The 230,686-nt window shown below is 44.5% G+C and carries 149 protein-coding genes (2 of these 149 running past the window's edge); 46 read left to right on the top strand and 103 right to left on the bottom strand.

The annotated features are described in order from the left end of the window. The 7 genes from FGL37_RS10315 to FGL37_RS10285 form a co-directional block, all read right to left on the bottom strand. Positions 1-1,005, bottom strand: the start of a protein-coding gene (locus FGL37_RS10315) for a glycoside hydrolase family 2 protein (protein ID WP_028072006.1). It extends 1,953 nt beyond the left edge of the window; only the first 1,005 of its 2,958 coding nucleotides appear in the window; its start codon is at positions 1,003-1,005; its stop codon lies off the left edge, out of view. Positions 1,006-1,123: 118 nt separating this feature from the next. Further along, positions 1,124-2,305, bottom strand: a complete 1,182-nt coding sequence (locus FGL37_RS10310) for a glycoside hydrolase family 88/105 protein (protein WP_232048675.1) — start codon at positions 2,303-2,305, stop codon at positions 1,124-1,126. After that, on the bottom strand, positions 2,298-3,908 hold the full coding sequence (locus FGL37_RS10305; RefSeq protein ID WP_028072004.1) for an arylsulfatase: 1,611 nt from the start codon (positions 3,906-3,908) through the stop codon (positions 2,298-2,300). Before FGL37_RS10305 ends, FGL37_RS10310 begins: the two co-directional genes overlap by 8 nt. Position 3,909: 1 nt before the next feature. Then, positions 3,910-4,689: a rhamnogalacturonan acetylesterase gene (locus FGL37_RS10300; protein ID WP_028072003.1), complete on the bottom strand. Its 780-nt coding sequence runs from the start codon at positions 4,687-4,689 to the stop codon at positions 3,910-3,912. Between the two features lie 8 nt (positions 4,690-4,697). Next, a complete protein-coding gene (locus FGL37_RS10295) occupies positions 4,698-5,468 on the bottom strand; it encodes a rhamnogalacturonan acetylesterase (RefSeq protein ID WP_028072002.1) in 771 nt (256 codons plus the stop codon). Positions 5,469-5,523: 55 nt separating this feature from the next. After that, the gene (locus FGL37_RS10290; RefSeq protein ID WP_028072001.1) at positions 5,524-7,374 is read right to left on the bottom strand and encodes a rhamnogalacturonan lyase; all 1,851 of its coding nucleotides are present in this window, start codon (positions 7,372-7,374) and stop codon (positions 5,524-5,526) included. A 33-nt stretch (positions 7,375-7,407) separates the two neighbouring features. Further along, entirely contained in the window at positions 7,408-8,730 is a 1,323-nt protein-coding gene (locus FGL37_RS10285) for a rhamnogalacturonidase (protein ID WP_037534461.1), read from the bottom strand. 630 nt (positions 8,731-9,360) lie between these two features. On the opposite strand from FGL37_RS10285, the gene FGL37_RS10280 reads away from it, so the two are divergent. After that, positions 9,361-10,731, top strand: a complete 1,371-nt coding sequence (locus FGL37_RS10280) for a glycoside hydrolase family 28 protein (protein WP_028071999.1) — start codon at positions 9,361-9,363, stop codon at positions 10,729-10,731. Between the two features lie 144 nt (positions 10,732-10,875). Here the strand turns inward: FGL37_RS10280 and FGL37_RS10275 are convergent, their stop codons facing one another. The 30 genes from FGL37_RS10275 to FGL37_RS10130 form a co-directional block, all read right to left on the bottom strand. Continuing rightward, positions 10,876-13,737 (bottom strand): glycoside hydrolase family 2 protein, encoded by a 2,862-nt coding sequence (locus FGL37_RS10275; protein ID WP_028071998.1) that lies wholly within the window; start codon positions 13,735-13,737, stop codon positions 10,876-10,878. A gap of 438 nt (positions 13,738-14,175) precedes the next feature. Beyond that, positions 14,176-15,600 (bottom strand): sialate O-acetylesterase, encoded by a 1,425-nt coding sequence (locus FGL37_RS10270; RefSeq protein ID WP_028071997.1) that lies wholly within the window; start codon positions 15,598-15,600, stop codon positions 14,176-14,178. Between the two features lie 25 nt (positions 15,601-15,625). Continuing rightward, complete coding sequence (locus FGL37_RS10265; RefSeq protein ID WP_028071996.1) at positions 15,626-16,564, bottom strand: glycoside hydrolase family 43 protein; 939 nt, start codon at positions 16,562-16,564, stop codon at positions 15,626-15,628. Positions 16,565-16,614: 50 nt separating this feature from the next. Then, positions 16,615-19,029, bottom strand: coding sequence for a glycosyl hydrolase 115 family protein (locus FGL37_RS10260; protein ID WP_138096777.1), 2,415 nt, complete (start codon positions 19,027-19,029; stop codon positions 16,615-16,617). Positions 19,030-19,044: 15 nt separating this feature from the next. Further along, positions 19,045-21,573: an alpha-L-arabinofuranosidase family protein gene (locus FGL37_RS10255; RefSeq protein ID WP_081818001.1), complete on the bottom strand. Its 2,529-nt coding sequence runs from the start codon at positions 21,571-21,573 to the stop codon at positions 19,045-19,047. A gap of 152 nt (positions 21,574-21,725) precedes the next feature. Next, on the bottom strand, positions 21,726-23,561 hold the full coding sequence (locus FGL37_RS10250) for a RagB/SusD family nutrient uptake outer membrane protein (RefSeq protein WP_028071993.1): 1,836 nt from the start codon (positions 23,559-23,561) through the stop codon (positions 21,726-21,728). A 14-nt stretch (positions 23,562-23,575) separates the two neighbouring features. Beyond that, positions 23,576-26,755 carry a SusC/RagA family TonB-linked outer membrane protein gene (locus FGL37_RS10245; protein WP_028071992.1) on the bottom strand — a complete coding sequence of 1,060 codons (3,180 nt, stop codon included), beginning with the start codon at positions 26,753-26,755 and terminating at the stop codon, positions 23,576-23,578. 15 nt (positions 26,756-26,770) lie between these two features. After that, a complete protein-coding gene (locus FGL37_RS10240) occupies positions 26,771-28,237 on the bottom strand; it encodes a fasciclin domain-containing protein (RefSeq protein WP_028071991.1) in 1,467 nt (488 codons plus the stop codon). 14 nt (positions 28,238-28,251) lie between these two features. After that, on the bottom strand, positions 28,252-30,057 hold the full coding sequence (locus FGL37_RS10235; RefSeq protein ID WP_028071990.1) for a fasciclin domain-containing protein: 1,806 nt from the start codon (positions 30,055-30,057) through the stop codon (positions 28,252-28,254). Positions 30,058-30,063: 6 nt separating this feature from the next. After that, positions 30,064-31,521 (bottom strand): RagB/SusD family nutrient uptake outer membrane protein, encoded by a 1,458-nt coding sequence (locus FGL37_RS10230; protein ID WP_028071989.1) that lies wholly within the window; start codon positions 31,519-31,521, stop codon positions 30,064-30,066. Positions 31,522-31,530: 9 nt separating this feature from the next. Further along, a complete protein-coding gene (locus tag FGL37_RS10225; protein ID WP_028071988.1) occupies positions 31,531-34,788 on the bottom strand; it encodes a SusC/RagA family TonB-linked outer membrane protein in 3,258 nt (1,085 codons plus the stop codon). Between the two features lie 13 nt (positions 34,789-34,801). After that, positions 34,802-37,015, bottom strand: coding sequence for a fasciclin domain-containing protein (locus FGL37_RS10220; protein ID WP_028071987.1), 2,214 nt, complete (start codon positions 37,013-37,015; stop codon positions 34,802-34,804). Between the two features lie 239 nt (positions 37,016-37,254). After that, positions 37,255-38,562 (bottom strand): rhamnogalacturonan acetylesterase, encoded by a 1,308-nt coding sequence (locus tag FGL37_RS10215; protein WP_028071986.1) that lies wholly within the window; start codon positions 38,560-38,562, stop codon positions 37,255-37,257. Positions 38,563-38,897: 335 nt separating this feature from the next. Beyond that, complete coding sequence (locus FGL37_RS10210; protein ID WP_028071985.1) at positions 38,898-40,265, bottom strand: FGGY-family carbohydrate kinase; 1,368 nt, start codon at positions 40,263-40,265, stop codon at positions 38,898-38,900. Between the two features lie 12 nt (positions 40,266-40,277). After that, the gene (locus FGL37_RS10205) at positions 40,278-41,552 is read right to left on the bottom strand and encodes a sugar isomerase (protein ID WP_028071984.1); all 1,275 of its coding nucleotides are present in this window, start codon (positions 41,550-41,552) and stop codon (positions 40,278-40,280) included. Positions 41,553-41,633: 81 nt separating this feature from the next. Then, positions 41,634-43,742, bottom strand: coding sequence for a bifunctional rhamnulose-1-phosphate aldolase/short-chain dehydrogenase (locus FGL37_RS10200; protein ID WP_037534343.1), 2,109 nt, complete (start codon positions 43,740-43,742; stop codon positions 41,634-41,636). Positions 43,743-43,764: 22 nt separating this feature from the next. Then, positions 43,765-44,841, bottom strand: coding sequence for an L-rhamnose/proton symporter RhaT (rhaT, locus tag FGL37_RS10195; protein ID WP_028071982.1), 1,077 nt, complete (start codon positions 44,839-44,841; stop codon positions 43,765-43,767). A gap of 158 nt (positions 44,842-44,999) precedes the next feature. Continuing rightward, positions 45,000-47,321, bottom strand: coding sequence for a DUF5703 domain-containing protein (locus FGL37_RS10190; protein ID WP_028071981.1), 2,322 nt, complete (start codon positions 47,319-47,321; stop codon positions 45,000-45,002). A 9-nt stretch (positions 47,322-47,330) separates the two neighbouring features. After that, the gene (locus FGL37_RS10185) at positions 47,331-48,752 is read right to left on the bottom strand and encodes a sialate O-acetylesterase (protein ID WP_028071980.1); all 1,422 of its coding nucleotides are present in this window, start codon (positions 48,750-48,752) and stop codon (positions 47,331-47,333) included. A 73-nt stretch (positions 48,753-48,825) separates the two neighbouring features. After that, positions 48,826-50,844 carry an aceric acid hydrolase gene (locus FGL37_RS10180; protein WP_028071979.1) on the bottom strand — a complete coding sequence of 673 codons (2,019 nt, stop codon included), beginning with the start codon at positions 50,842-50,844 and terminating at the stop codon, positions 48,826-48,828. Between the two features lie 8 nt (positions 50,845-50,852). Beyond that, on the bottom strand, positions 50,853-54,254 hold the full coding sequence (locus FGL37_RS10175; RefSeq protein ID WP_028071978.1) for a glycosyl hydrolase: 3,402 nt from the start codon (positions 54,252-54,254) through the stop codon (positions 50,853-50,855). A gap of 100 nt (positions 54,255-54,354) precedes the next feature. Continuing rightward, positions 54,355-57,648: a glycoside hydrolase family 2 TIM barrel-domain containing protein gene (locus tag FGL37_RS10170; protein ID WP_037534457.1), complete on the bottom strand. Its 3,294-nt coding sequence runs from the start codon at positions 57,646-57,648 to the stop codon at positions 54,355-54,357. A 10-nt stretch (positions 57,649-57,658) separates the two neighbouring features. Next, positions 57,659-59,827: an alpha-L-rhamnosidase-related protein gene (locus tag FGL37_RS10165; protein ID WP_037534454.1), complete on the bottom strand. Its 2,169-nt coding sequence runs from the start codon at positions 59,825-59,827 to the stop codon at positions 57,659-57,661. A gap of 83 nt (positions 59,828-59,910) precedes the next feature. Continuing rightward, positions 59,911-61,206 carry an L-fucose:H+ symporter permease gene (gene fucP, locus FGL37_RS10160; protein ID WP_028071976.1) on the bottom strand — a complete coding sequence of 432 codons (1,296 nt, stop codon included), beginning with the start codon at positions 61,204-61,206 and terminating at the stop codon, positions 59,911-59,913. Positions 61,207-61,218: 12 nt separating this feature from the next. Next, entirely contained in the window at positions 61,219-61,671 is a 453-nt protein-coding gene (locus tag FGL37_RS10155) for a MaoC/PaaZ C-terminal domain-containing protein (protein ID WP_028071975.1), read from the bottom strand. Between the two features lie 27 nt (positions 61,672-61,698). Continuing rightward, a complete protein-coding gene (locus FGL37_RS10150) occupies positions 61,699-62,772 on the bottom strand; it encodes a Gfo/Idh/MocA family protein (protein WP_081818000.1) in 1,074 nt (357 codons plus the stop codon). Then, the gene (locus tag FGL37_RS10145) at positions 62,769-63,992 is read right to left on the bottom strand and encodes an extracellular solute-binding protein (RefSeq protein ID WP_028071973.1); all 1,224 of its coding nucleotides are present in this window, start codon (positions 63,990-63,992) and stop codon (positions 62,769-62,771) included. The genes FGL37_RS10150 and FGL37_RS10145 overlap by 4 nt, the downstream gene beginning before the upstream one ends. Beyond that, positions 63,985-65,127, bottom strand: coding sequence for a CaiB/BaiF CoA transferase family protein (locus FGL37_RS10140; RefSeq protein ID WP_028071972.1), 1,143 nt, complete (start codon positions 65,125-65,127; stop codon positions 63,985-63,987). Before FGL37_RS10140 ends, FGL37_RS10145 begins: the two co-directional genes overlap by 8 nt. A gap of 1 nt (position 65,128) precedes the next feature. Continuing rightward, positions 65,129-66,280, bottom strand: coding sequence for a CaiB/BaiF CoA transferase family protein (locus tag FGL37_RS10135; protein WP_037534341.1), 1,152 nt, complete (start codon positions 66,278-66,280; stop codon positions 65,129-65,131). Continuing rightward, the gene (locus tag FGL37_RS10130) at positions 66,273-67,439 is read right to left on the bottom strand and encodes an ABC transporter substrate-binding protein (protein WP_028071970.1); all 1,167 of its coding nucleotides are present in this window, start codon (positions 67,437-67,439) and stop codon (positions 66,273-66,275) included. The genes FGL37_RS10135 and FGL37_RS10130 overlap by 8 nt, the downstream gene beginning before the upstream one ends. A gap of 290 nt (positions 67,440-67,729) precedes the next feature. Between FGL37_RS10130 and FGL37_RS10125 the strand changes: the two genes are divergently transcribed. Continuing rightward, positions 67,730-68,506 carry an IclR family transcriptional regulator gene (locus tag FGL37_RS10125; RefSeq protein WP_037534339.1) on the top strand — a complete coding sequence of 259 codons (777 nt, stop codon included), beginning with the start codon at positions 67,730-67,732 and terminating at the stop codon, positions 68,504-68,506. 4 nt (positions 68,507-68,510) lie between these two features. Here the strand turns inward: FGL37_RS10125 and FGL37_RS10120 are convergent, their stop codons facing one another. From FGL37_RS10120 to FGL37_RS09975, 30 genes are all read right to left on the bottom strand, one after another. After that, the gene (locus FGL37_RS10120; RefSeq protein ID WP_028071968.1) at positions 68,511-70,091 is read right to left on the bottom strand and encodes a sodium:solute symporter family transporter; all 1,581 of its coding nucleotides are present in this window, start codon (positions 70,089-70,091) and stop codon (positions 68,511-68,513) included. Continuing rightward, on the bottom strand, positions 70,088-71,182 hold the full coding sequence (locus FGL37_RS10115; RefSeq protein WP_028071967.1) for a Gfo/Idh/MocA family protein: 1,095 nt from the start codon (positions 71,180-71,182) through the stop codon (positions 70,088-70,090). Before FGL37_RS10115 ends, FGL37_RS10120 begins: the two co-directional genes overlap by 4 nt. A gap of 1 nt (position 71,183) precedes the next feature. Next, positions 71,184-73,694 carry an L-rhamnose mutarotase gene (locus FGL37_RS10110; RefSeq protein ID WP_037534337.1) on the bottom strand — a complete coding sequence of 837 codons (2,511 nt, stop codon included), beginning with the start codon at positions 73,692-73,694 and terminating at the stop codon, positions 71,184-71,186. Next, positions 73,684-75,462, bottom strand: coding sequence for a RagB/SusD family nutrient uptake outer membrane protein (locus FGL37_RS10105; RefSeq protein ID WP_028071966.1), 1,779 nt, complete (start codon positions 75,460-75,462; stop codon positions 73,684-73,686). The genes FGL37_RS10110 and FGL37_RS10105 overlap by 11 nt, the downstream gene beginning before the upstream one ends. 11 nt (positions 75,463-75,473) lie before the next feature. After that, a complete protein-coding gene (locus tag FGL37_RS10100; protein ID WP_051607306.1) occupies positions 75,474-78,590 on the bottom strand; it encodes a SusC/RagA family TonB-linked outer membrane protein in 3,117 nt (1,038 codons plus the stop codon). 77 nt (positions 78,591-78,667) lie between these two features. Then, a complete protein-coding gene (locus FGL37_RS10095; protein ID WP_028071964.1) occupies positions 78,668-81,067 on the bottom strand; it encodes a glycoside hydrolase family 2 TIM barrel-domain containing protein in 2,400 nt (799 codons plus the stop codon). An 18-nt stretch (positions 81,068-81,085) separates the two neighbouring features. Beyond that, positions 81,086-82,177, bottom strand: a complete 1,092-nt coding sequence (locus FGL37_RS10090; protein WP_028071963.1) for a glycoside hydrolase family protein — start codon at positions 82,175-82,177, stop codon at positions 81,086-81,088. 85 nt (positions 82,178-82,262) lie between these two features. Beyond that, positions 82,263-85,037: a family 78 glycoside hydrolase catalytic domain gene (locus tag FGL37_RS10085; protein WP_051607305.1), complete on the bottom strand. Its 2,775-nt coding sequence runs from the start codon at positions 85,035-85,037 to the stop codon at positions 82,263-82,265. 81 nt (positions 85,038-85,118) lie between these two features. Further along, complete coding sequence (locus FGL37_RS10080) at positions 85,119-86,591, bottom strand: glycoside hydrolase family 28 protein (RefSeq protein WP_051607304.1); 1,473 nt, start codon at positions 86,589-86,591, stop codon at positions 85,119-85,121. Then, positions 86,588-87,469: a sugar phosphate isomerase/epimerase family protein gene (locus tag FGL37_RS10075; protein WP_028071962.1), complete on the bottom strand. Its 882-nt coding sequence runs from the start codon at positions 87,467-87,469 to the stop codon at positions 86,588-86,590. The genes FGL37_RS10080 and FGL37_RS10075 overlap by 4 nt, the downstream gene beginning before the upstream one ends. Beyond that, positions 87,466-88,875: an alpha/beta hydrolase family protein gene (locus FGL37_RS10070; protein ID WP_028071961.1), complete on the bottom strand. Its 1,410-nt coding sequence runs from the start codon at positions 88,873-88,875 to the stop codon at positions 87,466-87,468. Before FGL37_RS10070 ends, FGL37_RS10075 begins: the two co-directional genes overlap by 4 nt. Next, positions 88,856-90,004 (bottom strand): sialidase family protein, encoded by a 1,149-nt coding sequence (locus tag FGL37_RS10065; protein WP_037534335.1) that lies wholly within the window; start codon positions 90,002-90,004, stop codon positions 88,856-88,858. The genes FGL37_RS10070 and FGL37_RS10065 overlap by 20 nt, the downstream gene beginning before the upstream one ends. 59 nt (positions 90,005-90,063) lie before the next feature. Next, positions 90,064-90,720, bottom strand: a complete 657-nt coding sequence (locus FGL37_RS10060) for a DUF3826 domain-containing protein (protein WP_028071960.1) — start codon at positions 90,718-90,720, stop codon at positions 90,064-90,066. A gap of 4 nt (positions 90,721-90,724) precedes the next feature. Beyond that, a complete protein-coding gene (locus tag FGL37_RS10055) occupies positions 90,725-93,472 on the bottom strand; it encodes an alpha-L-rhamnosidase (RefSeq protein ID WP_028071959.1) in 2,748 nt (915 codons plus the stop codon). 52 nt (positions 93,473-93,524) lie between these two features. Continuing rightward, positions 93,525-96,299 (bottom strand): glycoside hydrolase family 2 protein, encoded by a 2,775-nt coding sequence (locus FGL37_RS10050; RefSeq protein WP_028071958.1) that lies wholly within the window; start codon positions 96,297-96,299, stop codon positions 93,525-93,527. 13 nt (positions 96,300-96,312) lie between these two features. After that, positions 96,313-97,743, bottom strand: a complete 1,431-nt coding sequence (locus FGL37_RS10045) for a sialate O-acetylesterase (protein WP_028071957.1) — start codon at positions 97,741-97,743, stop codon at positions 96,313-96,315. Positions 97,744-97,747: 4 nt separating this feature from the next. Beyond that, positions 97,748-99,589 carry a sialidase family protein gene (locus FGL37_RS10040; protein ID WP_028071956.1) on the bottom strand — a complete coding sequence of 614 codons (1,842 nt, stop codon included), beginning with the start codon at positions 99,587-99,589 and terminating at the stop codon, positions 97,748-97,750. Continuing rightward, positions 99,570-100,499, bottom strand: a complete 930-nt coding sequence (locus FGL37_RS10035) for a glycoside hydrolase family 43 protein (protein ID WP_028071955.1) — start codon at positions 100,497-100,499, stop codon at positions 99,570-99,572. The genes FGL37_RS10040 and FGL37_RS10035 overlap by 20 nt, the downstream gene beginning before the upstream one ends. Continuing rightward, a complete protein-coding gene (locus FGL37_RS10030) occupies positions 100,496-101,983 on the bottom strand; it encodes a glycoside hydrolase family 140 protein (RefSeq protein ID WP_232048674.1) in 1,488 nt (495 codons plus the stop codon). Before FGL37_RS10030 ends, FGL37_RS10035 begins: the two co-directional genes overlap by 4 nt. Before the next feature lie 4 nt (positions 101,984-101,987). Beyond that, entirely contained in the window at positions 101,988-105,092 is a 3,105-nt protein-coding gene (locus FGL37_RS10025) for a DUF6298 domain-containing protein (protein WP_028071953.1), read from the bottom strand. Between the two features lie 99 nt (positions 105,093-105,191). Beyond that, positions 105,192-106,826, bottom strand: a complete 1,635-nt coding sequence (locus tag FGL37_RS10020; RefSeq protein WP_028071952.1) for a polysaccharide lyase — start codon at positions 106,824-106,826, stop codon at positions 105,192-105,194. A gap of 5 nt (positions 106,827-106,831) precedes the next feature. Further along, positions 106,832-108,460: a polysaccharide lyase gene (locus tag FGL37_RS10015; protein WP_037534331.1), complete on the bottom strand. Its 1,629-nt coding sequence runs from the start codon at positions 108,458-108,460 to the stop codon at positions 106,832-106,834. A gap of 137 nt (positions 108,461-108,597) precedes the next feature. Then, entirely contained in the window at positions 108,598-110,631 is a 2,034-nt protein-coding gene (locus FGL37_RS10010; RefSeq protein WP_028071951.1) for a RagB/SusD family nutrient uptake outer membrane protein, read from the bottom strand. 35 nt (positions 110,632-110,666) lie between these two features. Further along, a complete protein-coding gene (locus tag FGL37_RS10005) occupies positions 110,667-113,930 on the bottom strand; it encodes a SusC/RagA family TonB-linked outer membrane protein (RefSeq protein WP_037534328.1) in 3,264 nt (1,087 codons plus the stop codon). An 18-nt stretch (positions 113,931-113,948) separates the two neighbouring features. Next, a complete protein-coding gene (locus FGL37_RS10000) occupies positions 113,949-114,560 on the bottom strand; it encodes a DUF3826 domain-containing protein (protein WP_028071949.1) in 612 nt (203 codons plus the stop codon). A 182-nt stretch (positions 114,561-114,742) separates the two neighbouring features. Continuing rightward, on the bottom strand, positions 114,743-118,249 hold the full coding sequence (locus FGL37_RS09995) for a malectin domain-containing carbohydrate-binding protein (protein ID WP_138096771.1): 3,507 nt from the start codon (positions 118,247-118,249) through the stop codon (positions 114,743-114,745). Then, positions 118,249-121,047, bottom strand: coding sequence for a glycoside hydrolase family 95 protein (locus FGL37_RS09990; protein ID WP_037534326.1), 2,799 nt, complete (start codon positions 121,045-121,047; stop codon positions 118,249-118,251). The genes FGL37_RS09995 and FGL37_RS09990 overlap by 1 nt, the downstream gene beginning before the upstream one ends. Beyond that, entirely contained in the window at positions 121,047-122,633 is a 1,587-nt protein-coding gene (locus FGL37_RS09985; RefSeq protein WP_051607301.1) for a glycoside hydrolase family 28 protein, read from the bottom strand. Before FGL37_RS09985 ends, FGL37_RS09990 begins: the two co-directional genes overlap by 1 nt. A gap of 1 nt (position 122,634) precedes the next feature. Continuing rightward, positions 122,635-124,173, bottom strand: coding sequence for an MGH1-like glycoside hydrolase domain-containing protein (locus FGL37_RS09980; RefSeq protein ID WP_232048673.1), 1,539 nt, complete (start codon positions 124,171-124,173; stop codon positions 122,635-122,637). Between the two features lie 105 nt (positions 124,174-124,278). Further along, a complete protein-coding gene (locus FGL37_RS09975) occupies positions 124,279-126,993 on the bottom strand; it encodes an alpha-d-galacturonidase (RefSeq protein ID WP_138096769.1) in 2,715 nt (904 codons plus the stop codon). Positions 126,994-127,156: 163 nt separating this feature from the next. Between FGL37_RS09975 and FGL37_RS09970 the strand changes: the two genes are divergently transcribed. Both FGL37_RS09970 and FGL37_RS09965 read left to right on the top strand, forming a co-directional pair. After that, complete coding sequence (locus FGL37_RS09970) at positions 127,157-127,777, top strand: 3'-5' exonuclease (RefSeq protein ID WP_028071945.1); 621 nt, start codon at positions 127,157-127,159, stop codon at positions 127,775-127,777. A gap of 47 nt (positions 127,778-127,824) precedes the next feature. Continuing rightward, positions 127,825-129,735, top strand: a complete 1,911-nt coding sequence (locus FGL37_RS09965; RefSeq protein ID WP_028071944.1) for a DUF294 nucleotidyltransferase-like domain-containing protein — start codon at positions 127,825-127,827, stop codon at positions 129,733-129,735. Positions 129,736-129,819: 84 nt separating this feature from the next. Here the strand turns inward: FGL37_RS09965 and FGL37_RS09960 are convergent, their stop codons facing one another. The 6 genes from FGL37_RS09960 to FGL37_RS09935 all read right to left on the bottom strand — a co-directional run bounded on the left by FGL37_RS09960 (position 129,820) and on the right by FGL37_RS09935 (position 137,752). Further along, positions 129,820-130,836: a zinc-binding alcohol dehydrogenase family protein gene (locus tag FGL37_RS09960; RefSeq protein ID WP_028071943.1), complete on the bottom strand. Its 1,017-nt coding sequence runs from the start codon at positions 130,834-130,836 to the stop codon at positions 129,820-129,822. Positions 130,837-130,848: 12 nt separating this feature from the next. After that, positions 130,849-131,997 carry an aldose epimerase family protein gene (locus FGL37_RS09955; RefSeq protein WP_028071942.1) on the bottom strand — a complete coding sequence of 383 codons (1,149 nt, stop codon included), beginning with the start codon at positions 131,995-131,997 and terminating at the stop codon, positions 130,849-130,851. A gap of 35 nt (positions 131,998-132,032) precedes the next feature. Then, a complete protein-coding gene (locus FGL37_RS09950; RefSeq protein WP_028071941.1) occupies positions 132,033-133,733 on the bottom strand; it encodes a sodium:solute symporter family transporter in 1,701 nt (566 codons plus the stop codon). 73 nt (positions 133,734-133,806) lie between these two features. Next, on the bottom strand, positions 133,807-135,309 hold the full coding sequence (araA, locus tag FGL37_RS09945) for an L-arabinose isomerase (protein WP_028071940.1): 1,503 nt from the start codon (positions 135,307-135,309) through the stop codon (positions 133,807-133,809). 42 nt (positions 135,310-135,351) lie between these two features. Continuing rightward, positions 135,352-136,044 (bottom strand): L-ribulose-5-phosphate 4-epimerase, encoded by a 693-nt coding sequence (locus tag FGL37_RS09940; RefSeq protein WP_317132236.1) that lies wholly within the window; start codon positions 136,042-136,044, stop codon positions 135,352-135,354. A 19-nt stretch (positions 136,045-136,063) separates the two neighbouring features. Next, positions 136,064-137,752 (bottom strand): ribulokinase, encoded by a 1,689-nt coding sequence (locus tag FGL37_RS09935; RefSeq protein WP_028071938.1) that lies wholly within the window; start codon positions 137,750-137,752, stop codon positions 136,064-136,066. A 327-nt stretch (positions 137,753-138,079) separates the two neighbouring features. Between FGL37_RS09935 and FGL37_RS09930 the strand changes: the two genes are divergently transcribed. The 18 genes from FGL37_RS09930 to FGL37_RS09845 all read left to right on the top strand — a co-directional run bounded on the left by FGL37_RS09930 (position 138,080) and on the right by FGL37_RS09845 (position 158,211). Further along, positions 138,080-138,784, top strand: a complete 705-nt coding sequence (locus FGL37_RS09930; RefSeq protein ID WP_028071937.1) for an NUDIX hydrolase — start codon at positions 138,080-138,082, stop codon at positions 138,782-138,784. A gap of 149 nt (positions 138,785-138,933) precedes the next feature. Then, positions 138,934-139,584, top strand: a complete 651-nt coding sequence (locus FGL37_RS09925; protein ID WP_028071936.1) for a hypothetical protein — start codon at positions 138,934-138,936, stop codon at positions 139,582-139,584. Positions 139,585-139,936: 352 nt separating this feature from the next. Next, positions 139,937-141,439: a F0F1 ATP synthase subunit beta gene (gene atpD, locus FGL37_RS09920; RefSeq protein WP_028071935.1), complete on the top strand. Its 1,503-nt coding sequence runs from the start codon at positions 139,937-139,939 to the stop codon at positions 141,437-141,439. A 108-nt stretch (positions 141,440-141,547) separates the two neighbouring features. Further along, positions 141,548-141,796: an ATP synthase F1 subunit epsilon gene (gene atpC, locus FGL37_RS09915; RefSeq protein ID WP_028071934.1), complete on the top strand. Its 249-nt coding sequence runs from the start codon at positions 141,548-141,550 to the stop codon at positions 141,794-141,796. A gap of 398 nt (positions 141,797-142,194) precedes the next feature. Continuing rightward, a complete protein-coding gene (locus FGL37_RS09910) occupies positions 142,195-143,085 on the top strand; it encodes a branched-chain amino acid transaminase (protein ID WP_028071933.1) in 891 nt (296 codons plus the stop codon). Continuing rightward, complete coding sequence (gene ilvD / locus FGL37_RS09905) at positions 143,069-144,769, top strand: dihydroxy-acid dehydratase (protein ID WP_028071932.1); 1,701 nt, start codon at positions 143,069-143,071, stop codon at positions 144,767-144,769. The genes FGL37_RS09910 and ilvD overlap by 17 nt, the downstream gene beginning before the upstream one ends. Positions 144,770-144,891: 122 nt before the next feature. Next, complete coding sequence (gene ilvB / locus FGL37_RS09900; RefSeq protein WP_028071931.1) at positions 144,892-146,634, top strand: biosynthetic-type acetolactate synthase large subunit; 1,743 nt, start codon at positions 144,892-144,894, stop codon at positions 146,632-146,634. A 17-nt stretch (positions 146,635-146,651) separates the two neighbouring features. Further along, entirely contained in the window at positions 146,652-147,242 is a 591-nt protein-coding gene (gene ilvN, locus FGL37_RS09895; RefSeq protein ID WP_028071930.1) for an acetolactate synthase small subunit, read from the top strand. A gap of 13 nt (positions 147,243-147,255) precedes the next feature. Further along, positions 147,256-147,729 carry a DinB family protein gene (locus FGL37_RS09890; RefSeq protein ID WP_028071929.1) on the top strand — a complete coding sequence of 158 codons (474 nt, stop codon included), beginning with the start codon at positions 147,256-147,258 and terminating at the stop codon, positions 147,727-147,729. 36 nt (positions 147,730-147,765) lie between these two features. Then, complete coding sequence (gene ilvC / locus FGL37_RS09885; protein WP_028071928.1) at positions 147,766-149,247, top strand: ketol-acid reductoisomerase; 1,482 nt, start codon at positions 147,766-147,768, stop codon at positions 149,245-149,247. A gap of 95 nt (positions 149,248-149,342) precedes the next feature. Next, on the top strand, positions 149,343-150,740 hold the full coding sequence (gene leuC / locus FGL37_RS09880; protein ID WP_028071927.1) for a 3-isopropylmalate dehydratase large subunit: 1,398 nt from the start codon (positions 149,343-149,345) through the stop codon (positions 150,738-150,740). Positions 150,741-150,792: 52 nt separating this feature from the next. Beyond that, positions 150,793-151,314 carry a PEGA domain-containing protein gene (locus FGL37_RS09875; RefSeq protein WP_028071926.1) on the top strand — a complete coding sequence of 174 codons (522 nt, stop codon included), beginning with the start codon at positions 150,793-150,795 and terminating at the stop codon, positions 151,312-151,314. A gap of 37 nt (positions 151,315-151,351) precedes the next feature. Then, a complete protein-coding gene (leuD, locus tag FGL37_RS09870; RefSeq protein WP_028071925.1) occupies positions 151,352-151,942 on the top strand; it encodes a 3-isopropylmalate dehydratase small subunit in 591 nt (196 codons plus the stop codon). Beyond that, positions 151,936-153,414, top strand: coding sequence for an ATP-binding cassette domain-containing protein (locus tag FGL37_RS09865; protein WP_028071924.1), 1,479 nt, complete (start codon positions 151,936-151,938; stop codon positions 153,412-153,414). Before leuD ends, FGL37_RS09865 begins: the two co-directional genes overlap by 7 nt. Before the next feature lie 161 nt (positions 153,415-153,575). Continuing rightward, positions 153,576-154,649 carry a 3-isopropylmalate dehydrogenase gene (gene leuB / locus FGL37_RS09860; protein WP_028071923.1) on the top strand — a complete coding sequence of 358 codons (1,074 nt, stop codon included), beginning with the start codon at positions 153,576-153,578 and terminating at the stop codon, positions 154,647-154,649. 122 nt (positions 154,650-154,771) lie between these two features. Further along, positions 154,772-155,926, top strand: coding sequence for a 2-isopropylmalate synthase (locus tag FGL37_RS09855; protein ID WP_081817997.1), 1,155 nt, complete (start codon positions 154,772-154,774; stop codon positions 155,924-155,926). Positions 155,927-156,139: 213 nt separating this feature from the next. After that, complete coding sequence (gene ilvA, locus FGL37_RS09850; RefSeq protein ID WP_028071922.1) at positions 156,140-157,387, top strand: threonine ammonia-lyase IlvA; 1,248 nt, start codon at positions 156,140-156,142, stop codon at positions 157,385-157,387. 308 nt (positions 157,388-157,695) lie between these two features. Further along, on the top strand, positions 157,696-158,211 hold the full coding sequence (locus FGL37_RS09845; RefSeq protein WP_028071921.1) for a DUF2911 domain-containing protein: 516 nt from the start codon (positions 157,696-157,698) through the stop codon (positions 158,209-158,211). 115 nt (positions 158,212-158,326) lie between these two features. On the opposite strand, the gene FGL37_RS09840 is transcribed toward FGL37_RS09845, so the two are convergent. Continuing rightward, positions 158,327-160,729, bottom strand: a complete 2,403-nt coding sequence (locus tag FGL37_RS09840) for a S9 family peptidase (protein ID WP_028071920.1) — start codon at positions 160,727-160,729, stop codon at positions 158,327-158,329. Positions 160,730-161,007: 278 nt separating this feature from the next. Between FGL37_RS09840 and FGL37_RS09835 the strand changes: the two genes are divergently transcribed. The 4 genes from FGL37_RS09835 to nrdF all read left to right on the top strand — a co-directional run bounded on the left by FGL37_RS09835 (position 161,008) and on the right by nrdF (position 164,950). Then, complete coding sequence (locus FGL37_RS09835) at positions 161,008-161,319, top strand: thioredoxin family protein (protein WP_232048672.1); 312 nt, start codon at positions 161,008-161,010, stop codon at positions 161,317-161,319. Between the two features lie 15 nt (positions 161,320-161,334). Beyond that, complete coding sequence (gene nrdI / locus FGL37_RS09830; protein WP_081817996.1) at positions 161,335-161,763, top strand: class Ib ribonucleoside-diphosphate reductase assembly flavoprotein NrdI; 429 nt, start codon at positions 161,335-161,337, stop codon at positions 161,761-161,763. Continuing rightward, positions 161,723-163,828, top strand: a complete 2,106-nt coding sequence (gene nrdE / locus FGL37_RS09825) for a class 1b ribonucleoside-diphosphate reductase subunit alpha (protein WP_028071917.1) — start codon at positions 161,723-161,725, stop codon at positions 163,826-163,828. The genes nrdI and nrdE overlap by 41 nt, the downstream gene beginning before the upstream one ends. Before the next feature lie 135 nt (positions 163,829-163,963). Beyond that, positions 163,964-164,950 (top strand): class 1b ribonucleoside-diphosphate reductase subunit beta, encoded by a 987-nt coding sequence (gene nrdF / locus FGL37_RS09820; RefSeq protein WP_028071916.1) that lies wholly within the window; start codon positions 163,964-163,966, stop codon positions 164,948-164,950. 364 nt (positions 164,951-165,314) lie between these two features. On the opposite strand, the gene FGL37_RS09815 is transcribed toward nrdF, so the two are convergent. The 6 genes from FGL37_RS09815 to FGL37_RS25360 form a co-directional block, all read right to left on the bottom strand. After that, the gene (locus FGL37_RS09815; protein ID WP_028071915.1) at positions 165,315-166,877 is read right to left on the bottom strand and encodes a RagB/SusD family nutrient uptake outer membrane protein; all 1,563 of its coding nucleotides are present in this window, start codon (positions 166,875-166,877) and stop codon (positions 165,315-165,317) included. A 17-nt stretch (positions 166,878-166,894) separates the two neighbouring features. After that, positions 166,895-170,071 (bottom strand): SusC/RagA family TonB-linked outer membrane protein, encoded by a 3,177-nt coding sequence (locus FGL37_RS09810; protein ID WP_028071914.1) that lies wholly within the window; start codon positions 170,069-170,071, stop codon positions 166,895-166,897. 399 nt (positions 170,072-170,470) lie between these two features. Continuing rightward, entirely contained in the window at positions 170,471-172,186 is a 1,716-nt protein-coding gene (locus FGL37_RS09805; protein ID WP_028071913.1) for a GMC oxidoreductase, read from the bottom strand. Positions 172,187-172,193: 7 nt separating this feature from the next. Then, on the bottom strand, positions 172,194-172,682 hold the full coding sequence (locus tag FGL37_RS09800) for a gluconate 2-dehydrogenase subunit 3 family protein (RefSeq protein WP_028071912.1): 489 nt from the start codon (positions 172,680-172,682) through the stop codon (positions 172,194-172,196). Positions 172,683-172,767: 85 nt separating this feature from the next. Next, entirely contained in the window at positions 172,768-173,433 is a 666-nt protein-coding gene (locus FGL37_RS09795) for an HAD family hydrolase (RefSeq protein WP_028071911.1), read from the bottom strand. A gap of 32 nt (positions 173,434-173,465) precedes the next feature. Further along, positions 173,466-174,104: a hypothetical protein gene (locus tag FGL37_RS25360; RefSeq protein WP_160169544.1), complete on the bottom strand. Its 639-nt coding sequence runs from the start codon at positions 174,102-174,104 to the stop codon at positions 173,466-173,468. Positions 174,105-174,416: 312 nt separating this feature from the next. On the opposite strand from FGL37_RS25360, the gene FGL37_RS09790 reads away from it, so the two are divergent. From FGL37_RS09790 to FGL37_RS09775, 4 genes are all read left to right on the top strand, one after another. Then, the gene (locus FGL37_RS09790; RefSeq protein WP_028071909.1) at positions 174,417-175,028 is read left to right on the top strand and encodes a fumarylacetoacetate hydrolase family protein; all 612 of its coding nucleotides are present in this window, start codon (positions 174,417-174,419) and stop codon (positions 175,026-175,028) included. A gap of 76 nt (positions 175,029-175,104) precedes the next feature. Next, positions 175,105-176,829 (top strand): M23 family metallopeptidase, encoded by a 1,725-nt coding sequence (locus FGL37_RS09785; protein WP_037534321.1) that lies wholly within the window; start codon positions 175,105-175,107, stop codon positions 176,827-176,829. Positions 176,830-176,953: 124 nt separating this feature from the next. Further along, positions 176,954-177,424 carry a thioredoxin-dependent thiol peroxidase gene (gene bcp, locus FGL37_RS09780; protein WP_028071907.1) on the top strand — a complete coding sequence of 157 codons (471 nt, stop codon included), beginning with the start codon at positions 176,954-176,956 and terminating at the stop codon, positions 177,422-177,424. A gap of 32 nt (positions 177,425-177,456) precedes the next feature. After that, the gene (locus tag FGL37_RS09775) at positions 177,457-178,926 is read left to right on the top strand and encodes a glycine--tRNA ligase (protein ID WP_028071906.1); all 1,470 of its coding nucleotides are present in this window, start codon (positions 177,457-177,459) and stop codon (positions 178,924-178,926) included. A 159-nt stretch (positions 178,927-179,085) separates the two neighbouring features. On the opposite strand, the gene FGL37_RS09770 is transcribed toward FGL37_RS09775, so the two are convergent. From FGL37_RS09770 to FGL37_RS09745, 6 genes are all read right to left on the bottom strand, one after another. Further along, positions 179,086-180,528: a hypothetical protein gene (locus tag FGL37_RS09770; RefSeq protein WP_028071905.1), complete on the bottom strand. Its 1,443-nt coding sequence runs from the start codon at positions 180,526-180,528 to the stop codon at positions 179,086-179,088. 76 nt (positions 180,529-180,604) lie between these two features. Then, positions 180,605-182,323 carry a M64 family metallopeptidase gene (locus tag FGL37_RS09765; protein ID WP_037534319.1) on the bottom strand — a complete coding sequence of 573 codons (1,719 nt, stop codon included), beginning with the start codon at positions 182,321-182,323 and terminating at the stop codon, positions 180,605-180,607. A gap of 163 nt (positions 182,324-182,486) precedes the next feature. Next, positions 182,487-183,347, bottom strand: a complete 861-nt coding sequence (locus FGL37_RS09760; protein WP_028071903.1) for a helix-turn-helix domain-containing protein — start codon at positions 183,345-183,347, stop codon at positions 182,487-182,489. Positions 183,348-183,557: 210 nt separating this feature from the next. Then, positions 183,558-184,793: a DUF4369 domain-containing protein gene (locus FGL37_RS09755; RefSeq protein WP_028071902.1), complete on the bottom strand. Its 1,236-nt coding sequence runs from the start codon at positions 184,791-184,793 to the stop codon at positions 183,558-183,560. Continuing rightward, complete coding sequence (locus FGL37_RS09750) at positions 184,744-187,086, bottom strand: glycoside hydrolase family 95 protein (RefSeq protein WP_037534316.1); 2,343 nt, start codon at positions 187,084-187,086, stop codon at positions 184,744-184,746. Before FGL37_RS09750 ends, FGL37_RS09755 begins: the two co-directional genes overlap by 50 nt. Next, a complete protein-coding gene (locus FGL37_RS09745; RefSeq protein WP_028071901.1) occupies positions 187,076-188,959 on the bottom strand; it encodes an alpha-L-fucosidase in 1,884 nt (627 codons plus the stop codon). Before FGL37_RS09745 ends, FGL37_RS09750 begins: the two co-directional genes overlap by 11 nt. A 411-nt stretch (positions 188,960-189,370) precedes the next feature. Between FGL37_RS09745 and FGL37_RS09740 the strand changes: the two genes are divergently transcribed. Together FGL37_RS09740 and FGL37_RS09735 are read left to right on the top strand one after the other, a co-directional pair. Next, complete coding sequence (locus FGL37_RS09740) at positions 189,371-189,859, top strand: META domain-containing protein (RefSeq protein WP_028071900.1); 489 nt, start codon at positions 189,371-189,373, stop codon at positions 189,857-189,859. A 163-nt stretch (positions 189,860-190,022) separates the two neighbouring features. Beyond that, positions 190,023-191,195 carry a trans-sulfuration enzyme family protein gene (locus FGL37_RS09735; protein ID WP_028071899.1) on the top strand — a complete coding sequence of 391 codons (1,173 nt, stop codon included), beginning with the start codon at positions 190,023-190,025 and terminating at the stop codon, positions 191,193-191,195. A 128-nt stretch (positions 191,196-191,323) separates the two neighbouring features. On the opposite strand, the gene tpx is transcribed toward FGL37_RS09735, so the two are convergent. Beyond that, positions 191,324-191,824, bottom strand: coding sequence for a thiol peroxidase (tpx, locus tag FGL37_RS09730; RefSeq protein ID WP_028071898.1), 501 nt, complete (start codon positions 191,822-191,824; stop codon positions 191,324-191,326). 145 nt (positions 191,825-191,969) lie between these two features. Here tpx and FGL37_RS09725 point away from each other — a divergent pair, with 145 nt between their 5' ends. From FGL37_RS09725 to FGL37_RS09715, 3 genes are all read left to right on the top strand, one after another. Beyond that, on the top strand, positions 191,970-193,193 hold the full coding sequence (locus tag FGL37_RS09725; protein WP_028071897.1) for an OmpP1/FadL family transporter: 1,224 nt from the start codon (positions 191,970-191,972) through the stop codon (positions 193,191-193,193). A 25-nt stretch (positions 193,194-193,218) separates the two neighbouring features. Beyond that, the gene (locus tag FGL37_RS09720) at positions 193,219-194,532 is read left to right on the top strand and encodes an SGNH/GDSL hydrolase family protein (protein ID WP_028071896.1); all 1,314 of its coding nucleotides are present in this window, start codon (positions 193,219-193,221) and stop codon (positions 194,530-194,532) included. Positions 194,533-194,713: 181 nt separating this feature from the next. Beyond that, positions 194,714-195,130 carry an OsmC family protein gene (locus FGL37_RS09715; protein WP_028071895.1) on the top strand — a complete coding sequence of 139 codons (417 nt, stop codon included), beginning with the start codon at positions 194,714-194,716 and terminating at the stop codon, positions 195,128-195,130. A gap of 84 nt (positions 195,131-195,214) precedes the next feature. Here FGL37_RS09715 and FGL37_RS09710 read toward each other — a convergent pair whose 3' ends face one another. Beyond that, on the bottom strand, positions 195,215-196,270 hold the full coding sequence (locus FGL37_RS09710) for a hypothetical protein (protein WP_028071894.1): 1,056 nt from the start codon (positions 196,268-196,270) through the stop codon (positions 195,215-195,217). Between the two features lie 300 nt (positions 196,271-196,570). Here FGL37_RS09710 and uvrA point away from each other — a divergent pair, with 300 nt between their 5' ends. The 5 genes from uvrA to FGL37_RS09685 all read left to right on the top strand — a co-directional run bounded on the left by uvrA (position 196,571) and on the right by FGL37_RS09685 (position 204,108). Next, positions 196,571-199,411 (top strand): excinuclease ABC subunit UvrA, encoded by a 2,841-nt coding sequence (gene uvrA, locus FGL37_RS09705; protein WP_028071893.1) that lies wholly within the window; start codon positions 196,571-196,573, stop codon positions 199,409-199,411. A gap of 111 nt (positions 199,412-199,522) precedes the next feature. Then, positions 199,523-201,403: a DNA mismatch repair endonuclease MutL gene (mutL, locus tag FGL37_RS09700; RefSeq protein ID WP_028071892.1), complete on the top strand. Its 1,881-nt coding sequence runs from the start codon at positions 199,523-199,525 to the stop codon at positions 201,401-201,403. A gap of 29 nt (positions 201,404-201,432) precedes the next feature. Further along, complete coding sequence (locus tag FGL37_RS09695; protein WP_037534313.1) at positions 201,433-202,113, top strand: rhomboid family intramembrane serine protease; 681 nt, start codon at positions 201,433-201,435, stop codon at positions 202,111-202,113. 11 nt (positions 202,114-202,124) lie between these two features. Then, a complete protein-coding gene (locus FGL37_RS09690) occupies positions 202,125-203,003 on the top strand; it encodes a rhomboid family intramembrane serine protease (protein WP_028071890.1) in 879 nt (292 codons plus the stop codon). A 43-nt stretch (positions 203,004-203,046) separates the two neighbouring features. Next, entirely contained in the window at positions 203,047-204,108 is a 1,062-nt protein-coding gene (locus tag FGL37_RS09685) for an endonuclease/exonuclease/phosphatase family protein (protein ID WP_232048671.1), read from the top strand. Here the strand turns inward: FGL37_RS09685 and FGL37_RS09680 are convergent. Beyond that, positions 204,098-205,708 carry a S41 family peptidase gene (locus FGL37_RS09680; protein ID WP_051607297.1) on the bottom strand — a complete coding sequence of 537 codons (1,611 nt, stop codon included), beginning with the start codon at positions 205,706-205,708 and terminating at the stop codon, positions 204,098-204,100. The two genes, FGL37_RS09685 and FGL37_RS09680, sit on opposite strands and share 11 nt — an antisense overlap. Positions 205,709-206,023: 315 nt before the next feature. On the opposite strand from FGL37_RS09680, the gene FGL37_RS09675 reads away from it, so the two are divergent. The 5 genes from FGL37_RS09675 (at position 206,024) to FGL37_RS09655 (ending at position 210,844) form a co-directional block, all read left to right on the top strand. Further along, entirely contained in the window at positions 206,024-206,593 is a 570-nt protein-coding gene (locus FGL37_RS09675; protein ID WP_028071888.1) for a hypothetical protein, read from the top strand. A gap of 106 nt (positions 206,594-206,699) precedes the next feature. Further along, positions 206,700-208,097: a class II fumarate hydratase gene (gene fumC / locus FGL37_RS09670; RefSeq protein ID WP_028071887.1), complete on the top strand. Its 1,398-nt coding sequence runs from the start codon at positions 206,700-206,702 to the stop codon at positions 208,095-208,097. Between the two features lie 105 nt (positions 208,098-208,202). After that, the gene (locus FGL37_RS09665; RefSeq protein WP_232048670.1) at positions 208,203-208,631 is read left to right on the top strand and encodes a fumarate hydratase; all 429 of its coding nucleotides are present in this window, start codon (positions 208,203-208,205) and stop codon (positions 208,629-208,631) included. A 42-nt stretch (positions 208,632-208,673) separates the two neighbouring features. Further along, complete coding sequence (locus FGL37_RS09660; protein ID WP_028071885.1) at positions 208,674-209,825, top strand: MFS transporter; 1,152 nt, start codon at positions 208,674-208,676, stop codon at positions 209,823-209,825. A gap of 20 nt (positions 209,826-209,845) precedes the next feature. Next, entirely contained in the window at positions 209,846-210,844 is a 999-nt protein-coding gene (locus FGL37_RS09655; RefSeq protein ID WP_028071884.1) for an acyltransferase, read from the top strand. Between the two features lie 14 nt (positions 210,845-210,858). Here the strand turns inward: FGL37_RS09655 and FGL37_RS09650 are convergent, their stop codons facing one another. From FGL37_RS09650 to FGL37_RS09625, 6 genes are all read right to left on the bottom strand, one after another. Next, positions 210,859-211,323 (bottom strand): copper resistance protein NlpE, encoded by a 465-nt coding sequence (locus FGL37_RS09650; RefSeq protein ID WP_028071883.1) that lies wholly within the window; start codon positions 211,321-211,323, stop codon positions 210,859-210,861. Between the two features lie 201 nt (positions 211,324-211,524). Then, positions 211,525-212,406, bottom strand: coding sequence for a hypothetical protein (locus FGL37_RS09645; RefSeq protein ID WP_028071882.1), 882 nt, complete (start codon positions 212,404-212,406; stop codon positions 211,525-211,527). Continuing rightward, positions 212,406-213,596 carry a copper amine oxidase gene (locus FGL37_RS09640; protein ID WP_081818008.1) on the bottom strand — a complete coding sequence of 397 codons (1,191 nt, stop codon included), beginning with the start codon at positions 213,594-213,596 and terminating at the stop codon, positions 212,406-212,408. The genes FGL37_RS09645 and FGL37_RS09640 overlap by 1 nt, the downstream gene beginning before the upstream one ends. Before the next feature lie 73 nt (positions 213,597-213,669). Continuing rightward, positions 213,670-215,337 (bottom strand): DUF5018 domain-containing protein, encoded by a 1,668-nt coding sequence (locus tag FGL37_RS09635; protein ID WP_028071880.1) that lies wholly within the window; start codon positions 215,335-215,337, stop codon positions 213,670-213,672. 19 nt (positions 215,338-215,356) lie between these two features. After that, positions 215,357-217,060: a RagB/SusD family nutrient uptake outer membrane protein gene (locus FGL37_RS09630; RefSeq protein WP_028071879.1), complete on the bottom strand. Its 1,704-nt coding sequence runs from the start codon at positions 217,058-217,060 to the stop codon at positions 215,357-215,359. 76 nt (positions 217,061-217,136) lie between these two features. Further along, a complete protein-coding gene (locus FGL37_RS09625; RefSeq protein WP_051607294.1) occupies positions 217,137-220,346 on the bottom strand; it encodes a SusC/RagA family TonB-linked outer membrane protein in 3,210 nt (1,069 codons plus the stop codon). A gap of 314 nt (positions 220,347-220,660) precedes the next feature. Between FGL37_RS09625 and FGL37_RS09620 the strand changes: the two genes are divergently transcribed. After that, positions 220,661-221,890 carry an ROK family transcriptional regulator gene (locus tag FGL37_RS09620; RefSeq protein WP_171019304.1) on the top strand — a complete coding sequence of 410 codons (1,230 nt, stop codon included), beginning with the start codon at positions 220,661-220,663 and terminating at the stop codon, positions 221,888-221,890. Positions 221,891-221,929: 39 nt separating this feature from the next. Here the strand turns inward: FGL37_RS09620 and FGL37_RS09615 are convergent, their stop codons facing one another. From FGL37_RS09615 to FGL37_RS09580, 8 genes are all read right to left on the bottom strand, one after another. Next, on the bottom strand, positions 221,930-223,771 hold the full coding sequence (locus FGL37_RS09615) for a carbon starvation CstA family protein (RefSeq protein ID WP_028071876.1): 1,842 nt from the start codon (positions 223,769-223,771) through the stop codon (positions 221,930-221,932). 9 nt (positions 223,772-223,780) lie between these two features. Further along, entirely contained in the window at positions 223,781-224,947 is a 1,167-nt protein-coding gene (locus FGL37_RS09610) for a n-acyl-d-glucosamine 2-epimerase (RefSeq protein WP_028071875.1), read from the bottom strand. Between the two features lie 112 nt (positions 224,948-225,059). Further along, entirely contained in the window at positions 225,060-226,001 is a 942-nt protein-coding gene (locus FGL37_RS09605; protein ID WP_028071874.1) for a DUF4434 domain-containing protein, read from the bottom strand. Beyond that, on the bottom strand, positions 225,998-226,744 hold the full coding sequence (locus tag FGL37_RS09600) for a GDSL-type esterase/lipase family protein (RefSeq protein WP_232048669.1): 747 nt from the start codon (positions 226,742-226,744) through the stop codon (positions 225,998-226,000). Before FGL37_RS09600 ends, FGL37_RS09605 begins: the two co-directional genes overlap by 4 nt. Beyond that, positions 226,741-227,424 (bottom strand): GDSL-type esterase/lipase family protein, encoded by a 684-nt coding sequence (locus tag FGL37_RS09595; RefSeq protein WP_028071872.1) that lies wholly within the window; start codon positions 227,422-227,424, stop codon positions 226,741-226,743. The genes FGL37_RS09600 and FGL37_RS09595 overlap by 4 nt, the downstream gene beginning before the upstream one ends. A 2-nt stretch (positions 227,425-227,426) precedes the next feature. After that, on the bottom strand, positions 227,427-228,746 hold the full coding sequence (locus tag FGL37_RS09590; RefSeq protein ID WP_037534310.1) for an MFS transporter: 1,320 nt from the start codon (positions 228,744-228,746) through the stop codon (positions 227,427-227,429). 1 nt (position 228,747) lies between these two features. Continuing rightward, positions 228,748-230,172, bottom strand: coding sequence for a DUF5009 domain-containing protein (locus FGL37_RS09585; protein ID WP_037534309.1), 1,425 nt, complete (start codon positions 230,170-230,172; stop codon positions 228,748-228,750). 25 nt (positions 230,173-230,197) lie between these two features. Beyond that, on the bottom strand, positions 230,198-230,686 hold the 3' portion of the coding sequence (locus tag FGL37_RS09580) for an FAD-dependent oxidoreductase (protein WP_028071869.1). 1,362 nt of this gene lie beyond the right edge of the window; only the last 489 of its 1,851 coding nucleotides appear in the window; its start codon lies beyond the right edge, outside the window — the gene reads right to left on this strand; its stop codon occupies positions 230,198-230,200.

Raw genomic sequence — 230,686 nt, 5'->3', positions numbered from 1 at the left:
ATTACTGGTACGCTGCGCATAGCCCTTCATCATCAAAACTTGGTCATTGAGGTATACCATTCCATTCTTGAAAGCCGTTTTTCGAAATCCTGTTTTCGTCTGTACAGCGTCTATAGTTGTGTTGCCCTGTACGATTTTTGTCGTCACCGTATAGAGATAGCCATAACCCCAGCTCCAAAAGTTCACTTGACTCAAGGCCGCGCTCATGGTCAATTGTTGTGTTTGATTGGCAGGAAGATTGAACTTTTTTGAAAAAGTTTTGACCAACTTCCCATCAGCATTACGTACTTCGGCAACAAAGTCGACCAAGCGCGATTGCCCGGTTTCATTTTTCACCTCAGATGAAACAAAAAGATCCATTGTTTTTTTAGGGATGTTCATATTCTTCGCATACACATAAACACCCGTAGTCTTCAAATTGGAATATAAGGGTAGGGTCTGATAAATTTTTGGAGCAAAGTGGATCCACACATTTTTTGGAATTCCACCATAGTTTGCATTAAAGTTTTTATCGTTCCATTGATACGTGCTGTTTGTTGCTTTTTCACGATAGCTCCAGCTATTGTCTATCCGTATAGCCAGGGTATTTTCGTGATCGCGATCAATCAGGTCCGAAATATCAAATCCTACAGCCATTACGCCATTTTCATGGCGACCAATAAATCTTCCGTTGAGATAAAATTCTCCCCCAAAGCGAATTCCTTCAAATTCCAAAAAGACCTTATCAGAAGTTACTCCCTTGGGGACAGTAAACTTTTTTCGATACCAGACAATATTCGCTGAAAGGTCATGGATCGCTTTCGCGAACGCTTCATCTTCATTCCATGCTTGAGGCAAGGTGGCTTGTTTCCATGCACGATCATCAAATCCTGTAGCAGAAGCCTCGTTGACATCACCAATGTGGTAACGCCAGTCGGCGTTAAAACTAAAAGTCTTCCGACCTGCTTGCGCATATATGCCGAATGAAAGCAGCAGGCAACAAAAAATAAAGAATAATCTTTTCATTAGTTTACTTTTTTAGGCTAATAAGAACGCGCAGTTTTTTATGTATAGCATAACTGACCCCATTCCCATCATGAATAGGAATTGATCAGGTTGCTGTCAACAACCGGAAAGAGACAACTTATTTTGACAACATCTTATAAACCTCTGTGCCTCCTAATAAGAAACAACCCAAACCATAATCTTCAAAATCCGGCTGGCTTGAGAAACTGACGGGCTGACCATCCTTAGGTTCTTTTCCCGTTCCTTGTAAATAGCCTAAAAAACCGGAAGGGTGTACCGCTTCTGCGATCATTGCTTTCCATGCTTTTTCGACAACGGGCCGATATATTTTAGCGTCTAGAAATCCATTATTAATGCCCCAGGCCATACCATAGACAAACAATGACGTCCCTGAGGTCTCGCGCCCGCCAAAATTACTAGGGTCATGCAAACTAACGTTCCAAAATCCATCTGGCCTTTGAATAGGGACAAGTGCTTCCATCAGCGCTTTATAATCGGCCATATATTCTGCCCGATGGACTTCGTTTTCCGGAATTAAAGAAAGTACCCTGACTAAAGCAGCCACGACCCATCCATTACCGCGTGACCAATAGCAATCCTCACCATTCGGTTCTTTGTAGGGCGGAACAAAATCCTTATCCCGCCACCAAAGTTTATCGGCCTTATTATACAGACCTCCACCTTCTTGTGTTTTTGAATGATGATACATTTTATACATGTAATCAAAGTAAGTTTGATCTTTTGTTATTACACCCAATTTAGCGTAGATTGGCATGGCCATTTGTATGGCATCGATCCAGGTCCAATCGTCTATTTTTCCCGATCTGATAATGTAATCTATATTTGCTTTAATTTTTTGGATACGCTCAGGCTTCTGTTCAATCTCATAGAGATCCAGATAGGTTTGCCCACAAGCCTGGTCATCGGCATTTCGGGTTTCCAAACCATTCCGCATTCCCCAATCATGTTTGTTTCCCCAATCCACAGCATAATCGTAGTATGCACTGTTTTTATCAATCTGATAAAGTGCCATGAGACCTTCGTAATACACGGCGCGGGTCCAGATGTTGCTCGGTCTCCAGCGATTGGTATAGATCGGTTTTCCTGTGTCCGTCCATTTATTCATGAAATAACGATTGGTTAGCTGCAACGACTGAAGGACGTCCTCAGCAGTTAGTTCCTTTTTGTGTTCGACGACTTTTTTTGTCGACGAACAGGCCGAAAGACCAACAGTAATCAGTAAAATGACTGTATAAATAGTAGATAGTTTCATGCTTTGTCTGCTTTTTAATTTATTCATAACGGGTATTCCCCTTTTTTTGTGCAAGTTGTTCGTAGGGTATCACACCAACTCTTTTAGCCCATTTTTCATAGCGCTGAACCATTTCACGATATACTTTTGGAAATGAGGCTGATAAGTCTACCGTTTCACTCCTATCTTTTTCTATATCATATAGATACCATCTATTTTCAGGATAGGAAGACACAAGCTTCCATCTTCCTTTGCGCACCGCTTTGTTACCTTCATGCTCAAAACAAATCTCCCTGTCCATATCCCGCTGTTCCTCTGTCCATAGTGGAAGCAAGGACAATCCTTCCATGGGTTTAATCGTATTACCGGCATAATTCTTAGGATAGCTCGCTCCTGACCATTGTGCTAAAGTTGGCATGATATCGATCAAATGGGCGGGCATATCAAACTGCTTTCCCCCTTGAAGGTACTTCGGTCCATAGGCGATAAACCCTGTAGCATTGCCCCCCTCAAACTCCCAATGCTTAAACTTTTTGAAAGGCGTATTGCTCACTGCAGCACCTTCGGCTCCATAAGCTGTGAAAGAACGTGGATGACTGGCAGGAAATTCATTGGCAGCTCTAATTTCTGCTGTAAATCCCGCATTGCTTATGGTCTCATTGCTCGCCCCGTTATCAGAGAGAAAGATAAAAACAGTGTTGTCCAATTGTCCTTTTGATTGGAGATAATCAACCAGTCTACCCACATTTTGATCCAATTCGTCTACCATCGCCGCGTACACAGCCATCTTTTCATCCCATTTTACTTTTTCTTCCCAGCTGCAGTCATTCCAATTTCGCAAGGTTGTATCCATTTCCGACAACTTCGTTGTTGGTGGCAATATTCCTAACCGCTGCTGTTTTTGAAACCGCTTTTCACGGACAGCCTCCCAGCCTTCCATATATTTACCCCGATACTTTGCAATATCCTGCGGCTTGGCATGTAAAGGCCAATGGGGAGCCTGAAAAGCGAGGTATAGAAAAAAGGGATCCTTTTTTTTCGTTTGCAAATGCTCACCAATGAAAGTCATTGCATAATCGGTGTAGTCATCCGAGCTATAGTAATCTTTTGGCGGAACGATCGCTTCATTGTCCAAAGCTATCGTCAACGTTTGCTTGGGTCGATAAGGTCGGTTTTCAAAGTAGCTGTTTGCTCCATCAATCAATCCATAATAACGTTGAAATCCACGCTGTAGCGGCCAATTTTCTTTCTCCTGTCCCACGTGCCACTTTCCTGCCATATATGTTCCATATCCAGCAGTTTTCAGGAGTTCGGCCAATGTAATGGCGTCTCTGCTCAAATAACCCTGATAGGCAGGGAATGGCCGCTTATTCATCATATCGCCGATGCCGGCCTGATGAGGATATAGCCCCGTCAGCAGGGAGGCCCTGGATGGACAACAGCGTGAAGCATTATAAAAATTAGTCATTTTGATCCCCTCACTTGCCATCTTATCTAAATTTGGTGTTTCAATCTCAGAGCCAAAACAGCCTAAATCTGCATACCCCATATCATCCGCCAAAATCAATACGATATTGGGCCGCTGCTGCGCATGGGCTTCAACCAGCGCACAAAGGAGAAATATCCATGGGAGGAATGTCAGCTTTTTCATATTACATAAATTTCTTTAAGCCAATTTTGCCTTTCGCTTTCAGTTGTTCCGCCAGCAATTTGGCATTGAGTAAAGCGCCGGCCTTATTGGTATGTGTCGCATCTGTGGAACCAAAAAATTCAGCTTCTACGGTGCTTTTCCCGAGAGCTTCATACTGCGCGATCACTAGATCCTGCAGGGGTATAAAGAACGCACCGGCTTGCTTTGCAGCCTCCTTGGCCCATACAGCATAATCCGATCTGCGCACCTGGTTACCCTCCCAGGCGTTGCGCGGAATAGGTGAACAGATAATTGCTGTAGCGCCCTTATCTTGAATATTTTTCACAAATCGACGTAAGTAAAAACCATAACTATAGACAACTTCGTGTTGCTTCAACAACGGGTTATACACTTCCTGATAATCGTCGCCATTTCCCTTTATCGTCCCACGGGCACGCAACGTATCCACAATGGGACTTGAATCATTATGCCCAAACTGCATGAGTACAAAGTCCCCGGGCTGTATACTATCCAGAACCTTCTGCCAAAGCTTGGGATTATTATAAAAAGTCCGCGTGCTCGTACCTCCCAGTGCACGGTTCTTCACTTCGATCTTATCCGCTTTAAAATACTGACCAATAAAGCTCCCCCATCCCCATTGTCCGTTTGAACCATTTCCCTGTCCATTTTTTACGGTGGAATCGCCAATAATAAACAAGGTCGGTTTACGTTGCTGTTCCAAAAACGACATGCTGATTACAGCAAAAAAGACCGCAGCCCATGGCAACAATTTCAATTTCATCTTCACTATCATTTAATATATTGAACTAACTGGCTTTTAATCCTACGGAATCCTTCAATAACAGACAATGCATTTTCTCGCGCTCCGGCTTTATTCGTATGGGTATGGTCACCCGGAAAATAACTGGATTTTACGATATCAGCACCAAGCTGGTCATATTTATCTGCGGTAATACTGTTCAGATCCAAAAAACCGACTCCCTGCTCTACTGCAATCTGCTTAGCCCACAAACCAAAGTCTTTGTCGGCCCGTTTCACTCTACCTTTGTCATCCCATTGGTTCCGCGGAATCATGGACAATACAATCGGGGTCACTCCCTTTTTCTTTGCTTCCATCACAAATCGACGTAGATTTTCACCATACGTGCGTACGGTCTCTTTTTTCCCATTGCCCCAATCCAGCACAACTGAATCTTTACCGATACCGCGCAGGACACCCCGATATCCCTGTTTGCTGGTATCGGGCTTACTGCCCTCGTTATGGCCAAACTGAATCAATAAAAAGTCTCCAGGCTTGAACAAAGAATCAACTCTAGCCCATCTTCCCTCTTTGACAAAGGTACGTGTACTCCGTCCAGCCATCGCATGATTGTCTACACGGACGCGTGTCGTATCCAAAAATTCAGGAAGCAGGGTACCCCAGCCCCAATATTCTTTATTGCTATTTTTAACTGTCGAATCACCGATAAGATAAATCGTTGGCCGATCTTGCTGCTTTGCAAAGGATATTAAAAGAATCGCTACCAATGCCATTCCTATCCATTTTATTGTATGCTTCATTTGTTACTTAGCTATTATTTCAATCAAATAAAACCCAAATTGTGCTTCCATCTTTTTACTTTTTGTCCGCCGTCCTGATCAACCGAATGTTTGGTTTAACCGGGCGATCCATCCCCACGCCGAGATAATATCCAGTATGTGGCGGCTGGTTATAGCCTACATTTTGCCAAGCTATGCTCAAGCGATATTGCGGATCGTGCATTAGGGTATACAGGCGGTGTTCTGTGGGAATGGTGGACGTATATACGCGTAGACTCTGGTTGTCTTCGGCACGCAGAATCAGCTCTTCACGCCAGTCGCCAAAGATATCTGCACTTAGATTGGGTGTACTTTTAGTGCCATTGATCGATGATGCACCCATTGCCGTAAAGATCCGTTGCGTTTTCCCGTTTTTATATTTTTCAATATAATTGCTGTTTAAGAGTTCCCGACTTAAATCAGCATCCCACCAGATCAAAAAATTGGTCGATCTCGGTGCCGGACCTACCTTATTTCCTTTGGCATCATACATATCTCTAGATCCCAGCCACCACAGGTATGCCCCTTTATGACGGGGGTCAATATTTCCCGCAACACCGCGGGGGACGTCTTGATCCATGGCATTTTTAAATAATATGGCTCCTGTTTTAGCATCCAACATGGCCACACCAGTTCCTTTTCGACCACCTTTTAATTCATGAATTCCAAAAATCTCCAGACCGGGTCTTTCCGGATCCAAATCAGCGACATGCAGCGCGTCACCATGCCCCAGACCCGTACTGTATAAACCTTTACCATCATCATCAATAACCATCGAACCAAAGACAATTTCATCTTTGCCATCCTGGTCGACATCCGCAACCGTGAGATTGTGGTATCCCTGACCAGAATAAGGATCTTTACGAAATTTACTATCGAATACCCAACGGCTTACCAATTTTTTATCCTTGAAGTCCCATGCTGCCAGGGCTGTACGCTCATAATATCCTCTGGTCATGACAACACTGGGGTGTACGCCATCCAGATAGGCTACACAGGCTAAAAATCGATCACTGCGATTGGCATTGGTATCTCCCCATGAACGTAAATCGCCACGCTCAGGCAGATAATCTACCGTGCTCAGGGCTTTGCCCGTCAATCCATCAAATACGGTTAAATATTCAGGTCCTTTCAATATACGACCGACAGTAGGCGAGTTTGATACGGTATCGCGCCAATCGGCCTTTGCATTACCAATAACATTTCCCAGTCCATCTTTTGTACCGTCGGCGGTTTTACAGACCAGCTCTGCGCGGCCGTCACTGTCGAGATCATACACCATAAATTGGGTATAATGTGCCCCTTCCCGGATATTCTTGCCCAAATTGATTTCCCACAGAAAAGTACCATCAAGTTTATACGCTTGCAATATAGGTTCTGAAGTAATTCCATTGTGCGCATTGTCGTGTCCAACTCCAGTCTGGTGAACGATAAGTTCATAGGTTCCATCTCCATCCAGGTCGCCCACAGAAACATCCCCCGGGGTGTAGCCTTCGGGGGTACGTAATTGAATATTCAGGTATTGCTGTACTTTTTGTTCCTTCGGCAAGGTCAGCTTAGCGACTTCTGTTTCTTTTCCTCCGGCCACCATATCCAGAATATAAGTTACATCTTGATTCACATCGACATCATCGTCCAAAAAGTTAGTCCCTTTGGTCAACGGTGAAGTATTCAACTTTTTCTGCTGGCCATTCCCCTCCTTTCTATAAATTGCAAAGGCCGTATCAAAATCGTCAGTACCAAGCAAACGCCAGCTCAAAAAAACAGAGTTGTCCGTCGTTTTTATGCCGACCATCCCCCGATCCAAAAACTCCATTTTACGTTGGGCGGAAACAGCAAGAGAACCGATCAGTGCTCCTGTCAAAAGAATAAGTTTTGTCTTCATCATTCAAAGGTGTAAATCACAGTAGACTGGCCCATGTTATTGCTTTTTATTATTAACAGTTACATTATTTAGAACAAAGTTTTTAATATATTCCTTGTGAATGACAGGATCTTTGGCGGCACGAACATGCATATTCTGAAATGTAAAATCCGATAGCACATATTGCGTTGAATTGAGGACGTCAAATACGATGTCGCAATCCAGATCAATGTTGCGCAGCACTATATTTCTTGCATAGGACATTTTGATATCTTTCTCGCCTTTTAAATCGAAAAATTGGGTCCAAGGTTTGATAAAGAGCATGCTATTGACATTTCCCTTTATATTTTCGATCAATATATTTTCATATTCCTGTGGTGTGTCAGGACGCATCTTTAATTGCAACAGCTTGCGTGCTTTATCTAAAGTATTATTTCTAAAAATCACATTGTAACTGTGAATGGATTCACTGCCACAAGTCAGCGCGCTATGACAAAATCCAAAAAAACAATTTTCGATAATAATATTTGAATTAGGGCCATTATTAGGATCTTTGTCGGACTTGGGGCCTTTGCCACCTTTTAACGCAATTGCATCATCGTTGACGGATAAGTAGCAATCCTTAATCAGTACGTTGCGGCAGACATCCAAATCAATTGCATCGGAACTAGGCGCCTTGACAGGTTCCTTTGGCGCTGAAATATGTAGGCCGATCAATTTGAGATTTCCACACTTATAATAATGGGAGGTCCAAAACGGTGAATTGATCAAGCGAATACCTGAAATCTGTACGTCTTTGCTATTAGAGACATAAAGTAAACGTGGACGCATCTCGTCCATATTTGTGCATTGTGGATTAAACTGTCTCCGAAGCCAAAAGGATCGCCAGTAGCGTAAACCATTTCCATCGAGTGTACCCTTGCCTGAGATCGTAAATCCATCCACCTGATCGGCGTTGACGAGCGCCAAAAAATATTTCACTGTTTGACCTTCCATTCGGGTCTCCGCCAATGCAAAATCTGCAATATCATCGCTTCCCTTCAATACTGCTCCTTCTTCTAAGTATAAATGTGTTTTCGGCTTAAAGAATAAAGATCCGCTCAAATAGATACCCTTAGGCACGACGACAACTCCACCACCGCTTGCATAGGCTTTATCAATTGCTTGTTGGATCTTGGCCGTTTGCACCAGGGTGCTATCCTTCGTAACACCAAAATCCGTAATCAGAAATTTCTTGCCGAGCGTTGCTATCTCAGTCGATTTTACCGTCTCAAACCATTTTGAGATTGCTGTTCCATCCGGAAACTTTTCTTGTGCCTGTGCGCAGGATAGAATCGCTATTGATGCGAGTACATGTAAAAATCGAAAGAATTTTTTCATAATATTGGTTTTTATTAAGTCTAGTTTTCCCGCTTGTCTACCTCTTATTAAAAAAGATAAAGATAGCTTTGAATTGATCAGCATATTTAAGAACGCTTAAATATGTAGTTACTTTAAAAGTATCAACATTTTTAAGAAGAGCCGTCCTGTAGTATCCTGACCAAACTTGAGGAGCCAGTCACAAAACACTCATATCCATCGATAATCACACCGCCAGCAAAGATTGAAAGCTTTTCGTAATATATTTGTTATCAAGAAAACTGTGAGAGAACATTGAAGTATCCTAACACGAACTCCGTACCAACTTATGGCCAACTCCTGACTGTAACCACGTTGTGTGCACAGTGAGTCCACCTTGAGTCCACCTTTTAATTGTTAAGTCACCATGCTGACACCGTTTTTACAAGTAGCTTGCAGTCAGGAGTTGGTATGGATTTGGTCATAACCTGTTCTTAAGAAAGCCCCTCAGAGATGACCAGATTTATAATACCTGCTGTGTTCCACAACAACTGACTTGTACTGTCCTGCCCGGCAAAATTAGGTTGCACTTGGATAGTTCGTTATTTTTAACAATTATTGTTTTTAGCCACTTAACAGTAGGATTGCCTACGAAACACATGACTGTCAATTATGAGATATAAGTTAATATTTTCCCTCATTTTATGCTCAATCGTTGTCACTCGATTGAGCATTGCACAAACAGGTAAGATCAAACAAGAACAGATCAACATCCAGGCACCTTTTGAAATTCCTGTATTCAACGTACCCAATTTCGAACATTGTAAAAACTACGATATCCGCGATTTTGGCGCGCGTCAGGGCGACAAGAAAAGTACCACTGCCGCAATTGCGAAAGCAATTGATCTCGCGACAAAGTCTGGTGGAACTATCATCATCCCTCCAGGTGAGTGGACAACCAAGGCAATCCACTTAAAGAGCAATGTCAACTTACATGTCAGTGCAGGGGCTACCTTATTGTTTTCGGGCGACCCGAAAGACTATTTACCTGCTGTTCACAGTAGCTGGGAAGGGCTTGAGTGCTATAATTATTCGCCGTTGATCTATGCATACGAAGCGACAAATGTTGCTATCACGGGGAAAGGAACACTAAAAGCAGATCTGAGCGTCTGGGAGAAATGGTTTCCGAGACCAAAACCGCACATGGAAAGTATCAAAAATCTCTATAACTGGGCGCAAGAAGGGGTCCCTGTCGAACAACGGCTTATGGTCAATGACACATCCAACCTTAGACCTCAGTTTATTCAATTTAACCGTTGCCAACATGTCCGGGTCGAAGATATCAAGATCCGAAACAGTCCTTTTTGGACCTTGCACCTCTATTTAACGAAAGATGCACTTGTCCGTGGTGTTGACATTTACGCGCATGGGCATAACAATGATGGAATTGACCCAGAAATGAGTCAGAATGTATTGATTGAAAATTGCGTATTTGATCAAGGGGATGATGCCATCGCATTGAAGTCAGGTAGAAATCCTGAAGGTTGGAGATTGAAAACGCCAACAAAAAATATTGTGATCCGCAATTGCGAGATTCGTGACGGTCATCAGCTCCTGGCTGTTGGGAGTGAGCTTTCGGGCGGAATCGAAAACATCTATGTGGACAATTGCACTGTACTGCCCAATGAGAAACTCATGCATCTACTCTTCATCAAAACCAATGAACGGATGGGCGGTTATGCCAAGAACATTTATTTTTCAAATATCAAAGCCAAAAACCTTAAAGAAGGTATACTCGGAATTGATACCGATGTACTCTATCAATGGCGAACTTTGGTCCCTACCAAAGTAAAAAAACTGACACCAATAAAGAATATCTATCTTTCCCACATTCAAGCGGAAGTAGGCCAGTTTGTATCCAAGATCAATGGTAATCCGGAGCTTCCCATTCAGACGGTTCAATTGAAGGACGTACATCTTATAGAAACAACATCAACTGCTATCCAAAACAAATATGTCAATGATTTTTCCTACAACAATTAGCAATAAAACTAAAATTGAGCAGAAACTTTTTTCAATAAACCTGAATAAGCATTAGTGAAAAGAATGCACGTCATTAAGACTACACCCATAAAAAAAATGGGCTTTTCTATTAACAGAGAAAAGCCCATTTTTTATCCTATTCTTTTAATCTGTCAATACATTAACCTTAGGCATGACAAATTGTGTATTCTCTTTTTCGCCCTTCGGTGTACCAAAGTAAAAATAGAGTGTCCGATTAACCTTTTTATCCATTTGATTAAGCTCACCTGCAGGTCCATTCACAGCAGCATTTCCATTGATTCCTAACGCCAGCTTTGTTCCAATAGGGGGAATAGCATCCAAAAAGGAAATATCCCCCGTCGGCAACTGTGGATAGCCTTTAGGGCCTGAAATCCCATAAAACTCAAACAATCGCACAAATAAATCTTCCTGATCTGTTGCGACCAAAAACTTGCCTTGCACGGTATTGAATTGTACCCAACTAACATCGGAGAAGTAGCCTTTAAATTCAGGAAATGTCCATGGCCCAATACCTGCTTTGCCATCATTGTACATTTTTTCCCATGTATTTAGTGTGACGCCTTGCATCCTATTCTTCCATACGCGATAAGGCCCATTACCAAGCCACTTGGCCCCGATAATATAGTTTTCAGGAAAGTTAAAGCTGACGCCCGCATAGGGTACTGATTTCTTCATATTATATGCATAACCAAGTTTTAACCAACCGTCAGGGCGCATTGTCCAACGGATAAAACTTAGATGACCATCAAACGCAAACTCAACAACTTCATTTTTCCCCTCTTGCCAACGTTTAGCACTTTTCAGCTCCGACTGGCCATCGATAAGTACCGGGCCATTATTGAATGCCAATTTCATGCTATACTCATTGGCAAGATCAACTAATAATCCTGTTTTTCTAGAAATGAATGCTGTTATTCCATTTGCCTTAAGGATATAATGCGCACTGTCTTCTTTCGCTTCAACATCGGTTGAAGATTTCAACGGCAGAATCTCAGCCGTAAGCATCTGATTGGATTTTATACGCCATGTCCAGGTATAAATTTCCTGCCCATGGGGATCAATCGCAGTCAATACCAGCGCATCATACTGTTTCCAGTCATTAGGCAAATTCAACTGCAAATTTCCTTTTTGCGTCGGAGCCAAAACGGGACTATTTACCACTAGATGCAACACCGAATCCACACCTGCTTCTTCCGCATAGGGCTGTTGATAGGTAATCAGTTTACTCTCAAACCGGCAATCTTTTAGATCGGTAAAATGATAACGATTTTCCACCGGAATGGTTCCGTTGAAGTCAGCAGGTAATTTCTTCATCGTAATATGCACGGGTGCATAGATTTCCCGAATGGCATAGAAACTTCCCTCTTTTTCGCGATGTGGCCCAAGGATTCCATCAGGAGCATTTACGCGGTTGACATCGATCACATTGTTGAAATCTGTACGCACAATGCCCTCATCTGCAAAATCCCAAATAAATCCGCCTGCACCTAATCTGGCATTCCAATGCAGCTCCCAGATATCCGCCAAACCCGCCGCAGCACCGCCATCATCCTGTGCATGGAGAAATTCGGTCGGCATATAAATATTGGGACCTTCCAGAATCTTTTTTGTCGAATAAAAGTCTTCATAGTGGTTACAGTCAATTCCATTGATGGCATTTCCCGGTCTATGGTGCGCATGAATTACTGTTCTAGCCGAAAGATCATATTTCTTGTACTCATCTACAAGCTCTTTATTGTGTCCTCCTTCATTGCCGTTGCTCCATAGAATAATGGAAGGATGATTGGCATCCCTGATAACCATTTCTTGCACCAGTTTCTTACCCACAACGGTGCTGTATGCCTTTTGCCAGCCGGCCAATTCATCCAAAACATATAGTCCCAATGAATCGCAATAAGCCAAAAATGAACGGTCTGGCGGATAATGCGAACAACGCACCGCATTCATATTCATTTCCTTGATCAATTTAACATCGTTCAGATCCAATTGTGCGTTCACCGACCGTCCGGTTTCGGGCCACCATACATGACGGTTGACACCTTTCATCTTCACTTTTACGCCATTGACATAGATACCATCGCCCTGACGAACTTCGATCGTCCTGAAACCAAAACGATCCTGGTATTGATATCCTTTGTTCTTCCCATTCCATAGGGTATAGGTTACCTGATATAGGTTTGGTGTCTCGGCGGTCCATAATGAAGGTTTTTCTACTTTCATTTCGACCAATTTCACGGAGTCTTTAGCACTAACCGGAAATTTCTGACTCGAAATCACATTCCCCTCCAGATCTTTGATCTCTACCGATAGACTGTTGGCCTTAGACAAGCTCTCTAAATGCACATTGCTCCGAAAAGTTCCGTCTGCTTTCGCATCTATAGCTGTCCAGCTGATATGCTCCTGTGGTGTCGCCTCCAAGTATACGGGTCTATAAATCCCCCCTAAAATCCAATAATCCGCAAGACGCTCCGCATTGTTGACAGATTTATCGGAAGACATTTTCGATACAGTAGCTTCCAGTATATTGGCCTTGTCAAAGGTAAGCTTGTCAGTAACATCGTACTTAAACTGGTAGAAGGCACCGTGATGGATATCTCCGGCTGGCTTCCCGTTTATTTTAACTTCGGTGTCGGTCATTGAACCTTCAAAAACAAGACTTATTTTTTTACCTTTCCAATTTTTTGGAACAGTAAACTGGTGACGATACAAACCTTTTTCATCGTGAAAGATGAAATTCTTACCATAGGTCACATAATCCCGACCATAGTTGTAAGCCCCAAATCCCTGTTGCTCCCAGTGACTGGGAACTGCAATCTTATCCCACTTTCCCGCTTTACGTCCTCCCGTCACCCAGAAGTCCCAATTGACCGTATGAACATTGTCCGTTCCCGAGAGATACTGTATTTCCTTCACTGTCTGCGCGGAGGCAATATGTGCCATCATAATGTATATCAGCGCAAAGAAGACAATTCGAATTTTAAACATAGGTTTTTTTTATTGTATTAGCAATCTCCTAAAATAAAAAGTTCAGGACACTAAAGTGTCCTGAACTCACCTGAATGGTTTTCGCTGGCAACATCTATAGTTAAACATTCCGTACTGCCGATACAGCACAGCACAGGATGACAAATTCATTTGAGATTCCTAAACTTGTACTATTCATTGGTGATTTCGCCATTTAGATGGTGAGTATCTATGTGATGGTTTAGATGAAACTATGCGAATTGTATCACAGGAAAGCCAATGAAAAAGCATTATATTTTTTATCATAAATTTAGGATTAATTGGTTATTTTAAAGGTTTTCATTCTCTCCGTCTGAAAACCTTTTTTTATGACAATTACTTGGTTTATGAGGACAACAACGTGACTATTTGATCATTACAGCATCTTAAATAGTTCAAAAGAAAGGTCTCACAAATACACTATTCCGTTCTAAAAGGCAATGCCGGTAATCCGTCCTTATTGAAAAAATTGGGACGCGCTGTTTCATGCCAAGCAAAACGAACCTGTTTTGGGTACCTTACTGATGCTGAGGATACAATGACATGATCGCCCTCGATCTTTGCTTCGGCAGGCACAAATTTGCCATCTGAACCAGCAATCTCAAACCAGGACAGTTGATCTCCTTTGCATTGCAATCCGCCGCCCACATAGTTAAAATTCAGTACTATGCGATTATTGACTATCTTTTTGCTTTTATATTGCGGTCCGGAAAAAACAATATCTTTTTGACCATAATCTAATGCCAGGGGCCATAATGCCAAACGTCTTCCTACTTCCCATTTGTAGGACGGGTGTATATCCGAAAGATCATCGACCAAATCAGTGACTACAGCCATTCCCGAATTTTTAATGTTCATGCATTTTGCCTGGATCTCCCAAAACCAAGGCAATGCCTCGGCCTTATGTTTTATTTTATCGTTTCTTTTACTATAGTAATAAGGGGCAATCTGAACATAATAAAATGGCATATTTTTGTCCTTCCAGCGCTTTCGCCAGGTATCGATCAGTAATTTCTGTTTTGCATAATAACGTGCATCCTCAATCATCAGATTGCTTTCGCCTTGATACCAGATAAAGCCTTTCATCGCAAAAGGTGCCAATGGACGGATCATCGCTTCGTACATTTCACCAGCGACAGCGTTTTCAATTTTCGTTTCACCATTTTGCGTTTCCCGCCGAAAGGTGCTGGAGTTTTGATAGACTTCCAATGGTGTCCATGGCTCTATCCTACTGCCTCCCCATGACGAACTAATCAATCCAACGGGAACATTCAACTGCTGTTGCAGGGTCTTTCCAAAGAAATAACCGGGAGCCGAAAATGGCGCGAGTGAATTCGGATCGGCCATTTCCCATCCCTTAGTCTCCACATCTTCCTGTTGGCCTTTCCTTTTGGCGACAAGGAATAAGCGAATTTTTGGATTTTTAGGTTGTCGCAATTCTTCCTCCGCGTGATCAACGCCTACAGCAGGCTTCTTGTAACCTTTATGTAACTGCATCGTATACTCCATATTGGACTGCCCAGAACACAACCAGACTTCACCAACAACAACATTCTCCAACAAGATTGTATTATCGCCCTTTACTTCAATAGTAAAGGGATCGAAACTGGCTTTTTGAGCTGTAAAGGTAGCGCTCCATGCTCCTTTGTGATCAGCCACCGTCTTTCTTGTCAAACCCTTCAATTTGATTTCAATCTTCTCCTGAGGATCCGCATGTCCCCAAATAACCACTGGCTTACCTTGCTGAAGCACCATATTCGAACCAAAAACGCGAGGTAATGTGATCTTAGCCTGCGCACTCAGCGCAATAGCTGCCCCAAAAAAGGATAAAAGAATTCTTTTCATGCTATCAGAAACTACTTACGAGGAATCAATTTGCTTTTAATAAATTTGATAGAACGGTTTGATTGACCGTAAAAGCCGTTCCATGACGGGCACCTTTCGGAAAAGTCACCAGATCGGAGACATCTTCCCAGTGGATGCCGTCTTTGCTTCGTACGGCGCCATATTTGTGATCGCGGTATTTATCAAAATAAACGTATATATATTCTCCAACTTGCAATGGTGCGGGACCTTCCGCCCAATAATCACCTGTAATCGGCTTCGAGACAGTAGTCGGGAATCCCTGCGATAAACGCTTTGTTTTGGTGATTCGAATATTTTTCTCAGGCGGATTAGAATTCTCATTTTTCAACACCATCATATATTCCTGATTGGATTGCTGTATAATAGCCGCATCAATGACACTAAATTCGGGATCAAAAAATAACTTGGTTTTTGAGAAACGTTTAAAATCCTTTGTCGTCACGCTATACATCCGGTGGTTTAAGCCTTTCTCACTATCACTGGTCTGTACCTCTGTATGTCGGCCAGGGATCGTTGTGGCCCAAAGGATATAATATTCCTTCGTTGCTTTGTCGTAAAAAAGCTCCGGAGCCCATGCATTTTTTGCATCAGGTTCATCCACCATGACCGGTATTGCTTTTTGTTCGGTCCATTCCATCAGATCTTTGGAAGAGGAATATCCGATAATTTTGTCCCACCAACCCGTTGTCCACACCAAGTGAAAGGTACCATCAGGGCCCTGACAAATACTGGGGTCACGCATCAGTTTATCTTTTCCTACCGTTGGTGTTAAGAGCGACTTTCCCTGATTCAATGGTTCCCATTTCAAACCATCCAAACTATAAGCTAAATGCAATCCATCAGCACCATTACCTATAAAATAGGAGAAAAGATACACGGGAGATTGTGCCTTTACGAGGCAAGTTAAAATAACGAAGAGTGTGACTAGAAATTGTTTTTTCATTTTTATATCCTTAATCATGAGTTTCCACTACACCGTTGGAAACGAATACCTTAATCCAAATATACGGTTACTTCATCAACCACTACCCCCTCATCAAGTGCTTTGATGCGCAATATTTCCTGTTGCACAGAAGTGACCTTAAATTTGATTGTTCGAATAGCTTGATTTCGCAAGACATTCTCTTTCCATTCTTCACTTCGTCCGACTGTTTTATAGGAAATAGCAGGCGAATGCTGTTGCCCTAAGGAAACTTCAAAACGTAAATCATCTGAAGAGACCGGGTGTGCAGGCAGCAAGTGGACGACAATGGTAACAGAATCGCCCTTTAATCCCTTGAGCCTATAACTAGCTTCTACGCCCAACGGGATAGCTGCGGCCTGCCCTTGATAGCCTAAGCCTTCATATGGTATTGAACCTGTTAAATCTTTACCAGTAATCCGCTTGACAGGCTGATCATCATTGACCATCGGAACAACAGCTTTTTCTTCTACAATCTTATCGAAAACAGCAAGGTTTCTTGGTTTATAGTCCATCATACCCTTCCACTTTCCTTTGTTCAACAAATTGTATTGCGCAGTTAAGGTAACGATTTTATCATACGCATCATGGCTTTTTTGCCACTCAGCTTTGCCATGTCGTGCCAACTGTGCATAGAGGTGTTTCTCATTCATCTTTGCCGCTGCCACAACCGGATACAGGACTAATTCAAAATAGGCATCCTTTCGATCTAACGGAACTGATTCCCAAATTGATGTGGCCGCATCTTGGATATGTTTATATTGTACCAATCGCTTCTGAATCTGCTGCTCGGACCAAGGTAGGTCTTTCACAAGTTTATAGGCTGGATCTTTTTCTTCGGTACGCGTATTTCCCATAAACTCCGGCTTTCGAATATGGGCCAATCGATAATGCTCCTGCATAATTGGTCCTATTTTTTTTGCTAAACGGTGACCAAATTCCCGTTGCAAAAATTGATTCATATGCTGGTTGATGCCCATTTTTTGTACTTGATCTATATTCCAAGCCATGTCCATCAGGAGTTCAATCTGGTATTCGGCAGGCTTAATATCCCCTACATTGACAATCCACATTTTCCGCACATCGTGCTGGTACGCTGTGCTCAACTGCTGATAGATCAGCGCCGGACTCATGGTCGACAACCAGAGATAATCATGGGGCCTACCCCAATAGGAAATATGATAATAAAGTCCATTACCACCAGCTCTTTTTCTTTCTTTCTGATCTGGAAAGTGGGTGACATAGCCATAATTATCGTCGCACCACATCAATGTGGCATAATCTGGAACCGCTATACCGGCACGATAGACATCCAAAACTTCTTTATAGGGTATCACGACTTGGGGAATCTGCGCCGGATCCGAATTGACATATTTTTTTAATAGATCCGTCTGATCCTGAAGGACCTGATTGAACGCATCTTTATAAGCTGCTATTGTTTTGACACCTTCCATTGCTCCATCATGTTTCCCCCGCATACCAAGTGTAAAGATGTTATGGGATTGCCCAAGTGTTTTCAGTCGATTGGACCAATAGTCAATAATTTCCTTTTTATTTGTTAAGTAATTATATGGCCCCTTGCCTACGATATCCCATTCCGTCGCACTATTTCGAGCAAGGGGTTCACAATGAGATGAGCCGATATATATTCCATATTTTTCGGCCATTTCCCGATTTCCTTGAACAAAATAGAAAGGGACAGTTACCTCATGCATGGCTGGCCAGATCGAATTGGCCCGAAGGCGTAACAATAATTCAAAAATACGGGCATACGTCTTCGGCCCGATCGTAGCCATTTTTGTTGTTTTCGTCGGATCAATTCCTGCATCCAACCTCGCTTCGGGTTCATAGGTTTGGCTACTCCAAGGTGTCAATCCCCAGTCCTCATCATTTAAAAAAATCCCTCGGAATTGCACTTTCGGAGATTGCCTATCTTCGAAATCAGCAGCCAGAGATACGGTTGATTGTTTACGCGGAACAACATCTGCCCACCAACTCCATGGAGAAACACCTAATTTTCTGGAAATTTCCATCACTCCATATGCCGTTCCTCTAGCATCAGATCCTACCACTAAAAGTGTTGGTATTTTTTCCATTTGAATCACTTTCAAATAAAAAGCTTCCCATTTAGCGTTTATATCAGCAAGAGAAAGGTGATGATCTTTTATCAATTTGCTAATAATGGGATCATTTAATTCCCCAATTATAATTGCACCAGCATCTGCACTGTCTATTCGTTTAAAAGCACATTGGCCAACCTGCTTTGCATCAGCATCCAAAATTTCCAATGCAGTTTCAACCACAGGGCTACTACCTCCATAATAGACATTCGCAGCCTGATTATTTTTGATCAGATTGAATCCTGAATGGGCAAACAAGGGTACAATGGCCAAACAGAGATTTATAAAAACTAAAATAGACTTCTTCTGCAAAGCTGGATATATCATATGATTCGAATAAGACTATTTCGCACCCGGCTGGATTCGGATGATGGTTAATGAATAAGGCGGCAATTGCTGGTTTTTGAGCTTGTCAACGGTCACGATCTTTTCTTCGGGTTTTGCTGTTTTACTTTCTAATTTTCCTGTCAACTGAGAAACAAGGGCCGTATCACCCTTCACATTGAGCTGATCCAGTTCCAATTGCATATTGACCGCAACAGGCAAAATATTGACCAATTTTATGATAAACGATTGATCTTGCAGGTCTTTGACGATAGAAAATGCTACACGTTTACGGACATCCGAAGCTGCATTGGAATAACTTGCTTCGACAGGAATGTACTCAGTGCCGCTATTATTGCCAAATAATTGTTGTACATAGTAGGATGGTGTTAATCTCACATCAGTATTGGTAAAATAAATAAGGTCAGGTCGCCATTGTGTATAACCGTCTTTGGCTAACAGTGGCGCGTAAGACGCCATCTTAACGATATCGCCATTTCTTTCCAATGCCGTGAGATAGGCCGCTTCCGCCAATGCAACTTCCAAGGTACTCGCCCGCCCATCAATATGCGCCGCATATTCTCCTAAATACACCTGCGATTTACTTCGATCGTATTTATCGTAGAAATCCTGGTTATGAATAAACCAGCCCGGTGTCTGATAGTAATGTTCATCCATAATAGGGATACGTAATTTATCCGCAATTTTCCAGCCTTCCACATAATCAGTGCCCTGGAAAAATGGGCCAGCTGTTCCGATGACCTGTATTTCAGGATATTTCTCGCGGATAGCATTATAAATCATCGTAAAACGTTCCTCAAATACGTCTGATATCAGATCTTCGTTCCCTACGCCAATATATTTTAGATGAAACGGTTCCGGATGGCCTGCAGCAGCCCGAACTTTTCCCCAGGTACTATTTTTATCCCCGTTGGCCCACTCGATCAGGTTCAGTACTTCCTGGACATAGTCATCCATATCTTCCATGGGGATACCGCATTGTTGTCCTCCTAGTGGATGGCCATGTGAGCCCGAATTTTGACAAGGCACACCCGCTGCTACGACCGGAACGGCATAAGCCCCAATATCTTCACAAAACTGAAAATATTCATAATATCCCAAACCTACGGTCTGATGATATCCCCACATATTCCGCTGTGGCACGCGGCTTTCCAATGGCCCTACTGTCCTGGACCAATGGTAAATGTTTTCAATGCCATCTCCATGCGCCAGACAACCTCCCGGAAAACGTACAAAGCGTGGATTTAATGCCGCAATCGCCTCCGCCAGATCCTTTCGCATTCCGTTTTTGCGTCCCTTAAACGTATTTTGCGGAAACAACGAGATCAGGTCGAGATCCAGTTGCTGCACATCTGTAAATGCAAACTCCAATACAGCGTCTTTACAGGCCGAACTGGGGGTCAGCACGAATTGGTATTTCTTCCAGTCTTTATCAGCAACGGTTAACGATGTTTCATCCAGTACTTTTCCTTCTTTCGTACTGATTCGGATGTTTAGCCGAGCTTTTTTACCTGCCGGAACTCTTCCAAAAAACGAGAGGTCATAGCGTTCCTGCTTATGCAAAGCAATTCCATCATACCCTATATTTCTTAATATCCCTGAACCACTTAAGCTCGCATAATATTTATTATTGGAATGAATGGGACGTATACTATCAATATGAAATTGCTCAGCACCATCCACGGACCAGGCTGTTTTCTGGTTCCAATTTTTGTCATGCCCCTGCTTATCACTCAATTTATATTCAAAATCTCTATTTTGAATCAGCTCCGCATAGAGGCCTCCATCCGCAGCATAGTTGATATCTTCAAAAAACACACCTACCAACATATCACTGATCGGTTTGCTGAGGGCTGTCCGTGGTGTCAGCCTAACATTCAATGGCTGTAGGCCTGGAAAGCGGGCATCATCGTCAACACTTCTTTCGTACCATTGCTTTTGTTTCAGCACGGCAAGATCATAGTGTTTGATCAGTTCTTTAATAACGGTCCAGGAAACTTTCAGCTTTGTTCCCTTCACAGTCTCGCCGTTGAGCATGACCTGGTGCTGAGCAGATAAACTGTTTTTTACTTCAGAGACTATGGAATGATCCATATTGTTAAGCTTTACAAAATATTCTTGCCTGCCCCAGGTATAAAAATCACTCGTGTGTGTATAAGCATACGGCCCTTCGCTGGATGGACTCAGCTGCCATATAGCGGCCCACCCGCCTTCTTTCTTGGGGATTATTACCGGATTTATCATCCGTTTTTCCTCCCCCCAACGACCATAATCTGATTTTACGAAAGCAAGCGCTGTTCCAATGGAGTTCCATTGTTTACCGTCCAAACTCCATGCATATAGCAACCCTTCGCGGCCGGCATTTTTTTCTTTAGCATAAGCAAATAATTGGGCGGAATCAGGATCAGCAGTAGCCGTCCGAACCGGACGGGCATTGACGTCGAAAACCCAAATAAGACCGAAAAAGCAAACTGCTCTTACCAGAAAAAGAATGTAGGCCCTTAATTTGAAAATATGTCTTTCCATTGGTTATAATTAATCAGAATTTATTTATAAATGTAAAAAATACAATTATAAAACACAAACCTCATAATCAAATGAATGAACTGCTTTTAGGCCTTACAGCTGTAGGCTTCTTTTATCGAAGGCAGGTTGATCCTTTTATTGACACGAACACTTTACTTTAATTTAAATGGTAGATACCAATTGTTCATATCCATCAACTTGCTGCGCACTGCACCTGCTTTCGGGTTATTTGCTTTCAACAATTTCTCATAAACTTTATCGGCCAAGAAGGCCGGATCGTTACGACGCTTTGCTATACGCATCAGATCGGACCAACGTTCGCCTTCGAAAGCAAGCTCAAGAGCAGACTCCTCAATGATTTTATCTTCCAGATCGGCTTGCGGCACATTAAAAGCGGTCATCATGCTTCCGTAACCACTTACTGTACCCGGGCCATATTCAATACCCGGGAATTGCCAACGCGGCATGGTAGCCCGTCCACGGATTCCCGAATTCCGGTACCAAACCCCACGTACAATACTGGCATTGTCTCGCGCGTCAAAATAATAGGGCGAGGATTCAGCAAAAGTAGTTCGATTCGTCCCAAATCCTTCATAAGTTATCTCCGATTCCAATTCGAAAAAATTGCCAGGTATAATACCACCGTCTTTCGTAAACGCTCCATAATAAAAGGTACTGATTAGTCCCCAGTTTGCCAATGCATAGGCCAGACGGCCCTGACCATCCCGATTAGCAGCTTCTGCAAAGCGAAGGTGCGCACCTGCTGCTCGATTGATATTCCAGCGACCGCCTTTATTTAACAAGCTCAATAAATCCCCTGAATTATCCGTAAATTTTGTAATCACAGGATCACCATTTGCCGTAACTTCATAAGATAGCTTACTCCGGGGATCCCAGGGAATACCCGCATTATTGGTCTGTGAATTCCATAAATCAATCACCTTTTGGGAGGGCTTAAGTGCATATTTTCCTGACTTGGAAAATAGCTCTATAAAAGGATTTCCAGGGGCAAAAGAGTTATGATATGGAATAGACCAGTTCCATTCGGAATTCCATTCCCGTACCGTATTCGATAGCGCAAACATACTTCGCCACCCCGCAGTTAAGGAATTGACCAAAGATGACCCCTCCTGAGCTCTCGCAAAACTTACATTAAAGTAGCTCCAGCCAATACGGTTGAAGTTGAACAGGTAATCAATATTACTGTTATTGTCTTCAGCAGACAGCAATCTTTTATAAGTCTTTGCCGCTTCATAATAGTTTCCTTTCCAAAGATAGAGTTCGCCGAGGACATGAGCCTTGCTGATGAACACCTTTTGTGTACTCGCGCCATCTGTGGTAAAAACCAATGTGCTACCTGTTGGATAGGCATAAGGCTCCTGATAAGGCAGGTCTTTTGTATCGTTGATCAGAGAATCCACCAAATTATCGAAAGTTGTTTTAGGATAATTTTCCAAGCTTTTAATCTGATCGACACTTTCAATGGTATTTTTGATATAGGGGACATTTCCAAAGTGGATTCCCAATTGTAAATACAACCATGCTCGCAGCATGGCGAGATCAGAATAACGCTGATTAAATTCGGTATTGCTCAGCTTACCCTGCTGCTCCATCACCTTAAAATTTTTCAAAGCATCATTGCAATTGAAGATAATTTTATAAAAAGCGGATGGATCTGCATAAGGATTGTCTTCTGCTACTTCATGGTTAGAGACCTGCTGCAAATAAGGATTTGCGTTTTGTGTGACGTCCATGAGATCGGCCCTTAATTCGTTCAGGACAATATAACGTTCACCTAATCCGGCTACTTGTCCATAAATTCCGAGCACTACCGCATCGGCATCGGCAAGCGTGTTGTACATTTTTGAACTGTCCAATTTATCTTCGGGCGAGAAATCCAATGCTTTCTTACAAGATGTAAAAGAAAGGCTACAGGCCAATAAGGCCCAGAGCGAATATTTCGAGTATTTTCTGTATGTGTTACACATGGTATATTAAATTTTTATAGACCGATCCTCAATCCCAGCTGCACAGAGCGGACGATGGGTTCCAACGTCACATCAACCCCCTGATGAAAAACATCAGCAGACTGCGCAAATTCAGGATCATAACCTAAATACTTACTAAAAGTCAACACGTTATTGGCAGTCCCGTATAGACGGACATATTTGATGATCCGTTTATTGACAGGAATACCATATTCAACGGAAAGCTGACGAAGCCGAACATACGAACCGTCTTCTATCCATCGATTCGAAAATCGACTATTTCCCATCGGATCGTTGAGCGCAACGCGAGGTACATCAGTTTCCTGGCCTTCCGCCCGCCATCTGTTTTGTAAGAGTTCTGTCTGATTATAAAATGTACTTCCCGACTCGAGCTGTGCTCGTGTATAGTTATAAATATCATTGCCTAAACTGAATGTCACCAATGCACCGAATTTCCAGTTTTTATAGGTCAGGCTGTTATTCAATCCGCCCACCAGATCTGGATTGGGATCACCTATGATCATGCGATCACGATCATCAATGATCTTGTCACCGTTGCGGTCCGTAAACTTCGCATCGCCTGCCTGGAAAGGTATTTTATTGCCTGTTGCATCCAAAATTGCTAGTCCAGAAGCGGCAGCTTCGGCACTGGTACGGTAAACACCGTTGAACTGGTACCCATAAAAGGCATTTGGTGCACCGTCTTTCTCGCTCACAAAAGTTCCACCGGCGTATTGTGTATAGGATGCTTCGGGAAGATCTGTGATCGTGCTTTTATAGTGACTTAGGGTCAATGATGCATCCCATTTGACCGGACCCGTCAGAATACGTCCAAACAAGGAGAAGTCAATACCGCGTGTACGCATTGAGCCATTATTATAGAGGTAATAACTAATTCCAGAAACAGTATTCCCCGAATTATAGGCTAGCATATCACTTGTCCTATTTTGGTAGATATCGACGCCCAAATTGATGCGTTCATTCAACAACGAAAGATCCGTCCCGACGTTTATTTTTTCTACTTTCTCCCATTTTAGATAAGGATTGGCAACACCGTCGCGCACAAGTCCCTGAACACCTAAGAAGTTCTGTGAGATGTAATTCTGCCGCGCATCATAATTTCCAATATCATCATTACCTGTCATCCCATAACTCGCCCGAAGTTTCCATAATGAGATCGTATTATTTCCTTTCAAAAAATCCTCATTGGACAACAACCATGCAGCACCTACAGCCGGGAATACTGCATATACCTTATCAGCAAGCTTTAAGCCTCCTTGTGCTTTTTCCCCGAAGCGGGAAGATCCATCCATCGATATGGATGCATTTAAGACATAAGTATTCTTCCAGCTAAAATTACCCATAGCATAGGCCGTCATATTGGCCCATTTACCGATATGTCCACCATAAACCCGAGATGCTGGTGTGGAGTTACCAATACTGACCAGCTGGTCAGTCGCCGAATTATAGCCTAGTGCATAATCTTGTTCCGAATCATGCTTGTGGTACCGGACTCCACCAATAGCTTCCAAGCGGCCCTGAGTTCCTAGATCCTGATTATATTGCAGACGCAAATCATTTGAAATCGAATAATAACGAGCCACCTGAGTACCGAGACGACTATAAACTTCCATATTATTTACCGTGTCCTTTGCAACTCCTTTTTTGGGAATAAAGAAATCCTCTTGCGCTTTATCATAGGTCACGGTAGACAGGTTACTTAATTTAAAATTTGTATTGAACGCATAGTTGAACACCAAAGAACCTAAAAACCGATAGGCCTTTTTATTATTAATCCCATTTTGTGTGATTTGCATCGGATTGGAATAGCCGAAATAATCAGCTTCGGCATAATTCGGTGAAATGCTGCCATCTGGAGCAATGTCATGCGTATTTAGAAATGGAGACTTAATCAACGAAAGAAACAAAGGGTTGGTCTTTGGTGATAAGCCCTGATCTTTCAGGCTTTGCTGTCCATAACCCATGGAGATATTGGTCTGAGCAGTAAATTTCTTGGTCAAATTCATATCGCCATTAAAGCGTGCCGTATAGCGATTTTGCTTTGTATTGTCCAAAACACCTTGCTCATTATTATAGCCAACTGATAAAGCATATCGTGCAATATTATCCCCCCCTGTAACCCGAAGAAAATAATTTTGGTCAACCGTATTATGAAGCACGTCTTTCTGCCAATCCGTTTCATTATGATACTTCGCATATTCATCGAATTTTGGATTATCATTATTGAAAGGCATATTCGCGATTTCCTCACCACTGTACGTACTCGTTGCCAACAAATCATTCAAATAACTTCGGTAGGCATAAGATTTCATGACGGGAATACGTTTCGGACGGAAATTATATCCCGTTGTTGCCTGCAAATCGATTTGTGTAGCCAGCTCTTTTGAATGGTTGGTATTAATGACCACGACCCCATTGGAGGATTTGGCCCCATAAATATTTGCGGATACAGCATCTTTCAATACCGTAATATCTTGAATGTCGCGCACATCAATGTGCTGCAAAGCATTGTTGAGATGTCCTATGGTTATAGAAGGACTCAAATGCTCCGCATTATACACAATACCGTCTACAATATATAAGGGCTGATTATTGGAATACAACGACTGCAGGCCTCGAATAGTGAGATTTCCGCCAATAGAAGGTGTTCCCGAATGTCGGGTTACTCGTACACCGGCCAGCTTTCCTTGCAGGTAGCTATTGACCGTCTCAGAATTCTGTTCCCAGGCATTCAGTTCCAATTTATCGACTGCGCCCGTATTATTTAAAACTCCATTATCGCCAAATACTGTTTCCGTCTTTTTATAGAAAGAACGATACCCATCAGGGTATAAGACTACCTTCATCGATTTATCTAACAGCACAGGAACCTGCTTGGCTATATATCCATCCAAAGAAACTTCAACAATTGCATCGGAGACCGGTAGCTCTAAAAGGAAATTACCTTTACTATCGGTCAATTTTGCTACGTTGCTGCCATAAGTAATACGAGCACCGGCGATAGGTTTATTGGTTTGGCTGTCATACACAGTACCTTTCACGGAATAAGCAGAAGTAGCCTGTCGTTGTATATTGCGGGCGACAGTATCTTGTTGCGCCCAACTGCGGTGCGCTCCAAAAGTGGAAATAAACAAGATAATACCCAATTTATAATTTATGTTGATCGAACTCATTTCGTTTATACTTTGTTATTGAATAATCGGTACGAATCGGAGGTATTCTAAAATAATGGGGCCAGTACCATTGCTCATAACAAGCAAAGGCAGATTCCCATATTGGTCTTGTGTCACCTCCCCTAAGTAAACCTCTCCATGATTGAGCGGCTGTACATCAAATGTCATTCGGGTATCGTTTGCTCCCAGATTATTGACGATTGAACGTTTGTATAAATCAACCTCATTAAGCGATACGAGTTTCGAATCAAAGAAGTGAACATATTGGATAAACGCAGCCGTCTGTGGATCACCTGCCAGTCCCATAATTGCTCGTCCGTATACTTTATATTTAACAACGTTCATCCCTGTGGCGCGGTACTTCACATAAAAGGAAGTCACCTTATGATCATATACTTCAATATCATTGTAAGGGTTTCCTTCATTATCGCGCTTTTCCCTGAAAAAGGTATTTGAGCGCTTATCCGTCTGCTTATAACCCACTGGGCTTATTCCCAATACCTTGATTTCCTTAATCTGATCCGCTAGTGCAAACTCAAGTCGCTTCACACGATAAACAACCCCATTACTGGCCTTTGTCCGCGAGATAATATTTGCTGGGTCAAGACTAAATTTGGTTCCCGCTATTGAAATCAGATTATTTGTAAGTTGATCTGTCCCCAATTCTCCCTCCACAATAAAATCGCGCAATAAAGCCTTTTTAGCAAAAAAAGTAGTCGTACTGTCAGGACGATTGGTGTTGCCTTCTTCATAAGATGTTGCGTAAAAGGGTCTTAACTTTGTATACTCAGTCTCAAAATTTTCATCGTCCACCACGAAATAGGTATGTTTCTTATTTTCGGTCGTCATATTGCGACGGACCTCCGTATACCAGACCGGGCTAAACTTGTAATGCATAATATCGCCCTCTATGGAGACTGTATCAAAGGAATTTACAGCCTCAACTTGTTTAGTATCCGCAAAAAGAGTTTGTACAATATTAAATATATTCTGAAGAGGCTTTAAGGGGCGACCTACCACATGGTACAGTCCATTGCTCGCGACCAGATTACTCTGAATAGGTTCGACACCATCAAATGTGCCTTGTGTAAACTCCACATATTTATTACGAAAGTTTAATGCCTTTACAGTATCAGCTCCTGAATTCACATTATAGACCGAATTGATAATATGGTAGCCCACAAAACTCTTGATCACTGCTGTGTCGGAGAAATTATATTGATCCTGCACTGCTGCAATTGCCTCATTGGTTGGTACTATCAAGGTATAGTTTTTCGACGCTTTCAACGATTCACCATAGCCCGATTTATTGAGCAGGTCCATAAAAGTTGAAAACTCGGCATGTTCTGCAACAATCTCATACAGGTTTCTTTGGGCATCGGCATCGTTTCCACCAAAATGATTCTCCCAATTTTTGGAACAAGCAGACAGTAAACACATGCCCAATACGACCAGGTAAATTTTATAAATTATAGCTTTCATAGTTGTGTATCCTGTTATTTTGGTCTATAAAAAAGTTCACCTGAAATTTGATGAAATCTAGGATAATTCTGTTCGAGATCATCTGCGGGGATAAATTGAATCATATCCAGATAGACCGTATTGCTACCACACTTCTTATCTTTGATCGCTTCAAAACGGATGATATGTCGATCAGTCGTCTCTACATTGATAATCCCGGCCAACCGGCCAACGTTCAATGAAGCTTCACTACCGGATTTGGGTTTAAGCCCTCCCGTAATGTTATTCGCATTGTAATCGCCTACTGTTGCCATATAACGCTTGTACCCCTGCGCCAGCATCAGATTGTCCGCATTTGGATTCGCGAGGTCACTGACACCGGACGCGGTCAGATTTTGATTCAATATGATCGTATTGGGCAGGATTTGTTCATCCCCTTTTCCGGGATTGAACGTCGCCTGGATCTCAGGCGCATCTCCATGTTGGGCATAGCAAACCCATACTTTATACCGGCCTTTTACGAGATAAGGTGTCTTAAATTCGATCCATTTTGCCCGCGCACTATTATTCGCACAAAGTGAAAGGCTCAGGAGGTCGCCATTTGCATAAGGGCGCTTCGTTTCTAAGGCTTTATAATAGTAATATCCATTCGTACCAATGGTCGAAACCGTTAAGCTATTGAAAGCAAAAGAATTGGCTATCGTCGCACCATTGGCCACCAATGCCTTATTACTGTTCAAATAGGTGCTTCCCAATGCATTTGTCAACTCCGGAGAAGTGGCAATATCAAAATATACAGGCACCTGCTGGCGCACCTTAATCTTAAAGGTTTGTTTTGCCTCATGTAGCACGCCATTGGATGCCAACACATCACTCTGTACTCTATTGATTTCAGCTCCCGCTTCATGAACCCCATTAAACACATCATCATTCAATAAGATCTGTGCACCTAATAATTTGGTCGAAATAATCTCTTTCGGTGCCAACGTATAGATCGTATTTGCAGCAACGATATCTTCCAAAAACTTAATATCGTTGCTTAAATGATAGGCTACATATAACCATAAACTATCTTTATGGTTTTTTACATCACCAGTCTGTGAATAAGCGGCTTTCATGTCTGCATAACTTTTGATCCCCTGCAGCTGCAGAACGGAGTCGGACTCAACAATAGCGGTCTGAAAACGTTTACCCTCTTCGACAGTTTGCCCACGTTGATAAGATAATGTATCATAAAATCCGGTTTCTTTCAAGGCCCGGGCAAATATGGAATAACGTGGGTTGCTCTCAATTAATTCAGCAAGACTCTGTGCCGGTGGGACTAATACTTTATCGATGGAGTGGATAATACCGTTACCACAGCTAATATTGGACCTAATAATTTTTGCAGATTTGTTAACTCGATAAACCCCATTTTGCACATCTGTGTATAAATATTCTCCCAGTAAACTCGCTGTTTTGATTTTGCCATCGGTAAAACGCGTGCTACCTACCGTATCCCTAACCACATGGTATTTGACAAAATCCAATAGCTGTGCATCTGTAAAATCACTCAATGCAGTTCTTCCATTGTCTTTGATCCAGGCGTTAATACTCTCATTATTAGGTGCGAAAAGTGTGTAAGTACCATACGCACCAAGATATCCTGCCGTTTTCGAACGGTATAAGATTTCGGTCAATAAGGAGTAATCGGTTTCATGTGCTTCCAAATAGCCGGTAATATTAACTTCATCTGTGGTTGAAATTCGATATTTCTCCTTTTGACAGGAAAATATAAGCGCAACAAATAGGACAAACCATGTCTCTACCAGCCAATATTGTTTTCTAAAATTTCTTTTCATAACGATCTATTTTAGGTAAAATGGGTTTTGCTTCAACTGTTTGTCTTTGAAGAGTTCAGTTTCCAAAATGGGAAGATAATGGCTGTCTACATCCCGCACTTTGTTCATGGCGGATTGGCGTACGTTGGCATCCACAACTTTGGTCACAAGGTCCACTAGCACATTGATGTTAGCGTAATTATCCTTCTTCGCCAAGCGCAAAAGGTCAAACCAACGTTTACCTTCGAAAGTCAGTTCACGTGCACGCTCGGCGAAGACGAATAGGATGATTCCTTCCAAATCGGTCGCTTCAATATTCGGATCCGTAGCTTTTATGGCTTTACGATTGCTTCGCAAATCCTCAAGAAGTGCCAATGCTTCCGTCCCTCGCCCTAGCTCCGCCAATGCTTCTGCCCGCATCAACATGACGTCAGAGATCCGATACAATTGAAAGTTGTAGTAACTTGGTGATTCTGTACCATATTTTCGTATATCTCCAGACACGCCATACAGCATACCTTCGCCGCGGCTATCGAATAAATCGATATCCGTCCCTTCGTTGGAGGGAAAGATCTCATTATTCAAGATTTCCACATTGGCAGTATAAGGCCTGCGTGCAATCGCCGCCAGATTGTACATGAAATTCTCCCTCGAATTTTTATGGCTTAGCTCCCAAATAGTTTCCATAGTGCCTCCATCAAAAATTTCAGGCAGTGCAACACCCATTAAACGATACCGACCAGTTTCTAAAATTTTTGCAGTTTGTTCTTCCACTTTATCATATTGCTCCATCCATAGATATACGTCGGCCAGCATTGCGCGCACTGCTGGGCGTGTTACCCGGCCCGCATTTATTGCATTATAAACCGTACTACTTACATGATATTCGGGCACCCAGTCCAGTGCCTGCAAGAGATCCTTCTCAATTTGCTTGAGCACCTCATCTGCGTTGGATTGTCCTACGGAAACAATGTCTGTATCTTTCGACGTGCCTTTTAATTTTAAGGGAATATCCCGAAAAGTGCGTACTAAATAGAAATACAAAAAGCTGCGGACTGCCAATGCTTCTCCCAAGTCGGTATTGTATTCGGCATCAGTAAAAGTGGGATCGGCCTGCTTTGCCTGACCTGCGTAATCAATCAAAAGGTTACAATTATTTATTGCGGTATAGACAGCACTCCAATCCGCGATTACATTTGTGCTTAAAATATTATAATTCTTTACCAAGCGGTTGTCGTCACTTGCATAACTTGTCAACCCAACTAAATCGGCTCTAAGTTCACCCCAAGTGAACAATTGTTGTTCAACAGGTCCCGAATTAAGGGAAGAATAGATGCCAATTAAGGCAGCATGGACATCCTCCTTTGTTTTCCAAAATTCTGCACGGGTTATTCCATCCTGCGGCTGTAAATCCAGCCATTTATTACAAGAATTGAGTAAAATGCTTCCCGCAGCAACTAAACTCCATAAGATTGTTCTTTTCATAACCTTTTTTTAAAAACGTGCTGTAATACCTAGTGTAACTGTTTTTAGTGGCGGTGTCATTGAATTATCCATTAACACAGTAAATGCGTCCTTTAACTTTACGGCCACATCAGGATCTTGACCCGTATACTTCGTTAGCGTAAATATGTTTTCTACGGTCAGATAAGCTCCAAGCCCCTCGATATGAAACCGCTGTAAGAATTCTTTTGCAAAATCATACTTTAAGGTCACTGTACGAAGTCGTAAGAATGAAGCATCCTCGACATATCGGCTTGATCCCAAAGAATTATATCCGGTTCCAAATAAGGCACGTGGAATATCCGTCACATCACCATCCTTTCGCCATCTGCGCAAAACGGCCGTACTTTGGTTATTATACCCAAGCATATCAGTCGTATTCATTTTGGTTCCATTAATAATTTGAGACCCTTGTCTATAGTTAAAGAAGGCACTTAATTTCAAACGTTTATTATATCCCACATTAAATCCAAAACCTCCCGTAAGCTTCGGATTGCTATTGCCTAAATACACAATATCCTTTTGATCAATTACACCATCGTGGTTGATATCTTCATACATCGCATCGCCCGCTTGGAAAACATAATCGACTGTAGGATAATTAAAACGCATATAGATGGTCTCACCATCGGGACTCACAATAGCATTTCCCTGTGCGTCTTTTGCAATTGTGGCTTCCTGATCTTTGTAAACGCCCAAGTAGCGAAACCCATAGAAAGATCCATAAGGATTATTCTCCTGGAAATAGGTGAAGAATGTTTTATTCTTTAAAGATGATCTGGCATTTTCGCGGGGATAAAGTGGTGATATCTCGCGGATCACATTTTGATTGTGTGCAATATTGAACGTAAAACTGACATCCCATTTTTTATTACGAATGGGCACCACGGTAAAATTTGCTTCCCAGCCATCATTATCCATTGTACCAACATTCATAGCCAGTCCATTATATCCAGTATAGGTTGGAATCTGAATATTGTCCATCATCAGATCCGTTGTTCTATTTTTATAGATTTCCCCTCCAAACATCAAACGGTAGTCAAGCATCTCGACATCCATACCTAAATTCTGCTGTGTCACCGTTTCCCATTTTAAGTCGGACAACTCTATATTTTTTGAATACACGCCGTTTTCATCCAAATAAGCATAATCATTGGTGCTATATACATTGATATAAGTATAATCACGTCGAGGCGCATTACCGCTACGGCCCCAGCTCGCCCTTAACTTGATATCTTTGATGGCTTTTACATCTTTTAAGAAATTTTCCCTTCCGATCTGCCAAGCGGCAGAAAAAGCAGGAAATAGTCCATATCGATTATCAGGACCAAATTTTGAGTTGCCATCACCACGCAGACTTGCGGCAAAAACATATTTCTTGTTGAGCATATAATTCGCCTGGATTAAGGCTCCGATTGAGCGAGATTGTGTCGTTACAGATTTAGCGTCGCCGGTTAAGGTCCGCGACGGTACACTTGGATCCTGCAGATAGGATGATGCCGTATTTGTCGAACTCAGTCCTTGGATCGTATAGCGATAGTCTGATGTTAAAAAGGATAGATTGGCTGTAAGCTGGTGGTTGTCTCCCAATGCAGGTGTATATAAAAGCCTGGTATTTGTACTCAGCGAAAACTCATCCAAGTCGGAATCCGATGCTCTATTCACCGTATTTTCCGTAAAAGGCCGACCTGTGGCCAACTGAGGTAGAAAGAGTTTGGTCTTGTTATTTCTAATATTTAATGCCATGGTACTCACAAATCGCAATGTATTCGGGATTAACTTGTAATCTATATTAAACCGTGTCTGTAGAATGTCCCCTAATTGTTTACCGACCGCATTTTGAACCATAGAAAGCGGATTATAAGTAGTAGGATAAAACCCTTGTGCTGAAGAAGAAGGGTTAAATAGATTTCCAGTTAGGTTGCCATATTCATCATATTCCCAAATGGCCTGATTTGGCATCTTGCGATAGGCAATATCCCGTACATTGGAATGATAAAGATTATCATTGTCAACGTGGGTATAAGAGACGTCAGATTGGAAACCAATGCGCTCTGAAACCACATAATCCAGATTGATCCGGGCAGATAGACGGTTTAGACCTGTTCCAATAGTTGTTCCTTCTTGATTAAAGTAACCGATTGAAGCTAAATAACGTGCTTTTTCACCGCCTCCACGCACCTGCAGGTTATGATCATGAAAATAGCCCAATTGCGTAATGGCATCTACCCAGTTGGAATTATTACTATAATTGTGATAAATATAGGTATTGTTCGGATCGTACTGGAATTGCTGGGCATTGTCTGTCGTTGAAAAGACCTTACCTGCATTATAAAATTCTTCGGATAACAGCGTGGAGTACTGATCTCCATTCAATAGTGGAATAGATTCAGGTTGCTTGGATATAGATCCCTTGAAAGTATATCCCAATGTAGGAGCGCTTATGGTTCCACGTTTCGTTGTAATAACCAATACCCCATTTGCTCCTCGAGATCCCCAAACAGCGGTTGCGGCTGCATCTTTCAATACCGAGATGTCCTGAATATCTGATGGAGCAATATTTAGAAGCTGTCCATAGGCATTATCATCAGAAGTCGCGAAGTTGAAATCGTCCGGAATGGTAATATCATAAGGCATTCCATCAACTACAATTAATGGGTCGGTTGCCCCATTTAAAGAAGAAGTACCGCGAATCCGGATCTGCATGCCTGCTCCGGGATCGCCCGATACTGTCGTGATATCAACTCCCGGCAGCCTTCCCTGCAACGCTTGATCGACAGATACAGATTGCATTTCGGAAAGTTCATCCATGCTAATCGTTGAAATAGCGGCTGTATTGCGTTCCTTCGAAATCCCCATGCCAGTTCCGTCATTGATGGGTTTAGACTTTGAGATAACAACCTCATCAATCACATTATTTGTCGATTCAATCTGCACATTGATCGTTTTCCTATCTCCTACAACGATCGCAGCCGAAGATTTATACCCCGTGTAGGAGACCGATAGTTTCAAGCCTTTCATTTGAGTTCTAAGGCTATAGTTGCCCTCAACATCTGTGGTCGTTCCGACAATTGTGCGGTTATCATTATCTTTTAAGACAACGGTTGCCCCAGCGACTGGCTGTTTTGTTCCTTTTTCCGTCACCTTACCTGTCAGTAAAATACCATTGGTCTGCGCATATGTTTTTCCGCCACAGAAAACCAGCAACACGATACCAATTAAAATTAAATTCCTTATCTGTTTCATCATAAATTCGGTTAGATTACAGTCCATGCTTCAAATATCCTTTGAGCGAATGAATCAGTACACGTTGACCCAGCTGATTGCTTTCGATGACATCAGCATCGATGGTACGATTTAGGTTATCGATCAACTGCAATTTATTCGTCTGATTGACAGAAACCTGCACGGACTGTGCATCACCTTCAACATTTTTACACAGCGACTGGAAATATCCTGTTTTCTTCCCATCGATCGCGAATGAGTTGCGTGTAATATGATACTGGATAAATCGCGTTACTTTGTCGATGTCTGCCTGCACTGTAGGCGCTGTCGAAATTGGCAAATCCCCATTTGCAACAGCACTGGCGACTGCCGCATTATTCGGAATTAATAGGGTATAGTTTAACCCGAGCTCCACTCCTTTAATAACGCCGTCCGTAGCAGAATAAAGTGTGCTTGCAATTAGATATTGATAAAAGGCATTGAATGGTGAGGATGCTTGATCGGCTCCGATTTTTTTGAGAAAGAAGCCAATATTGGTATTCGATGAGGTCAAACCGCCATTCAGATATACGGCAACCCCGTTTAATGGGCCAGACAGATTATTTCCAATGCTGATCGAATCAATGCGGATCTGCTGTGTTTCCGTCGGGCCATCCAAAGTTCCGCTAGAAGACATTTTCATCTGGTTAAACTTTACATACTCACCTGCATAGCTTTCCAATATTCCTTTTCCCGATAAATCAGGCAAGGGATCATTTCCTAATGGAATAATATGAGCCATCAGCACCTCTCGCATTTCCGGTGTACCGTTTCCGCCATTAAAACGGATCGGGTCGGAAGTATTATAGGCATCATAATCAAAGCCCATTTCATATAGCTTTTGATCCGATACTAAAATCAGCATGTAACGAATTGTTGGGATTTTCAGTGTCAGGTTCATGCTGATCCGCTCTAACGCGCGACGCATGAAGCTATATTTGGGATCTAATAAAACATTGCCATAGACAGAATGAAAGACATTGGCCTGTTGACAAGCGTCTATACCATAAAATGCGCCATTGCTCAACAATTTTGCCTCCTTGATATTAGCCTTTGTCACTTTAGGCAATTCACCCGCAAAGTTTTGCGTTTGAGCAAACTGCGATGGCCACACCTGTGTATTGTATAGATGAGAATTTACAAATTCTGTTAAGACAGTAGGATTGGTATAAAAAACATCTTTTAACGTGGTACCTTGGGGGTAATATTTTAATAATACGCGTTTAGCATAATTACTGACTGCCTCATTGTTAGGCACCGTGATGGAGAAATTATTGGTTTGTGCATCGTTGGGATCTTCCTTCAAATAATTTTCGTTGTTGACTGCCAAACCAATTCCGGTATAACTCTTAACAAATACGGAATCCTTTTCTCCAGTAAGGACCTCATTCTTCCGCGTGATCTCTGCATTGTAGGTATACGTACTAAAAAAATCCAAAATTGATTTAAAGGCGGAGTAATTTGAATTCTCCCGAAGGTATTGATCGATACTCTTGTCCGCAACCAAAACTTTATCCACGACATGTATATAACCATTCTCGGCGGAGATATTGCTTCGTTTAGGATCAATCTGAGCAGATCCGACATTCAATCCAGTGTATGTACTTTTGGGATAAAATGATTGGTAATCCATAGCCCCTAAACCACGTTGGCTCATGTAATCCTTAAAAAAATAACTAATATGCTTGTTATTGTTATCGGTAGCTGCATAAGCCGTATTAGGACCGCGATTTGTTGAGATAAACCGTCTAATTTTGCCGTTCCCTAAGTCCTCTTTTTCAACAAAATCATAATACACAGACCGCCGCCGGAAAGCAAACCCTTGCTGCCAGCCTTTTGCTGAAAAATAATCGTTCAGCTTTTCAAGTCGCTCACCATCATATATCATTGAAGAACGCACAATTTTCTCGGCTAGTTTTGCGTCAATCTTCGATACGTCAGGAAAACCATTTTCCTTCATAAATTGATCAAAGGCCTGATCGGTAGGTGCAAAAACCGTCCAAGACCCCGCAGTTCCGAGTGTATTTTTATAACCTGACAATTCAATACAACTCAGATACTTCTTAAAATCACCCATCGAATCAAGCTGTTGGTAAATTGGTTTTGCGAGCCAATCCGGCCTTCCATAATAGGCGTCAAAGGCTTCTTTCCTGCACGACACTATCGTCATCAATAGTGTAATCCAAAATAGGTTAAATTTGGATGATAACATAGTAAATGTATTAGGTCAAAAATTTGATTAACAATAAATTACGGCAAATCCCCTGTGAGATACTTCAAATAATGCGTTTTATGAAACGAAAGATTGTCTTTTGCGGTTCATAATTGGTGTAACAAATATATGTCTAAAATACACTTGTACCAACCTGCACTATCCTGCCTAAATCAGCACAGAGCACACAAAAAAGGCCGGACCATTACTGCCCGACCTAAAGTTATATCAATACAAAACTAATTGCCATCTGGTTTTAGAATACTATGGACCAAACTTGGAGGCCAATACCAAGTTTGACAGTCATCTGGATGTTGTGGATCAAAGCCCTGAAAATCGATGATATGCCCCGCTATCGCCAACTGATTTTCTTTGATCCCAGTGAGTACCATCTTTGCAATTTCATAGGCACCGTAAGGATTAAAATGGGTATTATCAGCCAGTGCATTTTCCTGATTTGGGTAAGTATGCGCAGGATAGTGGACAAATGCCCGTTTGGAACCCTCAACGCCCAAGGCTTCATAAAACATACTGGTTTTCTTATTCAGATCAATCAATGGGACTTGAAGTTCTGCTGCGACTTTACGAGCCGCATCTGGAAAATCACCTAAAGTATGAACCAAATGCCCCTGTTCGTCAAATGAGCGTCGCGCTGTCGAAGTGAGTATAACTGGAATACCACCTTTCGCCCGAAATTCACGAACAAAATAACGCAAACGTTCACTGTACCCCTTATACGCACCAGCATTTTCTCCTTTTTCTTTTTGATCATTGTGCCCAAATTCGATCAATAAATAATCTCCCGATTTGGCGACAGAGAGAATTTTTTCCAATCTTTTTGAGGACAAGAACGAACTTAATGCCAAGCCGGATTCGGCATGGTTAGCAATGGCAACGCCAGCATCAAAAAAACGAGGAATCATTTGTCCCCAGGATGCCCAGGGCTCATCCTCTTGATTAACTACCGTAGAGTTACCCGCTAAAAATACAGTCGGGACATTACTTATCGCTTCAATACGAATAGCCAAAATACAATTCGTCTGTTGAAACTCAAAAGTCAGCTTATCATCCCAGTCCAGCTTGTGCCGCTCCCTGGGCATCTTTAATCTTACAGTTTCGCCAGAAGCAATCTTTGGGTCTTTGATATGTACAATAAAGGTCCTCTCTAAAGATTTATTAGGTAACACCTCTTGGTTTTCAATCTGCAGTCTCCGGGATTCAGACCGCACAGTACTGCGGTAAGGCTTATCGCTCAAACCATGATAGATAATCGTAATTTTATAATTGCCCTCAGGAACTTTTACTGAAAAATAAAATGGCTTTTCGCTAAAAAGGCTTTTATTCTTTGGATCAATCCTGACATCTTGTTCTGTTGAAAATTCAAAACCATATCCTTGCTTATCCGTATAGGCTTGTGCTTCCCTTAAAGAAATTACAGTCTGGTTTTTCTTGGTACCACCAAAGCGAAATTCCCTGACAATCTGTTCAGCAGACAAAACACCACAGAACAGCATAAATAATCCGATCGTTAAGAGTAATCTCTTCATCACTAAGTATCTTTAATTTAGGAAGCTCAAATATAATTTTTCATGTTCATCAGGCCAACCTGTGCTTACCTGTGCTACCCTTTTGCCAACAGTTCAGGACAGCTAATCCGGGAATTTTGAGCATCTTTAACCATCATATAATAATTGGTATAATTATTCATAATTTTAGGTTTTTTAATAAAAGGTTTCCTTACGCCCGTTTGGAAACCTTTTTATTTTGGTACCTTGTAGAAGCGCGATCATGCTTGTCATCAAAAACTAAAAAGGCCAGCCGATAATTGGCTGACCTTTACTGATAACTAATAAAAAAACTAAATTCTTAACTCCGCTCATCGTTAATACCACCGCTGCTTCGCCCTAAAATAACGTAGTTCAATAATATCGTTGGGAATAGGCTGTTTATTCCAATGGTCATGGATGACCAACGCGGCACCAAGCGCGGTTGCCTGAGCCATTGAAGCCCCAAACACCTCGCTATGTGGGAATGCCTGCGCCAGTAAGGTCATATAAATCACATTACGGCTAAATCCTCCATCCACAAATATCCGCTGAACACCATTATTTTGAAGAATCAGCGAGGTTGATTTAATCTGAGCTTTGACCAGATACATCATCAGCACATGATACGCCTCGACATAGGTTTTGAAATGATTCAAATCAATGGATGAGAAAGCGTCCAGCTCATCGGAAATATCCATGACCTGATACTTTTCAATAATATCCCAATCGAGATTAATCTGTTTAAACTTGCCTGTGGACACCTGAAAAAACTGCGCAATGCGTTTGATCTGCTCTTCATGTGTATATCCCGCAAACAACCGAGATGCCTTTACAGGGCGACCTGTGTACGTCATATACATGAGGCAATCCTGGTTCAGCTCTTCTTTTGTCAATGATTCGGTATTAAAAGGATTAAAAGAAATACACCAAGTACCTGTTGAGATCAGAACAAAGGGTTCATGAAAATTCAACAGATACGGGATCAAAGCTGAGGAACTGTCGTGCAAACCGCTGCCCACAAGATAGCCGCTGCCGGGAAAAGTTGCCCGAAACAGCTGATCCCCCTGGACAATTGGCGCCATTTTCTGGATAATACCTGTATCATTCACCCACCGATGGTAATTATTTTTGCTAAAATCCCAAAGTGCTGTATGACAACCAATACTTGTCATATCCGAATAAGGCTGCCCTGAGATCAGATAACTCAAGTATTGCGGAAGGTGCAGGGCCCATTTCACTTCCTTGAATAGCTCGGGCCTTAACTTCAAAAGACGGTAAATCTGCAATCCTGAATTCAGACTTCCTAAACTCGGAGACGATGTCTCCAAAGAAAACCTATCTTTTCCTCCATACTGAGCGTAAAAGGATTCCAGTAATTTCTTAGGATAATCCTTCAAATAGTTGTATAATGGTGTTAACGGCCGGCCATCTTTGTCAATGTAGACGAAACTCGCTCCATAAGAAGTAAAGTTAATCGCTTTGATTTCAAACTCTCCATTCCGGAACACCTCATGCAATGAGTCAAAAACTGACAAACGCAGACTCTCTAGGTTTTCACAGCTATCCCCATCCTCGTCAGTAGTCTCCAAAAAACGAGCAGATCGTTCAAAAACTATCTGATACTGCTCATTAAAGAGAAATAATTTTTTATTGGTCTTCCCAACGTCAAAGATGGCCACTACTGGTATTGGTTTCCCCTTCATTCTTCTTCCCTATTACAAACCTGTAGCGACAGAATTGATTCCGCGTTCCTCAATGAGTTTTGCCCGTAAGTTTTGTTCGTTGAATAATTGTACTGGCTGCAAGGCTGCCCCGCTTCTTAGCCTAGCCTCAGCGACAAGCGGCCTGACATCGGTACGGAATGCATCTTGCAGGATTTCCTGTGCCCTCACAATATCGTTACCTTGCTGGGCCTGTTTCAGTGCCTTGCGGTCGACCAACAAGGCCTGCGCATAGGCGATTTTAATTGCTTCAACCGACTGCAGCAGGTCGACCAGCGGATCCTTCAAGTTATGAGACGCATCAATCATCCAGCCAAGCCCGGTAGCATGATCAATTCCGTTCAGGTCCATACCGTCAACCAGTTCGTTGAAGATCAAGAATAACTGGTAAGGCTTGATACTTCCGGCTGTGAGGTCATCATCCGCATACTTACTATCGTTAAAATGGAATCCACCCAATTTACCCTCCATCAGCAACAACGAAACGATTTGCTCGATGTTTGCATTTGGCAAATGGTGTCCCAGATCCACCAATGTATAGGCTTTGGGCCCCAGTTTATTGGCCAATAGCAATGACTGTCCCCAATCGCCGATGGTGGTCGAATAGAAGTAAGGTTCAAAGGCTTTGTATTCAACAAAAAGTTTCCAGTCGTCGGGTAAATGTTTGTAAATCTCACTTAGGCTGGATAATGTATTTTGGAAGGCCTCCCTAAAATTCAGCTGCCCGGGGAAAGACGAACCGTCTGCCAACCAAACCGTTAACGACTTCGACCCCAAGGCTTTTCCATAATTGATTACCTCAATGTTATGAGCAATTGCCTGTTCACGGACCTTAGGGTCTACATGATGGAGGGATCCGAACTTGTAACTGTGTTCCTGCCCTGCTTGATCCTGAAAAGTATTTGAATTGACGGCATCAAAACCAATGCCTAGCGAAGCGGCCAATGCCTTGATTTTCTCCGCATCTTTCGGAATATCCCATGGGATATGTAGAGAAATTGCGCCACTTGATTTATTCAGCGTATGTAATAGAGCTACATCCTCGAGCTTCTGCTCTAGCGTGCCCGGCTCACCTGCCCCGGAAAAGCGCCCAAAACGTGTTCCGCCTGTACCCAATGCCCAGCTTGGAATGGCAATCTGAAATTTTTGAAGTTTATCCAAAATGCCTTCTACGTTCACAATATCCGAAGATAAATAGTTAAACGCTCGCTCGTGTTTATCCTTTAATTGGTTATTGTGTTGATCTATAATTTGTTTATCCAGAATCATAATGTAATGGTTATCGTGTGAAAATGTTAGGTGTCGCGTACATTTTTTCCCTTTCCGAACGCGACACCTAAGATATAAAAATTAACGTACAAACGCCATCGCTACGCCTCCGTCTACGTTCAGAACGTTTCCTGTGGACTTATGCAGAAGACCTCCCACAAAGGCAAAACAGGCATTTGCGATATCTTCGGGAAGAATAATTTCATTCAGCAATGTTCTCTTGGCATAGTAAGCCGGCAGTTCCTCCACTGTTACGCCATAAGCCTTTGCGCGGCCTTCAGCCCATCCGCCAGCCCATATATTACTATCAGAGATCACCGCATCTGGGTTAACAACATTGACCCGCACCTTAAAAGGTCCAAGTTCGGCAGCACACAACCTACTCAGATGCAGCTGTGCAGCCTTTGCACTTCCGTAACCTATATTGTTAGGCCCGCTTACCAATGCATTCTTACTCACAATATTCAGGATATCTCCGCCAATATGTTGTCCTTTTAAAATGGGCGTTACTGCCTGAGTCACCAAAAACTGTCCCTTTACCAAAACATCATATAGAAGATTCCAATCTTTTTGGGTATGGTCTTCGATGGATTTGGAAATTGACAGCCCTGCGTTGTTAACCACGATATCGATTCCACCAAATGCGAGCGAAGCAGTCTTCAATGCTTCACGTATCTGAGCTTCGTCGGTTACATCCAATAAAGTGGAGATAACGGCATCTTTACCAAAGTGCGTAACAAACTCCTGTTCGCATTCCGCCAAACGCTCTGCGTTAATGTCATTAAGAACTACCACAGCACCTTCCTGCGCCATCTTCTTTGCTATTGCTTTACCAATGCCGCCACCGCTGCCAGTGACCAAAGCAATCTTACCCGACAAGGCTTTTGGTTTTGGCATACGCTGTAACTTCGCCTCCTCGAGCAACCAGTATTCGATATCGAACGCTTCCTGACGCGGTAATGCGGTATATTCGCTCACGGCTTCAGCGCCTTTCATGACATTGATGGCATTAATATAGAATTCGGCTGCCACACGTGCTGTCTGTTTATCTTTTGCAAAAGAGAACATGCCCACTCCGGGATATAAGACGATTACCGGATTCTTATCACGGATAGCAGGGCTATTGTCGTGTTTGCAGCTTTCATAGTACTGCGTATACATTCCCCGATATTCTTCAAATAGAGGCGACAATTTGGCTTTAAGCCCTTCGACATCATCCAAATTCTCAGACTTGTCGAGATTCAATACCAATGGCTGAATTTTAGTTCTCAAAAAATGATCCGGACAGCTCGTCCCCAATGGTGCCAAACGTTCCAGATCATTGGAGTTGATAAACTCTAACACCCGCTCATCATCGGTAAAATGCCCGATCATATGACGTTCGCTGGAGCAGAACCCTCTCAATATCGGTGCTAATTTGGCGGCTTGTGATGCCCGTTCGTCTTGAGGTAGACTCGTTTCTTTTTGACCACCAAATACAGGCCGTTTTTTTCCAAAGTTATCTTCGAGATAGGAGGCACATGCTTCGATCACATCCAATGAATTTATATAACATTCATAGGCTGTATCGCCCCAGGTAAATAGTCCATGCGATCCTAGCATAATACCACGGATGCCAGGATTTTCTTCTAGACAAGCTCTGAGCTGTAAGCCTAAATCAAAACCCGGACGTTGCCAATCTACCCAGCCAATGGTACCGTTGAACAACTCCTGAGTGATTTTTTTACCATCCTTGGCCGCAGCGATCGCAATAGCTGCGTCGGGGTGCAAATGGTCAATGTGTTTAAAAGGCAGGAAGCCATGCAATGGTGTATCAATTGATGGCGCTTTTGACGCCAGGTCATAAATACAATGGTTAAACAGCTCCACCATTTCATCTTCATGTTCCAGACCACGGTACACATTTTCCAGGTTACGTAAGCGCTTGAGATATAATGCCGCCAAGCCTGATTTCTTCAGTGTTCCGATATCTCCTCCTGACCCTTTAATCCACATGACCTCTACTTGCTCACCGGTCAAGGGGTCTTTTTCCCAAACTTTGCAGGACGTATTGCCTCCACCATAATTTGTAATCCTTAAATCAGCACCTAAAATATTCGAACGATATAAGAGTAAAGCCACTTCATCACCTTGTAGTGCCTGAGCTTTTTCGTCGTCCCATAAATAATTGACATGTTTGTACGTTTTCACTTCTTCTATATTTATTTAAATATTAATTTTCTAATGTCTTTGCAAATCCCACAATGCAAATGGAAATAATAATTGTTACGATTCCTCCAATGATGGAACGATAGGTCGATCGGTCTACCCCCTTCCATTCTTTAAGCACGACACCCCAAGCGTTTGAAATCAGGATGATAAATGCCATGTGCAATATCCACGAGCTAGCCCCATTCCCCAAACGACTTTCTCCCATACCATAAAAGAAAAATTGCAGATACCAGGTCGTTCCGGCCATCGCACACAAAAGCAGATTTTTACCTTTAGGTGTTTCCGACTTCACATAATCCCCATACGTTTTGTTCTTGATCAACAAATACAGGCACCAGAGAAAATTCGTTGCAAAGCCACCCCAAAGAATCACGATGTAGGTCACATTATTTTGATAAAGAAATTCCCCTTGATCGGGGTTAGCAGCTTTCCACAGCGCATTTGCGACGTCCGCCATGGGCTTACCCGCCTCTATTCCAAAATTGAAACAGGCACTCAGTATTCCTGAAATGATAGCGACAACGATGCCCAAGCCAAAATTGTAATCCGCCTTGTTTTCAACAGCTAAGGTGGATAAATGTCGCTCTTTAGAAACACCTGCCTTACCGCAGAGGTATACACCAAGTATACAGACCAAGAGCCCGATCAGAATACAGATCCCAGAATTTGTGGTGAAAAAATAATCTATCCCATGCTTACCACTGGCCTTATTAAAGAAATAGTAAATACTCGGCATCAGGGAGCCAAATACCATACTCAGGCCCAGAATGATACTGCTTCCCAAGGATACACCGAGATATCGAACACCTAGGCCGTAAGTCAAGCCTCCGACTCCCCAAAGCAAGCCAAATAGAAATGTATATCCTAAAATAGAATTATCGGTCTCTTTAATAATATCAACAAAATTAGGTATAGTCAGCATCGCCGCTATTGGCGGTACGATAATCCATGAAAAAAGTCCGCCTAGAATCCACATGGATTCCCATGACCAATTTTTCACTTTCTTATACGGCACATAAAAACTTCCCGAGGCGAATCCGCCAATGAAATGAAATATAACTCCGAAGACTGCATTCATATATACTTTATTTAGGTTCTTTGCAACTAAGTTAATTGTTTGATTTTTGTGAACTGTTATGCACTGTTATGATGTGCAAAAAAAAGGCTGACCACAAAAAGCGGTACAGCCATTTTTATTCCTTTTTTTTTTATCGGGCAGGTATAACCTGCCTGCGACTATTGCGAAAGATTCACAATATCTGCTTCTCTTTCTTGGGGAGAAACTTTAAGATCAGATAATTTTCCACTTTTTAATCGCCCTTCGATGGTGGTCTGGTCCGGGGCATGTAATTTAAAATCCACATCCCAATCCTTGGGCCACGCCGGAAAAAGATAGATCTTGTCATCAGTGGCCTGCAGCAGCATCTCTTGTAAGCCGATCATTCCTGAGCCCCCCCAATTGTGGTCCGGTACCCAATCAAACCCGGGTCCCCAGAATGTCGGAAACCGGCGATCTGCGTTCTTGAGTTTTAGCGTCGTCAATTCTTTCGCTTCATCCGTCAACCCCAGGCGTGCAGCAAATATATTATGCTGTTTCCAGCCGACATGGCTTCTGAATTTACGCACATCGGGATCATACCTGTACGTATTGATTGCGATATCGATATCAGGCCGGCCAATACCATAAATTCCCCAAGGATATACGCCGTAAAGCTGTGGCGACTCTGTATTGTTGATCCGGGCCCATTGTTGTGCTGGAGCCAATAACGTTTTTCCATTCAGCTCCCTTAGCGGCAATGGTGGGATTCGGGATAAAAAGCCCTGTAGATACTTTCTCAGCCCCGGGCTGACCAAAGTTTCTGGCAGGGTAAGCATCCGTTGGGTTACCTGCTGCAACGCTGCAATTGTCGTCGAGGCATTATAAGCCATTTTGTAGGTCTCTGCGGAGGATCCGGGATACAACACCAGATGCCCCTTGTCATCCAGCAGCTTACTGCCCAATTGTCGGGCCCGATAGTGATAATGCTCGTCAAAAAAACGCAGGCAGCTCTCGATAAATGGGATATAACTCCGAATATCAGCTCCCTGATACCGGTCCGTTTCGAGCATCATCATACAAAACTCGAGGACGGTATCCCATTGGTACTCAAGCCAGGCATTGTATTCAAGGCCTTTATCAAAATCTTTTGGCCGTTTCCAATTATATTCCGCTGGGTTGGGAAGACCAAAATTTTCAATCTGCTCGGTAAAACTGGCTCCTCCGTGTCCCCAATACACACGTGACCGCCACTCCGCATTTTTTAATATACGCTGGTAAAATTTAAATTGTGCAGGCAGCATGTCAAAGTCCCCGCTTTTCAGCATGGGCCAATAGACCAATCGCTGATTCTGTGCGGTATGTGTGCCTCCGCCCCAATTCCGGAAATCTGGCGTAAAATGGAAGCTGCTATCGACGGCGACAGGGTCATAGGTAAATAAACCGCCGTTAAATTTCGTTGGGTAGTTCCCATAGGCATTACAAGCCAGCATAAATCGAAACAACTGATAATTTCGGCCCACTTGCCAAGCCTCATTTTCTGGATCTTTCTGTTCGGGTAGGATGACAATATAACTTCTATTCCAAAACGCTTCCCACCAAGATTCTGTTGCGCGCTTGGTCGCCAATACAGACACTTTGGGCTTTGCCAAAGTATTTACATCTGTTTTCCAGCGCGAAAGTTGCATTGACTGGTCCACATGCAACGTCACCTGAAGCGCATGATTCCGCTTCGCGCGCTGGCTTTTGAGTATCCAGGACTGATACGGAGTATTCATGTAGCGCCCGCTAAGCTGGCCGGCATATATAAAATCATGCCCTTGAAAAAGGCCGCCCGAGGTTAGCTTCTTGAGTGGGTTGTACAAGGAATCCTTAATGGCCGACAGGCCTTGTTGATTCACCACGATATCAAACGCTGTGCTGTCCTGATTTTGATGATAAAAGAAAATCTTATTTGCTGCGGCTTCAACCTGATCTTTGTATGTGACCACAGGTCCAGGAGGAGCCCATTTCCACGAATTTGCATTATTTTCTTTCTTCTTCGGAAAAAGGTCCTGAAAACGCCAGTTTTCATATGCAGCTTGCACATTGACGTTCTGATTTGCTTTGATTTCGAGATGGACGTTTGGGCTGAACACATCTACCCAAACCAAAATTTCTGCTTTGACACCTTGATGTTCACCTTTTACAAGGATATGTCCTTTGTCCAGCTGCAATTCTTGCAGAAATTTATCCCCTTCAAACGGATTGGGATAAAGATGCACACGGATACGGCCGAGCTTAAGCAAGGTATTGTTCTCGTCAAATGCGCCTGTTTTACCTAAATACAGCAACAATTCACCGTCTTCAACCCACACATTCAAACCAATGTCGCCCCCACCCATCGGCATGGATTCGGATGAATTCTTACTTTGTGTCGTCCAGGACACGTAATAATCTTTCCATCGGATATCCTGGGCCACCACGGGACTCAAAACAGTAACAAGAAAGAATATAATACTAAAGATAAATTTTTTGGTCATAACGTTTATCTACCAATCGTCTGTTCGAAATGAGCTCAACGGCATTCCGTTGGCGCCGAAGACGTCTCCTATAACAAAGTCTTGAAAAGCGTAGCGCACAGCCACCGGCTCATCTACCTTGGGTGAGGCAATGACAATCGTCTTCCCTCTCAGCGCGGCTTGTGCCGGATAAAACACTTTATCTTTGCCCGCAATTTCAAAAGTTGTCACTTCTTTACCATATGATGTCAAACCCAAAGGAGCGTCCCGGAATGAAAGTATAGCGGTACTGCCCTTGATTTCAAGCTTATCATAAACCGGACTTTTTAGATGGATGGATTCAAAGCCGTAGACATCATGCAGAGCCAGATAAGCCAATCGTTCACCACCTTCACGTTTATGGGATGGATGTATACAATTTTGCTCGCCCAGATCCAATGTTACTGCCATGCCCGAATAAGGGATTTTATCCAGAGATCTTCGTTGTGCATCCCGCAGGTAGGCCGAATTGAATTTCCCTCCCTTATGATAAGGTGGCAATGATGCATAATCAAAGGGTGCAATCTGTGTGAAATAAAATGGAAGCGCTGAGTTCCCCCATAATTCACGGAATTTTTCAACCATTCGCGGGAAGAGTATCTCATATTGGTCTGCGCGTTCGTAGTTGGACTCACCCTGATACCAAATAAACCCACGGATGCCATATCCGGCAATAGGATGGATCATACCATTATAAAGCATGGTTGGAACGCGGTTTTTGTCTTTCAGTCCCGACTCCTGTCTGGGGATCTCGATATCTTTTTGATCAGCCAGCCAGGACGCTTCCATCCACGCTTCGATGTTCGAACCACCATAACTACTGTGAATGAGCCCCACGGGTACCCCCAAAGTTTTACGCAATTGTCGGCCAAAGAAATAGGCCGTTGCACTAAAACCAACTACTGACGCTGGCTCAGCTTTCTTCCAAACACTGGGCTTACTATCGGCCACAGGCTGCAAAGATGGGTTTCGAGGTACCGTATAGATACGCAGCAGGTCATCTTTCGAATTCATAATCGCTTCCGTGCTGCCTAGAATAGGCTGTCCGGGGTACCCCTTCAGCGGCATTTCCATGTTCGATTGCCCAGAGCATAGCCACACCTCGCCAATCAGAATATCACGAAGCTCGATGGCCTGCTGTTCGGCAATTGTAATCCGATAAGGTCCTCCCGCCACAGGTGTTTGCACAACGATTTTCCATTGTCCCAGTTGGTCAGCCTTCACTTGGTACTTTCGCCCGTTCCAGGAGGTCTGCACGGTAACCGTTGCCTGTGGATCTGCCCAGCCCCAGAGAGGTACCCTACTCTGCTGCTGCAAGACCATTCCGTCCGTAAAAAGGGCAGACAAGCGGACTTTCGCATGAGCCCCCAACTGCCCGATAATTAGAAATATAGCAAGTAAATAAGTTTTCATTTTTATAAATTATGCATTTATCACTGTTCCAGCTAATTAATCAGCATACAAACATCCTGTAACTGAGAGCTCATCAAAACACGGGCAGCCACACGGCCATATCACCAAATGTACGGTTTCCCCACGCAAAATAGGGCACCAAACGTACAGGGATGGCTTCTTGATTGTTATTGGACGCTCTGCGATAAAGCGAGTCCCATTTCGCATTGCTGGTGCGGTAAGCGTTTCCTTCCAGTAGCACGATATCCTGCCCCAATATATATTCATGTCTGGGCGTAAAATGTTCGGCTTGCTTCATCTTCAAGTCAAAGATGTTCACATCTGTAGCTACATCCTGCTTTTCCAGACAGTAGACGATCGGTCCCCGCATGACGGCAATTTGATTGCGTGTCTCCTCAACCAATGGATTTGATTCCATAAAAGAAACCTCCATCGGCAATTTGATTGCAATGCGATCTCCTTTTTTTAGGGCGCCCGATAGAACAGCATACCCTTTTTCTACGCGCGCTTCGATCCGCTCGTCATTTCGCCATATTTCAGCTCTTCCAGCCCAGCCGGGGATACGTAGCTTCAAAGCATAACCGGCGGGAAATTCCTGTAGGGTAAACAAGGCAGTGCCTTCCCAAGGATAGTTGGACTGCTGCACAATGTTGATCTGCTTTCCGCGATAAGTTGTGTTCAATTCATTTCCTCCATATAGATTTACCAGCACGGCATCTGAAGATAGACCATAAGCATAATTAGCTACCTCAGCAACGGTACGAACGATATTGGGTGGACAACAATTGGACAAAGAAATGTAAGGAACGCGTTTTTTGGACCAGCGCTGCTGAAAAGGCAAATCAGAGGAGTAACTCAACGGGTTGGTATATAGAAATTTGTCGCCGTCGAGGCTGATACCAGAAAGCACGCTGTTGTACAGTGCCAATTCCAGAATATCAATATACTTCGCATCACCTGTAAAATTCGCCATGCGCCAATTCCACAACAAATTACCAATATTCGCGCAGCTCTCATTATGCGCGGTCAAGTTTGGCAACTGATAATCCCGGCCAAATGCCTGATGGATTTTTTGCACTTCCTTGGGATCATATGAAGTACCATCTGGTGAGGTTCCATCATACAAGGCACCCAAACCGCCAGTGATGTACATCTTGTGCTGCGTGACATCATCCCAGATCTCAAAAAGACGATTGCTCAGCGTGGTATCTGCAATTTCAGCGCATAAATCGGCGACGCCTGCGTAGAGATAGCTGGCCCGTACGGCATGTCCGGTAGCCTTATGCTGCTTACGAAAAGGAATACGGTCCTGGTTATCATCCGTACCGTCTTCGATCTCACCTTTGATGTCGATCAAGTGCTTGGCCAGTTCCAGATATTTGGGGTCTTTGGTTGTCCGATAGAGCTCAACAGTACCCATATAATGCGACGGACAAATTGCATTTCTAGCCAGCGTAGGATTAGATTTTTTATAAAAGCCATATAGATAGTCGGCGGCTTTTATCGCGATATCCAACAGTGGACGTTGCCCTGTCACCCGATAATGTATGCAGCCTGCTGTCATTAAGTGTCCAATATTGTAAGACTCAAAACTTAGACGGTCCTGAAATTCAATATTTTTTCCCGATTGCTGCTGATCAATTGTTGCCTTGGTATAAATATATCCGTCAGCACGTTGCGCTTTGCGGATCACAGGGATTACTTCGTCCAGCATGCCAAGTAATTTTTTATCCTTCGTTTGCGCATAAATCGCGCAGACGGCTTCCAATGTTTTATAGAAATCGCCATCATGAAATGATGGCCCCTTATGTTCCCCTTTTTTCAGCCCCGCCGCAATCTCAAAATTGCGATAAGCGTGACTAAAGGAAGCATCCGTGTATACATTCCACAGCTGAGGGACCATTTGTTCATAGCAGGATTTTGTACGATCGGCCCAAAATCCCTTGGTCCATTTCACCTCCCCCATATCAACCGCCGTCTGAACGGCATATGGGCTTGCTCCGGTATTGGTAATCGACTTTTCCTGTGCTCCGGCTTGCGCAAACATGGCGACAGAAAAGGTGAGCATCAGCAATTTACACTTCGTATTCATAATTCTTTTCATTTTGCATCTAGCCACAGTAACTCGACTCTCCCCTGCAGGCCCGAAGGTAGCAGACCTTTGAGAAACTTGTCTGATGCTGTGGATTTTATTCTCTTTTCTACCGTTGGATTTTCTTTTTCATACAAGAAGCGATTGCCCCAAGTATTATACACTTTGACTACGACCTTATTGTTGCCCTTTCGAATGAAATCGGTCACGTCAATCTGATAAGGCTTAGTCCAAACGACACCCGCATACTGACCATTGACAAAAACTTCGGCGAGGGATTCAATCGTCGAAAATTGCAAATATGCCCGTTGTTTTTTACTAATATGTACTACATTCAACTGCGTTTCATAGCTACCCGAGCCAGCAAGGTATTTAATCTCGTTGTCGGCACTTTCTGTCCAAAATTGAGGCTCCTGTTGTTTGAAGGAGTTTTTATCAGGCAAACCATCCGGCGTAAACAGCCAAGGTCCGCTAAGGGGCAGGGTGTCTAAAATTTGATACTTGGGGAGATTAAGTGCCTTATCGCTTGTCAAAACAAAACCGGACTGGTAGGCATCTAAGGTTAATTCAATGACCATTCTGTCATTCTGTAGCTTAAAAGGCAAGTTGCTGAGCCGGTCAAGTACCGGATCATAATGATATGCATGCGTATTTTTTGTCCGAAGCGATAGCGGGGCCTTTCGCATCAAACTGTCCTGATTGGCCACGAAGAACAAATGACCTCCTTCAAAACGGCGGTGGTTCCACGAGATATGGGAATTTACCCCCCGATTGATCACGACATCAGGGTCTATACCCAATGGAGTAAAATCGTTGGCTTGGTAGCGACCGACGAGCACACGTCCCTTTCCGATTTGCTTAAATTGTAAGGTCGTATTCGGAAAGGGCTTCAGCCCCTCAAATAGCTCTTCCACTAAGTCTGTATATTCCCGTATTTTCACATCTGTGAGCTTACCTCGCCATGTATGGGGAATATCTTGAAATAGCACCGTAGCGCCCTGACGGATCAAGGTCCGTAGCCGGTCCAGCGTTCGCCATGAATATTGGCTCCCGTTGGGGTTTAAGGCTGTTTTGCCAGGCATTACCAATAAAGAGTAAGCGATATGATTTGTAAAAATAACCTGACCATCCTGCACCTTAGTTTGATTCCAGAGAGCGTCCGGATTAAACGAGTCGTAAGCATATCCCCGCAAGGGGTCGATCCAGTCTTCAGGCCTATACATATTGGCACTCGTAGTCACGCCTGCCACTTTTTGTAATGGTAGACCTGTATTGGTCAACAGCGAATCTGTCCGTAGTACGCGGGCCTTACCAATGACGCCGGGAAGGACGTCAACCAAGTTACTGGGCAGCACGGACCGTCTTGGGATCTCTTCGCCGATAAACACTGCTACATCCCGAACTGGCACACCGTATTGCAAAAGCTGCTGGGATCGGATGGCGTAATTAACCCATTCTTTTCCTGGTTTCCACCAGGTTTGGTCTCGCTGAAAATAGGTTCCGATACCATCCATGGTCATCCCCGGCTTGCGGTCCATCCAGGGGTTATGCACATACACGTGGTAGACTAGATTATTGATGCCCAAGGCATAATTCCGGTCTTGTAAACTTTTCAATAATCGGGGATGCTCATCCCATTGGGCCCTGATCTGCGTAAAAGCCTCTGCCATGGTTACTTGTTTGCCATAAATATGGCTTCCCGAAACAGCATCCAGGATATCTGTAGGTTTGTCTTGTGATGGGCTTCGCAGCCAAAATTCACCCATCGGACGATCCGTTGCTGCAAAATGTGCCAGGCCGTCACCCGTCATGACTGGCGCTGTGGCTTCCGCCGTAAACTCTACGCCGTATTCGTCGGATTTTCTGCGCAGTGTTCCATAACTATTCTCCTGCAGCAGCTCGCTAATGGTCTGTCTATAGTCCTGCAAAAAGCCTTCCGAATCTGCGACACTATTGACAAAATACCCAGCCAAAACAGGCAAATAGGTCGTTAAATCATACCCCCGTCGTTTCAAAAATTCAGCTGGGAAATTATGAGTCCAATTCTGGCTGCCACACTCCCAGGAATCAATATGGAATACCGTCAGCACCTCCTTGGAAAGGTCGGGGTCTACCTTTTTTTTGGCAGCGCCAAACCATTGGTCAAATTGAAAGGCCACAGTGCTCGCATCCAACTTATCACATTCCAAGCCTTTCCCAGCTCCCGCAGTCTCGTTTTTATGCCCTGTAGATGTATGTCCGATCCGCAGTATTTTCCATTTTCCTTGAGGTAGCGACAGATCAACATGGCCAGTGCCATCGGGTTTGGGCAGCTGAATCAGCTTCTGTGCTCTCCATATAGACTCTTTAGCGACAGATGCTGGATCAGAGCTCTTGCCTACACGCCATATTTCACCGGTCTTACCTTCGATCTGATTCACGTGCGCTTCTTCAAATAGGCGAATGCCGGTAAGCTTTAATGAGGGCTTCCATTTACCCGAATCCAGGTCCTCGCCTCCCGGCTCGCTGCCAGCAGGATCGTAAACGAAACGGAAATACCGGGCCTTGGTATAGGGAATCAAATGCGTTACACCATTATCCCAATCCAGCCATCCCATCCTTGGAGATTCCAGTTGTGTAACCTTTCGAAAAGTGATGCCGTCGTCGCTGACCCAGACCTGCAATCTATTCGCCTGATAGTTGGATGCCGTCCATTCAATTTTTAACGAATTGCAGGGGAATGGCTCTGTAAAGGCAAACTGTATCCAGCCCGGAGCGGCCGTGGCAAACTGCCGGCTATTATCCCGGTCGGCCAGGCGTTGCAAATCTTCGCCATAGCTATTGGTTACCTCCACTTTTTCCGTAAAACTCGTTCTGGCAAAATTCTCCAGCGGCATGGCAAATAAAGCGATATCCTGATAATACCCCTGCTCCGTAGGTGGCTGAGGTAACTTCAAGTGCTGCAGTTCTTCACCATGGCTATTGACCAATGTATCCTCGTGAACAACTTTTTGCATGGATTTTTCTGGGGTGACCCATGGTCCACCTGCTGTTGCAAAACCGTCATTGGGCAATAGAGCGATTTTAAGACCATACTTTTTTGCCTCGGACACAATGTATTTGAACATGTCCCACCATTCGGGAGTCAACGATTCTGTAGGTGGCTCGAAAAGCGGTGGATTGGTCTTCCCTTTAATGGGGGCAAGGTAGGCACCCGCGATATTGTTTTCGGCCATCGCTTTGAGATCCGCAGCAATGCCTTCTTTGGAATAGCTCGCGTGCATAAAATACCAAAACACCCATGGTTTTGCCTGTTCGAACGAACGCTGGTCCAACGGCACTAATTCCGCCGGAATACCTTTGATCTGTGCATTACTGTTCAGACAACCCAAAAGAAGACTTGTCCCCAGTAGCAGTTTAATCCTCGTCATACCCATCTTTTTTGTCCGACGATCTGTAAAAATTATTTTGGAACTGTTATCCTTCATGTTTAAGACGCTTTATCTGGTCCCGCTTTATCATACCTACCGATTAATTTTCAACAAATTGTTGTATAGACCGCTTCTGATCCGTTGGAATCAAATAAAATGAATAGCTGTAGTCTTTTGCTGGAATTTGATATTTTGCCAGCGGCTGCGACACATCTGTCCAAGTATCATTTCCACCAACGCCCATTTGCTTGAGATCCACATTTAAAGTGATCTTATCTTCCTTTTTCAATTTAAACCAATGTTTCGCAGCAACAATAGCCTGCTGTGAATACGGCCATGCGCTCATAGATAAAGGTTGTTGGCCAACCACCAGTAAACCCGCATTTTTACCCTTAAGATGCATCCAGCGTACATCCATGCGGTTGCCGTTTTCTTGTGGATAAAGATAATGCTCCATCAATTGATCGATGTTCATATGGTAAACCCCAAGGTCAAAACCATAGGCACGGTCGGGATAGTTCTCCATTGGTCCTAAGCCATAGTACTGTATATCCTCAAATGTGGGATTGATTCCCATTTGGAGACCGACTTTTGGCAGGTTAGACAGACCAGCTTTTACATGCAGTTGATAATCAACGGATACAATTCCCGAACTTTTGACCATATACACGACCTGTACCTTCGCCGAATCTCCCGGTAATGCATACTGGGCCCGGAATTCGTAATCTGGACCTTTTGGCTGCGCAGTTAGCGATACCAATTTGGGTTCGCTATACCAATATTTTAGCTTTTTCTCCGGCTTCCATCCGCGACGGTCGTTGTCGGTAGCCGGTCTTGTGAAGTTAGGTCGTACAGCTTCCTTAATGACCTCCTGTCCCCCGTAAATAAAGGAAGACAGACTTCCGGTTGATTTGTCAAAGATTACCTGAAATTCTTTGCCGGCGACCTGAATGTCTTCTGTGGTTTCGGTTTTCTTCAATGCACTTCCGGTATTTGGCAGCTTACGCAACATATTGGGTCGCTCCTGCAATCTAACCTGGGAAGAGGAAACCACAAAACCTCTCGGTGCCCAAGCGGTCGCCTCGCGCAAACGGAATTGGATATCAAGCTGATATTCGTGATCTGCAGTTCGTTTAAACGGTAGATAGCGAGCAAAAGCGAGCTGCATAGAATCTCCTGCGGCCAGATCAATGGCGGGTATGGGCACTTCTTTCAGAAGTTGACCATTTCTCTGGAACAACAGGACTGCATCGTAATGATTTAGGTTCAGTACAGCCGATCTGTTTTTAATGTTCAGGCTGATCTTTTCAGCGTCCGCCAAGGTAACCTCTGCGGGCTGATAGATCCGTTTATTTTCATACATAGCCGCTTTGGGTTTATTCCATGCATCTACGATACCATTAAGGCTAAATGCACCATTATGTACTTTTTCACCAAAGTCACCACCATAGGCCAGTACCTTCCCATAAATGGAGTCATTCCGAACCAGTGCTTGATCTTTATAGTCCCATATAAAACCTCCTATCAGACGCGGCCTGGAACGAAAGATCTCCCAAAAATCGTAGATATTACCCGTTGAGTTACCCATAGAATGCGTGTATTCGACAAACAGAATGGGCCGATGATCACCATTATCCTGATTTAATAAAAGTGATGGCGTGAAAATCCCCGGATAAAAACGGGATACGATATCAACATAATATTGATCTTTGCTATTTTGAAGACGATGCGAATGATCATTGGACTTTGGATAGCGCGGATCCGAAGGGTCAATGTATCCGGGTAGCTGATGACTTCCCATTGCCGGTTCGTAGTGTACTGGACGCGTAATATCAAAATCATGTATCCACGCGGCCATTGCGGCTGTATTCGGCCCTCTACCCGATTCATTCCCCAGTGACCAGATGATGATAGAGGGGTGATTTTTATCTCTTTGTACCATACGTACAACGCGTTCATTCAGGGCTGCGAGCCAAGCTGGATCGTTCATCAATTTCCCCCCGAGGCCATGCGTTTCCATGTTGGCTTCGTCCATCACCATAATACCGTAACGGTCGCACAGCTCATAGATGTAGGGGTCATTCGGATAATGTGAAGTTCTGATCGCGTTAAAGTTGAATTGTTTGATCTGACGAATATCTGCTTCCATATCTTCGCGCGTCAGCGCTTTCCCCCGTTCGGGGTGATGATCATGGCGATTTACACCGTACAGATAAGTTGTCCGACCGTTAATCAATAGCTTACCATCCTGTGGCGAAAAAGCAATCGTACGAAACCCGACCTGACAGGTCTTGGCCTCCAGCAGACGATTGTCCTTATCATATAAGGTCAACACCAAGCGGTAGAGGTTCGGTTCCTCCGGCGACCATTTCTTCGGGTTTTGAAGAGTCGTCTCCAATAAGCCAAATTTGACATTATCCAACCTTGGATAGATTTCATCGAAGATTGCTGCAGCATCCTTTTCCAATGGTTTGGACAGGACAGCTTGATTGTTGGCATCATAAAGCTGTGCTTTCAACGTGAAGCCACTGATGCTGTCGCCCGAGAAATTATCAATCTTTGGGCGAAGGGAGAATTTGGCGTCCCGATAAGCCGCATCCAACGTTGCCTGCCAATGGAAATCCGCAATGCGCACCTTCGGTTCGGCCATTAGGAATACTTCCCGATGGATGCCACTCATACGCCAATGATCCTGGTCTTCAAGATAAGACGCATCGCTCCAGCGCAGCACTTGAACCGAGACACGGTTTTTACCTTTTCTAAGGTAAGGCGTAACATTGAATTCGGAGGGTAAACACGAATCTTCGGCATAGCCAACATATTTGTCATTGACCCACAGTTGATAAGCTGAAGTGACACCGCCGAAATGCAAGGTAATATTCATGCCTTCCCAGGACGACGGAAGTTCGAAAGTCTTTTGGTAGGAACCAACGCCGTTATAGTCTTTCGGAATCCGTGGTGGATCAATAGGTGTAAACGGGTAGACTGCCGAACGGTAAATCGGAATATCGTAACCTTGCATTTCCCAATTGGAAGGGACATGGATCTTATCCCAGCCTTTTACTTCTTCCAGATGAAAATTTTGAGGAGCATCAGCGGGTTTATATACGAATTTAAAGTCCCAGTCACCATTTAAAAACAGCATCCGTTTATTGTTCGTCCGATCATTTTTTAATGCCTCTTCCACCGTCGCATAGGAATAAGCTGTCGCTCGTGAGGGATCTCGGTTGATCGAGGTAATCATCGGATTTTCCCACGCTTCCGGAATTCTTCCATCAGGTACAGGAGGGATAACAGCGGGCTTGCCGTCGACCGTCTGTCCTTTAACTGTACCCGCCAGAAGCAACACCAAGCTGCTCAGCGCGCAAAATATAGTATATCGGTTTATTTTCATGGTCTTACGCTTATTTACCTGCATCGGTATAGTCTACTTCGTATAGCAGGCCCGGCTCCAATAGGAGCTCATAGTGATGATCAGTAACATGTTTTACCTGACCACGGTTGACCCGAGGTAAGGTTTTGCTGGAAAATTTCAATACCCCAGTGCCTACCGGCGAAATCACTTTGATTTTTCTTTTCGAGACATACAACTCAATTTCTCCTTTCGGTGTTGGTACTTTACCTTCCATCCACTCCTGAGATGCCAGATAAGGGGAGATTTCGTAGCGGCTATATCCGGCTTCAATAGGTTTTACTCCTAAATAATATTTACCGAGCAAGTAAATTGGACTAGCTCCCCAGGAATGGCATAGGCTTTTGCCAAAATCCCGTCCATACATTGCATAGTGCTCCGCTCCTTTTTTTGCCGGGTTGTATTCTTCCCAGAAGGTGGTCGCACCCAGCTTCAACATTCCGCCCCAATAGTCTTTTAGCTCCTTCATTACGTAGTCCTTTTCTCCCAGTTCACAGAGTGCCTCGAGCTCATAATACCGCATGTAAGGTGTCGTAATCTTCTGTACTTCATCATTGAGCAGTACGTTGGATTTAATACCGGCACGTTGCTCTTGATTGAGATAATCAAAGAAGATGGCAAACATATTGGTATACCGGGTAATATTTTCTGTTTGTTGTCCTGCTATGCGGCTATGTGCAAAAGCATTTTTCTGCTTATTCCAATAGTAGGCAAACAATTTATCTTTCAGTATGGCGGCCTCCTTTTGGTACATTTGATTGTCCTGCGGCTGACCGACCAGATGGGCGCATAGGGCCATTGTTTCGAGGCTGCGGCAGAGCAGCAACTGCTCAAAGCTGACTTCTCCCTGTTTACTCAGTCCCTCAGCCCAGTCAATAAATACCCAGTCTCCAGCCAGCCCCTGCATCAATCCCTCCGTATTGCGTCTGTCAAGACAGAACTGCATCAACGTTTTCATCCGCGGGTAAATTGCCGTAATGAACTCTTTATCGCCAGTATATCGATAGTAATCGTAGATACTTAAAAACCAGTAAAAGGTATAGTCCATAATTGTATTGATATGGCTCACGGTAGGTTCTTTTCCGCGTAAAGCCAAAATAGTCCGCTTTACTGTCTCGGCATCAAATCCGAGGTAATAGTTCATGGCATATGACTGATATGCGTCACCACTCCATATCCAGCGGTCACGTTTGATACCGTCAATATAGAATTCCCTGGAGGTAAGCTCCATCGTATATTTGGCCACCTCCCATATGCGGTTCAATTCCTGATCCGAACTTCGGAAAGCACCACGGTCTTCCACCGGCAAGTACTCATATAACATCCCTACCTGACCGAAGCGTACTGTACCCTCAGGCTCCACATAAACAAAACGAAATGCTTTAGAAAGCTCAAGAGTACTGTCTGTCGGCGCCTTCAGACTAACATCCAGCAGATCCAGGGTCTCACATCGGTCTGCCGCCAATGCCTCTTCCTTCGATTCCCCGTAGTAAATTTTTAATTTCCCTTGCCCGACAAGCTTTTGAAAAGTCAGATATCCGAACGTATTTTTTCCGAAATCTACGAGAAAGCCTTTTCCCTGCCTGCCCTGAGCGACCGCCTGCTGTGGCCTGGTAGGCAGCCTGAATGTGGAAGGCTTGGCAGCGCCGCTATCAAAATTCCAGGAACCGGCATTGACATAAGTCGTTCCTGATTGATCGGAGGCTTTACCTGTTTCATCGATCCACTCTTTATCCTCATAAGTTGCTTTCCAGGTATGGTCAGTATACACATTTTTCCCTGAAATATATAAGGCAGGAACGTTGGCCTGATTGTACACCTTGATATTGATCTTTTGCTTTCCTTTCTGAAGCTGTACCTTCGCTGGTGCTCCGGGCAGCATCTTGCCATTGATCTTCACATTGTATTTGCCTTCGGCATAAATACTGATCTCTTCGTCGGCAGGTAAGTCAAATTCTTTGTTAAACTCAACAAGTACGTAATGACTGTCCATTTTCCAGAATGGTGGGAAAAAGGTACCTCTTTCTGTACGGCGATTTTGCATGTCGTTGCTTAGCCAGACTTCATAATCGCCGGGATACCAGATCCACGTACTCTTATGCTGTGCGAACGACGTTGTTACCGCAAAGAAAAACGCGACTATCAAACTAATTTTATTCATATGCAATAATGTGTTTTTAACAGACATAGTGAATATTTCTGTATGCTATAATATTTATGTTTTTTCGCATTCCCTCGACAACTTTATGTGCTCGCCGGTTTATACCCTTTTAACGCAAACCACAGGATAACCAGGTAACACAGCAAAGGAATGCTGTAGCCGATTTGTGTATTATCATGTGCCGCGTCAATTATACTTCCGGTCAGGAAAGGAAAAACCGCTCCGCCAACGATCGACATGATCAACCAGGAAGAAGCTTGTTTGGTTTCGTCTCCGAGACCAACAATGCCCAAGGAAAAAATAGTGGGGAACATAATTGACATAAAAAACCCCAAGCCTCCAAGTGCATATAATATCACCATTCCCGTACCCGAAATGGCCAGCCCGGCCAAAACAGCACAGCACAGGGCGTATATCGCTAATAAGCGCTGGGCTGTCGTATAACGTAGTAAAAAAGTTCCCACAAAGCGTCCTCCCATAAAAAGCAGACCATATACCCCTAGAAAATAACCAGCCGTCTTTTCGTCGACACCTGCGCCCTGCTGCGCCATCCGAATAAAAAAACTGGTTACACAAACTTGTGCGCCAACATAGAAAAACTGTGCAACCACCGAAAAGCTTAAATGCCGGTGTCGAAGGACGGCAAACAATCCTGACTTTTGTCCGTTTTTCTCAAATTTCTTTTCTCCTTGTAGCTCCGGCAATTTTACAAAAGCAAAAATCACAGCTACAGCCAAAAGAGCCAAACCTAGGATTAGATAGGGCATTTTTACGGACGAAGCCTCCTGTAAAAAGTATTCCATGCGACTGGTATCTGTCATCGCCGCAAGTTCGGCTTCAGAATAACTCGTCCCCGACAAAATGAATACCGTTCCGATAACAGGTGCGACCATGGCCGCCAAGCCGTTAAATGAGGCCGCCAAATTGAGCCGATGCGTCGCGGCCTCAGGCCGGCCTAATACTGCAGCGTAAGGATTCGCGGCTGTTTCCAACAGCGCTAGCCCACAGCCTATGATAAATAAGGCCGATAAAAAAAGCTCGTACATACGAAGGTCTGCTGCGGGTATAAATAAAAAGGCTCCAAAAGAGAAAATAATCAACCCCAGCATAATAGATCGCTTGTACCCCCACCTACGCAACGCATAGCCTGCTGGTAGTGCCATAATGAAATAGGCAAAGAACACCGAGGTGTCCACAAGCGCTGACTGGCTATTCGTCAATTGACAGGCCTTTTTCAGGTGAGGAATTAGTATGCCGTTTAAGTTATGTGCCATGCCCCATAAAAAAAACAAGCTGACAATCAGGATAAACGGAAACAGATATGCTTTCGAAGATTCCGTATTGCTTAATTTAATTGTTGTATTTGTGCCAATTTCCATACGATAGATCGGTTAAATGGAGGATTCCTTCCGTTTCGCCAGCAAAATATGGTCAGCGACCAGCACGACCTCGTCACGCTGGTTAATAATTTCCACATGCTCCACTACTGTTCCGAATTCCGGATTTTTAGCAGCCGACTTCTCGGAAATAGTTATTTCAGCATGTATAGTATCACCAATAAAAACGGGTTTGACAAACCGTAGGCGATCGTATCCTTTCGAAAACGCTTCAGGATTGATGACCGAAGCGGTCAGCCCAATACCGATCGCAAATATCATGGTACCATGAGCAATTCGCTGGCCGAAAGGCTGTGTTTTGCACCATTCCGCGTCCAGATGATGTGGGAAAAAGTCACCCGTATGCCCGGCATGGACAACAAAGTCGGTTTCGGTAATCGTCCGTCCTAATGTCGTCCGTTTATCGTTTAGTTTATAGTCTTCAAAAAAAATAGATTCAAAATGCATTTTAGTCGTTGGTTAGTTTTAATATTCTTATTCCTTCCCTATTGGTTCTCCGCCTCTTTCGCTGCTGCGATAAGCTGCTTCTACTACCGCCATCGTATGGATGACATCCTCCACAGCTGCCGGTAACACATCTATCTCTCCTAATTTGAAGCGCATCAGACTCCCCATACTGCCGATAAAAGCATCGGGGAACCATGTACCTTCAATCGGATAAGTGACCCACTCTGGCTTGCTTCCATCTTGCGGCTTGATACAATATTCAAACACGTCCGGCAGGCCATATGGATAGTCCATCAACAGGCCCATTGTTGCTTTGATAGCACCTTTAGTGCCTTCCCACTTGATATAGCTCTCTTCATGCCGTTGGCCAAATTCGTGGTCATGGTTTGTATTAACCACTGCATGCATGGTATCTCCATAATCAAACAGCAGGGTTGTCCGGCTCGATGATAAATCCTTGGCAGGATGCTTCAATGTTTTCGCATACACCGATCGTGGATTGCCCAGAAATGAACGGATCAAATCAATATAATGCACACTATGATACAGAATTTCCAGGCGAGGATGCACCATCACATGCGGAAACAATTGCCAAGGTGTATGCACCGACACCCGCACTTCCAGATCATATAACTCCCCGATATGGCCCTGTTCAATGAGCCAGCGGGCTGCATTCACAAAGGGTGCCTGGCGGAGCTGGCAATTGATCGCTGCGACCAGCCCTTTTCGCTGACAGACCTGCAGGATAGCCTGACTGTCCACATAATAGTCCCCCATAGGCTTCTGAATCAATACGGCGGCACCGTTGGGCAGTGCTTCCAACGTCTCGATAAATGTATTGGGCATGATAGTCACGTCATATACCGCATCTCTGGGTGCCTGCGCCACAGCGTCCTCCAAGGTGTCATACACATTTGGAATATCAAATTCTGCAGCTAATGCGACAGCTTTTTCTTTCGTCCGGTTAACAATACCATGTACCTGAAAACCAGCCTTACGATAGGCAGGTAAATGTGCATCTTTTACGATTCCTCCAGCGCCAATAATAATGATAGGAAGAGGAGTTTGGGGTAAAATCGTTTTATACTTAATGTCTATCATAACCATACATTTATTTTTTTCTGTGCCTTCTCTAGCAACGAGAGGCTATTTTCATTGGTTCTAATCGCCTCCGTGACAGTCTCATCGATGATATGCGCAATCTGTGGCCAGTTGGCCAGGCGCGGTAAGGTCCGCGCCGTCTCATGCAGCTCCGCGAGCTTATTATAAAAGGGGATCATGCGGTTGATTTCGGCATCACACCAGGTAGAATAACGACAACCTACCCCACCTGCGAGGGTGAGCGTTTTATCCTGCTGGCGGCTTACAGCAAAACGAATAAAATCATACGCCAATTGTTTATGTTGGCTTCCTTCGGGAATCGCGTATAGCCAGTATACGTTTAGAGATGAGGACACACCACCTTCACCCGAAGGAATAGGCGCCACATCTACCTGACCTTGGACTGCCGAAGTATGGTCAATCTGTGCCCAAGAGGCAAATCCAAACCAATTGACCATCATCGCCACCTCCCCACGGGCAAATGCCGCTCCCGCCTGCACCGAGTCATAGCTCGCCGATTGTGGATGCAAACCCAGATCCGCCTTAAATAAATGGCGATAAAAATCCAGGGCTTCCACTGCCAATGGCTGATCTAGCCTAACGGAAGTCTCGCCCTGTTGCAAGTCGCCCCCACGGGACCACAGTTGTATGCAGAAGTCAAACACGGCATTATGCCCATCAGGATAACCTGCGAACACTGTCCCGTATAAATTGTCAGCCGGCCTTGTAAAAAATGCCGCCACATCCAAAAAATCGTCCCATGTTGTTGGCACGGACAAAGGCCTCCCGTAACATTCCTTAAAACGGTTCTGCTCTTCTGGGTCGTCAAATAGGTCTTTTCGAATCACCAGACATTCCGGACCATCATGAAAGGGTAAACCGAATACCCGCCCATCAAAACGTTGCAGAGCCCGCAAGCTTTCACACCAAACATGCTCTTCATCTTCTGGAGGATTCTGCAGCAGCATACTGTCCATCGCAGCTACCCCCCTAGTTTCGTAGGCACGTGTAATCCAATCGGTATTGATATGGATGATATCCCACTCACCGCTATAAAGTCCTTTTTTTTCGAAGAATGCTTCCGTCAGCTGCTCCAAATCAAGGGGAACGAACTCCATCTCCAGATCCGACGGATACAAAGCCTGATAAGCCGCCCAGCATTTCTCCATGGCACGTTCAAAAGGTTCGAACTTCCGGACGGCAAAACGTAATTTAGCCATACAATTCCTCCATTATCTTTTTGTTATGCTCGCCTAACTTAGGTGAGCCTTTCGCTGACACCAACCGCTCGCCATCGATACGAATCGGACAGCGGGTTGTTTCATAACCAAATCCATCGCCCATCGAAACCTCCTGCAACATATCCAGGACTTTAAAAGCATCGTGCGCGGTCAGGCTTCTCCAGTCCAGCACATCAGCGCACCAGATATCTGCTGCTTCCAGTATTTCCAACCAATGCGCAGTGGGTTCGGTTAACAAATGTGCGCCCAAAATGGTTTTGATGCTATCTCGTTCCCGAAAGGCCTGTTCACCATCTGCAAAGGTTTCCAATGCTGCACAACCCAACAATTTTCCCAGGACGGGAATAGAGCCCATCGCCAAAGCAAGAAAACCATCCTGTGTGCGGTATACCCCATAGGGTGCTGCCAGATAAGCGTGTGCATTGCTTATTGTACTACGCTGTGGCAACAAATGGCCGTCCCGAAAATAGGTCGTCACCGCTTCAAATTGTATGTCTACAGCGGAATCCAGCATACTCACATGTACATGTGCCCCCACCTGCTGTAATGCACGACGATATAGGCAGGCCAATATGGCGCTGCATAAATTTGATCCCGCAAACATGTCCACGATGGAGAGCCCCATCGCTACCGGACCCTGCGCTGCGTCACCACTCAACCAGGTCATCCCCGTAAGCGACTGCAATAATAAATCCTGTCCAGGACGTTCTACCCAAGGTCCTTCCTTTCCATAGCCCGAAATTTCCCCGTAGATTACCGTTGGATTGATCTCCCGCACGCTTGCATAATCAAATCCCAACCGTTCCATAACTCCGGGACGAAAATTGTGTAGCACCACATCAGCCCCGGCCAGTAAATCCCAGACCACTTGAGCATCGGCTTCATCTTTCAGATCCAATACGATACTTTCTTTGTTACGGTTAATCGCGTGAAACACCGTCGAGCTACCGTTCAATACCGTGTTGGAAGTATAAAGTTGCCTGCAAATATCACCCGTTCCCGGCTTTTCTATTTTAATCACCCGCGCGCCTAAATCTGCCAAACGTAGGCTGGCCAAAGGGCCGGATAAAAATTGGCTAAAGTCAACGACGGTATACCCTGCTAATGGTAACATATTAATTTTCTAAATAATCATGAACAATTGACGTATTGTGTTGCCCTACTTTAGGCGCAGGTCTATCGGCATAGAGGTGTTCACCGTCAATTTGGTATACACTCCGCGTAGTAGTCAGTGAAGTACCATCCTGCAGAACAACTTGCTGCAACATACCTGTCCCAATGAATCCATCTTCCTGAAAGAAGCGATGATAATCATTAACTGGTCCGCACCAGATACCTTTAGGCTCCAGAAGGGCAAGCCATTCGGCGGTTGTCTTTTCACACAGCATACTTGCAAATTCTTCCAGAATTTTGTCTCGCCGCGAAAACCAGGCTGAAGCGTCCTGATAAGACTGGCCCGACAAACCGATCGTCTCTGCTATATCCGCCACATTTCCCATGGCCAGAGCCATATAGCCATCGCGGGTTTTATACAATCCATAGGGCGCACTTAGATAAGCATGTCCGGCTCCCCGCGCAGTAGACCGCTGCGGCAACTTCCGGCCATCATTGGCATGTGTTGTCAGCACTTCAAACTGCATATCCAATGCCGACTCGAGCAAGCTCACTTCTACAAGTCCACCCTTCTGGGTACGGGCCCGCTTCAACAGTGCCGCCAGTATGCCCTGAGTCAGATGCGTGGCACAATACATGTCGACTACGGCCAGTCCAAAAGGAACTGGCCCATCCTGCTCACAACCCGATAACCACGAAAGCCCCGACAAGGACTGTACAAGCAAATCCTGTCCTGGCTTTGTCGCCCATGGACCTTCATTTCCATAACCTGTTACTGTCGCATAGATGATCTTCGGATTAATTTTCCGGACATTTTCATAATCCAGTCCGACTTTTTCCATGACACCGGGCCGGAAGTTATGCGTCAGTACATCCGCCTGGCGAATCAATTTCTTAATATCTTCCAGATTGTTCTCATCCTTCAAGTTGGCTGCATACGACTCTTTATTTCGATTGATGGTGTGAAACACCAGGCTACTCTCGTCTACAAAAATATTTTTTATCGCAATCTGCCGGCCGCCCTCACCTGTCCCTGGACGTTCAATTTTGATAACCCGGGCACCGAGATCAGCTAACCGCAAGCCCGCGGTTGGACCTGCCATAAATTGAGAAAATTCAAGGACCAATAGGCCTTCCAAAGGTTTGTTATCCATTCTCTTCACTATCTACTACTAATGATCTCCGGTACATTGCATTCATCTTCTCCAATACAGTCATCTCATTTCCACCCTGCCGTAAGTATTCCACGACCATATCTCCGGCATGATCCTGAAAATACAAGTGACCGTCATAACGGGGACGTAGGTAGGCACGCTCCAAAGCAGGCAGTGTGCAGGCAAAATAATTTGCCGTGCAAGCATTCACCCGTTCACTTTTCCAGGCACGCAGATGACCCGGCTGACCACCATTTTCCGCATACAGCGTTTCCTGAATCTCAGGTGACGCTACAAATCGTGCATAGTCCATGGCAACAGCAATATGTCGGCTTTGTGATGACACCGCCAGACCAGCGCCGCCTAGGGTGCTGATCATTGGTACACCATTCAGGGATACCAGATCATGAAAATGCAATATCTTTCGGGCATAACCTGCTCGGGCGTAGTTGGAATAACCATAGGCAAAAGGACAATAAGCAATCTCATCACCCTGTGTCATTGCCTCAAACACCTTGAAGGGATTCTTTTCGTAAAACGCCGGATCAAGTACGTCTGCAAGGGACTTGAATAATTTCAACACCTGTACGCCGATGTCATCACTGATCACCTTATTTTGATCCTGACAAGGCTCTTCTCCCAAAGAACAGCAGAACATGTAGAAGCTCATCAAAACATCTATCGGCAACAAGGAGAAGCCAACTCTTCCTTTTTTAGCCAAGGCTAACACATCGTCAAATGTCCGGGGGACTGCCAGCCCCAATGCCTGCAAAAGATCCATGCGACTTGCCGCCACTGGCGTCGCTGCATCCGTGGCCAATGCCCACTGCTTACCCAAAAAATTATAGCTTTCGTATGATTTCCCTACGCTATTCACGCGTTGGTCAGTTAGAAATTCTGCTGGCAAGTAATCGTCGAATGGCGCAAGCATACCTTTTGCCGCAGCATGTCCTGTCCAAGGGTGGTCGATCACCAATAAATCATATTCTTTTGCCAGGTCCGTCACTGACTTATCAGCGAACTCCTGCAATGTACGTTTCTTCCAGACAATTTCGACTTCGGGGTGTAATTCCTCATAACGTTGTGCGGTCGCAACCATAGGCACCAAGCCTCTGGTGTGCCCCCAAGTAATCCCTCTCAATTGGATTTTCGCTGTCATTCTATATTTCAGTTATTATTTATCATGGTGATTCGTTTCGGATATTACCCTGTTACACATACCATTCGCGCACAATTTCTCAATCCGAGTTGAATAGGTTTGTTGTTGGTATCAAATCTGTTTATAATCTTTTCCCATCGCGTGCTTTTTGCCGAACAAAAAGCCATTTGTTATATTCAAATATAAATACAATATTTGAATATAAAAATTAAAGATGCTTTTTTAGCTTCCTAAATTGCACATCAAATAGTTTTTATATCTTAGTTCAATCATTGACAGTAAAACATATTATGCCATCAAATAGCTCCGATAAATATAAAGCACCAGCGCTCGAAAAGGGATTAGAGATCATTGAATTTCTGGCCCTACAGCCGTCTGCTCAATCCCAGGCCGAGATCGCCATAGGTCTTCACCGAAGTCCCAATGAGATCTATCGCATGCTTGCATCTTTAGAATCCAAAGGCTATATCCACCGCGATCCAATTTCGTCAAAGTACTCGCTTTCACTGAAGCTCTATTATCTTTCGCACCGGCATTCTTTCGTGGAAAAGCTCCGGGCAACCTCTTTGCTGCCGATGCAAGATGCTTCCAACGAAATTAAAGATCCTTGCCACCTCTGTGTGATCTACGACAATCAGGTCATGGTCATTGCCTACGCCAGAGGCTCATCTCCTATCCGGATCGTTATTGAAGAAGGCAACCTATACAATACATCACAAACGGCATCTGGAAAGCTGCTCCTGAGTTTTTCCGATGAAGAGAAAAAAAGAGCTATTCTAGACGCTGACTCGTATTATCGTAGTCTGAAAAAAGCAGATCGTCAACAATTCGACACCGACCTGGACGAGATCAAACGTAAGGGCTTTTACGAGATGCCCAGTGCTTATGCCGAAGGCATCATTGATATTTCTGTTCCTATCGGAACCCGTGAAACAGGCATTATCGCCTGCCTCACCGCTTCCAAGCTTATCCGCCGTCAAATCGGACAAAATATGTCAACGGAAGATATTGTCGCCAGTTTGGAAAAATGCCGATCGCGCATTGAAGCGAATCTTGGCCTGAGCTAACCAGCTATTTAAAAACGAGATACATTAAGAACATAACCAGAAACAATGCTATCCACGCAGCCTTCACCGAGGAGCTTGGCTTTTCCATTTTGATCTTTAAGCTTTCGCTATGCTCCAGTTCGTAAGCTGATTTCGGCATACACCATGCTATCCCAATACCGATAACGAGCAGGAGAGCGAATAAACTAAATGAAAGCATTAGGTAATGTGGCCAAAACGGATATGTATCTTTGGGAAAAATCCAGAGATAACATATACCTGTCCCCAGACTTAGCGCCGCACCCAAAGTCAACAGCGTATTTATACAGGCCCGGTTAGTCCGTTTCCATAATACAGCCATTAAAAAAGCTACCGCAAGAGGGGGCGCTATAAAGCCCAGTATAGACTGAAAAATATCAAATAGATTGAGCCCTTTGATCTGGTCAATGGCAAGAGCCATAAACACCGATATTACACAACCTACGATAACCGTATATCGGCCAATGCGCGTAATCTGCTGATCCGTTGCGTCCGGTCGTATCTGCTTCAAGTAGATGTCCATCGTAAAAACTGTGCTTAGCGAATTGAGCGACGAACCGATCGTTCCGACCAGTACAGCAATCAGGACCACAATGACCAATCCATTCAGTCCGGTAGGGAACAGGTTCGTCACCATCGTCATATAAGCTAACGAGGGATCACGGAGTCCAGGATATAAAACGGAACAAATAATCCCAGTTAGAATAAACAATGGTAGGGATAGAATCTTCAGCCAGGCGATAAAATTAACACCCAATTGTCCTTGTTCAAGGTTTTTCGCTCCCAAAACCGACTGTACCATAGCCTGATCTGTACAGAAGAACGCGATTGCCGCAACAGGATATCCTAAAGCGATGGCATACCAAGGATAATCAGGGTCGCTGGCAGGCCTGATCAACGACCAATAATTCGCGGGAGTCTGTTGCAGGAGTGTACTTATGCCACCGATTTTAACAAGTCCCAAGAAAGTCAAAAAAGCCGACACGGCAATCAGCAAAATCATTTGAAAGATATTGATCTTCGCTACCGTTTTCAAGCCGCCTGTATAGGCAAACAGGCCTGCCAGGGCAACAAGTACGGTGACAGATTGCCACATCGGGATACCTACGATCTGCCGAACCAAAAATCCGCCGGCAAACAAGCCGAGAGAAAGCCAGGAAATCAACATTTTCACCAAAGAATACCACGCTAAGATCGTCTGCGTCTTTGCTCCAAACCGTTTACCCATAAATTCAGGCAAGGTCCGTACACCCGTCGCAATATAGCGTGGTGCAAACACCATGGCCAATAAAAACAAATAAACGAATGCATACCAGTCAAAGTTGACAGCAACAATGCCTGTGGTATACCCGACGGTTGCGAAAGCAAGCAACATCGAGGGGCCAACGTTGGTTGCCCACATGTTGAATCCGATGCTGTACCAGCTTAAAGATTTCCCCGCCAAAAAATGCGCCGAGCCCTCAGCTTTTTTGCGGGATGACAGAAAGCCGATTGTCAGCAACACCAGCAGATAGGTGACAACGATGCAATAATCATATACGGTTAATTTGTCTAAAATCGTATTCATCTTCCCAAGCTCAAATCAACAGCATATCTTTCCAACAGTTCTTTTGGACGTACGGGCTTGCCGGTTGTCAATGACTCATCCATCGCTTGCAATAGGGCGATCGTACCAATGCCTTCTTTCATATCAGGGAAGGCCTCTTCACCTGTGCGTATGGCCTTTGCAAAATATTCCAGATAATTTTGGTATTCGCCGGCATGGTGGCTTTTTCCTTCAAAGCGGAAATAGTGCTTGAGCTTGTGCTCCCAGGTCAACATACGCTCTTCACCATTTTTATCCGTAATCGCATAACGAAGATCCATATAATCCGCCTGGCTGGCTCCCTCAGTACCCCGTAAAATACAGCTCATCTTACTATCCCGCGTGACTGGCTGAACGGGACCTGTATATGCGCCACTGACGCGCGCTACCCGGCCGTCTTCGGCTTTAAAAATAAAGTGCATGGTATCCACATTTTGAAGACCGCCTTTCTTTCCATTGGCACTCAGCATGCCATAGCCCATCACCTCGTCAATATTCGGCAGGTACCAGCGAATGAAGTCAACCGGATGGCTAAGCCCACCATACAGCCATTTGAAGGTAGATTGCAAGGACCAGGGCTTCTCCAAAAACCACCGGTGATCGGCATGGTAATAGCCCTCAATCGTGATCAACTCGCCAATAAGACCAGCTTCAAAATCTTCCCTTTGTTTTTTTACTGGCTCAAAAAAACGGGAGCTTTGCCCGACAAATACGCGCCGGTTTTTCTTCGCCGCAAGTTCGAGCAGATCATTGGCATCCGCGAGATTGTCGATAAACGGTTTGGTACAGATCACATGTTTATCGTGCTCTAAAGCCAGCTGAATATGTTTCGCATGAACATGATCAGGCGTATAAATTGCGATGGCTTCAATATTTTTATCATGGAGCATGTCCTGATAATTGTTGGTATACGCATGAAAATCAAACTCTTTCATCCGCTTACGTCCCAATTCTTCATTCAGGTCGCAGATCTGCACCAATTCGATAGAGGAGCTCTGCAGGGCTGCAGACATGGTGCTGCGCCCTTCCCCAAGTCCTAAAATTCCTAATTTTAACTTTTGAATACTTTCCATTTTATTGTTTATAAAAAATCCACGTTTCATCTTTGCCCGTTCCTGGAATGCCTTCCTGATAACTGCCCATGAGCCGATTCCATTCCACCACTTTCGGGTTATCCTTGGTCGTCAGCTGATCAATCCTCTTAAAATCCTGTCCTTTTGGAAATGAGATATAGAGCATCAGCTGTCGGCCGTTTCGATAGACGAGTACTTCATCGAAGCCTGCGCGACAAAATCCCGAAGCGACTTCAGGCCATTTTTTAAATTGTTCTTTATGCGCCCGATAGTAAGCTTCCTGTTTGTTCCGATCATCCAGTAGCTGTGCCGTTAGTAGGACAAAATCGGTCTCCTTGGGCTTCTCTCCCCCAAAGTCGGTACGATCGAAGGTATAGAACAGATCGTTGAACAGCTTATATGCTATTGCAGGATAGCTGGCGACCCACGCACTCGCGAGTTTCTTACCCATCTCATCACTCGTCATCAATACGGTATAGTGCTTCCAATGAAAAATCTGGCTGATATCCGCGCCCTGTCTGACAAAAAAGTTTTTGATTGCTGCTGCGGATAATTGCTGCTGCGGGTCGTAGATCTGAAAAAAGACCGGTTTTGTAAAAGGGACGTATGTATTGATCTCCGTGGCAGCTGCTATTGGCCTCTTTGCACTCAACAGGTCAGCATACGTCTCCTGAATACCCGCTTGTTTAACCACTTTAGGATCTACGTCGGGTCCGTTATTGGTCCATTCCACGCTTGGCCCATTCGCGTTCTTAAGAATCTTATTGGAAGGGAACCAGTTGTTGCTCACGTTCATGTAAGCAGATCCTTCATCGGTATACAGGTAAAACCAATGATCCGGAATATGTGCATAGGGTGACCGATAAATACTGTCAATCACATTATATTGAATTTTTGTTCCGGGTTGGGCCGAAAGCGTATAAATCCCAGCCACATCATACATGTATCTGCCATAACGCGTTATTCTGTTGTAAAGCACCCGATTATTGCGCATACTATTAACCGTCGGTGTCCAGCCCCAGCCCAAGCTGATGCCAGTATAAGGCAGGTCCAGCAGTTCATTGTGCTCGATGGACACATTACGGACAAAACCAGCCCCAATACCTACGGTGCCCCAGTCCTCATTGCCGATATCCTGTACCAGATTATTTTGGACTACCAGACCATCCGTTAATATACGTTGATCGCTTGGCTGGAAAGGTAAATGAGCTTCCACCTGTTCATCCGAAAACTGCCCCAGCAATATACCGGAACCGCCGATATCCTGAAATAAGTTGGCGATTAAGGTATCTTGCAAATTAGCCTCTCTATAGTCAATTCCTGTGGCTGCCAAGTGGGAAAAGCGGCAGGCCGAAATTTTAGTATGGGCTGTATGGCTCAGGACGACAGCTGCCTCCGGTCGGCCTAGCCAAGCTTGATTTTCCAGCCCCGTTTTATCTGCAGTGCCGGGCGGCGTCAGTTTATATGCATCCAAAAAATACATCCCTGCCTGTAGCGCAACATGACCGTAATCATGTGGTCTCAACCAAGAGCTATGCTGAAATTGTAGGCCCTCTATATATACATGTCGTACAGGCGACTCCAAAGTGCCTTGCATTCGCAGGATCGTTTCAAGATAAGGCACTACGACATTTAGCTGATTCAGCTGTTCATCAGGCCTTTTATAATAATAGACTTTATGCTGATCTTCATCCAGAAACCACTCCCCCGGCTGATCCAAAAATTCAAGGGCATTGACAAGGCGAAAGGCCGAGTTGCCGTGCTCTTTGGATAGCCAGGGCTTAGGCCATGGGTGTTCGTTCTGTATTTTTCCTTCGGGTTCATGGAAGAGAAGGGTAATACTATCTTTTGTAACGACCGCTTCCCGGATCCGTAGCTGGGCTATGGCCCACCACTGGTGGATAAAAAACTCCATACCAGCTTTGAATGCAAATTTTGGAAATACATTGGGGACAATTGCGGCCTGCCTGCTAAAATTCCAATTGATGATACGGGGTAAATGGGCATCGTCATGGCTCTCTGCACGAATTGCTTTCCGTGAACCCACCCATAATTGCCGAAAAGGAAAGTACTTCCCGCCGACCCGGGGGGCCTCTGCCACCACAACATGCTTGGCAACAGCAGCGTCCAATCTCTTTTCGCCCTTCAGCGGTTGCCAGCCAGCAATGGTAACACCGCCCGAAAAGATCGCTTCCTTACCCAGACCTTTGATCCATGTTGGACTTTCGGCAGTCCCGCTGTCTTCAGGACGAATCAAAATCGTCTGTGGGGGGACGTACACACCGTCTCCGACCCAAATCGTAATCCCCCTCTGCATCCGTGGATCCTGAATACGCCGCCATTCCCGTGCCTGTCGCAATGCATCTTGCAGCGTCAAAAATGGCGCTCCAGCACTGCCATCCCGTTGCGCCTTGTTGCTCTGCTTACCGACGTATATTTCACCCGTCTGTGCGAATGTGCAGAGCGACAAAAAACTAAAGAACCATATAAAAACCGTCTTTTTAATAGCCATTGTTCTGCAGAAATTCATTAGGGTTACTAACTGCATCCATCTGTCCTTGCGGGATAGGTCTAAGGCCATGTACGCCATCTTTAAAAAATTGTCCAACATCCGGATTGGTGTTCATCAAATAAGATCTATTCAATTTACCCATCCGTTTCAGGTCATACCAACGCGTATATTCCCCGCATAGCTCACGAGCTCGCTCATCGAGTATAAATTGGGCGGAAAGGTCCGAAGCAATAACTCGCGGGGCACCTACCCGATCACGTAAGACATTTATGTAATTGGCTGCTATAGCATTCGCACCGTTCAAGTGGAACGACGCTTCGGCGGCAATGAGGTAAAGCTCTCCCAAGCGCATAACCGTTGCATAGGCATCACTCGTAAAATTGTTGGCCTTGGGACTGATCAACGAGCCTGAATTAAATTTCACCAAGGACGGATAAAAGCTTATGAATGGATTGTCCACCTGCCCCGGTAGCTGGTTTGTCCGGTTGTATTTCATCTTCACTTTTTGATCAGCTCCATATACATCTTCCAAATCAAGCCAAAGATATTTTTGTTGGAATTGTGTCTTTTTCTCCTCTTCATACCCAACCTCACCTTGCCGGGCGATTTTTATTGCGACTGCACCTTTAGGAAGATGCGTACCTGTAGTCACGGCGCCCTCTTCGCGGTCAAACTGAACAATAGCATCCCTACTCCAGCTGTAATCAACATTCGAAAGCCACTGTGTCTGAAATGAAATAGCATATCGTGGATCGAGGGTATTGTCCTTGTTTTTAAAGACGTCAAGCAGATATTTGGTCGGCATGAATGTTCCTCCCGACCAACGTCCTACTTCCGTCTGAAAACCGGCCAACTGTATTGCTCCGAAAGCTGTTGGCGTGCAGTAAAAGCGTTTAAAATCATTGTTATGATCGTATACATTAGTTGACCCATATTCTTGAGAATACGGGATTTGATAAAGTGCCTCAGCATTCTTTTTGTTGTTAGCCGCATTGAAATTGTCCATAAAGGCGGAGTAAAGACGCGTATTATAACGCGCCTGATTATCGATCACTTGTTGTGCTGCCTGCAGGGCCTCCTCCATATATTGGTTGGTATTATACTCTTTTGTCTGCAGACAGGCTTTAGCCAGTAGCCCCAATGCCGCTTTCTGGCTTGGTCTGCCCACTTCCGTAGAGCTTAGCGGCAGGTGCTGGGCGGCAAACCTGAGGTCCGGCAGGATACATTTCTCATATATTTCCAACACTGGGGTGCGCACGGCAGCAGTATTCGCAGCGGAGGTCTCTGTGAGGTTGAGCGGACAGGGGCCAAACTGTTCAACCAAATGGAAATAATACAAGGCCCTCAAGAAATGGGCTTCTGAAACTTTCGCAAGTTTCTCCTCCTCGCTTGAAAAATCCTTTACCTGATCAGCACGTCCGATGACGATATTGCAGTAGTTGATGGCATCATAGGCTCCATTCCAGTAATCCTTGGCCATATCAATGGACATAGATCCACCAGAAGCATATTTCAAATAGTTTTGATTATTATTCGAATTGAGGTCGGCAGTCCACAAATCTGTGCCCCCTTCGGTGACGAGCAGGAAGTTCCGACCGTAAAAATAACGCGGCAAATCGAAATAACAGCTATTGACCAGCTTGTCGAAACCAGCCTTGTTTTCCGCTACTTTATCGACGGTGACACCCGAAGGATTGTATTCTTCTAAAGAACAGGAGCTCAAAAACAGCCCAGCACAGAAAAGTATGTTAAAATAGTTTATCTTCATAAATAACTTCATTAAAAGGTCACATTAAGTCCTATTACAAATTGCTTGGTCAACGGAAAGTTATCCGAACCGTTGGATTCAGGATCTTGATACTTTAAAAGCTTGCTTTTCGTAAAAATGAATGGATTGTTGGCCGTGGCATAAAAACGGAAACGCTCCATGGAAAGACGCTTGATGAAGTTCTTTGGCAAGCTGTAGCCCAAGGTAATATTCCGTATTTTAAAATAGGAACCATCCACATATTTCAATGCATCAAATCCAATATAGCCACTTGTCGATGAGTGCAACCCTGGCCTTGGAAGATATGCTCCGGGGTTTTCGGGCGTCCAGTAATCGATGTCGTCCGGGCTATTTCCAACTCCGGTCGTCGGATCGTACCGGGTAATCAAATTGTTGAGCAGCATCTGTCCCCATCTGGCCGTCAAAAATATCGACAGATCCCAGTTTTGGTATTTAAAGTTATTCTGGAATCCGCCCGTCCATTTCGGAACGGCCGAACCAAGAATTCTTTTGTCATTCGCTCCATACGCGTGCGTACCATCTTCGTTTACGGTACCATCGGTCGCTAGTTTGATGTCGCCTGGCTCTGAATTAAACAACGCAGCTTGTTCTGCTTCACTTTCCTGCCAAATGCCTAAATACTTGTAGTCATAGAAAGTCCTGATTGGATGATTTAGAAACAGACCACTGGAAATCAAATCCTTTCCGTCGAGTAATGAGGTCACTCGTTCTTTATTGGTCGAAAAAGTCAATGTTGAATGCCAGTTAAAGTTGTCGCCTTGAATGTTCTTGGTATTTAAGGCCAATTCAAATCCTCTGTTCGTGGTCGCACCGATATTTTGCCACATCTTAAATGGTGCCCCCCAGGATCCACCCAACGATGCTGGCATATCCCGCAAAAAGAGCAGGTCTTTGGTTTCGGTATGATACCAGTCTATGGTCAGGTTGGCCCTGCGGTTTAAAAACTCGGCATCCAGACCAATATTGGTACTATACGATTTTTCCCAGCCCAGATCTTTGTTGGCCAATTGCTGATTTAAAATAAAAGCAGGCCCCGGCGTACTTTCACCAAAGCCCACAGGCTTAGGGGCATTAAATCCGCCAGCTTGTGTACCGTAGGCCCCAACACCCCCTGAATTGCCCGTAATACCATAACCTGCCCGTAGTTTCAATTCCGATACCTTATTTTTTAAAGAAGCGAAAAACTGTTCATCGCTTAGGCGCCACGCAAAAGCGCCCGCAGGGAATACATCCCACTTATTCCCTGCCGAAAGTCTGGAAACGCCATCCCAGCGACTCGATAGCGATAACAAATACCGTCCTTGATAATTATAGTTCACACGTCCCACATAAGACATGGACTGCGACCCGATATAAGATGAACGGATAACTGAAGTCGTCGCAGCGCTCAGGTTATGGAAAGAATATGAATCCAAATCAAAGCCAGACCCACCGGCATAGGCCTGCTCTGCCTGATTTTTCGACCAGGAGGTCACACCTGTCACCGCAAAATGGTGATCTTCTTGCAAACTGAATTCGTAATTCAGAATATTTTCCCAACGATAGTTGTAATTTCTGTCATTGATAATCACTGCGGCCGGCAGCTTAAAACCCGCTTCTGGATTGGCGATGGATTGTGTACCAAAATAGCGGCCAGTACGTTGTGACATCATAGTGGCCCCGAAGATGGAACGAAAAGATAGCCCTTTAACCGGGGTAAAATCGATGTAGGCGTTACCGGCAAAATAGTTATTAAGAATATTATTTTTATATTGATCCTTGATCTGATCCGACAATGGATTGGTCACACCATCCACCGGAATATGATTGATATTGCCATTCGCATCGAAGGCATCACCTAGGGGCAAAAAGGTCAGGCTATTACCGAATATATTTTGAGCGGCCTGGTTATTATCCTTATACGTATATTGCAGATTGGCTCCCACTTTAAATAGCGCTGAAAGCTTGTGGTCTATATTCGCCCGCACTGCATACTTTTTGCTGTTATCGTTTTTGATCAGGCCTTCTTCATCATTATAGTTGACCGACAGGAAAGCCCTCGTTTTTTCATTACCGCCATTGACCGAGAAGCTATAATTCTGTTGTATTCCATCTTTCAGGATCAAGTCCACCCAGTCTACCCATTTACCGCTTTCAAACGCTGCTAGTTGCTTGGGATTCTTAAAAATATTGTTCGCGAATTCGGGATAGCTGTCGTGTTCTCCGCGATAAGCCTCCCTTTTCAATTTCATGTACTCCTCACCGACCAAGCCATGCGGATATTTGGGAAAACCATTGTAGCCAAAGTAGGCGTCAAAATTCACAATGGCTTTACCCGACTTTCCTTGTTTGGTCGTAATGATGATTACACCGTTGGACCCAGCAGACCCATAAATCGCTGTGGATGAAGCATCTTTCAGAATATCTATGGATTCAATATCACTGGGATTTAAGCTGGTAAAATCTCCAGGAATACCGTCGATAATATAAAGGGGGTTATTATCACCAGAGATAGACCGATTACCGCGCAAACTCGCACTTACGTTAGCTCCTGCCCGTCCAGATGATTTGGTTATATCCAGACCCGAAACTTTTCCCTGTAAGGCGTCCATGACATTGGCTGTGGGTGTCATCATAATCTCGTCTGATTTCACCGAAGCTACCGCTCCTGTAAGATCCCGCCGCTTGGCGGTACCATAACCGATCACTACAACCTCCTCCAGTGCCTGATCGTCTTTTTTTAAGGCGATATTGACGTTGGCGCCAGCGTTTACTGCCAGGACCGTTTCTGAAAAACCTAGTGAAGTGACTTTGATAGTACCAAGCTCGCTCGTCATACGCAATGTAAATTCTCCTTTCACATTGGAGGAGGTGGACAACGATGAATTAACCAGCGAAACTGTGGCACCAACAACAGGGTTTCCCTGTTCATCTGTTATCTTACCTTTTAGTTCTTTTATCTGGTCTACCGTAATAGCTTGAAGAGCGGCGGCATTTATTGTAGCATTGGAAATCAACGGGCTTCCGAGTGCAAAGCTACTGCAAAAGAGTATTAACATCGGATATTTTACAACGGGAGTCGCGACTCCTAAGGTCATTTTTCCGATATTAACCTGGTTCATGTTCATATTGAATATTAGATTTATTGAGTAATGTGGTTGTTTTTTGAATTAGATGGTCCTTCCGGAACTTGAAGGACCAATGGTTAGATGGTTATCGTTTGCTCCCCCAAAGCCGAACGGATAATGACCGTGCATGGTGCACTGTCTGTTTTTTGAATAATGCCTAAAGCCTTTCCCTTGAATGTTTTCCTTTTGGGATGATGTAAGCCCCGTAAATCTGCCTGAAAACCATTGTCCGTTCCGAGCACTTTCCCATTTCCCTTGACAATAAACTCAATTTCTTGGTCATTGTGCAACACGTGCTGTCCCACCTTGTCAACCAGAGTCGCTGTCACGAAGTAAAGATCACGGGATTCTCCAGTAGCATATTTTTCATGTTCCAACACAATCTCTACCCGATGGGCATCAGTTGCCGTTCGGACGGTTGCTTCTTGTACAATATGGCCATTTCGTCTTTTTATTGCTTTCAGCTCACCTTTCTGAAACGGCACTTTCCAGGCAGCATGCAACTGGTCCGCTGTTTTCATTGAAGTCCCCAGGCTTTTTCCGTTAAGAAAAAGCTCTACATCGTCTGCCCGATTATAGTAGGCCCATACATCCACCGTATCTCCTTCTTTCCAGTTCCAGTGCGGCAAAAGATGGAGCACATCTTTGTCGGTCCATTCTGACTGATACATATAGTAGACATCTTTTGGAATACCGGCGAGATCCACAATGCCGTAATAAGAACTCCGTGCAGGATAGGGATAGGGCACCGGTTCCCCCAGATAATCAAATCCGGTCCAGACAAAAGTTCCGGCCAAGAAAGGACGGTTCTTGACCGCAAGCCAGGCCTTTTCATGGCTGGTACCCCAATAGGCAGCCACGTTATCGTATGCGGATACCGTAAAATCTGGATTGCCATGGACAACATATTTGTCTTTGGAAGAGGCTGGCCAGAACTGGATCGTGTCCTGCAACTTGTCATAGACAGCTCGAGTCTGCAAGGCCGATACAGTCTCCGAAGCTAACAAAGGCTTATCTTTAAATTCTACTGGTAGTTTGTCGTAATCTTCATGCTTATAATTGAAGCCCAACACATCCAAAGCCTGGGCCTGAGCAATAAAATTCTTCGCATAATTATTTTCTGTCAGGGCCGCAGTGACGGGTCTTGTAGGATCCAGGAACCTGACCAATCTAGCCATCTCCTGCGTAAGGGCTATGCCTGTAGAATCAAATTGCTCTCTGATCTCATTTCCGATACTCCACAGAATTACTGAAGTATGATTGCGGTCTCTGCGTACAAAAGCTTCTAAATCGCTCAGATGTGCCGTCGGAAAATCGATGTGGTAATCAAACTTATTTTTACGTTTTTTCCACATATCAAAAGCTTCATTATATACCAGTATCCCCATTTCGTCACAGAGATCAAGTAGTTCCTCCGCCGGAGGATTGTGTGCCGTGCGAATGGCATTGGCGCCCATTTCCTTCATCATCAGAAGTTGTCGTTTGGCTGCTGACTTATTGAATGCGGCTCCTAGGGCCCCCAGATCATGGTGCATACACACGCCCAGGATTTTTAAGGGCTTTCCGTTGAGATAAAAACCCATTTTTGCATCAAACCGGAACGTCCGAAAGCCGATTTTCCTTTCAATATGATCATCCACCTTATTATTTCTGTTCAAAAGAGCCAATTGAACACGATATAAATTAGGCGCCTCGGGACTCCAGTGCATCAGCTTGTCCACTGACACTGTTTCATCGATGTTTCCGTTCTGTGCTGTTCCTGTTTTTGTTAGGAGGAGATTTCCGTGTGGATCCCAAACGGTTAGCTGATATTTTTTACCATACGAACTTCCTTTGGCAGCCGTTATGCTGGACAATTTGGATTGCACCTTTAAAGCCCCAAGTGTACCGCGAACTTCCGGTGTACTGATAAATGTTTCGCTCTCATTCAGGTATACCGGACTTGTTTTGATCAAATATACATCACGGTAAATGCCCGAGCCCGTATACCACCTGGAGTTGGGCTGCTTACTGTTATCCACACGGACAGCAATTCGATTGTTTTGATTTCCATATTTCAGGTGGGGGGTCAGATCTACTGTAAATGACAGATAGCCATTGGGTATTTTCCCCAAATAAACTCCGTTGATCCAAAGTTCAGCATAGCGATAGATTCCGCCGAAGTGTAGCTGAATGCACTTTCCTTTATCGCTTGTCGGCAATTGAAATTCCCTACTATACCAGCCGATCCCTCCGAGTAATGCGCCACCGGCGTTTCCTGCAGGATATGCTGCACCGAAATCAGCTTTAATACTCCAGTCGTGTGGTAATTCGACAAGCTCCCAGTCCTGCGCATCTTTATCATCCAGTCGATATTCCAACTGGTCGTGTAATGTAAAATGCCAATTCTCGTTAAAACGGACTTTGGTACGTCCCTGTCCAAAGCTAAGGTGCAGCTGCAGCAAAAAAAGAACGGAAACAAAATAATGTAAATTCATGACTTATGTTTTAATAGCTTAAAAATGTACAGCACTCCGCCCCAGATCTCGGGAGGTTGCTAAAGCGATACCGCGATTGCCCTTGCTATCCACTGCACAATAAAAATGATAAACAACACCCTGCGCTTTAAGCACAAACGACTTATGCGCATATTGCTGATCAAAATCTTTACTGGATTCAATCAGATTATCTCCTTCCCAGTCGGTCCAGTGGATCAAATCTTTAGACGCGGCGAAGCGGTTGAACGCGCCTTTACGGTCTTTCCAGAATGCACCAAAATAGAACATCACCCATGTATTGTTGATACGCTGAATCATCGGGTCGCCAGTGATGCCCACCGGATGATGCACAACAGGATCCACCTTGAATCGCTTCCAGTTCTTCATATCATCTGATACCGCCATACCGATCCGCTCGTACCACCGTGTAGGCTTATTGTTCGCTAAAGAATCGCCCACGGCATTGTAATACATTACAAAACGATGTCCCGTGTTTTTATCGCTGTCCTCAATGACATAACTTTTGAATAACTTGTTCCTGTTTTCCCACCAGGAGGCGTCGGAATCCCTGCTACTCAAAACAGGTGCCGGTAGGCGTCGCCACAGGACAGGCTGGACCGGCTTTTCACTGGTATAGGCCATTCCGATGGCCAAAGGTTCCGGTTCATAGCCCGCTGTCGAACCACCGAAATAAGACATCCAGTATTTTCCAGCATATTTTTTGAGCCTATATTTGCCACCCCATTCTGTATCAACAAGTGCATTATAGCCCGCCCGCTGTCTCGCATCCCAGCTGCCATCCTTGCCTGTCGCCATTTGCTTACCTAGGATTTTCCAGTTTAATAAATCTGTACTTTGTGCCAACCAGGTCTCATAGCCGTTTCCATCGAAAACAATATAGGTCATATACCAATACTTCCCTTCTTTGTATAAGGTTGGACAGTCCATCAACTCACCGCTGTTTTGCGGAACCAATACCAACCCATACTTATAAGGAGTCTTTACTTCTTCATAAATTCTTTTCATTTCCTCGTCAGAGACAGTCGATGTCTGTCCCCTTGCTATCCAGCAGAGCAACGTTAAGGATAGCAATAGCATCATTCTTTTCATCGGTATATTCTTATCGTTCTATTATTCAATTTTGTGAGCTGGCACATAGTCTTTGATTACATACAGTTGATTTTATCGGTCAAATCTATCTCCCCATCATTTTAATGACCGTATATTTACCAGAGCCAAATTTCATTTCAATCTGATGATCATTCTGGGCGGAAGCGTGGCCATCCACAGGTTTTCCATTTACCAAATACGCTCCTTGAGGTAGCACCAGCGTACAACTACTGTTGACAGGTACCTCCAGTTGATAGTTATCCGTGGTTCCTATACGTTTAAAATAGATCTGACCATATGGGCTTCTGAAACTTACCGCGCAGTCCTTCACGGCATCCAGCATTTGGGGCTCGATCCGAAAATTTTTAAAGGCTATAGACCCTGATTCTTGTCGTATACCACCAAGCCCCGTATGAAACCATTCCATCAGGTGCCCCAGCATGAAATGATTGTTTGATACATTGGGAAGAGCAGCCCAGGATTCTGTCAGCGCTGTTGCCCCTTTCCGGATCTGGTATCCATATCCCGGTCTGTCATCGCGATGATGCATAGCAAAAATCAAATCATTGCGTTTTTTTGTCTGCAACACCTGCAGAAGGTAACGATGACCAATATCTCCGGCTGTCAATGCGGTATCGTTCTGGCAAACTGTTGCAACCAACCTCTCAAAGACAGCCTGCTCTTCTGCTTTAGGTACAAGGCCTACATACAGCGGCATGGCCAACGCCGTCTGGCTTCCTGAACCGTAGCTATGTTCCTGTGGGCGATAAAACCGCTGATTAAACGCCTTATATACCGCAGCCTGTAGCGCCTCAAATTTCGCAGCATCTGCTTCCTTACCCAGTAAAGTAGCGATCTCAACCATCAGTTTCAGATCGTAAAAATAAATGGCTGTTGCGGTAATTCCGGGTGTGGTCAACTGCGAAACTCCAGGCCGCTCGGGGCCTAGATCATACCAGTCACCTAAACCCTGCGTTAAAATATAATCTTTTGCTTTTGTTCCCAGATACTCGATATACCTGGTCATCATATGGTAATTATCGCGGAGAAAAGCGCTGTTTCCGTACCAACGGTAGGCGTACCAAGCCAGGATAATGGAACTGCTTCCCCATTCTGGAGAATCTCGGAACATATCGCCTCCCCAATCAAACTGAACGTACTCAGGCGCTATTTCTGGCACAAGCCCCGTTGCCGTCTGCGACAGGCGCATATCGCGTAACGACTTGGAAAACAAACGTTCCACATCATAATTATACTGTACCGAAGGCCCCATTAAATGAAGCTGTTCGAGCCAGCCCAGTTTTTCACGATGTGGGCAATCGGTAAATACACTGACCATATTGCTATTGATCGCCCACTTTATCAGTTGATGGATCTGATTAAATAAGCTGTCTGAGGAATGAAAACTTCCCACAGTCTCGGCCCCATTCCGGATATGTAAGGCTTTAATTTCTTTTAATCGGATAGATCCACCCCGTTGAGGCCGCAGAACAACTTCAGCGAAACGGAATCCATAATAGGTAAATCGGGGCTGCCATTCCGCAGTACCGTCTTTTTCAAGAACATACTGATAGTAGTATGGGCTTCCTGTTGCCTTCTGATTGGCCGCACTATCTGCGGTGAGCAGCTCTGCGGGATAAATGCGTACTGTATCTCCGCGGTTACCTTCCAATTTTATGGAAACAATCCCCGAGGCGTTCTGTCCAAAATCATACACGGTATTCCCGTTCTTTCGGTTCTTAAAAGACCGAATCGGTGAAAACTCCTGCATGACACGCAGCGGCTCGGCTTCTTGTCCTACCAGAGCCGGGCCGTCCACTTCCAGGGCTGATGACCAGCGTTGATCATCAAATTCTACGTCAGACCAGTTGGAAGCCAGCACATGTCCATCATAATCTTCGCCCCCATACATGCCGGAAAAGGTAATGGGTGAACGATGCACTTTCCAGCTCCGGTCTGTTACCACGACCTCCTCACTACCATCGGCATAATGATTGACCAATTTCATTTTAACCTTAGGAAGTCCAAAAGCAACCTTATGCTTCTGATATCGCCCCTTGACCGGAGGAATATAATAAAAGCCATTTCCCAGTAGAATCCCGATGCTGTTTTCCCCTGGATGAAGGAGGTTCGTGACATCCAGCGCAACATATAAAGCCTCCTTATCGTATTTGCTCCATCCGGGCTGCAAAAAGGTATTTTCAGCCTTCTTCCCATTTAACAATAACTCATAATGCCCAAGACCCGAAATAAAAGCGGTCGATCGCAGCAGCTTTCTCTTTATCTTAAATGTCTTACGAAAGACAGGAAGATCAAACGCCTGATCCACCCTAAATTTACTGGAACTGAGCGGCAAAGGATTTACCATCGCTTTTGGCAGGGTATCCTTGGCAATCCATTGGCCTACTCCCCAATCTTCCGGCTGCAACAGTCCAACTAAAAACAAGCCTTTTTCACTTTGGGCATGATTCCCCAAATTATCCTTGGCTTCTATCCAATACCGATAATAATGACCCGCGTGCAAAGCTTTTCCAGTATAGGCGATATATAAGGACTGGTCTGTATTTTGCCAGCCTGAATCCCAGACAAGCCGTGGCTTGTCCTGCATAATATCCTCTACCCGAATCCGGTAAGCCGTTTGGAACACATTGTTCTGGCTACTCTTTAATCGCCAGCTAAACTGCGGTTTGTTTGTATGAATTCCTAAAGGATTCACCCGTCCATTGACGAGAACGCGGTCAAATGACAACTGCGCCAGAGCGGGGCCGCTGGCAAAAACAATTAGCAGCAAGATAGACCAGAAATGGACTATGCCTATCCAATACTTCAATCTATCGTCATTCGTCTGTACTTCTCCCATTATGCCCTGTATCTTCTTAATTAATGATTACTTCTGTTTATATCCGTAACTCTATTTTACCTTTTCGTTGCGATCGTTCTATCAATTTAATCCTTTAGTGGATAGATAGACCTTCTTCATTTTAAATCCCTGTAAAGCTGTACTATCTACCCGTACATCCGCACAAATAAAACGGCTGTCCTGAATGCGGATGTCTTTTGCATCCTTTGCCCTCAGGAAGCGGCTTCCCCGAGCGTCAATCCCCGTCAGCTCAACCCCGGTCAACGGTGATTCGGGTATACCTTCAATATTGATGCAATCAGAAGCTCTCTCAATCGCAATCCGTTCCATTTTGATTTTTGAGAACCGTGGCGTCAACGGATTCACGGCTACTTTAAACGTCCGGTCAGCTTCTTTCCCCACATGTTGGGCTTGGCCCAGCATATCCCAGCGCAGGGCCGAAAAATTAACATTCATCCGAATATTAGAAAAGAGCATATCATGCCCCCCGCCCCCTCGTGGACGCCGTGTTTTAAAACGGATTCCGACATCTGTACCCGCGAAGATGCAATCGTGCACATATATCTGCTGTATCAGCCCCGCTGTTTCGCTACCTATGGTCAGCCCACCATGCCCCGTTTTTGTCAGGCAATGCCGGACGACAACATGTTTGGTAGGCCGGTTGACCCGCAGTCCATCATAGCCTCTACCCGCCTTTAAGGCAATACAGTCATCTCCCGTTTCCAGGGTGCAGTATTCAACCAATACCCGTTGTGACGATTCGATGTCTATCCCATCGCCACGGAGGATTCCCTTAGACTCGACATGTACTCCTCGGATGACTACATTCTCACAATAAGTTGGTACGATATTCCAAAATGCTGAGCGCCTGAGGCTCAGGCCTTCAATAAAGACGTTTTTGCAATTAATAGGTGCAATCAAGGCAGGAGGAAATATAAAATCTGTCGTTTTGCCGTCATAAATACGCTTTTCGACCGGCACATCCGCCGCAACGACCTTTTCAATCACGTCATGTGTCATCGTTTTTTTGCGGATACTTCCCTCGGCCGGGCCGAGAAGTGTTCCTTTTCCCGTAATCGCAATATTGGTAGCGCCGTTAGCGTAGATACAGGCGCCGAGGGAATAAAGTTCCACGCCTTCACTCCTTGTGAATACGACAGGCAAAAAGTCCCGAATATCACTTTCAAATTCAACAGTCGCCCCTTCCTCCAAATGCAATTCGGTGTTGGACTGCAAAGAAAGTCGTCCTGTTTTATAATGTCCTTTTCTAATCACCAGTCTGCCGCCCCCAGCTTTTCCGAGGGAATCCAGACTTTTTTGCAGGTCTGTCTTGTTGTCGATAACAGTGATGGTCCGTGCAGGGAAAACTGGTCGTTGAAAATCAGCCTTAAAATATGGGGAATACACCGGTGCGATGGTTTCAGGCATATACTTCACCCCCACCATATCCAGCGTTGGAAGCGCTGATAGCGCAGTCTGACGTTGCATATTACAGGAACTGAGCAGTCCGGTCATTCCGATGAATAGCGCTATGATTGTCCGGAAAAATGTCATTGAAATACCTCCTTCACGAATTTGGTATTCGTCCTATAGTTCATCTTAACGTCACGAATATATTCCGGACGGCGGGATCGTTCTATGATTAGCCATCCCCTCCAGCCCATCTGATCCAGACAGCGTTTTACGGCATATAAGTCCAAACGTTTATTTTCCTGTAACCAGAGACCATCCTCATCTGTACAATGGATTTGCGCAATATAATCTTTGCCTAATATTTCAAGCTCCTGAATCAGATTCCGTCCATTCTTTAGGGCGTTGGAAAAATTGAAACTGCTTTTTATAGAGGGCAGTCCGATTTCTTGTAGAAATCTCTTTTCCTCGCTTGCTGACAAAGCAGTTTCTATCGCTACCGTTACTTTATATTGTTGGGCAAGCTGTCCGATGACCTTCAGACGTTCGACAAGAGCCGGCCACAACGCTGGATACTTCTCGAGGTCACATTGTATACCAAGTGGAAGGAAAGCAATACCTACCTTTAATTTTTTCATTGTTTCAAAACAGTCCTGAACGGGTAGTAGGTAATTGTCCCGACCGGCTAATGACTGCGCATAAAAACCTGTCATCGCCAGACTACAAATCGACAATTTTGCCTCAGAAAGAGCCGCGAGATAGGATGAAAGAAATTGGCCATCCACAAACTTATTGTCAAAGGTGGGCCTATTCCCCAAACCGCCCATGTCCACTTCCAGTCCATCCGCACCTATTTCCCCAGCCAGAGCAACTGCGCTCAGCTTCTGCCGTTTCAGCAACATCAAGTCAATAACAGCGACTCGGTATCGCGGATTATTGCTCCTGTCTAATGCAAAACTTGGCAATAGGAACAAGCTACTCAAAGCCAAGGAGTCAAGGATAAATTTTTTGCGGTCCATCATAGCTCAATTTGATAAGTGTTTAATAGCTTTCTAAGCTCATCAATACCACGAACGGCAGTTGTTGGAAGTTTTTCACCTTTTGCACCAAAGCTGTAAAGCAGATGTTCAGACTCAATCTGTATATCCTTCTCTGCGATCACATCTGCTAACTGGGCTGCGTTGAGCTGAAAATGTTCAATGATAAATTGATATAATGCCTGCCTTTTATTGACTCCAAAATCGTGACCTTCCTGTGGAAAATGTACATGCTTAACCATTGTGGGTTTGCCATAGTATGCGTATATTTTTTGCAAGTATGGAAAATCATGCCGGCTCGTTTCCTGTGTCCAGTCCTGACCATCAGAGATAATTAGCAGAGGCTGGGGAGCTGCAATAGCTGCGAGTTCAACGTTGTTGGTTCCGCCGCCGACAAAGTGTATTGGCAGTCCGCTCTCACAGGGACATCCTCCGAAAAAATACGAAGACATCGACACCACTGGCGCAACCAATGTGATACGGTCATCCAATGCAGACATCAGAATACTGTGACTTCCACCACCGGACCCCCCACTTATACCAATACGTGACCGGTCTACCTGCGGCAAGCTCATTACGTAATCCAAGATCCGTTCAGCACCCCAGGTCTGCATCAACATGGCGATACTGCTGCGATGATCCTGGGAAGAAAATTGCAACAAAGACTCTCCCCAGGCAAACAGATCGTAGCTTACAGCCATACAGCCCATCCGTGCCAAAGTAATAAACCGCTTTTGCGCATCGGGGCGATACCGATGCCCGGCCCAATGACCATCTGGTGAAAGAACAACGGGAATTTTTCCGTTCTGCTTGCGTGGCGCATAAATACTACCATTGACATAGACTCCGGGGATAATTTCCAGGGAAAAGTTCTGAATTTGATAATCCTTATACTGGCGAGCCGGCTGCAATTGGATTGCTGGCACTTTAATCTGCTGTAGTCTATCCCAGTACATGGCTTTTCGGATGCCTTCTCTAAGCTCCGCCCTCCGTCTTTCCCAGCTGGCTTGGTCATTATACTTTTTAGCAAGCATATCCAAAAAATCCCACCCCTCTTGTGGTTTCCAGCGATGGTATTCATAAACTTTCAGCTTAAATATTCCCGGCTTGTCCTGCTGGAGTTTTAGTCCCAGGGGATAAAGCAGGTTGACTTCGGTTGCTGCCAGATCTGCTCTGATTTTCCAGGGGGCAAAATCCACCCAACGGTCTTTCACGAGATCTGAGCTATATTTAATATCGATTTGAAAGCGTTCTTCCAGAGAAATAAGTACCCTTTCTAGAGGTTGTCTGAAATTATTTTCATAATCTAAAGGTGCTTGCTGTCCCTTACTAAAGGAACAGGCCAGCATGAGGAATAGCCCATAGATTATACTAATCTTCTTCTTTAACATATTTAGTCGCATCTGGTTTTTCATACCCTTTTCGTTGCGGCCATTGGCCGTTCTGGATAGCTGTTGTTTTTACTTTTTTCGGATCGACGACAACATGTTTCATCTTTTTCCGCCGCCAGGTGTAACCAAAATGGAGCATGCCGTCCTTGGTTTGGATGACAGCGGGGTAAGAATACTGGCTGATCGGCGAATCTTCCAAGATAAGCGCTGCTGACCAATTTTTACCATCTTTGGAAAAGGAGACATGAAGTGGCGTACGCGCACCCTTTGCCAAATTGCCTTCCGGAAGAACATGGTTGTATACTAGTACATGCGTACCGTCTTTTAATGTAAGGGCATCGGTACCCGAATTATTATTGGGCAAGGCCGTTTTTTCCAGGGGGGTCCAATGTTCACCCCAATCGGAGGACCATGCAGTGGCTATGGCCCGGTTACGTGTACGAGCCAAAAGCTGCAGTTTGCCGTTGCCATGATCTAAGAGACTCGGTTGTATGGCATCTAAATTATCCACACCTCGTGGCACTGGACCGATCTTTCGCCAGGTTTTACCAAAATCAGTACTGACTTCAAAATGGATATTCCAGCCATTGCCTTCGGTACTGGAAGGTGAGATCAGGTTGCCATTTTGCAACAGGATAGGTTTGTTCTTCACCGGACCAATAAATCCTTCGGGCAAACGCTCGGCAGCAGACCAGCTTTTCCCGCCATCTGCAGAGCGCTTGATCATACCCCACCATTCAGATGGCTTTGGCCCAACCTTATAAAACAACAACAGATCTCCATTGGGCACCTGATAGAGCACAGGGTTCCAGGTAGGCAAATGTTTTCCGTCCGGTTGGATGCCATTGGCTACCGATTCAGGTGCCGTCCATTGCCCCCCTTCGTTGCGGCAGACATAAATTTCCACATCGGGATGCCGCTCTTTTGTTCCGCCAAAGAATGCATATACCAAGCCCCGGTCCGTCTCAGCCATGGTTGCCGAATGGCAAGACGGAAAAGGGGCCTTCTCATAAATAAACTCATCTATTTTAATGCCCTTCTGCCAGACCTTCAAGGTCGGATTCTGCCCATAAGCCCTCCACGAGCACAAAAGCAGTATTAATGTCAATAGTTTTATCGTCGTTTTCATTGCCTTTATATTAATTGTATGGCGACAAGCTTTGCTCCCCTGACCGTGTCCGGTGTCTTTTATTTCGATTTATTTTCTTTTTCAGCTTTTACTTTCGTTACATAATCTTTAAACAGCTGCCGCCAGTTTCTGCCGTTTGCATTTAAATAAGCTTCGCACTTGTTTTTATAGATCTCGAATATTGCCGAAATCTGCTTCATGCTCTTGTAATCAATCGCCTTTTCGCGTGCTTCCTCCAAATGCTTACGAATGGTCTGCTCCTCCGCAACAGTCAGATCAGGCACAATCGCCCGATACCCTTTTAATGTAAAATCCACTTTACCTATGGTATATCGATCCAATATTTGGGCCACCTGCTTATCATCCAGTTCCTTTCGCAATCCGTTCATCAGATTTTGATGGATCGAATCTGGCTGAGCCGAGTCAGCAATAATCGAACGATCCAGTTCACTGAGTTTATTACCGGTATATGGGTTAATACCAGCCGGAACCGTACTCGCCGGATGATTGTTATGCCAATCTTTCACCGCAACAAGATGATAAAAAATATAGTCAGCTACACGTTGTTGTTTTTGGCTGTTACCAAGTTTAAGCTCCGCAGCCCATTGCATGGCCTTATCTCGTTCGTTGGTATTTGACTGTGCGGCCACATGCTCTGATAGCAATAAGTAGCCGGAAAACATGCAGCAGAATAGGTAAATTGCAGCGATTTTCATAGTACTATAAGTTGATTTTAAAATAATAGATTCCTGATCCTACTGTTACTTTGCTCCCCGCCGCCAGGGTCTCCGACTTCTGTATATCTTTACTTGCCTGTAAGGGAGTCCCGCTCTCAAAAACATCCAATAGATCTTTGGCGGGGAGATATAATTCAGCTGTCGTGTTGGCTGGAATCGAAACCTTCCATTGTAATACATCCCCATGTTTGGTCCAGCTCGATTCTATCGGGCCGAAAGCACCGATGTAACTCGCATTTACCGCTGTTGCGCCAGACAGGAACTGCGGTTGCATACGGACTTTTTGAAAGGCATTTGCCTCAGATTTGATACCTGCTAAGTCCTCATATAGCCATACCAATAAATCACCCAGCATCATTACGTGGTTCTGGGAATTCATTTTGGGATGTGCAGTATTCCCGTTCCACAGCTCCCAGATTGTTGTTGCACCATTTTCGACCATATACCCCCACGAAGGATATGTCTTGTTCGTCGCGATTCGATAAGCCAGATCTGCCCGCCCCATCGTCGTCAGCGTACGCATGATCCATTGGGTGCCAATAACCCCCGTACTTAAATGACCCGCATTTTCTGTTTCTATGATAGTCAGAATCCGCTGCTTTAAGGTTTCTTTATGCTGATCCTCCACTAACCCGAATTGCATAGCTAAAATGTTGTCTGTTAACGTATTGTTACCATAGAAGCCGGAGACATGATAGAAAGTGCTATTGAAACTCTTGCGTAAAGCGCCCGCCCGGTTCAAAAAATCCGATTGATCAGCCTCTTTTCCCAGCACATCACTGAATCCTGCCATGACCTGCAATAGATGATAATAGTAAGCCGTAGAGATCAAGGCACTGGGATATTTCTTGTCGGCTATTTTTCCCCGTCCTGCTTCGATGCTGGCCGGTGGAAAGCACCAGTCACCATAACTATCCTTTGTGATGATCCCAGCTTCATTGCTATAGCGCGATTGCATGTAGTCCATCCACTTTTTCATGGCCGGATAATGTTTTTCAAGTATCCTAAAGTCGCCCGTTTGCTGATAGAGCATGCCAGAGATTAGGATATACGTACCCGGCCAACTGATATTGTCGCTATAATATTTCCAGAAAGCAGGCGCCACATCTGGGATGGCACCATCTTCTTTCTGTGATAACCGAATGTCATCGAGCCATTTACGGTAAAAATTCGCATTATCAAAAAGAAAATTTTCGCCATACGCGCTGACGGGCCTGTCACCTAGCCAAGGCTGGCGCTCATTACGTTGCGGGCAGTCAATGGGTATTCCTTTATAATTAGAGGCGATACCCCACCAGGCGTTTTGATAAATCTGGTTTAAAAGTGTACTGGACGAGGTAAAAGTCCCCACATCGGTCAAGTCATCGTAAACGAGCCGGCCAATGAAGTTCTCCAGGTTAGGCTTTCCGGGATAACCGATCACCTCCACAAAGCGGAACCCATGGTAGGTAAACCTAGGCTCCCATTCTTCCATCGTGCCCCCCTTCAATACATACTGATCTGCGGCTTTGGCGTCGCGCAAGTTTGTGGTAAACAGTTCGCCAGTCGCTGTCAATGATTCAGCAAAGCGAAGCCCGATTACCGTTCCTCGTTTTCCATGGACTTTGAGCTTCATCCAGCCCGAAAAGTTCTGACCAAAGTCGATGATATAACTTCCCCCGGGGCGTTCGACAATAGAAACAGGGCGGATATCCCGCATCACCTTCATCAAGCCGCCGATCTGCGCTTCATAATTACCTCCCGGTTCCTGGACATAGTCCGCTTGCAGCCATTTACTGTCATCGAATCCGACGTTTGACCATCCAACAAGTTCTTTCCGTGCATCATAGCTCTCTCCATCGTACTCATTATTTGACAAAATAGGGCCTTCCGTAGTCCCCTTCCAGGAATTATCAGTTTTGATAATTTCGGAAGTTCCGTCGTCGTAAGTAATCAAAATCTGCATCAGCAGCTTAGGAAAACCAAAGGTTTTGATCTTATAAGGCTTAGCTTGGCGCATGGCGTAAAAACGCCCGTTCCCCAAGACAACGCCGACAGTATGCTGTCGGGTCTGTGAAAAGGCTTCGGTCACATCCAGAACGTTGTATTTTATATTTTTACTGTAATCTGTCGGTACCGGCGCCAACACTTGATTACCGATCTTCTCACCATTGATATATAGCTCGTATAGACCTAAGCCCATGATATAGGCAGTCGCAGCTTTTACTTTCCCCTTAGTGTTGAATTCTTTTCTAAAATAGCGTGCAGCCAATTTCCCTTCGGGCTCGCTATCAGAAGGGAAATAACGATCAAAACCTATCCAACGTCCTACCCAGTCCTTGTAATGCAATAACCCCATCGTCCAATAAACGGCTTCAGACCACTCCGTTTCCCCCTTATTGGTATATACCCGCACCTTCCAAAAGACCTTATCCACACTCTGCAACATCTTCCCCCGATACATGATATTGATGGAATTGCTGGAAATCTGTCGCCCCGAATCCCACAAATCACCGATATTTTGGCGGAGTTTCTCTTCAGAAGAAGCGACTAGGATATGATAGGCCTCCTGTACCACAGCACGTTCATCTGCACGAAGCTTCCAGCTCAATGCAGGCATAGCCACGTCTATTCCCTGTGGATTTCGCAGCTGTTCTGTACGCAAATCGTACACAACGACCTTAGCCTGTGTAATTTGGCTGATGACCGTACATAGCATTACAATAATATACTGTAGTACTTTCCGTTTCATGTTTATCTTATTTCTTTACTTCTGATATCCACCGCTACTAATGGTGACATACTTATTTAAAATCAAAATACAGAACCAGATGCAACGCCCTTATAGGTTCTTTTTCAAAATCATAATATACGTGCTTCATGCCCATTGGGCCAGTGGTTTCCGGCTTCTGAGTTTTGGTACCAATAGCAGAGATACCATTCATGAACGAAATATCCCCTTTTGGAAAGATAGGGTCCATATTCTTCCACTCCGTATCTTGTTGCTCCTTTGGTGTATACAACCTTAAAAACACATCTTCACGATCAGTAAAAACCATAAAGCTCTGCTCCTTCCCGATAAATTTCGTCCAGTACATATTGGCATGATACCCTTTGAACTCTGGATACTCAAACGGCGGCTCGCCCGTTGCTGTATTGTTATAGTCTTTCCTCCATACACCAAATTGGTTGCCCTTCATTCGATTTTTCCAGACTCGATAAGGTCCCATTCCCATATACTCAACCGCTTTAATTTCAGATTCTGGAAAGTCAAAGTTTACTCCAACAAAACGCGTGAAATAACTTTCAGGGAAATATTGCACATGCATCTTCAACTGTCCTGAAGGCAGTATCTCCCATCGCAGTGTGTTGTAACTTTCCTTTTTATCAAATGTAGACTGGATGACCACCTTTCCATCTTCGTGACTCAGTGTAAAGTTTTTGTAATTGTTGACCGCTTCCTGTAGCACTGGTCCGTTATGAAAGGGGATGATACCTTTCGCATTCTTTACCTGTTCCAATAACCCTGTTAGCTTATTGATTTTATAGCTGATTCCATTGGCCTGTACCAGATATGAACTGGGCTCTTCCTGTACCGAAATATTTTGTGGGCTCCCGGGAACGATCAGAGATGCTGCTATATCGGCCGGCATAGCGATAGGAAAACTCCAGGTGAAGAGCTCCTGCCCCCAAGGGTCCTTGACGGTAATGTATAGCACGTCAAATTGCTCCCATCCTTTCGGAAGATCCATCTTCAATATGCCCTTCGCTCCGGGAGCAATATGAGGTGCAGCTATATTTCCTTTTGTGCTCGCTCCGACCTGCCGATAAGCACCCAATTTCTTGAATTCATAACTAAATGTGCATTGGCTGCTGTTGGTAAATGAATATCGATTTTCTATATTAAATATTCCATCAAACTCTTTAGTAATCGCTCTTTTTTCAAAGAAAATCGGGCTCCAAACTTCTTTTATCGTAAAAAAGCTTCCCTCCTTCTCATAGTACGGCCCCACGATTCCGTCAGGACCGTGATTACCATCTGTATCGATACGATTGTTTTTATCCGTGCGTACGATACCTTGATCCTGAAAATCCCATAAAAAGCCTCCCGCAGATAAAGGATTGGCCAACATCGCTTTCCAGTAGTCCTCGATTCCAGCACCGTGTCCGCCATCATACATGCCGTGGAGGAATTCCGTTGGCATGACAATATTATGGCCATGATCATAGGTTCCTATTCCGTAATTGTATTCGCGGTAATGGGTGGTTTCAAAACCACCGTATACAGCCCAGGGATAGATCAGTGGCCTTTTTTGAATATCTTGTTCTTGAAAGATGTGATCCAGCTCGGGATTGTGCCCCCCTTCGTTACCATTTGCCCAAAAGATCACCGAAGGATTGTTTTCGGAAACAACCATCATCTCGCGTAGCAATTTAGAACCGGTAGGTGTATCATAATGGCCATGCCAGCCCCCCAATTCGTTCATTACATATAAGCCTAATGAATCGCAAACTGCAAGAAAATGATTGTCTGGTGGATAATGCGCCATCCGGACTGCGTTCATATTCATCTCTTTAATAAGTTTGACGTCAGCAATACTAATTTCTTTGCTTGTCGTCCTGCCCGACTGGGGATGAAACGAGTGTCGGTTAACACCTTTGAATTTTATCTTGACGCCATTAATATATACACCATCCCGCGCTTTCACTTCGACTGTACGGAAACCAAACTTCTGTGTGAGCTGATGCTGCACCATCCCATTTTTTAATAACGTAACTTGCGCCTGATATAAATTGGGGAACTCAGCTGACCAGAGTTCCGGTTTCTCAAAACGTCCATTTAGCCAGATTTCATGGCCTGTTATAGTTGTTTTTAGTTCCTTGCCAAACCGATTACCCGCTGCATCAAAAAGCTGCACCGCAACTTCATTGGCTGTGCCTTCGGTCACAACCTTAGCTTTAAAAGTTCCGTCTGCCCGAGCGTCCAAAGAAACACGTTCGACATGGCTCTGGGGTAACGCCTCCAGATACACTGGACGAAATATCCCTCCGAAGATCCAAAAGTCGCCTTCCCGCTCTGCCGCGTTAACAGACTTATTGGCCGAATGCTTCGCTACCTTTACCTCCAACAGATTGTCCTTTCCCGGTCTGATCAGTTTGCCGATGTCATATTTGAACACATAGAATGATCCCTGATGGATTTCCCCTGCGAGTTTACCATTGATTTTTACTTCTGCATCCGTCATCACGCCTTCGAAAACAAGTCTGACAAGTTTCGTATTCCACATGTCAGGTACCCGAAAACGGTATTTATAAACGCCAACTTCCTTGCCTTTGTTGATTTCTTTGTTGAAACCATAGTTATATTTGCCGAAGCCCTGTAGTTCCCAGTTGGAAGGTACAGGTATCTTATCCCAGACGCCGGCTTTCATACCCTCACTGACCTTAAAATCCCATAAAACACCATCATCCTTGCCTCTTCCAGAAAGATATTGGATTTCTGTCTGCTGAGCAGAAATCTGTAACGCTGTAAGCGTCAAAAAAAAGAAGGATAATACAGTTTTTACGTTTAATTTCATGATTAGCTTACTATTACAATTTTGTTGATTTCAATGGGCCATCTGTTCTGAACGGTGCCGCCGGCAAACCTGCAGCATTAACCAAATTAGGCTGGGCAGCTTCATCCCAAGCAAACCTAACTTGAACAATCCGTGGAAGCCCAGCATGTTGGAGTATAATCGTATCGTTAATGATCGTCGCCATTGCCGGGAAGAAGACCGCATCATCGCCCGCGACTTCAAATGAATTCAACGGCCTGCCGTCCAGACTTTTCAGCCCTTTTGCATGTTTGAATGTTAAATATGCTTTCTGCCCCTTTATCTTCACAGATTTTATTTCCGGACCATCGGCAATAATTTTTTTCTTGTATACGTTTTTTAAAGCTTTAAGAGCGTGTCGTCTGCCGATCTCCCATTTGTAATTTGGATGAAGGTTGTCGATATCATCGACCAGATCCGTTGTGATGATACGGCCAGTAAAAGGCAACTGTAACACGAGGTCCTGCGCTTCGCGAAATTCCGGCAATACCGTTGTCGGCATACGGAGTTGCCGCTTTTCGTCCAGTGAGTAGCGGAATGGCGCAATCTGGGTGAAATAAAATGGCATCTTGGGATCCTTCCAAAGGTTACGCCAGTTTTCAATCAGCGCTTTCATCTTGTAGCTGTAGGAAAGATTTTCCTGCATAAACACGTTGCTTTCTCCCTGATACCAGATAAAGCCCCTTAATGCGTAAGGTGCTAAGGGTTCAATCATCAGGTGATAAAATTTTCCAGGATCGCCCGACGTAGGCTTCTCCTTTAGATACGGGGAGCTGTTCCAGTACGCTTCCGCAAACCAAGGTTCTATACGGCTACCGCTCACGGCAGATGCAATAATGCCGACAGGAACTTTCAATTCCTCCTGTAATTTTTTCCCAAAGAAATAGGCTGGCGCCGAAAACTGTGCTAATGCAGAATCCTGTGCCAGTGCCCAACCTTCATATTTTCCACTGGGCTTTAACAGAAATTTTCTCCTGACCAAAAAGATCCGTAAGTCGGCATTTTTGGCTTCTTTCACCTCCTCCAGAGGAAAATAATTCCCCCTCAATGGCGGCTTTTCTTTTGCAATCTTACGCATCTGATATTCCATATTGGACTGACCCGAACACAGCCATACCTCTCCCACCACAACATCTTTAAGTTCAATAGTGGTGCTGCCGATGATAGTTAGTGTCTGCCCTACCGCATTGGCCTTCATCGGCTTTAACACCACTTGCCAGTTTCCGTTTTTATCAGCTCGCGTATGTATACGTTGATTTTGAAAGTTCACCACGATGGATTCCCCGCCTGATGCTGTACCGAAAATGGGTACGTGACGGTCGCGTTGCAACACCATATGATGAGCAAAAATATTGGGTAGCACAACCGCGGCTTCAAGCCGGGAAGCGAGTATAAACAACACGATGTATAGAATTACCTTATTCATCCCATTACATTGTTTGCGCTGTCAACGAAGATATCCTATAAACAGCCTCTTTTACTGCCTGTCCCGGATTGACGACGTCAAAATCCTGGTCTGTTGGTGTATCCGCGTCAGGGAAACGTCTGATTTCTCCTGTTCTGAACGATACTTTACAAATACTATCTACAGGTTGAAAAAACAATTTGGTCCCTTTGTCCACGCCATTGACAAATAGCTGAAAAGAGCGGGTAGTGACATCTACAAGGCAGGTTATATGATACGTTTGTCCGGCCTCATATTTTTGTATAGTTGCATTCCGATACCCTGCCTTATTCTTAATCAGGCCATCCTTATCAAAGGTAATCCGAGCAGCCGGGAGCCCGTTGCCATTGACGAGTTCTATTTCTAAAGTGCCATGCGTATCCTGTTGGGGCGTCACCGTATAAGTTATTTTGCCTTTCTTTGCCGGTGCAATTACCCGGTCTGCTTTTGCATAGTCGTAGGGATCCTTGTCCCGCAATACCAAGGCATTACCTTCAACTTTGGCACTTGCCCAAAGCGGGCTATAAATATTCCATGAATTATAAACTTGTTCTGGCTGTTTCGAAAAATCGTCATCAACGGCTTCCGCCACCGTGGAACTGATCGGAACAGGCACTTTGGCTACCCATATATCCTCTTTGTTCATGCTATAGGTTAACCACATATTTTTATCCGGCGTCTGGCCATTTCCTTCTTGTATGCCACGTACATACTGGGGGCCATAGGATTTATAATTTCCGCCGTAACGCATCGTGGAAATCTCACCGTTGACCAACAGTAGATCGGTATAACGTAGCCCGTCGTCACTGGTGGAAACCGCCAGTGGCCATCTGAACTCGGAAGGATTGTAAACCGTTGCAAAGCGACCGTCAGAGGTCCGCTGTCCCCAGATCTTCGCATTGCTGTTGACAAATCCGGGGGCTCTTCGTGGTGAATATGCCCAGGTCCTGCCATTATCGTTGCTGATCGAGGTGAGTGCATGTTTCCACAGCCCGACTACCCTGCCATCATTTAAATGGTAATAAGCAAACGCTTTAACAGGTCGCTTTAAAGGAACTAGCGGATCATTGCGATCGGCCTCTTCCACCCATTGCTGCATCATCAACGGACTATTTAGCAGTTCTTCACAGGCTGACACAAAAGCTTTATCCTTACTTTTTGTGAAAAACGGGTATTTGGCCATCTTTGTGTTGAAAGATGAATTGAACCGGATAAAATAAATTGGTCCAAAAGAACCGTCCTTATTTATTTCCCGGACCACACGTCCTAATCCATTGCCGTCATTAGGATCATCTTTCGCATCCAACGCCACACCATAGTATCCAATTGTCAGGAGCTTACCATTCTGGGCCGTATAGAAACCCATGCGTTGGTGCATAACTGCGTAGAGCTCCTTGCCCGCGCGGTCGGCCCTACCTGGCTTTGTGAACCCCTCCGGTACAAGATAGGGCGGAAACAGTTCGACAGGCCCCGACCAGACATAACCGTCTTTGGACGTCTGTAAAAGGGTCTTCCCTTCTGCAATATGCTCGCCCACAGGATTGCTCAGAAATTGTAGATAATAAGTATTGTTCCAAAAGGCCAAAAAAGGTTGGTGATTGTAGGTAAAATTATGCCCGCCAGCCTGTTCCGGGAACTCCCGATTCGCCCGAAATACCTGTATATTATGTGTACCCACGGCAGGAGTTAGCTGTCCATGATGATAATCCACATTGGATAATGTCTGACCCACGTATTTGACGGTGTCCTGCGCATAGGCGGTTCCGGCAACTCCCGCAAGTAATATACTGTACAGAACGGCGATGTTACTATTTCGTGTCGGCTTCATGTCGGCGTAAATTCTTTAAAACTTTTTTTGATGATCTGAAGATGGTTCCATGCTTATGTCCTTCGGGCACCGATATGCGGTCATTGATTGATTTGAACGTCTTAAAATCTTTGGTAGCCACAGCCTCATAGCGTTTACTCCCGTAGGAGTCAAAATAAATCAGCCACTCATCTTTAACTTTCACTACCGTTGGGCCTTCAGTTAGGTGGGCCGAAAAGGGCTTGGATACTTCTTGAAAGGGCCCCAAAGGATTTGTCGCAAATGCTACCCGAAGATCACGATTGGGCCGGGTGTTATCTTTCAAAACCAATACATAATCCTGCTTAGCCTTCTTGACAATCACAGCGTCAATCATGCTAAACCCAGGATCACTGAATAGCTGTGTTTCTGTAAACGTATTAAAATCTTTTGTGGTCGTATAGTACATACGGTGATTGTTATCCTCAGCTTCCTTGCCTTTCGGAAATCGATGCGGTATCGTCGAAGCCCAAATGATGATAAACCGACTATTCACATCGTCATAAAATAATTCTGGCGCCCATACATTAACGGTCGTAGGCTCATGCTTCATTACCGGAATAATTTTTTGGTTGTCCCAATGGATCAAGTCTGTCGAGCGTGCATAACCAATACCTTCATTACCTTTCCATCCAATAGTCCATACTAGGTGGTAAATACCATGTTTATCCTGTAGCATGGAAGGGTCACGCATGATCTTCTGCGCTCCCAGTTCAGGCTTTAAGTATATTCCCCGAATTGGCTTCCAATGATAAGCATCTTCGCTATACAAATACCGTAGTCCCTCATTCGCGGGTTCATGAAAAGAAGTAAATAAATAAATATCCCGCTGACACGAAGAAAAAAACATCGTTGTCATCATGAAGATAAACCATATGTTAATTGTTCTCATGATACCGAATCCAATATCAACACCCAGTCGTTGCCTTCTTTTTGTCCACCTTCGGGTGTAAAGTGTTGTATTCCTTTATTCTCCATCTCACCGATGACCTTGGTTTCTCCATTTCTCGGATTAAACCAGGAGGCCTTTACCTTACTGCCTTTGATTTTACCCATATTAACCGTCATGGGTCTGCCGGTATAATTGTAGATAAAGGCATAATGATCTGTTCTCGTCGCCAGTAAACGATCATATTTTTCGCCATTATCGACGATCAGTGTCTGGTCAGGTATCCGGTCAAAGTAATCGGTCCGGGATAGCATTAGTTCCTTCAAGTATTTCATCTGGCTGGCACCGGGCGCATGAATGGCCGAAGACCAAACTTCGTCTGAGCCATAAGCCGAGGTGGTATCTTTTTTGGAATGCATCTGCATGACCGAATTCTGGCCATAGGTGTACCCAAATGCGCCCGCAAATACGGACCAATAACCATATCTTCTGACATCGGCGTCTGTCCAACGGGGCTCGGTGATATCATGCAATCCTTGGGGGATACCCTCGTAAGAAGGCTCTCCATCAATAGTAGGCTTGACAGGTTTTAAATCCCAATCCGCTGCCATAAACTTCCAGTTGTCCTCGCCATAGTGTTTCTGCTCATTTTTGGATGTATCTTGATCGTATCTTCTGTGGCCAGACTGGACCATATTAAAGTCCAGCCAGGACTCGTTGTGGAACCAGTCCGATGATGCTGTCCGACCTCTGGGATGAAAAGTCATTAAATGCTTAGGGTCAATGGACTTGATAGTCTGCCCAATTTTCTTCCACACATCAATTTTATCAGACCCCTTAATATCCCCGCCATTTAACCAAATGATATTGGAACGGTCTTTCCACCGTTCGGCAAGAAATTTTGCATATTGTTCGGCTTGCTCAACAGATACTTTCCCATCTTTAACCGGTGACCCCCATACAGGTACCAAAGCCATATAGATCCCCTTTTCGGCAGCCTTATCAATGATATAATCAATATGATCCCAATAATCATATTCGTCCGCGTGATTGGGATTATTGCCCGTCGTCACCAAGGGTCTGGAGATATCTGCGTTGATCACTGAAGAATCGCCGTAAGCATTCACCGAAGGCACAGTATGTAGGACCATAGCCTGAATGACGTTGAATCCTTTTTGTCTTCTATCTTCCAGATACTGTTCTGCCTCATCGCGGTTCATCTTATTGAAGAGAAGCCAGCCCGTATCGCCCAGCCAGAAAAAAGGCTTTCCATCCTGGGTGACGACGTATCGCTTATTTTCAGAAATTTTCAATAAAGGCAGGTCTCTGTGCTCTTTTTCGGTAGCACAGGAAACAAAGACTCCCATCATTGCAAACGAAAAAACTTTGCGAAATACGCCCTGTTTTTTAAAAGTACGTTGGAATATCCAAGACAGCAGACACGGTTGTTCTGCTTTTAAAAATGGATACTTCTTGTGTATTGACATGATATTAACGTTTATCGATCCAGATGATTTCTGGACTGTTCATATAATTGTTGAGGTGAAGTTCTTTTCCGAGATTCACGCGTTCCGTTTTAACGATTGTACCGTTTTTGGGATGGATGTGCCGTACGATAAAATGTCCTTTATAGTCCTTGAGATCCAGGTTCAACGCTTCAGAACTGCGGTTATAAATAATCAGTCCCTGATCAGACCTTAAAACCCAATGTCCACCGATGACTGTGGGTTGCATACCAGCAGCAGCAGCATAGAACTCGGGCATTTGGATTCTCGGCACATTGGCCATGGAGCCGCCGGCCATGAAAGACGCCCAGGCCATTTCGGGATAATTATCACCATGATATAACACGGCTTTCTCTGGGTATTTAATCCGATATTCCGAAACCGCTTTATAGACGGCTTCCATAGAGGTTTTCTTTGGCTTTAACAAACGTGCATGTTGACGTGGAGCTAGGTTCTGCCCCCCTTTGGGCGCGTAAAGTGTCCCGTCAGCCTGATAATGCCAATACCGAATATCAATAATCTGAATTTCAGCAGCGCGTTCTGGGTCGGCCAGTATGGCATCCTGAACATCCTTCGTGGCGCTCAATGCAATAATCGGGTGCCCGCCCGTCTCGGCTTTCCACTCCTTAATTACATCGATCCAGAACTGCACAAAATGCAGCGGCCCCGTATATTCAGCGCTGATCATCTGAATAACACCCGAATTGTCCTTAAAATTATCGAGACACTGGCGGATATAAGCGCGATGTAAGGCTCTGCGTACGGGATTACCGATATCGTAAAACTGTTCAGCCATAAAAATACGCTTGTCTCCAGCATAGGGAACAGGTTCTGGAAAACCAACATTATTGATGTTATTGGCTGTACGCCAAGGAAAATCAGCATAGTGAGCCCCTGCTTCTATAATATTATGCTGAAAATAATTCTGGTGGATCAGTATCAAGCCTTTTTGGTCTGCTAAATCCGCAAAGCGCTTTAAGCGGCTCCAGTAAAACTGGTTGTATTTAGTCAGGTCATATTTTGATAAGCCATCATAAGCGAGGCCGGTACCACTTCTCGCGAAGGGCAGCTCATAAAATGGCGGCCAGACCTCACCGTTCATCCTTCGGATTCGCTCATGATCGTCGCGACGCCTATCATACCAAAGCCCATAATTATGGTCTATGGCCAATACATGATTTTGTTGCATGGTATCCGTCAGCGCCTCGAGATCATCCGTGAGACCAATCCCGACCTCTCCGGGCACGTAGCGCGTGATATGGGGTTTGGCTTTGATAGCTCCGTAAGGTCTTGCAGAGCCACTCCACCAAGGTACATCCAGTTTACTACCTGTCAAGATACTGTTTCCACGCACTAGCCAGCCATGCAGCACCTGCATATCCGCCGATCGAGACTTTACGGCCTGTGCGTTGTAACCGATCTGATCAATCGTTTTGGCCTTTCCAACACTGATATTGAGAGACGACCTATGGTCCGCTTCACGGATAAAATCGACTAGCTGTAACGCTGGCTGCACGGCCTGTTGAGTTAATTCCATCGCCACATGTACCGGCGGACTGCTGGAAGCTTCTGTCAAGACAGGTAATAAGATCGACCTGTCTTTTGCGGCCTTGCCAATTCGCCCCTCCAATTGTGCGTAGTACAAGCTTCGTGGTTTGATGTACTCGTTGGACTGCTCCCAATAACCATCACCTTGAAATTGCGACCAAATACCAAAAGCCCAGTTTTGTGCGGTAGGCGGCTGGTAACATTCCACGAGACCAGCAGTGGATTGCCAGAAAACACTGTTGGCGGCTGACCAGCCTGCTCCTTGCCCATCCTGGCCGCGATTTTTATAGCTTAAGGCCTGCGCATCAATATCGATAATGTCAAATAAAATTCCTGACGCCCAGCTATCAATTGCCCCACTAAAACTAAAGGGTTCCACAGCTTGGCACTGCACAAAGGCATTAGGGCCAGCGGCAAGGTACCCAACAGCAAAATCGTGATAGCCCTGCCGTGAATAAAGACGCTGAAATAGCGTCTGCTGTCCTTTTGTGTAAAAGGTATACCGCCTTTGTCCTCCAATCTCCGATACGGGTTCTAAGGAGATGCAATCTTCCACTGTCAATTTTTTGGCGCTTTCCAGCGCATATACAGCCGAGCCCGCAAAGTGTCTAAATTGCATCCTGCGCACCCAGACGTTTTCGGCGTTTTCAACTGTAATAGCCATCCAACGGTGATCTTCATCTTTTGGATTGTCTCGGTTATAGCTCGATTCAAGCATCATGTTTTCAACGCCAGCATGCGTAATACGTCCCGTCCAAGTGAACTTCGCCAGCGTTGACTGACCGTATGTCTGATCCAGTGCGGTCGTTATTGGCGCGTCAATTTCTATGCTATTTCCGTGCACCGCAACGACTGTTCTATCCCAGGTTATATCGCGCTGACCGGGTTTCCAGCCCAATGATGTGATGCCGCCACCAAAGTGACCGGTACCCAAGACGTCGATCCAGCTTTGGGTTGCTGGTCTAGTAATCATGACTTTATCCCCCGCGCGATAAGCTGATGCCGTTTCGACCTCAAATTTCCGGGAATTTACGGGCACATAAGACGTATTGATCGTATGCTTCTCCTGCAGCTGAATATTGTTTTTTCCTGCGATACGGATAAGTGTCTCACGAGAAGTCCCAGTACCAAGAATTGTTGTACCGCCAGTTGTAAATCCACTGCCTCTCAAAATCACACCAGAAGTATGAATGGAAAGTGATCCCGATACCTGGTACACTCCCTTTTCCAGTAGCACCACACCCCGCAGACCGTCTTTTCCTTTAGGTAGATTAGACACATAATCCAGAGCTGCCTGGATGCGTTGTGTCGCATCTCCCGATGTTAATGGAACGACCACTTCAACTCGTCCATCTGGGATTGCACGATCTCCTCCCTCATAACCAGCGTATGAAAAATCCGGAATCCGATTTCCCAATGAATCGTTTTTATACAGCAGCTGCGTACCATCCCAGGATAGCGGAGCCAATACAGCTTGCTTTTGTGCGTAACTACCCAAGCTACACAGCCAGAAGCTCCAAAAGAAAATACCGCTAATCTTCATGTATATAAATTTACTTCAACGCGTTGATGCGATCAATTTTATATTTTCAGCTAGGATTCCCCTGTGCATTCTACCTACCATGAAATCAGGATGCCATAGCTAACGTTTACTTCCCGGGACAACAATATCCAGACCGACCGCTCCATTGAGATAATTTTCGATATTGGCATAGCCATTTTTGGCAATCCTTTGCGAATCAGCTGGATCGTTGGGATTTAGCCCCATTTTCTTTTCTGCATCATCGGAGATCCCATCGTTGTCCGAGTCTGTATAAGGAACTCCCTGATAAGTCGGATAACCACCTACCTGGGCGATATCTGATATAATCCCCTTTTTGTAAGAATCCTGCGGAAGGCGTCTTTTTACATAAGGTGACACAAATCCGTGCAACGGGATATCTTGGTTGTAGTAGACTTTGTTCTCTGCTACCTGTTTGATGATGCGCTGATCAACAGCGTCCTGTTTAGGCAGGCATGCGCCTGCATTCTTAAGGACATAGTCATAGGCTTCTTGTGCTGCCAAAGTCGTTACTGCTGCCATTGGAAACGCTTTATCTACACGAATATTCTTCTCACGGCTTCCCACATGTGGAAGGTCCTCAATCTGTATTCCGCCGGCCCAGTTGTCTTTGGTTACTTCGGGGAATCCTTCTACGACGTTGCCCTCAGCATATACCTTTCCGTATTGATCTTTAAAGGCCTTATCGCGGCCAGATTCGGGTTTCAAAATGCGATAGGCAATGGGTTTATCCTTGGGTGTTATAGGCCCCGGCTTATAATAGTTGTTGATAAAATTGAACAACGATCTATTGTCGCCACCGTCGGCACTTCTATTCCACCAGTTCCAGATGACATTATTAACAAATCCAAAGTCTCCATACATTCCTATGGAAGGATTGCGGCTGATATTTGAGGCCCAGAGATTTCGCATGAAGGTACTGTTCAACCCGCCAATTGTACTTCCAAAAGCGTGGTTGTATGCATCCAGACATTCCGAAAAGATCGAATTCTGGATGGTCACATTGACCGTTGGTAACTTTAGATTTTTGCCTTCACGATCATAGACATGTCGATAGATTGACATATTTTCATCCAGTCCCCAACTTGCCGAAACGTGGTCGATGATAATATTCCCAACCACATTGCCGCCTACAGCATCATCCCGACGGGTGACCTCAGTAGCGCCGCGACGAAAACGCAAAAATCTTAAAATCACATCATGTGTATCGATCAGGAAAGACTCTCCGGCAATACATACTCCATCACCGGGCGCCGTCTGTCCGACGATAGTGATATAGGGCGCTTTCACCACGATCGGTTTCTCAAGCCGAATAATACCTGCGATATTAAAAACAACAATACGGGCCCCTCCAGCTTCGCAAGCTTCTCTCAATGTCCCGGGTCCGCTATCCGCCAAACTGGTCACGACAAAGACCTTCCCGCCTCTACCGCCAGCAGTATAGGCGCCGCCGCCCTCAGCACCGGGGAAAGCCTTTATTTTCGCCTGTGGCAGATCGCTCGGCTTGGCGGCCCAGGGAATATAGGGTTTGCCTTCGGCTTTCATCACTTGCTGCGCCGTCTTCCACGCCGCCTCCACCCGTAGGTTCTCTGTGTTTTCCTGTTCGGCAGCCAGCTTCTTCAAGGAATCTGGAATCACTGGATATTGCGCCAAGACAGCGACAGGGCTAATTAAACCGGCGAGCAGGATAATATTGGAATTAAATCGCAATTTCATAGCAATTATTTAGCAGCCAATTTGTTGAGATAGATTTCAATATTCGCGTAGCCCGAAGCGGTGATCTTTGCAGAGTCGCTCGGATCATTCGGGTTAAGCCCCATTTGTTTTTCAACATCATCAGGAATACCATCGTTATCCGAGTCTTTATACGCCTTACCTTTGTATACGGGATACCCGCCTACTTGTGATATATCTGTAATGATTCCGATCTTATACGAGTCCTTTGGCAGTCTTCTATGTTCAAAATCCTTTTCCGGAAGTTTCACATCCTTCAAAGGCGTAGGCTTCCCATTTCTAACTTCCCGGACAACCCGCTGATCAACGGGATCCCTTTTTGGTAATGTTGCTCCAGCATGATCAAGCACATACGCGTAACTTTCCTGCGCGCTCATCACAGGGAAATTCGCATGCGGAAACGGTTCCTTTACGCTCATTGCAGCAAAATAAGGTTTGGCTTCATCAAAGGTCATCAGGTTACCGGCCTTATTTTCCAGCTGTACGCCACCATCCCAATTGTTTGCAGTCACCTTTGCATTGCCCTCAACAATGTTCCCATTCACATGTGCTCGTCCAAAAACAACATAAGGCAACTTGCTCCGTCCAGATTCAGGTTTGAGTATACGGTAACTTATGGGTTCGTTTAAAGGAGTCGCTGGTCCGGGCTTAAAGTAATTATTTACGATATTGTAGGTCGCTTGGTAATCGCCCCCATCAATAGAGCGGTGTACCCAGTTATACACGACATTGTTGAAGAAATTGAACAGTCCATTCCAACCGATGGAAGGATTTCTGGCTGCATTATTGGACCAGAGATTTCGCATAAAAGTACAGTTTTCGCCGCCCAGTGTACTGCCAAATGCATGGTTCCAGGTATCCAGAGCCTCGGAGAAAATCGAATTCTGTATCGTGATATTCACCGTGCCCCGTTTTTCCTCAGCTTTGCCTGTACTATCGTTGTACATGTGCCGGTACATCGACATATTTTCATCCAGTCCCCAGCTTGCCGAAACATGGTCAATCATAATATTTCCGACTGGATTGCCGCCAATAGCGTCATCCCTTCTGCCTACATAAGTTTCGCCACGCCGAAAACGCATATGGCGAATCAGCACATCATGTGTATTGATCCAGACAGATTCTCCAGCCACACATACGCCATCACCGGGAGCAGATTGGCCAGCAATGGTAATATAAGGTGCCCGAATGATCAATGGAGTTTTTAAACGGATAATACCGGAGACGTTGAAAACGATAATTCGGGGGCCGCCTTTTTCGCAAGCTTCACGCAGCGTCCCCGGACCGTTGTCATCCAGGCTCGTCACCACATAAACTTTACCACCGCGGCCACCAAAAGTAAATTTACCACCGCCTTCCGCTTCCGGGAAAGCAGGTATAGATGCCTGTGGCAAATCTGTGGGTCGCCCAGCCCAAGGGATATAAGGTTTGCCTTGTTTAGCATATTCTTCTATCACGGGCAGTGCTTTTTGCCAGGCTTCATCTGATTGGCGAAGAGCCTTTTTCATCAACTCGTCGGTGGACTTTTTAACTTCTTCCGGAATTTTTGGATACTGACAAAATGCTACTGAGGTGAAAATACTCAATAATGCGGTCAGTGTTATTTTATGTAACATGTTTCCCTCTGTTTGTTTGGTTTATAATTATTATTTCAAATATATGTCAATCCCACATTTATTAGAAATAAAGTCTGTCACAATTCATATACAAATACAATTTTTATATACGAATATATTATACCCTATAAATATACTTATTTCAACGGATCAAAAGTGCCTGCCCCATTCATACTATCCCAGCCGGCGGTCTGTTGTAAATAAGGAGACGCACTCAGTATTGTTTGATTCAGGCCAAAGAAATAGTATTGTGGATACCAGGTAAAACTCCATGATCCATTGGTTGGATCTAAATTGTCCTTTTCGGTGATCGTAAAATAATTGTCGTAAAGGTAGTCAAGATACTGTTCCTGATTGTCAATCCCCGGTGGATAAGAACCTGGCTGACGCTCCACAACTGGCACATTACCACTTTTACCATCCCGCAATAATGGATCTAAATCCCCGATATATTCCTTGCCATTATTTTTGACCGTGATGAGCAACCCTGTACGTCGTGTTCCGTTTAAGGGTTTCACGCCAAGACGTTGGGCCGTTGGCGAATCCGTCTCAAAGAGTTTCCAGCGTCTGAGATCGTAGAACCGTTTTCCTTCATAGGCAAACTCCAATTTTCGTTCATTGATGACCGCTCCGAACAGTTTATCCCTGTTGCCGGCCGCGGCACTCAGACCATACGCGCCATCCGTGTTTTCCAAACCAGCTCTAGCCCTTATTTTTTTAATCTCGGTCATTCCTTCCTCCAACCTGTTCGTTCCAATCGCTGATTCCGCCAGATTTAATATGACTTCGGCAAATCGCAGTTCGATAAAATCTGTACCACTCTGCTGGAAACCCGCTCCGCCATTGGAAGACCCTGAGGCATTGGGATCCGAACCTTTTTTCAAATAAATTCCACTGGCATTAGCTCCCTGTGTTTCCGTGGAGACATAAGATCCGTTTTTATTTTTCCAAGAATATGTCCATTGACGGTATTCACTGCCACTGCCATAAGGAAATAAAGCGCCGTTATAAACAAAGGTCTTTGAAAACCTGGGATCTCTATTTTTATAAAACTTTTGCGCATCATACGTATAGGCAGAGGTCGGATCATGTATGTCTTTACCATCCAACATGGGAAAGGCATCCAACATCTGCTTGGTCGGCGAAATTGACCCCGATCCCGAGAGGGCGCGTGGCCGAATGACCTGCTCCCAGCCATTGTTTTTAACTGTGTTGACGGAAGATGATAAGTTATTAAATCCATAGACAATTACGGCTTCGGGATTGGCACTACCTTCTACGATAAACATGTCTCCCCAAGCTTTACCATTCGCTGTGCCCCCAGTCTGAAACAATCCAAAACCGTGCTGCTCCAGTAAATTTTTAGCCTCCAAATTTGCTTTGTATGCTTCTTCCCAACGGTCACGTGAATCGGTAGGATTAAATTGTGGACTCGCATATGTCAACAGTACACGGCCCTTTAACGCTGCTGCAGCACCACTGGTAATCCGCCCCCAATTAGCAGCATCCCATCGTCCCGGCAAGAGGCTTTTTGCCATGTCCAGATCTTTACAAATTTGCTCAATACAAGCAGCGGTACTACTTCTGGGTATAGAGTTGACTTCATTCTCACCAACTACCGGTGTCTGCGGTTCAAGAACCAACGGAACGCCACCATATAACCGGACCAACTGGAAATATTGGTAAGCCCGCCAAAAATATAGCTGACCTTTCAGCAAATTCCGCGTAGCTTCATCGATGCCATATTGGTCTATCTTGGCTAAAAAGACATTGATTTCTTTCATCCTTGTCCAGACATTGTTGCCTATGCTCGCGCTCATCCGCTGCCCGAAATACTTGTTCGCATGATTATTGACATAGGAGATCATATTCCATTTTTTGTTATAATCTGTTTCACCGGCCAATTCATCGGTCGTCTGCGTAAAGGTATTGCTATACTTACCGTCTTCCGTAGCATCCTGTGTGGCCACAAATGTCTGTGCATTGTTAGGAGGTAGAAATAGCCCATATACGAAGTCTACATAAGCACGGGCCAAGATAGGATCTTTGAAGACATCGTCTTCTTTTACAGCAGCTAAATCCGACTTTTCTTCAAGAAAATTATCTTTACACGCTTGATTGGTCAAAAGCAGGCTCAATAAAGCGAGCTTGAATATTGTTATTTTTTTCATCTTCAGTCATTTTAATTCATTGAACCGATGGAACCCTATAAGGTTACATTAACACCAAAGGAATATGTTCTCAAATTTGGGTAGGTATCCCAGGCGGCACCATTCCCGTCTTTATACTTAAATGGATTATAAATCGTTAGTGGATTCATTGCGCTCAAATATACCCGTGCATTGGATACATTTAGATATCTCGTCAATTTTTCCGGTAATCTATAACCGATATTGAAACTGCTCATGCGCATCTGAAAAGCCGGAACGGACCAAAAGCTGGAGGTCCGGTTGTAAATATCGGCCCAATGCGGGTTCGGCATGGTACCTGTCGGATTCAGTACGGGATCATAAATATTCCCCCAGAACACGGGTAAATTGGTGTATACACGGGAAATATCGTTGTTCAACTTGTTGCGTTCCGTAATTTCTGCATATCCACCAAAAGATCCTGTCAGCACAGCTTCGGCGCTAAACCCTTTATATCCGGCTTTGAAGGTCATACCGACAGCATAATGATTGGTACTATTTTTTGCGAGCTGGATCTGGTCATACTCGTTGATGACGCCGTCTGGTCCCGCAAACGTTCCATCTGCCTGTAATGGTCCACGGACATCACGATAATAGAGCATTCCCGGCCTAAGTTTATCCACACTCTCGTCAAACACCTGGGTAATGTTATATTGGCTCACGTAATCATCGATATCTTGCTGCGTTTTGAACATACCTAGATAATCGTATCCCCAGACGCCATTGTCAGATGGCCCGTTAGGATGTGCTTTCCAAGGATATAATACGTCAACATCATTAAAATCACCACGTATAACTTTATCGTTGGACCAGGAAAGCCTTGTACTGACCCCATAACTGAAGTCGTTGACTTTGTCCTGCCAACCTAATTCAAGTTCATATCCAAATGTATTTTTGCGGCCATAGTTCTCGGCCGCTACCGATCCCCCTACTGAAACAGGAATATTTCCCGTGCGTATGACCAAAAGATCATAGCCTTTATTGTAATAAGCGTCAATGGTGGCTGATAACCGGTTATTTAGAAAGCGCGCATCAACGCCTATATTATTTTTATACTCATTAGCCCAGGCCGCGTTCCGATTGGGAGATTTTTCCATCTTCAAACCTGTACTGGCACCGATCGAACCGTTATTCTCGCCAAATACACCTCCTTTGCCTTCCTGATATGTATAGCGCTGGAGCCAGCCCCAGGCAGCTGTCTGGTCGTTACCGAGCTTGCCATGCGATAAACGCAACTTCAGGTAATCCACTGCTTTTGACTGGAAAAATTGCTCCTCACTAATTACCCAGCCAGCAGAAATATTGTAGAAATTACCCCAGTAGTTTTCCGGAGCAAATTTGGTCGAGGCATCCGAGCGGAACAGGATCTCTGCAAGGTATTTGTTACCATACCTATAATTTAACCGCCCCACATAGCCCAGTGTTCCGGATTCATAAGCGTATGTGCGCCCAGTTACTGCACCAAACGCGGTATTAAACTGTCCGTTTGTCGTTGACAGCGGGTCGTCCTTCCATACATCTTCCTGTGAACTATTCGCCTCTGCCTTTTCAACGGAGAACAACCCAGCAAAGTTATGTTTGTTCCATTGTTTGTCATAGCTTAACGTAAAATTCGCCTGATAGCTATTTCCTGCCACATTCGAAAAATACACACGGTTGCCGTTACTGAAAGTCACAGCAGTTGGATCAGTTCCCATATCGTAGATATGGCCGTTATCGCCTCCTCTTTTAAAGGTATAGGTCTGGTATTTGGTACCAATCTGCGTGCCCCTATCATTCTTTAAATTTCGGTTATAGGATCCACGTATAACAAGTCCTTCAAGCCAGGGTGCCCGATATTCTCCATTTAAATTAATGCTGAACTGTCTGGTATCCGATGTCGCCAGATTACCTAGCTTTTGCAATTCAAAATAGTGATAGGCTGACAGGTCTCCAGATGTACCCGGTAGACGAGCTGGAAGTCCATTAACGTAAGCGGGGACATACGGCGAGGCAAGTAATAGATTACGATAATCGTTATCATCGTTCTCTCCACCAATTTTATTAAACGTTTTCTGTAGGTTACCAGTATTTCCGGACACCTGCATACCCACTTTAAAATTACTTGCGACCTGAATATCACTTCCGGCCCTAAAATTCCAGCGGTCATAATCCAAGGTACCCAAATTACCATCTTGCTTATTATAGGCAATATTCGCGAAATAAGTTGCTTTGTCGGCTCCTCCGGAGATATTCAGAGAATGACGGGTTAAATAACTCGACTTCCAGGCATCATCTAACCAGTTGTACGAATGGTTCTTAAAATAATCCAGCTCATCCTGCGAAAAAAACCAGTTTTCAAATCCCTGATCCGATGGATGCTTATTACTTCCGTTTGGACCGTTCATGATATTGAAGTACATGCCATACTGATAGGCATCCATCATCTTGGTTCGATAAGCTTCATCATTAATGGCATAGGAGCCGTTGTAACTAATCTTCGGCGTGCCGACCTTACCTCTTTTCGTTGTCACCAGCACCACGCCGTTTGCTCCTCTCACCCCATATACGGCCGCAGCTCCATCTTTCAAAAACGATATGCTCTCAATTTCGGAGGGATCCAGGTTTCCAAACAGGGTGGCATCGGGTTGGTTTTGCCCGTCCACCTGGACCATGCCATCGATAACATATAGCGGGTCTGTTGTACCACCATCCTTGCTTGGTCCCATGGGCTTTCGGATCGTTAATGTAGCTTTCGTCCCAGGCCGGGTATTCCCCCCACTAACAGCAAGCCCAGCAACTCGTCCTGCTAGAGCCGAGCCGATATTGGTCGTGGGGAGATCTTCTACTTCTTCCGCTTTAATGGATACGACAGATCCTGTCAGATGAGCCTTTTTTTGTGTGGTGTAACCTACAGCCACAACCTCCTCCAGCTCACGGCTTTCCGCTTCCATCTGTATAGTCAGTACGCTCTGGTTACCCACAGGCACCTCCAGCCGCTTATAGCCAACATGATTGAGCACTAAAATCTCATTACCCACAGGCAAGTTCAACCTAAAGGTACCATCCTTATCCGTTGAAGTGGCCGTTTTCGACCCTTTAATGGCTATTGTTACTCCTTCTAAAGGCTTTCCGTTTTGGTCAACCACCTTTCCGGTTATATTTTTAAAAAAGAATAGCTTGTGTTCACTTAGGCGCTCTGCATAGGAATGGGACGGAAGTATCCCACCCGTCATTATCCCAATAGCCAGCAGTTTTGCCAACTTGATTGAAGATTTCTTCGGGAATATAAAGTGATTCATAATTCGGGTATATTTTTACTATTTGGGTTGTTTTTTTAGTCGTTCGGCCCATTTGTCGCCTTCCTCTTTGAGGTTATAGCCATGGGAAGCTAAATAATTATTGATCTTGCCTTTATATTTTCCGAACCAAGCATGTTTTTTCTCAGAAGATTCAGCCTGCATAGCGTAATCGCGCGCTTCAAATAACAGACTGTCGATCATATGAATTTCCTCTTTTTTGAGTCTCGGGATCATCTCCTGATAGGCCTTCACCGTGTTAGGATACACATGATAGGTCATGCCATTTTTAACTTCCTCAACTTCTTGTTCCGTTAAAACCGCCTTTAGGCGCTGGACAAAAGACTGGTTAAGACGACCTGTTTCCTGCAAGGTCTCCTGATTAATTTGTTCTTTCAACTCGCTGTTCTCCTTGATCTTGAGATCCCGCAGCGTGTAGCAGGCATTCAAAAGATAATATTGATCACGAACAATGTGCACAGCTTGTTCGCGCTTGGTCTGATCCTTTAGTGCTAATTTGGATACAATTTTTTCTGATCTGGCTGTTATGGTTTTCCAGTAGGTATCATCCGTTTGACCAAATGTCATAGATACACTTAAAAATAAAAACGTGAGTAATGCAAAACGTTTCATAGGCATGAAATGGTTTATCCCTTTTTTGGTTATTTATTAAAAACTTAAAAAAATAAAGTCCCTTTCTTTATTTTCCTGTACAATGAACTCGATTAAATGTCAATTCGACATAAAAATTTTTGAGTGTTCAAATATAACCGAAAATTTTGTGGAAAACCGTCATGCTCTATCCTGACGTCGGCCTATTTTACCTCCAAATTATCAACCATGAGGTCCTTCGCATGTACTGCATAAAATTTTATAAAATAAGTTCCGGCATTGATCATCGTCTTGGTATCCGTACTGATGTAGTTCCATTTGCCAGCTCGTGTAGGCTCTAGACGTATGGGAGTCTTGGGGACCAATACCTGCTTGTTCTTATCCAGAATTTCATAATAGCCCACATGGCTTTCCTGAGCAGGATTGTGGTACTTGATGGTGAGTGAATAGATATCTGCTGCTCCAACCTGAAATTGCCAGGCGACATAGCCTTCCGCATCCGTGCTAAATACCAATCGCTTTTGACCAGAAAATTCAACTTCAGAGACGCCTTCTCGCCAATCACTTAAATACGCTTTGTAGTTTTTTACTTCTTTCAGGTCATATACAGGCAGCAACCCACTCTGCTGCTGGAAAGCGAGCACTTCGCCCCTGTTTTTAGCCGATACTTTGATCTCCGCCCCTCTGTCCACCACCTTGCGGTATACATCCAGATAGTCTCCAGTACTCATTTGTACCCGGTCTTTGGTGACCTCGAAACCGTCAGGCCTGCTTTTGGCAAGCCAGAAAACAGATGTTGGCTCATTAAAACGTAAGGAATAGGATCTACCACCGTCCAATGAAAAATAATCTGAACCGTATAAAGAAGGTGGCACTGTGAAGAATGCTGTTTTCACCGATGCTCCGCTATCCAGCACACTGCCAATATCCAGCCAGCTATGGAGCTGAATATGCTGATCCGGTATAGACAAATTGTAATGGCCGCTGGCTATGGGTTCCTTTTCTACCTTCTGCTTGGATGCGATGGCGATAGCCTGAATCAACGCCTGACCGGCATACACATGAGGGAAATCGATCAGGATTTTTCTGTCCCTTACTTTTATGGAATAACTTCTTTTGAAGGCCTGCTGGTAGCCGGATGCTTTATACAGATCGAGCTTATGTTCTACGATATCTCCATTGATGGCGATATCAAAGATACGATCTCCTTGCCCGGATGAAAATTTCCCATACCAAGGTTCGGCAAAAAACAGCTCGACCAGATAATCGCCATTCGGCAAGTCAAATTGATAATTTAATTGATCCAGCCCATAACGAAAAGTCTGAAAAAGACGCCAATCCTTAGTGCCCTTGATAGGATCAAAAATCATGCGTTGACTGGCAAATTTGGGATTCATTCCTTCAAAATGATCCCCCCAAGAGCGGCTTCCCCAGCCCATCGCAGGTATATACGGTTGATCGGCCTTCCAGTGCGCTCCGAATTTGTCAACGTAATGATCTCCTCCGCAATTGACACGATATACATAGTGATAGTCAGACGCTGCTTTCAATAGTTCGTCTCCAGGCGTGTATAGGGTTTCAAAACGCGGACTTGCAGGCAGATTCTCCAAGATAATGGTATCGCGGGAAACGATCTTTCCAGCGATTCGTCCTTCGGCATATAACACATTGTACCGTATATCGACGGCGTCAAATTCAATGTGGCGGCCGAATCCGGGATGTGGCTTCCTGCCAAGCGATAGGGTACCCAGGTCGTTAAATAATTCTACTTCTTCACAATTCGAAAAAATACGGATATTGTTTTTTATCCCCGGTTTCAACCAACGGTTTGGCCAAGAATGCATAGCGATATAAACCATCGGCCTGACCTTACTGCTATAATGCGACATATACATATAAAAAGCATCTGTCGGTTCGCCCCAAGGTGTAAGTATACCTTTGTAATTTACCGGACCAATACGATCCAGCTCGCGGTTGCCTTCCCCTCCCTGAACCCGTCCGGGATTATCATGAGAATTCCAAAGCCATAAGTAATGGCCAACAGCACTGTCTTTCACAGAATCGGCCAGACGGATCTTTGTCTGCAGGATATCGGCAAAACGTTCCTCATTATAGTTGTTTTCATTAGGAAGATAGGGTGGCTCTGCATGTAATCCTAAGCTCCGCCAGGCGCCATACTCGCCAACAAGAAGCTGTTTTTTCAGGTCCTCTCCATAAGTATTCTGATTTCCGCCATATGTGCCTGTCCAGTTTTGCGGAACATCCCAATCGGTTCCGCTCCCTCCGTTACAAGTTGTCACGAGGCGCTGGATGGAGGCTGTTGGATCCAATTCTCGAATTAATGCCGTGCATTCCTGCGCAAAATCTTCTGGAAGCGTACTTTCATTTTCTAGTCCCCATAAGATTACGGATGGACTATTTCTTCGTTCACGCACCCACTCGGTTAATAATCTCTTGAAATTATTCCGAAAAGCAGGCGTGTCAAACCAGATATGGGCGGCAAGCTGCGTCCACAGTAGAATTCCATACCGATCCCATGCAGCCTGATAGCGCAGATTATGTGGTTGATGTGCATCACGGAAGGAATTAAACCCCAATTGTCTGATCTGCTTCACTCGCGCTTCAATCTCCTCTTCGGGGAATGCATGGGATTGCCCCAATTTATGCTCATACTCCGCAATACCATTGATGAATGTCGGCTTTCCATTGATCAGGAGGCGAGTGTCGCCTGAAGGCTTCAGTCCCTTTGACCAACGTACTGTGCGGATCCCATAAGCCGTCTGTACTTCATCCTTGATTTGTCCATCCACTGTGATCTGCATCTTGATCTGATAGAGATAAGGTGATTCTATCGACCACAAATGCGGGTTGGACAAAATGAGGTCCTTGAGTCGTATTTTCTTTATTGTATTTGCTTCAATCTGATCAGGGTGTATGGATCGCAGGATCATTTTGCCATTCTGATCAAACACGCGGCTAATCACCTCAATTTTCTTATTACCCTTGCTCTGGTTAGCAACTTCGACAGACTGATGCACAATCGCTTTTTTGCTATCGGCGGTTTCGTCGTTCCAATAATGTTCACCAAAAGGCACAATGGAAACCTCATTCTTAATCACTAGGCTTACCGGCCGGAAGATGCCCATGGGCTGTGATCCCTCCGAAAATCCACGTTCTGTCGAACAGCCGCCATCTACCCATGGAAGGTCTGTAATATGTGCCGGATGGTCTGCCCGAACAGCCAAAAGATTGGGACTGCCGTCCAATTTAATCGCATCTGTTACATCCAACGTGAAAGTCGTTCTTCCGCCGGCATGGTATCCCACCTGTTTACCATTCAGCCAAACCGTTGCATAAGATCCCACCCCCTCAAAAAACAAAAAAAATCTATTTTTAGCCTGGGGGTGCTTGAGCGAGAACTGTTTCCTGTACCAAGAGTAACCATGCAGATTGCCATGGAGCAATCGGCGGTAACCTTCATACCTGTCCCAGTTGTGGGGCACATTAACTTTCTGCCAGTCTCCATCTGTCTTAAATGCCTTAGACTGGAATCCCGCATAGCGGGCTGAGTCGTTCTGATCCATTATGGTCTGCCAGCCGGTATTCAAGGCGATGGTTTTGCGAACCTTCTGTCCATAAGAAAATTGCGTACACAGCAACAAGAGTAAGCTGCCTAACAGCTTTCGGAATAGCATCAACCGGATCATCATTATTTTTTTAACTTCAATTCTTTATCAAAGGCATAGGAACCGCCCTTTTTTGTCTTCATTTTTACTTCGTGCTCGCCATAACGCAAATGGAGATCTTGTCCGGCTAGCGATATGACGGTTACACAGGACAGCTTATTATCTTTCCATTCCATGTCAATCTGGAAGGCTCCCCGCGCTACAAGCCCCCGTATCGTTCCTGTGCTAATCTCCTGGGGTAGTGCTGGCAGTATTTCTATCCCATCAACATGGCTTTGCAGCAGCATCTCTGTAATGCCTGATGCTCCTCCAAAATTTCCGTCGATCTGGAAGGGCGGATGTGCATCAAATAAATTAGGATAGGAACCACCTCCATGTCCTGCGGGCCGGAGTAACATTTTTACCATGCGGTAGGCGTGCTGCGCATCTCGTAATCTCGCCCAGAAGTTTATTTTCCAAGCCAGGCTCCATCCCGTCCCCTCATCACCACGCAGCAGCAACGATTGCTTGGCCGCTTCGACAAGCTGAGGTGTATGCGATATATTGATTTCATCGCCCGGGAATAATCCCCACAAGTGGGACACATGCCGATGTTTATTCTCAGGGTCATCCAGATCTGTTAGCCATTCCTGCAACTGGCCATATTGCCCAATCTGGTTAGGTGCTATCGCTGCCCGCATCTGCTGAATGGAATCACGGAGGCTGATATCACGGTTGAGCAGACGCGAACTTTGATCAAATATGTCGAAAAGAGAACGGATAATCTGGTGATCCATTGTCGGACCTTTGACCAGGCCTCCATTTTCAGGTGAATTGGACGGTGTACTGACCCACCAGCCCGTGCTTTTATCTTTAACTAAAAAATCTTTAAAAAATAAAGTGGCCTCCCTGATGATCGGATAATACTCCTGAAGGAAGGTGGTATCCCTGGTAAACTGATAATGTTCCCATAGATGCCGTACCAGCCAGGCTCCTCCCGTCGGCCAAATGCCGTGATTGGAATTATTGATCGGAGCCGTTCCCCGCCATATATCGGTATTGTGATGCAATACCCAGCCCCGCGCAGCGTAATATTCTGCGGCTGTTTCCCTTCCGGCCAAGCTGAGTTCTTGGATCATCCCAAACAGTGGCTGCTGTAGCTCAGGAAGATGCAGTGTTTCGGTAGGCCAATAATTCATCTGCAGATTGATGTTTGTGGTATATTTGCTACCCCAGGAGGGTTCGAGGGATGGATTCCAGATCCCCTGGAGATTCATCGGCTGACTGCCCGGCCGGGAAGCAGCGATCTGTAAATATCGTGCAAACTGCACATATAATGCGATGAGTCCCGGGTCATCCTGCTCTACCGCCCGCTGTAATCTCTTGTCTGTCGGAAGTGTATCGGCTTGCGCTGTAGAGATAAATTGTATTCCAAACCGATTATAGAGTTTCTGATAATCTTGTATATGCGCCTGATATAAGGCCTTAAAATCGTGCTGGATCAAAGTATTGAAACGCCGCAATGCTCCTGCCGCATAATTATTATCCAGTTCCCGGTAGGATTTGAAATTTGTAGCTGCCATCAGAAAAATCTGCGCCTCATCTGCTTCTTCAACAAGCAGTTGATCCCTATCCTGAGCAACCTTCCCGCCCTTTAAAAGCAGATGTACGAAGGCAGTTCCCCGCATCGCGCCATCTTTTACCTGTACTTCCAATGCAAGAGTATTCGGAGCTATATGCCGAAGCGCAAAACGCTGGTGTTTGGTAGACAGAGATAGACGGAAAGCGACTTTCCTTTTTTGATCTGCCTGCAGATGGATTCCGATAAAACGATCAGGATAGGAGGCAAAATAAGTCCTTTTATACTGCACGCCATCGACCACATAATTGACACGTACTTCACCTTTATTCAGGTCGAGTGTACGACTGTATTCCGTAGCGCGCTCATGATCGAACTGAAGATTTAGTACGCCAAAGGGTTGATAAGATGCTTGATAACTGCCTATTTTTGGACTATTCTGATCTTGAATATGGTATTTCCATTTGCCATGCAAGGAGACGAATTTTCCGTTGTCGCTCTTTAAACCAATGTGTTGATTCGCGTTTTTATAGCCGGCGATACCACCTTTGCCGGCCAGATTAATGACTTGAATGGCAATGGTATTTTTCCCTTCGCGCAATATACTTTGAGGTATTCGGTATAATCGGCGAGTTTCATCCCCAGCAGAAGCCCCCACCAGCCGGCCATTGATATAGGTATAATCATTAGTTCTGACTTTATTTAAATCCAGACTCCAATTTTCTGTTAAATCACTTTTTGACAGCGTAAACGTATGGCGAAACCAGACAGCCCCGTCCAGTCCTTCGAGGCCTTGATTTTCCCAGCCTTCGTAATAGGGTACCTGTATCAATGGCCAGTTGCTGTCATCAAAAGAGTCTGCGAATGGGCCATGCTGCTGCATCCGTATCTGCCCCACCTTTTCCAGCCAGGCAGAGGGGTCCTCCGATTCGCTCTTGACGCCCATAAATTCTTTCATCGCGAGGGCTTCGGCTTCTTGCTGGCGTCCTTGGTCAAGGAGATCACGAATAGCTTGCAGGTATTTCGAAGCGCCCTTCCTGTTGTAGTTACGCGGGCCATCTGTCCACAGCGTTTCCTCGTTGAACTGCACCTGCTCGTGCTTGATTCCTCCGTAAATCATCGCCCCCATACGACCATTTCCAATCGGCAAAGCCTCTTCCCAGCGTTCAGCAGGATGATCAAACCAAACGCGCTCCTGTGCTAGGGGACAGCTGATTGGCAAGCTCCATAGGACGTACAATAGGCCATATAGTAATATACGCATCAATTTTCCTCCGAAGGGTTTATATTGCCGGTTACCTGACCGGTTTTATAGGTTCCACGAACAATTTGTTTCACCCTCGCCAAATTATTGCCATGAACATATATCTCCTGATTTGCCGGGCCAAGCAAGTCCAGCAATAACGTCGTTCCGGCAGATGGGAAACAATGCTGCACATTGGCTGTGTGACAGCTGTCCAGCTCGATCAGTGCTTTCCCGGCCACTGGTGTTGTATTCCTGATATTTTGTATGCTCAGGTCTTTACTTTGGCTGGCCACCAATAATGGGCCTTGTTTAATCGTTACGTTTATATTGCTTAAAGTCAAGCCGTGTACGTTGAGCGCAGAAAAACCGGTATTACCCTGCATATTAATATCGGAAAAGACGACATTTTCGATGGGCATCTCTTCCAGTCCTCGCATATAACCGATCCGGTTTGTTGTGCCGGAAAGATTACTGATAAAGATATTCCTGAATTTAGGAGTTCGCTCGCTGATAGGCTCAACTTCCGTCTTGGCATACTGCATATCCATAACAATAGCTTGATCTCTGATATTACGCATCACGATATTCGACACTTGGATGTTCTCGACCACCCCACCTCTGCCGCGGGCAGTTTTCAGGCGAATACCACGGTCGGTGCCATCGAAAATACAATTCGAAATAGCGATATTTTTAACACCCCCCGACATCTCGCTCCCGATCACAACACCACCATGGCCCCTGAGCATGGTACAGTTCGTAATCGTATAATTTTCAGCGGGAATATTAATTTTACGGCCCGAACGGTCTTTGCCGGATTTAATTGTGATGCAATCATCTCCAACGCTGATGTGGCAGTTGGCAATCCGCACGTTTGAACAAGATTCTGGATTGATCCCATCTGTATTTGGGGAAGGTGGATTGTCAATTGTCACACCATCTACCGTAACATTATCACAATACTGTGGATTAATTGTCCAGAAGGGTGAACTTTGGATCTTAATATCCTTGATCTGTACATTTTTACAGTTCAAGAACTGAATAAACGGCGGCCGCAAAAATCCGCGTTCTATCCATCCGGGCAGATCTGGTGCTAATACATCCTTATTTAGGCGCTTGAATTCTTTCTGCCATTTACTGTCTTCCTGTTGCTTTTTAACTTCCACTTCGGAATAGCCCCACCATTTTTTGCCGTGTCCATCAATAAGACCTCGGCCCTGGATACTGATATTCTCTAAGTTATTGCCATAAAACAAAGGTGAGAAGTTGGTGACCGCAGTTCCCTCCCAACGCGATTCCACCATGGGTAAATAATCGTCAAAGTTATCGCTAAAATGCAATTCCGCTCCTGCATCGATAAAAACGGTGATATTACTTTTTAAATGGATTGGTCCTGTAATGTACTTTCCTGCTGGAAAATAAACCGTACCGCCTCCTCTGTTCGAAGCGGCGGCAATGGCTTTTTTTATGGCCAACGTATTATTGCCGGTACTGTCTTTTTTAGCGCCAAAGTCCAGCACATTCAGCCAGGCCTGTGCCTGTATCCCTAAAAAGGACATACATAACAAAACTGTTGTAATACCGCGATAGCAAATGTTTCTGATCATATTAATTTAGGTTGACTGTACAATTCTTCAAATTTTTCTGCTGATAAGTTCTCTTTCCATCCACGTAAATGGTAAATCCTTTACCTTTCTGGTATATTTCACCCGTCGTATCCCAATAAATCGCGATGTTCTTGCCGTGATAGCTTAATTCGGTAAGCGCAAAATAATCCCATTGATTCTCGGGAATGAGCGGCCTTATCTCCAGCCTGTTGGCAAGTTGAGGTTTTACGCCGATCAAATCCTGTATAATGATATCGGCAAAAGTAGAGTGATTGTAAAATTTGCTCCTCGGATTATCGCCTTTCAGCCATTCACCCGTTTTTTCATCCTGATACTCGCCGATATAGGGCTTTCCATTCATAACATGAGATTTGGCATACTTATAAATCTGTTCATATAAATCCGCCACATTTATGGTTTTATTATGCTTGTAATCACTCAGATAGTTGGCCATTCCGCGGATAGTCTGTGAACTTGTGAAGGGCCATATTGCACCATCCCATTCGCAGCTGTGTCCTGTCCCCCTGGTTCTAAACGTGGGCTCACGACGTTCCGCGGTAGTTGTGCCCCAAGGAGCGTTAAAACCAGCTGTATCAGGCAACTGCAACCAGGCCTGTCCATATATTGCTTTGTCAGGCGGTAGATGGAAATACCAAGGGATATAGCCAATTGCCTCACGGGTAGGATGCAAGTATCCTTTTTCCAGTCTAGTTTTAAAAAACTGATCCTCTTCATCCCACAACGAATCCAATACCAGCTTGCGCAGCGATCGTGCATAATCCGTGTATTTTTTTTCCAGGTCCTTGTTTGCGGCTAACTTGGCAATTGTTGCGATCGCCACGGCATTTCCATACATATAACTATTAATGGATGGGCGCATATTATGCACCCGACGCCCGCCGGAAACAGATTCCTCCATACCGTCCTGCACATCATATTGCCAGAAAAGACCATTTTTACCTTTTCTTTCTTTTTCCCATTTCTCGAAATCCTTGTCCAGATCCAATAGACGATCTTTCAGATATTGATCATCTGGACTGACCTTATGGTAAGCCAATAAAGCATCAGGCAGCCAGGAACTGAACTGATGGAACCGGGGCTTCGACTGTCCCTTATCCGCATGATAAAGCCAAAAATCAATATATTCTTTTAAAAATGAATTGTTCTTTAACCACCGCCCCTCGTAAAGGTGATGACCGAGTGCACAACTGATCGAATTGTATTTTCCGGCATGTTTTACCGGTTCTATAAACTCGGTTACTAAAGTCCCTTCCGGGCTGGTTTTTATATGTTTGCGATATGACCACCATCTGAAATAATAAGTCTGTTCTATTTCTTTATCCGGACAATCCAACAGTGGGATATTGGTCAGCATCCAGTCATAAGCATCCTTATTAGCGATCTTGTTAATCACAGCTTCATTGTCGTCGGCATTAAATTGCCGAACATAACGATGAAGTTTTTCCGGTAGCCTTTCCTGTGCGTGTGCAAGAGAGGTCAAGCCCAGCAATAAGGCAAACAGTGCTGTATTAATTTTCATTTTCTTCGTTATCATCAAAATTGACTGTAAAGTTTGTTGCGATCCAGGTAAAATACCCACTTTGTTTCACTTACTTGTCCTGCACTATCCTGAGAACAGACTTCTTTACAGTTTTATGCCGTTAAAATAGCCAAACAGATCGTCCAAATCATCGCCCTGATTATCAACATCCGCATTATATGGGTTCGGCAGCTCCCGCTCGTCCACAATCCCCAATAGCAGCGCTTCTCCTTTAGGAATTTTTAGTTCGTGATCCCCCGGCGGGAATGAATAGCTGTGAATATCGACAATGGGCATGTATTGGATACGGACGGCATTGCGAACCTTCGCTTCGGCCTGTCCAAAATCATTGGCACTCGCATCGATTTCAAGCACGGGTTTAGGTGCAAAGACTTTATCGGCACTATTAAAATAGCCCACCAATATTTTAACTGGTTTTTCATTCTTGAACCTTAGCTGTGTACCGTTCAGCTTTTGTTTTTCCGAATCGACCTGTATAGCCTGAAGGCCTTCAAGCTCATTGGCCAAATGGGTTACAACCAGTTCCTGGTCAGCATAAAGCTTTGCTCCCTTTTTTAGGGGGACAAGCTGCTGTCCGTCCAGCAGTGTAATTTTCTGTGATTTTAGTACCAGTTTGACAGGCCTTTTGCTTCCCCTATCCCTCGCAAGGGAGTCTATAGCATGTTTAAAGTTATTCAATTCAGTTTCAAACACCGGAAGCATCTCCTTCCAATGAATGAAAGTGGCATCTGCCCCCCGCATGGGGATTTTACGTTGTTTTGTCTGCATACTGTTAGCATAGAGGTAGGCTGTATTCGTCATTTCCGTTAGTTGACGATAGGCCACTACACTAGCTTCCAGATCGGGCAGGGCCTTCCGAAGGACAGTGACATCCGGTGTGTATTTATATTGCAGAAGCTGCACAGCGGCTTTTACCTTATGGCTATAATGAGCAGCCAACAATTGATGGATTCGGATGTCGTTGAGCCAACGGTCAAATTCAGCTGCATGCTTTGTAGGCCTTCCTAAGGCATGGATAAGCGCCACAGCTCTATCGCCGTGCTGCACAATTTCCTGCGCCACCTGAATTGGCGTCTCTCCACTATGGGGGAGGCCTTTATGATGTTTCTCCGCATAGTCAATAATCATTTCCCCTGCCGGAGCCTCGGATTCATAAAGCAAAGTAAACAACCCATAGCGATATGGATTGATCAACTGTGTCATTAGCATCCCTAATGAAGAGGTTTGGCGGTTACCGTCTGTAATGCCAAACCGTCGTAGGATTTTAGGGGATATTTCACCGATTTCTTCTATAGCCAGCAGTAGTTTATGGGCATCGTCTTTGCTGATCCCATAATGTTCAGCAAGTTCAGCGGTCCAATAGGATTTCTCTTTCTTCAGATCGCGTTGCTCATTCCAGGCATATCGCGCCCAGGCACGGTACCACATCCAATCGCGTTCCAGCTGCAGCAGTCGTTTGTCAACTTTATCCGCCGCATAAGGCCAATCCCAGTAGGAGGCTTGCGGGTAAATGTGGATGCCATTGGAGTGATGGGCTTCATGCATTGCAACGACTGATTTCTGAATGAAGTCAGGCGAGCCATAACGAAAAGGCTCCAGATTGGCCAATATATGTACGTTTTGGATGTGCACCGTCCCTATCGCACTTAACGAGCGGTGCAATTCGGCCCATTTGCCCCTAGGTGTATACGTGGTCAAAGCTTCTCCATTATATTTTGCCATGGTATACAGATTCTTATAAATCGGTAACGCGGCATTCATTACGGCAGGAGCATCAGTATCGTGCGCGCGTAAGATGATCGGCGGCTCAGTAACTGTGCCGGCCATCTGTAAACCCTCTTTCACACCGGGGATAATAGTCTTTGTAAACCAGTTGATATCGTCCTGTCCAACTCCCTCCATCGCCTCCCCTAGCGTAATCAATAAACCTACATTTGGGTATTTTGCCACAAAAGCAGCAATACTCTTTCTTGTATAATCCGAAATCAATGGCGTGATCACCCGATTGCGCTCCTGCGTTTTTAAGCCATGATGATCGGCGAAAGGCTTAGGCAGAATAATGTTGTAAAACATCTGAATGATCCAAATGCCTCTTTTATTCGCTTCCTCGGTCAGAAACGTGTATATATCTTCATTTTTTTTAAATGTTGCGTCATCCACTTCCAGCGCATAGGGGTAATCCTTCAGTTTTACCAAAGATGAAAAAGGATGGCCATTCCATAGGTATAACGCATTGTACTTATTTTCTGCCATCATATCCAGATAATTTATCCACAGCTGCTTATCGTAAAACCACGGAAAAGATTCAGGTGTGTACGGATATTCATAAATGTCATGCCCCGGCAGGTAGGTTGTTTTCTGAAGGCCAATGCTTGTGCCCCGCATCACCATTTTGGGTCCTTCTGCAATAAAAAAGGCGGATTTTTTATGCCATGAGGTATTGGAAAGCAACTCCATACTGCCGTATAATACCCCCGACTCGTCTGCCCCTATGAGTTTCACAGCCTTTTTTCCAGCTTCTCGATAAAAGACAAAATGTTCTTTCGCCCTCAATTTATCCTTTATCGAGTCTGGTAGCGACTGCTGCTGCCCAACGGTACTGACCTCAATCCGGAGGCCCACATCAATGACGGATCGCGGTAATTTCCTTTGCAGCAGCCCTATTGCATATTCAAACCGCTCCCGGTTTGCAAGTCCGTCTGTGCTATATAAAATCTGCGGTGTACGGGGCTTCGCGGCCAGCTCGAAAAGTATGGCACACAGGCCAAACAAGACATACAATAATCTCTTGAACATCATGGATCGGTTTATAATCTTATTAAATGTCAATTTTACATATAATATTCCGCACATCGAAAAACGTATCTCGTTTTTTACAAAGAAAATGCTTGTAAAAAACAATTTTGATCCCTCATTAGCTAGATTATTTTATTACTTTTAGGGTAGATCAATCCGCGATTCCTTGAAAAAATATCTCTTATTCTTAGATACTGAGACTTCGGGGCTACCGAAGAAATGGAACAGAAAATATACAGATAGCGACAACTGGCCGCATGTCCTACAAGTGGCCTGGATCGTCTTTGATGAGGAAATGAAAGAAATCAAACGCAGCAGCAAATATATCTATGAACCGTTCATCCCCGTCAGTCCGGCAGCTGAACAAATTCATGGATTGACCGCGGCCTTTCTCATGCGACATGGCGAAAAGAAAAAAGAGGTATTACGCAAACTGAGCCACGATATCAAAAAATTCAAACCGGAGATCATCGGCCATTTCCTTTCGTTCGATCTGCAGGTATTATGTGCTGAGTATTTCCGTTGCCAGCTGCCAATCCCTTTTCAGGGACATGATTTCTTTTGCACCTTACTACACAGCAAAAAATACGTTCGAAACCCGCATATGGTACATCTGCCTCTTCCGTACTTGTATGAAGCACTTTTCTCTGAAACACCTCAGGATATACACAACGCCGAAAAAGATGCCGAAATAACAGCCAGCTGTTTTTTTGAAATGAGACGTCGGGGCGAACTGTCCGATGAGGATATCGTAAATCAGCAGCCAGCGTTCAATGATATCATGTAATATGACAACACGTCGCGCTCTTCAGCGATAAAACAAAAAAGAACGAGATGAAAAAAGAAGTTATCTTATCCCTACTACGCGCTACGCAGCCCTTTCAGGTACTGCCCGAGACGGTTTTACAGAGCCTTGTCGATATGTTTCATGAACATCGGTTTTCCAAAGACACGCTCGTATACAGACAACATATTACCGATATGGATGGTGTAGACCTTATTGAAGAAGGGGAATATGAAACCTTCTTTCTGGATAGCTCGGATAACAAAAGGTTGATCGAAATCCATCACCGCCCCTATTGCTTTGGCGGAATATCCGTGTTGTTGAACCGCACGAAAGCGCTCAAGTCTGTCATCGCCAAGAAAGGCACCGTCATCTATCGATTACCACGCCAAAATTTTATCGAATTGTGTAATGCTAACGATGAATTCTTTCAGTTTTTCACCAATTCTTTTGGAAAAAGAATGCTAGATGAAGAATTTTCTCACTTTGTCAAATCTCCAGCTTCTTTTGAGGAAAGTTATTTCGCAGCCGATCAGCTCTATTCACGTAAAATCGAACATATTGTTTACAAAGATATTGTGTCTTGTAGTGCTGATACACCTATTTACCTGGCAGCCCGATCAATGGCAGTGGAAAAGGTGAGCTGCATATTTATCCGTGACGAACATTCGATCATTGGCTATGCCACCGATATGACATTACGGGATCGCGTTATTGCTGAGCAGGTAGATACTTCCCGGCCCATTATTGAAGTGATGGACAACCCCATTGTCAGCATTTCAAATCAGGCTTATCTTTATGAAGCTGTGTTAAAGATGTTCCGGACCAAATCCAAATACTTACTCGTTGAGAAAGAGGGAAGCTATGTAGGCTTTTTAAGCAGAAACAGACTGTTGAGCGAACAAGGGCAGTCTCCGTTGGTATTTATTCAATCCGTAAAATTAGCCGAAACGTTGGCCGAGCTGCAGGACAAATGGAATAACGTACCTGAAATTATTCACCAGCTGCTGGGCAGAGGCGTACATGCTGAAATAGCCAATCAGGTCATCACGACAGTAGCCGACACCATTGCTTTAAAAGTGATCGAAAAAGTAATCAAAGAAATGGGTGAACCGCCAGCTAAATTTGTCTTTATGGTCACAGGCAGCGAAGGCCGTAAAGAACAAACGTTAATGACGGATCAGGACAACGCCATTATTTACGAAGACAAGGCTAACGAACAGCGTGAACGTGTACGCGACTATTTTCTGCGTTTTGCCAGTCTGGTATCCGATCATTTAAATACCATTGGGTTTAGTTATTGCACTGGCGGGTATATGGCCAGCAATCCCGAATGGACGCATTCACTTTCACACTGGAAAAACAATTACAAAACATGGATTGAGGAAAGCATTCCTGAAAATGCAATTAAATTTTCGACCTTTTTTGACTGCAGGCGCCTGTATGGCGACCAGGATATTATTGATCAGCTCAAGGATTTTCTGACTATTGAACTGCAAAAACCAAACGATCGCTTTTTTGCTTTCATCGCCAAAAATGCGCTACAATACGAACCGCCGCTGACATTCTTTAAAACCATCAAAACGCAAACTGTAGGGACCACCGAGGTGTTCAATATTAAAAAGGCAATGACGCCCATTGTTGACCTGGTCCGTGTTTATGCCCTCAAATACCGGATCTACGAAGAGAATACGGGTGGACGTTTAAAGGCCTTGCTGGATATGGGGATATTTACTCAGGAACAATACGACGAGCTGCATCAATCATATTATTATATGATGTCATTACGGCTAAAAAACCAAGCCAATCAGATCCGGATCTCCAAACGGGCTCCCGACAATTACATCCCAATTGATAGTCTTACCAAGATTGAAAAAGCAACATTAAAGGAGATCTTCAAAACAATAAATAATTTTCAGACCGGTATCCGGCTCAAATTTACGAATAACATCTTTGGCTAACGGTTACAAGCGCAATAGCAAGTAAAAAGGCGGCTACCAAAATGGAACCGCCTCCTATAGACTGTTGCTATTGCATGTACAAGATCAGAACTGTACCAGGATCCGGAATACATCACCGGGATTATTGCTCCAGCGCTCGAGGGCGGATTGGGCCTCCTCCGGCGTAATCACGGCAGTGATCAGCTCATCTATCGGACAGTTACCGGTCTTTAAATAAGCCATGACTGCCTTAAAGTCGGATGCCGTCGCATTCCTTGAACCTCTGATATCCAACTCTTTCTTTACAAAAAACTGCGTTTCGAAAGGGATCTTTTCTTTGGCATAGCCGATATAAACCACTCTTCCGGTAAAAGCCGCTGCCGCGATGGATGCTGTATAAGTTTCAGGGCGCCCTACTGCTTCAATGACCACATCCGCGCCACGGCCACCTGTAATGGCCGCGATGCGTCCTTCCAGGTCCTCCTTACTCGAATTAATAGTATAGGCCGCGCCTAGCTGCCGGGCCAATGCCAGCTTTTCGTCTCCCACATCAACGGCGATGACAGAGGCTCCCCTCCTCGCCGCCCGAATAATCGCTCCGACACCAATCATACCGCAGCCAAACACCAGAACACAATCACTATCCGTCACTGCCCCGCGATCCACAGCATGGAAACCCACGCTCATCGGCTCTACCAACGCAAAATCACGGACTGAAATCGCCGCGTCCACAATTACTTTTTCCCAGGGCACTACAATATAAGACGCCATCGCTCCATGGCGCTGCACCCCTAGAGTCTGGTTAAACTCACAGGCATATGCGCGGCCATTTTCACAAGCAGCACACTGTCCACAGCTTGTGTAGGGATTTACCGTCGCAGGCATACCTGCAGTAAAATTTGAAGGCACTCCCAGACCTACATCGTCTATAACGGCTCCGATTTCGTGACCAGGAATGACAGGCATTAATGCCAGCGGATTAAGGCCTTTAAACGTATTCAGATCGGAGCCGCAAAACCCGACATACTGTACACGTAGCCGTATTTGCCCAGCCCCCAACGGGGGCATGGGCAAATCGATAAGCTCGATACGTCCCGGCGCCACAATTTGGATTGCTTTCATCTGTTTCCTTTCTTATCTAACTGTAAAGCGATATTCTGTTTTGGAACGATAGGTATCTCCGGGTTTTAGCACTGTAGAGGCAAAGTTGGGGTGATTGGGCGCGTCCGGGAAATGTTGGGTTTCCAGACAAAATGCCGAGCGGAAAGGGTATGCTTGTCCATCCTTTCCTTTCGGATCCGAGTCCTTCATGAAATTGCCACTATAAAACTGTAGGCCCGGTTCGGTCGTATACACCTGCATTTCAATTCCCGTCTTTGGCGCATATACCGCTGCTACTTTCTGAAAACCGTCTTTTTTATCTAGCTCAAAATTATGGTCATAACCTTTGCCGATCTTTAACTGTGCATTTTCATCTTCGATTCGCGCTCCTATCGTTGTTGCTTTGGTGAAATCAAACGCTGTACCTTTCACAGGCAGGCTTTTTCCCGTTGGAATCAACGTCGCATCAACTTCTGTAATCGCTTTGGCATCAATCTGAAGCTCATGATCCAGAATAGACGGGTCTCCTGCCCCATTGAGATTAAAATAAGCATGGTTGGTGAGATTTAGCACCGTCTCTTTATCTGTCGTTGCACTGTAATCGATAGTAAGGCCACCATTTTCCTGTAGGCTATAGGTCACTTGCATTTTCACTGTGCCCGGATACCCCGCTTCCTGATCAGGAGAAGTATAAGCTAAGGTGACTGACGTCGGTGTACTTTCGACCACGTCCCACACCTTGTTATATACCCCATTAGTACCCCCATGCAACGATTGTTCACCATCGTTTTTTTCAAGCGAATAGGTGACCCCGTTCAATTTAAAGGAAGCATTTCCAATACGATTACCATAGCGTCCTACGATAGCGCCGTAAAAATTGTTGAAATTGTCCTTATACGCTTTAGCTGAATCATATCCCAGGATCACATCCTTGCTGTTTCCCTCTTTATCCGGAACATTCAGGCTGACCAGCCGGGCTCCATAGTTTGTCAATGTCACTGACAGCTTCCCATTTTTGATCTGCAACAATTTGACCTCTTTGCCATCAATCTCCGTAGCAAATGCTGTAGTAGAAGCTGTGTCTACCGTCGTTTCAGATTGTTTATTTTGCGATGATGGAGACTGACATCCGTAAGCCAGCACAGCGCAGACAAACAAAGCAGCAATAATTTTCTTATTCATATGGTTTGATTTATTATTTCAATTGTATTGTAAGACTACCAGAAACGCACATATATCGCTGTCACCAACAATAAGGTAACGACGATCAGCGCCAATACCGACGGCTCTACCTTAAACATAGACTTGTCAAGTACAAAAGCTTTTGGATTCACCTTCGGTCCCAACAAGCTGACTCCGACCATGGCAACCATCGTAAATACAAAAGCTAATCCCATACAGATCTGAAAAGGAATTTCATAAACTCCGGCTTTATTGGGAAAAGCAGTGTATAACCAAGTTTCAGGGCCTAGAATCTTCACTGCAAATTCATTAAAAAATACGGATAATGCAAATCCGGTAATTAAGCCGGTAATCGCCGCGGCTCCCGTAGTTCGTTTCCAGAACATCCCCAATAGAAACATTGCAAACACCCCCGGACTAATAAATCCAGTATACTTCTGTATAAAAGTAAAGCCTCCAGCCCCACCGATTCCTAAACTGTCATTCCAGGTAAACAATACCGCAAGCACGATCGAAACCACAATCGTAATCTTCCCTACCCAGACCATTTTAGCTTCACTGGCTTCTTTGTTAAGGTATTTTTTAAAAATATCCAATGTAAAAATGGTTGCAATACTATTAGCCTTTCCAGCCAGACCTGCCACTATCGCTGCCGTTAGCGCCGCCAATGCCAGGCCTTTCATTCCATTCGGCAAATAACCTAATATCGCAGAGTATGCGTTATCGGCATGAAAAACACCCCCCGGTGCCATTTCCTGCTGTAGTGCACCATTTTTGTAAAGGACATATGCTGCGATGCCCGGTAACATCACGATGATGGGCATAAACAACTTCAGAAAGCCGGCAAATAAGATACCTATCCGAGCAGTCTTTAAATCGGCGCCCAGGGCACGCTGGGTAATGTACTGATTACAGCCCCAGTAGTTGAGGTTCACGATCCATATACCTGCCAGGTACATCCCTATCCCGGGCAACATCAGGTATTTATTGATATCTTCCTGGCTCGCTCCCGGTCCCGGCTTTTCAACAAAAAGATTAAAGTGGCTCGGCGAGTCTTCCATGAGCTTATTGAATCCAGCCAGAACGTCCTTCCCTAGTCCAAAATGCTCACTGACCAGCGTTAGCGCAACGTATGTGGTCGCTACACCACCGACAATCAGCACGATGACCTGAATAACATCCGTAAAACCGATCACGCGCATTCCACCTAACGTGATGATCACGGCAAATACGGCCAGGGCTACTGTAATAGTGTGAAAGCTATCACCACCACCGGCCATGCTGGAGATGGCAATTGCACCTAAATACAGGATTGATGTAAGGTTGACAAAAACATATAAAAACAGCCAGAATATAGCCATGATCAGGCTCGTGGTTTCGTTGTACCGGTTATTTAAAAACTGTGGCATCGTGAAAATCTTATTTTTCAGATAAACCGGAATAAACCATACGGCCACAATGATCAAGGCGACAGCAGCAATCAACTCATAGGCAGCAACCGCAATACCGACTTCAAAACCATTACCGCTCATGCCAATAAACTGTTCAGCCGATATATTGGATGCAATCAGCGAAGATCCGATAGCCCACCAGGTTAAAGATCCTTCCGCCAAAAAATAATCCTTGCTACTGCTCAGGCTATTCGTTTTTTTGCGATAGATCCAATAGCCGTAGCCCGCCACAACAAAGAAGTAGATCACAAAGATAATGTAATCCACAGATGCAAATTTTTCCATAATTTTCCCAGATTGGTTATTTATCACAATCTATCTATGCGAACAATGCTGCTCGCATAGATAGATTAGCCTACTATTTATTCAATAAATAATAGAGTTCGTTCCATTTCAGTTGATCCTCAAGTTTGGCTACGGTCGTGTTCTCATCGATCAACACATATTCCAGTCCTGCGATGCGTGCAAAATCTTCCAGATATTCCGGCGTTAAATTCAAGCTATAGGCTGTATGGTGTGCCCCGCCAGCCACAATCCAGGCACTGCATCCGGTCTTCATGTCCGGCAACGGCTTCCACAGGACACGCGCAACAGGAAGTTTGGGCAAATCTTCTTTTACCTCGACACCCTGCACTTTATTAACAATCAATCGGAAGCGAGTGCCCATATCGACCAACGATGCATTCAGGGCATCACCACTCTGTCCATTAAAAACCAGACGGGCAGGATCTGCTTTGCCTCCGATACCCAAGGGGTGCACTTCTATACGTGGCCTTCCAGCGGCCAATGCCGGATCGACTTCCAGCATATGGGATCCCAACACCATGGAATTCTGCGGATCAAAATGGTAGGTATAATCTTCCATAAATGCGGTTGTTCCCGGCAGACCAGCGCCCATCACCTTACAAGCGCGCACCAAGGCCGGTGTTTTCCAGTCGCCCTCGCCTGCAAAACCATAACCTTCCGCCATCAGGCGCTGTACAGCCAATCCAGGCAGCTGCACCATTCCATGGAGGTCTTCGAATGTGTCGGTGAAGCCTTTGAAATTTCCCTGACGCAAAAACTTACGCAGACCAATTTCTATCTTTGCAGCTTCAATGAGGTTACTGCGAAACTCGCCGCCAGCTTTGACATTATCCGCCAGCTCATAATTAGCTTCATATTCATCCAGCAGGGTCTGAATTTCTTGATCCGTACTGGCATTGATAATCTGTACCAGGTCGCCAATGGCATAGGTATTTACCGAAAATCCAAACTGTGATTCCGCCTCCACTTTATCACCATCCGTAACAGCTACATAACGCATATTATCCCCAAATCTCGCAAATTTAGCTCCTTGCCAGTCGTGCCAGCCTGCCGCCGCACGCGCCCAGACCTGAATCCGTTGCAGCACCTCTTCATCCCGCCAGTGGCCGGTGACAACCTTACGCCCGATCTTGAGTCTGCTGACGATATGTCCAAACTCCCGATCACCGTGAGCACTTTGATTAAGGTTCATAAAGTCCATATCAATGCTACTCCAGGGGATGTCCTGATTATATTGGGTATGCAAGTGCAACAATGGTTTCTGTAACGCTTTCAAGCCTCTGATCCACATTTTTGCAGGCGAAAAGGTATGCATCCAGGTAATGACTCCGATACAGTTTTTCTCTTCATTGGCAGCAGTTAATGTAGCATATATTTCGTCCGTATTCTTTACAATGGGTTTGTACTTGACAGACACCGGAATGGCAGCATGCTTATGCAGATATTCGGCGATTTCCGCTGCGTGTACAGCGACCTGGCGTAAGGTTTCTTCACCATATAAGTCCTGGCTTCCAACAACAAACCAGACCTCTAGTTCTTTTAAATTGATATACATTTTTAAATTTTAGATTAGCTATAAATTTCTCAATACAGTTGACTATTGTCCATAATAAGCATTTTTACCGTGCTTTCTTTCATAATGTTTTTTGACCAGTGCAGGTTTAAGCCGCGGAGCACTCGGGCTGATCTGCTCAGTCAGCAACGCCATTTTGGCAACCTGCTCCAATACGGCGCTATTGTAGACAGACTTCATCCCGTCTTTGCCCCAGGCAAAAGGAGCATGATTTCCCACGAGAATCATTTCCACTTCCCGATAGTCCAATTGCTGTTCAGCAAAGTGATTAATAATCTGAAAACCCGTCTCGTATTCGTAATTGCCAGCGATCATGTCATCGCTCATTGGAGCAGCACAGGGAATATCCACCGTCAGATGATCCGCATGTGTTGTACCAAAAATGGGAATATCGCGCTGGCTTTGCGCCCAGGCCGTGGCGTACGTTGAATGCGTATGGGTAATACCGCCAATTTCTTCCCAATGTTTATACAAGACTGCATGGGTCTTGGTATCCGATGAGGGCCGGAGGTCTCCTTCGATGACATTGCCATCAAAGTCAACAACGACCATCTGTTCGGGAGATAGCTTCTCATAGGGCACACCACTTGGTTTAATCGCAAAAACCTGTTTACTACGGTCCGCGACGCTCACATTTCCGAAGGTGAAAAGCACCAACCCAAGCTTGGGCAACTCCATGTTGCAGTGGTAAGCTTCTTCTTTGATCGAATTATACATAGTCAGAATTTTTCTTAGATTAAATAGTATCGGCCACGGCAGTTTTACTCTCCACAAAACCACCTAATGCTTTATAACGCTCATAACGTGCAGCATAGATAGGCACCCATTGCGCTTCAGGAACATAAGTACGTTCGAAGCCCTGGCCCATGGCTTGCATGGCATCCTCCACCCTATTGTACAATCCTGCAGCGGTGGCTGCGAACATAGCCGCACCGATTGCACATGTCTGCTCGCTTTTATGAATCTTAATCGGCATATTCATCACATTTGCCATCATCTGCATGATGAAAGGTGATTTCTTAGCGACTCCCCCCAGCCCGATCAGTCCCCTGACCGGGATTCCCTGGTCCACAAAACGGTCCACAATGGCCTTTGCTCCAAAACAGGTGGCTTCGACAATCGCCCTAAATATACGGGGAGCGTCAGTGCCCAGATGCAATCCGGTAATCGCCCCCTTCAACGACTGATCCGCATCGGGCGTCCGCCGGCCATTAAACCAGTCCATCGCCAGCTCCGAAGATTGGTTTACCGAAAGCCCGGCCGCCTTTTCGCTCAGCCGGATCAGCAACTGCTCCTCGAGCCCCTGAATCATCTGATCCCGTTGCTCCTCAGGAATCCCATTCATTTCTGGGATCAGCTCTTTTGCTGGCCACAAGAGTACCTGCTTAAACCAAGCATAAGCGTCACCAAAAGCCGATTGTCCCGCTTCCATCCCGATCATTCCGGGGATAATAGAACCATCCACCTGGCCACATATGCCTTTCACCAGAATGTCCTGCACATCTTCTTTTGGAGCCACCAACATATCGCAGGTTGAAGTACCCATCACCTTGCTGAGATAATAAGGTTCAATCTGTCCACCTACAGCACCCATGTGACAGTCGAAAGCACCGATGCCTACCACCACGGAAGTAGAGAGTCCCAAACGTAAGGCCCATTCTGAACAAAGGTTGCCGGCGGACTGATCCGCCGTGTAAGTTTCCGAAAACAAGCGATCTACAAGACCGTCCAGCACGGGATCAATTCCTGAAAAGAATGCATTCGGAGGCAAACCGCCAAACTCAGCTGCCCAAAGAGACTTGTGTCCTGCCGAACAGACTCCTCTTTTGATTGCTGCAGCATCGGTACCGCCAGTCAGTAGAAAGGGGATGTAATCGCAGTGTTCAACCCAGCTAAAGGTCGCCTGACGCACCTGCTTATCCACCCTAAAAATATGAAGCAATTTGGCCCAGAACCATTCCGAGGAGTAAATCCCCCCCACATACTTCAAGTAATCCACATCGCTATTTTCATTATATAGATTAATTTCACGCGCTTCCTCAACGGCAGTATGGTCTTTCCATAAGACGAACATCGCATTCGGATTGTCCTTAAACTCGTCCAATAAAGCCAATGGAACACCTTGCTCATTCACAGCGACAGGTGTTGATCCGGTCGTGTCAATAGAAATCGCTTTTACGGCTTGTCCAATAGCAGGCACGCCGGATTTCTGCAGGCAATCCTTTATCGTTGCTTCCAAGCCTTCGATGTAATCAAGCGGATGCTGTCTAAACTGACTAGTGGTCGCATCACAGAACAGGCCTTTTTTCCAACGTGGATAATAAAATACGGAAGACGAAATTTCCGCCCCATTACCTGCATCGACCAATACAGAACGGACAGAATCGCTGCCGTAATCCACCCCGATGACATAAGATTTATTCATTTTAGCTGAATTTGGTTTATAACAATAATCTAACTGGTGCATAGCACCTTATTCACGAATCCCCTACATTAAATAAGGACTTAATAAATAATTAGTGTCAAATAAACATTTATTTTTTTAAATATGAAAGAAAATTTTCATTTTTAAAAAATTGAACTAACTTCATCCTGTCAAATGATGGAGAGCTCAAGTCGTATCCAGACATCGTTCTAAACGTTTTTTTGCTTTATACTGACCAATATTACATTTATTCAAGCGGCTTACTTTTTGAGTTTTACAACGACGGATGGATTGAGATCAAAAAAATTAGATAAATAACAATAAACAATGGAATATTACAAGAAAGATTCAGGTATCCTACTCGCGATTGACTGTATCATATTTGGTTTTAATGGAGAGTCGCTGGAAATTTTATTGATTAAGCGGGATTTCGAACCCGAAAGGAATAAATGGAGTTTAATGGGCGGCTTTGTTCAGCCGAACGAAAGTCCCGAGGAGGCGGCCAGCCGTATATTGAAACAATTGACCGGGTTAGAAAATGTATATATGGAGCAATGCAGTGTTTTTGGTGACCCAAAAAGAGAACCAAACCATCGTGTAGTCAGCATATGCTATTTTGCTCTGATTGATACCCAACAGTACAAACATATTTTGAGCGACGATTACGAAGCGAAATGGTTTCCTTTGCAAAAATATCCAGCACTTATTTTTGACCATGATCAAATGATCAGCGCCGCACAACATCGGCTCCGCATGAAAGCTGCCCTATACCCGATTTTATTTGAACTTTTGCCTGAAAAGTTTACCATTCCGCAAATTGCCGCGCTATACGAAGGGGTTTACAATATCGAGCTCGACAAGCGCAACTTTAGCCGTAAATTACTTTCATCTGGCCTACTGATCAAACTGAAAGAAAAGGACAAGGAAAACTCGAAGAAAGGGGCGTATTATTTTAAATTGGACACAGCCGTATATAAGGAAAAAATCATGTCTTTTTTACGTTATCTTCCCAGCTGGTCCATGGATCGATAAACGTATTTTTAAATAAAAATAAAAACCGAAAAGAATATATTTCACTTCGAATTTTCATTTTTTCAATAATTCCTTATATTTATCACAAGCATATGCTAGCTTTGTAGCTGGTTTGAACTGATTAAACTTATTTTTACAAAATAGACAATATGAGCAAATTGAAATTCGCATTTATATTCTTAATGGCTTTAATTATTTCATCGTACTCGTCATTACAGGCCCAAACACCTGCTGCGACGCCAGTGACAGGAGCCGCACAGCCGAATAATGCCTATAAGTACAGCCCAGATGGACTAAGAAAAGGAAGCTTGGCCAACCAATTTGATCACTTGAACTATATCTCTAAAAACAATTATGACTTTAAAATGGTCCGTAAGACCAACCTCGATATTATCCGAAAGAATGTTATTGACACGGTAAGTAAATTGCATAAAGAGATCAACAGCTTAAAGTCAACATCGAGTAATTATACAGCAAACACAAAAAATCTTCAGGATTCTATCCAAACATTAAAGGACCAGCTGGCACAGGAAAAAGAAAAAACCGACAGCTTCTCCTTCATGGGAATCAATACTTCCAAAGGTTTATATAGCACTGTGGTCTGGACCATAATAGCGGTGTTGGCTATTGCTACCTTTATCTTTTTATTCTCCTATAGAAAAGCGAAGGTGGATACCGTAGAATTTCAGAAAACTGCCGAACAGTCTCAGGAGGAGTTCGCAGCGTTCCGTAAAAAAGCCATGGAAAAAGAGCAGTTACTCAAACGGCAGTTGCAAGATGAATTAAATAAAAAAATATAGCAGTAAACTAAGTATAGAATATAAAGACATAAATCGACCTGAAGCAGAGGCCAGATGGGCTGCCTTCAGGTCGATTGCATTTTTGGGATTGTCCAGGGTTCCAACATCTGCAAACAGACAGCATACATCTGGGGCTTCAAAAAAATATAGCCGGTACCCGGCGCAAAACGTCGCACAGACAAAACGTGCAGAAATACAACAGATAACATTTTGACCTACATTAATAAAAATGTAATTTAATTGCAAATTGTATTTGTTTTTAAAAACGAATAACCTTATTTTTGCTGACCAAAAAAGAGGCCGTTTGCGTCTCCTATATAAAATTGATTAATAAATATTTAGTCCCTATAATATGCCCAAGATTGGTAAAATAGCGCAGATTATCGGCCCAGTTGTTGACGTCAACTTCGCCGACAGTGAAAATCTACCTAAAATTTACGATGCATTGTACATTCAAAAAGAAAATGGACAACGTATCGTATTGGAAGTTCAACAACACTTAGGTCAGGACCGTGTACGTACAATTGCCATGGACGCAACTGAAGGTTTGGTTCGCGGAATGGAAGTTGTCGATACGGGTGCTCCTATCAAAATGCCTGTTGGTGAAGAAATCAAAGGTCGTGTATTCAACGTAGTTGGTGATGCCATTGATGGGATCCAAAATTTGAATAAAGAGAATGGTCGTCCTATCCACAACGTTCCTCCTAAATTCGAAGACTTATCAACTGAATCCGAAGTACTTTTTACTGGGATCAAAGTTATTGACCTCTTAGAACCATATGCTAAAGGTGGTAAAATTGGTTTATTCGGTGGTGCCGGTGTAGGTAAAACGGTATTAATCCAGGAGCTGATCAACAATATTGCAAAAGGTCACGGTGGTCTTTCTGTATTTGCCGGTGTGGGCGAGCGTACACGTGAGGGTAATGATTTGTTGCGTGAGATGTTGGAGTCGGGCATCATCAAATATGGTGAACATTTTATGGAAGGCATGGAAAAAGGCGAATGGCCTTTGGAAACTGTTGACCATGAATTGATGAAAGACTCTAAATGTACTTTCGTTTTTGGACAGATGAATGAGCCTCCTGGTGCACGTGCACGTGTTGCATTATCAGGTCTGACAGTGGCAGAGTACTTCCGTGATGGCGAAGGCGAAGGCCAGGGTCGTGACGTGCTCTTCTTTATCGATAACATTTTCCGTTTTACACAAGCAGGTTCTGAAGTATCCGCGCTATTGGGCCGTATGCCTTCGGCAGTAGGTTACCAACCAACCTTGGCCACAGAAATGGGTTTAATGCAAGAGCGCATCACCTCCACTAAAAATGGATCTATCACATCAGTACAAGCAGTATATGTACCTGCCGATGACTTAACTGACCCTGCTCCAGCAACAACTTTTGCTCACTTGGACGCAACGACAGTATTGTCCCGGAAAATTGCTGAGTTAGGTATCTATCCAGCAGTGGATCCTTTGGATTCTACATCCCGCATCCTTTCTCCTGCTGTTTTAGGCGCAGAACATTACAATACTGCACAACGCGTTAAAGAAATTCTTCAACGCTACAAAGAATTGCAGGATATCATCGCCATCTTAGGTATGGATGAGTTATCAGAAGAAGACAAATTAACCGTACACCGCGCTCGTCGTGTGCAACGTTTCTTATCGCAACCTTTCCACGTAGCTGAACAATTCACTGGTTTAAAGGGTGTATTGGTAGACATCAAAGATACCATCAAAGGCTTCAATATGATCATTGATGGTGAAGTTGATGAATATCCTGAAGCTGCCTTCAACTTGGTAGGTAGTATCGAGGATGCTATCGAAAAAGGTAAAAAATTATTAGCGGAAGCGGTTTAATTTAGATATAGACATTAGATATGAGATAATAGACTTTCGATTATCTCATATCTATTTGAAAACCTAAAGTTCTCAAATCTCATATCTCAAATCTTATATCTAAGCATAATGAAATTAACAATTATCACTCCAGACAAATTAGTATACGAAGGCGAAGTAACATCCGTTACCGTACCTGGCTCTGCAGGCTCTTTTCAGATCCTGAAGGACCACGCTGCCATTGTGTCTACTTTGGAAGATGGAAAGGTAATTATTCAACAAGGTAAAGGTGGACAAGAAGTGTTCATTAAGGGTGGTGTTGTGGAAGCAAAAGACAATGTCATTACCGTGCTTGCTGAAGGAATTATCGGAGATTAAATCAATCGATTTTATACACATTGAAAAGCTTCCGGTAGAAATATCGGAAGCTTTTTTTTTAAAGTTTTTTTGACAATTCCTTCATTTTAGGAAGAATTTTCGCGTTTGTAACAAAAAATAATTTTTTGACAGCGTAGACCAATTTTAAATACGGTATACGACTAACAAAATTTAAATCTATATTTATACAATAAATCAATTTTAAAACACATAAAATTTAATTAACATAAAATTTTATTCTAAATACAAAATTCGCACTTTGCCTATTGCCAATTATTGTAAATCCTGCTACCTTGAGGAAATGAAAATCCGGACTCTATGCGAAAGCTTGGGACTGCATGATTTACCGCCAAAAACCGGAACTAAGGGAAATATTTAACAAGGTAAATTTTAGGGTTATGAAATACTACGACAAGAACACATTGATTTATTTAAATGGAGCTTTCGTGAAAGCTTCCGAAGCTGCATTGGATCCCTTCGCTCAATCGCTTCATTATGGCTATGCCGTATTCGATGGTCTACGTGCGTACAATACCCATAATGGTCCTCGTATCTTTAAAGCCGACCAGCATTTTGACCGGTTGAAAAAATCATGCGAAGCAGTCAACATCCCCTACACATGGAGCAACCGCGAACTCATAGAAAAGTGCTATGAGCTGTTGGCGGTCAACAACCTAAGGGAGGCCTATATCCGTCCCTTGGTGCTGACTGGGTCTAATATGCATCTGACCTCCTCCTCCGAAGCTGATATTATGATTGCCGCTTGGGAATGGGGACCTTATCTTGGTCAGAATCTCCTCCGCGTTTGTGTCACGGACATCAAAAGACCTAATCCGAAGTCTTTTAGAACAGACTCCAAGATTTCAGGCCATTACGTGAACTCCATCCTCGCAACTACGGAAGCGATCAACAAGGGATATGACGAAGCCCTGATGCTCGATCACGAAGGATATGTGGCCCAGGCTTCCAGCGAAAACATTTTTATTGAAAAGGATTTCAAAATCTACACTCCCCCTGTGAAAAACATCTTTCCGGGTATTACCCGGCAGACTGTTAAAAACATCTGCAAAAAGCTGAACTTCGAAGTCATTGAGAAACAGCTCACAGTGGAGGATATATACCGCGCCGACAGCGCCTTCTTATGTGGCACTGCAGCCGAAATTATTGGGATCAAACAAGTGGACGATGTCACCTATACAGAAGCGTGGGAACACAGCATAGGAGCATCCATCCAAAGAAGATATAAAAATTTAGTATTAGAGAACGAAAATTATGAAGTCATCATCTAACGGCGAAAATGCAATGAATAAATACAGCCGTACATTTACACAAGACGAAACGCAACCTGCTGCTAAAGCGATGCTTTACGGAATCGGTCTTACAGATGCCGATATGAACAAGGCGCAGGTGGGTATTGCCAGCATGGGATATGATGGTAATACGTGTAATATGCACTTAAATGATTTGGCCCAAATCGTCAAAAAAGGCGTCTGGGACAATGACTTGGTAGGCTTGACCTTCGGTACGATCGGTGTCAGCGATGGCATGAGCAATGGTACGGATGGCATGCGTTATTCATTGGTTAGCCGTGACGTGATTGCCGACAGTATCGAAACGATCTGTGGTGGTCAATACTATGACGGGCTGATCTCTATACCCGGCTGTGATAAAAATATGCCCGGTGCGATTATGGCCATGGCTCGCTTGGACCGTCCCTCGCTGATGGTATACGGTGGCACTATCGCTCCCGGTCATTATAAAGGCCAGGAACTGAATATTGTGTCTGCTTTTGAAGCCTTGGGTCAACGCATTTGTGGTAACCTCTCGGATGAAGATTATGAGGGGATCATCAAACACACTTGCCCCGGTGCAGGCGCCTGTGGCGGGATGTATACCGCCAATACAATGGCCTCTGCAATCGAAGCTCTAGGCATGAGCTTACCATACTCCTCCTCAAATCCTGCGATATCCGAAGCGAAGAAGAAGGAATGCCTGGAAGCAGGAAAATATATCCGTATCCTGTTGGAAAAAGATATTAAGCCATCTGATATCATGACTCGCAAAGCATTTGAGAATGCCTTGCGCACCATTGTGATCTTAGGCGGCAGTACAAATGCTGTTCTCCATTTCATTGCCATCGGTAAAGCGGTAGGCGTTGACATCACACAAGATGATTTTCAGCGGATGAGCGATGAGACACCGGTTCTAGCAGACTTTAAGCCTTCAGGCAAATATCTGATGCAGGACTTACAGCAGTATGGTGGCACACCGGCTGTTATGAAATATCTTCTGGACGAAGGTCTGCTTCATGGAGACTGTCTCACCGTAACCGGTAAAACCATCGCGGAGAACTTAGCTGACGTGAAGTCCATTATGGAGTATGACCAGCCGATTATCCAGCCGTTGAGCAATCCAATTAAGGCCACAGGCCACTTGCAGATCCTTTATGGAAATCTAGCAGAAAAAGGTTCAGTAGCCAAGATCTCAGGCAAAGAAGGTGAAAAGTTCACTGGACCTGCCCGGGTATTTGACGGGGAGCACGATCTGGTTGCCGGTATCGAATCTGGCCGGATCAAGCCTGGAGATGTCGTCGTGATCAAAAATGAAGGTCCAGTGGGGGCCCCCGGCATGCCGGAAATGCTTAAACCCACCTCATTGATCATTGGTGCCGGCCTAGGCAAATCTGTTGCCTTGATTACAGATGGCCGCTTCTCCGGTGGAACACACGGCTTTGTTGTCGGTCATATCACTCCTGAGTCGTATAAAGGTGGGTTAATCGGCATGGTAAAAGACGACGATATCATCGAGATCGACGCCGTCAACAATACTATTAATGTACAACTTTCCGACGAGGAAATCGCACAGCGCCGCGCAGCCTGGGTACAGCCGCCGCTGAAAGTGAGCAAAGGTGTATTGTACAAATATGCCAAAACCGTGGCTGATGCCTCAGAAGGCTGTGTAACGGATTTGTAGAAGTTAAAAGTCAAAATTAAAAAGTTAAAAGTGGGAGACACTTAGTGAGCCATAGGCCTGAAGAGTTCAATCTCAAATCTAATGTCTCTCATCTAAAATCTAATATCTCAATACTAATCAATATGAGTACACTGGAAATAACAGAAAATAAGGCTGCAACCAAGCAGAAAGCGCCCGCCCAAATTTCGGGATCGAAAGCTGTACTGGAAGCCTTATTGAGCGAAGGAGTTGATACCGTATTTGGCTATCCTGGTGGTGCAATCATGCCTATCTATGATGCCCTCTATGATTATACGGATCGTTTGAAGCATATTTTGGTGCGCCATGAGCAAGGAGGAATCCATGCGGCCCAAGGTTATGCAAGAACTTCTGGTCGTACAGGTGTCGTCTTTGCGACGAGTGGCCCAGGAGCAACCAACCTAGTTACTGGTCTGGCGGATGCCATGATCGACAGTAACCCTATCGTCTGTATTACAGGTCAGGTCTTTGCTTCCCTATTAGGCACTGATGCATTTCAGGAAACTGATGTAATCAATATCACCGCACCAGTCACCAAATGGAACTATCAAGTCACGGATGCAACTGAAATTCCAGCAGCACTCGCCAAAGCATTCTATATTGCCAGCACTGGCCGTCCCGGTCCGGTACTGATCGACATTACGAAGAATGCGCAACTGCAGTTATTTGATTATTTCGGTTATGAAAAGTGCAACCATGTACGTAGCTACAGACCCGCGCCGCAGGTTCGCAAGGAATACGTCGAACAGGCAGCTGCGTTAATCAATAGTGCTCAAAAACCATTTGTGCTTTTCGGACAAGGAGTGATCTTAGGGAAGGCCGAAGAAGAATTCAAAGCTTTTATTGAGAAAACCGGAATTCCATCTGCAGCCACAGTGATGGGGCTGAGCGCACTTCCTTCCGATCATAAGCTGCATGTGGGCATGCTCGGTATGCATGGCAACTACGCACCCAATGTCATGACCAATGAGTGCGACGTCCTGATTGCTGTGGGTATGCGCTTCGATGACCGCGTAACAGGCCGGCTCGACAAATATGCAAAGCAGGCTAAAGTCATTCATCTGGACATCGATCCTGCTGAGATCGACAAAAATGTGCAGACGACAGTACCAGTATGGGGCGACTGTAAAGAGTCTCTTCCGATGCTGACCGAATTGGTGAATGCTGCAGACCACTCGGAATGGTTAGCACAATTCCGTGAACTTGAAAAGGAAGAAATCAAAGAAGTCATCCAAAATGAACTTCATCCACAAACGGATATCATGACCATGGGCGAAGTCATCAATGTGCTGAATGAACTGACAGGCGGCGACGCAATCATTACCACAGATGTCGGCCAGCACCAGATGGTATCCTGCCGTTATGCCAAGTTCAACAACAGCAAATCAAATGTAACTTCGGGCGGTCTGGGCACAATGGGCTTTGGTCTTCCGGCGGCAATCGGCGCCTGGTATGGTGCTCCGGACAAGACAGTAGTTGCCATCATCGGCGATGGTGGCATACAGATGACGATCCAGGAACTCGGCACGATCATGCAGTTTGGCGCAAAGGTCAAAATTCTGATCCTGAACAACGAGTTTTTAGGCATGGTACGCCAATGGCAGCAATTGTTCCATGACAAACGTTACTCTTTCGTAAATATCACCAGTCCCGATTTCGTTGCCGTGGCAAAAGGCTATTATATCGAAGGCCAGCGTATTGCTGAACGGAAGGATCTGCGCAACGCATTACAGACCATGCTTGATCACGATGGCGCATACCTGCTGGAGGTAATGGTAGGAAAGGAAAACAATGTATTTCCGATGGTTGCACAAGGCACATCCGTATCTGAAATCCGTCTGAAATAAGGTTAATTTTAATTGCAATGGAAAAACAAGAATATACCATCACCCTATATACAGAGAATTCTATCGGCCTGATCGGCAGGATCTCGACAATTTTTTCAAGAAGAAAAATCAATATCGAGAGCTTAAATACCTCTCCGTCGGAAGTGGAGGGCATACATCGCTTTACTATCGTCATCACCGAAACCGAAGATGTGTTGCGGAAGCTTTGCCGTCAGCTGGAAAAGCAGATTGATATCCTCAAAGCGTACTACAATACGAATGACGAGGTGATCTGGCAAGAGCAGGCTTTATACAAAGTTCCTGCCGACGTTGTCAACGAAAAGGTATATGTGGAACGCTTACTGCGCCAGTATGGCGCCAATGTCGTGGTCATCCGTAACGATTATATCGTTTTCGAAACAGCAGGTCACCGTGAAGAAATCGACAAATTAACCGAAGAGCTGACGAAATATGGACTAATCGAATTTGTGCGTGGTGCCCGCATTGCTATTATTAAAGACAGCGCAGGTTTTCACTCCAAACTTGTTCAGTTCGAAGCGCAGGAACCTTCACAGGAAATTGTTGAAAATGAATACCTGGACAAACGCGATGATGTATTTACCATGTAAGTAATCCTAGAATATGCAAGAGACATTCAAATTTATATTGCAGGCACGTCAGAAATTCATTGAATTGGTTGACAGCCTTTCCTTAGAACAGCTCAATCAAGTTCCGGCAGGCTTTAATAACAATATTATATGGAACTTTGGACACATCGTCGTCAGCACACAGACTTTGGTATATGTGCGCACAGGAATCAAGGCAGATACTGCTTGGGTAAGATACAACGAAGATTATAAAAAAGATACCAAGCCAGCACGTTTTGTTGAACAAGCTGAAATCGACGAGCTAAAAGCAATCGCTATCCAAAGTATCGAACAGATTGCCAGCGACTATGCCAAGGGTCTTTTTAAGGAAACTACCTCTTTTTCCACGGCAACTTATGGTTATCCAATGGATACGATCGAGGAAGTGATCGCCCTGACATCAGGACATGACAATGTTCATTATGGCTATGCTTTGGCCCAACGCAGACTAGTACAATCATTAAAATAAATAATCAACAACCAATAACAGAAAGAAAGTAAAACAATGGCAAATTATTTCAACACCTTACCGCTAAGAGAGCAGCTAGAACAATTAAGCCACGCCGAATTCATGGACAATACCGAATTCAGTGATGGAGTAAATGCTTTAAAAGGTAAAAAAATCGTGATCGTAGGATGTGGCGCCCAAGGCTTGAACCAAGGTTTAAACCTTAGAGACAGCGGATTGGACGTGTCTTACGCATTGCGTAAAGAAGCTATTGAACAAAAGAGAGATTCTTGGAAAAATGCTACGGAAAACAATTTCAAGGTAGGCACTTATGAGGAACTGATCCCAACAGCAGATTTGGTCATCAACTTGACTCCAGATAAACAACATACCTCCGTGATCAACGCCGTTATGCCTTTGATGAAAGAAGGTGCGACATTATCCTATTCCCACGGTTTCAACATCGTAGAAGAAGGCATGCAGATCCGGAAAGACATCACCGTTATCATGGTTGCTCCAAAATGTCCGGGATCGGAGGTACGTGCCGAATACCTTCGCGGTTTTGGGGTACCGACCTTGATCGCTGTTCACCCCGAAAACGACCCTCAAGGAAAAGGCTGGGCAGAAGCAAAAGCGTATTGCGTCGGCACTGGTGGTCATAGAGCCGGTGTGTTGAAATCGTCATTCGTAGCCGAGGTAAAATCGGATCTAATGGGCGAGCAAACCATTTTATGTGGTTTATTGCAAACGGGATCAATCCTGTCTTTCGATAAAATGATCGAGAAAGGGATCGATGCTGGCTACGCGTCCAAGTTAGTACAATACGGCGTTGAGGTCATCACTGAGGCCTTAAAGCACGGCGGGGTAAGCGGAATGATGGACCGCCTGAGCAATCCGGCAAAGATCAAAGCTTTTGAAATCTCTGAAGAACTGAAAGATATCATGCGTCCCTTGTTCAGAAAACACCAAGATGACATTATGTCCGGTGAATTTAGCAAAACGATGATGGAAGACTGGGCAAATGGTGACGCCAACTTATTGAAATGGAGAGCCGAAACAGGCGAGACAGCGTTTGAAAAGACTCCTGCAGGAGATGTTAAGATCAACGAGCAAGAGTACTTTGACAACTACACATTGATGGTTGCTTTTATCCGTGCGGGTGTTGAACTGGCTTTTGAGACGATGGTAGAAGCAGGTATTAAGCCTGAATCAGCCTATTACGAATCCTTACACGAGACTCCATTGATCGCTAATACGATCGCGCGTAAAAAATTATTCGAAATGAACCGCGTTATCTCCGATACGGCAGAATATGGCTGTTACTTGTTTGATCAAGCATGTAAACCGTTATTGGCAGATTTCATGAAGACTGTAGATACCGATCTTGTTGGCAAAAACTTCAATGAAGGTAAAGATGCTGCAGTCGACAATGCTCAATTGGTCGCCATCAACGAAATCCTCCGCGAACACCCTGTGGAAATCGTTGGACGCAAATTGCGTAAAGCAATGACTGCGATGAAAGCTATCAAAACTGTTTAAAATTTCGTAAATTAGACGATCCAAACCAAGGTGATATTGAGACATTTGCAATATCGCCTTGGTCAATATGAAAATAACATAAGAGAGAATAAAAAATGTCAAAAACATTAGTAGAAAAGATTTGGGATGCTCACGTCGTCAAACGTGAAGAAGGGTTTCCGGATATTTTATATATCGATACCCATTTAATTCATGAGGTTACTTCTCCTCAGGCTTTTGATGGCTTACGCAAAAGAGGAATTCCAGTCTTTCGTCCAAAGCAAACGGTAGCTACTGCCGACCATAACGTACCCACACTCAACCAGCATTTACCGATCAAAGAAGAGCTTTCTCGGTATCAGGTGGATATGCTGACCAAAAACTGCGCTGAATTTGGTATTGAGCTGTATGGTCTGGGGCACCCTTACCAGGGAATTGTACACGTCATTGGTCCCGAGCTTGGTATTACCCTGCCCGGCAAAACGATGGTATGCGGAGATAGCCATACCTCCACACACGGTGCTTTTGGAGCTATTGCTTTTGGTATCGGCACCTCTCAGGTCGAACAGGTCTTTGCGACGCAATGTTTGTTGCAGTCAAAGCCAAAAACCATGAAAATCGAAGTCAATGGCACCCTACAAAAATGCGTAGGCGCAAAAGATATTATCCTTTATATCATCTCCAAAATCTCAGCAGCCGGTGGTACAGGATATTTTATTGAATATGCGGGTTCGGCAATACGTTCCCTAAGTATGGAAGCGCGTATGACCATCTGCAACATGAGTATCGAAATGGGCGCGCGTGGCGGACTTATCGCCCCCGACCAAACCACTTTTGATTATGTGAAAGGACGCGAATTTGCCCCTAAAGGTGACGAATGGGACAAAGCCCTAGCGTACTGGAAAACATTGTACTCAGACGAAGATGCGATCTTTGATAAAGTATTGACTTTCGATGCCGCTGATATCGCTCCAATGATTACATATGGCACCAATCCGGGAATGGGAATGGGAATCACCGAAACTATCCCAGCGACAAACGCACAGCCAGAGTCCGAAAGACCTTCTTATCAGAAGGCGCTGGACTATATGGGCTTTAAAGATAACACCCCGGTGATTGGCAACCGCGTCGATTATGTATTTATCGGCAGCTGTACCAATTCGCGTATTGAAGACCTCCGTGAAGTCGCTTCATTTGTAAAAGGCAAACAAAAAGCTGAAGACGTTGAAGTCTGGATTGTTCCCGGATCCAAACAGGTCGAAAAACAAGCAAAAGAAGAAGGCTTGGATAAAATATTCGAAGAAGCCGGATTCCAGCTCCGTGAACCGGGATGTTCGGCATGCCTCGGTATGAACGAGGATAAAATTCCGGCCGGTAAGTATTGCGTTTCCACTTCAAACAGAAACTTCGAAGGACGCCAGGGACCGGATGCCCGCACCATGTTGGTATCGCCGTTGACCGCTGCAGCCGCAGCCGTGACTGGCAGAGTGACTGATGTTAGAGAGTTAATATAGTATTGAGGTGAGGGAATTGATTTGATTTTAACAGTAATATAATAATCTATAAATGAAAAGTAACAGTAACATCATTTGCGTCCTTTTAGCCGGGACCACTCTTTTTGCCAGCTGCGCAAGCAGAACATTGATTCAATCCAATCCAGTTGGTGCGAAGGTTTATATTCAGGGGGAATATGCGGGGACAACACCCTACTCTTATAAAGACACGAAGGTGGTTGGTAGTACCACTGATATAAAGATCGAGAAGGAAGGGTATGAGCCCTTTATGACAAATATCTCGAGGAATGAAAAGGCTGATGTTGGTGCGATTATCGCTGGCTGTTTTGTATTAGTTCCGTTCTTATGGACGATGAAGTACAAAGAACAGCATAATTATGAGTTGATTCCCTTAGGGGCAGGGGTAAAAAAAGACGTCAGTGGGGACACGTCTGTTGCGTCAAAACTACAGGAACTAAAAAAGATGTATGACGACAACCTTATTACCAAAGAGGAATACGAACAACAGAGAGAAAAAGTATTGAACACTTATAGCTCTTCGGACAACAAAATAGACAAAAAAACAGAAGGCTAATATGGCAAGCTTTCGATTTTTATTCTGACTTTAAGAAATGAAAAAATTTGAAACTTTAACATCACAGGTAGTACCATTACCGATTGAAAATATAGATACTGACCAGATCATACCGGCGCGGTTTTTAAAGGCCACGACCCGCGAAGGCTTTGGCGATAACCTGTTTCGTGATTGGCGCTTTGACAGCAATAATCAGCCCAAGCCTGATTTTGTCCTTAACAATCCCACCTATTCAGGTAAAATATTAGTTGCCGGCAAAAATTTCGGCTGCGGTTCCAGCCGTGAGCATGCGGCATGGGCGATTCAGGACTACGGATTTGATGTTGTCATCAGCTCATTCTTTGCGGATATCTTTAAAGGCAATGCCCTCAACAACGGGGTACTACCTATTCAGGTACCGGATGAATTTTTGGACAAGATCTTTGAGCTTGTCCACCAAAACCCCAAAACTGAAGTCATCGTCGACCTTGAAAAACAAACGGTTATGCTAACCGAAACAGGCGATCAATTTGAATTCGAAATCAATCCTTACAAAAAATCATGTTTGATCAATGGGTATGATGACATCGATTTTATTCGTAATCAAAAAGATTTAATTGAATCATTTGAAGCAGCAAGACAATGGTAGATCCTGTCGTCCATATTGCCAATTTAACTATTCAGTACGGTAAAGATTGCGTACTGCAAGACTTAAATTGGCAAATTTCACCTGGTGAGCAATGGATTTTGGGTGGCCCCAGTGGCACCGGAAAGACTACGCTTGCAAAAGCAATCTCCGGACAGTTAAAATATGAGGGAACAATTACCTTCCATTGGGAACCGGCCAGCCCCCTTCCAGCCACTGTTCATTATGTATCCAATTGGTTTCAATTTACCAACCTGGAGGGCGACCGCAACTTCTATTACCAGCAGCGTTACAACAAATTTGCAAAAAATGACACGTTAACCGTCTTTGCGGAATTAAAACATTTTGCCCAGCAAGAACAGCTTGCCTTTGAAGACGTCGAACCCTATCTATCTATCTTTGGATTTGAAAATTTCAGAGACCAGCAGCTGATCGAACTTTCGAGCGGCGAACACAAACGGTTGCAGCTAGTCAAAGCTTTATGGCTGCAGCCGCAGGTACTTATTATTGATCAACCCTATACGGGTCTTGATGTACAGTCACGAAAAGATCTCAACCAGGTCTTCGACCAGCTTGCTGAGAAAGGCGTATCCCTACTATTGATCAGCAACGATGACGAACAACCAGATTGTATCAACCGTTTTGCAGAAATTCAACAAGGTAAACTGGTAATCCGGAAGCATAACAGCGAAATTTCCAAAGGGCTAGCACGCCAACGCAAACAATTGCCCTATTTTCTGCAACAGCCACCCAAGGTATCCGCACAGGTAATGGTGAAAATGAATAAGATCAACGTATCCTATGGTGAAAAGCAGGTCTTAAAAAATATAGACTGGGAAGTCAAAGCAGGTGAAAAATGGTTGTTGCAAGGACATAATGGATCCGGCAAATCCACCTTACTCAGCCTCATCAATGCGGATCATCCACAGGCTTACGCCAATGATATCACCTTATTTGGCAAAAAGCGGGGATCAGGAGAAAGCATATGGGAAATCAAAGAACATCTGGGGATCATATCTCCCGAGCTACATTGGTATTATGACATGAATGCCAATGTGGGTCAGACTATTGCTTCGGGCTTCTTCGACTCGATGAGCCTTTACCAAAAACTGGGGTATGAACAACAGCAAAAGCTTGAACAGGTACTTCATTTTTTTGACCTGAAAGAAGTAAAACATAAAACACTGGCCTCTCTGCCTTTAGGTCAACAACGACTGGCATTGCTCGCCCGCACCATTGTAAAGCATCCTGAATTGCTGATTCTGGACGAACCATGTCAGGGCCTGGACAAAGAACAGACCCAGTATTTCAACGATGTGATCGATGATCTCAGCAAAAATGGACAGACACTCATTTATGTTGGCCATTTTGAAAGCCAGCTCCCAACCTGTATAGACAATAGGCTAGTGCTGGAAAAAGGAGAAATCAAAACAGTAGGACCAGTTATCCACAAAAAAGAGATGTTATCAACATAAAAAATGTGGAAAACGACAATTAACAATAGATAATAGACGACCGATATTAGATGGTAAATAAGAGAATTAAAGACCAAGAAAGGGGCGACATGTGGAAAGCTATAAGGTCGTACAAGTAAAATCTCAATACGCATATCTAATGTCTCAATACTAAAAATACAATGAAGAAAGATATTTTAATCATACCTGGAGATGGCATCGGCCAAGAAGTAACCACATGGGGTAAAAAAGTTTTGGAGAAGATCGGCACAAATTATGGTCATGAATTCAGCTTTGACGAAGCCATCATGGGACATACCGCGATCGAAGCGACCGGCAATCCGCTTCCAGACGATACATTGGCAAAAGCAAAAGCTTCCGACGCAATTCTTTTTGGTGCCATTGGACATATCAAGTATGATAACGATCCTTCGGCAAAAGTGCGGCCAGAGCAGGGCTTGTTAAAAATCCGTAAAGAGCTGGGGCTCTATGCCAACCTTCGTCCGATCCTGTTATTCGATGAGCTGTTGGATGCCTCCAGTTTAAAACCGGAAATCCTTCAGGGTACTGATATTCTCTTTTTCCGTGAGCTGACCGGAGATGTATATTTTGGTGAAAAAAATCGCAATGCAGACAACACCTTTGCTTCTGATCTAATGAATTATCATCGTTATGAGGTAGAACGTATTGCGCGTAAAGCTTTTGAAGCTGCCCGTACGCGCAGCAAGAAATTGTGTTCGGTGGACAAGGCCAACGTTCTGGAGACCTCCCGGCTATGGCGCGAGGTTGTACAGGAGATAGCCAAAGAATATCCAGATGTAGAAACTGAGCATATGTTTATCGATAATGCGGCCATGCAGCTGGTTAAAAATCCGAAAAAATTCGATGTAGTTCTAACCGCTAATCTTTTTGGTGATATTCTAACGGATGAGGCTTCTCAGATCGCCGGATCTATGGGGATGCTTGCTTCCGCATCTGTGGGAGATGGCACCGGTTTCTTCGAACCTATACATGGCTCGGCACATGACATCGCGGGTCAGAATAAGGCCAACCCGCTTGCATCCATTCTATCCGCTGCGTTGATGCTGGATATCAGCTTTGGCCTTCAGGAAGAAGCAAAAGCCGTTACCAATGCGGTTGCTGCGACATTAAAAGCGGGATGGAGAACCGGAGATATCGCCAATGCGGGCACAGATGCAGCCAAAATCCTCGGTACAGAAGAGATGGGCACAAAAGTATTGGAGTTTATCAAATAGTAATGAGATATGAGTTCGGAGCAATGTGTTTGAACAATAAGTGAAGCATTTTATATAATCATCTTAGGGATTCAATTTCCAACGCTCTTTACTTCTTAATGTTGACTTTTAAATTGTAAATTATGTTACACGATCCTAATCATCTATACATTTTCGACACCACACTACGTGATGGCGAACAGGTACCCGGATGTCAATTAACTACTCCAGAGAAAATTGAGATCGCTAAAGACCTGGAAAAGCTCGGCGTTGATATCATCGAGGCAGGCTTTCCTGTTTCCAGTCCCGGAGACTTTCAATCTGTCGTTGAATTATCCAAGGCCGTGAACGATGTCATCATATGCGCACTGACGCGGGCCAACCAAAATGATATTGATGTAGCCGCCGAAGCATTGAAATATGCCAAACGCCCACGTATCCATACAGGCATTGGTTCTTCGGATATGCATATCAAATATAAATTCAACAGCACAAGGGAAGAAATTCTGGAGCGCGCTGTGGCGGCTGTGAAACATGCAAAATCTTATGTAGAAGATGTTGAATTCTACGCAGAGGATGCTGGCCGTGCGGACCTGGAGTTTTTGGCGAAAATGATCGAATCAGTCATTGCTGCTGGAGCTACGGTAGTAAATATACCGGATACAAACGGCTACTGCTTACCCGATCAATATGGGGCTAAGATCAAGTATCTCAAAGAAAATGTACGCAATATCGATCAGGCCATCATCTCGGCACACTGCCACAATGACTTGGGATTGGCGACTGCCAATTCTGTTGCTGCCATACAAAATGGAGCCCGCCAGGTGGAATGTACAATCAATGGTATCGGCGAACGCGCGGGCAACACTTCCCTGGAAGAGGTCGCGATGATCCTTAAGGTTCATAATCAATCGTTTGGAAGCTTAAGCTCCAATATCGACAGCCGTATGTTTACTTACATCTCACGAAAAGTAAGTGAGATGATGAACATGCCAGTGCAGCCTAATAAAGCGATTGTAGGCCGTAACGCCTTTGCACATAGTTCAGGTATCCATCAAGACGGCTTCCTCAAACACCGCGAGAATTATGAGATTATCCGTCCGGAAGACGTAGGTCTTGATGAAGCGGATATTATCTTAACGGCCCGTTCGGGACGACATGCACTCAAACATCACTTGGAACGCCTGGGTTTCCATCTTGACAAAGACGATCTTGCCGCCTGCTATCAACGCTTCCTCGTTTTGGCCGATGAGAAAAAAAATATTTGCGATGATGACCTAAAAAGCCTCATCCAGTAAAAGATGTAAAAGAAGGAAGGCTGCTCATGCAGCCTTTTTTTATCAAATCGCTGGCTTTAAAAGAACACAGACTGCTGTGTGAGAAGCATATTGGCAGGCGATTTCATCAAAATCAGCTAAATTTACAACAGTATTCACACAGATTCCAGGTCTTATTTGGAAAAGCATCCGATCAGGATGTATCGTAGTACCTGAATGAAGTATATCAAAACAATGGATTTATCAACCCTAAACATCAACTCAGAGGCTACACTTGAACGTATCAAATCCGTAGTCAACCGCACTCCTCTGCAGTATAACCGACACCTGTCGGAAAAGTATGAGGCCGAAGTTTATCTCAAAAGAGAAGACCTACAGGTCGTACGCTCTTATAAATTGCGTGGCGCGTATAACAAGATTATTTCGCTTTCGGCCGAAGAGCGGCAGCGTGGTGTAGTATGTGCAAGCGCCGGCAACCACGCCCAGGGAGTAGCGTTCTCCTGCAATAAACTGGATATCAAAGGCGTCATATTCATGCCAGGTCCGACACCGCGTCAGAAAATTTCCCAGACAGAAATGTGGGGCAACGGAAATGTAGAAATTGTTTTGACCGGTGATACTTTTGACGACTGTCAGAAAGCAGCCTTGGCTTACACCGAACAATATGGCATGACCTTCATTCCTCCATTTGATGACCTTCAGGTACTGGAAGGCCAAGGAACAGTTGCGGTAGAAGCACTGCAGGACCTACCTGATATGGATGCCATATTTATTCCCATCGGTGGCGGCGGATTAGCTGCTGGCACAAGCTATTACCTCAAAAGCAAGAACAAGGCTATCAAATGCTATGGTGTAGAACCCGAAGGTGCGCCCTCCATGCAGGCAGCGTTGCAACATGGTGCTCCCATCGAATTGGAACATATCAACAAATTTGTGGATGGCGCAGCCGTGAAGAAAATAGGTGCCACCACATTCGCCATCGCCAGGCAGCTACTGGATGACACCCGCTCCATCCCAGAGGGTAAGATCTGTACCTGCATTCTGGATTTATACAATAAAGACGCCATCGTCGTCGAACCGGCAGGAGCATTGTCCGTGGCAGCATTGGAATTCCATAAAGAGGAAATCAAAGGCAAAAAGGTCGTTTGCATTATCTCAGGCGGTAACAATGATATCGACCGCATGAGCGAAATCAAGGAACTTTCATTGCTTTACGAAGGATATAAACATTATTTTATTGTACGCTTCCCACAACGTCCCGGAGCATTAAAGCTCTTCGTATCAGAAGTATTAGGCCCGAAAGACGATATTACACGATTTGAATTTATAAAAAAAACAGAGCGCGAACGCGGTCCAGCCTTAGTCGGTATCGAGCTCAATAAGCCGGAGGATTACGCAACACTGATCGCCCGTATGAAAGAGTATAAATTTGATGTCATCGAAATTAATAAAGACCAGACTTTATTTGAATACCTTGTTTAACAACAGAGCCAGAATGCAATACACTGCCCCAACAAATCGCGTAAACTTTTTGGGGCAGCAGATTCTGGCTCTTTTTCTCAAAATCTTGTTTTGTCGATTCCTGCCCTCCTATTACAGGCTGTTTGCTTCGATGGCAGAACATGATAGGGCCTCCTGCCCATTCCATAACTGCCCAACTGAGTTTTCGAGTCCAATGCTTATATAGGACCAAATTAAGATCCGAAGCATGCAGCGAATTGTCAAAAAACTAGTTCTTTCATTATTTAAATTTCTTATCTTTAAGTGTTTAATCAATATAAGCAAAGAAAATGAGAGTACTAATTTTAACGATCCTGACTTTAATTGGTCAGCTTACTTTTGCACAGACAGACAAAAGCAAACGTCCAAGTCCACCAGCCAATACAAAGGTGACCACAACTGATGGGGTGACAATAGACATCAATTATAGTCGCCCTTCACTCAAGGGTCGCCAGATAGGTGTTGATATTGCCCCTGTTGGCCAAGTCTGGCGTACCGGTGCCAACGAGGCTACCTCCATCGAATTTGACAAAGATGTGCTGGTCGAAGGACAAAAATTGCCTGCCGGAAAGTATGGCCTTTACAGCATTCCTGGAGAAAATGAGACCACTATTATCTTCAGTAAGGTGTGGGACCAGTGGGGTACAAAGTACGACGCTAAAGATGATGCCCTGCGCGTTACGGCGGTCAATGGAACCTCCAACGACAGTCAGGAACAATTCAAGATCAATGCCGCGCCCGACGGTACTGTATCATTGGAATGGGGGCAATATGTTGTCCCATTTAAGGTCAAAGCTGGTAATTAAAGATTATCGATGTACAAAAAAAGGTCACGCAGGAATATTTCTGCGTGACCTCTTTTTTTTAAAGGACCTGTTTTTTTATTGCCAGAACCAAGCTTCAGTCAATTTAAAACACGATTTAATTCTTTAAGTATTTTTCCAGAAACTGGTCCTGCTCCCAAAGGAGGTGGAAGATATTTTCTTTGGCTGCGTAGCCATGCGCCTCACGTGGCAAAATCACCATACGTACAGGCGCACCTAGATTTTTTAATGCCTGAAAATACCGTTCTGTCTGTAGTGTAAATGTTCCAGGGTTATTATCTGCTCCGCCATGGACGAGCAATAACGGCGTCTTCATGCGGTCCGCACTAACAAAAGGTGACATCGTCATATAAAGCTTGGGATCATCCCAAAAGTTGCGCTGTTCACTCTGAAAACCAAAAGGTGTCAACGTACGATTATATGCGCCCGACCGTGCGATTCCTGCCGCAAATAACTTTGAGTTGGACAGCAAGTGTGCCGTCATGAACGCCCCATAAGAATGGCCCCCCACAGCTACTTTTTTCCGGTCGATATATCCCAGCTTATCTACCGCATTGATCGCAGCTTCAGCATTGGCAACCAGTTGTTCGATAAACGTATCATTGGGTTCTTTTTTGCCCTCCCCTACAATTGGAAAGGCTGCATTATCCAATACAGCATAGCCTTTCGATACCCAGTATATAAAAGAGCCGTAGCTGGGGAATGTGAACTCCTTTGGATTGGCCGTGCTCTGGCCGGCGGTATTCTCGTCTTTGTATTCTCTAGGATATGCCCACATCAACAACGGCAATTTCTCTTTCTTATTGAAATCATATCCTGCCGGCAAGTATAAGGTCCCGGACAGCTCCACGCCATCATTGCGCTTATACGTCAAGATTTCTTTGTGTACCTTTTCAAGGGATTTAAAAGGGTTTTCAAGTGCTGTCAAAGCTGTCTGCTTACCTGATTTCATATTTTTCAGATAATAATTTGGATATATTGACGCCGACTGCAGGGAGATCAGTAGGTCCCCTTTCCCGGGATCCACAATCTGCGCAATTCGTTCCTGTAATTCAGACTCTGGTGCGGTATATATCCGCTTTTTCTTTAATGTACGCAGATCCAGCTCATCCACAAAAGGAAATTCCCCTGCTTTGGTAAATCCATTTCCCACAAACAAAACTTTATCCTTATTCAGATACATGGTATATGTACCTAAAGTATTTTTTTCTTGGTATACATTTCCAGGGTCATTGTAGATATCCTGGCTATTGCGGTCGTGCAGCAATTTGGACTCCCCATTGGACGGATTCACCACAAAAGTCTTAACATTACGCGTATCATACCAATGCGAATAGACCAGGGCATAACGATCGTTTCCCCATACGACTCCAGCAAAGCGGTCCTGCGTTTTAAAAATCATTTTTGCCTGGCCCGTAAAAGGATATTCTAATGTATAGAGGGCATCGCGAAAAGCTGCAGGCTGGTTTGCGTCCCCGCCATCCAAGGCCTCCACATAGGCTAGTGTGGCCGGTTGATCACTACGCCAGTGCAGCGATCGTCTGCCAGGGCGAGTTGAAGAAAATCCTTTAGGCATTACCTCTGTCAACGGCACTTCGTTAACCACTGCAATCTCTTTGCCGGAAAGATCATAGATGTGTGTCTGTTGTGGAAAACGTGAGGCTGGCACCACATAGGAATATGGCCGGGTGATACTAGTCACCATTATATATTTCCCGTTGGGCGAAAAAGAAATATCCGAATAAATCCCCTTGCCTTTAAACGGGCGAATAGTGCCGTCCAAATCTACAAACTGGAGGTCGGACTGCACCAGTGTTTCAAAATTATGCTCATCCTGAGGATTTTTCAATAGATCTTGATACGTTCTTAATTGCGATACCTTTCCATCGCTGGTCGACACGACAGGCCCTGTAGGCAAATCTTTCGATGGGTCCAACAAAGCCCCTTTCTCCTTTGGAAGTACAGTAATGATCAGACGCTCAGAGTTGTTGAGCCATTGAAAAGGAGCATCCAAAGCAGCATTCAAATGATAAGGTGTCAATTGGCTAACTTTTCTGGTTGTTAGATCCAGCACAAACAACGCTGTCCCCGAATCATTTGTATTTGTAAAAGCCAGTCGTTTACTATCCGGAGAGAACACAAAATTCGCCAAGGCTACATCCTTGGGCATTCCTTCAAATTCTGTATATTCAACTTGCTGCCCGATCTTCTTTAATCCGATTTTATGATAGAAAATAGTAGAGCTCTCCATATTGGTTTTGGGATTTATGCGAAGTCCAGCAAGTTTCATCTCCTCCTGCCCCAGCTCTTCAAGGCTTTTGTAGGTGGGACGATAAGTAAACAGCATCCAATTTTTGTCGCTCGAGATTTTAATTTGAGGTGGACGAACAAAATCGGCCAAAGCCAAAATTTCAGAAGACGGTTTTTGGAACGTGATACGTTCTTGAGCCCGAGAATGGAAGGATAGAAAAAACAAAAGACCAAAGAGTAACTTCTTCATAAATTTATTTTGAATTTTAAGGCTATAAAATGTAATAAAAATACAAAAAAAAGTCAAGTGCTGTAGCTATTTTATGACACAAAAATTAGACTTAATTTAGTCGCGAAAAAACGCTAAAAAATTCTGGATCTAAAGTTATCCACATTTATATATCACAGTCGATCAGACACTTAACAGTGTTAACTAGCAGTAAACGCGTCCTATGACAAACTTTTGCCCAAAATGTGGAAAAGTCAAACTACCGCATCGAAAGAAAATATAGGATATTTGTTAAGCTAATGAAAGAATTAGTAATTCAAAGAAGTAACGACCGGTCTTTTTTCTATAAAGATTGGATTAAAAATAAACATTTAGACATGGCAAGAATTATCAAATTTGAGAAAAATGATTGTGCCCCCTGCGCACAAGTATCGGCTTATTTGGATCAAAAAGGAATCCAATATGAAACGGTTAATCCTTTTGATGAACCTGACTTGGCTGCAAAATTCAAAATCCGGACGGTACCTACAGTAATCGTTGTTGAAAACGAAGAAATCCAACACCGTATTATTGGTTTTAAACCAGAAGAATTGGCTGCTATTGCACTTTAAAAAGCCGGAGGCATCATGGACAACATTGGCAGTAATAAGATACACATCTATTACGATTCCAGAACCGGAAACGTACAGCGGTTTATCGATAAGGTAGCTCAGATCACTGGCTGGCAAATTCATAAAATTAGCGCCGACCTGCAGGTAGAACATCCTGGACATCTGGTCACCTTTACCACCAATTTTGGACAGGTACCCGAAAACACAAAAGAATTCATGAAACGGGAAGCGAAAAATATTTATTCCGTTACATCAAGTGGCAACCGCAACTGGGGCCCCAACTTCGGTTTAGCAGCCGACCGTATTTCACATGATTTCGACATTCCATTGGCATTCAAGTTTGAATTGTCTGGAACAATGGAAGATATAAATCAATTTATTGACATCTTAAAGAACTTTTGCGATGGTAGCAAACGAAGTAGCAAAAAACTGGATATTGCTTAATAATGAAATCATGATTAAGCATGATGACGAATTCAGCTTGCATAAAGACAAAGAGGCTGTTCGCGCCTATTTCTTGGAATATGTAAACAAGAACACCGTGTTCTTCTATACATTGAAAGAAAAAATAGACTATTTGATCGAAAACAACTATTACATTGATTTTTATCAGTGGTTTACATTTGAGGAAATGGAAGAAGTATATAATTATGTATATGCTAAAAAATTCCGTTTTCAGTCCTTTATGGCGGCATTCAAGTTTTTTCAGAGCTACGCACTACGCGATGACTCTGGCGAAAAATTCTTAGAGCGCTATGAAGACCGTGTCGTGGCAGTATCCTTATTCCTTGCAAGAGAAGAAGGTGTTCAAAAAGCAATCCAATATGCTGAGATCATGATTAACCAAGAGTACCAGCCCGCTACGCCAACATTTTTAAATGCAGGCAAAAAACGCTCCGGAGAGCTGGTATCCTGTTTCTTGGACGAGATTGGCGACAACCTCAATGGTATAGGTTATGCGGTAGACTCTGCGATGAAATTGTCATCCATCGGTGGTGGGGTTTCCTTTAACATCTCCAAGATCCGCGCACGCGGTGAAGCTATCAAAGGAGTTGAAGGTCGCGCTGGAGGTGTACTTCCCATTATGAAAATTATGGAAGATACTTTCTCCTATGCCAATCAATTGGGGCAACGTCCCGGTGCTGGCGCGGTATACTTAAATATTTTCCACTCCGACATTGAGGAGTTTCTCGATTGTAAGAAAATCAACGTCGACGAGAAAGTACGTATTAAGTCCCTATCTATCGGTATTATTGTTCCAGATAAATTCATGGAACTGGCAGAGAAGGATGAACCCTGTTATTTGATCTACCCGCACACAGTAATGCAGGAATATGGCCAGTATCTGGATGAGATGGATATGGACAAAATGTATGACGAATTGATCACCAATCCAAACGTCAAGAAAAAGAAAATCAATGCTCGTCACTTATTGGTGAAAATTGCACAGACACAAAAAGAGTCAGGTTATCCTTACATTTTCTTCAAAGAAAATACCAACCGTGTACATGCGTTGAACGAAATCGGCCAAGTGAAGTTCTCTAACTTGTGTACAGAAATCATGCAGGTGTCGCAGGTGTCAGATATCGAAATCTATGGCAAACAAGACACCATCCGGTATGGTATCTCCTGTAATCTGGGCTCGTTAAATATTGCGACAGTCATGGACAACAAGCGCATCAAAGAAGCAGTGAAAACAGCTATGCGTGCCTTGACAGTTGTTACAGACGTCACCAACATCGACATGGTACCGTCTATAGCAAAAGCAAACCGTGAGCTGCATTCGGTAGGTTTAGGCGCCATGAACCTACACGGCTATCTAGCCAAGAGCTTTATCATGTACGAGTCTAACGAAGCCCTGGATTTCGCCAATACGTTCTTTATGATGATGAACTTCTATTCATTGGAAGCTTCGATGGAGATTGCCAAAGAGCGCGGTAAGACATTTGTGGGATTTGAAAAATCAGCCTATGCCGATGGCAGTTATTTCAATAACTATGTTAACAGGGACTACCTTCCAAAAACAGATAAAGTAAAAGAGTTATTTGAAGGTGTGCATATTCCAACGGTAGAAGATTGGCTGGAGCTAAAAGCTAAAGTCAAAGAACATGGTATCTATCACGCCTACCGTCTGGCTATTGCACCAAACCAATCGACATCCTATATCATGAATGCGACCGCTTCTGTGATGCCTATTGTAGATATTATCGAGGTTCGCGAATACGGTGATAGTACCACCTATTATCCAATGCCGTATTTGACCAACGATAATTACTTCTATTTCAAATCGGCCTATGATATGGATCAGTTTAAGGTATTAAAGTTGATTTCGGTCATCCAACGTCATATTGACCAAGGTGTATCGACCATCTTGCATACCAATTCAAAAGACTCGACGAGAGATCTGTCTAGATATTATATCTATGCACATAAACTGGGATTAAAATCCCTATATTATACACGCACAAGAAAATCGACCATCGATGAATGTGTCTCTTGTTCGGCTTAATCCTGAGATTTTAGTATTTGGATATATAATGTGAAGAGGTCAAAAGTTGCCTAAGTTATTGGCAACTTTTGGCTTAATCGAACAGCATAAAGGCCAGATACATCATAATAAATGCTTAATACGGTAAAATAGAAAATGAGTAAAACATATAAAGCTGTCAATTGGAATACCCCCGAGAACGACTATGTACTGATGTTCTGGGAACAGAATATCCGTCAGTTCTGGATTGACACCGAATACATCCCTTCAAAAGATATCGATAGCTGGAAGCGCATTAGTCCAGAGATGAAAGAAGCCTATAAAAAAGCATTAGGCGGCCTGACTCTATTGGATACGTTGCAGAGCCATACAGGTATGCCGAAGATCATCGATCACATCGACACCTTGCAGAATAAGGCTGTATTATCCTACATGTGTATGATGGAAGCGATCCACGCCAAATCCTATTCCACTATTTTCACAACGGTGTCAACAACAGCTGAGATTAACGAAATCTTCGAATGGGTTCAGCAAAATAAATACCTACAATATAAAGCACAGATGATCGACGGTTATTACCGTGCCATCGATAAAGAAGACGCTTCGGATGAGGAGATCTATATGGCTATGGCTGCTTCGGTATTGCTTGAGTCGTTCCTGTTTTATTCAGGATTTTTTCTGCCGTTATGGTTATGTGGCCAAGGCGAGATGGTAGCATCTGCCGATATCATCAAGAAAATTATCGCGGATGAGTCCATTCACGGCGTATTCGTCGGTTTGATGGCGCAGGATCAATTCAAAACATTGAAAAACCAAGATCAGGTAAAAGCACGTTTTCTTGCCTTGCTTTATAATCTATACGAAAACGAGCTGAAGTATACAGAGGAGATCTATACAGAAGTAGGTTTGACAGCCGAAGTAAAAGAGTATGTGCGTTACAACGCCAACAAAGCTTTGATGAACTTAGGCTTTGACCCGATCTTCGAAGTCAAACAAGTGAATCCTATCGTGTTGAACGGCTTAAATACCGAGACAACGCAACATGACTTTTTCTCGAAGAAATCCACAAACTACGAGAAGGCTACAGAAATCGTTCACTTGAAAGATGACGATTTCAAAATGGAGGTTGTCGTCGATATATAATCTCATATGACATTAAACAATAAATCCCCAGAAGCTGGCTTCTGGGGATTTATTGTTTAATCAGTCGCTATTGCTGAAATGCTTTGATATCTAACCCGCGCCACGCGGCGTCCGACGACGCTCCAAACAGCCAACTCAATATAGGTGCTACACCATAAAATCATTACAACATTTCTATCCTCTCTCCTTTCGGTATCCACACTCCCGTCATAATGCGTCAGCAAGCGATTTTGCTAGCGGAGAGATTTAGGGCGTATACGGTGTTCAAAATATGCCAGGCTATCCAACATATTTTGAACTCCAATACAGTAGCCTAAACCAAACGGCCATCAAAGCGATGGCCGTATTAAGAAAAAGCTTATATCTATTGATATCCCGGATTCTGTGTTAATTTATTGTTTCGCTGGATTTCATCCGGTGAAATCGGCCACAGCAAATCCGACTCTTTAAACGTCGCTCCAGATGCATTTTTTGCTCCGATTAAAGGAACGAAATCCACTTTTCCAGCTTCTGTAGTCGAAATCACAGGGAACATCTTTGTCCGTAGTATGTCATCCCACATCTTAAATTCGAGTGGGAATTCACGTAGACGCTCTTTCCAACATTCTTTTACAAAGTCATCCGCAGATAGCGCCTGCAATTCGGAGGTAAAGTCCGCTACGGTTTTACCCTCAGTATTAGCCCGTGCTCTCACCTGAGCCAAATAGCCTGCGGCTTCAGCACTCACGCCTGAAGATTTGGCAATACCCTCCGCCGCAATTAAGAGTGCTTCAGGATAACGGTAAAAATTCCAGTCCTTTGTACCACGGCCTGTTACCGTCGCCGCCTGCTCATCAAAATAATACCAGACACCCGCCACGTCTGACGTCCACTTTTTACCATTTACTGGGTTAGTATACGACCAATGAAAGAATTGATTGGGCTGAATACGTAGATCCTTTGTATTATATACATTCAGGAATTGATCTGTAGGTCCGTAAACCCGCTCAAAAATTGAGTACTTATCAAATACAGCTGTTGCGGATGAACTAAAAGCGTAGGTTGTCCACGAGCCACTAGTGTTGATATTGGCATCGTATTCCTGAGCATAAATTACCTCCTCCAAATCATCGGTAGTTCGCAGCTTGTTGTAAGCGCTATTTAGCTTTAGATCTGCATTCTCTGTCATCTTATGTGGTGAATTGATAACGATCTTTGCTGTTGTAGCAGCATCTGCGTATTTACCCTGCTGTAAATATACATTAGCCAAAGTCATGGCGGCCACATATTTCCCTATTCTATGTCCGTTTGACGCAAAAGTTACAGCAGGCAAATCGGCTACAGCATCTTTAAGATCGGCTTCAATCTGCTCATAGACTTTTGTGACTTCTGTTCTCTCTAGATAAAGCTCGTCTGCAAGCGTCTCATTTGGTTTCAAAGACAACGGTATTGCTCCAAATGTTTTCACTAGATAAAAGTAATTATACGCTCTAAAAAACTTTGCTTCCGCCAACAAAGTTTTTTTACGCGATTCGTCCATGTTGATGCCCGGAATGTATTTGACCCCTGCATTGGCAATATTGATGGCCTTATAGCTATCATCCCAAATCGTATTCATCGTACTCGATACCACACTGATGTTTTGCTGCCGAGTCAGCTGCCGGGCAAATAGACAAACTTGTTCCTGACCTTCATAAGAATTTATAAAATACCCTGTCAGCATTGTATTAATTGAAGCTGTAGGTCCAATATAGGCACTCGCAGCAATGGAATAGCGGGACGGTGCACCACGGCGGTACAATGAATTCACGGTTGCCATCGCCTGACCATCATTTGCATAATATTGTTCCAATGACAGATTTGACCTCGGCTCCTCCTCCAAAAATTTATTACAGGATGTTGTCAGTGCCATACCGGCAAGCAACAACAGAAATAATTTATTTTTCATTTTTGATAAGTTCTAATTTAAAATGTAACATTTACCCCCAATGAGAAAGTTTTCGCTCTCGGATAGGCGAAAAAAGTCATGTTTTGACCAAACTTGCCTTCTCCTTGTGAGGTACTCTCTGGATCATAACCTTTAAAATCACTCGATGTAAATAAGAACGGATTATTTGCATTTGCATAAAGCCGCAATCTCTTCAAGCCAATACGCTTCAGTGCATCTGGTGTAAAGGTATACCCCAACTGAATTAAATTGACCCGAAGATAGGATCCATCAGCTATCCAAGAATCATCAACACTGGATTCCTGTCCCCGGTGCCCTCCATTGGTCAGATAGATTGCTTGCTGCATCGTATTTGGATTGGAACCGTTGTAGGCATCGGTCAAAATCTCCTTTAAACCATTGGTGATGCCGAAACGATCGTAGGTCGAATGGAAAAATTGTTGCATGATTTCTACACCTTTTACAAATTGAAGGTCAAGTGTGAAGTCAAAATTTTTATAACGTAAATTGTTAACAAAACTTCCTGTCCAATCTGGTAATCCTTTACCTATGATTTCCTTTTCTTTGCTACGTTTGGCACGACCGATATCTTCCATATTCGCATTTCCTGCATCTACATCGGCTTGTGTATATACGCCTAGTCTTCTGTAACCGTAGAAGCTATTCAAATTTTCACCGACACGAATAATGCTGTTGGGACCACCGACCCAACTGTTCATCTGAATATCCGCATTATTTTCGCCTAATTTCAGCACCTTATTTTTATTGTAGTTGGCATTTAAGGAGGCTCGCCAATTGAAATTTTCATTATCCACAATAGTTCCGTTAATCATGATATCCAAACCTTGGTTCTGAACAGAGCCAATGTTTTTCATCACCGTGCTAAAACCAGAAGCTGTCGGCAAGGGTGCATCCAACAATAGGTCTGTTGTTTTCTTTCGATAGTAAGAAACATCAAAATTTAACCTATTCTGCAAAAGTCCTAATTCAACGCCCACATCAAATTGAGCTGTTTTCTCCCATTTTAAGTCTGGGTTGGCAATGGTATTGACAAACGAATAAGGTGCCCGATTATTATTCAATAAGATCGTTCCGGCCTCAACAATAGCTAATGATTTGTACGGATCAATCTCAGAATTACCGGTCATACCGAAACTGGTATGGATTTTCATATTGCTGATGGACTCGCTGCTTTTCAGGAAATCCTCGTTGGAAACGTTCCAAGCTAAACCCACCGAAGGAAAAAACGCATATTTGTTGTTTTTACCAAATTTGGACGAGCCATCGTACCGCCCAGTTACGGTAGCTGAATAACGATCGTCGTAGGAGTAAGCAGCGCGTAAAAAGTAGGAGTTCATCGCCCACCTGTTCCAGCCTGAAGCAGGAGGATCAGGCGTAATGCCAATACCTAAATTATTATATTCGTAAAAATCATCGAAGAATCCTGTCGTACGTGAACGGTCGTTATCATAAGTCCGGGCCTGCCAGGACAATCCGGCCATCGCATTGATCCGATGTTTGTCGAACTGTTTATTGTAAGTCAAATAGGTCTCTTCCTGCCAATACAATGTGTTGGTATTATTGATTTCAGCCCAGCCATTAGGTTGAGAAATATTATTCAACGATATAGACGAATAACCTTTATAAATTTTTCTGTGGCTATCAATACCGAGCTGCGTTTTCAGATCCAAACCATCCGCCAAATGAAATGTCAGCGCAGCATTTCCAAAAATCTGGGTATTGTAACGCAGACGCTTTTGCTTATCCAAGATAGACACTGGATTGGCCATACCTTCAAAGCCCAGTTTTTCAGAAACAGTAGATGAAGCCGAATTGGTATATTCGCCATTTTGATCATAGACAGAATACCATGGAAGCATTTCGATCATCGTACGACGAGCTTCCTGGCCACCTCCATCTTCCGGTGTGTAGCGTCCCCAGGTGTGGTTGACCGACAAATTGACTGCTGTAGATAACCATGACGTGGGCTTTGAATCATAAGCCAGTTTTCCATTTACCCGCTTATTCCAGGTATTATTTACGATACCCTGCTGGTCAGTATAGTTCAGAAAAGCTCCGACCGAAGACTTGTCATCTCCTTGCTGAATATTTAACTGATGATTATGTGAAATAGCTGTCCGGGTGGCTTCTTTCTGCCAGTCTGTATCATATAAAGGATTACCATTGGCATCAAAATAATTCGGATCATTGAACCAGTCCTTTTTATCTAATGACCAAGGTACCCAGTTTTTATCCCTGTCCTTTAAAAACTTAGCCGCGTATTTATTTTCATTCTCCAATCCGATCATAAATGCATCCACCCACTCCTGCGCGTTGAGTACATCCATATAACGCTGTACCGAACTTACACCGGCAGAACCTTGATAGCTGATGGTACGGGTTCCATCCTTGTTGCCTCTTTTAGTAGTTACCAAGATAACCCCGTTGGCACCACGGGCACCATAAATTGCTGCGGAGGAGGCATCCTTTAACACTTCAATATTTTCGATATCATTGGGATTCAGCAAATGGAAATCCTCCATCACGACTCCATCCACCACATATAGGGGATTGGAAGATGAATTGATGGTTGCTACCCCGCGGATGACCACCCGATTGGCATAGGCACCCGGTTGGCTCGAGTTGGAGAAAATGTTTACCCCCGAGGCTTTACCTCTCAAGGCGTCCAAAGGGCTAAAGCTCTGATCTTTGATCATATCCGCTCCCTTGACCATCGCAATTGAACCGGTTACATCCGACTTACGCATAGTACCATATCCCACGACAACCACTTCATCCAATTGCCCCTGATCGTCTTCCAATTGGACGGTTACAGTCGCACCGGTTACAGTCACTTCTTTTGACTTATAACCCACAGAAGAGACTACCAGCACATCTCCGGAGCCGGCCTCAATAGAGAAATTACCCTGCGCATCCGATTGGGTTCCCTTCGATGTCCCCTTAACTGCGATAGAGACCCCGACGATAGGTTTTCCAGCAGCGTCCAGTACCTTTCCTTTCAACTGTTGCTGGCGAAAACTGGCCTCTTTTACAAAGGCTGCCCCTTCGTATTTAAAGGAAGTTCCGCTAGCGGCATTGACCTGTTGGAAAGTACCAGCAATGACAGCCAATGAGAAAAATAATTTCGAATTTTTCCCTAGCCGCGCAAATGATTTTACGTCAACTTTGCTCATATTAATAGTGATTTGGTTTATAAAAACGTTTTAGCAAAAAATTACTAGAAACGTCCAGTTTAATGTAGTTTTCCTTTAGTTAGTTCCTTTCAAAAAGGAGTGTTATTTGCCCAAAAAAGCTAGCTATCGGCTATTCGGTGAGACAATCAGTCCCGGTCAGATAGACAAGTTGTTCTCCGTTAGGCCGTAGTTTGGTCCTATAGTTAGTTATGCTAAATCGTTTTTCATTTTTGGCAAAAAAAATATTGATTTCTTAATTTGGTCTTTTAACTGTTTAATCTCTGTTTTTTAATGTTTGGTTATTGCTTTCATCACATCATGTGATGACGGTACTAAAATTAGCACTTTAATCTGAAAAGGGAAAGACTTATTTCAAAAATCTCTCCCCTGTCAGAATGATTAAATATTTCCTTTTTTCATTTCACTGACCGCATAATCTACAGATCGGGCAGAAAATGCCATATAGGTCAACGAAGGATTTTGAGTCGATGTCGATGTCATGCAGGCGCCATCTGTAACAAAGACATTTTTTACCGCGTGCATTTGATTCCACTTGTTGAGCACCGAAGTTTTCGGATCATGTCCCATACGGACACCGCCCATCTCGTGGATATCAAGCCCTGGAGCCTGCCAATGTGTATCAGGCCGAATATTGGTAAAACCAGCATCTGTAAACATTTCGGTCATGACCTCGATGTAATCTTTTTTCATTTTCTCATCGTTTTCATCGTAATCGACCGCAATCTTTAACAAGGGAATTCCCCAGTCATCCGTTTTGCTTCCATCGAGCTTTACCATACCCGACTCTTTTGGTATGGTCTCGCCCATCATATGTGAACCGACCTGCCAGATGCCCAATTTGGGATTCAGGAGATTATTTTTAAGGTCCAGCCCTAAGCCGGAGCGATCCGATTCTTTGCCTCGCGATGCGCCAAAACCAGCCGCATATCCCCGTAAGAAATCTGTCTCCTGCTTATGAAGGTTTCTAAAACGAGGGATATAACCGCCCCCCGCAGGATTTCGTCCTTCTACCGTATAATCTAAATGCCCTTCATATTCGGCATAGATGCGGGCACTATAGTTATGGAATGCTACATATTTCCCTAATACCCCACTATCATTTCCTAAACCATTTGGAAAACGGTTAGATTTGGAATTCAGCAGAATCAAATTTGTGTTGATTGCGGCAGCATTTACAAAAATCAATTTTGCATAGAAGTCAATTTCCTCTTTGGTATTGGTATCAATGACCCGCACACCAACTGCCCTACCTTTTTGTTCGTCATATAAAATAGAATGCACGACTGAGAATGGACGTAGGGTCATATTACCCGTCTTGGCCGCCCAGGGTAGTGTCGTAGCATTAGAACTGAAATAACCGCCGAAAGGACAGCCTCTTTGACAGAGCACACGATTCTGACACTGCACACGGCCCTGTTCGATATGGATTGGATTTGGCTTGGAAAGGTGAGCACAACGTGCAGAAATCACTTTTCGTTCCGGATATCTCTGCTGTACTTTTTCTTTAAAATATTTTTCGACAATATTCAGCGGATATCCGGGCAAAAACTCACCATCTGGTAGTTCTGGAAGCCCGTCATGATCGCCAGCAATACCAGCAAACTTTTCGACGTAAGCATACCACGGAGCCAAGTCCGCATAGCGTATCGGCCAGTCGACAGCAAAACCATCGCGCGCCGGACCTTCAAAATCAAAGTCTGACCAACGCTGAGTCTGCCTAGCCCACAACAACGACTTCCCGCCTACCTGATACCCCCTGATCCAGTCAAAAGGCTTTTCCTGTATATATGGATGCTCATTATCCTTGACAAAAAAATGCGCCGCATCCTCATGAAATGCATAGCATTTGCTAACGATTGGATTTTCCTGCTTGATTTTGTAAGGCATCTCATTCCGATGCTCAAACTCCCAGGGCATCATATTGGTCGTCGGATAGTCCTTGATATGCTGTACATCCCGTCCACGTTCTAACACCAGGGTTTTTAGCCCTTTCTCACACAATTCTTTTGCGGACCAGCCACCACTGATACCCGAACCTATTACGATTGCATCATAGGTCCTATTTTTTTCACTGTCAATATTTAAATTTGCCATGCTGGATCTATCCCTTTATGTTTACCGCTCCATTGTACGGTCCTGGAATAAGTTTGTAAACGACTTTATTCTTCATTACATATTCCGAATTCATATATCCCTGGATTGCCCGCGATTTAAAAATATCAAAGAAGGCCTTCTCATCGGTCTGATCTTTCAAATTTAACAACGCCGTTTTTGTAGCTTCGCTGTCTGTCAGATTTAGCTGCTTCCGCAGTTTGTTGAATCCACCAACAAATTTCTGCTGATTTTCGGGCGACTCACAATCGTCGACCATCTTCATCACAAAAAGATGTAAATTCAGGTCTTTTCCTCCCGGCGTATCTGTCTTCGGAATAAGAATATCGGCCAAATCGCCCAAAAATTGCTCGTCAGCAGCTGAAATTTTCAGCTTATTCAATACAATTGACGCTCCTCCATCATTCAGACAGGACGACAAAATGGTCAGTCCTCCTGCTACAATGAAAAGTTGCTTGATTGCTGTTCTTCGGTTCATAATTCAGAATTCCCTTAACAATTCGGTAATATTACGTATATCCGAATAAAAATACAAATGCTAAAACGATTAAATCGAGCAGATATTACTGCGAAATCCACTTCGCTAGCATTTCTTTTGCTTCCGACAAGTTTTCCACAATGTTTTCCACAGTTGTTAGTCTAGCACGTTCTACCGCCTGCTTCGTTACAGCGATCAGCTGCAGTCCGGCTACCAGAGCCGCAGTACTACCAGTGATTGTGTCTTCAATCGCTACGCAGGCCTCACCTGGCAAATCCAGCTTCTTCAATGCCAAAAGATACGGTTCGGGGTCAGGCTTGGGAGACTCCACACATTCGCGGGTCACAAAAAACTCAAAATAACGTAGCAGCCCATGTTTGCCGAGCACTGTATCCACGGTACTGCGGTAACTTGATGTCACCAATCCGATACGGATCTGCTGTTCTTGTAGATAAGCCAAAATTTCTTCAGCGAAAGGCATCAGCTCAATATCGCTCATATTCGAATCGGCATAGGCGGCACGGGTACGTTTCCACATATATTCTTCTGTGGTATCATAACCGCAGACTTCCACCAAGCGCTTCACATTATGTGCGAGTGTATGCCCGGCAAAATCGCGGATCCAATCTTCATAGGTTATCTTAAGATCAAATTCTTGCTGTAATATAGGAGCCCAGTTTTTAAAATAAAAGTATTCGGAATCAATAAGAGTACCGTCCAAGTCAAACAATACCGCCTGTAGTTTATTCATAGTGTTAAAGATACACAAATCACTTGAATTTCCTACAAAATAGGACCGCAATATGCTGAATCTGAGAAAGCACCATGAAAGGTATCCCAAAAGCCGATATAAATGTGATAGTTCGTATGAGAATTGGTCAATGCCGGAATCTTGACCGTGCATTCTCCCTGAGCAGCATCCGCTACAGCCATCTCAAGATCTCCATGGTCATCCAAACTGACCCAAGCTAAATTCACTTTATAAATGCTATCTTTATATTGAGGATTTGGCGTCCACGAAAGCTTTACACTATCGCCTTCAAGATAGGCCCGGGCGTCAGCGGGAGGCATGAGATCTCCGACAAAGACCCGGAGGTTCTCCAGCCTAATAAAGGGGTTATTATCCACATCCACGGATAATACTTCATTAAAAACCGTCTTTTGGGCCAGCTGAAATGCTCCGCATTTAGGGTGCTTGGCCGCCTCAAACTGATAACCGAAAGTAATAACCGGCTTTATCAAAGCACAAAATTCACTGCTCAATTTTGTTTTCCTCCGGTGCAGCAGTTGCGCTGCAGTGGGTGGCTTGGTACTTTTCCTGCGTGCACCGCGAATAATACATTTTCCGTTGAGATAATATCCGTATACCGATCCTACCTTACCTCGAAATCCTCCATTTGGTCCATCTTGTAATATTGCCATTTTCTCTCTTTTTAAACTGTTGATAATATTCATCCTCTCGTCCATAACAATTAACTATCCCTAAAGTTTGCATTTACTTAGATTTTAGTATGATTTTGTTTAGATTTTAGTTAGGTATTATTTAGATATCACCTATTCTATACCTAAGTAATACCTAAACAAACCCTAACTAAAGCCTATCTAAACAACGGATTTGTTCTCCATCAAGAGAAAGTTTGGTGGGCTCCTTTTTTGGATAAGCATAGGACATTTGTTAAGTTTGTCTGTTCAAGCGCAGTAGATTTAGAAACGCTCATATCAAACAATTTTATAATGAAAATAATTGCAATCGGTCGCAATTACATAGACCACGCTAAAGAGCTCAATAACCCTGTTCCAGAAAATCCCATCATATTCTTAAAACCTGATACAGCTGTTTTAAAAGACAACAAAGATTTCTATTATCCGGAATTTTCCAAAAATATCCAGTTCGAGACCGAAATTGTGCTGCGGATCTGTAAAGAGGGCCGACATGTGACCCCAAAATTTGCGGCAAGCTACTATGATGCAATCGGTCTGGGTATCGATTTTACCGCGAGGGATGTGCAACAAGAACTCAAAGCGAAAAGTCTTCCCTGGGAATTGGCAAAGGCCTTTGATCATTCGGCAGTCATCAGCAATTTGATTCCGAAGGAAGAAATTGCTGATATCTACGCGATCGATTTCTCTTTGCAACAGAATGGGCAGGCCGTTCAACAGGGGAACACCAAGGATATGATCTTTTCTTTTGAAGACCTTATCGTATATATTTCACGGTTCATCACGCTGCGTAAAGGGGATCTGATTTATACGGGGACCCCCGCTGGAGTGGCGTCAGTTGCAATCGGCGATGTGCTGGAGGGATTTATCGGGGCACAGAAAATGTTCAGCTGCAAAATCAAATAAGGCTACGCCACATTGCAAAATAGTTCCACGTGCCGGTCTTGAATCGCGCGGGGCGAATTCCTTAAACATGACAACTATGAACAAAACAATAGCTATGCTGATCGGTATGCTGCCGTTTATAGGTAGCCTGGTCCAGGCACAAGATATCATTAAAAGCCGTAACTATCCGCAGGACTATTTTAGCCGGCCGATGCATATTGCACCCCAGGCCTCTGGTTCATTTGGTGAACTCCGGGCCACACATTTTCACGGTGGAGATGATTACCGCACACAACAACGGATCAACATCCCGGTTCATGCGGCAGCTGAAGGTTTCGTATCCCGTGTCAGGGTACAGATCGGCGGTGGGGGCAACTACGTTTATATTGACCATCCGAATGGTTATACTTCGGTTTATATGCACCTCGAGAGCTTTAATGATGCACTGGCTGCAATTGTAAAAGACGAGCAGTATAAACAAAAACGATTTGATGTGGATGTCTTCTTACAACCGAATCAGGTGCCGGTAAAAAAGGGCGAATTTATTGCCAATTCGGGCAATACCGGTGGTTCGGCTGGGCCGCACCTTCATTTTGAAATCCGGGACACCAAAGCGCAGCTACCGCTCAACCCACAACTTTTTGGGTTGCTATTTCCGGATGGTGTCAAACCGGTCATCCGCGGGGTCACCATTTATGATCTGGGTGGGGAACTATTTGATGAGCATACTCCCCGGAGGCATCAGACGATACGCGCTATAGGTGATGGCAGGTACACATTGGCATCGAATGCACCGATTCCCGTTAACGGCACATTCGGAATTGGCATAAATACAGTCGACAGACGTGGCGGTATATCTTTTACTTATGGTGTGTATTCCATAGAACTCTTTTTGGACAACAAAAACATCAGCACCGTCGTATTCGAATCTATTCCTTTTGACCAGACGCGGGCTATACAGTCCTACATTGACTATCCATATTTTAAAAAATCCGGCGTTCGGATACAGAAAAGTTTTAAAGACCCCAACAATCCGATCAGCATCTACAAGTCTCTGAACAAGCTGGGCACGATCGAATTAAAAGATAACGATGTACATGAAGTCAAATATGTCGTCAAGGATGTCCAGGGAAATAGAAGCGAATTGAACTTTACAGTGCAGAACAGTCCGACATTATCCATAAGCCGCAAACCGGCCGCAGGACTCAAAATGTTCCATTACGGAGATGAAAATAAATATGAAGCGGAGAACGCCAGGGTCTATATGGGCAAAAACATCCTCTACAACGATCTTTATTTCAACTATGCTCAGGGCGCCAAGCCAGCGAAGGGCTACTCCGCTATGCACTATATCCATAATTCATACATTCCTGTATTCGGTTATTATAAACTGATGATCAAGCCCGACTTTAGTTTGCCAGCACGATTATACGATAAAGCATTGATCGTCTCTGCTAGCGGCGGCGCACAGGGCGGGAAATACGAAGATGGCTGGGTAGTGGCCAATGTACGTGAATTTGGAGGCTTCTATGTCGCGGTGGATACCATTGCGCCGATCATCACCGCACGTAATCTCACAGATGGAAAGAATGTATCCCGGCAGCGGTCGATCGACTTTACGATCAGTGACAACCTATCAGGCATCGATACTTTCAATGCATACATTGACGGTAAATGGGTCCTGATGAAATATGATCCGAAAACCAGACATGTCTGGCACGATTTCGAACCGAATCTGGCTGCCGGCAACCATGTCTTCAAATTGGAGGTCAAAGACAATAAAGACAATTTAAAAGTGTACGAAGCTTCTTTCATCCGCTAACGTAAAAGTTAATCCAATGACAGCATATACTTTGGGCTACTGTCATTTGGTAAACTTGTTTAAGCAGTTGCTGGTAGTTTCATCAGATAATATCGTATCTTAATAGGCTAAATAGATCATACTTATGGCAACACTAGAAATAGGACAGCAAGCACCAGATTTCAGTGCAAAAAATCAAAATGGCGAAACCGTCCATCTCGCTGATTTCAGAGGAAAAAAAGTTATTCTATACTTTTATCCAAAAGACAACACTCCGGGCTGCACGACAGAAGCTTGTAACTTTAGGGATAACTATCAATCTTTAAAAAAAGATGGATATGAGATCATCGGTGTCAGTGTGGACAGTGAAGCCTCACACCGCAAATTTATTGACAAGCACGAACTGCCTTTCCAGCTCCTCGTAGATGAGGACAAGAGCCTTGTTGAAGCTTTTGGGGTGTGGGTAGAAAAAAACATGTACGGCAAGAAATATATGGGTACTGCCCGGACGACCTTTGTGATCGATGAAAACGGCATCATCCAGCATATCATCAACAAGGTGGACAACAAGAATGCCTCACAGCAGATCCGCGATTTAGCGAAATCACATATCTAAAATCTAAATACTAATATCTATATTTGCCACTTATGAGCAAACAGACAGACGATTTTTTCAAAAGTGTAGTATCACACGCGAAGGAATACGGTTTTGTATTCCAATCAAGCGAAATATATGACGGACTAAGTGCCGTTTACGATTATGGTCAGCTAGGTTCAGAACTTAAAAATAACCTCAAGACCTATTGGTGGAAATCGATGGTGCAGCTGCACGAAAATATAGTGGGTATTGATGCCGCGATTTTCATGCATCCCACAACCTGGAAAGCTTCAGGACACGTCGACGGGTTTAATGATCCCATGATCGACAATAAAGACTCGAAAAAACGTTACCGTGCCGATCAATTGATTGAAGATAAGATTGCCCGTTATGAAGCCGATGGCAAGACAGCGGAAGCAGCGGCGCTCCTGGAAGCACTGAACACTGCTTTGAATGCTGATGACCTTGCAGGCTTAAAGTCAATCATAGAAGAACACAATATTGTATGCCCGGTTTCAGGCACCAAAAATTGGACTGAAGTACGTCAATTCAACCTGATGTTTGCTACACAGATGGGTGCCATGGCAGATGGCGCAGATCAAGTGTACCTTCGTCCGGAAACCGCACAGGGTATCTTCGTCAACTTCCTGAATGTTCAGAAAACTGGCCGCATGAAAATTCCGTTTGGTATCGCCCAGATCGGTAAGGCGTTCCGTAATGAGGTCATTGCACGTCAATTCATTATGCGCATGCGCGAATTTGAACAGATGGAGATGCAATTCTTTTGCCGCCCGGGTACAGAACTGGAATGGTACAACAAGTGGAAAGAGACCCGTTTAAAATGGCACCTGGCGCTAGGTTTTGATCCGGCCAACTACCGCTATCATGACCATGACAAGTTAGCGCATTACGCCAATGCAGCAGTGGATATCGAATTTAACTTTCCTTTCGGATTTAAAGAAGTGGAAGGTATCCATTCACGTACAGACTTCGACTTAAAGCAGCATCAGGAATACTCGAAAAAGAAAATGCAATATTTCGATCCGGAGATCAATCAAAATTACATTCCATATGTCATTGAGACATCCATCGGATTAGACCGCCTTTTCTTGACCGTGCTATGCAACTCACTGGTACAGGAAGATCTTTCCACAGCGGACAAACAGGATTCGCGCGTGGTATTGAAATTTCCGCCGGCACTGGCGCCGGTGAAAGCAGCGATCCTGCCTTTAACGAAAAAAGACGGCCTACCTGAAAAAGCACGTGAAATCCTCAATACGTTAAAACTGGACTTCAATGTCCAATATGACGAAAAAGATGCCATTGGTAAACGTTACCGCCGTCAGGACGCGATCGGAACACCCATCTGCATCACCGTTGATTACGATTCATTGCAGGACAATACCGTGACCATCCGTCACCGCGACAGTATGGAGCAGGAGCGTGTCGCAATTGCCGACCTGGAGAGAATCTTACATGATCTTGCGGGATGGAATACCTTATTGAAAAAATTGGTATAACTCTCGTTTGTCAGCCATAAAAAACGGCGGTCCATGCAAGTATGGACCGCCGTTTTTTATGGAAAGTATGTGTTCTTTTACAACGATCAGAAATAACCTTCAATGGCTTTTCATTGATGCTGTAAGTGAAGACATGAACGTTTTGTTGGGGCACCAACATCAGTAGTCGACCACCACCGCATCCCGCCATTTTTCATTTTTGACCACCTGAAACCCCTGCGAAGCACCGACACCTTCCAGCAGCTTACCTCTGAACAGGATCTGTACATTGTTGCGGATTGCGCTTCCGAGTTCAAAAACACGTACGGCTGCTCCGTCTTTGAATAGGGTCAGTTCGTATTTGATGGGGACATCTTGTGCTATATCACCCATGAATTGGTGAAAACGGAAGGTCTTGTTTGTCACACTAAAGCCGGGAACGAGACGGAGGACTGTCTGATCCTGCTTATCATTTGCTGCAGACGCGAAGGGATAATATTGAAATGCGGCATGGAGTTGACGGATATGGATGCTATCAATCCGGCTCAGATCTTCGGAATCTAGGCTCTCGAATTTAATTTCGCTGTAAATCCGGTCCACTGTCAGTACACGGTCGATCGACTCTTTCACTTCAAACGTATCCCGGGCAGCAAATATTTCGGCTAGCTGTTCATGGAAGGGGTTTGACACAGCCAGACTTCTGATATCGTTTATTGTAGACGGAAAGATCAACGGATCTGTCGAATTTTTGACAATCAGACTGAAGTAGTATGCCCCCGTTGGCAGAGCGACATCGAATGACTCTTTGGCACTGAGGGAACCTGATTTGACCAGCATTTTTGTCCCAGCATCAAAAATATGATAGTAAAGCTTGCTGGGTAGTATAGACTCGTCGGTAGCGCCTATGATTTTCAGGTTATCCATTTTGAAAGTCCCAGTATTTTCATTGTAGCTATTTCCCACCGGCCTATTGCCCTCAAACAGCGCAATTTTTAACCAGTAGGAGGCCGTGGCGGAAAGTTCAACCGCCGCGAGAGACTGGGTAATGGAAAACTTTGCTGTCGTTGTCAGATCTATGGGATAATGTAAAGTGTCGGTTAAGGGCCTAAAGGTATTTCCCCTATCAGTAGAATAGCTGAGCACCAATGCCCGCGGTCCGGTTCCGGAGCTGTTTGCATCAAATGACAGCTGGCTCAAAGCCCTTATACCCGATGCGGGGATCTTGATCAGAATCTCTTTCGCACCTTTGAAACTAATGGCTTTTCCTGTATTGGGCCACCCGGCCACAAAACCGTAATCGGTTTTACCGTTGTTGTAGTCGATCAGAGCGGCATCGTCTAGTGCAGCGGTAGGTGCGGCACTGCTATTGTCAAAATCCCAATGATACAACAACTGCTCTTTGTTATCATTTTGGGAGTTGGCGGCCAGTTTAGAGTGGCCGGACTGTGTTTTTAACGGTGTTACAACCGTTTCAAAATCCTTGATCTTGAATTTTACTGCATGCGTTTTTTCAATGCTTTCATCCGGAAGTTTTGTGTTTTTCTTACAAGATGGAGCTACGGCTAAAATCGAGATGCATAAGCATGAAAAAGCACCCCAAGTCAACCTGGATCTTTTTTTCATAACTATGAATGATTTATAAGTTAATTAATCGGCAGTATAAAATTAACAAAGCCAATCCATTAAACTTAAACTGTCACTAAAAAGTTACCTCGAAAAGTTCACTTTTACAGGTGCTTATCTTGTCTACCTTCTGCACATATACTTTCCGGATTCCCTTTGACCAAGGAAGAGTAAGTTTATCGTTTCTTCCTGTCGGACGGACGTATTCACCGTTGAATTCATCCCATTCATAGATTGGACTGCCGTCTGCCTGTAGCCAGATGTAATTGTAACGGTCTTCCGGCTTTTCGTTGACGCTCAGTCGGACAACATCTTTCTTTTTGTCGATTTTCACCCTGATATCTTTTGGCTTATCCAGCGGCGGCAATGTCTGGAGTACCACGCGTGATGATGCAGACCTCTTACCTTTCCAGAGCGCCACCACACTGTAGGGTCTGCTTGTTTTGAGATGCTGGACAGAAATGTTCTCACCCATTCCGGCCGGACTTTCGCTCAACGCATCGTACCACTGGTATACAACTCCCGCGACTGGTTTTCTGATGCTGAGCACTTGATCGCCACCGTAGCAGGTTTCAAGCGTATCTGCCCAAGCCGTGAGGGGTGGCTTAAGATCCAGAGCTACTTTTTGATTCAATCTCCACACAATAGAGTCCCTGTGATTCACATATTCAGGGTTGCGGAGCAGATCCGTGGTATCTTGCACAAGTACTTTCAATGTATTCTCTCCCACAGTCATCATCCCCGGATCCAAATAGATGGAATCCCTATCACGGGCTATGACCTCATTGTTTAATAACCAGGTCGTTCTAAATGTATTGGGCGAGGGTTTAGCAAGACGCAGTGCAAATTTCTGGACGCTGTCCAACTGTAATACGTTATTCAATACTGGCCGGACAGCAATGAAAGGACTGGATTTTCGTTTGATGGCCGCCACAAATTGCTCCTGACACACCGGACAGAACGGAGCGATGAGATACTGCATTTTACAATACTCATGTGGTCTGAACCAATTGGAAGGCGACCCTTTGCCGCCATAAGAATAGATTCCTACCCCATCTTTGCCCAGCCAGTACTTCCAGGGCACACGGTTAGGGTCTGCCGACTGCGAGCGGTTGACGGATTCTATCGCATACTGATTTCCAGCCCAATATTCATCTGCCAGTTGTGCAAATGAATGGCCTATTTCATGCACGGCAATATCATTGCTTTTGAAGTTGACAGTCGATGTGGCCCATTTCCCTCCTGAACCACCATAAAATGGTGAATTGACCAAGACTACGACCTGCGTGTAGTTCGGGACATGGGTCTTCAGCACTGCTTCAATCGCATCATTCTTTTGTGGTACGACCAAGCGATGCAGCCCACCGTTGTCAAAGCTGCTGCCAAAAATTGTGTTCGGATGACTGACCGGAACAGCATGGTCCCTTGTGAACTTATTATAGCGTTTAGGATATTTGCTGAGATCTGTCGCACCGTGCACACAGTCACTGGCTTTGCAGTCGTGTGTGGCCCCCGATTCCGCAGATATCGTCCGGATGGCAAAAACATTAAAGAAGTTGCTGTATTGCTTAAAGGGTTCTATCGAGAAAAAGTAGTTCGTAAATTGCCTGGCATCTGCGGCATAGTCATCCAGTTGCTCCTTTGTGTAACCGTCACCTACGATCACAAGATTAACCATATGCTTGTCCGTTCCCTGAAATTGTAAGGTGTCGATTCTAAAAATACCGGACTGCGCCTTAGCCTGTCCAAAAATGCCTAGCAGCGCAATAAGCAACACAAGTAGATGTTTATTCATGACAGCAATAATCGTTAGCCCTCAAAAATAGCATTTTAGCACTGCAAACATTAAAACTTTATTGATGACTGCTTCTCCGATATTATCAAAGCACAGAACTGCTAAATTTTTAGAAAGGCTACGGTTGCTTCAAGCTACCAGTTTCTGAAGAGCCGACAGTTCATTAGTCGCGCATGCGGTGTTCATGGACATACTCACTTGGTGAGAGTTTTGTGATCTTCTTGAATACCCGGTTAAAGTTGACCACATTATTGAACCCAGTCTTAAAGGCAATGTTGGAAACGCTTTCCGAGGATTCGTCGATCAGCATCTTACAGGCCCGCTCAATCCGTATCTCATTCAGAAAAGTCACATAGGTCTTACGTGTATGCTTTTTAAAATACTTACAGAACGCATGTGGTGTCATATGGGCAACAGCCGCAATATCTTCAAGGGATATTTTATCTCCAAAATGTTGAAAAGTATACTGGAAGATTTCGTTGATACGTAGTCCTTCTGCATCCGAAAATTTCTTTTGCGGGATACCTGTATATAGAGATGTCCACTGATCCACTTTTTTGCTCAGGAAGTTGATCAGCTTCACAAAAGATAATAATCTATCGATACCGGCACTGTCATTGATCTGAATAAACCGCTCTTTCAATGCAATAGCATGTGCAGCGTCCAATTTCTTACTCACACTGATGTGTTCCAGAAAATATTTAACATCGTCAAACTCGGGAAAATCCAGAAAAGATTTAAAATGTGCATAATCGAAGAAGATGTGAATGGCGTGAATGCCATCTTTTATGTCTTCGGCAGTCTTGAACATATGTGGTTCGTCCGCATCCACGATATAGATCTCATTCTCCTCAAAGCTGTGGGTGAAGTTACCGATCATAAAAGTTCCCCTGCCTTTTAAGATATAAGTCAATTGAATCTCTTTATGCCGGTGATAATTGCTATAGAAGGAAGGCAAGATGTCCTCTTGTACACAAATTGAGCCTTGGTAAACTACCGGAACTGTAAACTGAACAACTTTCATCGCTTGTAGAATAACAAATATTAAACTTTTATGTCAAATATAACGATTTTTAAGACAATAAAGGTTAATTACTTCACTATTTATCCTACCGGACACGATAGCCTCATTTTTTGCGTCGGCGCGGTCGCAGTCTACCGAGTCTTTGCTGGACCATCTCCATGGTTTATAACTGGTGTAGCCATGCTATCAGACGATAAGTCGCTCAAAGTGTCAATGCTTATTCAGAAACTCCCTTACCTTATTTATGAACTGCGGTAAGGCAGGATCTTCACCGGCAAGTGACAAGATGCGGCGTGTCTGCGGATCAATCCACAGATAACCTGGCGTGCGGTCCACACCGAAGTCCTGTTCCATTGCCGCCCGGTCATTGGCATTTAAATAATAATTATGCGGCCCCAGTCCTAGCGAAGCGCTGGCTTTGGTCCAGGTATCCATATCGTTATCCAAAGAAAAATAAATCACCTCTACACCCAAGGCGCGCAGCTGCGCTTCCTTTTTGTGCAGCTGCGTCATATCAGCCACACTGTATTTGTTGGATGCCTTCCAGAATGCAGCGATCAACATGCTGGCCTTGGAAAATTCCATTAGTCTCAGGGAATCCCGCTGCACATTCATAGGCATAATGGACGGAAAAACTGGCATGTTCTCATAAAAATTCTTTACGCGGTCGACTTTCTCCCGTGCAAATTTATAATAAGGGTGTTGCTGCAGCGTCGCGTCGAACGCTTGCAATGCAGCGTCTAATTTTTTAAAATTGTCCTGGTCGACAGTGACGTATTTAAAGAAGTAAGGTAGAAGCAGTGACCTCCGGTGTGCGCTGTCGAGAATAAAATGCACATATAAATTGCGCAAATTATACGGTTTGATGCCGGATAGACGATCTAATTCATCAACAGTCTTCTCATAAGATCCGTCTTTGCGCGCGGCCATCTCCGGGAGCTGAGCCTTTAATGCACCGATCTTACTGATTCTTTTGTCCGTGTTCAATTTTTCCTCTTTCTCACGCTGCTGATATTTTTCTGTGAAGCGGACAAAGTCCATCGCATCACCAGAGGTGGTTGTTAAGGTAAACAGGCCGTTATTTTCTTTTAGATTATACGTTTTGTTGGTCTCCAGAAACAGGGTATAAGGACGTTCGTCATCGATACGGACGGCATAAAAACCGGCCATGCTCAGTTCCCCCTCCAGGACAAATTGACCATTGACGACCTCCGCTTTTGTAAATTGCTGCTGGGAGTTGTCTGCGTTCAGCAGCATTACTGGGCTTCCGTCGGCGGCAGTTGTTTGTCCTATTATTTTATAGGAGAAGGTTTTGAGCAGATCTTCTGCCCCGTCACTGTCCGTCTGCTGGGTGCAGCCTATCGTACCCAAAACAATAAACAGAAGATAAAAATACCTAACGAACTTGGTAGTTCCTGTAGGCTCCGTTTTCGAAGATGCGAACATGTCCTCTTTTTCCTTGTATGTTAAGCTTTGTAATTTTCCCGTTTTCCCAGCTCATGTCAACCGTATAATTCCCGCGTGCCTTAAGCCCTTTCACCTCTCCTTTTGCCCAGGCTTTGGGCAATGCAGGCAGCAAATGGATATAGCCGTTGTGACTTTGGATCAGCATTTCGGCGATGCCGGCAGAGCCACCGAAGTTTCCGTCAATCTGGAACGGTGGATGCGCGCAGAACAAGTTGGGGTAGGTACCGGCTCCCTCGCCCTGGTATGTTGTCTCATTCGCGAATGCCGGCTTAAGCAGTTGCCGAAGGATTTCCAAGGCATGATCACCATCCTGCAGCCTTGCCCAGAACAGAATCTTCCAGGCCCTTGACCAGCCCGTGCCTTCATCACCACGGACAGCCAGCGTCTTGCGTGCTGCTTCAGCCCAGTCGGGCGTTGTCTGTGGTGATATGAATGCTGCCGGATAAAGACCATAGAGATGCGAAACATGACGATGTGTAGGTTCGACCTCTTTATAGTCCTCCAGCCACTCCTGTACCCGTCCGGATGAGCTGATCTGCACAGGTGGAGGAATGTCCTTTAATTTCCGCTTAAGCGTACCCGCAAAATCATCTTTTATAGCGAGAACAGAGTCTGCCTGGATTACGGCCTCGTACAATTCACGAACGATCTGGTTATCAATTGTCGGTCCCATCACCACCGATGCTCTCTTTCCGTTGGACATCAGGAAAGCATTTTCAGGCGAAACCGAAGGCGAGGTCACCCACCACCCCGTCTTCGGATCCTGAACCAACGTGTAATCATAAAATTGCGCAGCTCCACGGAGTATCGGATATATTTCTTTCAGGTACGCTTTATCACCAGTAAAAAGATAATGTTCCCACAGGTGGTTGCATAACCAGCCCGAGGCTGTACTCGCCCCCCAGGAGGCCTGTTCCCCGGGAGCTGAATAGCCCCAGATGTTCGTCATCATATAGACAACCCAGCCCGGAGCATTATAATAAGCTTTTGCGGTTTTCTCCCCCTCTTTTGCAATGCGCTTGATCATGGCAATGAAGGGCCGGTGGTATTCGCTGAGATTGTTGACTTCTACTCCCCAATGATTCATCTGCGCATTGATATTTAGATGGTAATCGCCGTTCCAGGGCGTATTGATCTGATGGGCCCATAAACCTTGAAGATTAGGAGGAAGGGCCTGCGCGATTTTGGGTGCCGTACTTGAAATATTCAAATATCGTCCATATTGGTAATAAAGTGCGGCAAGATCTGGATCCTGTGCGGGATCTTTATAAAAATTGGCGATACGAGCATTGGTTGGCTTATCTGCATTCGTCCTGTTTCCAAATAAATTAAGCGAAACCCGATTAAAGATTCTTTGATAGGCTGCCAGGTGATTTTGCAACAGCTGCGGTTCATTTTCTCGCATTGCGTCAGCCATCGTCATACGCACGGTCGACAGCGGTTCACTGCCATAATAAGAAGTACTTGCTGTGAAATAAATCGTTAATTTACCACGTGCGGAGACCTGCAACGTATGACCTTTTTTATCGATCTGCAAATGGTCACCTTTTACTTTGACGAGACCGGCAAACTTTAAGTTTGTTGCCCCCTTGCCATCGGGCAATGCACCTTGGATCAAGATACCATCATCCAATACGGTATAGCTATCTATATGCTCTTTGCGTTCGAGGGTAATCTTCAAGGTCTGTAGAGCGGGAGTATCCTGACTGACCTGGATAACCCCAACATTTTTATTGAAAGCGGTGTAATACTGTCGCCGGACGGTACGTCTTCCTACGCGGAATGTCGTCTGGGCAATAGCTGTTGTCAGATCCAAAGAACGCCTGTAATCTGTAATGGCTGCTTGCGCAGGCAAGTCGTAATCTAACAGCAGATCGGCAAACAGCTGATAACAGCCATAAGGAACGGTAGCTCCGTTTCCAAATCCAGACCCTTTCCCTTTGGTCACAAAAGTTTCGTTGACAAGCTTTTCGGCTTCATCATTTTTGCCCGCTTTCAATAGCGCCTGAATGGCCCCCACATTTTTATATGCCTCGTAATTATTGGGATCCTCTGGGCTTCCCGACCACATGCTGATCTCATTCAGCACGATTTTTTCCGAACGGGGGTCACCATTCGGCATCATGCCGATCTGTCCATTGCCCAATGGCAGCGTTTCTTCCCAAATTTTGGCAGGCTGGTCATACCAAAGTCTAAGCTGCTTTTGCTGAGCGATCAGCAGGCTGGTCTGGCAAATGCAGACCAGCACAAACGTCAGAAGTTTATTTAGCATACAGTTCAAGTTCAGCAATGGTCAGCGCATTGCCTTCGATAAATTGTTTCGGTTCAAATCGGATAAATTTGCCTTTGCCATCGGTCTCAAAAAACACTTGCTGCAAAATCGGATTTGCCTTGATATTGGAGAATTCGCCCTCTTTAACTGTTTTCCAATTTTTACCGTCCGTACTTGTCGAGATCGTATATCGTGTCGGAATACCTGCCGTCTGACCATCCTGCCTCGGCATAAAACCAATGCCAGACACAGGTGCAGTAGATTCGATAGTGATTATGCCGCCATCTCCGATAGTCGCAAAAGTTGCCGGCTTACCATCGGACATCAAAGTTCTATTATCTGATTTTCCCGTCCTCACATTAAACCCCTTCAGTTTTTTTATTTCCTTACTGTCAAAGGCAAACGGTTCATCATATTCTTTGAAGAGGCCGAAATCGCTCAGCGTGATCGCAACCGGTGCATATACATGCAGTTTTAACCTCGCCGTAGTAATAGGCTGATCGAGCTTAATCAACCGGTTGGCGCCGATGCTTGTCGTCTTTGCCAGAGGCTTCCAGGCATTGTTTTCCCACTGTTCAATGGTGACGCTGTCGATACGCTGTCCCAACTTAATATTTTCGCGCAGCTGGATAAGATCAAATGTCGCGGCGGACTTCAATGCGATTTCGAGTGTGGCATCCGTCTTCGTATCATCCGTGGCCCAGTAACTATAGCGGTCCTCATCCGTGATAAAGGACGTCCCGTAGATTTTAGCGTCGCCATTTCGGGTATTTGAGGCTGTGACTGTAGCTCCTTTCGCCAGATTGTTGCGAAAGGTTTCTTTCACTTTTTTTCCGAATGCATGCAAGGATTTGACATCGTTTTCATGCAGGGTTCCTGAAGGCATTGGTGCTAAACCAAGGTTCATACAAGCACCTCTGCCCACTGATTTGAGATAGATTTCAAACAGTTGGCTGGGAGTTTTTACGCGGCTATCCTGTTCTTGGTGATAGAACCAGCCCGGGCGCTGTGGCACATCACATTCTGCCGGAATCCAGTACTTCCCGTTACGGTCTCCTGTCTCCGCATTATGCGATTCGGTAGCTCCCGGCACGGCGACTTTACCGTTGAGACCTATAGGTGTAAATGTCGCCCAGGAGGTCTCGGCCGCATAGCCCTTTTCATTGCCTACCCAGCGCATGTCGGGACCAATATCAGAGAAAATCACGGCGCTGGGCTGTAGTTTACGGACGATTGGCCAAGTTTTCTCATGCCATTCATAATATGTTGTCCGATCAATAATCCGTTTGCCCTCCTGACCGCCATAGTAACCATCGCCCCCATTGGCACCATCATGCCATGAGGTGAACAATGGGCCATAGCTGCTCATCAGTTCGGTCAGTTGCTCCCGATAGGCATCTGCATATGCCGGAGTACCGTAACGCTCGTCATGTCGGTCCCAGGCAGACAGGTAAACGCCAAATTTCATTCCGTTTCGATGCGTAGCTTCCATAAATTCCCGTACCATATCACCTTTCCCATTTTTCCAGGGTGACGACGCGATGCTATAGGAGGTGGTTTTGGTCGGCCATAAGCAAAATCCATCGTGGTGTTTGGCAACACTGATCAGGCCCCTAAAGCCGCCGGCCGCTGCTGCTTTTGCAATTTGATCAGCATCAAATGCCGAAGGATCAAACAGGGAAGGCTTGGCATCACCATAGCCCCATTCTTTATTCTGAAAAGTGGTCGGAGTATAATGTATCAAACAATAGGTTTCCATTTCCTGCCATCTTAGCTGGCGCTCGCTTGGCAATGCCCCATAGGGCGCCAGCGTATCGGCCTTGGCAGCTGTGCTGCCTGAAAGTAAGATAGAGGATAACAAGATTGTCAACATAGTCTATATTTATATACTTAAAATTAGGTTGTAAAGCTCTAATATAAGAAGTTTTACCCAAGGATGTATGTAACATTTGCGCGGCGGGAGGCTGCAAAATGGCCGCAAATACAGCTCTCAGACCGACAAAAGCGTGTAGTCGTCTTAATCAATCGATTGCTTAAAACGTGAAGAAAATCCCAAAGGCTGCTTCTGCCGCACGGCTAAAAGATCCATTTTTTTAAATAATATTTCCATTCACACGAAATATAGGCAAGTTGACCAAACAAAAAACACCCATTTGTTATTTTAAGGAGATAAAGAATTCATGTGCATGCGGCAATAATTTGAAGTGCAATCAAGGCAAATTGGCATGATAATTATAAGTTATAATGCACAACAAAAAGAGTGTTCATATATGACTAGATGATTATGAGAGGAAATTTAATGATTTTAGCAGTTGCATTGGCCTGGTCAACAGTTGCCTGCAACACAACCGGTAAAAAGTCGGAAGCCACAGGAACTGGCGATACGGCTACCATGGTTCAGAAACCGAGCGTCGTCGATAATGCATCATTGGACGGCACCTGGGAGCTCAAATCCCTGACGACTCCCGAAACGGCGGGCAAGGAATTCAAGGACTTATTTAAAGACAAAATTCCTACACTGACATTCACAGCCAAAGACCACAAGGTGGAAGGCAACAATGGCTGCAATGGTATCGGCGGCACATATGAAAGTGAAAAAGGCAATTCCATCAAAATCGGTGATAAACTGGTATCAACCATGATGCACTGCGACAATGCGGCTTACAACGAATTTATGAATGGCCTGAAATCTACGACAAATTTTGATGTTCGGGACAATGAGCTGACTTTCATGTCCGGCGATATTGTCGTGATGCAATTTACCAGGAAATAATATCCCTCACGCTGGATAAAAAAGAGGAGCCGTTGGCTCCTCTTTTTTGTTGTATAGTTGACCATTTCTTCGGAACCGCAAAGGCCCTGCTTTTTTCATAAAATCAAGTTATTTAAGGCCGACCTATACCATTTTAAAATTTCATCTCGTAACTTTACACATCATGAAACAAGATCAATCTAAAATCATACGCGAACAAGTCGACCGTTCAGCACTTCGCGAGCATTCGACTCCTTTATATCTCACTTCGAGCTTTATCTTTGACAGCGCAGAACAGGGTCGGGCCATCTTTGCTGAAGAAGAACAGGGCATGGTCTATTCCCGCTATGCCAACCCCAATACGACCGAATTTATCAACAAGGTCTGTATCCTGGAAGGAGCTGAAGCAGGACTTTCCTTCGCGTCCGGCATGGCGGCTGTATTTGCTTCCTTTGCCGCCATTATCGAAAGCGGAGACCATATCGTTTCTTCAAGGGCTATCTTCGGATCTACGCATCAATTGTTTACACAGCTGTTTCCGCGCTGGGGCGTCACGACTACCTATGTTGATGCCGCCAACCCTGAGGAATGGGAAAAAGCCATACAGCCCAATACAAAAATAATCTTCCTGGAGTCGCCATCGAATCCGGGACTGGAGCTGGTAGATCTAGAATGGCTGGGCAAGTTCAAGGAAAAATATCCAAATATTATTCTTTCCATTGACAACTGCTTTGCGACGCCCTATCTTCAAAAGCCAATTCAATACGGGTTTGATCTTGTTATCCATTCGGCAACCAAATATATGGACGGCCAGGGGCGTGTCTTAGGAGGCATTGTTGTCGGCAAGCAGGAGCTGATCGACAAATTAATGTTCTTTATCCGGCATACCGGACCTGCCTTGTCGCCATTCAATGCTTGGATTATCTCCAAAAGTCTGGATACGCTAGGGATCCGTATGGACCGGCATTGTTCCAATGCCCTGGCACTGGCCCAAGCTCTGGAGCATCATCCCGAAATTGAGGATGTCAAATACCCGCTCTTACCCAGCCATCCCCAGTATGAACTGGCCAAGAAGCAGATGAAAGCTGGTGGAGGTATCGTCACCTTTGTTGTCAAAGGAGGCTTTGAGCGCGCCAAAGCTTTTGTGGATCAGCTTGAGATGATCCTATATACATCCAATTTGGGAGACTCCAGATCCATTGCTACACATCCAGCTTCGACGACGCATTCCAAATTATCCGAAAGCGAACGTTTGAACTTAGGTATACAGCCGGGCAGTATCCGCCTGTCAGTTGGTCTGGAAGACCAGGAAGATATCATCAACGATATTCTACAGGCGCTAGAAAAAACAAAATAGATAAAAAAAGCGTGCCATCCCATTTGTGGAGCACGCTTTTTTTCAAGAGTGTTATTTTTTTATTTGCTAGTAGAGCCCTAGGCCAATTTCCATTTCTGCAGGATGCCTGTGGGCTATAAGCCTCCTATTTAACGCAACGAAGCAATAGCCGCAGCGTAGTTAGGCTCATCCGCAATCTCCGCCACTTGCTCCTCATACAGTACTTTACCGTTTTCGTCCAAGGTGATCACCACCCGGCTCAACAGCCCAGCAAGAGGTCCATCCGCAATTGCTAATTGATAAGCATCCGAAAAGTTGGAGTCTTTGTATTCCGACAAAGTGATCACGTTGTTGAGACCTTCGGCTGCACAGAAACGTCCCTGTGCAAAAGGAAGATCTTTCGAGATGCATAATACCACTGTATTGTCGAGTTGAGATGCCTCTTTGTTAAAAGCACGTACAGAAGCCGCACACGTTCCTGTATCAATACTAGGAAAAATATTTAACACAACTTTTTTCCCTTTGAAATCTGTAAGAGATTTATCCGAAAGATCACCTGCAGTTAATTTAAAATCAGGAGCTTGCTCGCCGACCTGCGGCAGACTGCCTTTGGTATTCACTGGATTGCCTTTAAAAGTGATTGTAGCCATATAATTTGATCATTTAATTTTTAGTATCCTTGCACTTAAAGGTACGAGCAAAAAAAATATTACACAACATTTATTAATTTTAGTCAAACATTTATTATGTTAGCATTGTATTTTAAAGAGAATGTTAACCAAAATAAACTCTAGTATGAAGAAACTATTATTCTCAATACTTTGTGCAAGTCCATCGCTCCTGTTTGCGCAAGGATCACAGGTAAATCTACAAAGTCCCAAAGCCGTAGGGATGGGGGGTGCCGGTTCGGCTTACTTTATAGATGAAGCCTCCATTTTCTATAGCCCGGGTGCTTTAGCTAAAATGGATCACAATGCCATTTCTGTTGCAGGCAATGCCGTTATGTATAAGTCAGCATTTCAGGAAGTGGGCAGTACAGTCGTTTATCATACTAAGAACCAGGTGACACCTCCATTCTCTGTATTTGCCGCTGTCGGCCCAAAGAACTCCTGGTGGAAGGCCGGTATTGGCGTGTATACGCCCTACGGTGGTGCGGTGGACTGGGGAAGAGAATGGATAGGCAAGTTCAGTCTGGTCAGTCTTTCCCTGAGAGCCATTTTTATCCAGCCAACTCTAAGTATCAAACTGACCGACAATTTTAGCATCGGAGGCGGCTTTGTTTATAATATCGGTACTGTTGACCTGGAAAATTCGGTTCCTGTATTCTATCCCGATGGCCGTGCCGGATTGGCTACCTTGAAGGGCACTGGTACCGGAACGGGTTACAATGTGGGTATCCATTATAACTTAGACGATGACTTTGCGTTGTCATTGAGCTACCGTTCGAAAGTGGTTACGAAGCTCAAAGATGGAGATGCGATCTTCGAGGTACCTGCAGCCGTCGCCGGCAACTTTCCTGCCGGCAATACCTTCAGTGCCGAGCTCCCCCTACCGTCGACATTCGCAGCCGGAATTGCCTTCCCGATCTCCGAAAAGCTAAAAATGGCTGTTGACGCCACAGTCATCGATTATGATATCTATAAAGAGCTAAAATTTGATTATAAAGAGAACACCCCTGTATTACAGGATACACGTTCGCCAAAAAACTATACCAAAGCAGGTTCGATCAAAGCAGGATTGGAATATATTGCTTCCGATAAATTGCAATTGCGTGTAGGTGGCGGTTATATCGCTACCCCAGTATCGAGAGACTACGTTTATCCGGAAACCCCGGACAACAATAGATACCTGCTTTCAGGAGGTTTCACGGTCAAACCCTCGCCAAAATTCGATATTACGGCGTCGTTTGCCTACCAGCGGATTGTCGCACGTCAGGCCACAAACCTCGACAGCCACCTTTCGGGAACTTACAAAACAAATATCTATGCTCCCGGTATTGGCGTAAGCTATAAATGGTAATTAATAACAGCCAAATTTGATCACAATGAAAAAAAATAAACTCTATATAGCTGCGGCGTTAGCACTTTTAGCTATCGCCTCATGCAAACCGTCATTGGACGAATACACCCCCAGCGCCGGATCCTTAGACTTTTCCAAATATGTTGCTATTGGAAACTCACTGACGGCAGGTTACGCCGATGGTGGGTTATATTTAGAAGGACAGAAAGTCGCGTATCCCAATTTGATCGCAGAGCAGATGAAACAAGTAGGCGGCGGAGAATTCCATGTCCCGTACTTTAGTGAAGCACAGGCCAACGGTTCAGGTTATATTACCTTAACCGGATTGGTCAATGGTCAACCAGTCACAGCGCAGGTGACTGATAAATTGGCTTACCGCTCTACTTCGCCAAAGTTATTGACAAAGTACACCGATCCAATCAATAACTTGGGGGTTCCGGGTATGCGTATGGACATGGCTGAAATTCCCGGTATGGGCTCGGTTAACGGAAACATGTATTTTGAACGTCTGTTGCCTGACCAGGATTATCTGAAAACATACTTTACGTATTCCACGACACAAAATCATACCTTTTTTAGTTTTGCTCTGGGCAACAACGACGCACTGGGCTGGGCCACCAATGGAGGTGTTGTGAAGATCAACCCAATCACCAACCAACCCGACCCGACAACGGTATTAACCGAGACAGCACGATTTACGTTAACACTGAATAAGTATGTCACTGAACTGACCAAAGGTGGCCAGAAAGGGGTACTGGCTACCATACCTGATGTCACGGCCACACCTTATTTCACCACGGTCACAAAAGCGGCCTTGCTAGCTGCCGTAAATGCCGCCGGAGGAAGTTTTCAGGATGTCTACATCAGGACAAAAAACGGTGTCCGAAAAGCTAATGACAAAGATTATTTTATCCTGACATTGTCCAGCGCTGGAATCTTCGGTAAAAATGGATACGGCCTGTTCCAAGCGATTCCTGTTGACGACATGTGGGTACTCGATGAGTCTGAGGTCCTACAAGTCCAAAAACGTATTGGAGAATTCAATGCAGCCATCAAAGCTGCAGCAGCCTCAAAAGGGCTCGCTGTAGCGGATGTACACGCCTTCTTAAATAACGTCAAAGATGGCGTACGTATCAACGGACTGGCCGTGAGCGCCAAGTTTATTACCGGAAATGCGTTTTCACTGGACGGCATACACCTGACTCCGATAGGGAATGCTCTGATGGCCAATATTTTTATCAACGCGATCAATTCGACATATGGTTCGAAGATTCCGCTGGTCGATGTATCCCAGTACCGGGGTGTCAAAATGCCGGACACGGCACCTGTGGCAAACTAATCGAAGGATAAGATACTGACAAAAGGCAGACCAATAAACGTCTGCCTTTTTTGTATATTTGTATGAAGTCTCTTCCCTGGCGCAACGTTTCTACTTAGGAGTGTGGAGGTAAGTTTGCCTTTGAAAAGTAGTATAATAAGCGTGCTTAAAGACGAGCAAAGAAACGATTAAATTTACAACGATGAAAATCAGATTAAACCGCGTCAATCAGGCTGTACATTTTGAAGCCAGCAGTGAGTTATCGACCGTTAAAGTTAATATTGATGGCTCCGAGGCTATCGGTGGTGAAGGAAAGGGTGTGCGCCCAATGGAATTGGTATTGATGGCATTAGGCTCCTGTAGTGTTTTTGACTTACACAGTATACTGGTAAAACAACGTCAGCAAATTGACGATATTCAAGTTGAAGTGGAAGGAAAACGTCGCGACGAAATTCCACAGATATTTACAGATATCCACATCAATTTCTTTTTAAAAGGTCAAATCGATGAGGTCAAGGCGGCGAAAGCAGCAGAATTGGCCGTTAAAAAATATTGTTCGGTACATGATATGCTTGCAGCTGGGGGTGTCAATATCACCTACTCGTTGAAAGTAAATTAGTCCTTTGCCCTTCCTGTCTATCCTTGGTCATGTTCCGGAAAATCCGCCATCAACAAGGATAGACACTTACTTAAACGGTGCCTGCTATCGGTCCATCTCTTCTTTTCGCCTGTTCCATAATTTCTCGGCCCACCGGCCCACAAACCAAAAGGATACTGCAAGAATCAGGAAGAATACGGCCCGGTTAATATTGTCCCACAGGTACTCCACATACCGTGTGTAAATGTTGAGTACCAAAAATACAAACCCAACCTCACGGGTCACATTGTCTTTTGCTTTGAGGCCATAGATCACCAGAAAAGTGGATACCGCCGTTGATAAAATGCCCCAGTAAAGCATGTGGTACTGGCGCACGGTGGTCCATTCGTAGAAATCCGAATAATTGCCGAAAATCGATAAGGTCCATAGCGACACCATGAGGTAGATCAGCCCAATGATATAACTGACCGGCTGAAATTGCTGCAAGCGATCAAACCGGGGCTGTAGCCAGACCGCCGCCGCGGTGATCAGCGCCCCAAAAATCGTAAATCGTAGGGGATAATTCATACCCCAGAACTTGAATCCCCAGTTGCTGTGATAAGCCGTTTCGGTGGCAAACCATACACCCAATGCCAGTAGCATAAAGGTCCAGATCAGCTTACTGTCCAACTTAACGGCTAGCACGCCGTAAATGGCAACCGAAAGCAAAAACAGCAAGGAATAATGCATGGTTTCTTTATCCAGTACTTTTCCCAAAAATCCGATGCAGGCCGCCGTGCCAAATACACCGATCAGCATCATGGTTTCCGTAGATAGATTTTTATAGGGATAGCGTTTTTTATAGCGAAAGCCTAAGGTATAAAATAAGACCGCTATTGCAGCAAAAAAGAAGCAGAACAAGATATTAGGTGCTTCGTAGAGCGTGTCGACAAAGGCAAGAAAAGACGCGTCGGTAAACAACGAAAAAACAGCAAACACCAGCGAGGCTAATGCAATCCAAAAGGCGTAGCGCGCCAGCTGCCCCCAGTCAAAGCTCTTCACATCCAGACTGTCAAGCAGTTCGGCAGCCTTCTGCTCATCCAGCAGATTTTCTTTTTTCCAGAATCGGACAATGTCTTCTATAGACTGTTTCTCTTGTTTGCTGACGTCGTATTTTCGCATCGGTTTAATTTTTATTTCTGGGACCTCGCTCCAAGACTATACGGTTTATAAAGGCGCCCTATTCACAAGTCGACCGCAAGATAACAATAACCTTTGTAACTTTTTAACTCGTCGTCCGCTTACAAGACAGCGCGCCGCTATATCCGCTTAGCAGTCCCTGCTAACGGCCTTACAGATTGCATGATCACTTGTATATCACATTTTGTTCCAAAACACAGATCGGCTGGCATAATTCCTTTAAAATCTGTAATTTTGCATGTTTTGCAATTTATCCCCTAACAAGGGTTTTAAGGAGTTTTCATGGCAGTACAGAAAGGCCCAGATTTGGGCGAGCAAAGTGAAGTTCAAGTATTTGGTGCGCGTGCACACAATCTAAAAAATATAGATGTTTCTTTTCCTAGAAATGAACTGGTGGTGATCACTGGATTAAGTGGTAGCGGCAAATCGTCGCTGGCTTTTGACACGATCTACGCGGAGGGCCAGCGCCGGTATATGGAGACTTTCAGCGCCTATAGCCGACAGTTTCTAGGGGGTATGGAACGTCCCGACGTCGACAAGATATCAGGACTGAGCCCTGTGATCTCCATCGAGCAAAAGACAACGAGCAAGAACCCTAGGTCTACGGTAGGGACCATTACGGAAGTATACGATTTTATGCGTCTTTTGTTTGCCCGTGCCGGCGAGGCCTTTTCGTACGTGACAGGAAAAAAAATGGAACGTATGTCGGACGATCAGGTCATCGAACGCATCCTTGACGAATTTGAAGGCCAGGCACTCAATATCCTCGCTCCTGTCGTCAAAGGCCGGAAAGGACACTACCGTGAACTTTTCGAACAAATCCGGAAACAAGGCTATGTCAAAGTCCGTGTTGATGGTGAGATTCTGGATCTGGTCCCTAAGATGCAGGTAGACCGCTACAAAATACACGATATAGAAATCGTGGTAGACCGTCTAAAGGTAGAGCGTGAAGACAAAAAGCGCTTGCAGACCTCGGTAATGCAAGCCATGAAGACGGCGAAAGGGATCATCAAAGTATCGACCAAAGATAATCAGGAGCAATTTTATAGCCGCTACCTGATGGATGCAGAGTCGGGCATCTCCTATGACGAGCCACAACCTAATACATTTTCTTTCAATTCGCCCTACGGCGCCTGTCCTACCTGCGACGGTCTGGGCTATATTTTTGAAATCGACAAAAATGCTGTCATTCCGGACAAGAAGCTCAGCATACAAAAGGGTGGATTAGCACCTCTGGGCCCCACACGTGAAAACTGGACATTTGAAGTGTTAAAGGCTGTCGCCAAGAAGCTGGACTTTACAGTGACGACACCGCTTGAAAAACTGAGTGACCAACAGATCGACCAGCTGCTTTTTGGAAATAAAGAAGAGCCTATTGTGGTGACCGTATCGTATGGAAGCTATGGTGCCCGTGAATACCGGGTGGAGTTTGAAGGTATCTTCAAAATGCTGGAAGAATTTTCCGGGAAGTCATCGGACGAGGCACCGTCCCTGGACGATTTCCGGACCAAAGTCACCTGTCCAACCTGTCAGGGCGCACGGTTAAAAAAAGAATCCTTACATTTCAGGATCGCCGATAAAAATATTCACGAACTTTCAACATTGGATATCAGCAGCCTAAAAGAATGGTTCGATCAAGTAGAAAGCAAGCTGGACGAGCGACAACTGGTGATTGCGGCAGAAATCCTCAAAGAGATTCGGGCACGTCTGGGTTTTCTATTGGATGTGGGACTGAATTACCTCACATTGGACCGCACGGCCAAAACCTTATCCGGTGGTGAAGCCCAGCGTATACGCCTGGCGACGCAGATTGGCTCACAGCTTGTCAATGTCCTTTATATTCTGGATGAACCGAGCATTGGACTTCACCAGCGCGACAACGAACGCCTGATCAATGCACTCAAAAATCTCCGTGATATTGGCAACTCGGTATTGGTCGTCGAGCACGACAAAGACATGATTTTGCATGCCGATTACGTGATCGATATGGGGCCCGCTGCCGGTGTTCATGGCGGAACAGTTGTGGCCGAAGGCAGCCCCAAGGAAATCCTGCATTCCGATTCATTGACGGCGGCCTACCTCAATGGCAAAAAAGCAGTTAAAATCCCAGAAAAACGCCGCGAAGGCAATGGTAAGACGCTTACCTTATATGGTGCTACCGGCCACAACCTGAAAAACCTGACAGTCACTTTCCCGCTGGGGAAGCTTATCGTCGTATCGGGCGTTTCGGGCTCCGGCAAGTCCAGCTTGATAACTGGGACACTCTATCCGATCTTGAATAAACATTTTTTCCGCGCCAAGGCCACACCGCTGCCTTTCAAGAAAATCGAAGGCCTCGAGCATATCGATAAGGTCATTGAAATTGACCAGAGCCCGATAGGACGGACACCGAGGTCCAATCCTTCCACCTACACAGGTGTGTTTTCGGATATACGGACGCTTTTCGTGCAGCTGCCGGAGGCCAAGATCAGAGGTTACAAACCAGGGCGCTTCTCTTTCAACGTGAAAGGAGGCCGCTGTGAAACCTGCCAGGGAGCAGGGCTCAAAGTCATTGAGATGAACTTCCTTCCTGACGTGCAAGTTCCCTGTGAAACATGCCACGGAAAACGCTACAACCGAGAAACTTTGGAGGTCCGCTACAAAGGAAAATCCATTTCGGACGTACTCGACATGAGCATCAATGATGCGGTCGGCTTTTTCGAAAATGTACCGGCGATCTACAGAAAGATCAAGACCTTGCAGGATGTAGGCTTAGGCTACATTACGCTCGGACAGTCTTCGACAACCCTGTCCGGTGGGGAGGCCCAACGGGTCAAACTTGCGACGGAACTTTCTAAAAAAGATACTGGAAATACGTTCTATATTCTTGATGAACCGACTACAGGCCTTCATTTTGAGGATGTCAATGTGTTGATGGGTGTCATCAACCGCCTGGTCGACCGGGGCAATACGGTCCTGATCATCGAACACAATCTCGACGTTGTCAAATCAGCAGACTGGGTGATTGATATAGGTCCTGAAGGAGGGAAAGAAGGTGGTCAGGTGATGTTCGAAGGTACACCCGAGCATTTAATCAAAAATAAGAAGAGCGAAACAGCACGTTTCCTTAAGCTGGAAATGTAGTCGATCATATTGAGCAAGGCTCCCCGGTCGTTGATCAGCGGAGCCTTCCCCCACTTATTTTCATCCATGTTTGTGCTTTCTAAATATGGATATTTCGTAACTTTGTATTATATGTCGGATATTATTCAATTACTTCCAGATAATGTTGCCAATCAGATTGCGGCGGGAGAAGTGGTGCAGCGACCAGCGTCTGCCATTAAAGAATTGATTGAGAATGCCATTGATGCTGGGGCTGACAAAATAAAACTTATTGTTAAAGATGCAGGCAAATCGCTTATCCAGGTTATTGATAATGGCTGTGGTATGAGCGTGACGGATGCACGGCTCTGTTTTGAACGTCATGCAACGTCAAAGATCAGAAAAGCAGAAGACTTATTTGCCATTCGCACAATGGGATTCCGGGGCGAAGCGATGGCTTCCATTGCGGCCATTGCGCAAGTCGAGCTAAGAACGCGCCGCGTGGAAGACGAACTCGGCACAGTCGTGGAAATTGAAGGCTCCAAAGTCATCAACCAATACCCCGAAGCCGTGGCCGCGGGAACAAATATTTGTGTTAAGAACCTCTTCTATAATATCCCTGCACGCAGGAACTTTCTAAAAAGCAATTCGGTGGAAATGCGTCATATCATCGATGAGTTTCAGCGGATTGCCCTGTCAAACCCACAGATCTTTCTGACCCTGCACAGTGATGGCAATGAGATTTACCATTTGCCGACCGAGACTTTAAAACAGCGTATTGTTCATATTTTTGGAAACAACTACAATCAGCGTCTGGTCCCGGTGGAGGAAGATACATCAATTATCAAGGTAGAAGGTTTTGTCGGGAAGCCTGAATTCGCCAAGAAAACCCGTGGCGAGCAGTTTTTCTTTGTCAACAAACGGTTTGTACGGGATCCATATCTGCATCATGCGGTGATGAATGCCTACGAAGAAATTTTACAGGCCGAAACGTATCCTTTTTATGTGCTGTTTATTGACATAGATCCAGCCCGCATCGATATCAACGTCCACCCGACGAAGACCGAAATTAAATACGAGGATGACAAGGCGATCTATGCGATCATCCGTTCGGCAGTGAAAAGATCGCTGGGCCGCTACAATATCATGCCGTCACTGGATTTTGAACAAGAAACAAGTTTTTCCAATCTGATCACCAAGAAATCCCTAGACGAAATCATTGTACCTACGGTTACCTTTAATCCGGATTTCAACCCTTTTGATACAGACAAATCCAAATCGGATTACTCGAGATCGGACAGCTATGCAGAGGGATTTGCAAAGAAAACCGGCGGGATTCCAAGCAACTGGGATTCACTGTACCAGATCGTCGAAAAGGAAGAGTCCATACAGCTGCCGCTGCATACTGAAGTCGAGCTGGAAACAGACCGGCCACAAGCTATTCAGGTAGAAGATAAAGCTTCATCCAAATTATTCTTTCAGCTGCACAATAAGTATATTGTATCCCAGATTCACTCGGGCTTTATCCTTATTGACCAGCAGGCAGCCCACGAACGTATTCTTTTCGAACAGTTTCTGACGCAGCTGGAACAACATAAGGGACTGAGCCAGCAAAGCCTGTTTCCGCAGACCATAGATCTCAACCCTGCCGACAATGAGTTAATGAAGGATCTACTGGAGGATATCAATGGACTGGGATTTCAAATTCGGGAATTTGGAAAAAATTCTTATATTATTGACGGAATTCCGGCAGACCTGGGGACTGGCTTTGATGAGATAAAAATGATTGAAAAAATATTGGAAGATTACAAAAATAATCAGTCCGAATATAAGCTGGCCAAGCGGGAGAACCTCGCGAAAAGCCTTGCCCGCAATGCGGCAATCAAGCCCGGCACACAGCTTGATAATACAGCTATGGCCGAATTGGTCGACAAGCTCTTTGCTTGCCAATCGCCCAATATCTCCATCTATGGCAATCCCGTTATCGTCACCTTTACGTTGCAGGAACTGGCCGAGAAATTTGGCAAAAACTAGAGATTAAACAAAACGAGAAGATAAATTATATGTTTCCACAATTGACACCTGTTATTAAGAATTTACTGATTGTAAATATTGTATTCTTTTTAGGATCACAATTTGTGCCTATTGCGGATGCTTATCTTCCCGTTTATTATCCGGATTCGCCATTTTTTAAAATCTGGCAGGTGATCACGCATATGTTTATGCACGCAGACCTCGGCCATATATTCTTCAATATGTTTTCCCTGGTGATGTTTGGCCCGATGATCGAACATGTCCTGGGGCCCAAGCGGTTCCTGAACTTTTATTTGATTTCGGGCATTGGTGCCTGGTTTCTATATACAGCGGTGAATGGCATTCAACTATACCAGGCCACTGGCTCGTTTTTCCCACTTCATGGCGTGAGTGGGAGTGAAATTTTAGCGCTTTCAAATACAGGTAATTATGAAGCAATGACCTATAGGATTCCGATGTTGGGTGCTTCAGGGGCAGTATATGGTGTCCTACTGGCCTTCGCCTACCTTTTTCCAAACATACCGCTTCAATTTTTGTTTATTCCTGTACCAGTCAAAGCCAAATATATGATCGGGGGATTTATTCTGATTGAGATTTATATGAGCTTGTCCAGACCGGGGGATTCGGTGGCGCACTTAGCCCACGTCGGCGGTGCTTTATTTGGCTACCTTTTACTTAAGCTATGGAAGATTAGAAAGGGGATTTATTAATAGCGTGCGAAATGAATAACATTGGTTTAAAAGATTTTTGGAGACAGACGTATAAAACAGGTTCACCGATCCCAATAGTGATCAGTATTCAGGTTGGCCTATTTGTCCTCATTTATTTTTTGGACTTACTTTTTGAGTTAAAGATTGTCCCTCAAAGCTTTCTGCAGCCTATTGTGCAGCACCTGAGCCTGCCAAGCAGCTTTTCAGCCTTTCTGGAGCAACCCTGGTCCTTAATTTCTTCTAATTTCGTGTATGTCAAGCTTCTCAGCATTCTCTTTGACAGCCTTTGGCTCTACTGGGTGGGCCAGATTTTCTTTACGTTCTTAAACAAAAGACAATTTCTCTTTATTTATATTGGTTCATGGTTGCTCAGCAGCGTTCTTTATGTAGGTTTTGGCACACTTATTCCGCCTCCTACCAATCTGTACCTGATGGGCGGCGCGCATCCGCTGGCGGCCGTACTTGCCGCTATCGCGACTTTGGTACCCAAATATGAGCTACGCCTGCTGCTCTTTGGCACGGTTAAGCTGCGGGTGGTGGCCATCGTTTATTTTGCGCTCGAGTTTTTGTTCCTCACCTTGGGCAACAGACCAGCTGCCATTTCGTACTTTGCCGTGATTCTTTTCGGAATGGTCTTTGTCTATGCGCTGCGATCGGGCATGGACTGGTCGACACTTTTTCAGAAAAAACAGAAAAAGCCTGCAAAAATGAAAGTTGTTGTGGGCAATAATATTCCGGCAAATCGGAAGCATCGTTATGACTTGCCCAATCAGGATGAGATTGACGCTATTCTGGACAAAATTTCTGTCTCGGGCTACGACAGTCTAACGCACCATGAGAAAGAAACGCTCTTTAGGGCAAGCAATAGTGGCGATAAGGTTGATGGATAGAAGGACATTTTTGAGAAGAAAACTGGGATTTATAAGTAAAACAATGTTCCTGGCAAATATGCTTGCGATCATTGCCTTGTTGCTCAGTTATGCCGCCACTTTCATCAACCCCAAGTCCTTTTGGCCCATCGCCTTTTTGGGCCTCGGTTATCTGCCTATTCTTCTCGTAAATATCGGCTTTATCTTTTACTGGCTTCTGCGGAAACGAAAAGTTGCGCTCTTTTCCTTAATCGCCATTCTCATAGGCTGGTCATTTCTGACCAAGCACTGGAACATCCGAAAAGAAAATCCGCCCGTGCCACCCGAAACGCGTACTCTACGCATCATGACATTCAATGCACACCTGTTCAAACGAGTAGACGATGAGAAGAAAAATTTCAAGGCTGATGTCGTCCGCATCATCGACAGCATCTCACCTGATGTGATCTGTTTTCAGGAATATATTAGCAAAATCAAAGGAAAGCACGTCTTTTCGGAAGAATTTAAGGATAAACTGGGTTACGACTATTTTTTCTTTGAGCCCAGTTCCAAAAACGATTACGAAGCCTATGGCATGGCCGTGCTCTCACGTTTCCCGATCTACGATTCGGGCAATATCCGCGACAATGACTATGGCATCAATAGGATCAGCTACGTAGATATCAAGAAGCAGGATACATTGATCCGGATCTATAACATTCATTTACGCTCTTTTGCGCTGCAGAACGAAGACAAGGAATTTATCCAGAACTTTTCCAATAAGAACGAGACCGATAATAAGGCACGGCGCTTGAGCCGGAAATTGAAGAACGCGTTTGAGTTACGTAGCGAGCAGGCGCACTCGCTCAAAAAGCATATGAATGAATGCCAATACCCCTATATCGCTGTCGGTGACTTCAACGATACGCCCATGAGCTACTCCGTCAATTTAATCGGTGCCGACATGTTGAATGCTTTTAAAGAAAAGGGGAATGGATGGGGCGTCACCCATCATGCGCTGCTGCCGATTTTTCAGATCGACTATATTTTTGCCAGTCCCAAATTTCAGGTAATGAACTATCAGGTGGTCAGGCAAAAGCTGTCCGACCACTATCCGGTCTGGTCTGATCTGCGCCTTAGACCTTAGGCATCTGATAGCCCAATGTCCGCAGACCTATCTCGATAAACTTGTCCCGCCGGTTTTTAATTTTGTAATAGGCTTCACGGCCAAAGTAGTACCTGCCCACCAATGCTTCAATATCGGACTGAATCAGGTCGTGCAAATTCGTTGCTTCATGAGCACTGACCGCAATACCTTTCTGCGTTTTTAAAAACGCGATAAATAAATCAAACTCTGCGGCAGGTAAATGGTAGCCGCTGATAAAATTTTCTATGGAGTAGGCAGGCAGATGTTTCGTAAAACGGTCATAGACAAATTCCTCAATGGCATTCGAATGGAAGATTTCACGATACTTAGCACTTGTCTCGTTTGTATCGATCGGAATATTCACATCGGGAAGGATGCCACCACCACCAAATACCAGTTTACCTTTGCTTGTTGTAAACATCTCCTTTTGCCGGAATTCGGTATCCAGTGTCCAGAGGTCAAAACCGGTCATGTATTTGGCAGCATCAAAATTTGCGCGCGTATATTTACGCTGAATGCATCGGCCCAATGGCGTGTAATAGCGCGCCACCGTTAGGTTGACTGCCGAACCGTCCGAAAAATCAAATTGCTCCTGTACCAGACCCTTTCCATAAGATCGACGTCCGACGATCGTGGCACGGTCCAGGTCCTGAAGGGCACCACTCAGAATTTCGCTTGCGGAGGCAGTACTTTCATTGATCAGTACGACCACACGGCCGTCTCCAAACTCACCTGCCTTTTCCGAATAGTAATCCTGGCGCGGTTCATTCGCCCCCTCGGTATACATCAACAGTCTCTTTTCTTTGAAAAATTGTCCTGCCAGATCTATGGCTGTATGGACAAATCCACCGCCGTTGTTCCGCAGGTCCAAGATCAGATCCTGCGCACCACTTTTGCGCAAGTCGAGGAGCGATTTTTTAAACTCTTCGGCAGTTTTGTGCCCAAATCGCCGAATTTTGACATATGCCGTCTTAGGTGCGATCATATAAGACGCATCCAGACTTGAGACATTCACCTGGTCGCGAATGATCCTCAAGGGGTTGCTCAGCAGCTGACCATTCCGCTGCACTGTGACCATTACAGCAGTTCCCTTTTTCCCACGGATCAGTTTTTCAATTTCGGCTTCAGGAATCTTCTTGCCAGCGAGATCCCGATTACCAATCTTCACAATACGGTCTCCAATGCGCATTCCACCTTTTTCAGCAGGTCCGGCTGACACCATGCCAACGACCAGCAGCGTATCTCTTAAACGAAAATATTCCACGCCGATTCCGTCGAAAGACCCCTCTAAAGTCTCTTGTTTGGCAAGCACCTGGTTGGGACGCAAAAATGTCGAAAAAGGATCCAGACGAGAGACCACGTGCTCGATCGCTTCATCCTGAATGGTGTCTATACTGACGTTGTCGACATAATTTTCTGAAATCAGCTGGATCAGATACTGCAATTTATCGGAATTACTTTTGGAACTCAAACTAGAAAAGGTCGTTTTTTGGTTACTGCCCTGTTCCTCGGCATAGTTCTGTCCCAACAGCAAGCCGAGAAGCAATACTGCAGCGTAAGTAGCAGCCACAAAAATATTTCGCTTAATACTCTTTTGCATAGGAAACGAACCCGCGTTTATAAAAGACAAATTGTACAGCTGACCTCCACCAACCCGACAAACTCAGGACCTACCCCAGAATGTAACGTCACAGGACTTTTTTCAGCTGAAAATTACATCCCAAAAGTAGCAAGTTTATTCGGTTTAATGGATATTTGCACCCACAATTTTACATTAAAAACAAAAACTTGCCCGCCTGACTCTTGTTCTGCATACAGCTTACTCATCCATACAGAAAAGCGTGTGAAGTAGGTTTCTGTATTTGGAAATAAGCGTAACTTTACCTTAGTTTGGACTTGAAAAGGAATTTATTATATGCATGAGATCGAGCCCTATTACAATTGGCGGGACTATTATATCGCCGCCGAAGATAAACAATCGCCATTTTATGGTACAGTATATAGTGAATTCAATTTCGACAAGCAGATATACAATTTTCTGCTGCACCCTCAATGGGATGAATTCGGTTCGCTCACACTCTATCTCAAAATTTTGTTTGTCGATTACGAAAAACAATACTGCATTATCGAGCTGATTGGCGAATGGAACGATGCCATCTACAATGATATCATGCTACTGAAAAGGGAGATCATTGATGTCATGGTCAGCCAAGGTATCAAATATTTTATCCTCATCGGAGAGAACGTATTAAATTTCCACACCTCAGACGATTCCTACTACGAGGAGTGGTTTCAGGACATCGAGGATGGGTGGATCGCCGGTATTGGCTTCAGGCAACATGTGATCGAGGAGTTCCAACAGCAAAATATTGACTATTACATTAATTTTGGCGGTGAAATGAATACGCTGCCCTGGCGCACACTTAAACCCAAGCAGGTATTTCATCACGTTAACGAATCCCTGACAAAACGACTGGGTTTTTAATTTTAATTTTTACTTTTTATCGTATTATCCGTTAACTTTGTCATTGATGTAGTGTGTGCGCTGTGCACCTACTTTGAATTTTTACGTTTTACTTATACATAACAATATGTCATTCAGAATTGAAAAAGATACAATGGGTGAAGTTCAGGTACCTGCAGACAAATACTGGGGTGCACAGACAGAACGTTCGCGCAACAACTTCAAAATCGGTCCCGCAGCATCCATGCCGCAGGAGATCATCGCGGGCTTTGCATACCTGAAGAAAGCCGCTGCTTATGCAAATCACGAACTGGGTGTATTACCCGTTGAGAAGCGCGATGCTATTGCTGCAGTCTGTGACGAAATCCTTGCAGGTAAACTGGACGATCAGTTTCCATTGGTGATCTGGCAGACGGGATCAGGTACACAGTCAAACATGAACGTGAACGAAGTGATTGCTAACCGTGCCCAAGTATTGGCTGGACATAAAATTGGTGAAGGTGAACCGGTATTGAAGGCGAATGATGATGTCAACAAATCACAATCATCAAACGATACGTTCCCTACCGGTATGCATATCGCCGCATACAAAGCCGTTGCTGAAGTCACTATCCCCGGCGTCGAAAAGCTCCGTGATACCCTAGCTAAAAAAGCAGAAGAGTTTAAAAATGTCGTTAAGATCGGCCGCACACACCTGATGGATGCTACACCATTGACCTTGGGTCAGGAGATTTCGGGTTATGTCGCACAGTTGAACCATGGTTTAAAAGCCTTGCGCAATACTCTTTCCCATTTATCCGAGCTGGCTCTGGGCGGTACCGCAGTGGGCACCGGCTTAAATACACCGAAAGGCTATGATGTCGTTGTGGCAAAATACATTGCAGAATTTACAGGACTTCCTTTTGTTACTGCCGAAAATAAATTTGAGGCTCTGGCAGCTCACGATGCGATCGTCGAAACACACGGCGCACTAAAACAGCTAGCTGTTGCATTGAACAAAATTGCGAATGATATCCGTATGCTGGCCTCGGGTCCACGTTCGGGTATTGGCGAGATCCTGATTCCAGAAAATGAGCCGGGATCATCCATCATGCCGGGCAAGGTGAACCCTACACAATGTGAGGCTTTGACGATGGTTGCCGCCCAGGTCATGGGTAATGACGTTGCGATCACCATCGGTGGTACACAAGGACATTACGAACTGAACGTGTTTAAACCAGTAATGGCAGCGAATTTCCTACAGTCGGCCCGTCTATTGGGTGACGCTTGTGTGTCGTTTGAAGAGCACTGTGCTGCAGGTATTGAGCCAAACTACAAACGTATCAAAGAACTGGTAGACAACTCCTTAATGCTTGTAACAGCATTGAATACAAAAATTGGTTATTACAAAGCTGCAGAAATCGCGCAAACTGCACATAAAAACGGTACCACGCTAAAAGAAGAAGCGGTACGTCTGGGCTATGTGACAGCTGAAGATTTCGATGCTTGGGTAAAACCTGAAGATATGGTTGGAAGTCTAAAATAAGTTGTGACTATAATTTCAATAAAAATTAAACTGTCAAAAACATACCTACTGGCTCTTGCCGTAGGTATGTTTTTCTTTTTTGCTTCCTGCAAATTCAACTCAGATATGCAGAGTGAGGGTGCTTCATTTTTACAGGGCGAATGGGTGCAGGACAGCATTGCGGGGCAGCAGCAGATGCTGCAGTATACGCTGCATGAATTTAAATTTACCTGCGACTCCATCTACACGGTCTTACATGTGAACAACAAAGTTCAAACAATTCCGGATAGTTGTTACAAAAATGGCTCATGGACCGAACGTGCAAAAGGTATCTATGTCCTCCGGGGTGATTCGGTCATTGTCGACGGTATTTTCACTAAAGAAAACGGCAAACAAAAAATCTCTGGCTGCTACCGTTCAGGACAATACATCCCGCGGTTCAAAGTCGTCTATCATGATCCCGACTCGGTGGTGCTGGAAAGCCGCTTTGACCAGCGGCCTATTATTCTAAGAAAAGTTAAGGATATCAGCTGTGTACCCAAGAAGAGGTATTAAGATTTTATTCTTACATTTGACTATCAACTTCTAACCGTTTATATGAACAAAGGAATTATTGCTTTGGCTTTTGGAGGGCTTGCCATCGGGATGACTGAATTTACGATGATGGGCATTTTACCGGATATTGCTAAAGATCTCCATATTGAAATACCTACTGCGGCCCACTTAATCGCCCTATATGCGCTGGGCGTTGTTGTAGGTGCTCCTACACTCGTCTTATTTACAGGCAAATACCCCCCCAAGAAGGTCCTGCTTTTCTTGATGCTCTTATTTTTTATCTTCAATGGTTTATTCAGCATCGCCCCCGGGCAATTTCTGATCAGCCTTTCACGCTTTATGGCCGGGCTTCCGCATGGGGCTTTCTTTGGCGTAGGCTCTGTCGTCGCCGCCAAACTCGCGCCGAAGGGGAAGGAAGCACAGGCGATCTCGATCATGTTTACCGGCATGACCATCGCGAACCTTGCGGGGGTACCTTTGGGCACCTATCTGGGACACCATTATTCCTGGAGGCTGACCTATGGAATCATCAGCATGCTCGGCTTGCTTACCTTTGCGGCGATATATGCGTGGATGCCGAAGATTGAAGCGTCAAAGCAAAACAATATCTTTAGCCAGCTCAGCTTTTTCAATAAACGCATCGCCTGGCTATTGATGGCAATTATCGCCATCGGTACAGGTGGCTTGTTTGCATGGATCAGTTATATTGCCCCGCTGGTGACCAAGGTATCCGGAGTCGCGGCTGACCGTGTGCCGCTGATTATGATTCTGATCGGTATCGGTATGTTTTTCGGAAACCTAATCGGGGGCAAACTAGCAGATACCATTTCGCCAACGAAGGCAGCGATTGCCAGCTTTACCGCTATGGCATTGTGCCTGGTCATGGTATATGTTATCTCCCCACTGGGCTGGACCGCATACCCACTGGCTTTCATTACGGGCCTGGTGTCTTTTACGATCGGCTCCCCGACCCAGCTTATGCTGATCCGCGCATCCAAAGAGGCTGCGACACTGGCCGCTGCCGGTGGACAGGCGGCATTCAATCTCGGGAATACACTTGGCGCATTCTTAGGCGGGATTCCAATTACTTTGGGACTTGCCTATAACACTCCTTCGTTGGTAGGTGTGGGCATGGCCAGCATCGGCGCCCTTTTGACCTTATTGTATCTTAAAGTCTATGACAGCCAACGTTAACATCGCCGACTGGAAAAGCCATGGTTCGAACTAGTTATATCAGCGTATTGCGCATTGTTGCGATCTTTTTGGTTATCCTGATCCACTCTTCTTCAGGATACCTGAATAGCAATCAGTTTGACTCCTTTGACTGGAATTATGCCAATTGGCTGAATAGCTTTGCGCGGTTTTCTGTGCCTCTTTTTGTGACGATTTCCGGTGCACTGCTGTTACGAAAGGAGGAGCCTACTACAACCTTTTACAAAAAACGTCTGTTCAAGATCATCCCACCTTTTCTATTCTGGACGCTTATTTACCTTGCCGGTTATTTCGTGCGCTACACCGATCTGTCCTCATTAAGTTTTCCACAAGTTATCAACACTGTGTTAATTAAGTTAAAATCAGGCAGTAACGCACATTTATGGTACCTATATATGATCATCGGTCTTTATCTAGCGGTCCCCTATATCCGTAAGATAGTCGCAAACTGCACAAAAAAAGAGCTGCAGATCTTCCTATGCCTGTGGTTTGTTTCCCTGTTTTTCACGAGCCGGCCCTACAATGCCTACCTGCCCAATTTTGATCTGAAATTTTTCTCGGGTTATATGGGCTATCTGGTATTGGGATATTATCTGCAAAAGTATCCGATGCATCGAAAATGGCTCAGTTTAGGCTTGTTCATGCTCTTCAACACAATGACTGGAATGGGGACGTACTATTTAAGTGTCTCGAAGGGAGAGTTTGACCCGACGCTTTATAATTACCTGGCACCGGGCATTGCCTTGAGTACAGGCTTTGTTTTTATATTCGTCCAATGTATCAAGCTCCCCGAACAGCTCCATCCATTCTGGAAGTTTATTGACAACCATAGCTTCGGCATTTATTTATGCCATATCCTGCCGCTGACAGTCATCCACCCACTGCTGCCGTTTTCGACTTTATGGAAAATACCGCTGGCAGCAGTCTTTACGTTGGTCGCCAGTGCTTTGCTCACCTACTTCCTGCGCAAGATCCCACTAGGTAAATATGTCAGCGGCTAGGTTAGCCATGCTTTTTATTTTTCACCTTCCACCTTGTTATAGACATACAGGTGCGCATTGGGCCCATCAATTTCTTTCCCTTCCTGATCCAGTCCAATCAGCCGGTTTTCGGCCACCTTCAACTTCATGTTGGTTTCCTTTCCCATCAGGTGCACAACTGACCCGTGGTCGTGCCACATAATTTTACCAGAATCCTCAATTTTGGTATTCTTGTTTATGTACTCGCTCACGACAGAAAAGCTGTCGTCGTTTTTCAATGTGATATTTGTTTTGATGCCTTCGCAGTCCGCACACGGGATAGTCGCCTCATATTTGCCCGCCCAGTCCAGGGAATTCTGAGCCGTGTGAACAGTATCTACAGCCATGGTGGTCTGGTCAGACGAATCTGTTGTTAAGATGTGCTGATTTTCTTTTTTAGCCTGATTACAAGACATTAAGGAAAGTGCTGCTAAGCAACAAAATAATACAGATGATTTCATGTTTATGATGTTTTGATTAAAGATATCCTATATGAAGCAATTTCAGCGCCAAGAACATATCTTCTGTCAGCAAAAAAGCCTGGAAAATAAAGAAGGCTTCAAATTGAAGCCTTCTGATATGTCGTTATGTTGCCTGCATGACATGAACAAACGTCCAAGCGCCGCAAGCATGGCCCAACAGATGAGCGAAAATAATTTGCATCATTGCGTAAATCCTCCACCGCTGATCGATACGGTTTCTCCACCTTTTTTTAGCGTGGTCGGGTCTTGTTGAATTTTAAAGTATTTGGATTCGGGGCACGCCATTTGTGTCATACGCCCACTATGCATCGGCACTTCGGACAGCTGACCAGCCTCGTAGCGAAACAAGGATGTATAGGACCAAGTCGATTCCAATACCTTTGTATTTGTCAACTGTACGGGCTTGCCTTCATTAGCCACCTGATCAATGGCGTTGACCCTTTTAAATTCTCCCAGTGCGCCAAGGGTATACCCAGCACTTTCAAAGATAGACTCATACTTTTTTCCCGCTCCATGTATCGAAAACTTCAGCTTCCCTGGACCGGCTATTTCCAAGGTCATTGTGATCTTCTCTCCTGGATACCAATAATAATTTGCTTCCGCCGGTGCATTTTGATATAAAGGTACCTGCCCGGAGCTATGTGCTGACCGTCGTAAAAATGGTCTAAAAGCTCTTCTATCTTCGGTGATGTTTCCTTTCTCATCCCTAATCACCTCCCAAGTAAGGCCAATATCTGTCTCTTGTCCCCCCATATTCCCGCCTAGGTAAACAGAGGGGTTATCGAGAGACTGTTTTGGTTTATTTGGGTTTATACGAGCAGGATCAAACTCTATTTTTGGTAAGGTGACTTCCGCTTTTATACCTGCCCATACATCGGTACTGGATACAATCTTCCGATAATACGCGCCTTGGAAGCAGGGTTTAGACGCAGCCGGTCGCACCTCATTTTTTAGATAACCATTACCGTCCATTCCAATAATGGGGAACTCGGGTTTAACCAGATCATTTTTTGCACTGCAGGCTCCTAAGCCCAGCAAAAAAAATAGCATGATATTCTTCATTATTTCTTACGGTCAATAGGGATAAAAATCAATGGTGTCGGTAAGCAAGAAGCTCCAGGTGGCGAGTAAGTGAACTCGATATCCTGAATTTCCTTTTTTGGATCGGGCCAATACGTTTCAATTAAAATAGCTTCTGGATATCCCTTCGTAATTAAAGCCTTGTTCGGGTACTGCATCACGGTCTTTTTCCCATCCTGGCCGATAAGTTCCATGGTCAATCCCATTCCACCACACCATTGATTATCCGCCGAACGACTATTCCAAGTCACCAAAGCGAGACCTTTACCATCGCTACTTCTCCACTTGATCTTATTTTTATACATAACTCCATAATTTCCCGCATTCTTTGCAAATTCTTTTTTTTCACCAATGGTGCCGGTGATCCATGGATCATCCTGTCCATCGGCAACGATAAGCTGTACAACCCCGTTTTTGGTATCCAATGTATCTACAGTATTGACCTGGTAATTGGAAATCGGAAAAATACCCCGGCCGGCATTTGCGTGGCTATGCGGAATCAAAGTTTTGATCTGGGACAACACTTTTGGCCCAGACTCCTCCGGCGCAAATTGTATGACCGAAATTTGAGCAGGCTGGTCGACCACAAACTCATAAAACCCATGCACCAGTTCATCATATTGCACAATTTGATTTTCGAGCTTCTCGTCGATAGCCATGGCTTCTCCCGGTTTAAGTACTCTTACCTGATTTGAAACAGCGGACAAGAAATAATCTTCAAGGCCTTTTTTCCCGATTTCAAAATAATTTGAACTAGGCTTCTGGGAAGAATATTTTAGCATACGAAAATGCATATTCTCTTTTCCCAAATTCTTAATGACTGCTGAAATTTTACGGGCGATTTTCTGGGGATCCTTTACGCCATTAACGTTATATACATATAGCCGTACTGCTCCAGGATCAACGGTCTCCTGCAATGCAATCGCCTCAGGAACACGGATGTATTCGGGATCGTCAGATATAATATATTGTGGTCCGGGCAGCACCGATTTCGTATAGGACAATTTAGGAAAATCGGCTTTCAAAACATTATCAAGGTTGACAATATCGCCTCTTTTTGCCGCAAGAATTTTTTTTGAGGCCGTTTCTAAACTACTGGTCTGGCACAATCCCACTTTACAAGATAGCAAAGCGAGCATCAACCATAGTGCTTTATGGATACGCTTGTTCATAAGATTTGTTTTTTCATATAATTCATAATTAGCTTCCCCTCCGCAACAAATTGGAATGGGGGAACTATCGCCTTTAATTTGTTTCAGTATAGGTTGTAAACTCATGAGCGACCAAATAACCAAAAGTTGTTAACATATAGACTTGAAGCCGTTGTCCATTTTCAGAGGTCGCCATGCAGATGTCACTCGTTGCATTGGCATTGCTGCCGCCAACAAATGTCTCGGACTCATAGACCCGCAGCTGATTATAGGTGGGCGATGCCAATGTCGTTCCGATACGAGCACGGTCAGTAATATCGTAGACATACATCTGGCCAGTTTCGTTACTTCCGAATAATTTTACCTGGGCTAAAATGTCGGCATTGTTAAAATGCTGGAAAGCTATACCACCGTTCATCGCCATACCTGTGATAGCGGGAAATGTAGCCAAGCGTCCCCAAGTTGTCCCAGAGACATAAGCGAGTTCGGTGTTTGTACTTGCGATCAGTTCAGCAGCAGGTGATACCCCCAAGGGCTGATATTCCGGCAAAAATCCAAGAGATGTGGCACCGTCTTTATACTCAAGAAGGTCCGCAGTCGTCGATTTTATATGACCACTTTCAATTGTCCAACGAAGGCAATACCGACTACCAGCTATCGACACCATCAGCTGACCATTGCCATCTATGTCACCTACCCAATTAAGCCGACGCCCAATGTTGCCGTCGGCTGCTGCCACTGCTGCTGGCTTGCCGTAAGGGATATCCACAAGCTTTACTGGATTGGCATCAAAGACGTCTTTATATTTGTAGAGTACAAAGTTTTGCCCATTTGGTGTATAAGTGGCTAATATAAATCGCCCTTTTTCATCGGCCACTCCTTGAAAGATCATCCGTCCAGCAGGGAACGGATTAGCAAGGCTATGGGAATACGCACCTGTAAAACGATTATAAACCTTAAAAACCGAGGGCGAAGTACGTGTAACAATCACCAGATAGTCGCCACTGACAAAACAGGAAGTTTCATTGTTTGCTGAAAAACCGAGATCCGCCGCCTTTTTTACAAATAGCCTTCTGCTGATTCCAACCCCTTTATCTAATTTAATAGGCTCCTTGACGGTTAATTTCAACTGCCTTTGAACATTTCCTGGCGCTGATATTGTCAACGGCAGTTGCGCTCCGTTGGCCAGATTGACTGTTGTTCCACTCGCTATTGAGCCGCTTGCATGTTTGTTGATGGTATAGGTAAGAGTAGCTTTTGAGAGATCCATTCCGGGTACCACATAAAAAGTAATAGTGTTGCCGTTAAGGATACCTTCAACTTCATTCACCTTCTGTTCATTGTCTTTAAAGGTTATTTTGACGCTCGAAATATCGGTATTGCCTTTCTTTTCAGCGACGACCACGTAGTCCTTAGCATCTCCATTTCCGGCTGTTACGGTAATTTTCTTCGCTGAGGTCAAATCCGTGAACCCGTTTAGACCTGGCGTGATACGAGCATCTGCAGGTATGGAAGCTCGTAGCATCAACCGCGACAGATCCACCTCGTTGTCGGAATCTACCGGATAGTAATAGTCCACGTGCAAATAGATCGTATCATTACTGATTGTGCTTAGAAAAAGACGGTCTTGCGCGTTTCCTTCGATGGTTGCGTAAAAGTCCATCAATTGATTTTTTATATTGCGCTCGATATAATTGGGCTTTTGACATCCTAATAAAAGGATCGTACAAGCCCAAACACTATAAAATTTTACTTTGTTCATCGTTAATCTTTATAATTTGTTACCATCCTTTAATTTGGGTTAATGCCCCATTCAATTGCACTTCCCTCTCAGGAATTGGCAGATAATACAATTTTGAGCTAAAACTTCTATTGACAGCGTCGGCCGATACAACCTCGTAAGTAAATCCTGTTCCTTCAGGGCTGATCTTATGTCCCGTAAATTTGACATTATCTAATATGATATGTGCCTTTCGCCAACGACGCAAATCCCAAAAGCGATGTCCTTCAAAAGCTAGCTCAACCTTCCGTTCATGTTCGATTGAAGCCATGGCCTGATTGTTATTCGTCACGGCGATACTATTAAGTCCCCTTTTTTGACGCAGCTGATTGATATAAGTTGCTGCCGCTGCGTAATCGGCTAATTGTGCTTTTGCTTCGGCCATAATCAATAAAACTTCAGCATACCGCATTTCGATCCAGCTTTGCGTGCTTTTATTCTGAACAAATGTAGTGTTCGTTGGATCAAGCAATTTTTTCGCATAATAGCCGGTCACGGTACGTTTGGGGTCTCCTGTCACACCAAATGCTGTAAAACCTTCGATGGGATCTGATGTAGACGTATTTAACGTCCTGCCCTTCCAGCTTGCGCCATTGTAAAGTATAGTCGCATAAAAACGAGGTTCGCGATTCGTATAGGGGGCAGCAGCATGACCCGCATTTTGCCATGAAAACTTTGATCCATCAGCCATTTCAAACTCATCGACGAGCTCGGCTGTGGGCACACCATATACTAATGTATTGCCTGGGGCGTCTTTGGGAGGGGCATAGCCGAGATCATATTGATGTATCACGTCGGGGGCTACAAAGTCCACCCGAAAAATTGCCTCTTTTGTATTTTTATTGGTAAAAATACCAGCAAAATTGTCATCCAACGCATATTGTCCACCATTAGCCATGTCTATCACTTTCTGCGCTGCATCTGCGGCCTTTTTGAAATACTCTTGGCTTCTGTTTTGTGGAATTCCTGTCAACGCATCTTGGTTGAATTGCTTAAGATCATATTTTGCTATCGACCCCGCATACAGGGCTGCTCTAGCCATCAATGTATAAGCTGCTCCTTGCGTCGCGCGACCAGCCAGGTTGCTCAACGGTAAGTGATCAGCGGCAAACTGCAGATCTTCTAGAATGAAATCGTATACGGCTTCTTCGCTCGACCGGCTATGATCTTTCTCCGTATACTGATCCATACTTTTAAAGAGGACCACGCTACCGTGAATCTTAGCCAGCCAAAAATAGGCATATGCCCGAACGAACCTGCCCTCAGCCTCATAGATTCGTTTTTGTTCATCCGACAGTTTGGCTTTGGTATTGATGCTATTGATCATTTCATTGACCCGCCTGATCCGATCGTAGCCACTGGCCCAGTAATTCAACCCGACGCTGGAGGATGAAAACTGGTTGGAATTAGATACCAGGATATTGACGGTTCCGTTACCCGCAGTATTTGACGTAAATTTCATGCCGTCTGCGAGGGCATCCATGGCATTGTCATAGCCCAAATTAGGGAACAGGCCAAACTGAAATTTTTTAAATTCGCTATACATGCCCGACACATAAAGCTCGGCGGAGTTGGGATCTTCCCATACTTTTTCTTCTGCAATCCGATCTTGGGGGATCAGGTCTACAGAACAACCTTGTAGCATGATCAATAGAAGGCTCAAAAAAGGAAGCTGCCGATATTTGATATATGTAATTATTTTCATCTGTGATTATTATTGATCCATCTCATTGATGGAGTTAAACAATTTAAACGGTGTCCATAAATGTCTATGGTAGAATTTAGAAGGTCACGCTCAGCCCAAATTCAAAAATGCGTTGTTGCGGATAAAATCCATTATTGACATTTGGCATTTCAGGATCAAGATATTTTAGGTAATCCCAAGTAAATAGATTCGAACCTGAAGCAAATACACGTACATGTTCAATTTTTGCTGTATTTAACACACTTTTTGGAAAAGTATAACCAATTTGGACGGACTTGAGCCGCAAATAATCCCCTTTCCTAATCCATCCTGAGTTTGCATTTGCATTATTGGCAGACATACCTGTTGCCTTGTAGGCGCTCAAACGAGGAAATTCGGCATTGGGATTGTCTTCGCGCCATGAATTTTCGACCAAGAAATAGGGCGAGTTACCATAATTATAAAAAGGACGTGTAAATGGTGTGTTGTCTTCTACACCTGAAGTACCTGAAGATCCCTCATATGTTCCCGCCAACGCGACATCTGCGCGAGCGGCTCCCTGCAGGAGCGCTGAGAAATCAAACCCCTTATAGGCCATATCGATATTTAAACCAAATGTTAATTCAGGAATATTGGAGCGCCCAATGTAGGTCATATCATCTGCCCGGGTAATCCGACCATCGCCGTTGAGATCTTTGAACTTGAAAAACCCGGGAGCCATAAAGCCTGAACTTGGAGAAGGTGTATTGCGGGCTTCCTCCCAAGTCTGTACCATACCCTCCTTAACAAATCCGATTTTGGTCCCAATAGGCTTACCGATCAGACTCTGCCATGATGGAATCCCATTGGCCTCATCCAATTTTAGATACCTGTTTCTGGCCCAGTTAATATTACCGACCACACCGAGTTTAAATTCGCCAAAACGATCATTATAACGCAACTGAGCATCAAATCCTCTGTTGTCAACTTCGCCTATATTCGCTAAACTTGGAAAATATCCTCCCATTGAAGCTGGGTACAGATTTCCTACCGGCGCCAATATACCGGTTGTATAGCGGTAGAACCATTCGAAATCAAAACCAAATTTGCCATTTAAAAACCGGGACTCAAAGCCGACGTTAGATGTGGTGGATTCTTCCCATTTTAACAGTGGATTCTGGGGAGCATTCGTAAAAAGTGGTTTTATAGGTTTGCCGTCGATGACCACCACAGGGACAACATTTTGTGAGAGCGTATTGATGAAGGGGAAAGTCCCGACCTGTGCTCGGTCGTTGCCCGTTCGGCCGATTGAGCCTTTTAATTTGAAAAAGTCAGCGAAAGGAAGTGCTTCTTTAAAGAATGCTTCGTTGGATACCACCCATCCCAGTCCGATAGCAGGGAAAGACTTCCATCGGTTCTCTTTTGCAAAATTGGCCGAAGCATCCCATCGCGATACCAGCTCCACCAAATAGCGGTCCCTGAACGCATAATTCAGCCGTGAAACAAAACCTGCTCGTGCAGACTCGGGGTCACTGGAACCAGTAGACCTAATGATATCCTCCTGTGTGGTAGAACCGTAGTTTATTTCCTGAATAATAGTGATCGGAAAGTTGCTTGCGCCTGCAGCAAACTGGTTTCCACGGGTTTTTGCGTATTCATACAAGGCCAAAACACCAATACTATGCTCACCGAAAGTTCGATTATAATTTAAGCTAGCCTGCCATGTGTATCTATAAGCTGCAGCGAAGCTCTGGCGCAAAGATGTTTTTGTAATCCCTGGCAACGTGGTCATAGCTACAAAATCTCCGGCGACTTGGTCCCGCTGTCTCCCCATTGTAGCGTAAGGCGTCAACCACGACTTGGATTCATCCGAATTATAATCGTAGGCTCCTTGCACTTTAGCTAGCAAACCGGTTACTCCTGGTACTTTTAGATCTATATTCGCTGTCCCCTGAAAAATATTACTTTTCAATTTTTGATAGCCCGAATTTTCTACAGAAGCAATCGGATTCACCCAACCTGCCCCAGCCTGATAAGCTACGGGAAGACCATTGGGCGCATACATTGGTAAATTTGGCAACATTCTCACGGCCTGATAAAATGGATTCATATAGGCCGAGTTATCCGGAGAAATTCCTGGTAAATTGGTATTTTGATTGCGCAAACCAATATTTAAGCCGACCGTAAGATGTTCATTTAGCTCGCTCTTTAGATTTGTACGAATATTATAACGTTTAAAATTGGTATTATCGATCACACCATCCTGATTCATGTGGCTGACGGAAGCAAAATATTGTGTATTGCTGGCGCCGCCAGAAATTGTCGCAGCATGATGTTGTGAATAACTATTGTTATCGGCCAAGAGACCAATCCAATCCGTATTCCCAAATAGTGGATTGGTATTGGTTCCATGCTGTACAGCATCAATCAGCTCTTGTGTGTAAATGTAGGGTACTTCATTTTGCTTTGTATTTCTTAGAAAGTCGTTGTCGAGCTCCGTCCCTTTATTATACCAGTTCATATAATCTGGACCGTTCAGAAATTTGGGGAATCGTGTATTTTGACCAATACTATAGCCAAAGTCATAGCTCACCTTGGTCTGTTCCTTTTTACCGTTTTTTGTCTTGACGAGAATAATGCCGTTGGCAGCCTGTACCCCATAAGCTGCTGTAGAGACCGCATCTTTTAGAAAGGAAATAGTTGCTATTTCACTTGGATCCAGATATGCCAAGGTAGAAAGTGGTCTTTCGATATCATCAATGATGACCAAAGGGCTTCTATTTCCACCATACGTGCCGATACCGCGGAGATAGAGCGTAGCGTTATCAGCTCCTGGTCGCCCCGATTGCTGTAAGGCTGTCAGTCCGGGCACACGGCCTGCAAGTGCATTTGTCAAATTCATTGAAGGAGCCTTTTTAAGTTCATCAGCACTGATCTGGACGACAGATCCCACGACCTTCGATTTGTTTTGGGATCCGTATGCTACGACCACTACTTCATCGATCTGGCGCTCGTCCGACTGCAGGACGAAGTTCTGTATTCCCCCTGAGCTGATCTTTCTAGTCTGTGGGATATAGCCTACATAGCTTACCTGGAGTTCTGTAGGGAAGCGTTCAACAGATAAACTAAAGCTGCCCTTTTGATCTGTTCGTGTAGTGACTGCTGTTCCCATTATTTTAACCGTGGCCCCAGCGATAGGCTGATCATCGCGATTTCGTATGGTACCATTAATAATAGATTGAGCAAAACTGATCGCTGTTTGCATGAAAACAATGATGAATCCCAAAGCCCTGAAAAGATACCTGCGTTTTACATGTGTTGGTTTCATAATTTAGGAATGAAATAGTATATGTTAATAAAATTTATGATCCACGCTGCTAGCGGCAATATTCAGATGCTTTTCAGCTTCATCTTCTGGCGTCACTCAAAGCACCTAACATAGTCTGATGCAGCGATAGTGGTTTACAATTATTGGATATATTATCTATTACCGTGCTAAATAAGAAATAAAATTCTAAACAACCAAATTATTTTTAATTTTTTTTATTAATTAACAGCTACTAACGAAGAAAAAACACAAACATACTTAGCCGTGCTGAGATATTTGCTATATTTACTGGGAAGAAAAACGTAAGAAAAGTTATGAGCATAAAATTTTTGAGTGATCTACATGATGCCAGCTACAGCGGTGTAGCCTATAAAAACATCTTGCTTAAAAAGGAAATTTTAACTTTTTTTGCGACGAAAGGGCCCTCTACCATTCCCGAGCTGAGTAAGGAACTCAATATTAGCATTCCCAAAATCAATGAGTCCATTAATGAGCTGATCGAAGACAAGCTGGTACAGGATAACGGAAAATCTACTTCAGGGATAGGAAGAAAGCCAAACTCTTACGGCCTACTTCCCAATGCAGCATTTTTTGTTGGTGTACAGGTGAGCCATGACCATCTTAGTATTGTGGTCATGAACATGAAAAAAGATATTATAGCTACCCAGGAGGAAATTCCTTACCGTATGGAAAACAACCAGGAATCACTCCAACATATCTGCCGTGAGATCAATCGGTTTATCGCTACTCATCAAATACAAAAAGACAAGATCCTTGGTGTAGGCATTAACTTATCTGGACGGATTAATTACCGAACAGGCTATTCTTACAGCTTCTTTAACTTTTATGAAGATCCTTTGTCAAAGTATTTTGAACAAGAATTGCAGTTACGTACGTATCTTGAAAACGACAGTAAAGCACTAGCGTACGGAGAGTTTTCCAGCGGCATTCTAAAGGACGAAAAAGATGCTCTTTTTGTAAACGTTGACAATGGCATCGGTCTAGGAATTTTGATCAATGGAAAAATCTATTATGGGAAATCAGGCTTCTCTGGCGAATTCGGCCATATTCCTATTTTCGACAACGACATTATCTGCCGCTGTGGAAAAAAGGGCTGTTTAGAAACAGAAGCATCCGGCTTTGCCCTTCGCAATCGAGTCATTGAAGCGCTGCGCAATGGAGCGACGAGTGTATTAACCAAAAAATTCAGTAATCTGGAAGATATACGCCTGACCGATATCATCATGGCTGCAAAAAAGGACGACAACCTCGCTATCGAGCTAATCAATGAATTAGGCGAAAAGCTGGGCCGTGGGTTAGCCACATTGATCAACATCTTTAATCCAGAAATTATCATTATAGGTGGCATTTTAGCAAAAAGCGAAGAGTATCTGATGTTGCCCCTGAAAAATGCCGTCAACAAGTTCTCCCTATCCATTGTAAATAAAGATACTAAACTGGCATACTCCAATAATGGTGAGAGACTGGCTGCTTTAGGGGCCTGCCTGCTCATTCGCGACAGACTATTATCAATAATCGATTAATAGGATTGTGAGGATTTCCGAAACAAAATCCTCACACTATCATCGCTCAACAACCTCTTTTACTGCTTCGCCATACTGATCCTCGACCTGCTCTTTTTTGCGAATTAAAGATAGCCATCTCCTGAACGCTCCAATAAAAACGATCAGCATAAGCGACATCGCAGTAACGGCCAAGACAGCCAGCAAATATTGTCCTTTGGGCAAGTAACCTTGCACCACCTGCAGATAACCTGCCCAAAATGTGATGCCTACCATAAATATACCGGGTATAGCCGCATACAGCGCATATTTGTGTCGATTCATCCGTATCAGCATTGTCGTACATACAATTAGGCCGCAGGCAGCTAGGAGCTGATTACTAATTCCAAATAGTGGCCAGATGCTGCTCACATTTCCTGTATAGGTCAAATATCCCCAGGATAAGGTAAATATCGCACTGCAGATCCATACTCCGGGCTTCCAATTTTTATCGCCGAACTTCGGAAAGATGTTACCGAGCATCTCTTGGAGAAAAAAACGTCCTACGCGTGTGCCAGCATCAATTGCAGTTAAGATAAAGACAGCTTCAAACATAATCGCAAAATTATACCAGTACGCCATAATATCCTCCATAAAAGGAACCTTATCAAAAATATGCGCCATGCCGACAGCTAGAGATACTGCTCCACCGGTACGACCATGCAGATCTACACCAATCCGCGTTATGAAATGCGGCAAGTCCACCGTCGCAAGTGCCGGATATTCGGCAAGAAAATCTGCGTAATCGGCAGCAGGCGTGTTAATTGCAAAATAGTCTCCCGGCATCAAGGTACATGCTGCGATGAGAGCCATTAGGGCTACGAAGCCTTCCACAAGCATAGCCCCATAGCCTACAAAGAGGATTTCCCGCTCATTGCCAATCATCTTCGGCGTGGTGCCAGTGGCAATAATCGCATGAAATCCGGAAATCGCTCCACAAGCAATCACGATAAAAATAAAAGGCAGTACCGGTCCGTTGATCACAGGTCCTCCTCCATGGATAAAAGTTGTCAGCGCGGACATCTGAATAGTAGGGGCAACAAAACATATCCCGACTGTCAACATGACGATAGTACCTATTTTTAAATAGGTCGATAAGTAGTCTCTTGGCACAAGTAATAGCCAAATTGGCAATACCGAAGCAAAAAACCCATAGATAGCAATACCAATGGATATGGATTTCACATCCCAGTTAAAAAGAGTATGGAAAGCAGGTAGTTGCATCAAATGGTGGCCTGCAATAATTCCAGCGACTAGCAAGATCCCGCCAAGGATACTTGCAGCAGTCACGGATCCCTCACGGTATCGCATCATTAAGCCCATGAATATGGCAATGGGCATGGTCAATACGATTGTAAACAAGGACCATGGAGCCTCGTGCATTGCACTGATACAGGCAAGTGACAGTCCTGCGAGGGTAAGGATTAAGATAAATAGAACCGCAATACCCGCGATAGCCCCTATTGGCTTGCTTACTTCTTTGGATGCAATGCTGGCCAGGCTCTGGCCTTTATGCCGCACAGAGGCGAAAAGCACAACCATATCGTGCACACCGCCTCCCAATACACAGCCAATCAATATCCACAAAGCGCCGGGAAGATAGCCAAACTGCGCGGCTAAAACAGGCCCTACCAATGGCCCCGCAGCCGCAATAGCTGCAAAATGGTGGCCAAAAAGCACTTTTTTATCCGTTTTTACATAATCATGTCCATCAGCAAACTCAATAGCAGGAGTCTGCCGGCCTCCATTTAATCTGAGCATTTTATTGGCGAGAAACAGGCCGTAAAAACGGTAAGCAATGGCAAAAACAAGGATGGCCACAAATACCAAGGTCAGCGCATTTATTCCATTGAATAGGTCCATAGGATTGAATTATACAATTATTTTTGTTTTTTCAAATACTTCATGAACTTTCCATAGCGCACGCGGCACATGAAAACACCCCTTCCATTTACCACCTTTGAGATCCAAAAGGACTTCTCCCATGCGATTCAGATAACCAAACCATTCACCATATACAGGATCTCTGAACTTGCTCCAGGTATAATCATGAACACGCTCGAACCATACCTTTGCTTCGGCATTGCCGGTCAGCACCCAAGCCTTTGCCATACAAACCAAGGTCTCACAATGGACCCACCACAATTTTTGATCCCATTCCAGCTGCTGAGTCGGCTTCCCTTTCGCGTCCATAAAATAAAATATACCACCGTATTTTTCGTCCCAGCCATATTCGAGCATGCGTAGTCCAATACGCGCAGCACGGTCGATCAACGCCGGTCGTTGGAGTCTTTCGCCCAGATCCATCATAAACCACATTGCCTCTATCGCATGACCAGGGTTGAGCAGTCTGCCTTCAAAACTATCCACAAACGAACCATCCGGCCCCACATTCTCATATACCAAATTTTGTTCCTCCTTATAAAAGGTACCCATGACCTCCGCGATAATCTCTTCGATTAATGCCTGCACTAAATTTGGATCCAACAGGTGTTCAATTTCTATGGAAAGATTACTCAAGATCATCGGAAGTGCAAAATTCTTTGTGGGACGGGTTGTAGGAAACGACTTATCATATATGCCCTTAGTATGCTCCCTTCGCTTCAAGATATTTTCGAAAGTATCTTTCGCTATTGTAGCATATCGCTCGTTTTTAGTCGCAGTATACAATGCCCCAAAACCCATCGCTGCAAAGCAATCCGAGAAAATGTTGTATGGCTGCACAAGTGGCTTTCCATATCGGTCAAGGGAGAAATACCAATTTCCTTGTGCATCTCTTCCGTGTTTTTCCATGAAATCAGCACCATGCATCGCAATATCCAGCCAAGAGGAGCGCCCTTCAATCTTATTATAAAAGCTTGAAAATAACCACACCTGCCGACCCTGTAACCACATAAATTTGTCGGTATCAAAAACCGTTCCTTGTCGGTCTAAACAGGTAAAATATCCTCCATATTCTGTATCTATCGAACGCTCGGTCCAAAATGGAAGTACATTATTCAATAATTCGTCTTTGTAAATTTTACTATATTGGTTCATCTATAAATCTTTTTCGTTCTTTAGCCGAACAGCATTCTGTATACCAAGATCAGCTAGCAGATAACTAATAAATTGTGTTTAATTCGTATTCCGTTTCGTACTATTGCTATATTTATTTACCAAACTCACCCTGTATGTATTCACGGTAACGATTATACAAATGTGCAGCTTGCAAGTATGCCGATTGGGGGCTCATAAAATGGGAGAATTCGAAAGTAATCGCCTTGTCATAGCCCGCTTTTTCCGCAGCCTCAAGTTTCAACCGCAATTTATCAAACTTGATCGGGAGAAATTTGATCGGCATATCCCGGTCGAAAGTCTCCGCGTTTGTCCAGCAGGCCATCCCATATTTATCAGCTAGTTTTTTGTTTACTTCAAAAAAATCGGGAAGCTCATCATAGTCGATATGACCATCCTGGAAAGCAACAGCGTCCACGGCCCCCTGTATCCCTTCAAAAATTTCCCCCCATTCCCGCTCATGTTCCAATACCGAAATCGCATCTGTCTTATTCAGCTGTGCAGAAGCTGCCAACACCGCTTTTTTGCCGTCTATCCACGGTGATATAAACGTCGGCAATCCTCCGCTCACAGACTTACACTGCATACCAAGGGTTCGAAAAGCCTCTACAGCCCCCTTAGTTTTGCGACTTATTTCTGTGCTGACATACCAGCCACCAAAGCTTCTATAATGGCCATATTTGGTCCATACCTCTTCGATCACAAACTGATTAGCATCGATTTCATGACTGAGGTCACCCGTATCCCAATAAATACCGCTATCGTAAAGCCCAAAATAAAACTTCATGTCATATTTATCTGCCAATTGCAGAAATAACTCTACTAAATCCAGAGAAGGTCTAAAGCAACCATATTTGTTCATCAGATAAGCTGATGGATAGGTAATAAATTTGCGGTATCCGCTTCGGATCATGATCACAGTGTCAATACCTATTGCTTTCATGTGTGCAAAGTCGCGATCCCACTCCACCGCCCCCCAGTTCTGGTGCGGAATATCATGCGATATTTCATCAATGAATGTTCCTGTAATTCTCATAAATATTTTTTTTCTTTCAATAGTTGTACCCACTTTATATATGCACTTGGCTTAAGATGGACCCCATCGTTAGTGTACTTTACATCGAGCTTTCCATCACTATCCTCAAAGAGAGGGCAAAGATCAATAAATGGGATATTTTCGTCTGCTGCAAGTTTAACCAGTTTGTCGTTCAATGACGGCACTAGCACATTTCGACCTTTTGTATACTCTTCTTGCGTCAGCCTTTCGTTTATTGGCAACGTACTTTGAAGATAGATCTTTGTGTTAGGCGACTTCAATTTTATGCGTCGGATTATCCGCTTATAGTTATTGATGGAAACCTCCTGCGGCAGTTTTCTAAACTGGTCGTTGATGCCGTCCATAAGAAAAATCGCTTTAGGATAGCCTCGTAAAACCTCATCAATACGGGCTAGGATACCAAATGAATTGTCTCCGCCAATACCTCGGTTAAGCACTGGATACCTGGCGTCGGCCAATAGCTCTTGCCACTCGGCTCGTTCTGTGATGCTATTTCCCAAAAAAACAATCGCATTGCTGATCACCGGGCTTTGTTGAAAATATTCCATACGCTGTTGATAATACCAGTTCGCATAGCTGCTGTCTATCTTGACAATTTGCGCGTATAGTGGTTGTGTGACGATTAATTTGCCCGCACCGAGAAGCAAAAATACGAGCAGGGTCCTCCGTGTAACAACGTGTAGCGGCATGTAATAGCCGCCGAAAACTTTTGTTGTTTTCATAATAGCTTTTGCTGTTTTAAAAAGTCTACCCAAATTAGATATGCCGCCTGTCTTAAATGAAGACCATCTATCGTCAGCTGAGCCTTGAGTTCGCCTTTACTATCGGCTAGAACAGGATGTAAATCGACAAATCGAACTCGATATTTAATGCAGAGCCGCTTCAATGCTTTATTTAGTAAATGGATCTTCGCGTTACGCACTTGGCTATAGCTTGCCGGAAGCAAAGCTTCATTTACCGGCAATATACTTTGTATGTACAGTTTTGTATGGGGAGATTTTTTTTTCACTTGTAATAGAATCCTTTCGATATTGGCAGTAATCACCTCAATGGCTATTCCCCGCTTCATATCATTCACGCCGCATAGGAGGAATAGCTTGTTCGGATCTCCATCCAAAACTTCATCCAACCTTGCCAAAATGCCGTAAGTGACATCACCACTTATGCCCCTGTTGACCACCTGTTTCAATTGGGATATCTCCTGCCATTTGCCCGCTTCGGTAATACTATTCCCCAGAAAAACGATTTCGTCCTTTTGGTTGGGCATTGCCTCAAAGAACTCAAGCCTATCACGGTAATGCTGATTGTCAAAGGTTGAATCATTGGTTGCCGATTGCCCTAGTACTACTATTGGAAAAAGCAGCGACGCGGCGTTCAGCCATCGGTTAAAAATAATATTCATAGCTATAATTTGCTTTGGTCAACATCATTTTGTTCGGGTTTTCGTAATGGTACCCACCACGACACCAAAAAGGCTGGAATGGTTGAAATCAAGACCCATATAAAAAATTCCTTGTAGCCAAGGCGATCGCTTAGCCAGCCGCTAATCATCGAAGGAATCATAAACCCCAAGTTGACAAGACCACTTCCAAATGCATAATGAGCCATTTTATACTTTCCTGGTGCAATATTTTGCATGATAAACAGGATAATTCCGATAAAGCCAAAACCATAGCCAAAGTATTCTATCGCAACAGCTGCCGCAATAAGATAAAGGTTTGTCGGTAAACTGATCGCCAGGAAAGCATAGGCTACAAAAGGGATATTAAAGAAAGCACAAAGGATCATTAATGTCTTGCGATCTAACCCTTTTTTTGACACAAAATGTCCAGCTACAATAGAACCCAGTACAAAAGCAATGGCTCCAAATACCCCGTACAGGAGTCCAATCTCCGATGTACTGAGCCCCAGTCCGCCATCGCTGCGCTGAGCTTTAAAAAATAGCGGTGTAATTTTAATTGCCTGCCCTTCGGCAAAACGATAAAAAACAATAAATAGTAGGCTATATACGATATTCTGTTTCTGAAAAAATGTAATGATCACATCTTTTAGTGTATCCATCCCCTCCTTTAACGAAGCCGACTTCTGTTTAGACTCATGCGAGGGGAGGACTCGAACACTATACATCCCGATTCCAGCCATAATCAGACCATAAGTAAACATCACGACCATCCATGCTGTTGTGACACCAATTTTTTGCTCCAATTGACCAGCAAGATACACGAGCACGCCCCCAGAAAAGACTTTCGCCACATTATAGAAAGCTCCCTGCCAACCGACATATTTGGCTTGTTGTTTCGCATCCAGCTCATTGAGGTACACGCCATCTGCTGCGGTATCGTGAGTAGCACCGCTTACTGCAATTAACGTCAACAGCGCAATGGAGAAGCTGAAAAAATGATCAAGTTGCAATGTCAATCCAAGCAATCCGAAAAGCAGCCCTGTAAACAACTGTGTCGTATACACAAAGAATTTTTTTGTTTTATAGAGCTCCAAAAAAGGCCCCCATAACGGTTTCAAAGTCCATGGTAACATGATCAAGGAAGTCCAAAAGGCAATTTGCGCATCCGATATTCCTAGATTTTTGTACATGATGGAGCTGGCGCCCGAAAGTGCTACAAAAGGTAGCCCCATGGCAAACCAAGTGGTCGAGATCCAAAATATAGGAGGCAGAGCTTTCCGATCACTTGGGTATACGGTTTCTTGTTTTACTATCTTATTCATCTTATGTCTTCCAATAAAGTTTTAACCGACTCGAGAGCATCGTGAGTACCGCCACAGTACCTGTAAATAGGATACCACGAAATACGCCGCCTATACCGCCTTGCGCGCCCAGCTGGTCGAGATAAACCTGCAGGCCCGTTATCGCCAATGAGGGGATCAAAACCAAGTTTCCAGCCGTGTAGGCTATCATCGGGTTCTTTCCGACTAAGGCTATGGCACGGAGGGGTACTGAAGCAACGTTCAACTGCTCCATACAGGAAAGAAAGTTCAAAGCATAACATGCCAACCCCGTGCAAACAAAATAATAGCTATAGGTTGAATAGTCTTTTTTAATACCACCTTCATATGCTTCAAAGATTAGCCCCAGCAGAAGCAGGTAGCCTCCCAAAGACACCAGCCTACCATGCAATTTAGAAGCATTTCCTTGTTCAGAGACGTTGACTACTCGATATAAAACCACCGATAAAAACAAGGTAATCAACAGATTGACCACAAGATAACGCATATAAAGGTTAAATACATTTGTACCAATGAGTATCATGCAGAGTATCATTTGGAAAACAAGCTGTTTCTTGTCCAATAGGGCTTTATCTTGCACTTTGGCTTCCATGTAAATCCATTCTCCAACGACCGTAGCTGGGAGAATGATAAACAGGTATTTCAAATAATAAAATTGATATAGCCAAGTTGCCGGACTAAGGTTAAAGATAAATGCGTTAATTGAGCCAAGTTCCTTTGCTCCCAAAAACACAGCCATGATAAAGGGTAATATCCCGATCCGTAGCCAATATGATCGTGCAGTCAACCACCACCATAGTGTTCCGAATAGAGCCATATTGGCCAATACTAAAATGATGATATCCGTCTTTTCGAAGGTAAACCTAGCGTCTCCGGCATAGATAAAATACAATATTCCCAAGGCAAACAACAATGCGGAAGCATGAATCATCTTTGTTATGCGCGCAGAGAAAAACGTTTTGAAATCGGTATAGAGTGCGAAAAGCACAGCAAACCCAATAATGGACAATAGGTACTCGCCCCCACCTGGACTATCGGTCATGACCCAAGCACGCATGTAAAACGAAAATAGGGCAAAGAAAAATAGAGCAACAAATCGCTTCGCGATTGTCCCAAAGACTCCCAATGGTCTTAGAGTAGCCACCTTCTTCGTCATCGCCAACGGAATAGCCGCTCCCATTGTAAACAGAAAAAACGGAAAAACAAGATCCACCCAGGTAATCCCGGCTAAAGTAGGATCGAAGACATGCTTTGGCGGAGGCACTTGCGCATGATACATCCATGCGGGCAGATTGCCAAAGGAAATACTGGACGAGAGTACCATTAATAATATAGCAATACCCCGCAATACATCCAAGCTATTGTTCCTTTGCAATACTGTAACTCCTTTATTTGATAAGATATCCATGTTTAGGTTATACTGGAGTAGTACATTAATTTCTTTGATCGATCAAACGTCCTGAGTAATCCACTTCGCGACTGAAAGGCTTCAGGATATGATCCAAAAGGACCGCGATTTCAGCGCGGGTCAGCAGTTCGCTATCCTGCTTTGTAATAGTCTGCCAGAGGGTTTCCTTGTTGAGGGTGGGATCAACCGACAGCAACAGGTCTGCAAAAAAACGGGCTGTCACATCAGCACCAGAACCGGCTATTTTGCTGACAACTGGATAATAACTGCTCATTCCGTTTATCAGGTCCACCTCACTGATTCGATGTTCGGGGTAGAACCAAGTTTGGTTTGCCCATTTGTAAGGCACGCCCCTTCCCTTTAATATACCGGTTGCACCTATTCGCTGGATAGCCTGAAATCGTTTGTCTCTTACTTCCACATCAATAAAGGGCATTAAGTATGCGCCGTTGTCTAGCAATACCTGCTGGATCTGCCTTACAGATAAGTTTCTTGGACTACACCCTTCTTTGAC

This window comes from Sphingobacterium thalpophilum (assembly GCF_901482695.1).
In the GTDB taxonomy this organism is placed as follows: Bacteria; Bacteroidota; Bacteroidia; order Sphingobacteriales; family Sphingobacteriaceae; genus Sphingobacterium; species Sphingobacterium thalpophilum.
The sequence above is the reverse complement of the archived record's forward strand: the minus strand, read 5'-3'. Positions and strand labels throughout refer to the sequence as shown.

Bases quoted from the DNA above. Each gene is read 5' to 3' on its own strand.
- FGL37_RS09775 (WP_028071906.1), top strand. From the start codon at position 177,457: ATGAGCAAACAGACAGACGATTTTTTCAAAAGTGTAGTATCACACGCG.
- FGL37_RS25360 (WP_160169544.1), bottom strand. From the start codon at position 174,104: ATGGCAATATTACAAGATGGACCAAATGGAGGATTTCGAGGTAAGGTA.
- FGL37_RS10270 (WP_028071997.1), bottom strand. From the start codon at position 15,600: ATGAAAAGAATTCTTTTATCCTTTTTTGGGGCAGCTATTGCGCTGAGT.
- ilvN (WP_028071930.1), top strand. From the start codon at position 146,652: ATGGAAAAACAAGAATATACCATCACCCTATATACAGAGAATTCTATC.
- FGL37_RS10280 (WP_028071999.1), top strand. From the start codon at position 9,361: ATGAGATATAAGTTAATATTTTCCCTCATTTTATGCTCAATCGTTGTC.
- FGL37_RS09755 (WP_028071902.1), bottom strand. From the start codon at position 184,793: ATGTTCGCATCTTCGAAAACGGAGCCTACAGGAACTACCAAGTTCGTT.
- FGL37_RS10275 (WP_028071998.1), bottom strand. From the start codon at position 13,737: ATGTTTAAAATTCGAATTGTCTTCTTTGCGCTGATATACATTATGATG.
- fucP (WP_028071976.1), bottom strand. From the start codon at position 61,206: ATGGAAATTGGCACAAATACAACAATTAAATTAAGCAATACGGAATCT.
- FGL37_RS09840 (WP_028071920.1), bottom strand. From the start codon at position 160,729: ATGAAGAAGTTACTCTTTGGTCTTTTGTTTTTTCTATCCTTCCATTCT.
- FGL37_RS10295 (WP_028072002.1), bottom strand. From the start codon at position 5,468: ATGAAGCATACAATAAAATGGATAGGAATGGCATTGGTAGCGATTCTT.
- FGL37_RS10210 (WP_028071985.1), bottom strand. From the start codon at position 40,265: ATGAAGGGGAAACCAATACCAGTAGTGGCCATCTTTGACGTTGGGAAG.
- FGL37_RS10060 (WP_028071960.1), bottom strand. From the start codon at position 90,720: ATGAAAATCGCTGCAATTTACCTATTCTGCTGCATGTTTTCCGGCTAC.
- FGL37_RS09810 (WP_028071914.1), bottom strand. From the start codon at position 170,071: ATGAGCAAAGTTGACGTAAAATCATTTGCGCGGCTAGGGAAAAATTCG.
- FGL37_RS09975 (WP_138096769.1), bottom strand. From the start codon at position 126,993: ATGATGTTCAAGAGATTATTGTATGTCTTGTTTGGCCTGTGTGCCATA.
- uvrA (WP_028071893.1), top strand. From the start codon at position 196,571: ATGGCAGTACAGAAAGGCCCAGATTTGGGCGAGCAAAGTGAAGTTCAA.
- FGL37_RS10035 (WP_028071955.1), bottom strand. From the start codon at position 100,499: ATGAGAACAATTAACATATGGTTTATCTTCATGATGACAACGATGTTT.
- FGL37_RS09680 (WP_051607297.1), bottom strand. From the start codon at position 205,708: ATGCAAAAGAGTATTAAGCGAAATATTTTTGTGGCTGCTACTTACGCT.
- FGL37_RS10155 (WP_028071975.1), bottom strand. From the start codon at position 61,671: ATGCATTTTGAATCTATTTTTTTTGAAGACTATAAACTAAACGATAAA.
- FGL37_RS09635 (WP_028071880.1), bottom strand. From the start codon at position 215,337: ATGAACAAAGTAAAATTTTATAGTGTTTGGGCTTGTACGATCCTTTTA.
- leuC (WP_028071927.1), top strand. From the start codon at position 149,343: ATGTCAAAAACATTAGTAGAAAAGATTTGGGATGCTCACGTCGTCAAA.
- FGL37_RS09675 (WP_028071888.1), top strand. From the start codon at position 206,024: ATGCATGAGATCGAGCCCTATTACAATTGGCGGGACTATTATATCGCC.
- FGL37_RS10140 (WP_028071972.1), bottom strand. From the start codon at position 65,127: ATGTTACCATTAGCAGGGTATACCGTCGTTGACTTTAGCCAATTTTTA.
- FGL37_RS09660 (WP_028071885.1), top strand. From the start codon at position 208,674: ATGAACAAAGGAATTATTGCTTTGGCTTTTGGAGGGCTTGCCATCGGG.
- FGL37_RS09710 (WP_028071894.1), bottom strand. From the start codon at position 196,270: ATGCGAAAATACGACGTCAGCAAACAAGAGAAACAGTCTATAGAAGAC.
- FGL37_RS09875 (WP_028071926.1), top strand. From the start codon at position 150,793: ATGAAAAGTAACAGTAACATCATTTGCGTCCTTTTAGCCGGGACCACT.
- FGL37_RS09765 (WP_037534319.1), bottom strand. From the start codon at position 182,323: ATGAATAAACATCTACTTGTGTTGCTTATTGCGCTGCTAGGCATTTTT.
- araA (WP_028071940.1), bottom strand. From the start codon at position 135,309: ATGTATATCAATTTAAAAGAACTAGAGGTCTGGTTTGTTGTTGGAAGC.
- FGL37_RS09955 (WP_028071942.1), bottom strand. From the start codon at position 131,997: ATGAATAAGAAAATTATTGCTGCTTTGTTTGTCTGCGCTGTGCTGGCT.
- FGL37_RS10105 (WP_028071966.1), bottom strand. From the start codon at position 75,462: ATGAAGATAAACTATTTTAACATACTTTTCTGTGCTGGGCTGTTTTTG.
- FGL37_RS10305 (WP_028072004.1), bottom strand. From the start codon at position 3,908: ATGAAAAAGCTGACATTCCTCCCATGGATATTTCTCCTTTGTGCGCTG.
- FGL37_RS10020 (WP_028071952.1), bottom strand. From the start codon at position 106,826: ATGAAATTGCGATTTAATTCCAATATTATCCTGCTCGCCGGTTTAATT.
- leuD (WP_028071925.1), top strand. From the start codon at position 151,352: ATGAAAAAATTTGAAACTTTAACATCACAGGTAGTACCATTACCGATT.
- FGL37_RS10015 (WP_037534331.1), bottom strand. From the start codon at position 108,460: ATGTTACATAAAATAACACTGACCGCATTATTGAGTATTTTCACCTCA.
- FGL37_RS10055 (WP_028071959.1), bottom strand. From the start codon at position 93,472: ATGAAACGGAAAGTACTACAGTATATTATTGTAATGCTATGTACGGTC.
- tpx (WP_028071898.1), bottom strand. From the start codon at position 191,824: ATGGCTACAATCACTTTTAAAGGCAATCCAGTGAATACCAAAGGCAGT.
- FGL37_RS10300 (WP_028072003.1), bottom strand. From the start codon at position 4,689: ATGAAATTGAAATTGTTGCCATGGGCTGCGGTCTTTTTTGCTGTAATC.
- FGL37_RS09645 (WP_028071882.1), bottom strand. From the start codon at position 212,406: ATGAAGAATATCATGCTATTTTTTTTGCTGGGCTTAGGAGCCTGCAGT.
- FGL37_RS10120 (WP_028071968.1), bottom strand. From the start codon at position 70,091: ATGAATACGATTTTAGACAAATTAACCGTATATGATTATTGCATCGTT.
- FGL37_RS09740 (WP_028071900.1), top strand. From the start codon at position 189,371: ATGAGAGGAAATTTAATGATTTTAGCAGTTGCATTGGCCTGGTCAACA.
- FGL37_RS09800 (WP_028071912.1), bottom strand. From the start codon at position 172,682: ATGAACCGAAGAACAGCAATCAAGCAACTTTTCATTGTAGCAGGAGGA.
- FGL37_RS10190 (WP_028071981.1), bottom strand. From the start codon at position 47,321: ATGACCAAAAAATTTATCTTTAGTATTATATTCTTTCTTGTTACTGTT.
- FGL37_RS10175 (WP_028071978.1), bottom strand. From the start codon at position 54,254: ATGACGAGGATTAAACTGCTACTGGGGACAAGTCTTCTTTTGGGTTGT.
- FGL37_RS10240 (WP_028071991.1), bottom strand. From the start codon at position 28,237: ATGAAAGCTATAATTTATAAAATTTACCTGGTCGTATTGGGCATGTGT.
- FGL37_RS10045 (WP_028071957.1), bottom strand. From the start codon at position 97,743: ATGAATAAGGTAATTCTATACATCGTGTTGTTTATACTCGCTTCCCGG.
- FGL37_RS09960 (WP_028071943.1), bottom strand. From the start codon at position 130,836: ATGAAAGCAATCCAAATTGTGGCGCCGGGACGTATCGAGCTTATCGAT.
- FGL37_RS10070 (WP_028071961.1), bottom strand. From the start codon at position 88,875: ATGTTAAAGAAGAAGATTAGTATAATCTATGGGCTATTCCTCATGCTG.
- nrdF (WP_028071916.1), top strand. From the start codon at position 163,964: ATGAGTAAAACATATAAAGCTGTCAATTGGAATACCCCCGAGAACGAC.
- FGL37_RS09665 (WP_232048670.1), top strand. From the start codon at position 208,203: ATGCAGAGTGAGGGTGCTTCATTTTTACAGGGCGAATGGGTGCAGGAC.
- FGL37_RS09750 (WP_037534316.1), bottom strand. From the start codon at position 187,086: ATGCTAAATAAACTTCTGACGTTTGTGCTGGTCTGCATTTGCCAGACC.
- FGL37_RS09985 (WP_051607301.1), bottom strand. From the start codon at position 122,633: ATGATCAGAAACATTTGCTATCGCGGTATTACAACAGTTTTGTTATGT.
- FGL37_RS10170 (WP_037534457.1), bottom strand. From the start codon at position 57,648: ATGAAAATAAACCGATATACTATATTTTGCGCGCTGAGCAGCTTGGTG.
- FGL37_RS09805 (WP_028071913.1), bottom strand. From the start codon at position 172,186: ATGGCAAATTTAAATATTGACAGTGAAAAAAATAGGACCTATGATGCA.
- atpC (WP_028071934.1), top strand. From the start codon at position 141,548: ATGAAATTAACAATTATCACTCCAGACAAATTAGTATACGAAGGCGAA.
- ilvA (WP_028071922.1), top strand. From the start codon at position 156,140: ATGGATTTATCAACCCTAAACATCAACTCAGAGGCTACACTTGAACGT.
- FGL37_RS09855 (WP_081817997.1), top strand. From the start codon at position 154,772: ATGTTACACGATCCTAATCATCTATACATTTTCGACACCACACTACGT.
- FGL37_RS09625 (WP_051607294.1), bottom strand. From the start codon at position 220,346: ATGAAACCAACACATGTAAAACGCAGGTATCTTTTCAGGGCTTTGGGA.
- ilvD (WP_028071932.1), top strand. From the start codon at position 143,069: ATGAAGTCATCATCTAACGGCGAAAATGCAATGAATAAATACAGCCGT.
- FGL37_RS10135 (WP_037534341.1), bottom strand. From the start codon at position 66,280: ATGGATAACAAACCTTTGGAAGGCCTATTGGTCCTTGAATTTTCTCAA.
- FGL37_RS09640 (WP_081818008.1), bottom strand. From the start codon at position 213,596: ATGAACAAGCGTATCCATAAAGCACTATGGTTGATGCTCGCTTTGCTA.
- leuB (WP_028071923.1), top strand. From the start codon at position 153,576: ATGAAGAAAGATATTTTAATCATACCTGGAGATGGCATCGGCCAAGAA.
- FGL37_RS09655 (WP_028071884.1), top strand. From the start codon at position 209,846: ATGGTTCGAACTAGTTATATCAGCGTATTGCGCATTGTTGCGATCTTT.
- FGL37_RS09690 (WP_028071890.1), top strand. From the start codon at position 202,125: ATGAATAACATTGGTTTAAAAGATTTTTGGAGACAGACGTATAAAACA.
- FGL37_RS10010 (WP_028071951.1), bottom strand. From the start codon at position 110,631: ATGAAAAAAATAACAATATTCAAGCTCGCTTTATTGAGCCTGCTTTTG.
- ilvB (WP_028071931.1), top strand. From the start codon at position 144,892: ATGAGTACACTGGAAATAACAGAAAATAAGGCTGCAACCAAGCAGAAA.
- FGL37_RS09650 (WP_028071883.1), bottom strand. From the start codon at position 211,323: ATGAAATCATCTGTATTATTTTGTTGCTTAGCAGCACTTTCCTTAATG.
- FGL37_RS09685 (WP_232048671.1), top strand. From the start codon at position 203,047: ATGTTCCTGGCAAATATGCTTGCGATCATTGCCTTGTTGCTCAGTTAT.
- FGL37_RS10110 (WP_037534337.1), bottom strand. From the start codon at position 73,694: ATGGCTATTAAAAAGACGGTTTTTATATGGTTCTTTAGTTTTTTGTCG.
- mutL (WP_028071892.1), top strand. From the start codon at position 199,523: ATGTCGGATATTATTCAATTACTTCCAGATAATGTTGCCAATCAGATT.
- FGL37_RS09770 (WP_028071905.1), bottom strand. From the start codon at position 180,528: ATGAAAAAAAGATCCAGGTTGACTTGGGGTGCTTTTTCATGCTTATGC.
- FGL37_RS09600 (WP_232048669.1), bottom strand. From the start codon at position 226,744: ATGAAAACAACAAAAGTTTTCGGCGGCTATTACATGCCGCTACACGTT.
- FGL37_RS10090 (WP_028071963.1), bottom strand. From the start codon at position 82,177: ATGAAAAGAATGATGCTATTGCTATCCTTAACGTTGCTCTGCTGGATA.
- FGL37_RS10115 (WP_028071967.1), bottom strand. From the start codon at position 71,182: ATGGAAAGTATTCAAAAGTTAAAATTAGGAATTTTAGGACTTGGGGAA.
- FGL37_RS10025 (WP_028071953.1), bottom strand. From the start codon at position 105,092: ATGAAGATTAGCGGTATTTTCTTTTGGAGCTTCTGGCTGTGTAGCTTG.
- FGL37_RS09590 (WP_037534310.1), bottom strand. From the start codon at position 228,746: ATGAATAAGATAGTAAAACAAGAAACCGTATACCCAAGTGATCGGAAA.
- FGL37_RS09720 (WP_028071896.1), top strand. From the start codon at position 193,219: ATGAAAAAAAATAAACTCTATATAGCTGCGGCGTTAGCACTTTTAGCT.
- FGL37_RS10235 (WP_028071990.1), bottom strand. From the start codon at position 30,057: ATGAAAAGAAATTTTAGAAAACAATATTGGCTGGTAGAGACATGGTTT.
- FGL37_RS09865 (WP_028071924.1), top strand. From the start codon at position 151,936: ATGGTAGATCCTGTCGTCCATATTGCCAATTTAACTATTCAGTACGGT.
- FGL37_RS09585 (WP_037534309.1), bottom strand. From the start codon at position 230,172: ATGGATATCTTATCAAATAAAGGAGTTACAGTATTGCAAAGGAACAAT.
- FGL37_RS09940 (WP_317132236.1), bottom strand. From the start codon at position 136,044: ATGTATAATTCGATCAAAGAAGAAGCTTACCACTGCAACATGGAGTTG.
- FGL37_RS09845 (WP_028071921.1), top strand. From the start codon at position 157,696: ATGAGAGTACTAATTTTAACGATCCTGACTTTAATTGGTCAGCTTACT.
- FGL37_RS10265 (WP_028071996.1), bottom strand. From the start codon at position 16,564: ATGAAAAAACAATTTCTAGTCACACTCTTCGTTATTTTAACTTGCCTC.
- FGL37_RS10290 (WP_028072001.1), bottom strand. From the start codon at position 7,374: ATGATGAAGACAAAACTTATTCTTTTGACAGGAGCACTGATCGGTTCT.
- FGL37_RS09815 (WP_028071915.1), bottom strand. From the start codon at position 166,877: ATGAAAAATAAATTATTTCTGTTGTTGCTTGCCGGTATGGCACTGACA.
- FGL37_RS09910 (WP_028071933.1), top strand. From the start codon at position 142,195: ATGAAATACTACGACAAGAACACATTGATTTATTTAAATGGAGCTTTC.
- FGL37_RS10220 (WP_028071987.1), bottom strand. From the start codon at position 37,015: ATGTTATCATCCAAATTTAACCTATTTTGGATTACACTATTGATGACG.
- FGL37_RS10030 (WP_232048674.1), bottom strand. From the start codon at position 101,983: ATGTCAATACACAAGAAGTATCCATTTTTAAAAGCAGAACAACCGTGT.
- FGL37_RS10230 (WP_028071989.1), bottom strand. From the start codon at position 31,521: ATGAAAAGAACAATCTTATGGAGTTTAGTTGCTGCGGGAAGCATTTTA.
- FGL37_RS09925 (WP_028071936.1), top strand. From the start codon at position 138,934: ATGAGCAAATTGAAATTCGCATTTATATTCTTAATGGCTTTAATTATT.
- FGL37_RS10095 (WP_028071964.1), bottom strand. From the start codon at position 81,067: ATGAATTTACATTATTTTGTTTCCGTTCTTTTTTTGCTGCAGCTGCAC.
- FGL37_RS09605 (WP_028071874.1), bottom strand. From the start codon at position 226,001: ATGAGAATTACAGGAACATTCATTGATGAAATATCGCATGATATTCCG.
- FGL37_RS09995 (WP_138096771.1), bottom strand. From the start codon at position 118,249: ATGATGATCCGGTTGATGCTATTCCGAAAGCTGTTAGGCAGCTTACTC.
- FGL37_RS10285 (WP_037534461.1), bottom strand. From the start codon at position 8,730: ATGAAAAAATTCTTTCGATTTTTACATGTACTCGCATCAATAGCGATT.
- FGL37_RS10215 (WP_028071986.1), bottom strand. From the start codon at position 38,562: ATGAAGAGATTACTCTTAACGATCGGATTATTTATGCTGTTCTGTGGT.
- FGL37_RS10100 (WP_051607306.1), bottom strand. From the start codon at position 78,590: ATGAACATGAACCAGGTTAATATCGGAAAAATGACCTTAGGAGTCGCG.
- FGL37_RS09630 (WP_028071879.1), bottom strand. From the start codon at position 217,060: ATGAAAATAATTACATATATCAAATATCGGCAGCTTCCTTTTTTGAGC.
- FGL37_RS10130 (WP_028071970.1), bottom strand. From the start codon at position 67,439: ATGACAGCGAAAATCCAATTGAGAGGGATTACTTGGGGGCACACCAGA.
- FGL37_RS09735 (WP_028071899.1), top strand. From the start codon at position 190,023: ATGAAACAAGATCAATCTAAAATCATACGCGAACAAGTCGACCGTTCA.
- FGL37_RS09620 (WP_171019304.1), top strand. From the start codon at position 220,661: ATGAGCATAAAATTTTTGAGTGATCTACATGATGCCAGCTACAGCGGT.
- FGL37_RS10205 (WP_028071984.1), bottom strand. From the start codon at position 41,552: ATGATTCTGGATAAACAAATTATAGATCAACACAATAACCAATTAAAG.
- FGL37_RS10145 (WP_028071973.1), bottom strand. From the start codon at position 63,992: ATGGCTAAATTACGTTTTGCCGTCCGGAAGTTCGAACCTTTTGAACGT.
- FGL37_RS09695 (WP_037534313.1), top strand. From the start codon at position 201,433: ATGTTTCCACAATTGACACCTGTTATTAAGAATTTACTGATTGTAAAT.
- FGL37_RS09760 (WP_028071903.1), bottom strand. From the start codon at position 183,347: ATGAAAGTTGTTCAGTTTACAGTTCCGGTAGTTTACCAAGGCTCAATT.
- FGL37_RS09965 (WP_028071944.1), top strand. From the start codon at position 127,825: ATGAAAAAAGAAGTTATCTTATCCCTACTACGCGCTACGCAGCCCTTT.
- FGL37_RS09935 (WP_028071938.1), bottom strand. From the start codon at position 137,752: ATGAATAAATCTTATGTCATCGGGGTGGATTACGGCAGCGATTCTGTC.
- FGL37_RS09715 (WP_028071895.1), top strand. From the start codon at position 194,714: ATGAAAATCAGATTAAACCGCGTCAATCAGGCTGTACATTTTGAAGCC.
- FGL37_RS10040 (WP_028071956.1), bottom strand. From the start codon at position 99,589: ATGAAGCCGACACGAAATAGTAACATCGCCGTTCTGTACAGTATATTA.
- FGL37_RS10005 (WP_037534328.1), bottom strand. From the start codon at position 113,930: ATGAATCACTTTATATTCCCGAAGAAATCTTCAATCAAGTTGGCAAAA.
- FGL37_RS09795 (WP_028071911.1), bottom strand. From the start codon at position 173,433: ATGAATAAACTACAGGCGGTATTGTTTGACTTGGACGGTACTCTTATT.
- nrdI (WP_081817996.1), top strand. From the start codon at position 161,335: ATGGACAACATTGGCAGTAATAAGATACACATCTATTACGATTCCAGA.
- FGL37_RS09835 (WP_232048672.1), top strand. From the start codon at position 161,008: ATGAAAGAATTAGTAATTCAAAGAAGTAACGACCGGTCTTTTTTCTAT.
- FGL37_RS09745 (WP_028071901.1), bottom strand. From the start codon at position 188,959: ATGTTGACAATCTTGTTATCCTCTATCTTACTTTCAGGCAGCACAGCT.
- FGL37_RS10225 (WP_028071988.1), bottom strand. From the start codon at position 34,788: ATGATGAAACAGATAAGGAATTTAATTTTAATTGGTATCGTGTTGCTG.
- FGL37_RS10165 (WP_037534454.1), bottom strand. From the start codon at position 59,827: ATGAATAAAATTAGTTTGATAGTCGCGTTTTTCTTTGCGGTAACAACG.
- FGL37_RS10180 (WP_028071979.1), bottom strand. From the start codon at position 50,844: ATGAATACGAAGTGTAAATTGCTGATGCTCACCTTTTCTGTCGCCATG.
- FGL37_RS09930 (WP_028071937.1), top strand. From the start codon at position 138,080: ATGGAATATTACAAGAAAGATTCAGGTATCCTACTCGCGATTGACTGT.
- FGL37_RS10080 (WP_051607304.1), bottom strand. From the start codon at position 86,591: ATGACATTTTTCCGGACAATCATAGCGCTATTCATCGGAATGACCGGA.
- FGL37_RS10310 (WP_232048675.1), bottom strand. From the start codon at position 2,305: ATGAATAAATTAAAAAGCAGACAAAGCATGAAACTATCTACTATTTAT.
- FGL37_RS09595 (WP_028071872.1), bottom strand. From the start codon at position 227,424: ATGAATATTATTTTTAACCGATGGCTGAACGCCGCGTCGCTGCTTTTT.
- FGL37_RS10150 (WP_081818000.1), bottom strand. From the start codon at position 62,772: ATGATAGACATTAAGTATAAAACGATTTTACCCCAAACTCCTCTTCCT.
- atpD (WP_028071935.1), top strand. From the start codon at position 139,937: ATGCCCAAGATTGGTAAAATAGCGCAGATTATCGGCCCAGTTGTTGAC.
- FGL37_RS10245 (WP_028071992.1), bottom strand. From the start codon at position 26,755: ATGAGTTCGATCAACATAAATTATAAATTGGGTATTATCTTGTTTATT.
- FGL37_RS10075 (WP_028071962.1), bottom strand. From the start codon at position 87,469: ATGATGGACCGCAAAAAATTTATCCTTGACTCCTTGGCTTTGAGTAGC.
- FGL37_RS10085 (WP_051607305.1), bottom strand. From the start codon at position 85,037: ATGGGAGAAGTACAGACGAATGACGATAGATTGAAGTATTGGATAGGC.
- FGL37_RS10250 (WP_028071993.1), bottom strand. From the start codon at position 23,561: ATGTGTAACACATACAGAAAATACTCGAAATATTCGCTCTGGGCCTTA.
- FGL37_RS10065 (WP_037534335.1), bottom strand. From the start codon at position 90,004: ATGAAAACGACGATAAAACTATTGACATTAATACTGCTTTTGTGCTCG.
- FGL37_RS10260 (WP_138096777.1), bottom strand. From the start codon at position 19,029: ATGATATATCCAGCTTTGCAGAAGAAGTCTATTTTAGTTTTTATAAAT.
- FGL37_RS09980 (WP_232048673.1), bottom strand. From the start codon at position 124,173: ATGAAAATTAATACAGCACTGTTTGCCTTATTGCTGGGCTTGACCTCT.
- FGL37_RS09950 (WP_028071941.1), bottom strand. From the start codon at position 133,733: ATGGAAAAATTTGCATCTGTGGATTACATTATCTTTGTGATCTACTTC.
- FGL37_RS09615 (WP_028071876.1), bottom strand. From the start codon at position 223,771: ATGGACCTATTCAATGGAATAAATGCGCTGACCTTGGTATTTGTGGCC.
- ilvC (WP_028071928.1), top strand. From the start codon at position 147,766: ATGGCAAATTATTTCAACACCTTACCGCTAAGAGAGCAGCTAGAACAA.
- FGL37_RS10000 (WP_028071949.1), bottom strand. From the start codon at position 114,560: ATGAAACGTTTTGCATTACTCACGTTTTTATTTTTAAGTGTATCTATG.
- FGL37_RS09790 (WP_028071909.1), top strand. From the start codon at position 174,417: ATGAAAATAATTGCAATCGGTCGCAATTACATAGACCACGCTAAAGAG.
- FGL37_RS09725 (WP_028071897.1), top strand. From the start codon at position 191,970: ATGAAGAAACTATTATTCTCAATACTTTGTGCAAGTCCATCGCTCCTG.
- bcp (WP_028071907.1), top strand. From the start codon at position 176,954: ATGGCAACACTAGAAATAGGACAGCAAGCACCAGATTTCAGTGCAAAA.
- rhaT (WP_028071982.1), bottom strand. From the start codon at position 44,841: ATGAATGCAGTCTTCGGAGTTATATTTCATTTCATTGGCGGATTCGCC.
- FGL37_RS10185 (WP_028071980.1), bottom strand. From the start codon at position 48,752: ATGAAAACTTATTTACTTGCTATATTTCTAATTATCGGGCAGTTGGGG.
- FGL37_RS09610 (WP_028071875.1), bottom strand. From the start codon at position 224,947: ATGAACCAATATAGTAAAATTTACAAAGACGAATTATTGAATAATGTA.
- FGL37_RS10255 (WP_081818001.1), bottom strand. From the start codon at position 21,573: ATGGAAAGACATATTTTCAAATTAAGGGCCTACATTCTTTTTCTGGTA.
- FGL37_RS09990 (WP_037534326.1), bottom strand. From the start codon at position 121,047: ATGCGTATATTACTATATGGCCTATTGTACGTCCTATGGAGCTTGCCA.
- FGL37_RS09785 (WP_037534321.1), top strand. From the start codon at position 175,105: ATGAACAAAACAATAGCTATGCTGATCGGTATGCTGCCGTTTATAGGT.
- FGL37_RS10050 (WP_028071958.1), bottom strand. From the start codon at position 96,299: ATGAAATTAAACGTAAAAACTGTATTATCCTTCTTTTTTTTGACGCTT.
- FGL37_RS10125 (WP_037534339.1), top strand. From the start codon at position 67,730: ATGCCATCAAATAGCTCCGATAAATATAAAGCACCAGCGCTCGAAAAG.
- nrdE (WP_028071917.1), top strand. From the start codon at position 161,723: ATGGTAGCAAACGAAGTAGCAAAAAACTGGATATTGCTTAATAATGAA.
- FGL37_RS09890 (WP_028071929.1), top strand. From the start codon at position 147,256: ATGCAAGAGACATTCAAATTTATATTGCAGGCACGTCAGAAATTCATT.
- fumC (WP_028071887.1), top strand. From the start codon at position 206,700: ATGTCATTCAGAATTGAAAAAGATACAATGGGTGAAGTTCAGGTACCT.